Origin of the sequence: Pollutibacter soli, from assembly GCA_029269725.1 — a bacterium.
GTDB classification, from domain to species: domain Bacteria; phylum Bacteroidota; class Bacteroidia; order Chitinophagales; family Chitinophagaceae; genus Pollutibacter; species Pollutibacter soli.
In genome coordinates, this window is the sequence record JARJHS010000007.1 from 115,343 (window position 1) to 346,028 (window position 230,686).

The window sequence follows — 230,686 nt, forward strand, 5'->3', positions numbered from 1 at the left end:
CGACAAATGGCGCGAAGCTTACACCAATACTTTTATCGGATATACCTATATAAATCTGGGAGATTACCAGCAGGCATTGAAATGTTTGCTTCCGGCCAGGACGGAGCTGGTGAAAGCTGCAAACGACTGGATATTTATGGGCTTTAATTCGTCAAACATAGGGTACTGCTATACCATGCTGGATATGCCGGATTCTGCTTCGTTCTATAACAGAGAGTCAATACGTTTACTTGATCTTGGCAATGAAAGCCAATACTTGAAAAGTAGTTTGAGAAATCTAATTTACGACCGCTTAGGCCAGGTATTGGTCAGTCAGGGCAAACTTGAAGAGGCCATCAGCAACTACCGCATGCTCATAGAAAGTGGTTCGGCGGATAGTTCATTATTCAGTGATCATGTTACTGGTCAGCTGAGACTAGCGCGGATTTATGTTCGATTAAACAGCGATGACTCCGCCTTGTTGTATGCCAGTAGAGCGCTGGAGAACAGTTACAAGGAAAGTCAATCCCTCGGTATTTTGCAAGCTGCATCATTAGCAGCATCTATCTATAAAAAAAGGGGAAATTCGGATAGTTCACTGCACTATCTCACGATTGCTAATGCGTTGAACGATTCTATTTATGGTGTGAAAGACTTCAGTGAGCTTCAGTTGCTAGCTTTAAAGGATCAACAGGATCAACAGGATCTGATAGCTGAGAAAACTGCAATACGGAACACTCTTAGTATTTCTCTTGTGGCTGTCGTGGCTGTGGCACTTCTCGTCATCACACTGATTCTTCGTCGGAATAATAAAGTGAAACTGAATGTTAACAGGCAATTGGAATTGCAGAAAACAAATCTTGAGAGCACGCTAAAGGAGCTCAGATCAACCCAGGCCCAGCTGATTCAATCCGAAAAAATGGCATCACTCGGTGAACTCACTGCCGGCATTGCACATGAGATACAAAACCCGCTGAATTTTGTAAATAATTTTTCCGAAATCAATAAGGACCTGCTGAATGAAATGAAAAAGGAAATTGATGCGGGAAGTTTTTCAGAAGCAAAAGACATCGCAGGTGATATTATCTCAAATGAAGAAAAGATAAATTACCATGGCAAGAGAGCTGATGCAATAGTAAAAGGAATGCTGCAACATTCTAGAAAGAGTGAAGGAACAAAGGAGCCAACAGATATCAATGCATTGGCAGATGAATACTTTAGACTCGCTTATCATGGGTTTCGGGCGAAGGACAAATCATTTAACGCTAAACTCGAAACCGATTTTGATCCTGCAATTGGCAGGATTAATATTGTTCCGCAGGACATGGGTCGTGTGCTTTTAAATGTAATTAACAATGCACTTTTTGCAGTGCAGGAGAAACAGATGAAGAAGCAGAATCAGGAAAAACCCTATGAACCGACAGTTGCTGTTTCCACAAAAAAGGAAGGTGAAAAGATATCAATAACGGTTACGGATAATGGCAGTGGCATACCGAAGGACATTATTGACAAAATCTTTCAGCCGTTCTTCACCCCCAGGCCTGCAGGGCAGGGAACGGGATTAGGGTTGTCACTGGCTTATGATATTGTAAAAGCGCATGGAGGAGAAATATTCGTCAGGAACCTCCCCGGTCAAGGAGCTGAATTTGTCATCACATTCCATACAAATTCATGAAACCATCCTACTCTCCGCAATAACTTGTCCGGACTTCTTTCGCCTTGCCTTGTAAACTCTACTTTATTTTCCGCCTCTTTAAATCCTGTATTTCCGCTTTGACCTGTAAGCTCCATAGCTACATTCTTTAGTTTAGGGGCGCCGTTGAAAAATGCGAATCCTGTCCGATATTGAATTAAAATGGAATTTTGGTGTCAGCGTCTGGGCGCATTTTAGAGTCAAAGCGTGAAATGCCTTGTACCTGGTCGACTTTGGATTTCGGTTTAGACTTCGCATCCTACTATTCCGGATTTCAGCAAAATGCAGCATTTCAACGAACAACGACCAACGACCAACGAAGAACGAACAACGAACAACGATGAACACCAACTCTCAACTTAAAACTCCAATTACTTCAGGTCCGCTTTTCCGCACTTCAGGACTTCATAACAATGCTTCGGGAAATAATACCCCATTTAAAGCGTCACGCCACTGTTTTTCATGCATCATTTGTATGTGCAATGATATCTAATGAGCAGGATAAAGACTCTGCATAAGACCAATTTCTTGCCTGGATTTATTTCAATGCTCAGCCACCGCATTGAGAATTCAGGTGTGGAGAAAACAAAAAAACATTTTCATTTTTTCTGACTTCGATCCGGGATGAAATAGAAAGAACACAGCGATCAGCATGTTTGCCGTGCTCCCACTTCATCATTTTCAGTTTTCGAAGTCAGCATTCTTTACCTCAATATTTTCAAAAAAATTTAGTATGAAGTATGTACTAATGCTAGCTGCCATTTTGCTTATTGGCTTTACCTCAGCATTTTCGCAAACGGTTATTACGGGCCGGGTTATTGATGCAAGGGACAGTACTGCAGCCCTGGGAGTTTCGGTCGGTGTTAAAGGAACCAATCTGGGCACGACTACCGACGGTAATGGCGCGTTCCGGCTTTCCGTACCAGCAGATGCGAAAACACTTGTTTTCAGCAGTGCTGAATTCATTACGCGGGAGATAAATATTAATCCAGATCGAACAGACTATTCTGTGATGCTCGAGAGGACATCTACTGCATTGCAGGAAGTGGTGGTGTCCGTAGCCTATGGGGAACAAAACAGGAAAAAAATAACTGGAGCAGTTGGGAAATTACAGGGGAACGCCGTAGCCAATATTCCCATGCCCACGGTAGAGCAGATGCTGCAAGGTAAAATTGCCGGACTTCAATCTGTATCTCCTTCCGGTCAGCCGGGTTCATTCCAGCAGATCCGCATTCGTGGTATTGGATCCATTAATGCTTCTGCTGAGCCATTGTATGTGATCGATGGTGTTCCGGTAAATTCCGGTGATGTTTCGGGGCTGACCAATTCCAGTAACCTTCTCGCTACCATCAACGCAAACGATATCGAAAGTATATCAGTTTTAAAAGATGCTGCATCGGCATCCATTTATGGTTCAAGAGCAGCGAACGGTGTTATACTGATCACCACAAAAAAAGGACGCGCGGGTAAAGCTGTTGTACGCGTGGATGCTGAATTTGGTAAAAATGACATTGCATTTTTACCTGATGCCGCGGTACCGCTAAACAGGGAACAATTTAAAGAACTGACTACTGAAGGCGTACTTAATATCGGCGGTTCTCCCGCCGATGCTGAAGATGTCCTGAACAGTTTGGGATACAACACCACCGCAAATTACGACTGGCTTGACCTGGTGAAACGACAAGGACAACAGCAGCAGATCAATGCCTCCGTGTCAGGCGGAGATGCAAAAACAACATTCTATCTATCGGGTGGATACTTCAAACAAATGAGTGTAGTCATCGGCTCTGATTTTAAAAGATACTCTGCTCAGCTTTCGTTAAAGCATAATGTCGACAAACATTTTTCCGTAGGAACCAACATCAATATTTCCACATTCAGACAAACGGGAGAAACGGAAAGTGGATTTTTCAGAAATCCAATGCTTGCAGCAATGGCTTTGTTACCCACCCAGGAAGCATTTAATGCCGATGGTTCACCCAATTATGATCCGACAGTGTTTTACCAGATATTTAATCCGCTGGCAATACAGCAATATGATCGCCAGCAGAACAATACTCTTAAAGGACTGGGTTCAGTGTTTGCAGAATATAAAATACTTCCAAACCTGAAATTAAGCTCACGGTATGGGGTAGACTATAACAACATTGAAGAAATATTTTACAATAATCCTTTTTTCGGTGATGCGGCAACTGCGGATCCTGGAACATCAGGCGCTTTTTATAACAATTACACCCGTCTGTACAATTGGGTCTGGACCAACCTCGTCGATTATAATTTCAAAGCATGGAATGATAAACTCGACGGCTCTGTCACTGCTGGTTACGAAGCGCAAAAATCAAAAGCTTATGTACAGGCAGCCAATGGAACAGGAGTTCCGCAAACCACCTTACTCAGGTATCCTTCTGTGGCAACACCGATATCTGTTGGTGTGAGCGGATCTGACTATGCGTTTACATCTTTGTTGTCAAAAGCACAGATCGGTTATCTCGATAAATATATTCTTTCAGGTAGCATCCGTCGCGATGGATCATCGCGTTTTGGATCTGATACACGTTACGGAACTTTCTGGAGTGTCGGTGCCGCATGGAATGTTGACCAGGAAAATTTTTTACAGGGTATCAAATTTTTATCAGCACTCAAGTTACGTGCTTCCTATGGTGTTAATGGTAATGCGGGTATCGGCAACTACGACTCACGCGCATTGTATTCTTTTAATGGTTCCTATAACGGACTGCCAGCAAGCGTTCCGGGAAGTGTAGGTAATCCCGGATTGACATGGGAACAGAACAAGCCATTTGACATCGGACTGGAAGCAGGAGTTTTCAAGAACCGGGTAACAGTAGAGTTGGACTGGTATATCCGTAAAACAGAAAGGCTGCTCCTGGATGAACCACTTTCGCAAACCAGCGGATTTAATTCATTCAAGAACAATATCGGCGCAATGGAAAACAAAGGATTTGAAATTACACTGAACGCGATACCTGTGCAAACCAGAAACTTCACCTGGCAGATCGGCTTTAATGCAGCATGGAACAAGAATAAAATTACCAAATTACGTGATGGTGTAAACGAAATTATCAATGATCCTTATATCCAGCAGGTGGGTAAAGACGTACAATCAATTTATACTTACCTGTGGGCGGGAGCAAATCCTGAAACCGGTGATCCGGAATGGTATACTGATGCGTCGAAAGGAAGCAGGACAAGTGATTTCGGAGCAGCAGAACGTGCTATTTACGGCAGCCTTTCACCCAAAGGTTTCGGAGGAGTGAACACATCGCTTACTTATAAGTTTGTTTCCCTGAGTGCGCAGCTGAATTATCAGTATGGAAATTATGTGTTTGACTCATGGGCATTTCTTTTTCTTGGTGATGGAGCTTTTGGTAGTCTCAATCAATATACAAAGCAATTACAGCGGTGGCAGAAACCTGGAGATGTTACCACGGTGCCCAGGTATGATTTTTTCAATTCAACAGGATCAAATATTAATTCAACCAGGTATTTCAATAAAGGAGATTATCTCCGTTTAAGGAATGTCACTTTAAGTGTTGATCTTCCACAGAACATTATCAGCAAACTACACCTGACGAAACTGAGTTTATATGTGCGCGGCACCAACCTCTGGACGAAAGCATTTGATGATCAGATAACCATCGACCCGGAGCAACCGATCAACGGTACAAGCGATATACAGTTTTATATTCCTAAATCAGTAACGTTCGGAGTAAATATTCAATTATGAGAACGGGAAATTTCATCTTAAAAAGAAAAGACATGAAAGCTCAGAATAAAATTTTTAATATCGTTGCCAGCGTGCTGATCCTGGTTATTTTTTCCGTTTCCTGCAGTAAGGATTTTTTGGAACTGGAGCCATATAGTGATGTTTCTGCAGACATAGCCATTTCCAATGAAGCCGATATGGGTGCCGCACTGAATGGAGCCTATGGAACCCTGAGGAACAGTAATCTTTTCGGAAGGACACTGCCTTTATTTGGAGACCTGATTGCCGACAATGTATATATCAGTGCCATCAACAGTAACCGCTATCTTGATTTTTTCCAGGTAAACTATACGGTGAACAATACCAATGCATCAGCCATATGGCAGAACGCATATACGACTATCCTTCGTGCGAATAATATCATCAATAGCGAACTTGCCAGTTCCGGGAAGGTAGATCAGTACCGCGCTGAGGCCAGGGCAATCCGGGCATTGATGTATTTTGAATTGGTAAAACATTATGCAAAACCTTACCAGGTGGATCCATCAGGTTTAGGTGTTCCGATTGTTCTTACTTACGATCCGAAATTGAAACCGGAAAGAAACAGCATCGCTGAAGTGTATGCACAAATTGAAGACGATCTTTCAAAAGCAATTCCGGATTTATCGGTTGATAATTCTTCAGGTTTTTTCACCAGCTACGCAGCAAAGGCTTTGCTTGCACGTTTGTACCTGTTTAAGCATGAATGGTCAAAGGCACTGACCACAAGCCAGGATATCATCGATAATTCGGGATTCACACTGGTACCGGCACAAGGTGTTGTAGATTTCTGGAAACGAAACACACCAAGAACAGATAAGGTTGAAGTGTTATTTGAAGTTGCTTTTGATGCGGTGCAGAATGCCGGCATTGATGCGCTGGATTATTTTTACGATCAGCAAGGTTATGGAGATGCATTGGCCGCAGACGCATTCTATGTAATGTTTTCTGCCACTGATGTACGTCGGCAGCTTTTTCTCACCAGCAGTCCTATTCGCGGCGATGTGAAAGTGGTAAACAAATATCCCAACAGCAGCAGTGCTGATCCCGATGAGTTTAAAGTACTGCGGTTGTCCGAGGTTTATCTTACTGCAGCTGAAGCTGCATTTCAGTCCGGAAACGAATCGCTTGCATTGGATTATCTCAATGAGCTTGTAGCTGAACGTGATCCCGCTTTTGCAGGATATAGTTCATCCGGCCAGGCCTTGTTCAATGATATACTCACAGAACGAAGGAAAGAACTTGCTTTTGAAGGTCAGCGTTACTGGGATCTTGCGCGGTATAATCTTCCGGTGAACCGTATCAACATGTCAGCGAATTATCCCGGCAATGTCCCACTGACAATTGCAGCTGATAATTTCCGTAGAATTTTACCGATCCCGCAAACGGAACTGGATGCAAACCCCAATATACGTGATCAGCAAAATCCGGGGTATTGAGGAAAGACGAAAAGTTATAAGTTTTAGGTGTTAGGGTATAAGTTAACCTAAGCAAGAGCCAGATTCATTTCTCGTTGATACAGCAGGTTCGTTCATGCTCCGGAAGGAGCATCCTGTTTGCAGCCGCCCGAAGGGCGGGTATGTAGATGGGTAGGAAATAGCCTGAAAGAGAAAAGTTTTAGGTATTAGGTTATAAGCTAACCTAAGCAATAGCCAGATTCATCTCTCGTTGCGTCAACAGGTTCGTTCATGCTCCGGAAGAAGCATCCTGTTTGTAGCCGGATGCATTTGGCTATTGCTTAGGCTAACTTAAAACCTAACTCTTAAAACCTATAAACTTTCTTTTTATTCTTACCTTTCTGTACACTCCCGTTGTATGTTTCGAAATTCAATATTGCTGCTATTTGCCTGCCTTTGCGTGTTACCTGTGTGTGCACAGAAGGCGATAAAAGAAAATATGTCGGCTGCTGCACAAAAGTTCCTGGCAGCCCTTTCCGCTGACCAGAAACAGAAAGTACAATTTGCTTTTACTGATGATGAAAGATTTCATTGGCATTATGTACCGATGGACAGGAAAGGCATTCCCTTGAGAGAGTTGAGCACAACTCAACGCGAAGCGGGGTTAGCATTACTGCGTATCGCGTTGAGTGATTCCGGTTATGGAAAAACAATCTCTATCGTGCAGTTGGAGAATGTGCTTCGCGAAGTGGAGGGCAGATCCGCAAATGATGATTACCGTCATCCGGGGAAATATTATTTCTCCCTCTTCGGAAATCCTTCAGCAGATAACATCTGGGGCTGGCGTTTTGAAGGTCACCACGTCGCCTTTAATTTTTCATCCAGAAACGGGAAACTGTTTTCAGGAACCCCGTCATTTCTTGGATCAAATCCGGGTATTGTATTATCTGGTCCTGAAAAAGGAAAACAGATACTTAAAAGTGAAACGGAAACGGGACTGGCGCTGGTGAGATCCCTGGATGCCAGTCAGCAATTAAAAGCAGTGATTCAAACCAAGGCCCCTGCAGAAATCGTCACCGGGAACAGTCGCATTGCCATGATCAGCGATCCTAAAGGAATTTTGTATAGCGAACTTTCATCGTCTCAACAAAAACTACTTCTTGAATTATTAAGCATCTATATCCAACGATATACAAAAGCGCTCGCTTTGGCAATGATGGGCGACATCGAAAAGGCCGGACTCAGTAATCTCCGTTTTGCATGGGCGGGTGAATTAGCTACCGGTCCCGGCCACCCGCATTATTATCGCATCCACGGCCCGACGATTATAATCGAATATGATAACACGCAAAACAATGCCAACCATGTGCATACCGTAGTCCGTGATCTGAAAAATGATTTCGGAGGCGATGAACTATTGACGCATTACAAACACGAGAAACATTGACGTTCCACGTTCAACGCTGGCCGATGTCGTTGATATATGCTGTAAAGATTACAACCCTGCTATTGTTACGAATAGCTCCAGCCACTGAGGCCCAGGTTTAGCTTTCTGCGTTTAACCTTTGGTTTTGATCGATTATACGCGGATATGTATTTTTTTGAAAACAGAGTTGTAGCTTAGATATGAAAAGATCAGTGGAAATTTCAAATCAAAACGGTGCATAGTGTCTGTTCATTTCAACATAGCAATAACAAAAGAGATTTTGGAGCAATCAAAAAATTGCGGCCACCAGTCTCCTGAAAACGGAACCCACTGCGCAATCGCCATTGCATTAAAAGATATATTTCCTGATGTGTATGTTGCGGCGGATTGTATGTACCCATTTGGGAATGCCGATGACGAATGTAAAAAAGTATCTATACCTCTTCCCCCGATAGCCCGGCAATTCGCCAAATTATTTGACGGATTCTATCTGACACCCGGCCTTCGTCTTCTGCTCCCGGCCTTCGAATTTCCTATCGAGATTCATGATGAGGTGATCAACATGATTAATATTGATGATTTGCATGGAGTGATTAATTCCTCGTCATTCAGGGTGGAGGAAATAAGTGTACAACAATGCCACAGATAATAAATTTGATTCCCACTAATTCGGCTTATTTTCCAATTTCATGTTAGCGGTCAGGTCAGTGATTTCGCAATCGTTTATGTCTGTTATGAGAAAGTTCCTTTTCCTTTTATGCCTTTTCCCGGCCTTGTATGCGACCTCACAATATAAAGTGCGGTTTATTTTAAATGAAAATACAGCCATTCCCCACGACAGCATTTACATAACTGGCACCTTCAATAACTGGGATTCTACTGCGAATAATAAGTACCTGATGCAACCGCTGGGAAATCGTCAATATGGCATAACGCTCGATTTGCCGGCAGGTGATATGAGGTATAAATTTCATCGCGGGAGCTGGCTCAGTGTGGAAAAAGAACTGGACGGTAACGAGGTGTTTGATCGTAATGTCAAAATTAATTCTGATACTACGTTAACTGCCAGGGTGGATAACTGGAGGGACCAGTTATTTGTTGATAAGAAACTCAAGTTGCAGCGCGAAACATCAGATACCGGTCGCGTGAAATTACTGGATGCCATTGCCAGGAATTACGGCTTCTTTTCTGAGTTTTTCAATATCGATTCCGCACAATATTATGCACAGGAAACCCTGAAATTGTACCAGGAGATCAGTGCATCTGATGAAACCAGTTTATGGGAAGACCTGGGATCATCGCGGGAAGTGTTGGCTAATTTATTCAGCTCGCTGGGCAACTATCCGAGGGCGTTAGAGCTACGCTTTGAGAATCTGCGCGTGGCGGAAAAAAGAAATGATCCGTTATATCTAGCTGATGCGTTCCGATCTATATCCAATACCTACCTTTCTATAAAAGATTATCCAAACGCACTCAGGTATGCACGACTTAGTTATACCACACTGAAGTCACTGCCACCAGATACAGAGGCTTACCAGCATATGAAATGGCTCTCTGATTACCAGTTGGCCGAATGCTTTTACGGATTGAATGATCTTGATTCTTCGCTGTTTTATATATCCCAGCCTGTCAATGGTAACTTACTCACGGCAACCTCCGGAATGGCTTTTAAATCGTTGTTGCTGGGTGATATCTACCGGTCAAAAAATCAACCGGACTCCGCTTTCAGAAATTACAGGAATGCAATTTTCTACAATGCTTCTGTGTACTCAGCCGTCGTTAATGGTATGTCGCTGCTGGGTATTTCAAAGTTATTCCGCAATGCAGGGCAGCCGGATTCAGCCATTGCATATGCACGATCTGCATTCTCGGTATATGAGAATAATTTATCTAATCTGCAGAGCTGGGGCGAGAACAAAGATGCATATGTAGCTGAAGTGGTGTTTACTCTATCAGAAATGTACAAAGCCGGAGGCCAGCCAGACAGTGCATACAAGTATCTGCAAATGGCAACGGTGCTGAAGGATAGTCTTTACAATAATGAAAAGCTCCGCCAGTTTCAGGTCCTTGACTTTAATGAAACGGCACGTGTACAGCAACTCGAGCAACAGGAAAGAATCACAGCAGAGCGATATCGCAACCGTATAAAAATTTATGGACTGATCGGTGGCCTCGTTGCGTTTTTGGTAATTGCGTTTGTTCTTTACCGTAATAACCGTCAAAAACAACAATCCAACCAGGAACTGACCGAACAAAAAGGCAAACTGGAAGAAACACTGCAGGAATTGAAATCGACGCAGGCACAATTGATCCAGAGCGAAAAAATGGCTGGTCTTGGTGAACTTACCGCAGGCATTGCACATGAAATTCAGAACCCTTTGAATTTTGTAAACAATTTTTCTGAAGTCAATATTGAAATGGTGGACGAACTGCAGGCTGAGCTACGATCGGGAAATATGGAGGAAGCGCTTGCGATCTCAAACGATATCAAGGACAATTCACTGAAAATAAATCATCATGGCAGGCGGGCTGATTCGATCGTAAAAGGAATGTTGCAGCACACTAGGATCAGTACCGGGCAAAAAGAATTGACGGATATCAACACACTTTGCGACGAATATTTCAGGTTGGCATACCATGGTCTCCGCGCAAAGGATAAAAGTTTCAACGCAACATTAAAAGCGGAGTTTGAAAACAACCTCCAGCTGGTAAATATTGTGCCGCAGGATATAGGCCGCGTGATTCTTAATCTGTTAAACAATGCTTTCTATTCCGTTAATGTTAAATCGAGGCAGCATATTCCTGGTTATGAACCCACAGTCACATTATCTACAAAAAATACCGGAAAAGGTGTCGAAATCATTGTAAAAGACAACGGTAATGGCATTCCCGATGATCTTATCGATAAAATATTTCAGCCTTTTTTCACTACAAAACCGACAGGGCAGGGTACAGGCCTCGGCCTGTCTTTGTCTTATGATATTGTCAAAGCCCATGGTGGTGATATCAAAGTGAGAAGTACCGAAGCCCTGGGTACTGAATTTACCGTGATATTGAATCCAGGCACTTAAGTTATTCAGTAGAATTTTCCCTACCCGATTTTGTCATCAGCGTCTGATAAGAATTGATATTCAATACAGAGCCGCTTTTTTATAAGAAGAAAAAATGAATTTTCTCTACCGTTAAAAAACCCGGTGCAAAACGACCTGGAAGCATAATTTTTAAATTATTATTAATGCCCCCGGCTGGAAAATTGATAGTATCTTCGGCGGGTTGTTGTAATAGGATTTCATTCATTTAATAGCAATAGCTAACTGATATGAAAATTTTGGTTGTTGATGATGAGCACGATGTAAAAACGTTATTTGAGCAACGTTTTCGCAGAGAAATAAGAAACCAGGAGATGAATTTTGCATTTGCACATTCTGGTAAGGATGCGCTTACTTATCTCGACGAGCATAAGGATGAAAATCTTTTAATTTTATCCGACATCAACATGCCAGGAATGAGCGGGCTTGAGCTGCTGGCAGAAATTAAACGCACATACCAGACACCGCCACCCGTTGTGATGATGATCACTGCATATGGTGATGCAGAGAATTACAATACAGCGATAAATCTGGGCGCAGATGATTTCCTGACGAAACCGGTAGACTTTGCTTTGCTGAAAGAAAAACTCAAACCTGCTTCCTAGCTCATCCATTATTTTGTCAGCTAAACAGTTGTCGTCTGCAATGTATTTATTCGGAATAGCATTGCCGCCTGAAGAGCTTACACTGACATAAATAATTTCTCTACTGTTACAGTTCTCAGCTTAAATTCCATACCCGCTACCGTTTCCCTCCGGCTTACTGATTTCTGATATCCATTATCAGGCGAAAAAAAATTCCCGGGCACCCTTTTCAACACAATAGATACGGTATGAAGAAGAGCATACTGATGTTGTTTAATATCATTTTCGGGCTTGTTTCCATTGCCGTAACTGCTCAGCCTATGAATGTCGATAGTCTGAAGCGCCTCCTCAACAGACCTGATGACACAACGAAGGTTAATGTGCTGAATAACCTATGCTGGGAATTACGCAATACCGTTCCGGACGAAGCCATCATTTATGGTAGAGAGGCGCTGGCTTTGTCGGAAAAACTTTCTTATAGTCACGGGTTGATACGCGCCTATAACCGTGTTGGCGTAATTCTCATGAGCCAGGGCGAGTATGACACAGCAAAGAATTTTTATCTCGAAGCCATTAAAATTGCCGATGAAGCAAAGAACAAAACGGGCAAGGCAAGCAGTTTGATGAATCTAGGCAACATTGCTTTTTACTCGAATGAGTTTCCCGTGGCCGTCGATTATTTTCAGAAAGCATCCGATATCTATGCAGAAATAAAGGATTCAGCGGGGATTGTGAACTGTTTGATGAATATGGGCGCCATCTATTTCTTCCTCGGGAAATATGATACAACGCTTTTATATCAGCAGAAAGGACTCAGCTTGTTCAGGGCACGGAATATGAAAATGGATGAAGCGCTCAGCCTGGATAATATCGGTGCAACTTATTCTGCCAAGGGAGATTTCACCAACAGCCTGAAAAATCATTTTGAAGCATTGAAAATTCTGGAAACCATCGACGATCGACGGCACATGGCGACTACACTTGGTAACATCGGCAGCGTTTATTCTGACCAGAAAAATTTCAATGAGGCGCTGGTATATTTCAGACGGTCGATGTCTCTGCACGACGAAATTCATAATCATCGAGATCGGATTCTTTCACAAACCAATATTGGTGTTGCACATCAAAGCATGAAGAATCTTGATTCAGCTTTGATTTACTTCCGTAGAAGCCTGGGAGATGCTGAAAAACTTAAAGAAGATGATCTTGCTGCAATGGCAGGACAAGGTATCGGGATGACTTTATACCTGAAAAAAGATCTTCCCGGTGCATTAGGATATTACCAAAGAGCAGAAGCCACATTCAGGAAGCAAGGTCAGAAAGATGCATTGATGTCCGTGCTGAATAACCTTGCCGGCCTGCACAGTGAGATGGGCCACCATAGAGTGGCATTGGATTATGCGAACGAAGCATATAAAGAAGCTGTATCGTCAGGATCTGCTTTAAGGTTACAGACTGCCTATTTTTCACTATCGGAAGTGCATAAGCGAAGAAATGAATTTCCGCTGGCGTTGAAATATTACGAGGAAGCGGTAAAAATAAAAGATTCTCTTTTCAATGAGTCAAAGTCGAGGGAAATCGGACGACTGGAATCTGCACATGAGCTTGACACCAAAGACAAGGAAATCGCATTGCTGAACAAGGATAAAGAAATCAGTGAAGCGCAACGGGCAAGACAAACAATTATCAGGAATGCAATGGCCGGTGTCCTTGCGCTCATTTTATTACTTGCATTTATTCTGATTCGTAATAACAGACAGAAGCAGAAAACAAACCAGTTGCTGACTACAAAAAACGCTGAAATTGTTGCAAGTCGTGAAAAGGCGGAAGAAGCACTCACTGATCTGAAAGCTGCGCAGGCACAACTGGTACAGAGAGAAAAGATGGCATCGCTGGGCGAACTGACTGCGGGCATCGCGCACGAAATACAAAATCCACTCAATTTCATCAATAATTTTTCCGACGTGAACAAAGAGATGGCGGATGAACTGGCAGAGGAATTGAGATCTGGAAATATTGATGAAGCTTTAAAAATTACAGCTGAAATAAAAGAAAATGAATCCAGGATTAATCACCACGGAAAGCGCGCCGATGGAATTGTAAAATCCATGTTACAGCATTCAAGATTCAACGTGGGGCAGAAAGAACTCATCGATATCAATTTACTGGCGGATGAATATTTGCGCATTTCCTATCATGCATTTCTTTCCGGCAAACAAGGATTGAATCTGCGTGATCAGGATGATGGGTTCCATAAATCTTTCGAAGTTCAATTGACGACCATTCTTGATCCATCCATCCGGAAAATTGCTGTGGTGCCACAGGAACTCGGTCGTGTATTCCTGAATTTATTCAATAATGCATTTTATTCGGTTCGCGCCAAAGCAATGGCAGAGAATGAACCGGTACTTGCTGCTGCCGAAGTGGTAAATGGAGGTTCTGATAATACCGGTCTTTCAAAAGAATCTAGACCCGAAATACTTCCCTTCGACCACAAAATTTCCCACAGAGAATTTAAACCGGAAGTCGCGGTGACCAGTTTTGAAAAGGATGGGTTTATATGGCTAAAAGTTTCAGACAACGGTGTGGGGGTTCCTGAAAATATAAAAAGCAAAATATTTCAACCCTTTTTTACTACTAAACCTACGGGCACTGCAACAGGTCTTGGATTGAGTTTAAGTTACGATATCATCAAAGCGCATGGGGGAGAAATTAAACTTATGGATTCGCCTATTGGAGCTGAATTCTTAATCAAATTACCTGTGAGCTGATCAACACATATGCGCGAATTAAATATTCATTTGCGATGAAATTATTCAGTAAATTAACAGTACACTCAGTTCGATCCCCTATACTAACGCCACACCTATAGCCTGTTTACTGTCGCCCGACTTAAACATTTTTATGATAAAAGATCCATCACCATTGGTATCCAGCGTGGCTACAGGGTATAGCCAGCTGTTAAACTCTTTTGATGCAGGTCGTGAAATCGCAGAATCAATGCAGAGTGACCTGGTGTTATCCGGGCAAACATTATTACTTCTTTTTGCAACACCGCATCATAATGTAAACAACCTGATCGCAGGAGTGAAATCTGTTATTGGTGAAGACATTGATGTTCTCGGCTGCACGACTACAGGTTTGATCTGTAACGATTTCATTTCATATACAGGTGCGCTTTCTGGCGGACTCATCATTTCATCAGATCCACCTGGCTTTCATTTTTTTTCAGAAGAAAATATTAATGATAGAGAGTTTGATGCAGGGAAAAAACTTGCAGAAAAAATTAAAAATGCGAATCTTCCCGACGAACATGGTTTGTTGTTTTTCTACGACTCTATCAAAACAACTTCAACGGAAGGCACACCGGAATTGAATCTTGCAACTCCAATACTTCAGGGTTTTAAAGAAGGGTATGGTTACTGGCCAAAGATTGCAGGGATAGGAGCCTGGGGTGATATACAGGTTGTTCATCCCTGCCAGGTATGGATCGAAAATAAGATTCAGCGAAATCTGATCGGAGCGTTATCTGTTTCCGGCCGGTTGAAAATGGATACAGTGATCATGCATGGTACAAAGCCGATGAGTGACTATCACACTATCACCCGCGCAGCAAAAAATGTGATTTATGAAATTGATGGAACGCCTGCACTGGCGTTTATCGATAAGCTGATGGGTGGTTCTGTTCCATGGGAAGAATTTCCATTACTGGTTACGCTTGGTGTGAATACGGGTGATAAGTATGGTGATTACCAGGAAGAATTGTATGCCAGCAGACTTTGTTTTGGAATCGATCAGGAAAACAAGGCATTGATCATGTTTGAAACAGACCTGGAAACAGGCTCAGAAATTCAATTGATGCAACGCAATATCGATTTTAAATATATCGGTCTGCAGGTTGAAAAGCTTTTTGAGAAAGTGGGATCTGCAAAACCTCTTGCAGCATTATACATCGACTGTCTGGGTCGCGTGTCCGGTTTTTCCGGCTTGCAGCAGGAAGAATCACTTGAAGTATATCAGCAATTAAAAGGTCTTCCGTTTTTCGGCATCTTTTCAGGAGTTGAAATCGCAAATGTGGGCAAGGAGGTGAAAGCACTGGACTGGACAGGTGTACTTTGTATTATAAGTGAAAACACTACCCATGAGTGACAATTCCTTTGAAGATGAGCGCGATAAAAAAATTGCTTACTATAAGAAAAAACTGGACGAACTCTCCGCAGAAAATATACGTCACGATTTTATTGTATCCTCACTAAGACATGTTCTTAAGCAGAAAAATGATGCACTGGCTGTACTGAGCATTTTGCAGACAAAGGATGTTTTGTCAATGACGATTGAGGAAATATTTATTGAAGTCTGTAAAAATATCCTGATGAATTCCGGAATGGACTATGTATTAGTATTGATGCCCGGTCAAAACATGAGTCAATTTTATGTCAGTCATTCACTTGGTTTTGCAGAAGAACTAAATGACGGAATGTTCAACCAGGCAATTCCCATTTCATTGAATACAGATGAAAAGTACGTGCTGGTCAACAGATCAAATGAGCTTACTGATGCCAACATGCTTGCTTCATTTTTACCGGTGAAATACTACATCATGGTCCCGGTAATTCTGAATGAATCTCAAAAAGCCTTTATAGTTGCTGGCAGACGACATGAGAAAATGCCTTTCAGTCCTGCCCTGGATAAGAATGATGCTGATATGCTTATTGCGGTAACCTTATGGATAAATTCAATGATCCAAAACCGCAACTTGTTGGATCTGAAGTTGCAAAAATCCGTTGTTGAAAATGAAAATAGAATCATTACTGACCAGAAACTTCTACTGGAACAAACACTCAACGAATTGAAGGCAGCGCAGGATCAGTTGATTCAGAAAGAAAAAATGGCATCGCTTGGCGAACTGACCGCAGGCATCGCACACGAAATACAAAACCCGCTGAATTTTGTAAACAATTTTTCTGAAGTCAACGAAGAGCTTGCAGAAGAACTGGATGAAGAAATCAAAAATGGAAATCAGGAAGCACAGCAGTCTTTGCTGAATGAGATCAGGAATAACAATGAAAAGATCTCACATCACGGAAAACGAGCAGACAGCATAGTTAAATCCATGCTGCAGCATTCCAGAACCAATGCCGGCGTAAAAGAACATGCTGATCTCAATGCACTTGCGGATGAATATTTGCGGCTTGCGTATCATGGGCATCGTGCAAAAGACAAAACCTTCAATGCTGCGCTCGAAACTGATTTCGATCCCGGTGCAAATAAAGTGCATATCATACCCCAGGAAATCGGGCGCGTACTTTTGAATCTTTTCAACAATGCATTTTATGCAGTTGCGGAAAGAAAAAAACAGCAATCTTCCTATTCGCCGATGGTAAAAGTCTCCACGAGGCTAAATGGCAGCAATGTTTTTATCACAGTTTCTGATAATGGTATTGGTATGACTGACCAGGTTAAAGCCAAAATTTTCCAGCCTTTTTTTACAACCAAACCCACGGGCCAGGGCACCGGTTTAGGAATGAGCCTCAGTTATGATATCATCACCAAAAGACATAATGGAGAGTTGAATGTGAAATCAAATCCGGGTATGGGATCAGAGTTTACCATTACAATTCCTGTCTGATTTTATCTAACGATTGTACGTGATTTCTTTTCTGTTTACATGTGGAAATAAATGTAAACTATTACTGGCTACTAACGAACAACGAAAAACGAACAACGAACAACGAAAAACAAATCGCCGTCATCATTTCTGCCCCTCAATCTTAGCCCGTCTTTCCTGGATAGCTTTTACCTTTTCCTTGCTGACTCCAAACACTTTTCCTCTACTGGCATCATCCATAAACTTGTCGATGTACTCCTGGCTTAAAGATGTATTGTCCTGATATTTTTTTCTCAATCTATCAAGTCGCTGGTGCAGGTCTTTTTTGATCTTCTCGTATGCAGGATCGTTATATACATTTTTAAGTTCATCCGGATCTTTTTTGCGATCGATTAACTCCCATTGATCTTCTACAAAATAGTAATGAATTAACTTGTAATCTTTCGTCACGATTGCATAATGGCGATTTACCATGTGCTCGGCAGGATATTCATAGTAGTGATAATACACCTCCTCCCGGGTCCATTTTTTCCTGTCTCCTTTCAATAACGGAACGAGACTTTCTCCCTGCATGTCTTCTGGAATTTTAACTCCGGCCGCATCCAGAAAAGTTTCAGCGAAATCCAGATTCTGCACAAGTTCATCTGATTTTACTCCTGCTTTTGTAACACCCGGCCATGCAATGAGCAATGGTGTTTTAAAAGATTGATCGTACACAAAGCGTTTATCAAACCATCCATGCTCGCCCAGGTAAAACCCCTGGTCGGAAGTGTAAACGATAATGGTATTTTGCATCAGGTTATTTGCTTCCAGGTAATCGAGAACACGTCCCACGTTTTCATCCACCGCCTTTATAGTTCCCAGGTAATCCTGCATATACCGTTGGTATTTCCATTTCATCTTATCCTTCTCACTCATGGCAGGATAAGCTTTTTTAAAATCCTCATTTATTTTAGAATAAGCCTTCCTGAAATGCTCCGCTTGAGATGCGGTAAAACGGCCTGTTTCATATCTATATCTTTGTTTATCGAAGCCGATTTCGGCAATGCCTAATTCATCCATTACTTCAGGAAATACTTTATTGTCGCCTGACCAGGCCATATGATGCATGATATTCATCTCTGCTTCTGAAGCAGGTGTCGCTCTTCCCTTATAGTCATCAAAAAGTGTTGTAGGTTCTCCGAATACTTTATTCGTATACTCATCGAGGTGCCGCTCAGCCATCAGCCAGGAACGATGCGGCGCCTTATGCAGATACATCAGCAGGAAAGGTTGGTCTTTTTTACGCTCCTTTTCCAACCAATCCAGTGTCATATCAGTGATGATATCTGTTACATACCCTTCCACCTTAATGTTGCCTTCGTTCTTTGTGATAAAGTCAGGATTATAATACTGCCCCTGGTCAGGTAGAATCTTAAACTGATCAAATCCCTTCGGATTATTGCCAAAATGCAGCTTGCCAAACATGGCTGTTTGGTACCCCGCTTTCTGAAGCAACTGAGGAAACGTAACATTCGTGGTATCAAACGGAAAATGATTATCAATCTTTCCATTTTTATGAGAATGCTTACCCGTAAGTATGGTGGCGCGTGACGGCGCACAAATGGAGTTGGTCACACTAGCCTGCATAAACAACATGCCCATTTTTGCAATGCGATCAATGTTAGGTGTTTCAATTAAGTGACGATCGTACGCAGAGATGGCCTGGTAAGCATGGTCGTCTGACATAATGAAGACAATGTTCGGCCGACCTGCTTTTTGAGTTTGACATAATCCGGTTATGGCCTGCACGAGGAGAAGCAAGGACATCCATATTTTTTTCAGCATCATTGTTATGGATTATAAGAGAGTCAATTAATGATTTAAGGTAATCAAATTTTCCTGCGCCATGGTTCTCGGGAGCTGGAAGTGGAAGTTTAGGCAGGAGCAGGGAGGCAGGAGGCTCAGCATTTGGAATGTAGTTTCAAAAATGCCTTTACCGCATAGGTTATAAATACTGGCATCTGGTCAATAGCGGACACAGTAATAATAATCGCCGACTTCATTTTCAAACCAGCCACAGCATCAGTTCTGACAACCGAGAACTCCAAACCCAGCGATTAACTCATATGAACGTTTGTTCCTGTCTGCTAACTCTCCTGCCTGGCTCCTGCCTCCTCACTCTCTGCGATCCCTTATTGCGGTCGCGTTTTATCGAAAGCAACATGGCAGCCGTATATGAATTTTGTTTTTATGTTGATCTGCGCCTAATGTAACTTAGGCAATAGGTGAAGGTTCCGGTTTTGAGATCCGAATTCCTGGCTGGAACATGGAACTGGGTATCATTGGTATCTGTGGCAGAATCTCACTGAAATGGAAATGCCCTTACTTCAAAAGCGCTAAATTTATCGGCACAGGTCAGGAGGCATGAGAAAATTAACAGCTATTTCAACCACTGGATTTATTTCCGGAATTCATCCGGTAACAATTTTGTCAAAAGTCGTTACAGCGGTAATTGCCGTGATGATGGCAATGACCGCGCGACCACAATCCATCAGCTTTAAACAAATCGTTCATCATCCTGTAGGCAGCGGTCCGATTCTTTGGCTGGCACAGGATAAAAAAGGATATCTGTGGTACACTCAATTGGGAATTGGCGTTTATCGTTTTGATGGTACAGAAGAAGTCAGTTTTCAGCCAGACGAAACGAAGAAATCTTTTTCAATTTCTGGCAATCAATCCACAGCACTTATTGCAGATCGAAACAATCACATTTGGATTGGTTTTATCGGAACCGGTGTTGACGTCTATGACCAGGAGAGAAAAACATTTACCAATTTCCGCCATGACCCGGGAAATGCAAATAGTATCAGCAGCGATTCTGTGTTGACATTACTTGAAGACAGTAAAGGAAACATCTGGATCGGCAGTTTTGCTGGTGTTGACAAATACGATCCTGAGACCAAAAAGTTTACACATTATCTGTACAACGCAAAGGATCCGAATGGATTAAGTTATGGCGAAGTAGCAACTATTTATGAAGACAAAAACGGAATCATCTGGATCGGATGCAATCATCCTGCGGTAGGTGAAAATGTGCAAAGTGACTTAGGTGGGTTAAACAGGCTGGATCCGGAGTCAGGAAAAATCACCCGGTTTATGCATGATTCGGCAAATGTCAACAGCCTCTTCGCAAATCCGGTAACCGCATTATTTGAAGACAGCCGTGGTAAATTCTGGGTGGGTACATATGGTGACGGACTTCATTCTCTGGACAGAAAAACAGGTATGATCACCCGTTATCCTTTTCGCAGTGAGTATCCGGATTCGTTAAGTCGCGGTCCGTTCAATTACCAAAATCCCGACGATCATATTACGTTTATTGATGAAGATTCTCTTGGATTTTTGTGGATCGGCAATTTCCAGGGTGGAATACAACGCTATGATCCGGTAAACAGAAAAATGCAACATTACGGTCGGACACGAAATGAAAAAGGTCAGTTTACGATTGATTCATCTTCGGGTCTTACTGCATTCACTTTGTACCGAATGTATCATGGCAGGGATGGGCAGATTTTCGTCAGCTCACCGGACCGAAAAATATTTCGCGCAGAGCGACCTAAGCCATCAATACCTTTTGTAAGTATGGGTGTTGTAGATGGCAATGCGTTCTACGATGATGATAAAACAAACACTTTTTGGATTGCCAGCTCTTCAGGCTTGATTAAGAAGAATAAAGAAACAAATGCAGTGTTCGTATACAGGCGTAACAAACAAAATCCTGCGTCTTCTCTGGCATCGGATACCGTCGGCAGCATGCGGGTGGATTCGAAAGGCATCATGTGGCTAGGTACAAACAATGGATTGTGCAGGTTCGACCCTGAAAAAAATTCCTTTAATACTTTTCGTATCGAAGGTGTCGAAGACAATTCCATTAACATGGTCAATTTTGATAAAAAGGGACAAATCTGGGTCAGTTATAATACCAACGGCGTACGATCATTTGATCCAGACAGTATGAAGTTCAAGGCACATTTTCAATATAGCGACCAGGCTGAAAAAGGATTGAACAGTAACCGGGGTTATGGTGTAGCAGAAGATTCGGCAGGAAAATACTGGATCGTCACAAATAACGGGATCAGCAGCTGGGATCCTGTCAGCGAAAAGTTTAAACTTTACCTACGGGGCTACCAGGGTAGAGCCATCTTTTCCGATTCAAAGAATGTGATTTGGGCGGGAACACAATCGGGACTGTTTCGTTATGATCCGTCGCGCGATAAATTTCAATTGTATGTCGACCCGATCATCAGGAAGGATTTTGGAATCGTGCTACATGTGATGGAAGATGGAAAGCAACAGTTATGGGTATCCGCTGTTGATGCGATTTATAAACTTAACAGGGCACGCGACACAGTAACCAAATACGGCAATAGTTATGGAGTTAAAAAAAGTGGTTTTGATTTTGGCGATAACCTGATTGGGAAAGATGGTAAAATCTATATCGGCGATGTAAAAGGATATTATGCATTTGACCCTGAAAGTTTAAAGGAAATTGACTCCCGTCCTTTACTTAACATTACACACATCAATATCAGTAATCCAAATGTCAATGCCGAAAAAATCACACTTTTAAATGAAAACCTGGTCGTAACACCTAAACTCGACCTGACTTATAATGAAAACAATTTCTCTTTCGATTTCAATGCATTTGATTATGAAAGTCCGGGTGATGAAAATTACATGTACATACTTGAGAATTATGATGACGAGTGGCGTTATGTAGGAAAAGAAAAGCGTGCCTATTTTTTCAATATACCACCGGGTAAATATAATTTTCGTGTAAGAGCCATTAACGGGCAGGACCAATGGGTTGAAAAATCGATTGCTGTAGTTGTGACTCCACCCTGGTGGAAAACCTGGTGGGCCTATACGCTGGGTATAATTTTATTTGCAGCCGGAATCTGGCGGATCATTGTCAGCAGATCGAAGCAGTTGAAAATGGCAAATGTTCAACTCGAGGAAAAAGTAAAGGTCCGAACCGAAGAATTAAACAAATCCCTGCAGGATTTGCAATCTACTCAATCACAACTTGTACAACGCGAGAAAATGGCTTCGCTTGGTGAGTTGACAGCAGGTATTGCACATGAGATTCAGAATCCATTGAACTTTGTAAATAATTTTTCAGAGGTTAATAAAGAATTGATCGATGAATTGAAAGCAGAAATACTTGCTGACAGAAAAGATACTGCGTTACAGATTGCAGATGATCTTTCACAGAACCAGGAAAAAATTAATTATCATGGTAAACGCGCAGACAGTATTGTTAAATCAATGCTGCAACATTCCCGCAGCAGCGACGGAAACAAAGTAAAAACCGATCTGAATAAATTAGCGGATGAATACCTTCGGCTTGCTTATCATGGTTTTCGCGCGAAAGAGAAAGAGGCCAACATCAGTATAAGATCTGAGTTTGATCCATCCATTGGTGAAGTGTCGATGTTACCGGAAGATATCGGTCGAGTGTTGCTCAACATACTGAACAATTCATTCCAGGCCGTGATGGAAAAGAAAAAGAAATCATCTGCCGGTTATATTCCGGAAGTGAGCCTGGTTACAAAAAAGCTGACACGTTATGCAGAGATTCGTATATCGGATAATGGTGAAGGCATTCCCGAAGAGATAAGAGATAAAGTATTGCAACCTTTCTTTACAACAAAACCTACCGGGCAGGGAACCGGCCTTGGACTGTCGTTGAGTTATGATATCATCGCAAAAGGACACAATGGAAATCTCAGTTTTGAGTCCACAAAAGGAGCAGGTACTGATTTTATCATTGCGATACCGATCTAATATGCTTGCCGCCTGCTGATTATATTTCAGGTTAGCCTTCGGCCCTTCTTAATCGCCTGCGGCGATTGGTTTAAATGCGCGACGCGGAAGGTCGCGGAGAAACAGCCCGCAGAGAAGCGCGGAGAAAGTGCTATTATGTAAAACGATTTTCTTGTACGAACAATTTTCAATCGCTCATATTTGTATTTTACATGTATTTCTCCCGTTCCGGTGTTCACATTTGCCAAAGGCTATTCTACCGTATTCTCAAAAGCAATTTCCTTTTTAAAACTGTTTTATATTCTCGCATGAAAACGTACGGAGAAAACATTCACCGGACCATGTCTGTCTTTGTTGTAAGCAGGGTTTATAATCAATTGATAAGCGCCACTTAAATAGATGCTTTTCTTCCGGAGTGCGAATGAATAATATAATTCCATGAGTTGTTCGTTGGTATAATTAAGATTACCATCTCCTAGCATAAAGCCCTTACCGCCGGCCATGAGATAATTGCGATGCGGTTTTGAAATTCCTGAAATAACATAGGCGATTCCAACATTGTCATCCGATCTGTGCCAACGTTTGCCCGTAACCGTAAGTCCACCACTCAGGCTCCGATCGATTTCGGTGAAAGTCCAGGTTTCGTTATTGCCATCGTTCCAACTCAATCGCAGAAAACAACCCAGGTCGTCAGCCAGGTATTGATCTGCACTGATACCAAAGCCAAATTTTGTGCGACCGGTCACTCTTGTTTGTTCAATATCAGGATTGACAGGACTCAGCTCAATACTCCTTTTATAATTGCCCATGTTTGCAACAGTGAGAAATCCAAGCAAACGAATTGAGCCATTCCTGGTATTAATCTTATGTCTTCTGGTGTACTCAAAAGAATGAGAACCTGCTTCAGTTATGTTCCAGTTCATGTTTCTTCCATTGGCCGTCAGCGGTTCCAGTGAAAAGCCGTACCTCAGTTCAAAAGAGGGTGAAATGTATTCTAACACAATGCTGGGTGTATAACCTCGTGTATCTGCCGGATAATCCCATGCACCATTGTCCATCAGTGCCCAGCTCATAAACTGCGTCCTTGCATCATGACTGAATTCGTTGTCGTCAAAAAAATCAGCAATGCTCAGCTTGCCAACGGTCAAGGCTATATATTTCTCGGGATAGTATCCACCCATTTCATTAAAATCGGGTTCTTTCCAGGCCTTATTTATTGATAACGCAAATCGCTGCTGGTAAAATAACCGGGCCATATAAATTTTTGGCGAAGGATCACCGATGCGAAATGTTTCTCCGTTGGGTGCTGCTCCTACACCCAATACCTGGCTAAGACCACTGCCACCTGCAATTTCGGGATTAATAAAAACAACAGCGCCTTTCCAGAGTTTCGCACCAGCAAAAAGTGTGGACGTTACCGATACATGACTTTCATCTGCTGTAATAAGACTGTTATCACCCGAATACTTTGCAGAAAAACCAGATTTGTATTGATAGATGACTGTTGCCTGTACATGAATGGAGAAACGATTTTTTAGCGTCGTATCCCGTTGGGCATAAACGCCGCAGGAAAGAATGATGGCAAAAATTAGAAAAGCATATCTCATGGGAGTGCCATTACACGGTTCAACGTTTAACGTTAAATGTTGAACGTACGCCTATGCGAGTTAAGTCATTTCACTGAATAGCCGGAATTCAATACTGACAACGCATCCATCACTCGAAACAACAGACGTTCCACGTATAACGTTCAACGTTCTGCGTCTACATTTCCTGCAGGTATTTTCTTACAAAACGAATCGCCATTGATCCTTCACCAACGGCTGCTGAAATACCTGTCAGCGCACCATATCTTACATCGCCTGATGCGAAGATTCCAGGTATACTTGTTTCGGGAACATAAGGATCGCGGTTGAGTTTCCAGAACGAATGAAATGATTTTTGTTTTTTGAGGTCATTACCGCAAATGATATATCCTTTTTCATCTTTTATCACCAGTTCACGCAACCATTCCGCACCTGGCTTGGTGCCGATATATATAAAAAGTGTTTTCGTGGAGACTGTTTCTTCTACTCCTGTATTGACATTTTTTAAGGTGATATTCTCCAGCACTTCTTTGCCATCACAGGAAATCACTTCTGTATTGCACAGCACACGAATATTTCTTGTATGTCCTACATTTTCCACCAGGTAATTTGCAGCTGTTTGTGAAAGTGAATTTTTCCGGATAATGATATTCACTTCTTTCGCGAACTTACTCATATACATGGCAGCCTGGCATGCCGAATTGCCGCCCCCGACAATATAAATCACTTCATTACGACACGCATGCGCTTCCACCGAAGCAGCACCATAGTAAACACCGGCACCGGAAAATTTTTCCGCCCCGGGGATTTCCAATTTTTTATAGGCGACACCTGTGGCGATCACAATTGTTTTGCTATGAACTTCTGAACCGTCTTTGAGTCTGGTGATTTTGTATCCATCACGGGTAGTGATGGAATCCACTTCAGCTGGAGTCAGAATTTCAGTGCCGAAACGAAGCGTTTGCGTGATTGCTCTTCGCGAGAGATCGGCGCCGGAAAGCCCCGTAGGAAAGCCAAGATAATTTTCAATCCTCGCACTGCTGCTGGCTTGTCCGCCCGGATTGCTTTTTTCAATCAGCAATGTTTTTAAACCTTCACAGGATCCATATACTGATGCGGCAAGACCAGCGGGTCCTGCGCCGATGATCAGTACATCGTACATTTCCTTGGTCGCTTTTTGTTGCAGGCCAACGGCATTGCCCAGGTCATTGATACCGGGATCTGTCAGAAAAGTGCCATCTTTCAATACAACCAATGGCAAATCTGACCTGGAAGTATTTGCGCTGATGAGGTACTTCTCTGCTTCCGGATCATTTTCGATATCTATCCATATGTAGGGAATCAGATTTCCCGAAAGAAATTCCTTTAAGCGATGTGATTTTGGCGACCATTGATAACCGATAATCCGGGTCGCTTCGTGATCAGGCCTGTACAATGCCTGCCATTGATCAAGCAGATCATTTACAACGGGAAATAATTTTTCTTCAGCGGGATGCCAGGGCTTCAACAAATAATAATCCAGCTTAACATCATTGATCGATTTGATTGCCGCTTCAATATCAGAATATGCTGTCAGCAAAATCTTTTTTGCTTCCGGGAAAATTTCATTGGCTTTTTCCAGCAATACCACGCCATCCATTTCCGGCATGCGTTGATCACAAATGATCAATGCGACAGCGTCATTTTTTAATTTCAGCTCATGGATTAATTCGAGTGCATCCGCAGCTGATTCCGTTGCAGCGATCTTATAATCTTCCCGGTATTCATTCCTGATATCCCTCTGAATTGCCCTCAACACCTGGATATCATCATCGATCATTATTATATAGGGTAACTTCATAAATCAACCCGCATTTGTTTTTGATTCTGGTTTTTTCTGCAGTGGGAGTATAACTTTGAACTCTGTATGCCCGGGCGAAGATTTTACTTTGATCTCGCCCTCATGTCTTTTCACAATACGATTCACGATATCGAGTCCGATCCCGGTTCCCTCACCTGTTTTTTTAGTAGTGAAGAATGGATCAAATATTCTTGACAATATTTCTGCTGGAATTCCGGCGCCGGAATCGGAAATACAAACAGTTGCCGTTTTGTCATCGCAGGTAGTCTCCACCGTTAGCGTTCCGTTCTTGTCCATAGCAAAAACTGCGTTGTCGATGAGGTTGGTCCACACCTGGTTGAGTTCACCGACATAAGCGGGCACCTGGGGCATGTCGCAATTGAAATGTTTTACAACTTCGATATTCTTTTCTCTTAGTTTAAAGCCCATCAGGGTCAATGTGTTTTCGAGGTCCTTATGTACATCTGTTAATTGAAGCTCGTTTGTTCGATCCATGTGAACATGGCTCTTTATCGCGCCAACCAGGTCAGAAATTCTTCCGGCAGCGTGATCCATATCACTGATCACTTTTTCTGAACTGATCAGGTTTTCAATCCAGGGAAGGACATGAAGAAAATGTTCCTTTCCCAGTTTCGCGTGAAGGGATTCCAGTTCTTCAATTTTAAAACCATACTCGGCGAATGTTTCTGCAATCTCACGTTTATTCAGCCCCTTATCAATCAGCCAATCATCGAGCTCGTCTTCATACATCATCCTTTTGGAAGTAGAAAGCCTGGGATTTACTTCTCCTGATTTTTCTTTCACCATAGTCCGGATCAGCCGAATATCTTCCCGCTCTATCCCACTGCCGATAAGTTCCTCAGTAAGTTCGTAGTTACGGTTGAGCCTCTCCGTGAGGTCAGCTGCAATGCCCTTGATCGCCGAAGAAGGATTGTTTAATTCATGTGCGATACCAGCTGCAAGTTTTCCGAGAGCGTCAACTTTTTCATGTTGCAGTTTGGTGGTAGCAAAGATCTTTGCCCGCTCGGTCATGTACCCGATCAGTTTCTGAATGAATGACGGGTTTAATGACTCCAGTTCATGAAAATGATCTTTATGAAGCCGTAGCAATCTCACTTTCCCCAAGGCATATGAAGTGCCCGGATAAGTTTTCATTCTCGAATAGGGAAGAAGTCCCCCGACACCGCCGGTGATATCATTGTTCTCAAACGTGATGTAATACACCTGCCGGCCATTTACATTCATATAGAAAGAAACTTTTCCTTCAAGGTTGATCCACATCACCTCAGAAGGAGAGCCAAATTTTCCGATGATGTCACCATCTTCATACTCCTCATATACGGAATGGTCAATGAGCCATTGCAAATGTTCATCCGGCAATTCGCTTACGGCGATATTATTTCTCAATTCATCAATGGTGACCTGTGCCATGAATTTCAGATTTCCCGAATTAAAGTGAAGTTTAGCAAGTTACACTTTCCGGTCGGTTCAGGCGGATTTTAAAACCAGCAATTGATCGTTCGTAATTACCTGAGATGTTCAACAAAATACATATCGAGTAAACCTTTATTTTTTGCATCGATCTTTCCGCGGTAATTGCACTCGGTGTTCTCCCTTACCAGTTCGTAAGTGGCATTTGATATATTGATCTTTGCCGGCTCGGATTCCTGTTCCATTCTTGCTGCAATATTTACTGTATCGCCCCAGATATCGTACTGAAATTTTTTAAAGCCTACAACACCAGCGATTACGGGGCCTGTGTGTATTCCAATGCGCATTTCAAGCCATTCGGACTCCGGCAGGCCTTTATTCTGTTTCTGCAAAAAATCCTGCATCTGCATAGCAGCTTTGATCATATCCAGCGCGCCTTCGCCTGCATCGACATTTAATCCCCCGATAGCTACATACGCATCACCGATGGTTTTGATTTTTTCAAGCCGGTTCTTAACCATCAGTTCATCGAAATAACTGAAATAATAATCGATCTTGTTGATGAGTTCTTCCGGACTCAATCTTTCGGCAATCTTTGTGAATCCCTTGATGTCGGCAAACATCACCGTTATATTGTCGAGCTTCTGTGCAGTTGTCTTTCCGGTTCTTTTCAGTTCCTCAATTGAATCTTTTGGAAGCATGTTCTCCAGCATTTCATCTACTTTTCCTTTTTCAAGTTCGATGGCTTCCGTTCTTTCCAGTACCCTTGATTCCAGCTGTTGATACAACAATGCACTTTCCAGTGATACAGCAACCTGTGCAGAAATCACACTCAGGATATTTATCTTCTGCTCATCAAACACATGCTGATGCTGGAAATTTTCAAGATATAAAACACCAAATATTTCACCCTGTTTGATGATGGGATATGCCATCAAAGATTTCGGCTGATGCGTTTCAAAATAAGAGGTGCGTGAATAGTCGGAGGACAATGCGGGATCGTTCACAATCAAAGGCTCGATCAATCGCACGACATAGCGAATGATACTCATCGGCAGCAAATCATTATCTGCAGGAAGATCTATTGTTTCAATTCCTTTAGATATGGAATACCTGGACTTGATTATGAGGTCGTTTCCGGACCTGACCAGCAAATGCCCTGTATCCGCGCCACTGTACTGGATAATTGTCTTCATCAGTTGCTCAACGAGTCCGTCAATATCTTTCTCAATATTGATGGCGTGTGTCGCTTTAAGTAAGAGGTTCAGATCCATTCCCGTGAAAGCCGATTCTCTTATTTCTGTTTCTGTTGCGGCCTGTGAAATGCTCTGGTTAAAAAGATCAGGATTTTTCTGTTCGATGTCTTTCACTTTTGCAACAGCTCCCCATGCCATCCAATCTTTTCGCGCATGATCAAGATAGGCATAAGCAATATTCTTATTTCCCGATTTTAGTTGATGATATCCTGCAAGTTCATTGGCAAGCGCCTTGTAATTGATAAAGCGATATTGTTCTGCGCTCTCAATGGCTTTTTCAAAAAGACCCATGGCTTCGAAATCCCTTCCTGATACCCTTGCCAGTTCGGCAGATGCGATGAGGTATTGAGGCTCAAAATTCGCAGCGCAGTTTCTTGTCCAGGCCTTTAATTTCTGCACATGTTTTCTTAGCTGTGATAGGGGATTGCCGCGGAAAGACAGTTTGTTCTCATAAGCGGATGCACAAATCAGCGCACCGTAAAAATGAAATTCGGCAAACTCATACCGCTGCTGGATAAATGCCATATATTTTGATCCCTGCTGATAGCAATCACTCGCTTCCTGCCGGTAACCAAACAAATGTAACGTCAACATGTACCCGATGCTGGCATCTGCAGCAACCGTGAATGAAGAGGATGCAATACTTTCCGCAATGAGCTGTTTTGGGTCAATTCCGGACGGATGAAGAATGTTGGTCTCGATACCCAACAAACATCGCACTGGAAAATGATAACCTTCAAGGAAATGACGTGTTTCGAGATCGCGCCGCTGATCCACCTGCCGCAGATAGTTTTCAAAAGATTCATTCACTTCTGCAAGCGGAAATCCGAGCGCAAATATTTTCTGGTGATAGATAAACACGGCATAGCCAGCAAATATCGGATCGCCGTTGGCGAATGCGCCGTTTTCTATTTCAAGTATATTATCAATTTCCGGACGGACGGGTTCAGTCCAGTGATGAACAAAATTGTAATAAGATAAACGAACCTTCCATTTCAGAGCCGTGTAGCCCAGCTGGTTGTTCAATTGCAATGCGACATCGGCCAGCTTTTTGCCCATATGGTATTTTCCGAAAAGCTGGGAAACCAGCATACCGTATCCTATATAACAGAATGAAGAAATTCCGTTATTTCCTTCGTTCAGTGAATTGAAAAACATCCGCATAAAATTCCAGGCAAACAGGTTCTGATCGTACTGATACATAGTCGGTGCCATGGCTAAAAGAAATTCCTGCAGGCGGATCTTTTCAGCATCTTTCATCAATGGTCGCCCGAGCAAAAGTGGAATTTCGGACTCCTTCACTTTTATCCTCGCTGTCATCACATCTTTTAAAAGCAACGCCATCGTTGCCGCTTTGCCTGAAGGCATGTGGATATCAAAAAGTCGATAACCGATTCTACCTGCGTCGATTGCTTCTTTTTTCCGGTCCTGGATATTGTAGAGATATACTTTTATAAACAGCGTGTTCAGCTTGTCGATGCGTGTGCGACAAACCTTGTATAAATCATCGAGGTCTTTTTCCGCTACTTCATATTTGCCGGTCAGGTACCTGCATTCTGCCTGTTGCAGTTGCACATCAAAACATTTTTCGTAGTCGTTATCGAAGCTGAGGTGCTGCCGCGCAACATCAAAATAGCGGATGGCTGCTTCATATGCGGATGCATTCCTGGCTTTGATGCCGGCCAGGTGATTGTATTTTACAAGTAATTGTTTCTCTTCCGGAGAGTTCACTAAACTGGCTGCAACATTAAAATGATTCGCAAGCTGGAAAATTTCCTCATCTGTTTCATTTTCCCGGATGCGTGCAATTTTGATCCTTGCAGCAGCGAGGTTCAACGCGGCCAGGTCTTTTTCACCCACAAGAACAAGCACAGCCTGCCGGATACGATCGTGTGAAAAACGAAAACGCGTATTACCCAGGGCTTCAAGATCTTTCTCCCCGATATCCCTGATCGTTCTGAAAAACGCATCCAGGTTTTCATCGAGGGAAATGATATAACCCATGTTGACCGCTGCTGAAAGTTCCAGCGCTACTTCGTTTTGTTTTTTCTCAGCGATTTGTGCAAGTGTTTTCAGATCGAAAACATCCCCCAGGGCTGACGCGATTCGCAGAAGTGATTTTAATCCATAGTCCAGATTTTCCATTTTATCAACCAGGAAATCAACTACGTTTGCGCTGATTCCCATATCCTGGAAAATCTTTTCATCCCAGACCCAGGCACCTTCATCGTTCCGGATAAGTAATTTATCCTCGAAAAGTGACGTTAGCAGCTGAATTGTAAAAAAAGTATTGCCCCCTGTTTTTAAAAACATTTTCTCGCCAAATTCTTCGGCTTTATCCAAAGGAAAATGGAGTGTTTCCCTGATGAGTGTGGTGGTGTCATTTTTATCCAGCTCGGGAATACGAATAGATTCATATCTGATCCACTGTTCCTGCCGCTTCAGCGATTGCATTAATGGATGTGTAGGTTCAACTTCATTATCACGAAAAGCGCCGATAAAAAGGAAGTTTTTTATAGTGTCATCCATCAGAATCAATTCGATCAATTGGATGGATGCGATGTCCGCCCATTGCAGATCATCAAGAAAAAGTATAAGTGAATGATCGCCGCTGGTGAAGCAAGTGATGAAACGGATAAATGTCTGTTGAAATCTTTTCTGTGCTTCCTCCGGTGGCAATGGATTCAACGCTTCCTGTGTTCCAATGAGTAGCTCGAGTTCGGGAATAACTTCTGTAATAATCCCGCCGTTGTTATTTAATCCCGAGAGTAACCGGCTTTTCCAATACACGAGATCTTCATCCGGTTCAAGATTCAGCTTTCTTATCAATTCGCGCATGGCGATGAGTAAAGCGCTGTAGGGAATATGGCGCTGCATCGTATCAAACTTTGCACGAACCATGGGCACACGTTCAGAAACTTTTGAGCGATAGAATTCCTGTACAATTCTCGTTTTTCCTACACCCGAATATCCACTGATATATACTACCTGCTTGTTTCCGATGATTGCTTTTTTATATAATTGCTCAAGCGTATTTAGTTCACCCGCGCGACCAATAAGCCTTGAAGTAGGAATGATCTTGGTGATCTTATCCTTGGTGCCGAGCTTGATTTTTTCATTTCGTGAAATGGCATCGGACGCAAGACCGAGATCATTCAATAATCCCTCGCAGCTCTGGTAACGATCCTCGGGGTTTTTTGAAATCAGTTTAAGCACTATATCGTTCAGCACATACGGAATATCTTTTTTAATGGATATCGGCTCTTTCGCAGGAACAGCTAAATGCGCATGAATTATTTCCACCGGATCGGTAAATGAAAATGGTGGAATTCCTGTAAGCAATTCATAAAAGATAATTCCCAATGCATACAGATCCGCACGCTGATCGGTTTGCTGCGCTATCCTCCCGGTTTGTTCCGGACTGATGTATTGCAGTTCAAGAAAATCTGTTTTCTGGTGAACAAGATTTCTTTCCTTCTTGAAAATCCTTGTCGCTTTCCTCAGATCACCAAGCTTGCAGGCGAGATTATCAGCATCGAGTAAAATGTTCTCCGGGTTGAGATTTTTTATAATCCAGCCTCGTGCATGAAATTCACCAATCAAAGTCGCAATATTTTTTGCAATCAGTATAAAGTCTGCCGGTAAAAGACGTTTGTGTTGCTGCAGAAAAAACCTGAGAGAAATCGCGGGGAAATGTTTGTACAGGACACTGGCCTGAACACCCTGTTCGAAAAATTCAATCGGTTCGAGCAAAATCTCCAGCTTCAGTTCTTTTGCCAGTTCAATACTGCTTCTCAAGCCTGCCATTTGCTGTCCATCCAGCCGGAAGAATTTTTTTAGCAGATAAGGTGTGCCGGCGGTTTTATGTTTTACTGCATGTAACTGGTAATAGTTCGTTCGAACCAGTTCAGCTGTATCGATATATTCGTCTGGTCTGCTCAAAGAAGTTGAATTATTTGTCTTTCTCTCCGGGGATCTCGAAACTGACACCTGTCACGGCTCTCGCGGTCTGAAGTCCGCTCATTACTGTCGCTTCAATACAACCGGCATTAAATCCATTGTCGATCCAGTCTCCCGTAATATAAAGGTTTGAAAAATCTGTTTTATCGGTTTTAATCCGGTATTGTGAGCTATTGGTAAACGACATTACATAGAGTTCGGTCGGATCAATATTAGCCCTGAAAAACTGTGCATTAAAACGCGCCTGACCGCTACCGTTATTCAGATCGGTTAACTGATTGAAATCGAACCCCGATCCTGCTGGATTTATTCCGGGCCAGATATGCGGGCTCAGGTTCTGTACATAATCCAATGCATAATTTTGTGCGACGGATGTTTGCTGGGCAGGGAAATCTGCATTGGAGAAATTTCCCGTCTGTGCATTTTTCAAAATCTGGCTCGCATATATCGCGGGCGTCGGTCCGCAGAAATAGGCAATATTCTGAGGAGTATATCCAGCCGGCCAGCTTTCCCTGACGATGAGATCGCTCATATCCGCCCAGGTATCATATGGCTCTTCATAAGAGCCCAGGAGAGCAAGTCCATCGCTGATATAGGGCCATCCCATTTGCTGAATGGAAGATTTCAGCCAGAGTTGATATGCAATAGTTGGAATCGGGATAACATTATTAACCATATTCGCCCAGGCCGTGCTTACATTGAGTTCCGATGCTATGGCCGGGAATGCACCAATGGAAATCCCCAGGATCACTTCATCAAAATCAACTCCCCAGGTAAGCGTTTGTGTTAATGGCGCCTTCCATGTTGAATAATAAGATTCAAGATTGACCTGCTGATTCTTTAATGCATCACCCTGCACCAGCTGATTGTAATCAGGCGCAGAAGGCCAGCTGGGAAGATTATTTACATTGACCAGGGGATTGTAAGGCTTGTTCGGATCTTTTAATGTCGCCTGTATATCGATAGCAATTTTCGCAATGCTTTTATTGTCTGAAGTCAATCCAATATTGGTCACCTTACTGAAGAACTGAAATTTAACTCCACGCGCCATTAGCACCTGGTACATCGGTGCGAATATAACATCGCCCATACCTGCCATCATCCTGTAATACACATGACCTTTAAATGTCAATGCCATCCGGAGTAGTCCGCGGAGTGCCGTACCCGCTTCGAAAGTATACTGTTGTTTTCCACCGAATACCAATCCGTATACTGCCTGAACGACGGCGGAATCCAGGGTGATCTGAGCAGCATCATGTTTAGCGAGCCAATCTCGATAGTCGATATTATTGATCACATCAAAACCTTTATCAATAACTCCATCTTCCACCATTCCTGCGATTGTAACAGCGGCGAGGTCAGAAATGATAAAGTCGCGGCGTAACCAGCTGTCATCATTCATCAGCCCTGCGGTGATATGCAACATCCATGCTTTAAAATGTTTCATCAGTTCGCCGACAAGGCTGTGCTGACCGGCACGGGCGGCTACTGATGCAGCCCGTATCAGCAATGAACCTGCATCTATTAGTAAATCTTCTTCCACACGCAACAAAGGACTGACTATTCTTTTGATCAGGCTCATGTGTTCTGTCTGCGCGTGTGCGTTGATGTTACCCTGCACCGCCACAGATTTTCTTTGCAGAAAGTGATCGTGGTGTTCTTTTAACCGATCGAGCAACCGGTACATATACTCCTCTACAGTCGGATGCGGAACACCATACCCGGGAGTTAAACTATTGGGCTCGATGGTAATCGGCCAGTGTTCCCATTTGCCATCAATGTCTTCTTCAAGACATATCATATTATAACCAGTAAAAGCTTCTTCCCAGGTAGCCAGGGGTGTTCCTGGTTGCCGGTTGTTGTCCTTGTAGCATTGCTGGATCAGGTTGAACGCATTATCATAGAATCCAAACCAGAGATGGAGGCCATGTTCTTCAATTCGCTGACCAACCTCTCCGTTTCGGCCGCTGGCTCCTTTTCCGCCGAGTCGCCAACCCAATTGATAAACCGTTATGTCGTATTTATCCTGCCAGTTTTGCTCAGAAGTGATCTTATAAACGCATGTCAGGGAGCCCATTCCTCCACCGAGGACGGCCAATTTCTTTTGGGACATTTTTATGTTTTAATGAACTTGATATAAGTAAGGGTCCAGTTATAATTCATAGCGAAACAACCCATAGGTATTTTTTCAATGCTGGGTACCTCCGATTCTCCCGGCGGAAGAAAAGGACAGGATTGATTATTGAGCTGCATGGAAACAGGTGTGATCATCAGGTTTTCATATTCAACTGTATAGACAGAACTTACATAGCCGTAGTTGCCATATTCGATTACGGGAAGCCGTAAGATGGGGATGATCGCATTGAAATTAGCTATACTGTTATCTATCACGGGAATACCCCTGGTTGTAAAAGTGGCCGAAAACAAAGGTGCTCCGGACAATTCATGTTCTACATTAAACGTAGTCGGGGAGATATCAAATCTTGCCATCTCCTTATTGAATTCCCAGAACAGTCGGCCGCCGATAACAGCAAGTATACTATCCAGGTACAGTACCGGCAGAAAACAGTAAGGTCCCTGGTCATTCAATGAATTATCCCTGAACTGTACATAAGGCAGCATTACTATAAATTCATTGTAATGCAGGTTTAATTGCAGATGATATTCCGCAGCAATCCGCGACAGGTTATCATTGGAATGCAGCCAGGTATCATTGAACATCAGCAACAAGGGATGATAGCCATCAGGTGTATACGTTTGAGGAGCTAGTTCAAGATCGGGGGGAAGCAGGCTTTGGGCAAACGAATCCGGCACAATAGTAAATGCGAAACGACTGTCGCAATTGCCATAAAGAGGATCTTTTCCCGGAATTCCCGTTGTATTTATTTTTGGCTGATCAACCTGATGCTGGAACATATGATTGCATTATTTATTGAGTGTTGTATTTCTGTGGAGGGTACGCAGAAATCCTTTCAGGCTAATGAAAACATTGCCATTAGTGGATCATGTTCAGAAGAGGCAGGATGATGACAGGCTTTCCGAAAAGGAGGGATATTTATCAGAAATTTAGAGTTTTAATACCAGATTTTCAGGATTGACTTTGAAATATTTAATGATGAAACTCAAACTTTCCATTCAGCCTGATACCAGGCCTGGCTGGAACACGGATGTTACAGGCGTATCATTGGACGTGAAAATGTAAAGACTGGAGGATTGGTTTTCCGCTGACCTTTAATTAAAACATTATACCCAGCTGAGAGGGAAACATCTTTCAGTGTTATTTTCTGTACCTCGTGCCACGACGGGCAGGTAACAGGTTTCGGTTAATCGCAGTGTATGTCATAATAACCACTGGGTATACTATAGAATTGATTTTGTTTCCGAAGAAAATACGGGCATAAATTTCAAGGTAGCCGTAACTGTTAGTAAAAAAGGTTGAGGCAACAGCCATGTATAGCCTGCAACTTCAACTTTTTAGAAAAAGAAGATGATTATTTTGCGAGGTATTTGTCCAGGTTTTCCAGTCCCATGGTAAATCCTTCCCTGAAGCCCATCTCCATTATTTTTTCCAGGTCTTCCAGTTTTTCATGATTGATTACGATGTGAACATGTGTTGTGTTATCATTTTCAGAAAACTGAATTTTCCAGCCTGACCTGGGAAAATTATCATTGATATTTCCTTTTTCATCACAGAAAGCATCGAGCCAATCCACTTTTTTTTGCGGCACTATTGCAGTGTAATCAGCACGGCACCAATGGTATTCATTTTCCGGACTAACCATTGCGTACATCCATGTTCCGCCAACACGAAAATTCTGTGATTTCGTTTCTGCGCGATAAGGCTTGGGCGCCCACCATTGGTCAAGAATGCTGCTATCCGTCCAGGCGGCCCATACTTTTTCAACCGGAGCATCAAATTCACGCTCAACGGTTACTGTCTTATGGATTTTATCTACATCGAATTCAAATAAAAGATTTTTCATTTTTCCTTTTTATCGTTAGGTGATATTTTGTAATACCTTTTCCTGAACAGAGATACGACCGGTTTTATGTATAAAAAATGTTATCCAGCTCAATCGATTAAAAGAAACCGTTCAGTTGCAAATATAAAAGAAGCCAATCGGTTGCACAAAATTTAATTTTAAGTGGATTATTATTTAACCATCAGAAACCTGCACAGCAATAATGTTAATTCTAATCGTCCAGCAATCTCCGGTGATAATTGATCTGGCCCAGGTGATAGTTCAGATGCGTAGCGAGATGTATCAATGTGAAGGCCATATTGGATGGTTTTTCCCAGATGACGATTGGAAAATCCTCTGAAAGTTTTGGCCCGGTAAGATTGCTGAGTCCCGAATGAACTACAACCATTGTTTCCTCAATCTGTGTGATTAATGCTGACTGAGGTATATTTTTCCTGGAAAATTCAAGATCTCTTTTGCGTAAATAATTTGTATTTGCGAGACCAACACCAATATAAGCATTAAGATTTCCGACAAGATGCAAACAAAGATTACCGCCTGAATTGGCAATGCTTTTTTCAATTTTCCAAACGGCAGCGGGATTCTTATAAGATTCAATTTCAAATTTCAACTTATTGAGATCACGATCGAAAACGGTGATGAGTTCATTAATGATCATAACAAATGTATTGATGTTCTGAAAAGTAGCGTATACCGTCGATCGTTGATTCAATTAAATTCCTATCGCGAAATCTATTTTGAGCCAAAAATCATTCGGCACGGTATTGAAGGTATGGCCCGTGGAATTGATAATAAAGAAATTAAAAAGTGAGGAAATGAAAATGAACTATTTTCAAATTTTTCAAACTATGGCTTCTTATTCGCCGCCAGCTGTTCAATAGCTTTTTCAATTCGCCTCAGTCGGGTTTCAGGAGTTTTAGCCTGGTCAATCGGAATGGTGAAGAATTTTTTGCCGCTATTGGATAAAGTTTCGAAAAAATTTTTTGCTGCAGTATTTTTATTCAGTGCCTTGCTAAAATCAGCGGGTAATTCTACAGTACGTACAGAATCATCTGGTACAAGTTCGACCTCGATTGTTTCGCCTGCTTCAATTCCTGCACCTTCCCTTACAGCTGCGCTGACGGGAAGCATATACACGCCATTGTAAAAGACAATGGTACTTGGATAACTGTAAGTATTAATAGTTACTGTAACAGGCACTTTTTTACCCCTTCCAAAGGACTCAACAATTTTTTCAGGGACCTCGATGCCTGTTGCAGTTTTCCCTGCGAGAAAAAGTTTTGTTTTGAATTTCTGACTTTTCATATGCTGTACAATGCTTAAAATTGCTGAAATTTTATATCACTTCAACGGCTTTATAGAAATATTCACGTCCGGGATTGAGTATTTCAAAATAAATAATCGCAAAAAAGAAGGACCAATGAACACTTCTTTCTTTCGTTGAGATGCTGGTCTGATTGATTTCGCAGAATCAAGACCAAAAATAATTCATTCTGCATCCTGGCACAGCGAAATAGAGCCATGCGGACAGTAACTGAAAGCGTGGCCACTTACTGTGAATTTTCAGAGCTTTCTGTACATGATATAAACAGGGGTCAATCCGAGCGTTATATGACGAAAAGCATCTGGAATTTCAGCCATCACCTGGAACCCCAGTTTCTTCCATAATTCAACCGCATATGTATTGGACTTAACAACATAATTAAACTGCATCGCATCAAAACCCAATTGTTTTGCTTCCACTATTGCGAACTCGCCCATCATTCTGCCCGCTCCTCTTCCGCCATAATATTTACTCACCATAAATCCTGCATTGGCTATATGCGATCCCAACCCCGGTTGATTATTACGGATAAAGAAAGTGCCGATTACATCGTCACCCTGGGCACATACGTAAACATGATTTCCTTTAGCAAACCAGAATGATTCCAGCTCTTCATCAGTTGATTGTGGTGAAAGAGAATAGGTGTCACCACCTGAAACGACTTCTTTCAAAATGTTCAGTACCTGTTTGAAATCTGATGTCTGAAATAATCTGATGTTAAGCACAATGAAAACTGTTTTAGCTTACAACTTTTTTCCTGCATTGATCAGGTTCAATGCAGTCTTCGCCAGCATATTTTCAGGGAACATAGCGAGCGTCTTTTCATAATATTCTACCGACTTTGCTCCATTTCCCAGCTGACCATAACAAAACGCAATATTATTCAGCGCCATTTCCCGGTAAGTCATATTTGAAAAACTCAGTAATGTGATAAAACGATATTTATCAATCCAGAGATGTTTTGAAAAAAGGGAATAGCTTTTCCCGAAGAAAGGAATTGCTTCTGCAAATTTTCCCCTTTTCACCAGCATCATTCCGTGGCGGTGATCTCTTGTAATAATTACCCGAAGAAGAAACAGCACTACAATATAAGTTCCAATTCCTGTAAGTGCAGGATCACTAAAGCCCAGTCTTTTACTGATATAGCTCAGGAAAAACATTAATACAATATTGAAAATAAGCGCAGGCCATGAAATCTGACCAGACACTGGTAGCCGGGTAGCCATTGTCAGAAATTATTTTTTGAATGTTATAGCCCGCGAAAATATGTGAAGATCCCTGAAGTTTGAACAATGATCAATAGCCATTTTGCCCGCGGTTCACTACAATTGCAACAACACTGAGCACTAGGTATTGCGCAAATAGCGCATTACCTGTAAAATCACCGGAATATCCTGGTCCGGCACTAAATGAAAAACGAAATCAACTTGCGTGGAGAAACTCTTTGCCGTGAAAAAATATTGCCTGCTGTTTATTCTCCCGGTTTTATTTTCAGTTTCAGGCCGGTCACAATCTTCGTTTCCTGAACCATATCAAATTACTTCTGATACCATTACGCAGTTGCTGATCGATAGTCAGTTCCTTCGCGTCCTTGAAGATAAAAATGCTTCTTTTTAAATGGTCCCAGGTAATCAGCGAACCAACTGCGAGCCGAAACAAATAATGGCAGGTATCGGGTTTCAACCCACAATTGAGGTGATAACAAAAAGGACCTCTTCGGCGATTCAGATTATAATCAACGATAATGGTATCGGCATTCCGCAGGAAAACCTGTCAAAAATTTTCCAGCCATCCTTCACAACAAAACCTACGGGTGATGGCACGGGCCTTGGACTTTCTCTTGCTTATGATATTATTACGAAAGCTCATGGTGGGCAGCTGACAGTAGAAACTGTTCCTGATCGGGGCACATCATTCATAAATGAGCTTCCGGCTTCATCTTAGTCGGGTGATGGTATGCGTTAGTATTCCCGGGGATATTGCTTCGGTAAAAATAATCCAGGAACTCAGATTAGGGTTTCATGTCATGTGTTCGTTCAGAATAGATTACTACCAATTTCGGGAGTTTTCAATCTCGCTAAAATAATTTATCTTCTACGCGTTTCCCGATGTAGATGAAACGCATCTTACTGATATTACTTATCGTCGCCTGCGCAAATGCGGGCAGAGGTGAATTGTCGATTGACAGTCTGAAGCACGTTTTGTCTGCTACTGCCAATGATACATTGAAACTTTCCTGTGCGGGAAATCTCGCTGACGCCTATTCAGAAATTTCTCCCGATAGCGCTTTGGTATATGCAGAACGGGAACTGTTTTACGCAAGAAAACTTGGCTTTCGTTTGAATGAATGTTATGCATTAAATCATATTGGTTATTCCAGGATGAATCTTGGGAATTATCCTGGGTCTCTGGAAGTTTTGCTGGAAGCAATTACCATCGCAGAAGATCCGGCGAGCGAGAGAAAAATTCTGCCTGATAAATATACTTATGCGGAAGATCTGTATGCCACCGCTTCATCTCCCCGTTCAAAACGTCTGGATAAAATTGCAAGAAGTCAGCAGTTTGTTGGCATATTGTATGGGAATGCAGAAAACTATGAAAAGGAGAAAAAACATCATCTCATCAGTCGTAGTCTTTCTGTGGAGACCGGCAATATTATGTTGCAAATGTTAACCGACGCCACCCTGGGCCGTTCGTATCTTTATTTGCATATGCCCGATTCCGCACTTTATTACGTGCAGTTAGCCTATGAGTTATCCTTCAAAACTCCTTTCACAAAATACAAAGGAAGCATTTTGCTGAACCTGGCACGGGTTTATGAAGCTACAAATCAGCGAAACCTGGCAAATGAATATTTCAGGAGCGCGCTTGAGGCAAGTAAGGAACAGGGTTATCAGCGTGGAGTAGTAGCTTCCTGCCTTGCATTAGCCAATTACTTTATTTCAGAAAAGCAGCTGGATTCGGCCCGTTACTTTATGCACCAGGGTCTTGACATGGCCACGCAATTGAATGCGCCTTCTTTACAGTTGCGGTCATACATAGTGCACGCTAAATATTTTGCAGTAACGAAGAATAGCGATAGCATCGTCAGCTATCAGAATAAGATCATCAAAATAAATGATAGTCTCTTCAGTATAAAACAAGCACAGCTCTTTCGGAATATCGACTTTGATGAACAGCAAAGGCAGCAACAAAAAAAGGCAGCTGAGCAGGCCAGAGAGAATCGCCTTCGCATCTATGGATTACTTGCAGGACTGACTTTGTTTATTTGCGTCGCATTGATACTGTTTCGCAATAATCGCAACAAACAAAAAGCTTACGCATTACTCGAAAAACAAAAACAGGAAACTGACCATCAACGACAGAAAGCCGAGCAGGCATTATCAGAATTGAAGTCAACACAGGCGCAATTGGTACATGCAGAAAAAATGGCTTCCCTCGGTGAGTTGACTGCAGGTATCGCGCATGAAATAGAAAACCCGTTGAACTTCATTAATAATTTTTCCGAGGTCAACCAGGAACTACTGAACGAATTGAAGGAGCAGGTGAGTGACAGTAAAAATGAACAGTCGAGGATTTTATTTGCAGATATTGAATCTAATCTGCAGAAGATTATTCAGCATGGTCAGCGTGCAGACGCGATTGTGAAAGCCATGCTGCAGCACTCACGCAAAGGTGGAACCGAAAAAGTGGTTACCGATCTTAATATGCTTTGTGATGAGTATATCAGGATTGCATATCATTCTTTCCGATCGAAGAACAAAGATTTCAACGTAAACATAAAAACAGACTTTGATGCTTCACTTCAGAAAGTGTTGATCGTTCCACAGGAAATCGGAAAAATAATTCTGAACCTGTTGAACAATGCATTTTTTGCTGTAGCTGCTAAATCATATGATCTGATTACTATGCCGGCCAACCGTACAGCAGGCGTTACTGTTACTGAAAAACATCAACCAGGTGCAGTTGACAACTATGAACCTACCATAATCGTTGCTACAAAAAAGGGTAATGGAACAATTGACGTCATAGTCTCAGACAATGGTAATGGAATACCGGAAGAAAATAAACTTAAAGTGTTCCAACCATTCTTTACAACCAGGCCTGCCGGAATGGGAACAGGTCTTGGCCTTTCCTTAAGCTTTGATATCGCCCGCGCCTATGGAGGAGAAATATCGGTAGAGTCCGAATATGGGAAAGGCAGCACTTTTAAAGTCAGCTTCCCCGATTTTTCTGTATAGCTTATAACCAAAAGTGATGTCAACTACACGAATTCGGGGATTCTATTCCTGGTGAGGAATTGATTATTTGCAGAGAAATCCTACAAATAATGATAATGCATATTGCCGGCTATAGTCTCGCTGTTTTCGCAGGATTGTGCCTCGCATTGATGGGAGGAGGTGGATCAATACTGGTCGTGCCGATCCTGGTAGGCTTTTTTTCCATCGATCCTGTCATTGCAACTACATACTCTTTATTCATTGTTGGGATGACTGCTTTTTCAGGCACCGTTTCTCAATACAGATCCAACAATATCGACTTTTCGAAACTGCTGCTGTTTGGTGTTCCTTCCATTCTGGTGTTATTCGGCATGAGAAAAATAGTAATGCCGGCCATGCCTGAAAAAATTTTCAAGGCAGGAAATGTCGTAATTACAAAGCCTGTTCTGATTATGTCGGCCTTTCTCGTCTTGATGTTTATTGCTGCTGCGCGAATGATCAGGCACCATCCCAAAATGGAAGCACCTGAGAAAATATACCACGCGCGATTGATTCTGCAAGGTGGTATCACGGGAGCAATTACTGGATTCATTGGAATCGGAGGCGGATTCATAATAGTACCATCGCTTGTTTTATTTGCTGGAATGCAGATGAAAAAAGCCGCTGCTACCAGCCTTGCAATCATTGTACTTAATTGTGCGGTGGGATTAGCCAGCAGTACCGCCAGCCTGGCTCAAACTGATCTTTGGTTTCTGACCCGGTTCTGCACATTAACGGTATCAGGGATCCTGGCTGGAACCTGGCTGGTGAAATTCATTCCAGACCGAAACCTGAAGCCTTTGTTTGGATGGATCGTTCTCGCATCAAGTACGATAATCATGTACAGGTTATATATTGCCCTTCAAATGAACTGATAGTTCGCGTCAAAGCCAGGGTAGAAAAGGTACAGCATGAAAATTTCTTAACTGATTTCAGCCTATTTGTTTAAATTAAGATCACAAGGTCATATCGCCAGTGATCAAAATACAACTGCTCTGTTTAGTCAATCTCTTTATCACCTGTTTTTCCGCGCATGCGCAAAAGACATCAGCACCTGTTTTTGAAATCACCAACGATACTTCAAGAGTCTGGTTTCTTAACGCTGCGTACGTGGATATTTTACCTGACCCAACGGGCCGTCTCCCCTTAGATTCGGTACTGGATAATAAAAATTTCGTAGATAGTACTGCGTTGGTATCAACTGCTTCGAATGTAAACACCTATTGGTTCCGTTACCATGTCAGGAATGCATTGACGTCGCGGATTCATCTTACTTTGCCTTCAGGCGCCGACCATGCTGATTTTTATATTCAGTCGCGTGAAGGGATCAACCACTTTTTTAACGGCCTTGCTGTTGCACCCCGCAAGCGACAGGGAATTAAAATATCAAATGAAATTCCCCTTATGATTAATCCGGGAGAGGAGATAACAGTGTACTACAGGCGCAATTCGTCTGTTGCTGGTTTGGGTCCGGGTTATAGGATTGAAGTAAGAAACGCAATCTATTCAGTAAGAGATCAACTGAATTTTTACGAAACCAGGTTTTTTTCGGGACAAAACTTTGTGGAGTCATTCTTCACGGGTTTTTTATTACTGGCCAGCATTTTCAACATCTTTTTCTTTATAGTGACAAGGCAAAAAATTTACCTGTACTTTGCTTTGTTCCTCTTCTTTCTTACTATTTCAGATAATCTGTTTCTGAAACAGGTTTTATTTCCCGGCAACCGGATTATTCACAGCTGGATGCGAGGCTTACCTAATATTGCTTTCTTTTTTCTGATTCATTTTATCCGTTCTTATTTCAACATGAGGATAAAGTTGCCACGGCTGGATAAGTGGCTGAGGTATTCCACTATGCTGATGGTCCTGGGATTTTTAACAGCACCCTTGATAAATGATCGCATTGGTCTGTTCCAGATAGCTAATATTTGCCTTTTCATTGGAAATATAACTTTTGTACTGATTATGGCGGGTGTGCTGTACCGTGGCAGCGGACAGACGGGCCGGTTTTTCATGATTGCTATTGCGCCATTCCTCGTAAGCCTGCTCACGTTGGTAGTGGTTGTACTCATAACTTTTCTCCTTAGCAAAAACAACCTCCTTAATATGGAGAAAGTGCTGGTATGGATTGAGAATTGGGGCGACCTATTTACAAAATTATCGCTTGCCTGGGGCGTGATCGTTTCGATGTGGGGATTGTTCCGTAAGTATAATCAGCAAAAATTAGCGCTTGCTCAAAAAGCACTCGATCAGGAACGATTAGAAAAAGAAAGGGTGGAAGAAAGAAATGCGTTAATTGAATTGCAGAAAACAGAACTCGAAGCTCAGGTGAAAGAAAGAACGGCAGAGCTGGAACAAACACTTCATGATCTTAAGGAAACGCAGGAGCAACTGATTCATAAAGAAAAGATGGCTTCACTCGGAGAACTGACTGCAGGCATTGCGCACGAAATTCAGAACCCGCTGAACTTTGTAAATAATTTTGCCGATGTCAATGCAGAACTGATCGACGAAATGGAGGAAGAACTTACAGCAGGCAACCGCGAAGAGGCTAAAGCAATTGCGGCAGATATCCGGAAAAACCTGGAAAAGATAAGTTATCATGGCGATCGTGCTGATGCGATTGTAAAAGGAATGTTGCAGCATTCGCGGAACAGTTCGGGTGAAAAAGAATTGATTGAACTGAATAGCCTTGTTGATGAGTACCTGAAACTGGCTTATCATGGTCAACGAGCAAAAAATAAAAATTTTAATGCTGAGCTCATCACTCACTATGATCATACGGTATCCAAAGTGCACTTAATACCCCAGGATATGGGAAGGGTTCTTTTGAACCTGTACAGCAATGCATTTTATTCGATGGAGCAGAAAGATCAGGGCAAAACTGACGTTTCGAAAGGAGTACATCGTCCTGCAGAAACAGCTGCTAATTCTTCTGCAAATGAAAGCGCTGATAAACCAGCTCCTGATGCAGCTTCAGGTAATGGCAGGTATATTGCAAGAATAACGGTATCCACCACACGAAAAGGTGATGTTGTTGAGATACAGGTTACTGACAATGGCACAGGCATACCTGAAAGTATAAGGAGCCGGATTTTTCAGCCTTTTTTTACAACTAAACCAACGGGAGAAGGCACCGGATTAGGCCTTTCGTTATCTTATGATATCATTAAGGCACATGGCGGAGAAATTACGGCATCATCCCAACCGGGTAATGGTACCACATTTAAAATTATTTTGCCTGTGGGATAATAAGCGGCCAAACCTGGAAGCGGTTTCAGCCAATCGGCCAATTGACTATCCTTAAAATCTTCGTCACTTCTTACTACTAACTTCTTACTTCTTACTTAATTTGCAGAGATATGGTGTCATTCGTAATTGCGATCGTGCTCATAACCCAACTGCGGAAAGTAGTACAAACAAAAAAGTTCTACCCCGAGTGGGATAAGCTATTGAAAATAATGTTCTGGGTGAATATCGGCCTGATGGCAGTTTCCCTTCCGCTGGAAAATCAATTTGATATTTCGCTGAAATGGCTGGGATACCTGATGCTTCTGGTTCTTGGCGCTATCATCTATTTGCAACCCATATTCAGACCGACGCGCTATTTCATACATGCCTGGTGGCCCTTTATTACGTTATTACTGGTCTCCAATGTACTGGAAGAAGCTTTTCCTAAATTTTACGATAAGTACGAAGAGGGCCTGGACATCGCTACCGTATTTGCCATTTTCTGGCTGGTTTACATGATTGTGGTGACCAATAAGCAACGAAAGGCACTCGCTAAAGCAAAAGCCATCGCTGAAGAAGAAGAAAGGGAGAAGAAAATGATAGAAACGCTGAAAGCGGAACTTGAAGTACAGGTTGCTGAACGGACAGCGGAACTTACTTTACAAAAGAATGAACTCGAACACGCACTCGAAGAATTAAAAGCTACGCAGGTACAACTGATACATTCAGAGAAAATGGCATCACTGGGTGAACTGACTGCCGGTATTGCTCATGAGATTCAGAATCCGTTGAATTTTGTCAATAATTTTTCTGATGTTAACCGTGAACTCATCGAGGAACTCCAGAACGAAATTGATAAGGGAAATTACCAGGATGCCAAAGCCATTGCAGGAGATATCCTGGCCAATGAATTAAAGATCGTACACCACGGAAAGCGGGCTGATGCGATCGTGAAGGGGATGCTCATGCACTCCCGTTCAAGTTCTGATGAAAAAGAAGAAGTAGATCTGAATGAACTTTGTGATGAATACCTGCGCCTGAGTTATCACGGTCTTCGTGCAAAAGACAAATTCTTTAACGCAACTTTTAATGCCGATCTGGACCCGGCTGCCGGAAAAATAAATTTGATACCGCAGGAAATCGGGCGTGTTTTATTGAACCTCTTCAACAACGCCTTTTATTCTGTTTCGAAAAAGAAAGCTGAATTCCCGGAAGGCTATGAACCAACAGTCACCGTGACTACGCGAAAATTCCGGGATACGGTCGAAATCAGGATTCGGGACAATGGGATGGGAATTCCGGAGTCTGTTATGGATAAAATGTTCCAGCCATTTTTCACCACAAAACCTACCGGTCAGGGCACCGGGCTGGGGCTTTCCCTGAGCTTCGATATCATTACCAAAGGCCATGGAGGCACCCTTTCGGTTAAAACGAAAGAAGGTGAATTTGCAGAATTCATCATATCTCTTCCGCTCGATCAGAAGTAAAAGTAAGCCACAGATGCTGTCACACCTGCGGGTGCAATCCGTCCCGTGATGTGCCCTGTTTGCATTCTTCAGGGTTGTTGTTTATGCACAGAAATTGTTTTTTGGTACTGACAGCTATTCTGGTGTTCAGCCTGTTCACTACCCCGGCAAGTGCCCAACCGACCTGGGCTCCCCTGCTTCGTATATTATCCGATACTACTTACGCTTTCCGCCTGCCGGACAGCGCCTTCCAGATTTTTCCGGATAAAGAGGATCTGTCAATTTCTGAAATAACTAAGGGCGGCGATCAATTACGGTTTGTTCCAATAAATTCAATAACAACAGACCAACTAAAAACAAGGAACTGGTGGGTTCGGTATCGGATAGGAAATGATGCTGATTCATCCCTGCAAATCAGTTTAGGAGCTTTCGCGGATCTGGTAACCTGGTACACATGGCCGGTGGGAAAACCTTCTTCTGTGACTATTTTTAAAAGCGGTTCGGCCTTGCCATGGATGGAAAAAGATGGGTTCAAAGATGCAGACCTGGTGCCGATCAATATACCCGCCCATTCTGAAATGGCAGTCTATGGTAAAATTCAATTTAAAAGACATGGCCTCCCGTCGGAATTCGCTCTCGCCTGGTTCAGTACAGAAAAAATGATCGCGGAACAGTTTTTCGATCATCAGTCGGAGACCATCGAAAAAGAAGCATTCAGTAAAATTTTCTTTGCCGGGTTTTTCCTTTTGGCGGCTCTTTTTTACCTCGTGTTGTTTGCCGTCATCAAAGAAAAAGAATATGGCTACCTGGCTTTATTTCTGTTCTTCCTTTTTATTCAAATGAATCCCTATTTCAGTATCCTTCTGGCGAGGGATTATCCCGTGCTTGCTCAACGGATCAGTGAAGCAGGCCTGTTGTACACCTTATTTTTCTTTCAGTTTACCCGCAGCTTTTTTAATACAAAAGTCCGCTTTCCACGGGGCGATAAATGGCTTAGATTCATCAATATCGTTTATGCGTCATCGGTATTTGCTGGAGTGATCTGGAACGGCGTATACTGGCTGGAATCAACAAGATCAATTTTGTTTTGCGCTGGTATCCTGGTTTATACAGTGATATTGTTCAGACTGTTGAAAAAGAAAGACAATGAGTCACGACTGTTTCTGAAAGCGCTGCTTCCTTTTATTTCCTGTTTTTTATTGTTTTTGCTGAGCGGTTTTTTGTACATCGTGTTTATCGCGCTCAACATCAATACGCTTGATCCGTTTTTCGAATGGCTCGGCAACTGGGCCAATCATCTTTATCATTTTTCAGTAAGCTGGGCGATTTTATTTTTTGCATACGTATTGTTTCGCAGGTACGACCATCAACGAAAAAAAGTAGCGCAACAGGCATTGGAAAAGGAAATCCTTGCCCGCGAAAAAGAAAAAGAACGAAACGCACTTATCGCCCGGCAAAAAATCGAACTCGAAGAACAGGTTGCCTTAAGAACTGCGGAACTACATGCATCGCTGGAAGAATTGAAAACTACACAACACCAATTGATTCATGCTGAAAAAATGGCTTCGCTTGGTGAACTCACGTCCGGCATTGCACATGAAATTCAGAACCCACTGAATTTTGTAAATAACTTCTCTGAAATCAATGCTGAACTGGTTGAGGAGCTTAAAACAGAATTAGGTAATGGTGACTATGGTGCTGCTACACTATTGGCCGGTGAAATCCTTGATAATGAGGCGAGGATTTTGCATCATGGCAAGCGTGCCGATAATATCGTGAAGGGAATGCTCCAGCACAGCAGAAAGGGTATTGGGAAAAAAGAGAGCACGGATCTTGAACAACTTTGTAATGAATATCTTCGGTTGAGCCTGCATGGTATGCGCGCCCGATACCCGGATTTCCATATACAGCCGGAAACAAATTTTGATCCGCTTACCGGCAAACTGAATGTAATTCCACAGGAATTAGGCCAGGCCATTTTCAATATTCTTAATAATGCATATTATGCCTGCGCGGAGAAAATCAGGATCTCAGCGTCTGAAACGCTGGAAGTTGAGCTTTCCGAAACAGCGAAAAATCGAAACAAGAGTTCATCCCGAAAAGCAGGCAGTTCCGTGATCATTTCTGAGTTACCCATTACCGTGAAAAATACGGGTAGCAGGTATATTCCCAGAATTGAACTTTGTACCTCCCGTAACAGAGAGTTCGTTGATATCAGGATACGGGATAATGGAACAGGTATTCCTCAGCATTTGAAGGACAAAATCTATCAACCATTCTTTACAACAAAACCTACCGGTGAAGGCACCGGGCTGGGACTTTCACTTGCATATGACATCATAACCCGCGGCCACAACGGCGAACTGACAGTCGAATCAATTGAAGGAGAATTTTCCGAATTTATCATCAGGCTGCCTGCTTAAATAGTTAATTTTATACCTAACTTGAACGCAGAAACAGGTAAAATGAAGATACTCGTTGTCGATGATGAAAAAGACATCAGAACATTATTTGAACAGCGTTTCAGGAAAGAGATCCGCGATCTTTCTATGGAATTTGCATTCGCTTATTCGGGGGAAGAAGCATTGCAATACCTGAATAAACATGTACACGAAGCAGTATTGATTTTATCAGATATAAATATGCCCGGCATGAGCGGGCTGGATTTGCTGAGGGAAATTAAAACCCATTTTGAAAATCCTCCTCCGATTGTTATGATGATCACAGCATATGGAGACGCAGAGAATTATAACCAGGCAATGAAGCTTGGTGCAGATGATTTTCTGACAAAGCCTTTGGATTTTTCAGTTTTAAAGGATAAACTTAAACAACTAATCTGATGGCGAAAATTCTGGTTGCAGATGACGAAACAGATCTGGAGATGCTGATCAAGCAAAAGTTTCGCAAACAAATAAGGGAGCAGAAATACGAGTTTGTATTTGCTGTAAACGGCAATGATGCGTTGAATAAGATTTCCGAACATCCAGATATTGATATGGTATTAAGCGATATCAATATGCCGGAAATGGATGGTCTGACTCTTTTGGGCAAGTTAAATGAAACAAGCCCGCTGATCAAGGCTGTTATTGTTTCTGCTTATGGTGATATGGAAAATATCCGGATGGCCATGAATCTCGGCGCATTTGATTTCCTGACCAAACCACTCAATTTTGAAGATCTTGAACTGACCATGGCAAAAACTATGGCGCATGTGCTGCAAATGAGAGAAACACTCAAAGCCATTCGCGAGAATAATATTCTCAGGATGTATGTCGATGAATCAGTTCTCCAGTTCATGAATCAGCGGAATTTTGAAAATTCAATCACTGTCAATGAAACAATAGAAGCGACGGTTGTATTTATTGATATCTGTGGTTTTACAATGATCACAGAAAATGAACCGGCGGATATTGTTGTTAAAATGCTTAATACCTATTTCGATGTAATCGTAAAAGAAATCATCGATCAGAAAGGCCACGTAGATAAATTCATCGGCGATGCTGTGATGGCAGTGTTCAGAGGTGATTTTCATTTGGACAGAGCGATTGAAACATCGCTTAATGTTCGCCGTAAGATCGAACTTCTTAAATCATCCGAGCATCATGGTATAACATTTATGCCGAAGGTGTCGATCGGATTGCATACAGGTGAAGTAATTTCCGGCAATATCGGTTCTGCTTCATTACGGAGACTTGACTATACTGTGATCGGCGACGTTGCAAACACTGCATCCCGTTTGAAAGGCGTTGCGGAGGATGGACAAATCATCATTGCTGAATCTTCATACGAAAAGGTAAAAGAATCATTCAATTGCCGGATGCTGCACGAAGTGGTGCTTAAAAACAAAGCCCGCCCGGTAACTATCTACGAAGTGCTCGATTAATTAATCGTTCATCGTTGTTCGTTCATCGTTTTTAGTTGTTTAAATCGCGCGTCGTCACCAAACGAGCAACAAACAACGAACAACGAACAACGAATAACGAACAACGACCACAGCAATTCCAATCATCCCTTCTTTTTCATCGTTGACATCCATTGGTGAAAAAGCCTTGTTAATTTGCATGCAGTTTTGATTAGCAGCTACCCGATAGATTAATTTTAACAAAAATTAGCGGCTTTGCCGGCTTAAAACCTTTGCTTATGAAACTGCTCGAAAGGACTACCGTGGCCCTGGTGGTGTTGCTTATCATCGCATTTGGCGCATGTACACCTGCTTCTCCCGATTACATTTCAGATTACGATGTTGTATACACGAACTATGAAAAGAGCTACAACTTTTCAGCAGTTAACACCTATTTTCTACCTGATTCAGTAGTACACAATCTCACTGGTGGCGGAACCGCGGATCATAAATTCGACGAAGCCATCCTCACACAACTCGAAACCAGTCTGAATGCACTTGGCTGGACAAGGCTCCCGACAAATTCGGGATCAACCAAAGCAGATATCGTGGTATTGCCAACGGTTTCCGAACAAATGTACGGATCATGCGCAGCCTATTGCTGGTATTGCGATTGGGGTTGGTATCCGGGCTGGGGTTATTACCCACCCACCTGGGGCCCGGGTTGGGGATGGGGATATCCTCCCGATATTATCTGCAGTTCGTATAATACCGGAACTCTGGTAGTTGCTTTTACTGATCCGAATATTGCTGCCAATAATGAATTACCTGTTGCCTGGATCGGTATTCTGAATGGCCTGCTCGAAGGTTCAGATGCAAACATATCCGCTCGCATCACTAAAAATATTCAACAGATGTTTGTTCAATCACCTTACCTTAAAAACTAAGTCATGAAAAAATACAGGATCATTTTAGTAATGGCTTTCATTTTTGTTTTTTCAAGTCATCTCCATGCGCAGCAATATGGTGAACTGGCATACCAGGTATCATTTCCATTAGGTGATTTTAAGGAGTTTGTCAGTAAGCCAAGTTTCGCCGGGATCAGTGCGGGATATCGCGTAGCGCTTAAATCTAATCCCCAGCTGACTATCGGTGGAAATTTCAACTGGTATTATCTGTCTGACAAACTGGGCTATCACACAACACCAACAAATGACGGCGGTTCATATTCGGGCACCACAACAAGGTTCACCAATATCTACAGCCTTTTGGCCATTGCTCAATACGATTTTTCACCCAGCACAGACACATGGGTGCCATTTATGAAAGTTGGATTTGGTGCGGATTATCAAAGTCAAAGAACCGATATCGGACTTTATGCTTTCAAAAATGATGGGATACAATTTGCTGCGCACACTGAAATAGGATTTCGATTCAATCCTGATCCGATGAACGGAATTTTTCTTGCATTTACTTATGATGCCATGCCAAAAGCAGGAAACCTTGTTTCAACAAGCATTGTCGGTATTAAACTGGGCGTTTCAAGATTATCGATTAAATAACCGGGAGAAGCAGATGTTTCAACCGCTTTATGCCTGATTCCGGATCAAAAAGTGTAAATTGACTGAAGCAGGTGAATACATTCCACCTGGTGATCATTATGCAGGAAGTCAGAGCCGTTATCGGAAAAGAGCACTACAAAACGACCGTTCATTCGGGTACTCACCAGCTCATTTCTGACGAACCAATTGTTGTTGGCGGAGAGGACCTGGGGTTTTCGCCAGATGAACTTTTAGCCTCTTCCCTTGCTGCATGCACAGCCATAACGCTGCGAATGTATGCTGACAGAAAAAATATCAAGCTCGAAGAAATTGAGGTAAATGTCAGTGTCAGCTGGGATAATAATATCAGGGAAACGATTATGCTGAAGACTGTACATTTCAAAGGAGAAGTGTCTCAGCAGGAACGTGAAAACCTTTTCAGGATAGCATCCAGATGCCCGACACATAAAATGCTGGAAAATCCTTTCCAAATCATCACCTCTGAAATATGAAAGACATAACAAAAAAATATACGAATGGACAAATGACCATCGTCTGGAAACCTTCGCTCTGTCAACATTCCACGATCTGCTGGCGAAGGACGACAGGTCTGCCGCAGGTTTTCAATCCCGCAATTAAACCCTGGATCAATCCACTCGGTGCCACAACAGAAGAAATGATTGTTCAGGTAAAAAAATGTCCCTCAGGCGCATTGAGTTTTTTCATGAATGCTGAAGAATAGTTCATAGTTCATGGTTCATAGTTCATAGTTTGGAACAGCCAGCGTGGCTGCCGGCAGGCAGGTGTTCAGTTTTCGATTCAGGTAGGAGAATGGAGGCTGGAGATATAGCAGTAGCTGGAAGCACCCTGCATTGGCGGCACTTCTTCCTTTATTCTGTTTCTGTTTTCTTCTTCTGCATTCACTCCGGCCGCTCAAGCATCCTGCGCCGGAAAAATGACGTATATTCAGAAACGCCGGCCTTTTCAGAATTAGAAAACAGGCATTGATGTTTGTACCGGGACTGATGAAGAAAACGATTATCATAATCATTCTCTCCTCAATTTCTTTTTTCACCGCTTATGCTGACCATATCAGTGGCGGTGAAATGTATTATACCTACCTGGGCCAGGAAAATGGCAACTACCGGTACACTTTCACCCTTAAATTTTACATGCGATGTAATAGCGGGAGACAATTTAATGATCCCGCCCGTGTTGCCGTATACGATAAATCGACTGGTGCGCAAACCCTGGTCATCGAAGCTGCACTCACCTCAACGGAAACGCTTAACCGTAATCAGAATGATGAGTGTATTAGTAATCCTCCCGTGGTTTGTTATGAAGTAGGGTATTACCAGTTTTTGGTAATTGTACCAGCATCTGTTGGTGGATATATAGTGGCAGCGCAGGTAAATTTCAGGATCAATGGGATAAATAATCTAATGGCAGGATATAACGGTATTGGTGCCACTTACTCAGCCGAGATTCCCGGAACCGGGAACGGTACTAATATGATGGTGAATTCAAGCGCAAAGTTTATCGGGTCTGATATGGTTGTTGTGTGTGACAACAACAGTTTCTCCTATAGTTTCCGAGCAATTGATAATGATGGCGATGAACTCCGCTATTCTTTTTGCGATGCATTCAGAAGTTCAGGTAGCGGCGGCGGCGGCCCCAATTCAAGTGTACCTCCTCCACCTCCGCCTTACAATTCGGTTCCTTATGCAATGCCTGAATTTGCCGGAACCGGCCCACTGGGCAAAAATGTAAGAATTGATTCCAGGTCAGGGCTTATTTCCGGAATCGCCCCGAGGTCGGGTATATATGTTGTAACGGTTTGTGCTGAAGAGATACGCAATGGAGTAGTTATCGCGACGCAACGAAAAGATTTGCAGATAAATATTACCGGGTGTTCGATTGTTGCAGCAAATCTTCCTCCTGAATTTCAATTGTGCCAGGAGAGTTTTGAATACACCTTTACAAACAATCTTTACAACCCGTTGATCAAATCATTTCTATGGGAGCTTTTTAAACCCGATGGCAGTTCCATCACGACCAGTTCAAAAGAAAATTTCACTTATAAATTTCCTGATACAGGAATCTATTCAATCAAGCTTACGGTAAACAAGGGAGAAGCCTGCAGTGATTCTGGTCGAACACTTGTGCGTGTATATCCTGGTTTGAAAAGTGACTTTAGCGCTGCGGGCATTTGCTTCACCAGGCCTACATTGTTCTCTGATAAGAGCACAACAGTCTATGGAACGATTAATGACTGGTTTTGGGATTTTGGTGAGCAGATGGTTTTCAGCGATACCGTACGTGGCAGCAGAAACTCAGAGTACACGTATCCGGTACCAGGCCCGAAAATTGTTTCGCTGATAACTACCACTTCGAAAGGTTGTACGGATACGGCAACTCAGACATTGGCAATAGTTGACAAACCACCATTACAGTTTGCATTCAGGGATACTCTTATTTGTGTTAAGGATTCCGTCCGGTTGATAGCCAATGCTCCGGGAATTGTTACATGGTCGCCGGTACAGACTATTCTTGGTCCCAACCCCGGAAATCCGCTGGTTGTGCCTGTGACTACCACGACTTATTATGCAGATCTGAATGATAATGGATGTATAAATAAGGACTCATTAATTGTTCGGGTGACCGATCGCGTTAACCTTACGGCGATGAATGACTCGGTTATTTGTTCGGGTGATACTATTACACTAAGAATTCAATCCGATGGACTTCAATATTCATGGACGCCTTCAGCTCAATTAAATAATGCTTTGCTTCCGCAGCCCTCGGCAATTACTCCTATCACTACTCAATATAATGTTACCGCGAAAATCGGAGGTTGCTCAGCAACAGAAAACATCCGTATCAGTACCGTAAACTATCCGTTAGCCAATGCAGGCGCTGACACGATGATCTGTTACCAGACTGGCGCGGTTTTGAATGGAAGCACCAATGGAATTTCCGTGCTTTGGTCTCCCCCTGAAAGTCTAACTGACCCGGATAGCCGAACTACGCCTGCCAGCCCTCCTGTCACCACGACCTATACTTTATTTGCATACGATAATAAAGGTTGCCCGAAACCAGGAACTGACCAGGTAGTCGTTACTGTGCTTCCTCCAATTCGTGCCTTTGCAGGTAATGATACTGCAGTGATGGTTGAACAACCGCTACAGCTGCAGGCTACCGGTGGCACCAGGTATGAATGGACGCCTGCCACAGGTCTGAGCAACAGCTCGATTTCGAATCCGATTGGAATGTATTCAGTTCCGACAAATGGAATTATGTATCAGGTTAAGATATATAATGAAGCAGGTTGTGTGGAAACTGATATTCTGAATGTAAAAGTATTTCAGAAGGGCCCCGCTATTTATGTACCCAATGCATTTACGCCGAATGGCGATGGTTTGAATGACGAAATAAAGCCAGTGAATGTGAGTATTCAGCAGATGCGTTACTTCCGCGTTTATAATCGTTGGGGAAAATTAGTATTCAGTACTTCAGAACCGGGCCGGGGATGGGACGGGAAAATCAATGGGCAATTGCAGACATCGGAAACTTACGCATGGGTCTTTAATGGAGTCGACTATCTCGGAAATGAAATTGTGCAGAAAGGCACGGTGACGCTCATAAGATAGTTCTTAGTTCATAGTTGATAGTTCATAGTTTTAACAGCCAGAACCCGCGAATGCTTATCGTTTTTTTTCTTGTCAAATTTGTATCTTAAAAGTTGGATACAATTTTTTTATATTGAATTTCTCAACAAAGAATACATTATTGCAGATCATATCCAGAACATCATGCTCCAGGTAGGAGCGGCTGTTTCAATCTATGAACTATGAACAAAGAACTATAAACTATCTTAATGCTATGCCAATCAGAATATTCGTTACCGGTGGCACATTTGATAAAGAATACAATGAAATCACCGGGCACCTTTATTTCAAAGATACTCACCTGCAGGAAATGCTCAACCTGGGAAGGAGTCGACTCGAAGTGGAAATAAGAACGTTAATGATGATTGACAGCCTGGACATGACAGAGCAGGATCGCGTCCTTATTGCAGATCAATGCAATCGTTCCACTGCTGATAAAATTATCGTTACTCATGGTACAGACACCATGTCTGAAACAGCAAAGTTTCTCGCCGGAAGAGTAACCGGCAAAACCATTGTTCTCACCGGTGCAATGATCCCCTATAAGTTTGGTAGCTCTGACGGACTTTTCAACCTGGGCAGCGCTCTCGCTTTTGTACAATCACTTCCGCAGGGAGTTTATGTGGCTATGAACGGAAAAATCTTCAACTGGGACAATGTTCAGAAGAACAAAAAGACCGGACAATTTGAAGAAATACGTTGAACGTAAAACGTTTAACGTTCACCGTTACACGTTCCACCAAAAAATAATCCCGCAAGTCTTTAACCGACCTGCGGGATTTTTTTATTTGAAGCGTGTTCTATAATCTATCCACTAAATCTCCTGCCTCCCCATTCCTGCCTCACTACTGTTTCGGTTCCAGTAATTTAAAGAACTGATCCAGCTGAGGAAGAATAACGATTCTTGTGCGGCGGTTTGCAGCGCGACCATCTGCTGTATCATTGCCTCCAACAGGATGATATTCAGAACGACCAGCTGCAGCCATTTTTGCAGGATCAAGACCGTACTGGTTCTGCAGAAGACGTACAACTGTAGTAGCACGTTTTACGCTCAGATCCCAGTTGTCAACCAATACACCTCTTTTGAATGCAACATTGTCTGTATGACCTTCAACCATGAATTCGATATCAGGCTGATTTTTCAGAACAGTTGCAACTTTACCAAGCACTTCCTTAGCACGGTCAGTTACATCATAGCTTCCCGTTTTGAAAAGCAGTTTGTCAGAGATATCGATGAACACCACACCTTTGTCAACTTTGATATTGATGTCTTCATCCTGCATATTGCCGATAGCACCTTTCAGATTCATTACGAGGGCCATGTTAAGAGAATCTTTTTTTGCCATCTGCTGTTGCAGGCTCTGGATATAGCTGTCTTTTGCACCAATATTTTCCATTGATTTTTTGATGCTTTCTGCCTGGGATGATGAAATAACAGAAAGATCTTCCAGTTGCTTCAAAGCCTGGGTATTGTTCTTTTTCAGAAAATCAATCTGCTCATTCAGATTGGCGATATTTCCTTCCAGGGAAGCTTTTGCTCTTTCAAGGGCGGCTTTGTCGTCACGGCATGTTTTCAGGTCATTCTGAACACCTGTGTAGGAAGTATTCAGCTCATTGTATTTGTCATTAAGGGTTTTGAATTTTTTATTACTCACGCAGGAGAATAGAAAAACAGAAAGCAACATCGTAAATAAGAAAGGACGCATCTTCATATGTTTGGTTTTAAATGAACAAGTTGGTTTGGGGGCTTAAAGATAAAAGATCAAAATGATTTGACGGACGGTGAAGAAAATTCATTGTGAAAAAACGATCTTCCGGGAAATTTTTTATGAGAAAACTGCTTGGCACCTGCCTTTTACTGTGTCTGGTGTTATCTGCGAAGGCGCAGGATTTGGTTTCCGGAGGGGTTTTGAAACCGGAACAGGCAAATATGGATATCCGTCATTACCTGATTGACCTTAAAGTCGACCCAAACGCACAAACGCTTACTGGCTATGTAACAGTAACGCTGGTTCTCAAATCGGCCGCCCCGGTAATTTTATTGGATTTGTCCCGCCTGATGAAAGTCAGCACCATAACCGTTGACAGGAAAGCAGCAGATTTTGTCCAGGAAAATGATATGATCCGGATTTCCGGGAAAAATGACTTTTCTGCGGGAAGACATTCAATAAAGATCAGCTACGGAGGCAGCCCTGTCGTGGCGAAAAGGCCACCCTGGGATGGAGGAATTCAATGGGAGAAGGACAGCACTGGAAATCCATGGATCGCTTTAAGTTGTGAGGGAGAAGGCGGGAAAATTTATTTTCCATGTAAAGACCATCCAAGCGATGAACCTGATGAAGGTGCAGAAATGCGGATCACTGTACCAAAAGGGCTGGTTGTAGCAGGTCCTGGATTACTGAAGAAAGTCACTCACTCACGCAACAATTCCACTTATGACTGGAAAACAATGTATCCCATCAGTAATTACTGTCTTCTTTTTAATGTTGGTAAATATGTTGTTGTGAAAAGGGACTATGTAACGATAAATAAAAATCATGTCCCGATGGAATTTTATGTGCTCGAGGAACATAAATCAAAAGCACAGCACCATCTGGATTTGCTCGAAAGATCGGCACAGGTTCTTGAAAAATATTTCGGCGAGTATCCGTGGGTGAAAGAAAAAATAGGCATTGCCGAAACACCTCACTTAGGCATGGAACACCAGACCATGAACGCCTATGGAAACAAGTTCAATTATACTAAAATTGGCGGGAAAGACTTTGACTGGTTGATGCATCATGAATTCGGACATGAATGGTGGGCAAATAAAATCACCAACCGCGATTGGGCCGATATGTGGATCCAGGAGGGATTTTGTGCCTATGGCGATGCATTGTACACGCGGGAATTAGAAGGTGAGGAAGCTTACCGGAAAAGAATGATGAGAACAGGACTTTCCGCTCAGAATAAAGTGCCGATTGTTCAGGGTGAATCCGGTATCGATGCCGGCAAGGCCTATCATGGAGATATATATGGAAAAGCCGCATTTTTCGTCCACAGTCTTCGCTACTTTATGGGCGATTCTATCTTCTTTCCGACATTGAAAAAATTCGCGTCGGACTCTTCAATCTGCTGTTATAATACAGTGACCACAACTATGGTGGACGAATATTTCAGTGCGGCCTGCGGTCAGAAGCTGACTCCGCTGTTCGACCTCTATCTCAGATCCACCAATAAATTGGAAATATCCGTCAGACAGCTGATTAATGATGAGTATATGGTCAAAACAACAAATCTTTCCATGGCGCTTCCTATTGAAATTCAAACTGATAAAGGGATTTCACGGGTTGTGATAGACGGCAAGGGATCGAAAATAAAGTCTGCAACAATGCCGGTGATCGATCCGCAAATGTTCTACCTCAAAAAGGTTTCGATCGAATAACTAATAAAAATTTTCCTCCGCTGGCCCTTATTTCCGGCCTTTTATCCAAAACAAGCAAAGGACTAAAAGGCCGGATTTTTATTTATTTCGTTGATTATCAGCTGTTGTCGGTTTAAACGGATATCAATCACAACCGGGTACTATAAAAAAAGAGGTACTATGTATTGCTTAGTATCAGATTTTACCCATAGATTTGTATTCAGAAAGCGGATCAGCGGGTTGGTGAATGAACGGAAAGGAATTCAAGACAGGAATTATCCATTGGCAGGAAACAAAACATTAGATCAGATTTCGTCCATTTTCCAATCCGCGAACACGCCATTTTTTTTGGCCGCTTAAGGATTAACTCACAACAGAAATTTTGTAGTATGAATATCGAGAACACCCAGAGCCAGATGCGGAAAGGCGTACTGGAGTTTTGTATACTCTCCATTATTAAGCGGGCCGAGGCATATCCGAGTGATATCATTGAGGAGATGAAGAAGGCCAACCTGCACATCCTGGAGGGTACCTTATATCCGCTGTTGACAAGGCTGAAAAATGCCGATCTGCTTACCTACCGCTGGGTGGAAAGTCAGAGTGGACCCCCGAGAAAGTATTTCTCTCTCACTGATAAGGGCGCTGAGTTTTATAAGGAACTCGAAGCTACCTGGAATGAACTCGCAAACGCGGTGCAACAGATTACACAGAACGGGCAGCTACTGACAGAACCATTCACCAACTTCAACCAATAAATAGATCAGACAATGAAAAAGGTAATAAATATAAATTTTCAGGGCAGGGTAATTCCCATAGAGGAATCTGCTTATGAAGAATTAAAAAAGTATACGGATAGTCTGCACCGTTATTTTGCACGCGAGGAAGGAAAAGAAGAAATAATCAATGATATCGAGAATCGCATTGCTGAGCTATTTATTGAAAGGCTGAAAAACAACCCGGCAGGATGTATTACTGATGCAGACATCAACAGTATCGTTTCCAGTATCGGAAGACCTGAAGATTTTGACGCTGATCTGAATGACAGTAATGAATCCTACTCATCCAAAGATGCTGGTTCTAAAGCAGGCAGTTCTGCTTATTCGGAACCGAGGGGGTCTTTATTCAGAAATGAAAATGATAAGGTGCTGGGAGGTGTTTGTAGTGGATTGGCCCATTATCTGAAAATCGACCCTACCGTTGTAAGAATACTTTTTGCGCTGATTACATTCGGTGGATTCGGATCAGGTGTATTATTATACATCATTTTGTGGATCGTGTTGCCTGCAAAACAAATGCAGTTTAATGTTCGCAGGCGTTTGTACAGAAATCCTGATGATAAAGTGATCGGTGGTGTTTGTTCAGGTATCTCCAGCTATTTTAATATCGGTGTTTGGATCCCCAGAGTAATATTTACTTTGCCATTTTTTATCGGCATCATCGGAAATATATTCGGAAATCGTTGGGGTCATTGGGATGGATTTCCTGACGTAGTGTTTGGGTCATTCGGAGGTACTTTGATTGTTACCTATCTCATTTTATGGATGGTTGTTCCGTTCGCCAACACAGCTACTGAGAAGCTGGAAATGCGTGGAGAAAAAATTGATCTTGAAAGCATTAAGAATACAGTACAGGGTGAAATGCAGGGAGTAAAAGGCAGGGCAGAAAAAGCAGGATCGGATTTTAAAGAAAGAGCACAGGAATGGGGTGAAGAAGTGAGAGAACGTAGTCAGGCATTTGCATCACAGGCAGGACCAGTAGCAAGAAGGGCAGGTAGTAGTATCGGGCACGCAGTCGGGGTTTTATTCAAAGCGTTCTTTCTCTTCATCGCCGGGATGATTGCATTCGGATTATTGATCGGATTGATGGCGTTGATTTTTTCAGGTGTAGGTGTTTTTCCGCTGAAAGCATTTGTTCTCGAAGGATTCTGGCAGAATGCAATGGCATGGGGCACACTCATATTGTTTCTTGGTGTACCCATCATCGCCACAGTGATCTGGCTGATCCGCAGGATCTCCGGTGTAAAATCAAAGAATAACTACCTGGGTTATGCTTTTGGAAGCTTGTGGATCATCGGATGGGTTTGCGTGATCACTCTCGGCGGTTTGATCTCACGGGATTTCAAAAGGACCGGATATGTGGATGAAAAAATAAGCATCATGCAACCGACGGGTGCAAGAATGCTCGTGGATGTAGGAGATCTCCCCGGCAAATATTATGGTATGGTTTGGTTCGATGACGATCATGACAATGATTTTCCCGGACTTTCAAAAGATGAAGACAGCATGCTGTTGAATACTGTGAGGATTAAAGTAGTGAGAAGCAAGGATGACTTATATCACGTGTACCAGCGCAAACTGGCCCGTGGTAATTCCCCCGCAATTGCGGAACAGACTGCCTCAGAAGTTAGTTTTCCGGTAAGACAGGTCGATTCATTGCTGATTCTTCCCAAAGGTTTTACCATTTCTAAGGAAAGCAAGTTCCGTAACCAGCAGGTGCTGGTGGTGATTGAAGTTCCCGTAGGAAAAGCGATAAGACTTGATCACAGCCTGAACAGATTCGATTGGTTCAGCATAAACACAGGGAGAAGAAGGTTTGACGACGAGTTTGATGATTGGGATAACTCCTATTCGTGGATGAGCGATACCTGGTATGTAATGACTGAAAATGGATTAGACAGAATGTATAAGGATGATAACAACGATAATGAAGATGATCGCAACAGTGAATGGAAACTGGAAAAGAACAAAGAGGGTGGACAGTATCGCTATCACAAGGACGGAGATACAATCGATATAAAAATCAAGGACAAGGACACGACAGTAAACATCAAATTAAAAACTTCAGTAGAAATCAATGATGATTCTGAAAATGAAAAGGAAGGAGAAGACGCTACAGCTATGGAAGTAATGCCGGAGAAGAAAGAACAAAAATCTTACAGAGGATCGATGATTTCGGTTATGGACTTAATTAAGGTAGGAACGCGTTAACGTTAAACGTTCAACGTCGAACATTTAACGTAAGAGCGTTTCAATAGACAGGTTGAAGTTGAAACAGCCGGGCCGGAACGAAAGTTCTGGCCCTGCCTTTTTAAGTTGAACGTTGAACGTTTTACGTTGAACGTTCCTATTTTTGCCCCTCAATTTTTTCTGAATGAAACAGACACCCTTCACGGCAAAACATATTGCGCTTGGTGCGAAAATGGCTGAGTTTGCCGGTTATAACATGCCCATATCTTATAGTGGTATTAACGACGAACATCAGGCTGTAAGAACAAATGCAGGAATTTTTGATGTCAGTCATATGGGTGAATTTATTTTAAAGGGTGAGCATGCGCTTGATCTCATTCAGAAGGTTACTTCCAATGACGCTTCAAAGCTTACCGATGGAAAGGCACAATACAGTTGTCTTACAAATGAAAACGGCGGAATAGTTGATGACTTACTGGTCTATTGCATTGAGCAGAACAAAGTTTATATGCTCGTTGTAAATGCTTCTAATATTGAAAAAGATTGGGAATGGATCAGGAGGCATAACAGCAACAATGCAGAAATGCATAATATTTCTGATAAAACCTGTCTGCTGGCCATCCAGGGTCCTAACGCCACAAAAATTCTTCAGCCACTGACTGAGATGGATATACTGGATCTCAAATACTACACATTTAGCAAAGGGAAATTTGCAGGCGTGGATAACGTTCTGGTAAGCGCCACAGGTTATACTGGTGCAGGGGGTGTTGAAATTTATTTTGAAGACAAAGACGATAACGCAGAAAAAATATGGGATGCCATTTTAGCTGCGGGCGCGCCAAAGGGCCTGAAGCCCATCGGCCTTGGAGCCAGGGATACGCTGAGGCTGGAAATGGGATTTTGTCTGTATGGTAACGATATCGACGATTTTTCAACTCCGCTGGAAGCAGGGTTGGGATGGATCACGAAATTTTCCAAACCATTCACTGCCAGTGAGTTCCTCGCTAAACAAAAGTCCAACGGTGTAGAAAAAAAGCTGGTGGGTTTTGAAATGATTGAAAAAGGAATTCCGCGTCATGATTATATGATCCGCGATAATGAGGGAAATCTTATCGGCAGGGTCACCTCAGGAACCCAGGCGCCGAGCCTCGGTAAAGCAATTGGCATGGGATATGTACGGATAGACCAGGCCATGCTGGACAATGAGATTTTTATTGATATCCGGGACAAGAATATCCGCGCCCGGATCGTAAAAATGCCATTCTATAACCAGCCCTGAAAAACCTGAAAGAGCGCTATGCCTAAAATCCATATCACCACCTTCATCAATGCACCTGTTGAACTGGTATTTGACCTCAGCCGGAATATTACACTCCTGAAAAAAATCCTGAATAACGGCAAAGAACAGTTGCTTGTTGACACATCATCTGTCCTTATCGGGAAAGGTGAATCTGTTACATTGAAAGCAAAACACCTGGGTAAGCTGAGAATGCTTACTACGAAGGTTGTAGAGTTGGAAAAGCCCGGCATGTACCAGGAATCCCAAATCAAGGGAGATCTGAAAAGATTCACACATGAACATCATTTCAAGAAAACCGAAAATGGTACGATCATGATTGATGTCGTCGATTTTGAAGGTCCGAAAGATATCATCGGTTCTGTAGCTGCTCCTTTTTTTCTGAAGAAATATTTTGAAACCTTTCTCGCGAAAAAAAATGACCTGATCCGCCAATATGCCGAATCGGACAAATGGCGGGCAATCATAGGCTGATCTAGCATTATCTTTGCGCGATATGTCGAAAAATCGTCCAACTCTTTTCACCTGTTTATCTCCCGCTCTCCTACACTTATATGATGTCAATAATGCAGTAGTGGTGATCATTGATGTTCTTCGCGCGACTTCTACAATTGCAACGGCATTGTACAACGGTGCGAAATGTGTAGTTCCTGTCGACACGGTTCCCCGGTGCATTGAGCTGGGAATAACACTGGATGGAATTACAGCAGGTGAGCGTGACGGTAAGGTTGCTGAAGGACTCTCCTACGGCAATTCTCCTTTCGAATATCCGGAAACATTTATAGCGAACCGGACGCTGGTACTTACTACCACCAACGGTACCAAGCTTCTGCATATGGCCCTGGCACAGGGAAAATGTGAAATCATCACTGGTGCATTCCTTAATCTTTCTGCAGTTTGTGATTACCTCGTAGCACAGGGTAAACCAGTTATTTTGGGTTGTGCCGCATGGAAGGACAGAATTAATATGGAGGATACATTATTCGCAGGTGCAGTTGCTGATAGAATTCAGGAACATTTTCATATCAACTGTGATTCTACTCATATCGCCATGACTTTGTATAACCAGGCAAAGAATGACATCTTTGAATTCATGAAGAAAAATGATGCATCCCATTACCATCGTCTCATGAATTATGGCCTGGAAAAGGATATCCGCCATTGCCTTACACCAGACCTGGCTGATGTACTTCCGGTATATCGTGATGAAGCGCTTTGGCGCCTATAGGGTTGAACGTAAAACGTAGAACGTTAAACGTTAGAACCCGACACCGCAAAAAGATTGCTTATCCGGAAAAACTTTGTACAGCAAGAGCGTACCTTTAACGTTCTACTTTTAACGTTTAACTTGTAAAGACATGTTGTTTCCCCCTATCTTTGAAAAAGCCATTTGCTTCTCATCCTGAAACTGTATTTTTATAGCCTATTTTAAAATCGGACTTTTTCAAAAAAGTATTGACCATATGAACGAAACTTCACTTCGCAGTCAGGGCTGGTTTGGCAGAACAGGAAAAGATGGATTTATATACAGAGCCTGGATGAAAAACCAGGGCATTCCTGATGAAGAGTTTCGTGGGAAGCCAGTGATCGGGATCTGTAACACCTGGAGTGAGCTCACTCCATGTAATGCACATTTCAGAGAACTCGCTGAGTCAGTAAAGAAAGGTGTGATTGCAGCCGGCGGTTTCCCGGTCGAATTTCCCGTAATGTCGCTTGGTGAAACGCTGATCAAGCCTACGGCTATGCTGTACCGTAACCTCGCCAGCATGGATGTAGAGGAATCCATCCGTGCGAACCCGATAGATGGCGTTGTATTGCTGTGTGGTTGCGACAAAACCACTCCATCCCTGGTGATGGGTGCCTGCAGCGTAAACATCCCGACAATTGTTGTTTCCGGTGGCCCTATGCTTACGGGTAAATATGAAGGGAAAAGTATCAGTACCAGTGACGTGTGGCGCTTCAATGATGCTGTTCGTAGTGGGCACATGACACAGGAAGAATTGACTGTTGCAGAAGCTTGTATGTGCCGTAGCCGCGGACATTGCGCTGTAATGGGTACTGCATCAACGATGGCCTGTATGGTGGAGTCTCTCGGACTCACATTGCCCACAAATGCAGCAATACCTGCGGCAGATAGTCGCAGAAAAGTGTTGGCGCAGTATTCAGGCAAGCGCATTGTTGAAATGGTAAAGGAAGACCTCAAGCTTTCGGATATACTTACGCGTGAGGCCTTTGAAAATGCGATTAAAATCAATGCAGCAATAGGCGGCTCTACCAATTTCGTTATACACCTGCTGGCTATTGCAGGCAGGATTGGCGTTAAGCTTGATCTCAATGATTTTGATAAACTCAGTTTTGGCATTCCTTTACTGGCTAACCTCCAGCCCTCAGGCAAATATTTTATGGAGGATTTTTATTATGCAGGAGGTCTGCCGGCAGTAATGCGGGAGCTTGATAATATTCTGCATACCCGGGCCATCACAGCCAACGGCAAAACAATCAAACAGAATTACGAGGAGGCAGAAATTTATAACGATGATGTAATCACCGGCACAGAAAATCCTTTTAAAAAGGAAACGGGTCTTGCAGTGATCACCGGCAATCTATGTCCTGACGGAGCGGTCTTGAAACCTAGTGCAGCCAGCCCGCACCTGATGAAGCATACAGGCAAAGCGGTCGTGTTTGAAAATATTGAAGACTATCATGCAAGGATAGACGATGATTCTCTCGGTGTCGATGAAACAAGTGTTTTGGTTCTGAAAAATGTAGGTCCGGTAGGTTACCCTGGTATGCCTGAAGTGGGGAATATGGCCCTCCCAAAAAAACTAATCGACAAAGGCATTACGGACCTGGTGCGTATTTCGGACGGTCGGATGAGTGGTACCGGTTTCGGAACGGTAGTGCTGCATGTGTCTCCTGAAGCTGCAAAAGGAGGTCCTCTGGCATTGGTGCAGAATGGAGACCTGATTGAGCTTGATGTTGAAAACCGATCGCTGGAATTAAAAGTTTCGAAAGAAGAACTCGATAAAAGAAGGGCTTCCTGGAAGCCGAGCCACAACGTATCCGGACGGGGATATGTTCAGTTATACCAGCAGCATGTTTGCCAGGCACACCTGGGTGCAGATCTTGACTTTCTCACCGGAAGTTCAGGCAGTACTGTCACCAGGGATTCTCATTAATACAATTATTGTTTGCAAAGATTTTGTTGCCATGTCAGAAAAAACATTCGGTGGAAAAGTAGCAATTGTAACAGGTGCAGGACAGGGAATTGGATTTGAAATAGCAAAACAACTTAGTTTGCAGGGAGCTTCCGTAATGCTGAATGACCTTGATAATGCATTAACCTATGAAGCTGCAGCAGAGATTGTCCGGCTGGGTGGTTCCTGTAAAGGTTTTCCCGGAGATGCAGGCAATATAACTTTCATTCAGAAGATGGTGGCTACAGCCGTGGAGGAGTTCGGAGGAATTCATATCGTAATTGCGAATGCCGGAATTACTCTCTTCGGAGATTTTTTTACTTATACACCTGAAGCACTGCAAAAAGTTTTTCAGCTTAATATCAGCGGAAGTTTTTTCCTGGCACAAACTGCGGCTATACAAATGCGTAAGCAAGGCTCTGGCGGAAGCGTGCTTGTCATGTCTTCAGTTACAGGACAGCAGGCCCATCGTCACCTGGCAGCATATGCAATGACAAAAGCAGCACTGCAGATGCTTGCAAAAAATCTTGTCATTGAATTATCTCCATACGGAATTACAATTAATGCTATTGCGCCAGGCGCCACGCTCACTGAAAGAACTATTTCTACCGACCCTGGTTATGAAGCTACCTGGAGCGAATTAACTCCCCTGGGAAAGCCTGCTAAAACGACCGATATTGCTCATGCTGCGCTCTTCCTTGTTTCTCCGCTTTCCCATCATATTACCGGCCAGACGCTGGTGGTGGACGGAGGCTGGACATCGGTAAGTCCGTCGCCGGGGGAAAAGCATTTTCAGGAGGTAGAATCCGGAAAGTAAATCCCTAAAGATACGAAATTTCAAAGCAGGAAAAACCGACCGGAGATTAAAATAAAATTTCGACGGAAGGGCTTTCAGGGCTGATGTATTTTCATTTAGTTTTGCAGATTACCCTTTTTTGTAAAGAGAAATTTTCCGTACACCGGGGGGTTGTTGAGTGCGTTTGATCATTTCAGTTATTAACCTATCTATGGCTTTATCACACCTGTTGAAATTCGTTTATAATAATGGCACCGATGAGGTGATTAGAAGAGGAAAGAAGATACATGCAATCGGTTATGTCGAATTTGTGGAACACGATGAACTGATGGGTACGGTTACTTTCCGTGTGAAAGATGATAACTACAATACTTTCTATAAAGTCACTATCCAGAAATACAAGGATCCGCGAACCATGGCGTTACGCTGCTCCTGTCCATACAACCTCGGCGACATTTGTCGCCACGAAGCAGCTGCTCTCCTTCAACTGCAGGAATTACTGGATAAAAATGTTTTAGGCGACAGAAGTATTATCTACCATCAGCGCCATACTGTGGTCAAGATGAAAAATCTTGATCTAAAGTCAATCAGATATCTAACCGCTCCGGAATCCTATGAAGCCGCAGAGAAATTATTGCGCACACAAAAAGCCAATATTATTCTCGCAAAAGACGAAAGGGTTGAGGCAAAACTGGAAATGGACGGTGATGTTTTCCCTGTGGTAATTCAGAAAAATGAAGAACGCAATTTTGATACATCGTGTAAATGCACAGATGAACATCATCCACTTTGCGTGCATAAAACAGTTTTATTTCTCCAGTTATTGAATAGCTATGGTCCGTTTTACTTCGATACCATCCGCAACTGGGAAAAAGAAAAAAATAAATTGCTGGAAGCTTATGGCTACAGTATGAACGACGAAGGATGGGAGAAAAAATTTGAGTTTTCTTATAAAGATGGAAAACCATTTTTGCGTGTACTTGATCCAACAGTAAAGAGAGTTGAAGTATCGGCAAATAATAAACCACGTCCCGTGGTTGCCCCTCAGCGTGAGGAAGTAGCTGTGCCTGTACCTGAAGTTGAAATCATTCCTGATGATAACCGATTAGGAATTGTTTTCAATTCACATCACAAACAATTTCCGGGATTCGCAATTGATGTTGTTACTGGTGAAATAAATGCACAGGGAACAGCCTTTACGGGAAAAGTGGTAAAACTTGATCTCGGCAAATTTATTCCAACGGAAAATATGAATGAGGAGGAAACGACTTTACTGCAGAGTCTGCGCAAGTTTCATCCTTCTGAGATTAACAAATATGTCAGCCGAAACTCTCCATTTTCGGGTATCTGGGAAAACATTATTCATACCGAAGAAGACGGGTTACCTGCTGATACTGAATCATTAATTACAGAATATTTCTATCCAAAACTTAAAAAACTTTTTGCCGAGAACAAAGGCAAAACGCTTTTCCTGCGTCTTCCTGCCGGTAAATCTTTTGTAACCTCTCATCTTATTCCTGTTGATATCAGTACCTCTACAATGGTGCCGTCATTTTCAGTAGAACAGGTAGATGACGGATACCAGGTTACCTGCAGAGCCATCGTAAATGAACTTGATATTGATCTCACAGATAATGAGTGGCAGAGCGATCTGGTAGTGATGTATAACAATTGTTTATACCTCTGGGAAAAAGAAGAAGATTTTCTTGCAGTCCGTGAATTTGCTGCTGACAACAAAAAGATCATCGGTAAATCAGATTGGAAAGATTTTCTTCATAAAGTATTGATTCCACTTTCCCGAAATTACCGGATGGAATTTGATAAATCAATCGTAAAGGAAGTTCGTGATGGTGAACCGGAAATAAGGTTAAGTCTCCAGGAGAAAGGTGAATATCTAGTATTCAATCCCGGGTTTGCATATAAGGGGTATGAAGTGCGTTACAGTGAAAAGGATACAATCATTCTGCCAGTAGAGGACCAGGTGATGGTCATCCACAGAAACAAACCTGCTGAACTTCAATTCATAAAGAAGCTGGAAGGGCTTCATTCTAATTTCATCAGGCCCGAAGGGAATGCTTCACTCGTTCTTAAAGGAACTGATGTACTGCGTAACAACTGGTTTTTCCTATTTGTTGACGCGATGAAGGAGCTGGATGTTCCTATCAGCGGATTTGATGTGTTGCGCAATTTCCGGTTTAACACGGCGAAACCAAATACGAGAATCAGGATCAATAGCGGCACCGACTGGTTTGATGCCAGCGTAGATGTTGTTTTTGGCGACCAGCAGGTTAGTATAGCGGAAATAAAACGCGCGTTGACCAACAAACAACAGTTCGTTCAGCTGAACGATGGTACTCTAGGCATACTTCCAGAGGAATGGTTGAAAAAGTACTCTCTTCTGTTTCGGGTTGGCGAAGGCAAGCAGGATAAGCTTCGCCTTTCAAAATATCACCTGAGTGTAATTGATGAATTGTACGACAATCGCGACGAGACTGAAGTAATGATCCGTCTCGAAGAAAAGTATGATCGTTTGAGAAGTTTCAACCGGATCAGCGAAGTGGATCCTCCTCAGGCCCTGAATCATATATTGCGTCCCTACCAGGTGGCGGGATATCATTGGCTGAATTATCTCAGTGAGGTTGGTTGGGGAGGAATTCTTGCCGATGATATGGGTCTTGGTAAAACAGTGCAGGCGCTTTCATTCATGCAGTTTTATAAAGAGAAACAAGGCACGTTAAAAGCACTGGTGGTTTGCCCGACCACATTGATGTTTAACTGGGAAAATGAGATCCGCAAATTCACACCCAATCTGAAACATATTATTCATCATGGTGGTGATCGTTCGCGGGACAAAAAACTTTTTGAAGAGACTGATGTTGTGATCACAACCTATGGCACACTCAGAAGTGATATCCGCCTGCTGGTAGATGTGATGTTCGATTATGTAGTGCTCGATGAATCCCAGGCGATCAAAAACCCACAGAGTAAAGTAACAAGAGCGGCTTCGTTACTGAATGCAAAAAGCCGTTTGTGCATGAGTGGTACGCCGCTTCAGAATAATACATTTGATATCTATGCTCAAATGAACTTTCTCAATCCGGGTATGCTGGGCAGTATTGAGTTTTTCAGAAATGAATTCGCAACACCTATTGATAAATTTGGCGAGCCTGATCAGAAAGAGCATCTGAGAAAACTACTCTACCCTTTTATACTTCGTCGTACAAAAGAACAGGTGGCAAAAGATCTTCCTGAAAAAACAGAAACTATTCTGTTTTGTGAAATGGAGGATGAACAACGTAAGATTTACGACGCTTACAGAAACGACTATCGCAACAAGATACTTGGTGTAATCAGCGAACAGGGTATCGATAAATCACAACTGACCATTCTCCAGGGTCTGATGAAACTCCGCCAGATTTGTGATTCACCAGCGATCATGAACGAGCCAGAAAAATATCCGAACGTATCCATCAAACTGGAGGAACTCGGGCGCGAGATCACGGAGAACATCAGTGATCATAAAGCGTTGGTTTTTTCCCAGTTCCTGGGTATGCTGGCATTGATCCGCGAAAAACTTACGGCGTTGGGTGTGCCTTACGAATATTTTGATGGTAGTACTTCTGCGATCGACAGGGAAAAGGCCATTCAGCGTTTCCAGAATGATCCGACTGTCAGGGTATTCCTTATCTCACTGAAAGCAGGCGGTGTGGGTCTTAACCTTACAGCTGCCGATTATGTTTATATCGTTGATCCATGGTGGAACCCGGCAGTCGAGCAACAGGCCATCGACCGTACTCACCGTATCGGGCAAACGAAAAACATTTTCGCTTACAGGATGATCTGTAAGGATACCATTGAAGACAAGATCCTTCAGTTGCAGGATCGCAAAAGAGCGCTCGCCCGCGACCTGATCGCAGATGATACTTCTTTTGTAAAGAGTCTCAGCAGGGAAGATGTCGAATACCTGTTCAGTTAATTTTTTATAGATCAGGTTATGCATCAGTATAAATCGGTGTGCCATCTGCAGCATACAGATAAGTGCCGGATTTATGAATTGCAAATATTTTCGAACCCATAGATTGCTGGGTATTACTCCTTATCGACATCATGGTTTGAGGTGAATGCATCCTGGAATAATGCGGATGAGCAAACTTGTCATAAGCTGACATAGTGAAAAATATAGCATCAGTATCGGATGTTACTGTAAAACTGCGCACGACAACGGGGTTCTGGTACTGGGCTGTGCTAAGCAATCTGATTTCAATAGTATCGTAATCCAATAAAGGGATATCAAATTCGGTCAGGAATGGTCCATATACTTCATAATTCCTGTTTGGAAAATCCAAACGGGCTTTCTCCAGCTCAGCAAGAGCTGCGTTTTTCGCATTATCATCGCTTGACGAACCCTGGGGAATAAGCAGAAAATAAGGATAGGTGCTCGATGCAATAAAATAATGATAAAGACCATCGCGGAATCCATCCGCGGCTTCTGCCAAACGTCGGGCAAGGCCGGCTGGCAACGGTGTGTCGCTAAACATAAGAAGAGTTTTAAAAGATGGTGATGAATAGGTGGGAAGGAAAAAGAAGGGGACAGAGCGATTTGGATTTCCTGAATAAAAGCTATTAAATATTTTTTAAAACGGCAAGTTAATTTTCGAAATTGTTCAGGTGAAAAGACCCATATTAAAATAATATTTATTAAGTGAGTTTTGTTTTGAGTAAATTTAATTGACCGAATTCCATCTATGCGCAGGCTGGTGGCTATAATGTTCACCGACATTGAGGGATACACCTCTCTCATGCAACAGAACGAAAATGATGCAGTTCTGTTATTGGATAAGTATAAACAAATCGTACTCAGCGCTACAAGACAATATGATGGCAGACTGATCAAGTTCATGGGGGACGGTTCGCTTTCAACATTCACATCCTCATTCCAGGCTGTTTGTTGCGCCGAGGCTTTGCAAAAAGAATTTCGTAAACATAAAAATCTTCCAGTAAGAATTGGTATTCACCAGGGTGAAGTAATTATTGAAAACCGGGACATAGTCGGTGATGCAGTAAATCTTTCTTCAAGAATACAAAATGCAGGAGTTGCAGGATCTGTATTGATCTCTGTCAAAGTCAATGATGAATTGACTAATCATCCGGAGATCAGTACTGTACACCTGGGGTCGTTTTTGCTGAAGAATATTGCGATGCCGGTAAGTCTTTATGCAGTCAAATCGGATGGATTAATTGTGCCCGGTCAAATACATGCTGTGCATAGCGATCATGATGAACATCACCAGGATGGTGAACTGGACTATTCGGGTAACCGTCGCCGTCATCGATGGAGGCTGCCACTGATTATAACGATTGCTGTTTCTGTATTGCTCACCATTTTATTATTGTTTGGAGTTTTCGGCAACAGGGATAAGAAAGATGAACCAAAGACAATTACTATACTGCCTTTTATAAATAATTCTGCAGACAAAGAGGGAAGCAATTATATATCCGAAGCGCTGACTTATGAAATTTCCAATATTCTTTCAATGAATATCCGGTTGAAAGTCCGGAAGATGCCAGCTCGTCCTGCAGGGATGGAGTTTGGTTCCGAAGTTGCCGGAATTTTTAATACTGAGCCGCCAACCAGTGTCCTGGATTGTTCCTTGCAAAAGGAGGGAGATTCAATAAAAATACTTGCATTGTTGAAACGGAGTGATAATAATGAGATCCTCTGGAGCCAGATGTATATGCGCCGGTACAGTCAACAACTAAGATTGCAGCAGGATATTGCTCAAAAAATTGCTTCAGCACTGGAGTCTGATTTTACAAAAGATGAACTGCGCGAAATCGCCAGGAATTCAAATGTTCCATACAAAGCATATGATTTATATATCCGTGGAAGACATGAGCAGAACAAGCGTGATCCGCAATCCATGTTAAATGCGCTGGACTTTTTCCAGAAAGCAGTTGAAGTCTATCCCAGATATGCGCAGGCCTGGGCCGCTATCAGCGACAATTTCACCATCCGGCTGGACAATAGCATAATACCATATGATACTGCATATAAGTATGGCAGACCCGCACTGGACAAAGCTTTAAAGTTGAATGCCAGGCTACCTGAAGTGTTAGCAGCAAAAGGAATATTTTTTGGAAGCATTGAGGGAAAACATAAAGAAGCCATGGCAGCACTGGAAAAAGCAACGTCCATGCGCAAAACCGACGGATTTGTTCATCAGTATTATGCTGTAGAACTAATGGCTGATGGAAAAGCCAATGAAGCATTGGAACAGATCAATAAGGCAATAGAACTTGAGCCCCAGGTGACAAAACGTCAATTGTATCTTAAGAATTCAATCCTTATGAATGCTCAACGATATAATGAAGCCGCAGCTAACCAACAGGAACTATTAAAAAGTTTTGGTGATTCCAACCTCTACAATCTGCAGTCTGCAGAACGTTATTACCGCATGGGTAAAAATGATTCAGTGAGTTATTTTGGAAATAAAATTCAGAATGAAATTAAAGATCACTTGTTTTGGAAAGCAATGTTATCTTCAGATAAATCGGTCTTACGTAAAAGACTGATGGAAGACAAAAATTTTAGCGATCTCGAAGTACAGGCGTTTTATTTTATTTGTCTTGAAGACAATGCAAAAGCACTGGATAAGATTGAAACAGCGTATAATGCCAGGGAGTACAGATGGCTTAAGTTCCTTAACGTTGACCCTGACTGGGCTCCTTTAAAAAATGAACCACGATTCGCTGCAATGCTTCAGAAGATGGATCTCAATTAATTTTCAAAGTGTCGTTATCGCGCGGATACTCATCCATGTGGTAAGTAATACGACAAGTATCCCGATTACAGTCAGCAATACCGGATGTTGGTAATCTCCAACTAATTTTTTTCTATACACGGCAATCAGCATAAGACTTAAGGCGAATGGCAAAATGAATCCGTTTATAAAGCCTGCTGCAAGCAAAATCTTTACCGGTTGCCCTATCAGAATAAAAATCAATGCTGAGACCAGAACAAAGGCAATCACCAGTTTTCCTTCAATGGATGGTAATCTGGGATGTACGGTCTTCAAAAAGCTTACTGATGTATATGCAGAACCAATTACAGATGTAATTGCTGCGCACCACATCACAAAGCCAAATATTAAGAAACCACTTCTGCCTGCAGCCAGTTCAAAAACAGCAGCTGCGGGGTTGTTCAGATCGGGCGATTTGCCTCCGGCAAGCACACCTAATGCGGCAAGAAAGAGTAAGATCCTCATAACAGATGCGAGAAGAATCGCGCCACTGGCCGCGCGTGTAACAGCGGGGAGAGCTTTTGTTCCGGAAATACCGGAATCTATTAACCGGTGTCCACCAGCGAAACTGATATACCCACCAACGGTTCCGCCCACCAGGATAACTATTGCTTTTAAGTCGGTTTTATCGGGGTCAAAAGTTCGTAACAATGCTTCGGTTAACGGCGGCTTTGCAATGATGACCACATACAAAGTCAGCACGATCATTACCACACCCATGATCTTTGCGATTTCATCCATCCAACGCATCGCTTTCCTGGAAAGAAAAATAGCAACGACTATTGCCGCGCTTATCGCCGCTCCTGATGTAGGATCCAGGCCGGTAAGAATCTATAATCCGAGACCAGTACCCGCCAGATTACCGATATTGAATGCAAGGCCACCCAAAACAATGAATGCAGTCAGTAAGTGTCCTGCACCCGGGAATACATAATTGGCAATTTCCTGTGCGCGCTTTTTCGATACTGCCACGATGCGCCAGATATTGATCTGTGCGCCAAGATCGAGCAGTATGGAAATCAGAATTACAAAACCAAAGCTGGCCATCAATTGATGCGTAAAAAGCGCAGTTTGTGTTAGAAAACCCGGGCCTATTGCAGAAGTGGCCATCAGAAATGCTGATGCCACAAATGGAGAATTGAATTTATTGCGGGGTGCCATTCGCAGCATCTGGGGATTGAATACGGATCTTATTTTCGATCAGTAATTTATGGATTGCGTTTGCGATTGGTACTGCAAGCGCGCCATCGCCATGAATACAGATCGTGTCCGCTTCCAGGGGTATGACTGTACCCTCCACCGTTAGAACAGTTTTTTGTTGTATGATTTGCAGTGCTTGTTTTGCGGCGATATTTTCATCAGCAATTAAAGCGTTTGGGGATGACCGTGATGTAAGTTGTCCATCAGCGGTATAGGTTCTGTCGGCAAAAGCTTCCCTGACAAAGCGAAGACCCGTTTGCTGTGAAGCCATCGACATACAGGAATTGGGTGGGCAATAGAGGACCAGATCCCTGTCAAAATAATACACAGCGTGAACAATTGCAGTCGCGGCTTCCATATCGGTGGATGCCCTGTTGTATAAAGCTCCATGAGGTTTTACATGTGATAATTTGATGCCGGCAGCTTTGGTAAAAGCTGCAATTGCACCAACCTGGTACAACACGATATCGTAAATTTCCTGCGCGTCCAAAGGCATGTTTCTTCTCCCAAAACCCTGCAGATCGGGATAAGATGGATGTGCGCCTATTGCAACTCCGGAATTTTGAGCAAGCCTGACCGTTTTATGAATGATAGCCGGATCACCACCATGAAATCCGCAGGCGATATTAGCAGAACTGATTAATGGCATCAGCAATTCATCCTGGCCAATGGTAAAATTGCCATAGCTTTCTCCCATATCACAATTGAGATCAATTTGCATCGGCAGACTTTTTCAGGAATGAGAAATTAACGATATTTCATCTGAATATACTCGCTCAACAAAAACATATCTCTTTCCTTCTTTAAATATAAATCTTCAGCTTCCTCCGCTGAGATAAGTGTGAATCTGATTTCTTCATCGGGTTTGAGCTGAGCACAGGCAGACAAATCGGTTGAGGCAATTTGTGCTATCCTTGGGTATCCACCGGTAGTTTGCGCATCTGCCATCAGCATGATCAAATCACCTTCGTGCGTCACCTGTATTGTTCCCATAGTGACATTCGTAGAAATCAATTCTGGCAATGGTTCGGTAATCAGTGATTTTCCCTGCAGCCGAAATCCCATCCTGTTGGATTGCGTTGTGATCCGGAAAGAACTATTCAGGAATGTTTCTATCGCATTATTTGTGAAGCAATCCCATTCCGGCCCTTTAATGATCCTGATTGCTGAAGCAGCGTTTTGATAATGCCTCCCATAATATCCCCAGCTTGTAGCTTTCACGTCATTATTATTTCCCGATGGATAAAAGTATTGACTGACTCTTTGAAAGACATCCTGGTCCCTGATTCGTAATTGATCTCCCGTTTTTAAAATACGCCCGTTCAATCCGCCCATGGCTGCAGGTGTATAGGTACTGCTGCTACCCAAATCCAATGATGCTTCAAACCCGCCGCTAACGGCAAGGTATGACCGGTAACCTGATGGGTTTGATTTTAGTTGCAGCAAAGTCGATTGTTTTACGAGGTAGCCACGCCCGCTGACGGCGGGATAGTCGTTGATCCATAATGAAGCGCCTCCTCCGCAGTGAGCCACAATCATTGGTGATTCGGCAATAAGGGCAGCTCCGTGATGCGTAAATTCAATAACGGTGTCGGATGCACGGTTTCCTACCAGGATATTTGCAATCTGTGCTGACTGCGTATCCATTGCTCCGCTTTCGGGGACGCCAATTGCGCGGTATCCGGATCTTCCCAAATCCTGCATAGAGCTGTACATACCCGGCTGAATAATTCTCAAACTCATTCTCCGGAAATTTTATTGAATTCACTTAATGAAATGGCCCTGAATCGGACGGTTTGACCTGGAGTTAAAAGCGATCTTGTCTCACTGTTTTTGTCAAACATATGCAGTGGAGTTCTTCCGATGATCTGCCAACCACCCGGTGTCTGATAAGGATAGATCCCCGATTGCATACCGGCAAGGGCGACAGATCCGGCAGGTACAGAAAAATCAGGAACCTTTTTGCGCGGCACCTGCAGCAGATCAGGATTGATTCCCAGGTAGGGAAATCCAGGAATAAAACCGATAAAATATACCCTGTAGATGGCAGCGCTATGAAGTTTTACGACTTCGCTGGTACTGATCCCGCAATGCCTGGCAACGAATTCCAGGTCGGGCGCAAAACCGGGATCATAACACACAGGGATAACTGTTTCCTTTTCCCGGAGACGTGTATTTTCCCCGCATTCATCCAGCAATGCTTTTATCTCAGCTTTTACAATTTCAGCGATGGTGTTTTGCCTGTAAGGTGAAATTCGCGCAATGGCATAGGGAGAATAATAAACTGCCAGTGTATGATAAGACGGAACGGATTCAAGGTAGCCGGTGAATTTTTTCTGCTGAAGGAATTGATGAAAAGCGATTACCTGATCATTTACACGCGGATCAATTTTATCTCCAAACCTGATAGTAATAACGTCTTCGCTGACAGATCTTATTTCAGGAAATTTCATGCTTTTGAAGATAAGCTATATTTCCTCCCATAAAAAAGCCGCATCTTTTTAGAATGCGGCCAAGCACAGAATTTGTTTCAGAGGTTGTGCCTGTTATTTTTTGAATTCTAATGGGTGTACATGTCGTATTTGTTCTTACGTATTCTTCTGTTATTTCGTACCGGGTAATAATCAGCGGGCTGAAGTAATTTGAATAGGATCCGGTTCACAACTGAACCTGTAAAATGAAGTAAGCGGTTGATATTATTTTCCATGGCTGGGGATTGAATTTAATTGGGTAACGTCCCTTGTTCGAAATTATTATTGGACGGACACTAAATTTACTTTTTATATGATCTGATGGTATAAAATCGGGCCTTTGAATAATTTTTTAACAATTCGATAGTTATCAGATAATCAATATCATGCCCATGAAAACCATGATCTTTTCGCTGATTGTTATTCTTTCACACTTTTCTGCTGTCAAGGCACAGGATGCAACATTTTCCAAAGTACTGGAGAAAGTCCTTGCAGATTATCCTCAATCATTTAAGAATGTACGTGGCGAATTGATCATGGAAGATGAAGAAGAGCAACGCTATAGTTCAAAGTTAGAGTTGCCGGGTGCAATGGATTGTCTTGTAAGTATGCCGATGTCGGGTGAACGAAAACTCGCTAAATGGGAGGCACTCTGTTTTAGTTCCGCTTCTTTTGATGATGCAGTAAACAATTATAAAAAACTGCACGATCAGCTTTTAAAATCAACTTTGAAGCTTGGAAAAAGTAGTGCACGTCTTCGTGGTGAATATGCAGTTCCGAATGCAGATGAATCGTTCACCAGTATCATTTATAATATCAATCCGGCGAGTGCTTCTTTCAGGAAGGTTAAAATAGAACTCGAGCTGGTTCATGTACTAGAAGAATGGAGGGTGAATCTACGCGTGGGTAGTGGGGATTTTTCAGAGTAAGTAGTGAGTGGTAAGTAGCTTGCCGGCAGGCAGGTAAGTAGGAAACAGCCGCTCAGGTGTAGTAATCACAGTTTCTGTTTTCAGCTTGCCTGACGGCAGGCAGGTTTTCTGTTTCTCGTTAAGGAAAAAGGCAAAAGTATTTCTGGTGGCGCAAGTTATTGAATAATCAAAGTCCCCTTTTCAACTATAAGCCGGCTGTTCAACGAACAACGAACAACTTCTTCATCCCTGCCTCATTAACCTTAATTAACCTTAAACCCATTTTGATTAACCAGAACCGCCCGGGCCGCATGATATTTTCGTATCATGAAAAGAATGGCATTGCTCCTGGTTTTAGTAACGGCCTTGATTTTTGGTTTGGCGATGAGCGTTTTCGCTCAACAGAAAGGAAAAGTTTCAGGTATGATCGTGGACACAGCTATGCGTAAAGCAGTGACTGGTGTCACGATCAGCATCCTGAGTTCAAAAGATTCTTCCCTCGTCAGTTTTACCATGACAGGCGATGATGGCCGTTTCGAGATTACGAATCTTTCCAATGGCGAATACAGGTTATTGGCTACACATACCGGTTACCACAATACCAACAGGTTGTTTTCAATTTCAACTGAAAAGCCGTTTGCTTCGCTTGGTGAAGTTCCTGTAACAGATAAGTACAAAGCGCTTGACGAAATTGTGATCCAGGCGGAAGCTCCTCCGGTTACTTTAAAAGCAGACACAGTAGAATACAATGCGGGATCTTTTAAAACGCAGCCCAATGCAAATGTGGAGGACCTGCTGAAAAAACTTCCCGGTGTTAAAGTGGATAAGGATGGGACAGTAAAAGCCCAGGGACAGAAGGTGAACCGCGTGTTGGTGGATGGAAAAGAGTTTTTCGGAAATGATCCAAAAATGGCGACAAAAAATCTTCCTGCAGACGCGATCGACAAAGTACAGGTATATGACCGGCAGAGTGACCAGGCACAGCTTACAGGGTTTGATGATGGAAGCAGTGAGAAGACGATCAATCTCAAACTTAAGAAGGAAAAGAAAAAAGGAATGTTCGGAAAGGCTACGGCAGGGGCGGGTACACAGGACCGTTATGAAGGAAGATTTAACATCAATTCTTTCAAAGGCGCCCGTCAGTTGTCTGCATTGGGTGCAGCTAACAATGTCAATGCAGAAGCTTTTGGTTTTTCGGATATGTTGAATTTTGGAGGTGATCGTCCTTCGATAGGGTCCGGTGGCAATATTTCCATTAACATTAATTCCGATATGGCTGGAATGAATGGTGGAAATCAAAACAACGGTATCAATACAATATGGGGAGGAGGTATTAACTACAATGATCTCATCGGAACAAAACTCGATTTAAGAAGCAATTATTTTTACAATCATTTCAGTCCGAAAACAAAGAGCACCCTGGAGCGTCAATATTTTCTCCCTGACTCATCCTATTACTATTACCAGGATGGTGAAAGCGAAAAAAGAACAAACTCACATAAGCTGAACCTGATCCTAGATTATGAAATTGACTCTTTTCATTCCGTAAGGATAGCGCCATCATTGGGATACCAGCAATCCGATATGGCGGCAGGCTCTCTGTACCAGACGTTAAATGAATCCGGATTTATGGCTAATGACGGATTCAATAAACAATTCACAAGCAATGAAGGATTCAATTTTAAAAATGATTTGCTATTCAGGAAAAAATTCAGAAAAAGAGGAAGAACTTTTTCTTTCTCATTACAGAACCTGGTCAACAGATCTGATGGTCATGGTGATCAGAAATCAGTAAACAGGTTTTATGATGAAAATGGATTGATTCAGAACATCGATTCAATAAATCAATACAATGAGAATTCAGCAGATATGAACGGATATACTGCCAAAGCTGTTTATACTGAACCTGTATTACGGAAAGCATTATTGGAATTCAGTATCGCACAGAGCAGTACGCATTCGATGTCGGATAAACAGACTTACGACTATAATGATAACTCAGGAAAGTTTGATGAGTTGAATCCTCTCTTATCCAACGATTATAATAACCGCTACGGATACACTAATGCCGGTATTCGATTTCGTAAACAATATCGTAAGTTCAACTGGACCGCGGGACTGGCCTGGCAGCATTCCCAGCTGAAAGGAAAAACATCAGGTTCAATTATTGACTCTGCAATTCAGAAAGATTTTAAAAACCTGTTGCCCAATGCGCGTGCGCAGTACCAGTTCAATCGGTTCAGTAGTATTTCATTGAATTATATGACGATGACCCAGCAACCGACGGTTAGTCAGTTGCAGCCGGTTCCGGATATCAGCAATCCATTAAGCATTGTACTTGGTAACCCGGCATTGAAACAGGAGTACAGCCATTACCTGCAGTTCAACCTGATGAAAGTGAATCCAATTAAACAGAGAAACATTTTTGCATTCGTTACTTTCAGGGAAACATCCGATAAAATTGTGAACAGTGATTCCATCAGTACAACCGGTATTAAATACAGCATTCCTGTAAACGTGCACGGTGTATACAATCTTACGGGAGATATCAATTGGGGGTTCCCGATGAAACTGATAAAAAGAAGTTCTTTATCTCTGGGTATGCAGGCGTCACATAGTAGGAACAAGCAATTTATTAACCGCGTTGAAAATAGAATTAACGATTTGTATCTATCTCCTGAGGTCCGACTCGAAATGAATCCATCAGAGAAAATCAATGTCGGTATTACAGCATCAACAGCATTCACCTATACTCAATATTCACTGCAACCTGAATTGAAGACCAGGTATTTTACACATGAATTCGGAGTAGACGCAAGTTGGGATTTGCCATGGAAAATGTTTTTTGTAACTGATTTTAATTATCGTATAAATGCGAGACGTGCAGATGGATTTAATGTAAATGTCCCGCTATGGAATGCTGGAATAAACAAATTTCTTTTGAAATACAACCGCGCACAAATAGGTTTGAGGGTCTTCGATCTTTTGAATCAGAATGTGGGTGTAACGAGAACAAGTAACAATAATTATATCGAGGATAAGAAAATAGCAGTACTGAAACGATATTTTATGTTGACACTTACTTTCAGTCTCAGTAAAACAGGATTAAATGGCGGCGCTGGCGGCGGAGGAAATTTCCGTGTAATAACGAGGTAGAAAATGTGAAATACCGAAAGTTAAATTGTTCTACGAATTCACGATCCTGATTATTTCTCCGGCAAGTTGATCACTCCCTGCAATTAATATTTGCGCGTCGGCGAGTATAGCCTGCTGCGGCATATAGGCCACTTCTGCATCTTTTGGGTCCTGGGCAATCGTATATCCACCTGCGAGACGGATCTTTTTTAAACCTTCTGCTCCATCTGCATTGGCGCCAGATAATAATATCCCGATCGCTGTGGGTCCGAACACAGATGCAATCGATTCAAAACTGACATCAATACTTGGTCTGCTATGATGCACTTTTTCTGAACTATCGAGTGAGAAACTATAGTAATCTTCCACGAGTAAATGGTAGTCTGGAGGCGCTATATAAATTGTACCTGTAGTAATTGATTCCTTGTCCTCCACTTCTTTTACTGCAAGGGGTGAGCGTGAAGCAAGTAATTCCGTCAGAATTGAAGAGGGGTCATTCTTCCTGTGAATTATAATTACATAAGCAAGCGAAACAGGCAATGCAGCAGCACTGATGATTTTGAGAATCACATCAAGGCTACCGGCCGATCCGCCGATGGCAACAATTTTATATTTCGTCATTTGACCTTCCGCCATATTTTCTCGCGGTTTTCCATCTGCCGGTATTTGGAAGCCACTTTTGTAAACCGGATATTTTCTTTTGATCCCAATACAAGAAAGCCGAGTTTATCAAGACTATCATCAAAAAGGGTGAGCACTTTATCCTGCAGGTCCTTATCAAAATAGATCAAAACATTCCGGCAACAGATCAGCTGAAACTCATTGAAAGAACGATCAGAAACCAGGTTATGGGTTGCAACGATCATTCTTGTTTTTAACCTGTCGTCGAATTTTGCCCAATCATACTTAGCTGTATAGTATGAGGAAAACTCTCTTCGGCCACCAGCGAGGATATAATTTTCGGAATAGATTTTCATGTGATTCATCGAAAAAATTCCCCGTTGTATATTTTCGATGACATGAGGATTAATATCAGTTGCGTAAATCAGTGATTTGTGTAAAAGGTTTGCTTCTTCCAGCAGGATGGCCATCGAGTACGCTTCCTCACCTGTCGAACATCCGGCATGCCATATGCGGATAAATGGATGTGTAGCGAGTACCGGCAATACTTCTTCACGAAGTACTTTAAACATCTGCGGATCGCGAAACATTTCTGTAACGTTTACCGTCAGTTGCTGAATAATATGCGTGAAGTAATTTTCATCGTTTCTTACCCGGTAGAAAAGTTCTGCAAAACTTGGCAACCGGTCGATCAGCATCAACCGCGTAATCCTCCTGCGTAGAGATGCTCTTGCATAATTGGTGAAATCGTACCCATATCGCTGAAATATTTCAGTCAGCAGAAGATTCAGATCCTCATCCCGGATAGTTATGAGTTCTGTTTCTTTCATTTCCTATAACGTTGAAGTAAGTTGAATAAGATGTCCATGTCAACAGGCTTAGATATATAGTCGTCTGCACCAGCATTGATGCTTTTTTCGCGATCGCCCGGCATTGCCTGCGCCGTGACTGCAATGATCGGAACGTTCTTGTATTTATCTATTCCATGGATGTGGCCGATTGCTTCATATCCATCCATTTCCGGCATCATCATATCGATCAGTATGACATCAATACTTTTCCCGGCTCTTAATTCAACAAAGGCCTCTTCCATTCCCGACGCCGTCAGGCAATCATACCCACGGGATTTCAATACAGCAGACAAAGCAAAAATATTCCTGTTATCATCATCAATAATCAGAATGGTAGTTTTCGACTGCATGTTTATTAATCCATTTATTACTGATGATAAAGCCAGACCCTTAACAAGGAAATAAGCTGATCGATATCTACGGGCTTGGTGATATAGTCTGACGCGCCTGCATTAATACATTTTTCCCTGTCGCCGGTCATTGCCTTTGCTGTCACAGCGATAACAGGAAGCTGCCTGTATTTTGGATTTTCACGGATGCGCCTGGTAGATTCATATCCATCCATTTCCGGCATCATCATATCCATCAGTACAAGATCAATATCAGGATTTTTTTCCAATTGCTCCAAAGCTTCACGGCCGTCCATAGCCGAAATTACATCGACTCCAAATGTTTCGAGTGATTTGGAAACCGAGAAAATATTTCTCACGTCATCATCCGCCACCAGCACTTTTTTGCCTTTGAGTACTTCACTTAGTTCTCCCAATCGCTTATATCTTGTACCCTTACTTTCCTTCCGGTTTTCTTCCACGAGATGAAGGAAAAGGGAAACTTCATCCAGAATGCGTTCATAGGAATGAGCGGTCTTTATAACAATTGAATCAACATATTTTTTCAATTTCACTTCTTCAACGTGCGAAAGATTTTTTCCTGTGAAAATGATAATCGGAAGCGTTTCAAATCCCTTGGTTTTTTTGATTTCTTCAAGAGTATCATAAGCCCCCTGGGTGGGTATGCCCATATCAAGAATCACACAATCAACATCATCATTGTTCAATGCACGAATACCGTCTTTTACCGACGTCTTGATCTCGGTAACGACCTGGTAGGAATGAAGAAAATAGGAAAGGGCCTCTGCATGCTTTGTATTTTCTTCTACGATCAATACTTTTTTAGGATGACGAGTGAGTGCCTCTTCGATTTTCTTAAACATCTCCGAAAGCTTTTCGAAGGCCACAGGTTTACTGATGAAATCAACAGCACCCTTCGATAAACTCTTCATCCGCACTTCATGCGAGCTCATCATATGTACAGGAAGAGGCCTTGTGACCGTATCGGCTTTCAGTTCGTCCATCACCTGCCAGCCACTTTTTACCGGAAGTTGAACATCCAATAGAATCCCGGTAGGCAAAATCTCTTTTGCCAGTTGAATACCTTCATCACCTCTTACAGCAACAACGCCTTTGTAGCCTTTGTTTCTTGTGAAGTCCAGGAGTGATTTTGCAAACGATGTATCGTCTTCAATAATGAGAATCACTTTATCGCCGGCTGAAATACTGTTGCGATCATCGGGAATTGCTGAAGGAACAATTTCAGAAATGTATTTATGCTCAGCCTGCATCGGATTAATTTCCGGAGCAACTGATTCTGCAAATGATTCCTGTGTTTTGCTTTTTCTCATTGGCACCAGCAGGGTAAATTCACTTCCTTTACCTTCCTCACTTTTCAGTTGAATTTCTCCACCCAGCAATTTTGCCAGTTCCCTGCTGATAGAAAGTCCGAGACCTGTTCCGCCATATTGTCTTCTCGTTGAACCGTCTGCCTGTTGAAACGCTTCAAAAATGGTAAGTTGTTTTTCAGCAGGAATACCGATGCCTGTATCAATAACGTTAAAGACAATATTTGAACCCGATTTACGGATGTGCAAACGCACGGAACCTTTCTTTGTAAATTTCAACGCATTTGAGAGCAGATTTTTAAGGATTTGTTCCAGGCGTAAACGATCCGTTTCCATCATTCCCGGAACATCATCATCAACATCTATCGAAAACCCGATTCCTTTTTCTTTGGCAAGAGGAGCGAGGAGTGATGAAAGCCCGTCGGCAACAGACTGAATCATTACATCGCTGTATTCAAGGTCCATCTTACCTGCTTCAATCTTTGAAAGATCAAGAATTTCATCGATCAATGTAAGCAGTCCTTTACCCGAGGTCTGAATTACATCTGCATACTCAATCTGTTCCGGTTTAAGATTATTGGGATGATTTTCTGACAGCAGTCTTGAAAGCAGCAAAATCGAATTTAACGGTGTGCGCAGTTCGTGCGACATGTTGGCGAGAAACTCCGATTTATACCTGGTACTTAATGCCAGTTCCTCAGCTTTTTTCTGGATGTCCAGGTTTCTTTCAAGTATGAGCTCGTTTTTTTCTTCAAGTTCCCTGCTTCGCTCTTCGAGCTCACGATTGGTCTGGAGAAGTTCTTCCTGTTGTACTTTCAGTTCCTCTTCAGAAGCCTGCAGTTTTTCTGCCTGGGCCTCCAATTCTGCATTGATATTTTCCAGCTCGCTATGCTGGCTTTGCAATTCTTCTGATTGAGACTGTGTTTCTTCGAGCAGTTCTTCCACGCGCTGTTTGCTCTGCGTAGTGTTGATAGCCGTACCAATGCCAAATACCGCTGCTTCGAGGAAGCTTTTCTGTTTCGTGGAAAATTCGCCCAGCGATGCGAGCTCAATAACCCCCTTCAGTACACGATTAAAATAGATCGGAATCGCAAGCACTGACTTTGGACTCACATCTCCGGAAATAAAACGAACAGCATACTGATCGGCGGGGATATTTTTTGCTTCAAGCATTTTTCCTGACACAGCAGCCTGGCCTGCAAAACCTTCTCCTTCTGTAAGTTTCAGGTATTTGTAGTCTGACGGTATAGCATAAGTGCTTTTCAGTTCCAGGTCTCCATCACCGTTAGCTATATAAAACGCTCCTGCATTTGCGTCCAGGTAGTCTGCAACAAAATTCAGTACACCATGCGCAAGGTTATGCATATTCTGATCGCCGATCATAACATCGCTTAACCGGGCAATACCGGACTGCATCCATTCTTTTTCGCCAAGGGAATTAAATGTATGCTGAAGTGAATGGGACATGCGGTTAAGGGAAACTGCGATGCCGCCAAGCGCATCACTGGTTTCCTCATTTATCTTGACGTCATAATTGCCGGACGAAATCTCATTTGCAATTGCATCCACCGCCTTGATCCTGTTCCTGATTTCGGCATCCTTGATTTCCAGTTCATTCAGCAAGGCATACCGTGTGTCGGAGTCTTTTATGAGCCTCATCATGGATACAATCGTGACGGCAAATCCCAATATCGATGCGATAATAATTAATATGGGGGTGGCGGTGGCGAAGCTGGTAAGTTCCTCCGACCGGGCTTCCAGCAGCTGTTCTTCACGATCCTGCATTGTTTTTATCCGGGTAGAAGTTTTGTCCATCAGGTTTTTACCAAGGGACAAAAGACTGTCCGAAATATGCTGTCCGGCGCGTTTGCGGGCTACGACCGTGCCGAGGTACTGGAGCCGTTGTGATGCAACCTCCAGTAGTCTTTCACAATCGGCCTGCTGCGCCGGGTTATCGGAAGTCAGCCGTTTTACTGTTCTTATCAGGTTGTAGGTTTTTTCTTCTGCGCCATTGAATGGCGCCAGAAATCTTTCATCTCCGGTTATCAGGTATCCGCGCTGCCCGGATTCTGCATCCCTGAGAGAAGCCATTACATTATCCAGGTTACGCGATACTTCATACGTGTGGTTTACCAGATCAGAAGCACTGACCAGGCCACGAATACTCAGGTATGACGCTAGTGAGCTGGCGAGTAACAGGAAAAGTGAAACGCCATAACCAATGAACAGATTTTTTTTGAATGAGTTCATAATATGATCTTAGCTCTGGGTTGCGGCAAAGGCTACCCGCTGTTTTAATGGAATGATGATAATGAATGTTGTTCCGGAATCCGTCTTACTTTTTGCAGTCAGAATACCATTATGGTTATCGATGATTTTTTTTACAATGGCCAGCCCGATGCCCGTCCCTTCATATTCTTCTCTTCGGTGCAGTCGCTGAAAAATCGTGAATATTTTTTCTGCGTATTGTTCATCGAACCCGATGCCGTTGTCTTCAAAATACAATCGTAAAAACCGGCCCTCCGGATCCTGGGGTGAGTCAAAGTCTTTTTGCAATATGCGTTCACCATAAATGCGTATTACGGAAGGGCAGTCTTTTTTCACAAACTTTAATGCATTGCTCAGCAGGTTTTGAAATACCTGCCTGATCTGGCCGGGAATAATTTCGGCTTCCGGCAACTCGCTGATCCTGATATCAGCATTTTTTTCTTTAGCTGAAAGTTCCAGATCAGCAATAACTCCATCAAGCAATTGATTGAGATTTGTTTTTGTATAATGTGAAACTGCACTGAGTTTAGAATAATTCAGAAGATCATTGATCAGGATCCTCATACGCTCGGAAGACAATATCACCTTTTCCATAAACTTTTCAGCTTCATGGGAAGGCAACAGAAATTTTTCCTGTATTATACGACTGAACGTAGCGATCTTCCGCAATGGCTCCTGCAAGTCGTGTGATGCAACCGAAGCATATTGTGCAAGCTCAGTATTGCTGGTTTCAAGTGCCTGGTTTGAACGAAGCAGTTCTTCGGTTCTTTCCTGAACTTTTTCTTCGAGATGCTGATTGGCATGCTGAAGAGCGATTTCCGTCCGTTTGCGCATTTCGATCTCATCCGTAAGCGCAGCCTGGATTTTTTTCAGTTCGCGGGTCTGCTCATAGAGACGATAAAATGTTTTTACTTTCAGTAACAACAGATCCGGGTCGAAAGGTTTGGTAACATAATCAACGCCACCGGATCCATATCCTTTAGTAATAAATCTTTTATTAGTATTGACAGCACTGAGAAAGATGATGGGGATATCTCTGGTCTTGTTCAGGCTTGCAACAGATTCAGCAACTTCAAATCCATCCATGCCCGGCATCTGTACATCAAGTATGATGAGTGCGTAGTCATTCTGAAGAATTTTCCTCAGAGCCTCTTCACCGGATGTTGCAGTATCTACTTCATAAAGGTTGAGCTGCAGCAGGGTCTTCAGCGAAAAAATATTTTCCTGTTTGTCGTCAACAATAAGAATCATAACATATCAGATCAGCAAAAAATAGTTGATTCAGCGTTCATGCTCAACGATTTCAACGCAGCCTCTAGCTGATCAGGCAGGCTATTGATAATTGTTGATAAGATATGTTTCAGCTCTTTCAAACTGGAAGGCTTGGTAATAAAACATGCAGCTCCATTGGCGATCGCTTCCTGGATATCTTTTGGCATGGACGATGTAGAATACATAAACACCGGAATATGTCCGTATACAGTATTGGTTTTTATCAGCCGAAGGCATTCTTTCCCATCCATTCTTGGCATGTTAAGGTCAAGAAAAATGATATCGGGATAATTTGTGATTGTATTCAATGTACTCAGAGCTTCCTGTCCATTCGTCGCAGAAATCAACTTAACCCCGGGATTAACTTCATTCAAAACTTCGTTGAACAGGAGTGTATCATCAGCATCGTCGTCTACTAAAAAAACAGTGAATGATTTTGACATATCAGTGTTTTCAAAGTTAGCGGAAACATCCAAATATCCATAGCAGAATATAATTCTACACTTTGGGGAGGCATGAATTTTGCATGCATAAAAAAGGCCGGAATGAAATCCCGACCTTTCTCTTTTTCAGGTAAGCTTTACAGTTAAAACCTGCGTGTCGTCCTGATATTTCCGCCTCCGTTCTCATCCATTTCTTTCATCATTTTTTCTCTTTCCATTGCAAATTCTTCCGGTGTAATTTTCCTGCCTTTCGGTTCTTTGATGAGACTTTTATCAACTTTCTTTTGTATTTCCATTGCGAGATATACGGTGTTGCCATTGTTTATGACGAGTTCAAGTATGGTTCCGGGAAGCTGACCCTGGTATTGATCGGGCCCGTAAAAACCAGCGATCTCATCAGTAAACCAGGCTACAACTTTCAAAGTGTCGATCACCTGTTTTCTATCCATCCTGCCATTGTCCATCGACACACGATAACCAACCTGTGTTCTTGTTCCGGTTGCCTGTCTGCATTTCATTCCCAGAATAGTTTTGGTCTCTTCTCCCATCTTCCAACTCATTTTCCTGATGCTGTCCTGCACAACAAATGTTTTTGTAAACAACTCCCTTTGCTCGACTTTAGTCTGCTTTGCGATATCATTAAAGATCACATCATTCGAACCCGGCATGACCATTCTTATTTCAGCGTTGCCATTATTGACTACTATATCTCCTGCATCGGGTTCATCTTCTGATGCGCGCCAGATGGATTGATTATTTGCGAACAAACATTCAAAACGGTCTTTCCTTTCTTTAGGAATCAGGTTTTGCAAGGAAGGATCTTCATTTGCCAGCTGGATCTGGAGTTTGGTTGTCCTTTCATATATAATCTTTCCTTCCTGTTGCTGTGCATATGTAAAAGAGAACAGCACCGCAGTCGCTATCAGCAAAATGAATTTTTCCATGGTTAATTTTTTTCAAAGCTAATCCGCCGGGGGAGCCGTACAGGTTAATGTAACTTGTATTAAGGTTAATTAAGGTTAATGAGAATATGGCCTTGTAAAAGCTGATGTTATCTTTGATGTGAATAAGAAAAAATGAAACGGCCCATACGATTGGCGATACTAATGGTGATGACGATCCTGGCGATAGCTGGTTTCCAGGCCTATTGGTTGTACGAAAATTATAAGCGGGAAAAGAGTGCCCTGGAATTGAGAATGAATATGCTTTTCAGGGACGCGGTGTTGAAAGTACAGGAATCAAAATTTAAACTTGACGGGCATTTTAACAATGACACACTGATCCGGGAGATTAATATCCGGCCAACCGTTCAACATATGCCAAGGCCTGGTAAGCAGGTAGTGAACATGATGAATATGGTGGAAAGGAAAACCCGGGATAGTTCTGTGAAAAGGCAGGTATTCGTTACTGTCGACAGAAACTCAGTGAAAATGTCAGGCGATTCTTTACCGCTCAATGACGTGATTTGGAGATCAAATGGAAATGGAATGATCAGGCTGTTGTACAGCATCGATTCATTGCAGGATTCCATACGAATCAGGGAAGTTGATTCCGCATTTTCAAAACAACTTGCCGGGAATAAGACAGTGGTGCCATTCCGGGTGTCAAGGAGGCTGCTGAAACCTGATGAACAGCCCGATTTCGGACGAGAAGAAGTGGTAGTCGGACTGAAAGAGCCCATTGCATTCAGCTTTGCGATGGGAAACAGTTTTCCCTACCTCATTAAAAGGATGGTTTCGCCGATCTGGTTTTCTGTGTTCCTTGTCGGATTCACTATTCTTTCTTTTGTATTGCTCTATCGCAACCTGTTGCGCCAGCGAAGACTTACTACTTTAAAGAATGAATTCATCAGTAATGTGACGCATGAATTGAAAACACCGATTGCAACAGTATCAGTGGCTATTGAGGCATTGAGAAATTTCAATGCGTTGAATGATACCCGACGTACAAACGAATACCTGGATATTTCTCAGAATGAGTTACAACGACTGTCCATGCTTGTAGATAAAGTGTTGAAACTGTCTATGTTCGAACAACAGGCTATTCAACTCAACAAGGAATGGTTTGACCTGGCAAAGGTTGCACATGAAGTTGCTGACAGTATGAAACTTCAGATGGAGAGGGCCGGAGCTAAACTTGAGTTTTTTATGCCGGACGCTGAATATATGATCAATGCAGACAAACTGCATATTACAAGTGTCATTTACAATCTGCTTGACAATGCATTAAAATATAGTCCGGAAAAACCTGAAATAAAAATCGAATTGAAACGATATGATGATTATATAGACATGTCAGTTTCAGATAAGGGAATCGGCATTGAGCCCGCGTACAAGCAAAGGATATTCGAGAAATTTTTCCGTGTACCGAATTTTGATAAGCATAACATCAAAGGGTACGGTCTTGGTTTGAGTTATGTTTCGCATATTGCAAAAATGCACCAGGGCTTTGTTGAGGTAGACACGGAACCTGGAAAGGGTAGTCGTTTCTCTGTAAAAATTCCTATCGAAGAAAAAGAGGTGATCCATTACGGCAGGGGAAGAGTAGCTCGTAAAATTAAAATTGGTTAAATGGCAGTCAGGATTTTATATGTCGAGGATGAAGAGTTTCTTGGCAAGATTGTGAGAGAAAGCCTCGAGAGCAGAGGTTTTGAAGTTGTTATGGAAACCGATGGTGCGCGGGTGATGACCAAATTCAGAAACGCATCGCCCGATATTTGCATTCTTGATGTAATGCTGCCAAATAAAGACGGTTTTGAAATAGCAGAAGAGATCAGGAAAATAAACCCCTCCATCCCCATTATATTTCTTACAGCAAAGGTTCAGACAAATGATGTGGTGAAAGGATTTACGATTGGTGGCAATGATTATATCCGCAAGCCTTTCAGTATGGAAGAACTTATTGTAAGGATTGCCAATGCACTTAAACTTAAAAATGATGGCGGCGCAGAAAACCCAAAAGAAGAATTGCATATCGGAAGATATCTTTTTCATCCGCACAGGCAAACACTCAGTTTCAACAACGAAGACCGGAAGCTCTCCTTTCGTGAGTCAGAATTACTTAGACTTCTTCTAAACAGCAGGGATAAAATAATCGACAGAAGAGATATTCTCAATGTTCTCTGGGGTAACGATTCCTTTTTTAATTCGCGCAACCTCGATGTATACGTAGCAAAACTTCGAAGCTACCTGAAGGAAGATGAGTCCTTGGAGATCATTACGATTAAGGGAGTGGGGTACAGGTTTGTGACAGGTTAACCGAGTATGGTATAACGTGGAACGTTAAACGTAGAACGTCAGATCCTGACGACGCAATTTTCTTGCTTATTTCAAAACGTTTTATTTAACGCATTAGCATTCGAATACATTTCGTCTTAAATATCGAACAACAGAAACTGTTGACTGCAATCCAGTAAAGACTAACAAGGTCGGAGGCTTACGTTATACGTTTAACGTTCGACTTTTAACTTTCAACCTATCCTGATTGGCGTACTCACTCCCGCTTGTTTCTGTTTCCTTTGCATAAACCACATAATGGTAAATGTGGGAATAAAATCCACACCGGGTAAGATCTCCTCAGCGAAATTGAAAAGCGTTCCTTTCCAGCTGCCGAAAGTAAGGAAGAATATGAAGGCTGATATAGGAGCCCAGGCTATATCTGTAAATTCACCGAGCACTGGAACAACATAATTCAACATTCCCAATGCGTCCATGAACAGACAGAATGCGAGTGATGGTTGTTTTCTTTTCATACGGGATATCAGTAGAGGTTTGGCCGGGCGGTGGTTGCATGGGAGATGTTAAAATAGTAGGAGGCAGGAGATTTGGAATCTGGTAACTAGTAGCAGGCATTATTACGCAATGGTCATTCTTAATTGTCAATGTTTATTTTAGCAATTTATCATCAGGGGTCTTCCATTTCATGAGGCTTCAGCATTTAAAGCTGTTCACGATATTATAGCAAGTAAAACTTCTGCCTCCGTACTCCCGCCTCCTCACTAATAATCAATTACCTGTTCTTCAATCTCCACCGGTATCTCCCTGTACTCATACTGCTGATTTCTCAGTTGCGGTTCAAACCCTGCTTCACGAATGGCCTCCTGGATAGTACGGTAGGTAAAGCGATGCGGTGCGCCGGCGGCACTTACCACATTTTCCTCAATCATGATGCTTCCAAAATCATTGGCACCGGAATGCAGACATATCTGCGCCACCTGCTTTCCTACAGTCAGCCATGAAGCCTGGATATTATTGATATTGGCCAGCATGATGCGACTGATAGCAATCATCCTGATATACTCGTCAGAAGTTGTCAAGTTATGTACACCACGTATGCGCGTAAGTAAGGTATCCACATCCTGGAAAGTCCATGGGATAAATGCGAGAAAGCCTTTTGCTCCTGCAGGTTTCCGGCTTTGTACTTCGCGGATTTTCACCAGGTGCTCGAATCTTTCTTCGATCGTTTCAACATGACCAAACATCATCGTTGCTGAAGTAGTAATCCCCAACTGATGGGCTGCAGCCATCACATCCAGCCATTCCTGGGCACCGCATTTTCCTTTGCTGATCAATCTTCGCACACGATCAACTAAAATCTCTGCACCCGCGCCAGGCAGAGAGTCCAGGCCCGCCTTCTTCAGCTCCTTCAAAACCTCGGTATGTGTCGACTTTTCCAGCTTAGTGATATGCGCCACTTCGGGCGGACCGAGTGCATGCAGGCGTATATCAGGGAATTCAGCTTTAATGGAACGAAAAGTCCGGGTATAAAATTCCAGTCCCAGTTCCGGGTGATGACCTCCCTGTAGGAGCAACTGATCGCCACCGTATTTCAATGTTTCCCGGATCTTTTTCCGATACGTATCCATATCGGTGATATAGGCCTCAGGATGCCCCGGTATTCTATAGAAATTGCAAAACTTACAATTGGCAATGCAAACATTAGTGGTATTTACATTGCGATCGATCTGCCAGGTTACTTTCCCTGACGGAACTCTTTTTTTACGGAGTTCGTCTGCAACAAACATTAATTCTGTAAGCGGCGCTGTTTTGAACAATTGAATACCTTCTTCCTTAGTCAGGAAGCCACCTTCGAGCGCTTTTTGAAATAATTCCTCGTTACCGGCCATTCTTTTTCTTTCAGGAGCACAAATGTACAAAGCAAAGCGGCGCTGCTGCAAACGGATTGGCCAGGTTCTGCCAAAATCAACGAAATATTGATTATTTTGAACTTTGGAGCAGCGACTGTATCGTGCTTTGCCATCTTAATGCTTTGATGAAACTGACCCCTCTTTTACTACTGTTGCTTTTAACCGGAAATTGCCTGACTGTCCCGGCCCAGGAACAGCAGCCTGAACCGAGGGCCATGTTTAAGACAAGGTTTCCTTTTACAATGCTCAGCGGCGGAGTAATCATCATCAGAGCCACCATCAATAACTATAAGGACAGCCTGAATTTCATCCTCGACACCGGTAGCGGTGGCATTTCGCTCGATTCAACCACCTGCGAGGAATTAAATATTCCATTAAAACCTTCCGATGTTACTATACGCGGGATCGCCGGACTCGTCAAAGTGAAATACCTCTATAACGGGAAGCTAAATCTGCCTGGGTATACGGTAGATGGATTAAACTTTCATGTAAATGATTATGAGATCCTTACGAGCGTATATGGAGTAAAAATTGATGGTATAGTAGGTTATAGTTTTTTGAATCGTCATATTGTCAGGCTTGATTATGACTCACTTCAGGTCGAAGTTTTTTCTCCGGGAGAGTTCAAGTACCCTCGCAATGGTTATGTGTTGAAGCCGCTGATTTCTTCCATCCCAGTCTTGAATTTCAGGTTCAGAGACAGAAAGCGTTTTGCTAACCGGTTTTATTTCGATACCGGCGCAGGACTCAGTTTTCTATTATCCAAGGAGTTCGCAAACGACAGCAGCGTTCTTGCTACGAAAAGAAAGCCAGTATTAACGCAGGCGGAAGGGTTGGGTGGAAAAATGAGTATGAGCCTGACAGTCGTAAAGGAAGTTGCGGTCGGGCCGTACAAATTCAAGAAAGTGCCCACTTTCATATTCGATGATCTTTACAATATCACCAACTATCCTTTTTTAGGAGGTCTGGTCGGGAATGATCTGCTGAGACGTTTCAATGTGATATTGAATTATCCCAAGCGCCAGATTCATATCATTCCCAATAAGCATTTCAACGATTTCTTTGATTATGCCTACACGGGTTTGGGCATCTACTATATTGAGGGTAAAATAGTTGTGGAAGACGTGGTGCCTCAATCGCCGGGTGACGAAGGCGGCTTCAGGTCAGGCGATGTGATCGTTGCTATCAACAATAATTTCAGTAACAATATTCAGACTTATAAAGCCATGATGCAGACCCTGGGAGAAAGGTTAAAGATTGTCATTCAGCGTGATGGTGAACTGGAGGTCCTTTATCTAAAACCCAAGAGCATCCTGTAAGAGCTTTCTTAAAATTCCAGTTACCAGGGATTGGTATTAACTTGCAGCCTTTTCGTAGCTAAAAGTCTGTCCCAATTACTATGATTAAATATGATCGGTTTCAACTGAGTAATGGATTAAGAGTACTTGTACATCATGATGAAAACACACCGATGGTTGTTGTTGACGTGATGTATGATGTAGGCGCGCGTGATGAAAATCCGGGCAAAACGGGGTTTGCGCATCTGTTTGAACATCTGATGTTCGGCGGTTCGGTTCATATTCCTGAATACGATGAACCACTGCAGCGTGCAGGTGGAGAAAACAATGCATATACGACTAACGATCTCACCAATTATTATTGTTCTCTACCTGCTGATAATATCGAAACCGCTTTCTGGCTGGAAAGCGATCGCATGTTGAGTCTTGCATTCAGCAAAAAAAGTCTTGATGTACAACGCAAAGTTGTGGTAGAAGAATTCCGCGAACATTATATCAATAAGCCTTACGGCGATGTCTGGCATCAGCTCAGGGCTTTGGCATACCATGTTCATCCATATCGCTGGATGACGATCGGTAAAGAAGTGTCGCATATTGAAGAGGCAACGCTTGAAGACGTAAAAGGATTTTTCGCAAAACACTATACACCTGCAAATGCGATTCTTGTTGTTGCAGGTAACATCACGACCGATAAAGTAAAAGCGTTGGCAGAAAAATGGTTTGGAAATATTCCTGGCGGAGTGAGATACAACAGGGAGTTGCCAATGGAACCAGAACAAACATCAGCGAGAAAAAAAGAAATCCATGCTGATGTACCTCTCGACGCCTTTTATAAATGCTGGCATATGTCTGGCCGACTGGATAAGCGCTATTATATGGCAGATCTCGCCAGCGATATTCTTGGTGGCAGTAGTTCCTCAAGGTTGTATCAGCGCCTCGTAAAAGAAAAAAAGTTATTCAGTCAGATTGGTTGTCATCATTTCGGAAGTATCGATGCAGGACTGATGGCGATTGAAGGAAAACTGATCAAAGGGGTGGATATGCTGGCTGCAGAAGCAGCAGTCGAAGAAGAACTAACGCAGATGAAAAATGAATTGCCATCAGAAAAAGAATTGCAGAAAGTGAAGAACAAGACCGAGAGCATGATGGCTTTTGAGGATATGAGTCTTACCAATCGCGCCAACAGTCTTGCCAATTATGAATTACTGGGTGATGCCGGCCTGATGAATTCCGAACTGGGAAGATATCTCGAAGTAACGGCCGGGGATATACGTGAAGAGTGCAGCCGGATTTTCCAGGAAAGCAATAGCAGTACGCTGTATTATTTCAGTAAGAAGTAAGGAGGAGTTGAAAGTTAAGGTCTAAGGTTGAACGTTAACTGTCGCGGTTGCAAAACGAATCAGTGAATGGCGAGGCAGGCTGCAATCGGAACAACGATAAAAATTAATTGTATTCAGCCCTGAAAGGGCGACATCGAATAGCCCTGAAAGGGCGATATCCAATAGCCCTGAAAGGGCGACATCCAAAAGCCCCCGGGGCGTTAAAAAAATTGACATTGCAAAAAACAGCATTAAACAGAAAGAAAGAACCTGCGATAGTAGAGGCCGTGAAGATGGATCTCCATCTGAAGCCCTATGATCATTTTGTGTTGGATAATCATATACCCGTATACGCGATAGAAGCGGGCACACAGGATGTTATGCAGGTGGAACTGGTATTCTTTGCAGGTAACAGCTATGAAGACCAGAACCTTGTGGCATCAGCAACGAATGCCATGCTTAAAAACGGAACCTCAAAAAAATCCGCGTTTGAGATCAGTGAGTATGTTGATTTTTATGGTGCATATTTAAGTACGAATTGTTATAACGAAACTGCTACGGTTACCCTTCACTGTCTTACAAGATATCTTCCGGATCTTCTTCCATTGATCAATGAAATGGTGAGTGATCCTGTATTTCCGGAGCAGGAACTGGAGATTTATAAGATGAACATGAAACAGCGGCTGGAAGTAAATCTCAAAAAATGTGATGTCGTTGCAGAGAGATTAATCGATGAACATCTGTATGGCGCTGAACATCCGTATGGTAAAAACAGTTCTATCGAAGCATACAATGCACTACAGGTTGATCAGCTGAAAACATTTTTTGAAAGATATTATCGCAACGGAACATGCATTGCTTTTTGCGCCGGGCATTTGCCGGCAGACATTGCTCCGTTATTGAATAAATACATTGGCACACTTCCCGTTTCCGAACAAAAGCCAAAAGAGAAATCGTTGATATACAGACCATCCGCTGAAAAGAAATTCAGGGTGATGAACGACCCTTCTGGTGTGCAGGGTGCCATACGCATTGGCAGGCCTTTTCCTTCCAGGCACCACCCGGATTATCAGAAAGTCCAGGTGCTGAATACATTGTTTGGTGGGTTTTTTGGCTCACGCCTGATGAGTAATATCCGTGAAGATAAAGGATACACCTACGGCATATTCAGTTTTATTCAGAATCATATCAACGATACCGCATTAGTAATAAGTACAGAGGCCGGCCGTGATGTTTGCGAAGCAGCAATCAAGGAGGTATATCTCGAAATGAAAAGACTTCGTGACGAATCCGTTCCCGCAGAAGAATTGGATCTTGTAAGAAACTACCTGATGGGAACGATTCTTGGTGACCTGGATGGTCCTTTCCATATCATCAGTCGCTGGAAGAATATCATTCTGAGCGGTCTCGATGACAAATACTTTTACCGTTTCATCGACATCATCAGGAATGTTACTCCTGCAGAGCTTCAGGAACTTGCCAATAAGTATTACCGGGATGATGATTTTTATGAGTTAGTGGTGATTTGAGGTTGAAAGTTTAACGTATAACGAAGAACGCTGGTCGCTGGTCGCTGATAGAGCTAAAATGTCATTTTCTCAAAACTTTTCCATTTAGGGGTAGTAAATGTGTCCACTTAGGCTAACGTTTAACGTACAACGTTGAACGTTAAACTTAAAATTTGTTACCTTAATAAAAAATAGGTTATGGGCTTCATCATCCGGTTGTTTTTTTCCTGGCTGGCTGTAATCATTGCTTCATACATACTTCCCGGTATTCACATCAATGATTATTTTTCTGCACTGATTTTCGCGGCAGTTCTTGCACTGCTGAATGTATTCCTGAAGCCTTTGCTGGTGATCCTTACGATACCTATTACTGTTGTCACTCTTGGTCTTTTCCTTCTCGTGATAAATGCATGTCTTATTCTTCTCGCTGCTCATTTTGTAAAGGGCATCACTGTCGATAATTTCTGGTGGGCGCTGCTATTCAGTCTTGTCATCTCGCTTATTGTTTCCATTTTTGAAAGCTTCGACAGGAAAGTAAATAAGAAGTAAGTAGTAAGCGGTAAGTAATAAGAAGGAAGAGCCGGTGTAAAGCGACTAGTTTCCATTTTCCACTTTAAACATTCAACTTTGAACTTCTTTGCTATCTAATCATTCTCCCCGACCTTAGTGTAATGATGCAATTCGACAGGAAAGATTTATCGGATGAAACGCTGATTGAGTTTTTCAGAAAGCTATTGCTGCCAAGAATGATCGAAGAGAAAATGCTTGTACTTCTCCGGCAGGGAAAGATCAGCAAATGGTTCAGCGGGATCGGGCAGGAAGCAGTAGCCGTGGGGGCAACGCTTGCGCTTGAGTCAGATGAATGGATCATGCCGTTGCATCGCAACCTCGGCGTTTTTACAACGCGGGGAATGGAGCTTGAAAAATTATTTCTTCAATGGCAGGGTAGTAAAAACGGATTCAGTAAGGGACGTGAACGCAGCTTCCATTTCGGATCTGCAGCTCATCATGTTTGCGGGATGATATCTCATCTTGGTCCGCAACTGGCCATTGCAGATGGAACCACCCTCGCGCACAAGCTCAGCAATCAGGATAAGGTTTCACTTGCATTTACAGGAGAAGGTGGCACGTCCGAAGGAGATTTTCATGAAGCGTTGAATGTGGCATCCGTTTGGGATTTGCCGGTAATTTTTATCATTGAGAATAATGGATATGGATTGAGTACTCCTGTGAATGAACAATATCGCTGTGAGCAACTGATCGACCGTGCGAAGGGTTACGGAATGGAATCTGTCAGGATCGATGGAAATAATCTGCTTACTGTGTATGATACAGTAAAAGGCGTTCGCGATTATTGCATAAAAAATCAACGGCCTTACCTGATTGAATGCATGACGTTCAGAATGCGTGGACATGAAGAAGCCAGCGGTGTAAAATATGTGCCTGCGCATCTGTTTGAAGAATGGGCACAGAAAGATCCGGTCACTAACTATGAACATTATCTCATCGACCAGGAGATACTTTCACAGGAAGAAATCAATGCGATACGCGAGTCGCTGAAGCAGTACATCGATAAGGAATTGAAAGCAGGATTTGCTGACGATCCCATAGTTCCGGACACAAGTGCGGAACTAAATGATGTTTATGCTTCGGTAACTGAAGTACAACAACAAAATGAAGATGCTCTAATCCTTGCTGAACGGGATGCTGAACAACCTGTTCGCCTGATCGACGCCGTTAAGGAAGGTTTGTACCAGTCTATGCAAAAGCATGAGAACCTGGTTCTGATGGGCCAGGATATTGCGGAATATGGCGGAGCATTTAAGATTACAGAAGGATTTGTTCATCGCTTTGGAAAGGAACGCGTCCGCAATACACCGTTATGTGAAAGTGCAATTGTAGGAATTGCTTTGGGTCTGAGCCTGGAAGGATATAAATCGATGATGGAAATGCAGTTTGCGGATTTTGTCACCGTAGGATTTAACCAGATCGTCAATAACCTTGCGAAGATCCATTACCGATGGGGGCAAAAAGCAGACGTTGTCATCCGGATGCCAACCGGCGGTGGAGTAGGCGCCGGGCCTTTTCATTCACAGAGCAACGAAGCCTGGTTTGTACATACACCGGGTTTGAAAGTGGTTTATCCTTCTACACCGGAAGATGCAAAAGGGTTATTGATTTCAGCATTTAACGACCCGAATCCGGTAATGTTTTTTGAACATAAAGCATTGTACAGGGCGGTGAGTGGTAAGGTGCCTGTTGAATATTATGAAACTCCCATTGGGAAAGCAAAACAGGTAATGAACGGTGATGATCTCAGTATAATTACTTATGGTGCCGGCGTTCACTGGGCGACTGATTATGCCGCAGATCATCCCGAAATTTCAATTGATATTGTCGACCTGAGAACATTACTTCCGATCGATTGGGAGGCCGTTCAGAACTCGGTTATACGAACCGGTAAGGTGATCGTTTTGCATGAAGATGTATTGACCGGTGGTATCGGGGGAGAGATAGCAGCGTGGATCGGCGAGCATTGTTTTAAAAACCTTGACGCGCCGGTGAAAAGATGCGCAAGCCTGGATAGTCCGGTTCCATTCAATATTCAGCTCGAAAATAATTTTCTTGCAAAATCAAGACTGGATGCGGTTGTAAAAGAATTACTGGAGTTTTAATTTTGTTCCAGGATGGAGATGTCCGCAAAAAACAAAAAATGGATGATTTAAAAATACGCTGCCCGAAATGCCATTGGCAGCCGGATGGAAAACCACATTGGTCCTGCAGTTGTGGTACGATCTGGGATACTTTCAGCACAGGCGGCCGCTGCCCCGGTTGCGGGAAGCAATGGCACGACACGCAATGTATAGTTGATGCTGGCGGCTGTCAAAGCTGGTCCCCACATCTGGATTGGTACGAAAACCTGGATGATTTTGTAGAGGAAGTAAAAGAAGTACTGAAAGAACCGGTTTCCGTTGAATAACCTATCAGAACAATTACTATTTTCGGAAATCTCTCAACCTGCCGGCAGGCAGGCTTCTGCTGTCTTCCGTCTGCTGTCTGTAGTCACAATTCATCAACCAAAGTCTCTTCCGTAACTTTCGGAACTTCTCTTTCACCGATCTGTTGTCGCCACATAGCATAATACAATCCCTTCTTCAGCAGTAACTGATCATGTGGTCCTTCTTCAACAATTCTTCCCTTTTCAAGAACATAAATGCGATCCGCATGAAGAATAGTCGACAACCTGTGCGCGATTATGACGGTGATCTGCTGATGTCTTTCAGAAATTTCCCTCACAGTTTCGGTAATTTCTTTCTCGGTAATGCTGTCCAATGCTGATGTAGCTTCATCAAAAATCAGGATTCTGGGCTGACGTAGTAGAGCTCTTGCTATTGCGAGACGTTGTTTTTCTCCACCCGAAATCTTCTTACCTCCTTCCCCAAGCATGGAGTACAAACCTTCTTTTTTCCCGCCGATGAGTTTTAATGCTGAAGCCTTGGTTATTGCCTCCATCATTTCTTCATCCGTAGCATCGGGCTTTACAAACAGAAGATTATCCCTGATGGTTCCCGAAAACAGTTGTGTTTCCTGCGTCACAAATCCCAGCTGCCTCCGCATAAGATTATAACGGATATCCATAGCCGGGATTCCATCATAATAAATCATTCCTTTTGTTGGCATGTACAAGCCGACCAATAATTTCACGAGCGTAGATTTCCCCGAGCCGCTGGGACCAACGAAGGCAATAGTTTCTCCACTGTTTACATTGAAGTTCAGATTTTCCACTGCATCAACCTGCGCATTTTTGTATCTGAAATAAACTTTATCATAGCGGAGTTCACTTAATGTACCCAACTCCACCGGATCTTCAGGACGATATTCGGGTTCCTTCAACATCAGCTCATTGAAAATTTTCAGAGAGGCTTCAGCTTCACGATAAGCAAGGATGATATTGCCGAGATCCTGCAAAGGGAAAATGATGCGTGTTGATATAAACTGCATCGATATTAATTCTCCCGGCGATAAGAGTTTTCTGAAGATCAGCCAGAGCAGAATAAATAAAATCGACTCTTTTAACAACATCAGTATTGAACTCTGTATAAAGCTGAGTTTGCGAACCTGTTTTACTTTCTGCATCTCCATGTTGAAGATGTTTTCGGTAAATCCTTTTAATCTCCTGATCTCTGGATATGTCAGCCCCAGACTTTTTACGAGTTCGATATTACGGAGTGACTCTGTAATCGAACCGCTCAACTTATTCGTCTCCTTAACAACAGCACGCTGAATTTTTTTGATCTTCCGACTAAGTAGACTGGTTAAACCACCGAGAACAACAACACCGATCAGGAATACAGGAATCAGGGCCCAGTGCTTGGTAACCGCATACCATATCAGAAACGCAATACCTACGAATGATGAAAACAGAACTGTGATAAAGGAACTCAGAAATCTTTCATTATCAGTTCTGACTTTCTGCAATATGGACAGCACCTGGCCGCTGCTGGTTTCTTCAAATTCCTGGTAGGGCAAACGAAGCGTGTGGCGAAGCCCCTCATTAAAAACGGACATGCCGAATTTCTGTACAATCAGTCTTGTAACATATTCCGTAAAAGCCTGTGCAATCCGGGCGAGGAGTGCAATACCGACTGCAAGCGCAAGCCATGGAAGTACGGCTCTTACCGGATCTTCCATAGTATTGCCCGTTTTATCAACAGCAAATTTGTCGATGATGATCCCGAAAATGACCGGATCTGTAAGTTGTAATACCTGGCCAACGGCAGAGAGGAATAAAGCCAGGTAAAGCCAGCTTTTGAAAGGTTTCAGATATTGCCAGATAATCTTCATAACAGACGAATAGTTATGGATTAACAATCAGGCCCTAAAAGTGTTGATTCATCAGTTGTTACTTAGCAATACAGATTCGAATTTTCTCACCAGTCTTCCCAGTTCCGGATACGCATTATTGCTGAGCATAATAATCGTTTTATGCTTTCCAATATAACGAATGATGATCGTGGTGTATCCCGGATTTTCGCCCGTATGCATCACCGTTTTTCCCGTCTTCGGATCGTCGATTAATTCCCATCCAAAACCATATGCAGATAGTGTACCATCATTCAATTTCATTGGATTGAACGCCTCTGAAAGGGTTGATTGCTTGATCAGGTGGTTGGTGTACAATTCTTCATCCCAGAGTAAAAGATCAGCAGCAACGGAACTTATTCTCCCTGGCCCTTTTCGATTACCCAACCAGATCGTATAATCAGCATCCGGGAATGAATCTGCCCGTACATATCGGTTGGATGATTCGATCCATTCAAATCCGCTCGTAAAATTTTTTGTCGCTTTTTTTTCCTTCGGGCTACGGATATCAGTTGAACGCATTTTTGCAGGAATAAAAACCCATTCGCGACAAAGTTGTATGAAATCACGCCCAGCTGCTTTTTCGGCTATGCTGGCCAGTAATACGTAGCCGGTATTGCTGTATTTGTATTTTTCTCCTGGGATAAACAAAACGGGTGGAGCATAAATACGCAGGTATTCGAGGATTTCAGTGTTCCCTGCCACTTTGGTTTTGTCCCAGTGCTTGTCCATGATCTCCTGGTAATCTGGAAGTCCGCTGGTATGCGTAAGTAAATGTCGTATAGTTATGCCTTTGTAAGGTATATCAAGGTATTTACTCACAGAATCATCGTAATTCAGCTTTCCTTGTTCCTTCAGTTTCATAATGATGAAAGCAGTGAACTGTTTTGACACACTTGCGAGCTCAAAAATGTCTGAGGCAAGTAAAGGCGTACGCACATTAAGATCACGATAGCCAAAGGCTTTGTGGTACACAGGTTTGCCCTGATCGGCAACAAGCACAACACCGTTGAATTCTTTTTCAGCATCCATCACACTATCGGCAAATCTGGCAAAAGCTGTCTGAGCATTTGATCTACCTGGAAAAAATTGCAACATTATTATACTCGCCGCAGTTAATGCATAACGGATCGTACTGATCTGAATCAGTAAGTTGAAATTGATTTGATTGAATGAGTTCCCGCGAATAGTGTCTATTTAAGTGATTTCAGATAAGTAAGACTTTGCGGAACCTGTTCCATTGAACGCGAAGATTCATCTTCTATAAAATAATGTTTAACACCAGTCTTTTTAGCAGCTTTCATTATTTCTGCTATACCCACATCACCCTGTCCAAGTATAACATTGGTCTCAACGTCTGCATGGCCTTCCTGGTTGCCGGGAGTTCCTGGTTTTCTATCTTTGAGATGCATCAGCGGAAATCTTCCTTTGTATTTATTCAGCAATGCCACCGGATCCTGGCCGGGATGTTTAATCCAGAACACATCCATTTCAAAATTGGCATACTTCGGGTTCATGTTCTTTGCCATATAATCGAACATCGTTCCGCCCTCATATGGTCCGAATTCAAATCCATGTGCATGATAGCAAAGACTTAGTCCATTTTCAGCAAGAGTTTTGCCTGCAGTATTAAAAACTTCGACCGCTTTTTTTGCATCGGCGATAGTAAACTCATTGTTGTTATGCGGTATCCAGAAACATACAACATATTTTGCGCCGAATGCTTTTGCTTCTGCAATCACACCAGGTAAATCTTCCTGCAGTTTTTTGAAATCGGCACCGATACTCACCATTTTTAATCCGAGTTTATCCAGCAAAGCCTTGTAGTCGGTCATCGCCATATTGTAAGTACCGCCACCTTCCAGTTCCGTAATACCCATCGCTTTAATTTTTTCAAGCGTACCCGGCACGTCTTTCGGAACCTGGTTGCGGAATGTATACAATTGCACACCGATGGTTTGTGCATCAGCAATAATAAATCCGGAAGCTAACATCAGAATTAAAAGCATTTTCTTCATGGCAGGAAATTGTTAGGTGGAAAATACGTAAAAAAGTGAGAAGTGAGGAGAGCGGAGTCAGGAGAATTAGCTGGTTGATTAGGAAAAAGCAAAATACTGTGCATCTAGTTAAAAGACAAACGTTCGTCAATAGTGCAACAAAGGCCACCTTCTTTGATTTCTCCCGATCAGGTAAGAAATTATTGTATTTGATTCTGTTTCCTTCAACTGCAATTGTATTCATAAAACCAAAAATTCTTTTGGACTCCATCGTTGTGCCGGTATTGATATGAATTATGAAAAATGGGAGCCCGGGACATTGTCTTCTAAATTCCACTATACTAAACCAATTGATATAAGAATTTCAAACAAGTAAGAAATTTGTATCTCATATGAATATTACCGCAAAAAATACCAAATTAATACCATAAGTCATATTTCTCCAGAATGCTTGTTCCTATATGCCTATTCTCTAAATCTCCTGCCTCCCTACTCCTGCCTCCTTACTTCCCCCGGCAAGTACCTCTCCCTCGCATTCTTCTCCACCTCCTCCTTATAAAACAATACTTCCTTAAAAATCCCCTTCGTATACATCTCCGCCTGATCGCTGAAATGAGGAGAGGCCGGCACACTGTTTTCGCCGCCGGCGAGCAATGATTTCGCTTTTATACGCGGACCGAATTCAACTGCACAAATAAAACTGTTGCCGCTGACGCCGTATCGTTTTTTGGTACCGGTCATAACGCGACTGTTGTAGGAAGGAAGACAACCCCAGGTGGCTGATGCAAAACCTACGGGCAAGCTTGGTTGTGAGTCATCATATATTTCCCTGATATTTCCTGTAAGTCGCTGGTATCGGTTGATCTCTCCCCAGGCCATTTTCCAGGTGCCATATTTTTCAGTGAGGTCTTTCAGGGTGCCTCTTAAAGCGAGAAAAAAATCTTCAGGTGCGGCATAATCCGCAAAATATTTTGTCGCCTGGGTCTGATCCATTTCTCCCGCATTGATATATACGCGCGAGATACTGGGGTTTAATTTCTCTCCCCATTCTACTGCAATCGTTGTTGCAACCGAATTGGGAGTACATCTGTAATCCCAGTTTCTTAAAGAATCGACTGCTTCTGCAATTTCATTGTACAGCATATTTCCTTTGGGAACATGCTGATCAAAATTGCGAATGAGCGCAGGAACCAATATCTCAAATGCAGACAGATAATTATCATAACCAGCTGTGATCAATTTATCAATTGTAAATGATTTTTCTTTTTCCAGAACTTTTGCTGCGTTTATCGCGCGGAAGTTTTCACCATCAGGTGCCATATACGCCGGGTAATTTTTTCTTTCAGGACTTGCAGTTCCTGAAACAGTAAATGGTGTGGAATTACAATTCTGTATCCAACCGGATGTGGGGTTATAGACATGAACAGTCTGGTCCACAGTATGCATTCCTTTGTATTCAGTCGATTTAACTGAGCCATCAACCACCTTATCCCAATTCAGACTACTATCACGCACAGGCATATAGTTTCCATGCCAGTAAGCAATATTTCCTTTATTATCTGCAAAGACGGTGTTGTTGGACGTATTGCCACGCAGGTCCATTACTTTTTTATAATCCTCCAATCCCTTTGCTTTAGTACGAAGCCAGCTCTGTTCGAGACTGTTGAGCGATCGGTTATAGGATCGTACACTGATCCACTTGCCGTCTCTTTTTGCCATTACCGGACCATGATGTGTGCTATAAGCAGTGAATGATTTTTCTTTCAGCACATCCCCATCTTTGAACTTTATGCGGATCTTTTTTTCTGTTACCGGCTTCTGAGCGTTTTCATATACATAAAAGTATTTCTCACCCTTTTTCACAATCGTCTCTGCATACATGTCAGATACATCAGCATTGCTCGAGGTATGCATCCATCCACAGTATTGATTAAAGCCCTGATAAATAAAAAACTGGCCCCAGGTAACAGCGCCGTATACCTGTAATCCCTGTTCACTGCTCATTTGTACTTCTGGTCTGAAATAAAATGTGACGTGAGGGTTGATATAAAGCAATGCATGGCCACTATTGGTCCTTGCAGGAGACACGGCAAATCCGTTGGAACCGGAAACTTCTTTTGCTTCATCTCTTTTTTTCAATGAAGCAGTTTGAGCCATGCCGGTGTAAAAATTTTTCAAATCACCAGCATCAATATCGCCGGTACTTATGGCGCCGATGCTTCCATCCGTCCATAGCAGGGGATACCAGGGTTTAAACCTGCTGATCAATGCCGGTTTGGATTCAGGATGCGTGTGCAGATAATAGTTCATCCCAGCGGCCCAGGCAGTAAGCAACTCTTTCATCCAGGCAGGGCTTTTCTTATATTCAGCTAACGCCTCTGAAGAATCGATGATCATTCTTATGTACAGATCATTCCAGATTTCTGCTTCACCCCGGATCTCACTCATGCGCCCGAGCTTCTCGATATAATTCAGCTCAACCCTTTTGAAATCATCTTCACATTGCGCATAGATCAAACCGAAAACCGCATCAGCATCTGATTTTCCATATACATGTGGTATTCCCCAATTGTCGCGGATGATTGTTACGTTTTTCGATTGCGCCTTCCATTGATTGATTTCTGCAACACTAAAAGGTTGCGCATGGCCGATAACGGAAAAAAATAAAAATATTCCCAGGCAAAATTTCATAATCAACAATTGATAGTTTCGAAGTTAATAACAGTAATTTAAAGGAGCGTAGAGAATATCTCTCATCATTTATGCAGGAAGAACATGATGATATAATAAACATATGTAACATCACCAGGCTCGAAGTAGCTGCGTTGAGTTGGCAATTGTTATTGCCCGACCTGGAAAAAATCAGGAGCCGTTATTTCACATTAAAACATTCTGCATTTCCATTCTGGGCAAGGATCTGGCCTGCGGCAAAGGCATTGGGAATTTACCTGGTAGAAAATTTCCAGGTTATTGATAACAAATCCGTGCTTGAAGTGGGAGGCGGGCTTGGGATCCCTTCGATCGTAGCATCGGGATTTGCTTCTGAAGTAATCTGTACAGATTTATATCCGGAAGGACTTTGGATTTGCAAAAAAAATGCTGAACTGAACGGGATAGGGAATGTAAGTATTCGTGTCTTCGATTGGAATATTGATGAAATGCCTGATACCGATGTCATCATCGGAAGTGATATCAGTTATGATCCCAGCCAATATAAAAGACTTGAAAAATTGCTCAGAATTTGGGTTGATGCTGGAAAGACAATTGTACTCAGTATGCCGCAAAGACTTCAATCAGTGCCTTTCGTTGTCGCGATTGAATCCCTCATCCGGGACCGGAGGGAATATACCATCATCGATGACGAACGCGAAGTAATCGTATCTGTCTTTCGTCTGTAGTTGGGTTTTAAATTACAGGTGGTTAGGTTGCAAGCTAACCTGAACTTAACCACCTGTAACCTATAACTTAACAACTTATAGCTTACCACTTAAAAAAGCATTTCCTGTGGCGGTTTGATTCCGAGCACACGGATATAAGTTGTCAGCTGCCCGCGATGATGTGTCTGATGTTCAAATGTTTTATTAATCCAGATCCAGCGCGGCTCCTCAAAACGGAAAAATTTTCCTTTCTCTTCCAAAGCTGATAGCGGCATCTTCTTCAAATTTTCGATCACAAAATCATAACTCGCATTTACAAAATAAACCACCGAATCCTTGCTTTGTGCACCTGGAGCGGCCTCCAGGTTACGCTGAGGTAACGGACTTGCCACACCTACAGCCTGTGAACCAAGACCAAAATTTCCGCCCGCCAGGTGAAGTAACTGTTGGGCAATTGTGCGAATACTGTCGTTTGCCCTGAACGAATATTTATCTGCAGGAATTACTGCGATATATGCGTTGGTATAAGTTTTTGCTCTTTCCCAATCTTTAACCATCTGAGCCCTGTATGTCTCAGTAAACTGAGCTTTGACAATAATTGAACTGATCAGAAACATCGGGATTAACATTGACTTTTTCATACACTGTGTTGGTTTAACTAATGAAAATATACGGTTAATAAAGAAATTCTTATGTGATATAATATCGCAGAAATCTAATTCAGTTTATTTTTTGCCTGGTAGGGTGTAATTCCCATGTTGTAAAAAAAGAAACTCCACATATCTGTATTTTCTTCCAGAATTTGTTCAGTACTCTTTCCTGCTCCGTGACCAGCTTTGGTTTCAATACGGATCAGTACCGGTTCTTTTCCTTGCTGATTTTCCTGAAGGGTTGCCGCAAATTTGAAACTATGTGCAGGTACTACACGATCATCATGATCGGCTGTAGTAATAAACGTTGCAGGATAGTTACCGGGCTTGATATTATGCAAAGGTGAATATTTATACAGATAGTCAAACATTTCTTTGCTTTCCTCCGATGTTCCATAATCGTAGGCCCAGCCTACACCTGCAGTGAATTTATGATAGCGCAGCATATCCAATACACCGACAGCAGGAAAAGCGACTTTAAACAATTTTGGTTCCTGTAACATCGTGGCACCGACCAATAATCCACCATTCGACCCACCTTCAATAGCCAGATAATCTGATGATGTATAACCGCTGTCAATCAGGAAATGTGCTGCTGAAATAAAATCATCAAAAACATTTTGCTTTTTTGTTTTGATACCCTGTTGGTGCCATGCAGCTCCATACTCGCCACCTCCCCTGAGATTTGCAACGGCATATATTCCTCCATTCTCCAGCAGTACTAATCTTGATGTACTGAAATAAGGAGTTAGACTTACGTTAAATCCACCATACCCATATAGTAGTGTCGGATTTTTTCCATCGGGCTTTGTACCTTTTTTGAAGGTGATGATCATAGGAATTTTTGTACCATCTTTTGATTTATAGAATACCTGCTTGCTTTCATAGTTCTGCGGATTGAATTTTACTTTAGGTTGTTTGTACAATTCCGTTTTGCCGGAAGAAATATCCATTTTGTAAATCGTCGATGGCTGTACATAAGATGAGAACATATAGTACACCTCTTTGTCTTCCGCCCTTGCGTTAAAGCCAGATGCTGTACCGGGTCCGGGCAGTGGAATCTCCCTGATTTGTTTTCCCTGGTGATCGTACTGGTAAACTTTGCTGATTGCATCTTTCAGGTAGTTGCAGAAAAAATATCCACCCGCTGTTGAAGTGGAAAGAGGGTCAGAAGTGGTAGCAACTACAACTGTCCATTGATCCATGCCAGGTGTGGCAATCGGCGCCTTTACAATCTTACCGTTTGGTGCATCCCTGTCGGTTTGGATATAGAAATACTGGTCATCAACATCTAAAATTTCATTTGATGATTTCATATCTCCAACGATTGGCAAGATAGGCGCATCAGGCTTCGTCAGATCCTGGACATAAAGTTCATTGCCATAGGTTTCATTAGCTGCGGTAATGACCAGCCATTTTTGATTTTCAGAAACCTGGCCACCGATATATCTGCGCGGTGTTTTGCTTCCGCCAAAAATCAATTTGTCCTCGCTCTGTTTAGTTCCAAGTTTATGATACAGCAAACGATGCTCCTGGGTCTTTGCACTCAACTGGCTGCCCGCCACTTTCTCATAGCTGCTATAATAGAAACCGTCATTACCCTTCCAGCTTATATCCGAAAATTTCACATCGATGAGTGTATCGCCTGATTGTTTTGCATCTGCTGATTCAAGAATAATCACTTTACGCCAGTCACTTCCACCTTCAGAAATCTGGTAACCTGCCATCGATCCATCTTTTGAAAAAGAAATTCCTGCGAGCGATGTAGTACCATCTTTACTGAATCTGTTCGGGTCAAGAAAAACCTTCGCTTCCGTTTCTCCCTTTTTTTCCCGGTACAGAACAGATTGATTTTGCAGGCCGGTATTGAGATAATAATAAGTGTAATCGCCCTTCTTAAATGGAGTCGAATATTTTTCATAATTAAACAACTCTTCATAACGTTGACGGATGGCGGAGCGAAAAGGGATCTGCTCGAGGTAATTCCTGGTGACTTCGTTTTCTTCCCGCACCCATGCCGCTGTTTCTTCGCTGGTGTCGTTTTCAAGCCAGCGATAGGGATCTTTTACTTTGGTGCCAAAATAGTCGTCAGTAACTGTTGTGTCTTTTTTTGTCTTTGGGTACATCACTTCGTCTGATTTTATATTCGTTTTTTGATCTTCCGGATTTTTACAAGCCAGGACAAAGCACAGCATGCCTGAAGCTATTATGAAAAATCTCATGTGTTTTAATTTCTGAAAAGATAGAAAGAAAAGAGATGGAAAATCGGGTGTCATCCGGGACATAAAAAAATCCCGGACTTCCCGGGATTCTATAAATCGATAGCGTTTAGCTTAATTGCAAAGGCTTAATGTTTCTGAACTTTTTGTACTGAACTGGATCTTGTTCACTTTGCCGGCAGTATTGTAATTCAGTACCAAGGTTCCATATTGGGTTTGAAATGCATCCCAGGTGGCATCTTTCAATTTTGGATTGCCAAGGTATTTGAATAAAGAACCTCTTTTTGCACCCATCAATGGAAGGGATAATTTTCCCTTGAACTTTTCCCTGATTTCAATATAATCCCTGCCGCTGTAAAAGTACAGGTCCCTGTCTTTATAGAAGACGCCCCCGCCGCATTTGCTGGACGTATTTTCGTCTTCCGCCGACGAAAAACAGGGGAGCTTCAGTTTAAATTCTTCCAGGTTTACATTTGTTTTTAACCCATTCACAGTGCCATCCAGGATATCCACCACGAAATCGGGGCAGGTTGTTTTAGGAGTTAACTGTGCAGAAACTGGCAGGGCAAAACCAAAAATCATTAATACGAAGAGTAATTTTTTCATACAGGATTTTGTTTGTCAAAGTCAGTACTGCAAAATCCCTGCAAAACTTTTTACACTGGCAGATTTTTTTATTGCTCTTGAAAACCAGCGTTCTAAAATTTACTTTTCCGTCAATTCGGACTCGAAAGCAATAAAATTAACCAGCTCACCGGACTTATTGAAGACGGGATAGCCACGGATAAAGCATGGATACGCTTCCCCGTTTTTTCTGTAATTGACCAATGTAGCCTCAAAGTGTTGGCGCTGATTGATTGCGTTTCTGATTGCGCGGGTTGTTTCTTTACTCGTGCCTTCGCCCTGGAACATCGAAGGCTTTTTTCCAATTACTTCCTGTGGCAGGTAGCCATTCATTTTAAACATGTTCCTCGTAGCGAGAACAATGAGTATGGAGGGATCTGTAACTATGATTGTGTTCCCACACCTGAAGAGTTCGCTTTCAAAATCGAAATTGTGTTTCCAGTGATTACTGGAAGCCATTCGGATCAGGTCGGCTCTGTCTGCAGCCATTCCCATCTTTGCATCATAACCTTCAATAAAAAGGTCCCAACACATCAGGGGCGAGTTAAATCCCTGCGAAGAATCAAGAGAAGTGCTTTCGCTCATCTGTGATGATGGATGATTTGAAACGGAAAGTTCGTATTCTTTTTAAAATGAAATTCCCGCGATTCCGAAAAATACGGAAAGCACGGGAATCTTTTAATGTTTATCGTTCCAGGTTTGAGCTGTAAGTTATAGGTTGTCAGATTTTAAGTTAGCGTTCAGCTGACAGCTGCAATCTTTAAAAATCAAACAGGTTTCTTTACGGCCCAGCCCACTATTTAAAGACCAATCTGGCGATCCACAGGCTCGCTGTCAAACCAGATGCTAGTTTGTCAGGTTATATTCAAAGTCAACTTTGTCACCCGCCTTTTTCTGAAAGCGTTTCAGCACCTTTTCATGAGTTTCCTCAGACTGTTTTTTTCCATTGATGATGAGCTCCTTATTGTTCAGTTTCATCTTGAAATTGTGCTTATCTTTTATTATTCCTTCTTCGTAGAGGTCATTGATAACATCTCCAATTTCATCCTGGCGTTCAATCTCTATTTTCTGAAGAAGTTCGAGCTGCGCCTGGTTTTGAAGGGCCATATCCTCATGAACCTTCATCCTGGATAATTCCAGAGATTTGGAAAGTTCCTGTTGCTTTTGGAAAAGATTATTTTTCAGCTCATATTCCATTCTCATTTTATCCAACGCTATTTGATTTGCTGCATTCAGATCTTCAGCGATTATTGGGTTTAACGGATTAAACTGCTGATGAAGTAAAAACTCTTTTTCGGCCAGGGCAAACTGCTTTGATTGAAGCAGAGCCTGCATATCATTGGACCTGGCCAGTGATTCAGCCAGCTTTGCCTGGTCAACTGCAAGTTTAGCGAGCTGAAGTTGTTGCTCCTGGTAACTTTTTGCAATCATTTTATCGATCTCTTTCAACGCTGGCTGATGTTTAGGAAACTCGGATGCCTTGATTTCACGGCCATCGATTTTTAGTGTAAGGATCTTGTTTCCTTTTTTCAGAAACTCATAAGTCTTTCCCTGGTATCTGACTTTGTATTCCGCAATTAAAGAATGTGTTACACTGATGTTTCCGGGATTGGTATCGTTGATCCTGTTTTCTTCAAATAAAGGCATCTCAAGGAGTTCCATTTCTTCTGCATTTTCCTCTACTTCAGTTACAGGCCCTTCAAAAATAATTGTGTCTTTGATCTCCTGTCTGGATTCCGATACATTTTTATCGTCTTTAGAAGAAACAATCTGTTCCTGTTTTTTAAAATTCTGTTGGTGAGGTGCTTGTTGTTTTTTCTGTTGAGAAAAAGCAAGTGTTGCGACGGCCATAGTGACGATCACCGAGCCAAGAATGATCTTTTCCATTGAATTCAGCGTTTTGTTGTTGTTATTGATGATCCTCGAAATACGATTCAGTACCTCGTTTTTATATCCGGGAAATGCAGTTGCATATTTTAATTCAGGTTGCTGCAGTTGAAATTCCTGGAAAGCAACAAGTGCATGTACATATTGTTTTTTGTCATTGATGACAGCAATTGCAAGGTCATCGCAGCAGTACTCTCTTTCCCTTCGGATGAGTTCAGAGATCCAATGAACTGCAGGGTTGAAAAAGAAAATGATTTCAGTGAAACGTTGCAGAAGATTTACGAGGAAATCATGTCGGCGGATATGAGCCAGTTCGTGCAGAATGATTGCTTCCACTTCGTCCGTTTTCAATGCATTAAGCATTGCAGCAGGAAAAAGAATTAATGGTTTGAAGAATCCTATCACCATAGGCACCGAAGCTGTAGCTGATTTACACAATTTCACAGGCGCACTCATATTCATCGACACCATGAGACGCTCAAGTCGCTCATTCCATAACTTTCCTGCATCTATAGTATGATGCTTTCTAAGCCTGCCCAGCATAGTAATACCCATCAGTAATTGAATCGTCTTTAAGCTGATGATCACCAGCCAGCCCAATACAAACCAGGAAGAGTATTTTATCAGAAATGATTTACTGATCTCTAACCAGGTCGGGGAATTGCTCAGGCTTATAATTGTATTTCCTGAATCAGGAACCGACAGCATGGTCTGCGATATCAAGATGACACTGTTGTTGCTGATATTCTGATACGCATAAATAAATATGAATACTGTACTAAAAACAAAAAGACCCAGTACTGATACCAGCAGTTTGTACCTGGTATGTGGCCCGGCTTTTTTTGTACATAAGATGATCAGTCCGCTTAACGCGGCCATTACAAGTCCCAGCCATAAACTATGGAGTAGTGTACGGAATAGTGCATCGGGAACAGCACCGGAAAGCCATGAGTCTGAAAAAATCTTTTCCATACAGAGCTGTTAAGCAGTAGTCAAATCATTTTATATTATCCAGCATCTTACGGATTGCTTTCAGCTCTTCCGCAGATGTCTTTTTATTTCCGAGCAATTGCATCACCAGGCTGCTGGCAGAGCCGTTGTACATATTTTCTACAAAACGTGAAAGCAGGAAACCTTTGGTCTTTTCTTCGTCTTCTACGGGCTGGTATACATGCTTCATATTTGAATCGTCTCGCGTCAGCATCCCCTTTTCATGCATGATCTGCATGAGCTTTAAAGTAGAAGTATACTGCACCGGCCGTGACTGGCTGTTGAGCTCATCGTTCACAAATCTTACTGTTGATGGTCCGTGTTCCCAGAGCACTTTCAATATTTCCAGTTCCGATTTGGTTGGTTCAATTCCGGAAGGAGCCTGTTTTTTTGCTTTCATTATCCTAAGGTAGGAAAAAATTCGTACGAAACAAATAATAGGTTGTTAAAAGAAGAGGAAGGCAGGAGTGGGGAGGCAGGAGATTTAGCGAGCAGAGAGCAGGGTCAAGCTTCGCGGACAATTTTTAATTTCAGATAAAAAATATTTTACGCTGAAAAATACTTTTGATTTCGAACTCTGCTGCTTGATACTGCCCACGATCCCCCTAAATCTCCTTCCTTGAAACTCCTCCCTCCTGCTTCTGCCTCCCAACTTTTTTGCCTATTTTACCTGATAATTAAATATCCGAATGAAAAATTCCCTCCTGGTTTTATTTCTATTCATTTCTGCCAGCTGCCTTTCACAACCGGAAACTGTTTTTTTCAACGCAAGAATTTTTACTGCTGATCCCAACAAACCATTTGCTGAGGCAGTTGCAATCAGGGGAGAAGATATTATTGCTGTAGGAAAACTGGCTGATGTAAAAGCCATGGTGAGTGCAAAGGCGGTGATGAAAGATTTGCAGGGTGCATTCCTGATGCCCGGAATGATCGATGCACATAGCCATGCGATCAGCGGAGGGAAATCGCTATTAAAACCAAACCTGTTTGAAGAAGAAAAGACGCCCGGGGAGTTGCTCACTTATATAAGGAAACTTATCAAAGAGAAAAAAGGGCTAACGGGTGATATTCTTTTAGTGTATGGAGTAAACATCGCCACCTGGGCCGATCTGAAGACACTGCAGAAAAATTTTAATACAAAAGAATTCTCCAGTCAGGCTGTGTACCTCGAAGGATCGGATGGTCATACCGCCTGGGTGAACCGAGTAATGCTGGAAAAAGCAGGCATCAATAAATCATACATTGATAACCTGCCATCGTCGATACAGAAGTACTATGACAGGGAAAAAGATGGTGAACCAACAGGATTTGTTACAGATAGTGGATTGCATAAACTGGAAGCAGCATTGCCTGTTGATCCAAACGAAGATCTTCGTGGTGCCGACGAAGCCATCAGGCATTGCAATAGCCTTGGTATAACCGCCTGGCTTGAACCTTCCGCCTGCAAAGCAACAGATCCGGGTGATGGAATACTTCCAGCCTATCAATACCTGATCACGGAAAAAAAACTTACTGCTCATGTTGCCGCTGCACTGGTGGCGGATCCTAACCTGGACGCACAGACGCAGATCAGCAGATTGAAATCGCTACAGGCGAAATACGATAAAAGCAATGATTTTCACATCATCGGCTTTAAAATATTTGCAGATGGGGTTTTGGAATATCCTGCCCAGACAGCGGCAATTTCAATACCATACACTAATGGCAGTACGAATGGTAAGCTTCTTTTTGATACAGAAAATTTCAAAAGTTTTGTAACTCTTGTAGATAAACAGAATCTACTCGTGCATGTTCATGCCATCGGTGATCTGGCAGTTACGGAAACGCTGAACGGATTTGAGTTCATGCGAAAAATGAACGGCAATTCCATATTGCCGCATTCCATCACTCATCTTCAGTTAATTCTCGCTAAAGATATCTCTCGTTTCCAGATGCTCAATATTCTACCGGTCATGCAATTGCGATGGGCATTTGGTGATGTTACCACAGTGGATATTGTCAAGCCTTACATCGATCCTTCACTGTTTAAAAGACAATACCCTGCGAAATCTCTGCAACGTGCCGGTGCATTTGTTTGCGGAGCAAGTGACTGGCCTGTAAGTACTGCCAATCCATTCGAGGCCATGGCAACTGCTGAAACCCGTTCGGGTAATCGTGGTGTGCTTGATAGTACTGAGCGGATGTCGCGAAATTCGATGTTATATGCGTATACTCTGAATGCTGCCATGGCTATTCTTATGGATAAGAGAATAGGAAGTATCCAGGCTGGAAAATCCGCAGATATCATCATGGTTGATCGCGATCTCACGAAAGTCAGCTCTGCAGAATTATCAGAAGCAAAGATTCTCTGGACAATGTTCCGTGGCCAGACGGTTTATACGGCTCCGAAGAAATAATCCGTCAGAGCCTTTTGGCATATAATAAATTGCGTTTAGCCATTTTTAAGTTTTCATTAGCAGGATACCTCTATAGCTTCATAGCAATTTCCTGCTTATGCCCTGGTATATTGTCATCATGCTCTCTGCAATGGTCATCCTTCATCAGTCGGTGAGTGGCCGTTGCCCGGAAGAAAAAGGGTCAATAAAAATAACCTATACCGGAAATATGGGTGTACTGATTTCAACAGACCGGGAAGCTGTCTGGATGGATGGTCTGCATAAATTTTATAAGCCGGAATATCAACCAACAGATCAGCAATTCATTGACAAAGCAAAACAGCATGAGGGAGACTTTAAGTCGCTGCAATGGCTGTTGTTTTCTCATTATCATCGCGATCATTTTGATGCAACGCTCACAAAAGAAATTATCAGCAATTCCCCCGAAATAAAAATTTCAGGAGCCGGCCAGGTGGTGGACTCATTAACGGATGCGTTTACAAAAAACGCATGGAACCGGAATGGCAGTTTGGATAATGCAGACTATGAAAGTTCTGTACATGTTGAAGCATTCAATCTGCAGCACACCTGGCCGGCTCGTCATTCAACTGTACAGAACCTGATGTTTTCGGTAATCATTGACGGAAAGCGTATTACTCACCTTGGCGACTCAGGAGATAAAGATCCTGCTTACACACAGAAAGCTTTTCTTAATGCAGAAGTGCTCGTCGTTCCTTACTGGCTTTTGCTGAATGAAGATGGAAAATCACTCCTTAAAACATCAAAGGCAATAACAATTATCGCCACTCACATTGAACCCGGCGCAAAACTTCCCATTGAATTAAAAAATGGCAAAGAACAGAAGGTAATACTGTTCGATGTCCCGGGAGAATTTATCAACGTTTAACGTTAAACGTTATACGTTCAACGTTGAGCATATTGGAGTTCTGCAAATACCGGAAAATGATCTGAAGAGAATCTTCCGTGCCATGTCTGTGATAAGGTTGCATGTTGTAAAACACGGAATCCATTAGTAATGAAAATATAGTCGATGGGAAGGTCTGTTTGTTCCTGGTTTTTGAAACTGTTGAAAGTCCCATCAGGTCCGTAATGTGGCGTTGAGGAAATCAGGCGCGTGTCGGTGAGATGATCAGGATTGGATGTGTCCATAATAACCTTTATCGGTTCATCATTCGGGTCAGCATTAAAATCGCCAGTGATGATCGCTGGGGTTGTGCCTGCAATTTCTTTTACTTTCTTAAGCAAGAGTTTTGCGCTTTCTCTTCTTGCCACTTTACCAATATGGTCGAAATGTGTATTGAAATGAAAAAAGATCTTTTTGGATTTCCGGTCGCGGAATTTTGCCCAGGTAACTATTCGCTCAAATGCTGCATCCCATCCTTTCAAACCGGGAACATCCGTTTTTTCTGCCAACCAGAATGTATTGCCTTCCAGTAATTCCAGTTTTGTGTGATCATAAAATATGGCTGAATACTCACCTTTTTCTTTTCCGTCATTTCTTCCAACACCAATCGATTTATAGTTTTTCAGATCGGCCTGCATATCCACCATCTGGTTATGCTGCGCTTCCTGTACACCGATAATATCAGCGCGATGAAATAATATCTGGCTACTGACGTAATTCCTTCGGTTTGGCCACGCATTCATACTGTCACCAGGATTATTGTACCTGATATTGAACGTCATCACTCTCAGAACTTGCTGCGCTTCCGAATGCATAATCAAACCAAGACAGAAAATAATCAATGGAAATTTTCTCATATTACAGATCATTATGGTATAAAAATAAACCATCTGAAAAGAGTACATTCAGGAAATCTTTTTATGCAGTCAAATGCCAGAACACCTGATCAGTATTTCAGGAATCTTCCGGATGACAGGAGGGCGGTAATGAATGCATTGAGAAAAGAGATATTAAATAACCTGCCAAAAGGTTTTGAAGAACAAATGACTTATGGAATAATCGGGTATGTTGTCCCTTTAAGCGCATATCCTGCTGGATATCATGTGACTCCTGACACACCTTTGCCATTCATCAATATCGCATCGCAAAAAAACCATATTGCGTTTTATCACCTGGGGATGTATGCAGATCCTGAGCTGCTTCACTGGTTTACTGAAGCATATCCGAAGCACAGCAAAACAAAGCTGGATATGGGTAAATCCTGTATCCGTTGGAAAAAACCGGAACACGTTCCATTGAAACTGATAGGAGAGTTGGTAAAAAAAATGACTATGAAAGCATGGATTAAGATCTATGAGGATGCAAAACCGAAATAATTCTTTATTACCGTGTAATATTTTAATAATTACTTCAACACATGTTTCCGGTTCATTTCTGATCCGCTGACGTAATTTGCAGCGACTTAGCATCCTGATATGAATTACCCGGAACAACCTTTTGTTTTTTATAAAAGCAGTATTGAATTTTTAAAAAAAGAAATCAACCGGCTGGCTTCTTCACGATCGCGAATATCATGGTTGCGTGTCTTGATCATTGCAGCAGTGATTACAGCGATCGTACTATTATGGTCTTCAGGGTTTGGTTCCATATTTCTTGTAATTGTACCATTGTTCGCATTGTTTGGTTTCCTGGTTACGCGGACATTAAAACTGGATGAACAACTTGCGCATAATCGCACATTGTTGCGCATCAATGAGGAAGAACTTTCCGGGCTTTCCGGGTTTCATATAAAGCGCTTCGATGGTTCAAAGTACCTCGGTTCTGAGGGTGCATCCGGAAATGACCTGGATGTATTTGGTCCGGCATCTTTATATCCATTTCTCAACCGGGCAAATACGGAAAGAGGTCGTGACATGGTAGCTGAAACTCTTCACACTCCGCAATCCCGTGAACATATATTACAGAAGCAGGCTGCTGTCATCGAATTGCAGCAACAGACTCCCTGGCGGCAACAACTACAGGCCTATGGTATGCGTGCTGATATTACACGCAATTCAGAAACCGTTATTGAAAAGTGGTTGAGTGAAACACCAAAAGAGTTCCAGGGACCTGTATGGATGGTTTTACGATTCCTGATTCCGGTCATTTCATTCACCATCTGTATTTTTTATGCACAGGATAAAATCAGCGATCCGGCTTTCAATATTTCCATGCTATTGATTCTTGGTTTTGTTTTGTTTGTGAGCAGGGGAATTGCGGCGAATTACAGTATGCTTTCCGGAGTAGTGAAGGAAATGGAAGCCCTGGGAAATCTTCTGCACACGATCGAACAGCATCAATTCAATTCACCACTGTTGCGCGAACAACAGGATTTATTAAAGTCAGACGCCATTGCTTCTGTGAAAATCAGGGAATTGAAAAGCATCCTGAACAGGATGGATTACAGACTGAACCCGATTGTTTGGGTTCCGCTCAGTGTTTTCTTTTTCTGGGATCTCCAGCAGGTTTTTTCGCTGGAAAAATGGCGGCGCTCGATGAAAGGAAAGATTGCGCATTGGTATTCATCCGTAGCATGGTTTGAGAATCTTTCCTCTTTCGCCAACCTTTCTTTTAATCATCCACGCTGGGCAATGCCGGTGATCAGCGAACAGTGGTTTGAACTGGAAGGAAAACAGATGGGACATCCGTTAATTATTCCTTCTAAATCAGTTCTGAACGACCTGAAAATAAATGGTGCCGGTGAGCTGATCATGCTTACAGGGTCCAACATGGCTGGTAAGAGTACTTTTCTGCGAACGCTTGGTACAAACATGATTCTGGCAATGGCCGGCGGACCCGTATGTGCGGATTATTTCAAAATTCCTGTTTTGTCGGTGGTAAGTTCCATGCGCATCATGGATAATCTCGAAGAAGAAACTTCCACTTTTTATGCCGAATTGAAAAAACTCAAAAAAATTCTTGAATCGATACAATCCCGTGAAAAAGTATTTATCCTTCTGGATGAAATGCTGCGCGGTACAAATGCGATCGACAGACATACGGGTTCTGTAGCCCTGATCAGGCAGCTGTTGAAATTTGATGCTGTGGGAATTATTGCATCACATGATATTTCATTGACAGAATTGGCGAACGAGTATCCCGGTAAAATTGAAAATTATCATTTCGATTCATCGGTAATAAATAATGAAATTGTGTTCGATTACCGGTTGAAAAATGGCGTCTGTACATCTACAAATGCCACCCTCCTTATGAAAAAAATCGGGCTTCAGATCGAGGATGAAAATTGACATCGTCAAATGGTTTCTGCTAATAGGGCAAGGCATGCCTGTTCGTAAATCGATCACTGGTGTCCTTTACATTCCAGATAATTACACATCTGGTGCGCACTTTTCAATTCATACTTTACCTCTGATTTAACTTCGTCCGCACTTTGGGCCGCTACAAACAGGATGCTACTTCCTGAGATGAACGAACCTGCGGATACAAGCAAGAAGAATTTGGCTCACAAGTGGGCTTAATTATAACCTGACACTTAAAACTTCAACTTTCAACTTTAAACTTTCCTGCCTGTCCGGCAGGCGGGCTCCTGCTCACTACACACTATTTCTTCGTCAGATCATAGATCTCCCTGATATCTTTAAGGATTTTTTCAAAATTGATATTGAGGTCAACAAGTCTTCCCGAATGAAGATCAAATACCCAACCGTGAACAGTTGGTAATCCTTCTTCAAGATATCGTTGCTGAACCACAGCCGTCTTTATGACATTAATACATTGTTCCTGCACATTGAGCTCAACGAGCCGGTCGTAACGCTTACCCTCATCTTCGATTCTATTCAGCTCGTCTTTGTGAAGCCTGTACACGTCCCTGATATTCCTCAGCCAGGGATTCAGAATGCCCATATCCACTGGCTGCATGGCTGCTTTTACACCCCCGCAATTGTAATGACCGCAAACGATGATGTGTTTTACTCTAAGGTGTTTTACTGCATAATTAATTACGGACATCACATTGAGATCGATGCTGTTTACGAGGTTGGCAACATTCCTGTGCACAAAAACTTCACCGGGAGCTGCACCCATAAGATCCTCGGCAGTAACACGACTATCACTGCAACCAATATAGAGATAATCCGGCTGCTGATTCTGCGCAAGTTTCTCGAAGAAATTTCTATCATTTATTGTTTTTGATGCAATCCACGCTTTGTTATTCTCAAAAATCTGTTGATAACTTGGCATAGTCAATGAATTTAATTTTGATGAAAGGCCTGCGAAACGAACAACAGTACTTCGGGAAGTGACTCGCGCCAATAAGTCCAGTTATGTGCTCCGTCTCTTATCCTGAATTCGTGAGGTATTTCTTTTTTGCGCATGGCAATATGAACTACAGAATTTCCTTCGTAAAGAAAATCATCATCGCCGCAATCTATAAACCAACGCACGGCTTTCTTTACGCTGTCGGGCATTGCCTGTATTAATGCAGGAACACTCTGACGCTGGTAGTAAGCAATGATCTGTGCTTCAGTCAACGTTGAGTCGGATCTTTTTAATCTTGTTTTTGCGTCATCCAGATTCAGAGGCCCTGTGGCGGCACTTAGCGGGCACGCACTTGAAAACAATTCCGGATGGTGTAGTGCATAGGTAAAAGTTCCACCGCCGCCCATTGATAAACCGGAGATCGCACGGTATCTTTTTTCTGATTTGATGCGGTATTTCTTCTCCACAAAAGGCATTAATTCTGTAAAGAAAAAATCTTCATACCGCCAGGTTCCCCTTGCATCATTTTCGTATCCACGTCGACCAGTATTTGCATCCGGCATCACAATGATCATCGGTGTTGCGCGTCCTTCAGCGATGGCTTTGTCGGTTATCCTGAGCACTTCACCAAATTGCACCCAACCCGTCTGATCATCACCAGCGCCATGCAAAAGATACAACACAGGATAGCTCCTGCCGGATGTTTCATAATCGGGAGGAAGATATACTGCATACTTTCTTTCTGCATTCAGCACCTTGCTGGGCAATGTCAGGTTGTCAAATACTTTGCCCGATTGAGCTTTTAAGTTTAAAGAGAAACTAACAAGAAAAAAGGCGGCCAGAATCGTTCTTATCATCCTTATGTTATTTTATTGCGGAGTGAGAATCTGAATGTACTTTAAAAAATTTACTTTGTCTTACACAACCCCATAATAAAGAGTATCAAATTGAACGAATGATACCAGTCTGCTTCATTTTTATGGCAGCTTCACAGCACTGTCAAGAGCTTCCTTTTAACGTTGAACTTTAAACCTTAAACTTCTTGCCGAAGAATTTCCAAAGGTGGCTTCGAAACAATAAACCTGCTGTTGATCAAACCTATAGATACCGTTAGTGCGCACACGCTTAAAAACACAATCACCACGGGTAACAATTGTGGCGAAAATTCAGTTTCAAATACATACTTCGCAAGTGCCCAGCTGCCGACAATTGACAGGAAAATTCCGGTTAATGCGGCAAGGCCACCAAGAAAGAAATATTCAATGGCTGTTATAATAAAAATCTGTCTCCTGCTGGCTCCCAGCGTCCTCAGTAAAACACTTTCCTGGATACGTTGGTATTTGCTGATGAGTACAGAAGAAATAAGTACTACAATTCCGGTGACCATACAAAATGCGGCCATAAAGCGAATCACGAACCCGATTTTTGTCAGGATCTGATCAAGAATGTCCAGGATCAAACCAAGATCGATGATGGAAACGTTCGGAAACTGGCGGACTACTGCTTGTTGAAACTGCGCAGATTTTTCCTTGGAATTTACCTGGGTCATCAGCACATGAAACTGTGGAGCTTCTTCGAGAACACCAACAGGGAACACGACCAGGAAATTAGTTTGAATCCGGTTCCAGTCAACTTCACGAAAGCTGCCGACTACGACCGGAAGCAAAGCCCCCTGGACGTTCCAGACTAATGTATCGCCCAACGCAATACTGTTTTGTTTCGCAAATCGTTCCTCTACCGAAACTTCGGGTAATGATCCAGGTGATGCCCGGCCTGACCATTTGCCCGCAGTAATTTTTTCTGAATCAGTAATACTGTCTCTGAAGGTGACCCGGAATTCACGATTGAAAATTCCACGCCACATCCTGATGGATGTATCTTTATCTAGAATTTCCGCTGTAATCCCATGAACTGATTCCAAGCGCATCGTGACCATCGGAACAGTTCCCTCAGCTTCCAGACCGGTGGAACGTGTAAGCTGTAAAACGTCATTTCTTTGAGCAGACTGAATGTCGAACAGCACCATATTCGGCTGATTTTTCCCCGCAGCCATAGTCACTCTCTTAATCAGAATCTGCTGGATAAAAAACATGGTGCAGATCAATGCGGTTCCCAGTCCGATGGTAACTATCAGTATACCGGTCTGGTTATTCGGGCGGTATAAATTTGCCAGACCCTGTCTCCATACATATGGCCATCCCGACGGGAAAAAGCGCCTTACCGTCCACGTTAGTGTACGGGCCATCAGTGCAAGAATAAAAAATGCAGCCAGCAGACCGAGGGTAAAAAATAGTGAAGGAGTAAGACCTCCGAAAAGCAGGTAAGTAAATCCAAAAACAAATAAAATAATTCCCAGGTACACCAGCCATTTAAATGGATCTTTCCAGGTTTCCGGTTGCAATGAGATCCGTAGCGTATTCAGTGGTGAAATCCTTCTGATATTGATCAGTGGCAATAATGCAAACAAAACCGAAATGATCAGGCCAAGCCCGATACCCTGCCCAATGGCGGACCAGGAGATGCGCGGATGAATTTCAACCGGTAGAAAATCTTTCAACAGTGCAGGTAGAAACTGCTGAATAATAGTACCCAGAAAAGCACCGATGATGGAGCCGATTAATCCGATTACAATGATTTGTATCAGGTAGATCAGAAAGGTATGTGTTGATTTTGCACCAAGGCATCGCAGTATTGCGATCGTGCTTATTTTCTCTTTGATATAAATATGAATAGCACTCGCAACACCGATGCAACCCATCAGTAAAGCAATAAATCCGACTAATGAAAGAAATCTCGTTACGTCATTGAAAGAACGTGCAGAATCTTTTTTCTGCGATTCAACAGTATCATAATTGATCCCTTCTTTATTCAACCTGGGGCGAAGGTTCTCAACTGTTTCTTCAATTTTTACAGGATTTTTAAACTGAATGTATTGGCGATAGTTAATGCGGCTTCCTTTTTGTTGAAGTCCGGTTTGGTCGATATATGACAACGGAATATAAACCGGAGGTGCAACAGATGTTGCGATTCCTGTTCTCCCAGGCGCACCCGTGAGGCTACCCGCAATTTCAAACATCACATTTCCCACTTTAATTGAATCTCCCACTTTTGCATCAAACTGAAGTAATAGTGTCTGATCAACAAGTGCCTGTTGCTTTGTTCTGAAAGTTCTGGCAGCGGAAACAGGTTCGGTTTCCAGTTCTCCATAGTAGGGAAAATCTCCTCCCAATGCATTGACCTGTGTCAGCCTGGTGCCGCCGTTCTTTGGGAACAGCACCATTGATGTAAAGCTTCGCTGTTCCGATCTTTCCTTCCCTAACGAATCTGCAAGTGCAAGCATTTCAGGTGAAAAAGCTTTTCCCGAGCTCAGTTCGAGATCGGCTCCAAGTAATGCGGCAGCTTGTTCATCGATTTCCGATTGCAGTACATCACTAAGGGAATAGATTGATACGAGTGCTGCGATGCCGAGTATAATCGAGGAAATAAAAAGAAACAGGCGCGAACGGTTGCGACGACTATCTCTCCAGGCCATCAGCAATAACCATTTGAAACTCACTTTACCAGGCGTGTACATCTGGGTATAATATTTTAAACTCTTTTTGAGTTAAGATGAAATCGGCTCAGTCATTCCAGTTAACAGCGGAACTTTCATGTGCAGTATCACTGATCAAAGCACCACCTTTCATCCTGATAATCCTTCCGGTTTTAGCTGCGAGCTCGGGATTATGTGTTACGAGAATCAGGGTTGTTCCTGCTTCACGATTCAGGTCGAAAAGCAACTGTTCAATTTTAATACTTGTTTCTGCATCCAGGTTTCCGGTAGGTTCATCCGCAAATAAAATCGATGGCTGGTTGGAGAAAGCGCGAGCCAGTGATACACGTTGCTGCTCGCCACCACTGAGCTGAACAGGGTAGTGATGACTTCTATCCGCGAGCCCTACTTTATCAAGCAACTCCATCGCCATATTTTTGGTATGTTTTGCTCCGCGAAGTTCCATTGGTACCATTACGTTTTCCAATGCTGTGAGCGTAGGCAGTAATTGGAAATTCTGAAAGATAAATCCGACATGCTGGTTGCGTACGAGAGCCCGTTTGTCTTCTGTAAGATTTTCAAGAGCGATATCTGCCAATTCCACCGATCCCGTGCTGGCGCTGTCGAGGCCTGCACATAATCCCAGCAGCGTTGTTTTACCACTTCCTGACGGTCCTACCAATGCAAGCGTAGAACCTTTCTCTACGGAAAAACTGATTTTGTCCAGAACTGTTAAAGTACGACCTGCACTTTGATATGTTTTACTAACCTGATGTACTTTCAGTATGTTACTCATGCACACTTTTTTTTAAAGACGCGGTATTTATAAAAATACTCTTTTAATAAACTTATTTTGTATCCGGAAATCAAAAGAAAAAAGAAAATGGGATCAACGGGACTAATGCATAAATTTTCCGCAACAATTGCGCTGGCAGCTTTGTTATGTCTTTTCTCCTGTAAAAACCAGGAAAATAAACCTGCAGCTGAAAGTAATACAAAACCTGCAACCGCTGACAGCAGCAAAACCGATACTTCAAAGAAGACCATCCTGTTTTTTGGAAACAGTCTGACAGCCGGCTATGGCATTGAACCTTCACAGGCATTTCCTGCATTGATACAGAAAAAAATTGATTCGATGCAGTTGCCTTACCAGGTAATCAACGGTGGCGTTAGTGGTGAAACATCTGCAGGAGGTAATAGCAGGATCGATTGGATATTACGGCAACATATAGACGTATTTGTTCTTGAGCTTGGTGGCAATGATGGCCTGAGGGGTATTCCTGTAGATGAGACGAAGAAAAATCTTCAATCAATCATTGATAAAGTGCTGGCAAAAAATCCCAGTACCAAGCTGGTTCTTGCGGGTATGCAAATACCTCCGAATATGGGCCAGGACTATATAGGAGCTTTTAAAAATCTATTTCCGGAGCTTGCGAAAAAAAATAACATGGCGTTTATTCCTTTTCTACTGGAGGGAGTTGGCGGAGAACCGGACCTGAACCAACGTGATGGGATACACCCTAATGAAAAAGGCGCAGAAATCGTTGCCGGTAATGTTTGGAAAGTCCTTCAACCGGAACTCTAACTGCGCCTGATTCCCCAGTTTGTGTAATTTCTTACCTGAATATCTGGCTAAGCTGTTTTACGTTTTCCTGTCACCACCATTACAATCCCAACGACCACCAATGCCCCACCGGCATAGGTCGGCCACCCAATCCATTTATTTTCTTTTTTATTGATCTCTAAGGGACCAATGTCTGCAACTTCTTTTTCAGTAGTAACTGAGAATCCGCGAAATACCATCATGAGTATTCCTGCGATGATCAGGATGAAGCCAATTGATTTCATATTTAGTGTTGATTTGTATTAACTCTTAAAAATCCCGTGCCATCATAATTTTCCATGATATGAATTGCCGGCTTTAATTCTGTGTTCATTGCAACCAATAATTGTCTGTTTTGCTCTATGATTCTTTGGGCCCGCCCGTTATGCTGATTTTTCGGTTATCTTGAAAATCCAAAAACGACTGTTATGCTGTTAGATATAAGTTCATGGTGGAATTCATTGGTATTGTTTGAGAAAGTGCTCTGGGGAATTTCCTTGCTTTTCTCACTGTTGTTCTTATTTCAATTGATCCTTACTTTAACCGGCGGGGACGCTGATAGTTTTGGTGATGCAGACGAATATGCTGATGGAGATGATGGGGCAGATAATCAGTACTTCACAATAAAAAACCTGGTTGCTTTCTTTACCATGTTCGGCTGGGCAGGAATTGCAGCATACTCATCAGGGCTCGCGAAATGGCTTGTAATTATCCTGGCGCTTATCGCAGGATTAATTATGGTTTTTCTGATGGTGTTGTTGTTTAAGAATATCAGCCGCTTAAAACACAGTGGTACAATGGAAATAAACAATGCCATTGACCAGGTCGCAGAAACATACCTTTTCATTCCGTCCGGAAGAAATGGAATGGGAAAGGTGCATGTGAAGTTCCAGGGGGGATTGCATGAATTGCAGGCCATGACAGACGATAGTGAAGATATTCCTACAGGAAAAATCGTAAAAGTAACCGGGGTTATAAATGATTCTATTTTACTGGTAACAGCCTACACACGTTTTTAACTTCAACCATCACATAAAACTTTTCTTATGGATTATGTATTATTTATCGTAGCCGGAGGTGTGCTCTTTTTATTCATTCTGGTGTTCTCGATGTTCAGGCGGTACAAGCGATGCCCATCAGACCGGATACTTGTTGTTTATGGTAAAGTGGGTAAGAATGCGGAACATGGTTCACTGACTGCAAAGTGTATACATGGTGGCGCAGCCTTTATCTGGCCCATCATCCAGGATTATTCATTCCTTGATCTCACCCCTATTTCGATCGAGGTGAACCTGACCAGCGCATTGAGTAAACAGAATATCCGGGTGGATGTCCCATCAAGATTTACGGTAGGTATTTCTACTGAACCTGCAGTGATGCAGAATGCTGCAGAAAGGTTACTGGGTCTGCAGCGTCCGCAGATCCATGATCTTGCAAAAGATATCATTCTTGGCCAGATGCGTTTGGTGGTGGCGATGATGGATATAGAAGAGATCAATAATAACCGCGATAAGTTTCTTGCGAACATCGCAGGTAATGTGGAAGCTGAGTTGAGTAAGATCGGTTTGAAAATGATCAACGTTAACGTAACCGATATCAAGGACGAAAGCGGTTATATTGACGCGCTGGGTAAAGAAGCTGCTGCAAAAGCGATCAATGAAGCTAAGATCAGGGTAGCACAACAGGAACAGATTGGTGATATTGGTAAAACAAGTGCGGAGAAAGAAAGGGATATCAACGTTGCTGAAACGTTACGTGAAAGGGATACGCAGGTTGCATATGCGTTAAAGGAAAAAGAGATCCAGATTGCAGGTGCTAACCGTGATGAGAATATCGGTAAGGCTGAAGCAGCGCGCGATACGAGGGTAAAAATTGCTGAGGCGAATGCATTCGCCGTGCAGGGAGAAAACCTGACAAAAATTCAGATTGCGAACTCTGATGCTGAACGTCGTGAAAAGGAGGCGGAAGCATTGAAGAAAGCAATCGCAGCGGAAAAAATTCAGTCGGCAAAAGCATTGGAAGAATCCTACCAGGCAGAGAGAAAAGCGGAAGAAGCGCGTGCGGAAAGGGATCGTGCGTCACAGAATGCGAGCATTGTTGTTGCTGCAGACATCCAGAAACAAAAACTGATCATTGAAGCGCAGGCACAGGCAGAACAAATGCGTGAAAAGGCAAAGGGTGAAGCCGATGCTATTTATGCAAAATTGGAAGCGGAAGCACGAGGTATGTTTGAAATACTTACAAAACAGGCAGAAGGATTGGACAGAATTGTAAAAGCATCCGGCAACAATCCGAAAGATGCTGTGCTATTATTGATTGCTGACAAATTACCCGAGCTCGTTCGTTTGCAAACGGAGGCCATCAAGAATATCAAAATTGATAAAGTAACGGTGTGGGATAGTGGTAATGGAGGAGAAGGTAAAAATGGAACGGCTGGATTTTTAAGCGGTCTTTATAAATCAGTACCGCCGTTGAAAGATGTATTTGATGCAGCCGGAATGGATCTACCCACTTACCTGGGACAGAACAGGAAGGAGATCGAAGTTCAGGAATAAAAGACAGGGTCTAACGTTGAACGTTTAACATTCAACGTTAGACCCTGCTACTCATACCAGTTTTATAATAGCTTGAAGAATCTGTCACCCGCTTAGGCTAGCGTTCTACGTTTAACGTTTAACGTGTAACGTAGCAGGACCGTATAAAGCTTTGCCACTCCGGGTACTGCTTTGTACATCATTTTCTAATGCTACCTGTCCATTTACCATAACAAGTGCAAAGCCGGTTGAAAATTGATGCGGATTTTCGAATGTGGCTTTATCGTTAATAGTATTCTCGTCAAAGATCAATATATCGGCAGCGAAACCTTCTTTCAAAAGCCCACGATCCTTTAATTGAAATTTCTGTGCGGCCAGGGAAGTCATCCTGCGGACCGCTTCTTCAAGCGAAATTATTTTCAACTCACGTACATAACGTCCAAGTACCCGCGCATTAGTGCCATAGGTACGAGGATGTGGCATGCCTTTTCCAGTACTCACTCCGGCGTCAGCGCCAATCATTGCGAAGGGAGAGCGAATAATAAATTTGACGTCTTCTTCATTCATACTATGATACACCATCTGTGCGCCGCCGGCTTTCATCAGATCGAGAATCGTTTCTGCTTCGTCAGTCATATTAGGTTTTCTGCCTTTCAGAATATTGATCCGGGAAATATTTTTTCCATTTAACGAAGTATCTGCGCTATGATAAGCCACGAATGCGTAGCTGTAATCCGGATACTGATATTTATTCTGCGAAACGATCATTTCTTCAATGATCCTCTTATGCAGTTCCGGATTTTCTAATCGGATTTTCAATGAATCGGTTCCCCCACCCAAGGCCCAGTCAGGAATTCTTACGCCGAGGTTTGTACTGCTGGCAGTATACGGATACTGATCGATGCTGACATCATATCCCTTTGCCCTGGCCGAATCGATCATCGGAACTGTCTCTTTTGATCTTCCCCAATTCGTACGACCACTTACTTTAAAATGTGAAATCTGAACAGGAATATTTGCATCGATCCCAATCTGAATCGCTTCTTGTATTGCATCCCGCACGCCGTTTTCTTCGTTGCGGATATGCGAAGCGTATATGCCGTTGTTTTTTGCGATGACCTTTGCTATTCCAACCACTTCTGACGTGTTGCTGAACATCCCCGGGACGTAAATTAAACCGGTTGACATTCCCACTGCGCCTTCTTGCATCGCCTGCTCCGCAAGTGCTTCCATTTTCTGTTGTTCAGCGGATGTCGCCAACCGATTATCGAGACCCATAGCCGCTCTGCGGATGGTATTGTGTCCAACAAGACTGGCAACGTTAATAGACGTTTTTACACTGTCAATCCGATGAAGAAATTCTTTGATATTATCTGCCGAACCACCGCAGTTGCCTGTCACAACCGTTGTAACACCGTCATGGATATAATTATCTGCTGTTGGCTTTTCAAACACACTGTTTTCGATATGAGCATGTACATCGATAAATCCCGGGCTGACAATTCTCTTTTGGGCATTAATTCGTTTGGTAGCCTGCATATTTGCGAGGTGACCGACTGCAATAATTTTTCCTGACTTTACCGCAACATCACCATAGAACCAACTGTTACCTGTGCCGTCAAGAATTTTTCCATTTTCAATAATATAATCTGCCGGTCCGGTTGATGCCGGTTGTGAAGTTTTGCAGGAGAATAAAATGATGGATAACAACGATGCGCATACGAAATAAATTCTCATGATGAATAATTGATTCATAATGGTTGAACGAAATACGGCAAAGCAATCTCTCTGACTTGTTTGAAGTTAATATTTAAATAAATTCGGAACGAAACGGACAAGGATAAGGACGGCATTGCAAAAGAAAAAAACTTCCATGTAAAAGAAAAAACACATGGAATTTCCAAAAACCCTTTTGAACTTGCTGAAAGTTCCCAGGTATCCGATACTTGCAAGTATCGGATACCTGGCGAAAATCAGGGCAATGCCGATTTTAGCAACTCATCGATCGCCTGTCGGTCATACCAGTTTGAGCCTTGCATTATTCCTGAAATAGTTCGTGTGTTGCGTATATCATCCAGCGGATTTTTGTTGAGCAAAATGAAGTCTGCATTTTTCCCTTTTTCAATACTTCCTTTCCTGGAATACACTCCAAGATATTTAGCGGGATTTACGGTAGCGGTTTGCAATGCAGCCCATGGAGATAGTCCACATTTGACAAAAGTTTCAATTTCATCATGAATGGAAAAACCCTGCGCAAGAAACCATTCCGGCGAATCTGAACCTGCCATAAGTGGAACACCTGACTCCCATAATGCTTTTGTAATTTTCATCCGGAGATAAATGTATTTTTTCTGACTCTCCACTGGTGGTGCATTATCTGCAAATCGTCTTTTAATGGACCACCGTTCTGGTAAGATGGCAGCAGGAATATACCTGTAATCAGGTTTTGTCTTATAATCTTCATCAGAACTCACAGTGCCAAAACAGGAAAAGAAAAAATAATTGGTAGGGGTGACGTATATGCCTGCATCTTTCACCATTTTCGCCAGGGCAGGTATTTTATTTTCATCGAGATAAGGTACCGTTGCCCATGCATTTCTTCGCCAGAGATTCATATCGGAAACGCTTTGCCCGTGATTATAAGTTGTATCCGGTAAAAGCATATCGATAAACTCGTCCATATGCTCTATTTGTTGTTTGGCTGCAAGGCCTGCGGGTAATTTCACTAATGGTCCGACATGCCCGGTAACCTTGATGTTTTCCTTTGCTGCTGTTTTAATAATCGCTTCATAAACATCACGTTTAATCATGAACGTTATTTTGATCTCATCATAACCGGCAGCCTTCGATCTTTTTACTGCGGCTTCGGCTTCAGCGGGAGTTGTTACCACTTCTGCAAAAACTTTTCCTCCCCATGGCCAGGCGCCAACAAATTGCGGACTTGCAACAGTAAGTTCAGGGCCCGTGATTTTTTTACTGTTCACCTGTTCACGAACATTGAGATATACAGGGTCGCCACACTCAATGCGTACAGACGTGAGTCCGTTGGCCAACATCACCTTTAATTCTTTATCGCAGGTATTTACATTTTCACCCTGTTCATAAAAGAAGTGAGCGTGCATATCAAAAAATCCAGGGACGAGAAATTTGCCATTACCATCAATCACCTTCGCTCCGGATGGAACATTTATAGTTTTGTCATCTGCGACAGTTTCAATTTTCCCGTTTTTTACAATCACCGCCTGTGCTGGCACAACACCTTCTTTATTCATCGGAATTACATTTACATTCCGGATCACTACTACCTGCGAGAAAACATGGAGGGTAATAAATACAAACAGAAACATGAAAGAGAGTTTTATACAAAAATATTTTTCAGACTTGTGAGGCGAGAATTATGCCGATGCTGAAAACAGGAAGCCTTTTGGTTTGCCTTTTCTGAAGATGATGTCCATTGAAAAATTAATGAACACAAGACACAATGCTGATTCCATTGTGTGGAATGGTTAATGCAAATGATAAGAGACCCGAAACAGAAACAGAAAATAGAAACAGTTAGAATTATGGAAATGAAACCGGAAACAATAATAGTTTTGTAGTGCTTGTTGCTACCTACTACCTACTAAATCTCCTGCCTCCTTACTCCTGTCTCCTCCCTAATTCACATTCGCCCTGAACACTCTTATAAAATTTTCTCCAAGTATTTTTTTAATGCTCTTTTTACTATATCCCCGTTTAAGCAATTCAGCAGTAACGAGTGGCATATCCGCAACATCATTCAGTTCTTTAGGAGAAGAACTGATCCCGTCGAAGTCAGAACCCAGACCCACATGATCAACGCCAATCAATTTTACAATATGGTCGATATGATCAATCAGTAAAGAAATGGATGGCCGCATTTCCCGGATTTCTGCCGGATATTTTCTCAATAGTACAGATTCCGCCAGGTATTCAACAGGGTTAGTGAGCATTATAGAATCTTTCTCGGCCTTGTGCCTTGCAAAAAAGGCCTGATTATTTTTCGAGAAGTTGCTATCCAGGAAACCAGAATAAAAATTCAACTGAATAACGCCGTTATTTTTTCCGATAGCAAGAATTTGTTCATCTTTCAGATTTCTGAATGAAGGATTCAACGCCCATGCACAGCTATGTGAAGCCATTACAGGCTTTGTCGTAGTCTGCATCACATCGTAAAAAGTCTTTTCTCCGACATGCGAAACATCCACCATCATTCCCAACTCATTCATCCTCGCTACAACTTTTCTTCCAAATTCATTTAATCCTGCAGACTTAATACTGTCTTTACGAATCGTTTCATCCATGGCAGAACTTGCCCAGGGAACGCTATTGTTCCACGTTAAAGTCAGGTATCGTGCACCACGGGAAAAAAGACTGTCGAGTTTTGAGAGATCATCTTCAATCATATGGCCTCCTTCTACGCCAATCATGGCACCCAGTTTGCCGGATCTTAGAAAAGCGTTCATTTCTGCTGCAGTCCTTACCATCATCATCGATGAAGAGTTGCGGGAAACGATCGAATACAAACTATCGATCTCCCGATTCGCATGTGCGTATGCTTTTCCCTTAGTATAAGTCTGATCACACCAGATAGAAAAAATTTGCAGATCAATTCCGCCTTTTTTCATCCGGTTAAGATCGGATTGAGTAATACCCGTGAGGTCCTGGTCAAACGCAACATTTTTATCGATAGAAACACTAAGGAAATCATTGTGAGAATCAGCGACCATTGCCTTTCTATGAAGTCGCCTGTATTTTTGCGCGACTGACGGGGAGGACTGCATTACTAAAAAGAGTACTAACCAGAAAAATTTACGCATAAGCGATTGATTATTTTACGAGCGCCTGGTAAGTCAGGATTTTGAAATAATCTGCCAGTTCGCCATGGGTTGTAGGATAAATATTGCGATAAAAAAGGCCAATCAGTTTTTCCTTTGGATCCACCCAATAGGTCGATGCAAACATGCCACCCCATTCGAAGCTGCCTACGTTCAATGGTGTGAATGCACTACTTTCTTCCGTGGTAAGTCCGAATCCCAGTCCGAATTTAGCACCGTTACCACGATTCAATGTTTTAATCTGATTGGTAGTCATCAATCTAACTGATGTCGGGCTGAGAATTCTTACACCATTGTATTCGCCTCCATTTAACAGCATCTGCAGAAAAACAGCATAATCATAAATTGTCCCGGAAAGCCCGCCACCGCCTGAGAAGTATGTGCCTTTATCAGCAGGAAAATTGGGATTGAAATCACCATTAAGTTTATAAGGATTGTCCGTCTCCTTCAGCTTTCCGTTCTCTTCAGAAAAAAGCGGAAGTAACCTTTTTGATTTTGACGAAGGGAGATAGAAATAGGTATCACGCATCCCCAGCGGTTCAAAAATCCGTTTGCTGAAGAATTCTGCCAGCGACATACCTGTTACGACTTCAACAAGGTAGCCCAGGACATCTGTATTCAGGCCGTAAGTATACTCAGAGCCCGGATCATGAAATAATGGGAGTGTTCCTAATATTTTTATTTTATCTGCCAGGAGAATTTTTCCAACTCCGATACCGCCGACAACACCATTTTTAGCATACATCGCATTGGCTTCTTTTGAACCAATCTGCGCGTAGCCGATACCGGAAGTATGTGTCAGAAGATCATGAATAGTGACTTCGCGTTTTGCCGGTCGCGTGGTGTATGTGGTATCATCCAAATTGAACTTTTCAATCACTTTTGCGTTGGCAAATTCAGGGATGTATTTGGAAACCGGATCGCGTAGTAAAAATTTTCCTTCTTCATAGAGCATCATCACGGCTACGCTGGTGATCGCTTTTGTTTGTGATGCAATCCTGAAAATATCGTCCTTATCAATCTCTCCTTTCCTGTTAGGCTTCGTATACCCGAATGATTTGTAATATGCAATTTTGCCGTCGCGAATAATCAGTGCTGCACAACCGTTCATATAGTCTTTCGCGATCCATCCTTTGATGGCATCATCAATTCGTTTCAATCGTTCAGGAGAAAATCCGGCAGCTTCGGTTTCCAGTTTCCCTGGTTGGAGAACGGGTGATGCTGATTGGGAATGAACAGAAACAATGAACAGAAACAGAAACAGTGAAAGAAGGTAAGGGGTACGTGATAAGTTAGGGCAAATTTTCTTCATGACGAATCGTGGTTGGTACTCGAATAAAATATTGAATATAAGAGTAGAAATTTAATTCTCGGTTTTTACAGCTGTGATAGGCCCGAGGGCACAGGGCGGTAGCAGCCGAAAACTGAAAACCGAAACTGGCAACCGGAAAGTGGTTATTCCAACTATGGCCTATGAACAATGAAATATGAACTCCTGCTGCCTGCTTGCTCCTTCCTCCTCACTTATTAATATTTTCCGTCGGCGGTAAAATTCCTTGCCGATACAGTTTTGACGCCTCCAGTATATATTCGAGAAACTGGTATTCAGTACTAAGTGCGGTAAAATCATAGCTGGGGCGGTAATAATACATAAAGCGGGTGAGATCGTCGCCTTCCAGTTTAGTGAGGTTTTTTACGGTTGTGCGGTTAAAACGGTAGTCAACAAATTTGCGGGCCTCTTCCTCCAGCAGGCGGTTTTGAAATTGTTTGAGGCTCTTATTTCTTTTAAACCGGAAAAGGTTGATCAGTTCATTTGGGTCCAGACCCGGAGCGCCTCCCTGGAAAGCACTATAATCATTGACCCTCAACCCGGGCTTGCTGTACCCGAATATATGCGCATATTTCTGGCGGTTTTCGACAGAATCTTGGTGATATGTTTTACCGATGACGATTACTTCCTTAAGCGATTTGTACTTTTCAGCCAGCCTGACCTGCAGCGCTACATCGAAAGCACCGTAATTGCGGATATCTTTCAGGGTAAACCAGGCGGTTGACTTCTCTCTGAAAGTAAAATTCACAGAATCTTTCGGGTTCATCAGGATGGAATACTGACCGGCAGAATCGGTGTATGCGATGGCGCCCGAAGTGGTTCTCACTTTGACAGAAGGAATGGGTATCATCCTGGTCGAATCAAAAACACCGCCCCTCACCAATACCTGCGCTTCCAGGCGAAGACCTGACAACAGAAACGCCAGTAAAATGGTTAGGGGTAGAAAAAATTTCATGCGGGGTGAAAATAAATGATTCGCTGACTTGAAACGAAGTTGATGATTGAAAATGCAGGCCGATCTGACTTTTTAACCTGCTGTTGACATTTTAATAAATTTTTCAATCTGAACAGGATAATGCTGATGCTCTAGGTTATGGATCCTGTTGGCAAGGGACTCAGCGGTGTCGTCCGGCAAAACCGGAATAGAAACCTGGAACAAATGGTCGCCGTGATCATATTGCTCATCCACCAGGTGGATGGTTATCCCGCTTTCTTTTTCTTCTGCATTCAAGACGGCCTCATGTACAAACGCTCCGTACATTCCTTTACCTCCATATTTCGGAAGAAGTGCCGGATGAATGTTGATGATGCGGGAGGGAAAGGCCTGGATCAGACTCACCGGAATTTTCCAAAGAAAACCAGCCAGGATGATAAAATCGATTTTTCTTTCTTTCAAATCTGTTACAAAGCCATCGCCCCGGAAGAAGCGCTCTTTTTCCAGCATCAATGTTTCAATACCTTGATTTTCAGCAATTTGAAGCACGCCGGCTCCCTGCTTGTTGCAAACGATTAGAGATATTGAAATTCCAGGGTTATTTTTGAAATATTGTATGATTTTCAATGCATTAGAACCGGCTCCGGAGGCGAACACTGCTAGTCTTACCGGTTCGTTATCTTTTTTTAAATGCTCATCCATCAGGTTGTAAACAGTATTGCGGTTGAAGATTTCTGTTATATAATTAAAGCGTCGTGGGCTTTTGCGGATTGACTTCGGGTTTGTCCTTTCCAATTCCAAAATACCGGAGGATCTTTTTTTCGTAGTTCCAGAAAAACCTGAACTGACCAAAAAAGAAAGCCACTATCAATATGATAATCTGGTAACCGAAGATCAGAATAAAAAGGCGCAGCAGCAGTTTCCAAAGCCAGAAAGTCTCATCATCAAAACCGACCCATGCTGTAATGCTCCTGGATATCCAGGCGGTTAGTGTACCCGTTACCGCAAACACGCATAATATAAGCACGAGCTGTGATGAACTTACATTCCATTTGCTCATTAATCTTTTGAACATGCTGCAAAGAGAATAAAAAAATTGAAGTTGAACTTGCATTTACGATTTTTAATACAGGACTTGTATACAGGTTACGAATTCGTGACATATCAACACACATTAGAAAATGAAATCGCTGAAACGCAGGCTGGGCGCGGGTTAGAAAAAAATTTTCCCATGTTGATATATTGTTAAAATCCTACCTTATTTTTGCACTCTGTTAGGATTTTGTCCAATTCCACCACAACTCATTGCGATTATGATTTATCATCGATCCATTGTTAGAAGTTTTCTGCCCGGACTATTGTTGTTGATCTCTTTTTCGTTTGCAAATTCGGTTTTGGCTCAGGATGGCAAGGCCCTGTTTCAACAGAAATGTGCGTCTTGTCATGCGCCGGAAAAAGTGCTTATTGGTCCTGCCTTAAAAGGAGCTGATGCTAATTGGGAAGACAGAGCTCAACTGCACAATTGGGTAAGAAACAGTGCTGCTGTTATTAAAAGTGGTTATCCAAGGGCTGTTGCGGTGTTCAATCAGTTTAACAAAATCCAGATGACGGCTTTCCCCGAGCTGTCCGATGCTCAGATCGATGCCATTTTTACTTATGTAAATAATTTTGGCGCGGCAACTACGCCAGGACCTGGTGGACCAGCAGAAGACCCCAACCTGAAAAAAGCATCCGATTCGGACAATACTTTATTATACGGGATCCTGACGATCATCCTTGCTGTTATTGCATTGATTCTCCTGCAGGTAAACAGCAATCTCCGTAAACTTTCAGAAGAAAAAGATGGTCAGACGATACCTGAACCGGTTCCATTCTATCGCAACAAAGCTTATATCGCGACCGCAGCAATCATTTTATTTATGATAGCGGGTTGGCTGATTTTTAAGGGAGCCGAAGGTCTGGGCCGAGAAAAGAACTATCAGCCGAAACAACCGATATTTTATTCTCATACCGTTCACGCGGGCGTGAACCAGATCAGCTGTTTGTATTGCCATGGCAACACTATGGAAGGCAAACAAGCGAATATTCCATCGGTTAATATCTGTATGAACTGTCACATGGGGATCACGGAATATACCAAAGGACCTAAGCTTTACAACGCTGAGGGTAAAGAAATTGACGGTACTGCGGAGATCAAAAAACTTCACGAATATGCTGGTTACGATCCGGCTACTAAAAAATACAACGGCAAGGGAAAACCCATCGAGTGGGTTCGCATCCACAACCTTCCGGATCATGTATATTTCAATCACTCACAACACGTTAACGCAGGCAAAGTACAGTGCCAGACCTGCCATGGAGAAATCCAGAAAATGGGAGAGGTTAAGCAATTTGCCGATCTGAGCATGGGCTGGTGCGTAAACTGTCACAGGGAAACCAAGGTCCAGTTTGCTGATAATAAATTTTACAGCATCTACGAAAAATTCCACGAGGATCTGAAGAATAAAAAGATTGACAGCGTGACTGTTGAAATGATCGGCGGCACCGAGTGCCAGAAATGTCACTATTAATCCTTTGACGGTACTGCACAGTTTTTACCGGTCATCTGAACAACTAACAACCTTACAACTGATATATGGAGCAAAAAAAGTACTGGCAAAATTTTGGTGAACTGCACAACAGTAAAGCCTACCAGGAAAGTCTCGGAAATGAGTTTGAAGAAGAACTGAATGCTCAGGATGCTGATGATAAAGGTATTCTCGACGCTAAATCCCCACGCAGGGATTTCCTGAAATACCTGGGTTTCAGCACGGCAGCTGCAACGCTAGCCGCCAGCTGTGAAATGCCGGTTAAAAAAAGTATTCCTTTCCTCAATAAACCAGAAAACTATATCCCGGGTGTAGCCGATTACTATGCTACCACATTTGTAAATGGTGGTGATGCAATTCCTGTGATTGCAAAAGTCAGGGATGGTCGTCCGATCAAAATTGAGGGTAATGAATTGTCCACGATGACGCGTGGAGGAACCGGAGCAATTGCTCAGGCATCCGTACTGGATCTCTATGATACGGCCCGTTTACGTTTCCCTATGGGCAATGGCAAAGAAGTCACGACCTTCGAAGCCTTTGATAAAATGGTATCAGATGCCTTAGCCGGCACTGGTGGATTACCAGTAGTGTTGCTGACCAGCACCATTACATCTCCTTCCACTAAACAGATTATTGCTGAATTCATTGCCAAATTCCCAGGCAGCCGTCATGTACAATATGATGCACTTTCTGCCAGCGGAATTTTACAGGCAAATGAAACATCCTTCGGAAAGAGAGCGATTCCTTCCTATGATTTCGGTAAAGCAAAAGTGATTGTGAGCCTGGGTGCTGATTTCCTCGGAACATGGTTGAATTCGGTTGAATACGCCAATGGTTATGGCGATGGGCGTAAAATCAACCAGGCCAACCCTGAAATGAGCAAGCACATTCATTTTGAAAGCATACTCAGCCTTACTGGTGCCAATGCTGACGATCGATATGTACATCGCCCATCTGAAGAAGGTGCTGTTGCTCTTGCGTTGTTTGCAAAACTCGGTGGTTCCGTTTCTGCTCCGGCACTGGAAGGCGACAGGTTAAAAAAAGGTATCGACATGGCGGCTGCAGCGTTAAGCGCAGCAGGCGGCCAGGCCCTGGTCGTAAGCGGATCAACCAATCCGGATGTGCAGGTGATTGTAAATGCGATCAATGATAAAATTGGCGCCTACGGAAATACAATCAGCTGGAACAGTACATTGAATACACGACAGGGAAAGGATAGCGATATGGTTCAGCTGGTGGATGATATGAATGGAGGCCGCGTAGGTGCTGTTCTTGTATGCGGTGTTAACCCTGTTTACGACTATTTTGATGGTAAAAAATTCGCCGAGGCTTTCAAGAAAGTAAAACTCACAGTCTCTTTCAACGACCGTGAAGACGAAACTTCTGAGCTCGCTAAATTTATTCTTCCTGATAATCACTACCTGGAAAGCTGGGGAGATGCGGAACCTAAATCAGGTTTCCTGAGTTTCATGCAGCCAACCATTCTGCCATTATTTAAAACACGCCAGTTCCAGACTTCATTATTAAAATGGAGCGGAAATAACACGGACTATGAAGACTACCTGAAAAATTATTGGGTAACCCGTCTGGGTGGACAATCCGCATGGGATAAAGCTTTGCAGGATGGGGTTGTTGAAACAGCCGGTGCTGCTGTAAGTGCTGCATTTAATGCGGCTGCAGTTACTGATGCTGCCGGCAAACTCGCTTCAGTTAAGAAAGGAGGAAAAGCCGAGCTGGTATTGTATCCAAAAGTTTCCATGGGTTCAGGCAGATCTGCGAACAATCCATGGCTCCAGGAAATGCCTGATCCGATTACAAAGGCAACCTGGGACAACTATGCGATAATTTCTTTTGCGATGGCAAAAGAACTGAACATAAAAGTTGATGATAACTACGAGGTTGAAGTAAAAAAACCGGTTATCAAATTGACTGTCGCTGGTAAAGAACCAATCACAATTCCAATCCTGGTGGTACCGGGTGTACATTCCAATGTAATTGGTCTTGCAGTTGGTTACGGACGTAGCGAGAAAACCGGTAGAGCGGCAGCCAATGTAGGAAAGAATGCATATCCCTTAGTTTCTCTTGCCGGCAATAATTTCAGCTACAGTGTGGCTGATGTTGCTTATGAGAAACTTCCGGATTTATATGAAGTAGCCTATACGCAGACACATAACCAATACGAAGGTCGTGTTGAAGTAGTGAGAGAGTACAGCCTCAAAGAATTCAAAGCAAAACCAAAAGTTCTTGCAGAGGTACGTGAGAAACTGGTAGAAGATTATGGTGGCCAGTCAAAAGATTATCGTGAGAACGGAACACTATATCCGAACTATCCTTACCCCGGGGTAAAATGGGGTATGAGTATCGACCTTAACTCCTGTTTTGGTTGCGGTGCATGTACAATTGCGTGCACAGCAGAAAACAACGTTCCTGTTGTAGGTAAACATGAGATCGCCCGTGCACACGAAATGCATTGGCTCAGAATTGACCGTTATTACGCAACATATCGCGACGATTCAGGAAACGACAACCTCGATGACCTGAACGTGGTATTCATGCCGATGCTTTGCCAGCACTGCGATAACGCTCCATGCGAAAATGTATGCCCTGTAAATGCGACTAACCATAGCAGTGAGGGTCTCAACCAGATGACGTATAACCGTTGTATCGGAACCCGCTATTGCGCGAACAACTGTCCTTATAAAGTACGTCGCTTTAACTGGGCTGATTATATGGGTGCTGATAGTTTCCCTGATAACCAGAACGGCAAATTGTCTGATGCAACATTGATGATGAATGACGATCTCAGCCGCATGGTATTGAATCCTGATGTAACTGTAAGATCCAGAGGTGTAATTGAAAAATGTTCATTCTGCGTACAACGTCTGCAGGAAGGCAAGCTGAAAGCAAAAAGAGAAAACAGGGCGATCGAAACAGGTCGTGATAATAAATGGGATGTGAAAACGGCCTGTCAGCAGGCTTGTCCTACAAACGCAATCGTGTTTGGTAATGTGAATGATAAAAACAGCGTGGTTTCAAAAATCAGGAACGAAGAGCAGACCAACAGGTTGTATTATTCACTGGAGCAGCTTCACGTGTTGCCGAGCGTAAGTTACCTGGCAAAAATCAGGAACACGGACAGACAGGTTGGAGTAGTTGCTGGTGAACATCATGCACCTGCAACCGAAGTGACAGGCGGACATGAAGAGCCGGCCAAACATTAAGATGAGGTAGAAGGATAAGAGGTAAGAAATAAGAAGTGAATTGAATTTATGTACGCCCTGAAGGGGCGAAATATAATAGATAACAAATGAGTTTGACTAAGTACGAATCCCAGTTAAGAGAACCATTGGTTGACGGAAAGAAGACTTACCATGACGTAACCGTCGATATCGTGCATACCATCGAAGCCAAACCTACCAGGCTCTGGTATATTGGATTCTATGTGGCCGTCGCGTTATTGTTATTTGGTGTTTTTTCTGTTTACATGGAGGTGGTTTATGGTATCGGTCAGTGGAACGTGAACAGAACCATTGGTTGGGGTTGGGATATCACCAACTTCGTTTGGTGGGTCGGTATCGGTCACGCAGGTACGTTGATTTCCGCGATTCTTTTGCTCTTCCGCCAGGGATGGCGTACTGGTGTAAACCGGGCAGCTGAGGCGATGACGATCTTCGCGGTAATGTGTGCCGGTCAGTTCCCAATCTTCCACATGGGTCGTGTATGGATGGCGTTCTTCACCATGCCTTATCCTAATACGCGCGGTCCTCTCTGGCCGAACTTCAACTCACCATTGATGTGGGACGTATTTGCGATCTCAACTTACTTCACCGTATCTCTTTTGTTCTGGTACTCAGGATTGATTCCGGATCTCGCAACAGTAAGGGACAGGGCTAAAACAAAACTCAGAAAATATTTATACGGCATAGCGGCTTTCGGATGGACGGGTAGTACTAAACACTGGCAACGTCATGAAAGTCTTTCATTGGTACTCGCGGGTTTGTCAACACCACTGGTACTTTCCGTACACACGATAGTATCCTTTGACTTCGCAACATCAGTAGTACCGGGATGGCATACTACCATCTTCCCACCTTACTTCGTTGCTGGTGCGATATTCTCCGGATTTGCGATGGTGCAGACACTGATGCTGATCATGCGTAAGGTGATGGGGCTTCAGGATTATATCACACTCGGTCACATCGAAGCGATGAACAAGGTAATTGTTCTTACCGGTTCGATCGTGGGTTGCGCATATTTAACAGAGTTGTTCATGGCCTGGTACAGCATGGTGCCATATGAGCAGGCCGCATTCTTCAAATTCAGGATTGCTGGTCCTTACGGATGGAGCTACTGGTTGATGATGACCTGTAACGTGATCTCGCCGCAGTTGTTCTGGTTCAGGAAACTGCGCAGGAACATTGCCTTCACTTTTATCATGAGTATCGTTGTGAACATCGGTATGTGGTTTGAGCGTTTCGTGATCATCGTGACTTCATTGTATCGCGATTATCTCCCCTCTTCATGGTCGCCTTATTATCGTCCGACTATTTGGGAAGTAGGGTTTTATCTCGGAACATTCGGTTTATTCTTCACCTGCTTTTTCCTCTTTGCAAAATATTTCCCAGTTATAGCGATCGCTGAAATTAAAGCGGTGCTGAAAACTTCTGGTGAAAGTTATAAAGATGAAATGGCACCGCTCGAAGTGATGAGCACTGAAAAATTTGCACACGAAATGCTGCATCATGATGAGCATCACCGCGAAGGCGATGTACATGTGGTTCACCATGACAAACATTAATTGAATTTAGACTCAGAATAAATAACAGAAAACAAATTCCGATGTCAGTAAAAAAATTCGTGGTTGGCTGTTTTGATGATGAGAAGGTATTGTTCCCTGCGGTAACTAAAGTCCGGAAAGCCGGATACAAACTGCAGGATGTGTACACTCCATTCCCTGTTCACGGTTTGGATAAAGCAATGGGCTTGAGGGATACCAGTCTTCATACGGCAGGTTTTATATTTGGATTGATTGGTACTACTACAGCGGTCACTTTCATGAGCTGGGTATTTACCAAAGACTGGCCGGTGAACATTGGTGGTAAACCGCATTTCGCACTGCCCGCCTGGATCCCTATTACTTTTGAACTGACTGTTCTTTGTGCTGCTGTCGGTATGGTACTGACTTTCTGTTATATCTGCCAACTGGCTCCATTTATCAAGAAACATCATTTCCATCCCCGCGCTACTGATGATCTGTTTGTGATGGTAATAGAATGTACTTCCAAAACGAACGAACATGAGTTGAAGAATTTCCTGGATGCAGCTGGTGCAATTGAATCAAATATTCAGGTGGTTGAAGACGGATGGTGGATCGGAAGGTATGACAGAGATCAGCAGTTATATAAAGAACCAATCGTTGCGTAAAGCATAGAAATAATAAGATGAAAAAATCAGCGATCATATTTTTCTCCCTTTCCGGTTTCTTGCTGGCAGCTATCAGTTGCAGCGAAATAAAACGCAAACCGGGTCGCGTGTATATGCCGGATATGGCGTACAGTCGTGCATACGAAACGTATTCCGAGAGCCCGATATGGAAAGATGGTCAGACCAATCGCCAGCCGGTTGCAGGTACTGTAAAACGTGGTGAGCTGCTCCCCTGGCATTTGGCAGCAGATAAAGTTGGAGATACCGCAAATTATTTTGCTTCCAGATCTGTAGTAAATCCGTTAGGGAAACTTACACTTTCACAGCATAAGGAAGCTGAAAGGTTGTACCTGATCAACTGCGCTATCTGTCATGGCCCTAAGCTGGATGGAAATGGCCCGCTATACAATTCCGGAGATGGACCCTATCCTTCAAAACCGGCTACTTTGCTGGGTGAAGCAAGATATGAGGCGATGCCGGAAGGCCAGATGTTTTATTCTGTTACCTATGGAAAGAACCTGATGGGAAGTTATGCTGCGCAATTAAATACCACACAACGCTGGATGGTAGTTTCATATATCAAGGCTTTACAGACAAAAACAGTTCCTACCAGCGATAATGTTACAGCAGCACCTGCGGCAGCGATTAAAATAGTTGATTCATCTGCTGCGGTGAAAACTGACACTGCAAAAACCAATTCACATTAATTTTTGAAAATCATATTCGGATGATTAAGCAACATTTTGAAGCATCAGCTGGCTATCGCAAATGGACTTTAGGTCTGCTTGCTGTAGGAGGATTGATTCTTGTGCTGGGTTTCATTTTCCTGGGACTGAGTAAAGACGAACACTCCCAAACCAGGTTTTGGGCAGTATTATTACAGAACAGCACCTACTTTTTGTTGGTGGTGAATGCGAGTATGTTTTTCATTTGTGTGACTTGTCTTGCGTTGGGTGGATGGCAGATGGCTTTCAGAAGAGTTCCTGAAGCAATTTCTACTCTTGTTCCGGTTTTTTCTGGTATTGCGCTGGTCATTTTTCTTTATTTGATTTTTGGGCCTAATCATCATATCTATCACTGGACAGATAAAGGCCATATTGAACATGATTCAATTTTGAAAGGAAAAAGTGGTTTTTTAAACCCGTGGTTTTTCCTGATCTGGTCTATCGTCGCAATGGGAATGTGGAGCTGGGCAGGAGCTAAAATGCGCCAGTTGTCAAGTGAAGCTGACGAACGCCCGATGGAAAATGATGAAGCAAAAAATTTTCATCGCAGAAATACAGTTTGGGCTGCCATATTCACAGTAGCTTTCGGTTTGACTGTAGGTTCAACGATCCCATGGTTCTGGTTGATGAGTATCGATGCGCATTGGTATTCTACCATGTATAGCTGGTACACATTCGCGAGCACCTTTGTATCAGGGATGGCCTTGATTGCACTATTCGTGGTTTATCTTAAAAATCGCGATTATCTGGAGTGGGTAAACCAGGAACACCTGCAGGATCTTGGAAAATTCATGTTTGCCTTTACGATTTTCTGGACCTATCTCTGGTATAGCCAATTTATGTTGATATGGTACGCAAATATTCCGGAGGAAACCATCTATTTCAAAGTGCGTATGCATGGTCCCTACCGCGCCATCTTCTTCCTGAATCTAATTCTTAACTTTGTGCTTCCGTTTTTACTGTTGATGACCAGGGGCTCAAAGCGCAATTATACGGTGATGACTTTCCTGGCAATATTGATCGTATTTGGTCACTGGTTGGATTTCTACCAGATGGTAATGCCTGGCGCATTAGGCGAACATTATAGCCTTGGCTGGTTTGAGTTTGGAATTCTGGCTTTATATGCAGGTTTGATCATGCATTTTGTTGGTAAGGCGTTGGCGAAAAAACCATTGGTTTCAGTCAATCATCCATTGCTGAAAGAGAGTATTATTCACCATGCCTGATAGGACGGTAAGCTGACAAAACTTAACTAAAATATTTTTTATCTCATGACAGGCTTTTTTATTCTTGCGATTCTTGCACTGGCTTTCCTGGTGACCTTTCAGATCGCCAAATCCAGCGAGTACGTGTCGGTATTGAAGGGAGAAGAGAAAACTTTTCAGCAGAATAACCGCATAAACGCCTTCCTGTTTATAGTTTTTCTCGTGCTTGGTTTGATCGGAGCATGGTGGTGTAACCATCTTTTCTACGAAAAAACCTTGCTGAGCAAACCATCAGCATCTGATCATGGTGTTCATATTGACACTATGCTTTGGTGGACACTGGCGTTTACCGGCTTTGTGTTTTTTCTTACACAAATCCTTCTTTTCTTTTTTGCATTCAAATACCAATACAGCGCCAAAAGAAAAGCTTACTATTTCGCTCACAGTAATAAACTGGAATTGATCTGGACCGTTGTTCCCGCTATTTTCCTTGTAGTTCTCGTGGGTATGGGATTGTTCTACTGGCTGAAGATTACAGGTGATGCACCAAAAGATGCGCAGATCGTTGAAATCACAGGTAAACAATTCAACTGGATGTTGAGATATCCGGGTAAGGATAATGTTTTGGGAAGAAAAAATTATCGTTTGACAGATGCAGCTGGCGGAAATCCTTTGGGTGTTGACTGGGAGGATGCTGCAAGCCATGATGACCTCGAGGCGACTGAACTGCATCTGGTAGTAAATAAACCTGTGCATCTTGTTATTAATGCTCAGGATGTGATACATGATGTGGGTCTTCCACACTTCAGGATGAAAATGGATGCTGTGCCAGGTATTCCGACAACCATGTGGTTTACACCCACCATCACTACAGCTAAAATGAAAGAGATCACCGGAGATCCTGAGTTTGTATATGAGATTGCCTGCGATCAGATGTGTGGAGCAGGTCATTATACCATGCGCGGAGTTGTAATTGTGGAAACACAGGAAGAATACGATAAATGGCTGGCGACTTTAAAGCCTCAGTATTCGAAAGTGATGGAAGAGAAGAATGCAGCACCAGCCAAGGCAGCCGCTGATACAGTAAAGGTTTCTCAACTGAAATAAAAGGAACCTGACCAGAAAACCACAACCTTTAATTTGTTTTAACGCAGAATAAAATTTGTACCATGAGCAGTGAATCGCCAGTACACGGACATGAAGAGGTAATTTCGAGCCATGTGCATGCAGGGCATGAAGTGCATCACCATCATCATCATGAAGAATCATTTGTCTCTAAATACGTCTTCAGCCAGGATCATAAAATGATCGCAAAACAGTTCCTGATCACAGGTATGATCTGGGCTGTTATCGGAGGTTTGTTTTCAGTGTTGTTCCGTTTACAACTAGGATATCCTGAAATGACATTCCCTATCCTGGAAGATATTTTTGGTAAATGGGCAGCAGGCGGTCGTATCAGTAATGACTTCTATTATTCATTGGTTACCATGCATGGTACCATCCTTGTATTCTTTGTATTGACTGCCGGCCTTAGCGGAACCTTCGCAAACCTGCTTATTCCTCTTCAGATTGGTGCACGTGATATGGCATCTCCGATGTTGAATATGCTGTCTTACTGGTTCTTTTTCCTCGCCAGTATCATTATGTTTTCTTCATTGTTCCTGCAGTCGGGTCCGGCCAGTGGCGGATGGACGATCTATCCTCCATTAAGTGCTCTCGGCCAGGCAACTGAAGGTTCGAAACTGGGTATGGATTTCTGGCTGGTGTCGATGGCGATGTTCATCGTATCATCACTGCTCGGCGGTTTGAACTACATCTCCACAATCCTGAATATGCGTACTAAAGGTATGAGCATGACGAGGATGCCGCTTACTATCTGGGCGATCTTCTTTACTGCAGTACTTGGAGTACTTTCTTTTCCTGTTTTATTATCGGGTGCGATCCTTCTGTTATTTGATCGTAACCTGGGTACCAGCTTTTATCTTTCTGAGATCGTTGTTAAAGGTGAGATTCTTCCAAACGAAGGCGGAAGCCCGATCCTGTTCCAGCACTTGTTCTGGTTCCTCGGTCACCCTGAAGTATATATTATTCTTCTCCCGGCCATGGGTATGGTGTCAGAAGTTCTCAGCGTAAACTCCCGTAAGCCCATCTTCGGTTACCTGGCGATGGTAGGTTCCCTGTTTGCGATTTGTATTCTGGCCTTCCTGGTTTGGGCGCACCACATGTTTGTAACGGGTCTGAATCCGTTCCTTGGAGCGTTCTTCGTGCTGCTGACACTACTGATAGCCGTGCCATCAGCCATCAAAGTGTTCAACTGGCTCACTACATTATGGCGGGGAAATCTCAGGCTTACGCCGGGAATGCTGTTCTCCATTGGTTTTGTAAGTTTGTTCATTTCCGGTGGTCTCACAGGTATTTTCCTTGGTAACTCAACACTGGATATTCATTTGCACGATACCTACTTCGTAGTTGCGCACTTCCATATTGTAATGGGTGTTGCCTCCATGTTTGGAATGTTCGCCGGTGTTTACCACTGGTTCCCGAAAATGTATGGCAGATTCATGAATAATACGCTGGCTTATATCCACTTCTGGGTTACACTGGCAGGTGCATACCTGATCTTCTGGCCAATGCACTACTCAGGTCTGGCAGGTATGCCACGACGTTATACTGATTATTCCAACTGGCATTCATTCAACATGTTCCAGGATATGAGCCGCTTCATCAGTAGCGTGGCAATGGTGGTGTTTGCAGTTCAGCTGCTCTTCATTTTCAATTTCTTCTATTCCATATTTAAAGGAAGAAGAGTTACGTCTACTAATCCATGGGGTGCAAATACGCTCGAATGGACAACACCGGTTAATCCTGGACATGGTAACTGGCCTGGTGAAATTCCTGAAGTACATCGTTGGGCTTATGATTATGGAAAAGATGGACGTGATTTTATTTCGCAGACCGAGCCGGTTGGCGCAGACGAATCGAAACATTAGTATTCATTGAATCTGCTGAAGAGCAGTTCAACATAAAAATAGTTATTTGATAAAAGCGATGCAGAAGGATGAAGTGCGGCCGGGTTCAGTGATTTCGGCAAAACTGAAAGATTACTATCAGCTTTCGAAATTCACGCTCAGCTTCACCGTGGTGTTTTCATGCGTGGTGTGCTATTTACTGGTACCCGGTGTGTCATTCGATTTTATCTCAGTTCTTTTACTTTTTGTCAGTGGATTATTGATCACAGGGTCAGCTAATGCCATCAACCAGGCTACGGAAAAAGATACAGATGCGATGATGAAACGCACTGCATCAAGACCAGTAGCCAGCGGAAGAATGTCTGTTGATGAAGCCTGGACTTTTGCGATAGTCGCCGGGGTAATTGGAATTGCCATAGTTGGCGTTTGGTTCAACTGGCTGGCAGCAGGAGTTTCAGCATTCAGCTTATTTCTTTACGGGTTCGTATACACGCCGTTGAAGAAAGTGCATTCGATCGCAGTATTGGTTGGCGCGGTTCCTGGCGCTTTACCTTGTTTAATTGGCTGGGTGGCTGGTGCAGATGCATTTACTGCAGGAGGTTGGATACTTTTTTTCCTCCAGTTCTTCTGGCAGTTTCCGCATTTCTGGGCAATAGCCTGGGTGTCGCACAGTGACTATGCAAAAGCGGGTTTTAAGTTGTTACCAGCTGAAGGTGGTCCGACAAGATATGCAGCAGTACAGGCCATTTTGTATTCAGTAATTCTGATACCGATAGGTTTGTTACCCTACTTCTCCGGGATGAGTGGAATCGTCAGCCTTGTGATAGTTTTACTGGCCAACCTTTTTATGGTGTTTCAGTGCGTAAGGCTATTCAGAGAGATGAGTGTGAAAGCGGCAAGAAGGGTAATGTTCAGTTCTTATATATACCTGCCGGTAGTATTGCTGGCATTATTAGCGGATAAAACCGTTTTGATTTTAATTTGATAAGGCGCAGCTAATGGCAGAAGTGATGAGTTTGCAAAGAAAAAGAACACATCCGCATAAGTTTCTTTTGTGGGTGGCGATTGGTAGTATCATCATGATGTTTGCCGGGCTTACCAGTGCTTATATCGTGAAGCGCAGTCAGGCCGGATGGATCATGCTGGAAATACCGACTATATTCTGGTATTCGACAGTAACGATACTCCTGAGTAGTGTGGCAGTACATTTCGCAGTGAAAGCTTTTAAGGATAGAAATATCCCGAAGTATAAACAGATGGTTTGGATTACGGCAGTGCTGGGCATTGCTTTCCTGATCATGCAGATCATTGGTTTCATGCAGTTCAGTAGAATGGATATTCGTCTGGTTGGCGCTGGATCCAATGCATCTTATTCATTTTTACTGGCGATCGCAGGTTTACACGCGGTTCACGTTTTAGGAGGTGTAATTGCGTTAACGGTGATCGGCATACGCGCAATGAGTGCAAGGAGCAAAAGCTACAATGCTGTTCCTGTTGAGGTGGTAGCGACCTATTGGCATTTTGTGGATATACTATGGATTTACCTGATTCTGTTTTTTAACTGGATGAAATAATTATAGCAAGCGAACTTTTAAACTTGTAATTAAAACATGGCAACAGCCCAAGCACAACTGGATACCAAATGGTGGAGTGGTGGTAAGAGTCCATTTAATGTGGAGTATGGGAAACTGATGATGTGGTATTTCCTGATGAGTGATGCCTTTACTTTTGGCGCATTTCTGATCTCTTACGGCACAATTCGTTTCAGCCAGAATTACTGGCCCGACCCGAACCACGTATTTAATGCTTTCCCGGGTGCCGGGCACGCTAACCTGCCATTGGCGTTCGTGAGCTTGATGACCTTTATATTGATCATCAGTTCTGTTACTATGGTACTTGCAGTGCATGCGGGCCACCATATGGACAAGAAGGGAGTAATCAAATGGATGGCGTGGACAATCGTGGGAGGTTTTGCGTTTCTTGCCTGCCAGGCATGGGAGTGGACGCACCTGATCACAGGACACCATGCTGTTCTGATCGACGGAAAAATTCAGGAAATCGGTACTACAGTTACGCATAATCCATGGGGTCCGTATGTTCCGAATCTCTTGCATAATGGCGAGCCTGTCTCAACTACCGGACCTGTAGCTTTTGGTGGATATTTCTTTGGAATCACAGGGTTCCATGGTTTCCACGTGTTCTCTGGAGTAGTGATCAATATCATTATGCTGCTGATGACTATCAATGGTGTATTCGATCGTAAAGGGCATTACCAGATGATCGAAAAAGCTGGGTTGTACTGGCACTTTGTGGATTTGGTATGGGTATTTGTATTCCTCTGTTTTTACCTCATCTAAAATTTAACACAAACTGATTATCTCATTAAAATAATTTGCAGAAGACATGGAACATCACGTAGAATCGTCGACTGAAGTAACTTTTCACCATCCACCCGGAGGCTCGGATACTATCAAAAGAATTATTAAAACAACAGTTCTTCTTTCTGTTATCACCATCATCGAATTGGGTCTCGGTCTCTGGATGTATTTTCTTCACAAGGGTGAGCCCAGTCACGGATTGATCCTTGCAATTAAAGGCATCATAGTAATCCTTTCCCTTGCAAAAGCATTTTATATCGTATCGATATTTATGCATCTTGGTGATGAGATCCGTAACCTGATCATGACCATCGTCGTTCCTCTCGCATTGTTCGTATGGTTCATTATCGCGTTTTTATGGGAAGGCGATTCCTGGCTGAACCTGCGGAATACTGATGGTCATTCAAGACCAAAGACCGAGCAACGTGCTCCTGAAGCGAAGAAGCCCGGTGTTGAATAAGAATAGCAGTAAAAAATTTTTATCGATATTTCTGATGCATCACCGGCGATTCACCGGTGATGTTTTTTTTAAAGCGTATGAAGAAAAGAAAATTAGTGGCGTTGACGCTGGCAGTGATGTTACCGCTGACCTGTTACCTGATTGTCAGTAGTCTTAGTGAACAAGCTGTGGTGATGCCCAAAAGGTATTTTTTTGATACAGTCCTAACGGTGACCCGCAATGGCAAACAGGTACTGGATACCCAATGGCACAAAATCAAACCTGTTACACTCACCAATCAATTTGGTCATGATGCAAGTTTGCAGGACTGGCATGGTAAGATAATCGTCGCTGACTTTTTCTTTACCTCCTGTCCACAGATATGCCCTTCAATGACAAGAAATATGAAGCGACTGCAGGATGCCTTTAAAAAAACGGATACGATTGTTCGTTTTGTTTCATTCACCGTAGACCCCATCAGGGACTCAGCTGCGAAACTGAAAGCCTATGGTGACAGGTATGGAGTTGATCATGATACCTGGATGTTTCTTACAGGTCCGAAACAAAAGATATATGACCTGGCACTGAATGAATTTAAAGCATCTATAGGTCAGGAGGCAGATATCGATACTTCCTTCATACATACCGACAGACTTTTCCTTTTGGATAAGGATCTTGTGGTAAGAGGTTGGTATGATGGCAGGGACAGTGTAAATCTTGATCGTGTGATCAAGGATGTGGTTCTGCTTAATATGGAACGTGATAAGAAGAAGAAAAGGAATTTATTCAGGAAATAGTTACCAACAGAATAATATATTTAAATGCTGCTACCACCCTCAATAAAAAAGAATGACAAGCTCGCCAAGATAATTATCTATGTTCTTTCATTTGTTGTTTTTGCCGCTGTCGTGTTTTTGTCGAGATACAAGCTTGAAGTTGATCTTGGATTTGACATTCACATTTTTGCACAGGTCAATGCGTTTATTAATTCTATGGTAGCTGTTTTATTACTCAGCGCTCTACTGGCAGTTAAGAGAAAAAATTACCTGTTGCATAAGAGGCTCATGCTGACTTCGATTATACTTTCTGTTCTCTTTTTAATCTCTTACATCTGCCATCATTTACTTTCAGGAAGTACAGTGTATGGCGGTACCGGGTCGATGCGATATGTTTATTTTTTTATTCTCATCACACATATTTTTCTAGCAGCTATAATACTACCCTTTATTCTTTTCACTTCCTACCGGGCATTGATAGCCGAATTTCCTCGTCATAAGAAACTTGCCCGGATCACCTGGCCGATATGGTTTTATGTATCGGTTACGGGGGTGGTGGTGTATTTGATGATAAGCCCTTATTACAGTTAGGAGGCAGGAGTGGGGAGGCAGGAGAGTTAGCAGGTAGTAAAAAGTTAACAAGCTTCCGCAGTAAAATTCATTTGTATCTGATTATTTCAAAAGTATTTTTTTCATCAAAGCAATCATACTATTCAACGTCCTTACCCAGGAACGCAATGCTAAGTTCTAATTGCGAAGTCTCCTGCCTGCTTACTACTGCCTCGCTTCTTACTTCTTACTACTTACTAGAACTCTTCCTTCTCATTATACACGAATTTCGGCATCTGCCATTTATACCTGATTGCCAGCAACCGCAGAATAAAACCAAGCACCGCAGCAATGATTGCAGCTGCATGAGTACCGTATCCCAGTTGCATAATACCGATATACACAAGCCCTGTAAACAGCGATGCTGTGGCATACACTTCTTTCCTGAAAAGCAATGGAATATCATTGCAGAGTATATCCCGAAGTACACCGCCGCCGCATCCTGTTATAATTCCACTGAGCACAATGATTAGCATCGGCATCTGGAGATCCATTGCGAGCCTGCATCCGATAATTGTAAATACAACCAGGCCCAAAGCATCGAGCCAGAGAAACATGAGTTTTAGTTTTTTCATCATCGATGCCAGGAGTGCTGCACCAATCGATGCTCCGGCTGTGATTAGAATATATTCGGGATGTTCAATCCAGGTCATCGGGTAATGACCTAAGATAATATTCCTCAATGTACCACCACCGAGCGCTGTTACACAGGCAATGATGATCACACCAACCCAATCCATCTGGCGCCTGCCCGCAGCAAGTGCTGCAGTCATAGCCTCTGCTGTTATTGCAATGATGTACAGAATATGTAGCATGTAATATGAATTATCAATCCTGACATAAAAATGATTGTATTTAATGATTAAGATAAGATCATTAAACGGACGGATGTAAACATTAAACCTCAACAATTTTCAGGGTGCGTACAATCAACACAGTGTCGAAACGTCCGATTCAATGTAAAGACAATAATAAATTTCCTGGAAATCTAAATTCAGAAAGATTTGTATTTTTTTACCTTCTGCTTAAAATTCATTTGGTTTGAACCATGAAACAACTACAAATGTTGATGTTATGAAACTGCAACCGATTGTAGAAATTATAAATGGAATTATGTATCAGGCAGGTTATCCCTTTTCGAAGGTTTATTTAACCAAACAAGAGGTAAATGAAGTAAATTGTATGCCCGGAAATCCAGTACCGGAACAGTTTCACCGGCTCAGTGCCGAAAAACTATTGTAATAAACACAGAGTGGACGTTTATGCCGAATTCAAGAATAGCTGATGAAATTCCGGGAATAAAAAGTCTGGCAAAATTCAGGCCGTCAACCGGCAAACCGTTGACCGCACTTGCTGAAACAATTCTCCGTGGACCTTCGCCACTTACACATGGTGAACGCGAATTGATCGCTGCATATGTTTCATATAAAAACAACAGCATGTTTGTGTACCAGGGTCATGCAGCTGCAGCAAGGCGGATGTATGGTGCAGCTGGTTTCCTGGTGAATGAAGTGATGCGTGATCCCAACACCGCAACGATCAGTAAAAAATTAAAAATATTATTGCGGATTGCAGGCAAAGTGCAGGTATCCGGTCTGGCAGTGAAACAGCAAGATGTTGATGAAGCGAAATCGCACGGAGCAAGCGATCGTGAAGTACATGACACCGTGTTAATCGCATCTGTATTTTGTATGATCAACAGGTATGTTGAGGGTATGAATAACTTTACGCGTGTCGGTAAGGAAAAGGTTGAAGACAATTGACAGGAATGTTTCAGATTTTCCGGATTCCACAAGGACGAGGAGCTGAAAAGATGAATAAGGAAAGTAATAAAAGTTTGGCAGGCGAAACACGGCAAATCACGCTTACCCTTAAACGAAAACTACGCATATGGTATGGCTCTGATTCAACTGAATAACAATCTCCCTGGAATACTAGGTCTCATGGCCTATCAATCGGAAACGACCGGGCATTTGCAGGAATTGACGAATGCTTTGCTTTGGGAAGACAACAGTCTTTCCCGAGGTGAAAGAGAACTTATCGCTGCTTATACCTCCTGGTTAAATGAATGCATTTTTTGTCTGAAATCCCACGGAACCAGTGCAATGCATTATATGAAATGCGATGAAACTTTTATGGAGTCCGTGAGGAAGGACTACAAAAAATCTAAGCTTTCTCCGAAAATGAAAAGCCTGCTGGCTATTGCAGCTGCAGTACATAAAAGCGGCCAGTCTGTGACCCAGGACCAATTTGGGGAAGCAAGGAAAAAAGGGGCTTCTGATAATGAAATTCATGATACAATTCTGATTGCAGCAGCATTTAGTATGTTCAATCGTTATGTTGACGGACTGGCTACAAATCTGCCCGCTGATGATTCATTTTACGCTCAGAGTACTGCAATGATTGAGGCGCACGGGTACTCAAGAAAGGCAGGAATGATGGATAAATAAATTTTTCAGTTTTAAGTCAATAGTTATATTTGTCCACTAACGAACTGCTTTTTTGAAGAAAATCTTTGCCATAACACTCCTTATTATTCACGTCGTTGGCCTTGGCGGCTATCGCATTTTCTTTCATTATTTCGAAAAGAACGCATCAGTACAAATCGTTGAACGCCTTGATGGTGGCGGGTTTTCAGAGAAGGAATTGGTTGAAATAAAAATTCCTTACCCGCTTCCTTACGCTTCAAACCGGGCAGATTATGAACGTTTCGATGGTGAAGTTGAAATGAATGGAGTTCATTATAACTACGTGAAACGAAAAATGGTTAATGATACCTTGTATCTTTTGTGCATTCCAAACACAGATAGAAATAATTTAAACGCTGCAAAGGATAATCTCGTTGCGGGTTTAAGTGACGCATCAAATGATCATAACGCACAGCGCAACTCTCACACAGTTCCTGTCGTGAAACCATTTACTGCAGAGTATTTCCAGCTCATACCTGATTTTCAATTTGCGGCTGGTTCAGATGACAGTATTGATTTTCCTTCTTCTGCAGATATAGCTTTTTCTTCTGCAATTATTTCAGGTCCATTCCAACCTCCGCGGGCCAACTCAAAAGGATAGCCGTGTAACTGACTCCTGATCATTATTTCGATTCCAGATTTTCTCTGAATTGACTTCTGTGCATATCATTTTTTGGGATCAGTACTAAGCCGTTGTTTAATCTGCTATACCTGGCCCATTGTATCAATTAATCTATTTCCCGACCTGGAACGGAGTTATTCCGGAACTTTTTTCTTATGCCATACATACCACTGGAGGACCATTTGCCCGGTATTACCGGTCTTTTGGAATATCGTAAAGACACCGCAGCACCTATTCGCGAACTCACGCAAATCCTGTTGCGCGGTGAATCAACATTAACAGAAGGCGAGCGCGAGCTGATCGCTACAATCGTTTCGCATCGGAACAGCTGCCGGTTTTGTACCGCAGCCCATACTGCAGCAGCCGATATCCTTCTTGGAGAAACAGAATCGACAGCACAGGTAAAAGCCGATCATCATTCTGCACCTCTCTCTGAGAAAATGAAGTGCCTGTTAACGATCGCAGCGCAAACACAGGAGAGTGGTAAAGCAGTAACAACGCAGGCAGTTCAGGAGGCAAAGGATGCGGGCGCTACTGATCTTGAAATACATGATACAGTTTTGATTGCCGCGCTGTTCTGCTTGTACAACAGGTATGTTGATGGTCTCGCGACTGTTGCTCCCAGTGATCCTGGTTTTTATGAAGGTCTGGGAAAAAGACTGAAAGACAACGGATACAACAGGCTTCCGCAAGGTTATGATCATCTGAAAAAATAGATATGGATCAGTCAAATAGGATTACAAATTATCACTGGGTTTTGTTTGCCGTATGTTTCATGGGAACTGTTTTCGCAGGAACTATTTCGACATTGATGTCGGTGTATTTACCTGTGGCTGTTCGCGACCTGATGGGAGAACAAACTGAGGACAGGTTGAACACCATCAGTGCCTATATCAACAGTGTATTTATCATTGGCGGCGCCATCGGTGGATTTGTCTGTGGCATGATCAGTGATCGATGGGGAAGGAAAGCGGGTTTGCTTTTTTCAATTGCTGTATATGGAATTTCTGCTGCTTTCACAGGTCTAATGCCTGCATGGTGGGGTGTCGTGATCTGCAGACTGATCAGTGGTTTTGGTCTGGGCGGAGTTCTTGTTACTACAGTGACAATACTGATGGAAGAGTGGCCGGAAAAATCAAGGGCAATATATATCGGCATCCTCTCTATATCAATTCCTATTGGCATTTTTTCGGCAGGTCTTATCGATTATTTTGTTTCATCATGGCGCCAGGCATTTGCTGTTGGCTTACTCCCTATCATTATAGCTTTGATTGGTGCAAAGGTGATACGCGAATCAGATCAATGGAAAAGCAGGCGGAAACTTACAATTGCAGGAGAAGAATCAAACAATGAAATATTTGCCGGACCTAACCGCAACAGACTTGTTCTCGGTTCTGTAGTGTTCGGAACCATGCTGATCGGGCTTTGGGCAATATTTTCCTGGCTTCCGACTTGGATACAAACACTGGTGATCACGGGAGATGCTCAGAAGGAAAGAGGCATCAGCATGATGATGCTGGGCATGGGAGGATTGATTGGTGGATTCATCTCCGGGTGGCTGATGAATGCCATGGGTACCCGAAAAGCAATGCTTCTCTGTTTTGCAGTCTGTTCGGTATTGTCATTCATCCTGTTCAAGACGAATCATCTTTTCAGCAATCTCATTTATATAGAAATTTTCGTCCTGTCTTTGTTCTTCGGGATAAGCCAGGGTGTGTTATCTGTATATATTCCTGCACTCTTTCCTGTCCCTGTTCGCGGCACAGCTACTGGTTTTTGTTTTAATGCAGGCCGGATTCTTACCGCGCTTGCTGTGTTGTTTGTAGGTGTACTGGTTACAACAATGGGTGGTTATGGTCACGCACTTTTCATTTTCTCAGCAGTTTTCTGGATAGGTTTTTTAGTGATGGCTCTGAACAGAGAAACTAAGCCATCACTAAATAAGGAGGCTGCGATTAAGTAAACAGAAATCAAAAGAACAAAAGTTATGGCTCATATAAATTTAAAAGAAGGTGTTCCGGGGATTAAAAGTCTGGCATTGTTTCGCCCGGAAACCGGCAAACCTTTATACGCTTTAGTAGAAATCCTGCTGCATGGTCCTTCACCATTAACAAAAGACGAAAGAGAACTTGTTGCTTCCTATGTTTCATATCAGAACAATTGTATGTTTTGTTATCAGAGTCACAGCGCTGCAGCAAGAAGACTTTATGGTGCTGCAGATTTCATCGTTTCAGAAGTAATAAATGACATCGATACAGCAGGTATAAGTGATAAATTAAAGTCTTTACTGCGCATCGCTGATAAAGTGAGAATCTCAGGTTCCGCTGTACTTCCGCATGATGTGGAAGAGGCAAAAAATCATGGTGCGTCCGACCGCGAAATACACGATACTGTTCTCATCGCTGCCACATTTTGCATGTTTAATCGATATGTGGATGGATTGAATTCATTCACGCCTTCTGATAGAGATGTTTACGATGAAATGAGTAAACGAATGGTGCAGGGATATGTTCTTCAAACCCATTAGTCACAACAAAATTTTTGAAAATGAGAATCAGAACTGAACCTATAGGTAGTATACCAAGGCCTGCAGCACTCCTTTCAGGAATGCAGGCTTATGTCAACGGGGAATTGAATGCTTCCGGATTGCAAGCTCTGTTTGATGCTGCCTTGCGCGATACCATTGCAAGATTGGAAGCAACAGGCTCGCCTGTGATTACTGATGGCGAGCAAACCAAACCCAGCTTCGCTACTTATCCGATCGCAACTGCCACAAACATTTCGGCAGATGGAGTCGTGATTCCATTTGCTGACGGACATACCAGGCAATTACCGAAACTTTCGGCTGGCCCGTTCCGTTATACCGCTTTTGCTGCCGAATACCTGAAAAAAGCAAGACAGTTAACAACATTGCCACTGAAGCAGGCAGTCATTTCCGCATCGGCTTTAAGCCTTTTATATCCCCCAGATGGTCTTGAAGGCTACAGCAGGGAACAGTTTATCAATGACCTTCTCAATGAAGCAGCGGCGGATATACGAAACTGTTTCAAAGCCGGGGCATATAATGTTCAGATTGATTTTACGGAAGCAAGATTGTCTTTGAAACTCGATCCTTCGGGCGGAATACTGAAAGCATTTATTGATCTGAACAACCAGGTGTTAAGTCGTTTTTCAGAGGAGGAAAGGCAGCTTATCGGTGTGCACAGCTGTCCCGGCGGAGACCATGATTCAACTCATAGCGCAGATATTCCATACAAGGATTTACTTCCTGAGTTATTCAGATTGAATGTGGGATCATTTTATCTGGAATACGCCGGGGAAGTAGATAAGCAATCGGTTTTAAAGTCAATCAGGGAAAATCTTAAACCAAATCATACCATATTTCTCGGTGTCACAAACGTACTTAAACCAAGGGTGGAGTCGCCAGAGGAAATCCGCGATTTTATCCTGGAAGCTTCTGAAATTATTCCGGTCGCCCAGCTTGCATCAACAGACGATTGTGGCTTTTCTCCTTTTGCTGATGATGATTCAACAGCCAGAGAAATTGCGTTTGAAAAAATAGGTGCGCGCGTGCGTGGTACTGCGTTGGCTGAAGAGGTTCTTTCTAAAAAACAATACACTACATCCTAATAAATTCCATATGCCACACATTGATTTTAAAAATGATTTTCCCGGTATCCGCAGTGCGATGGCATACAGGCCGGAGACTGCTGAACCGATGGGAGTACTTGCAGAATTGCTTTTGCGTGATGATGAGGGTATGAGCCGTGCTGATCGTGAACTCATCGGCACTTATGTATCCCACCTCAATGATTGTTTTTACTGCAATTATTCACACGGCGCAATTGCATGCATTTATCTGGGCGGTGATGAAGAACTGGTAAACCAGGTAAGAGAAGATTTCACAAAAGCGGCCATATCTGAAAAACTCAAATCGCTGCTGAATATCGCGCGAAAAGTTCAGCAATCAGGCAAAGCGGTTTTAGCAGAAGATATAGCAGATGCAAAAACCGCCGGCGCATCGGATCGTGATATTCATGATACGGTTTTAATCGCGGCCGCTTTCTGCATGTTTAATCGCTACGTTGATGGACTCGCGACAGTTACACCAACTGATATGTCATCCTATCCTAAACGTGCCATGCAAATAGTAGAAAACGGATACGGATCACATGTGTTCAAAAACAAGCAACCAGCCTAAGCCAACTATACCAACAACAACCAAAATCATCCAAGACTAATTGACATATGAAATTGAAATCAAAACAATTGCCACTTCGATTCGGTGCATTGATTGCCTTAGTAGGAATCGTGCTGCAACTCATGCCTTTTACTTCAACAGCACAGGAAAAAATCGTTATAGGCAGAGTGAACGACAAATTCGGTGCCCCTGTAGCAGGAGTTTCTGTTACTATCGGCAATACAAACCGCGGTACTACAACTGATGCAGCAGGAAGCTTTTCTATTTCTGCAGCACCGGGCGCAACACTCAACTTCAGCATTACAGGTTATAAATCTCAACAGTTGAAAGTTGGGACGGAAGAAACTATCAACATTACATTAGAGGAAGACGTGGCCAGGCTCGATGAAGTAATTGTTACCGGGTTAACGACAAACGTTAAACGAAGTAATCTTTCCAATACAGTGGCTACAATTTCCAATAAGCAGCTCGTTGGAATTGCTCCTGCACAGACATTGGACGCTGCGATCAACGGAAAAATTTCCGGTGCCTATATCAATGCCAACAGTGGTTCGCCCGGGGGAGGTATAACCGTGAAATTACGCGGGGTTACTTCTGTGTACGGCAACACGCAGCCGCTGTATGTTATTGATGGGGTATTTGTGGATAACTCGGCAATTTCATCCGGGCTAAATACAGTGACCAACGCAGCGCCTGGCGCCGTAACATCGAACCAGGATAATGCTTCCAACAGGATTGCCGACATCAGGGCTGAAGATATCGAACACATAGAAATTCTGAAAGGCGCTTCTGCTTCTGCAATTTATGGTTCGAAAGCTGCGGCAGGGGTGATTCTTATCACAACGAAAAAAGGAAAACAGGGCCGTACACGTATTAATTTTTCCCAGGATATCGGGGTCGTTACTGTTCGTCACCTGATGGGTCTCCGCCCGATGACGGAGCAGGCTGTAGGTATGATGGGTTGGGATATGGCAGAGTTCAAAGCTGCGGAAGCTGCCGGGAAAATTTACGATTACGAAAAAGAAATTTTTGGCGAAACAGGTTTCCTGACCAACAGCGTACTTAGTCTTACAGGCGGCACAGAAAAGACCACTTTTTATTTTTCCGGAGCTTATCGCAAAGAGGATGGAATTGTAAAAAGAACAGGATATGAAAATACGGGCTTCAGGCTTAATGTTGATCATCGTTTAAGTGATCGGGTTAAACTTGGACTTACTACTAACTATATTCATTCCTCTGCCGATCGTGGATTGCAGGGTAATGATAATACCGGTATCACATTGGGTATTGCACTCTCTTCGACTCCAAGCTTTACTGAACTGCATCCTGACGCGAATGGCAACTATCCGCGCAACAGATATGCTGCGTCAAATCCATTGGAAACGAGAGATAAGATGCGTAATAATGAAACAACCGATCGCTTTATCAGCGGTCTGACTTTCGACGCATTATTACAACAATCGGTGAAATCAAATACAAGGTTAATTGTTCGTGGCGGTCTTGATTTTTATAATCAGCAGACGGATCTGCAGTTCCCTTCTTCATTGCAGTTCCAGGAAATCAACAAAGGAACTTCCATACAGGGATTTACAAAGAACATCAACACGAACTACATCGCTTCATTGATCAATCAGCTGAGGCCGTCTGAACATCTGTTGTTGACTACTTCCATTGGGGCTACACAGGAAACAAGGAATTTCAATAACCTGATCAATGTCGCTACACAAGTGATTTCCGGCCAGTCGAATGTTGACCAGGCTGGTGCCCTGACTGCAACACAGTTCAGAACAAAAGTGCAGGACAATGGATTTTTTGTTCAGGAAGAAGCGCTGATTAAAGATGCGATCAGTTTAACTGCCGGTATTCGTTTTGATTGTTCCAGCAATAACGGTGATACAGAGAAATTTTATGCTTATCCAAAAGCAGGTGCTTCGGTTAACCTTACACGTTTGGGGCTCTTCGATGGCGGGATAATGGATAACCTAAAAATTCGTGCTGCTTACGGGCAGGCGGGTAACTCTCCGGCTTATGGAAGTAAGTTCACCACGATGGCAGTTTCAAACATTGGCGGATTGCCGGGATCGGTGGTGAATGTACAACGCGGCGAACCTAACATCGAACCGGAACGCCAGACTGAATTCGAAGCAGGGGTTGATTTCAGTTTCTTCCGAGGTCGTCTCGGATTTGAACTGACTTATTACAACAAAACCATTTTTGATTTTCTCCTGCTGAGAACATTGCCTGCATCTTCTGGTTTTACAACACAATGGGTGAATGCCGGTGATCTCCGCAACCAGGGAGTTGAACTTGGATTGTCTGCACAACCAGTAGCCACTCAGAATTTCAAATGGAATACGACAGTCAATTTCTGGTTGAACAGGTCAAAAGTTACCAGGCTGGATATTCCACCGGTGGTATTGGGATCATTTGGTGAAGTGTTGGGTGTATTCAGAATTGAAGAAGGAAAATCTGCAACACAGATTGTTGGGTTGACAGATGAACCTGGATATATGCCTCCGGTAAAAGCGTGGGGCAACCAGGAACCTACTTTCCAGATGAATACATTTAATGAGATTACTTATAAAAATAAACTCAGCTTTCGTTTCCTGGTACATTGGAAAAAAGGCGGACAGAACGTGAACCTTACACGTATGCAGTATGTGTTCGGTGGTATGTGGAGAGACTGGGATAAGGATGATAACAAATCCGGTATGCCGGATGGTCTTGAAGCAATCATGACGGTGGGTTCAACAGCCCGTGAATTCATTCAGAACTCGGATTATCTCCGCGTACGCGAAATGGGATTGTATTATGCGTTTGATAAACTTCCTGTGAAAGCGATCAAAAGATTCTCCATCGGGGTTTCGCTAAATAATTTTATCACGTTCACCAAGTATGATTCTTATGATCCGGAGGCGTCGAATTTCGGAACAGGCTTCTCATCCGGTATCGATGTTCTTCCTTACCCGGCGTCCAAACGTGCAACATTGCATTTGTCATTTGATTTCTAAACACAGATCACCATTGATATGAAACATTTTTCAAAATATATCCTGATTTTAGTTTTAACAGCAACAGGGATTTCCTGCTCAAAAGATTACGGCAATCTGAATGGACCCTCCGTAGAAGGTTATCTAAAAAATGCAACAAAGGATCAGCTGAACAACCTGGTAACAGGTACTGAATCTGCACTAAGAAATAATCTAAGTCTGTACCTGGATGATATCGGCGTAATCGGTCGCGAGATTTATCGCATTTCAGGTTCTGAGCCTCGCTTTACAACGGATTTGTTGGGTGCGGCTGACGCCCAATTGAGTAACAACGCATTTTATATCACCAACACCTGGTCCTCAAAATATCGTGTTGTAAAAAATGCAAATATCCTGATTGACGCTGCGATCAATTCCACTACAATTACAGAACCACAGCGCAAAGCCTATATCGGATTTGCGAAAACAATCAAAGCTTACCAGTTACTGCTGATTTCAAACCTCACGTACCAGAATGGAATACGTGTAAATGTTGCAGATCCTGAAAACCTCGGTCCGATCGAAACATACGATAACGCTTTAACTGCAATAGCCGGGATCCTGGATGAAGCAAAAACGGATCTGGCCGGGAGCGAGGTTGTATTCAGGCTTTCTAATGGTTTTGCTGGATTATCAGATGCAGCAGGATTGGTTAAATTCAACCGAGCGATATCAGCGCGTGTTGCGATTTATCGTAAACAATGGGCGCAGTCACTGACCGCACTCAACGAATCATTTTTCAATCTGAACGGAAACCTGAATTTCGGCGTGTATCATGTATTTGGAACAGGTTCAGGAGATCAGTTGAATCAGTCTTTCTTTCCGCAAAACCAGAATGGAGAAAATCGTTTGGCACATCCATCATTTGCTGCAGATATAACGCCCGGGGATGACCGAATTGCAAAAGCATCACTTCGTAATGAGCCAGTCACTAATAGCGGGCTCACCAGTGATCGTGATGTCTGGGTATATACGAATGCAACCGATCCTTTGGGAATGATCCGTAATGAAGAACTGATCCTGATCTATGCTGAAGCGAAAATTCAAACGAATGCATTACCTGATGCAGTGACTGCAATTAATATCATCAGAGATAAACATAATCTTACTCCATATGGTGGAGCTGTAACTGTTCAGGCATTAACGACTGAGATGTTACGTCAACGCAGATATTCATTGTTTGCCGAGGGCCATCGCTGGCTGGATGTACGTCGCTATGATTTGTTGAATACCTTGCCGATTGACCGTCCTGATGATAATGTGTGGTCACAATTTCCTTTACCATTAACTGAAAACTAATAACAACCAGCCATGGCACATATTGATCTGAAAAACGATTTACCCGGGATTCGCGGGCTGATGAGTTACCGTCCTGAAACAGCAGCACCGCTGAATTTGCTTGCGGAGATTCTGTTAAGGTCTGATAATAGTTTATCCCGTGGCGACCGGGAACTGATCGGAGCATATGTGTCATGGCTGAATAATTGTAATTTCTGCCAGATGGTGCATAGCGGTATGGCTCAATACTACCTGCAGTGTGATTCTGATTTTATACAATCCGTAAAAGCCGATTATGATTCAACTTCGCTTTCACCGAAAATGAAAAGCCTGTTGGCGATCGCAGCGGCTGTACAGAAAGGTGGAAAATCTGTAACCGAAGAACATATAAAAACTGCGAGGCAGAACGAAGCGACTGATATGGAAATTCATGACACTGTGCTGATCGCCGCGGCCTTTTGTATGTTCAACCGGTATGTGGATGGACTGGGTACCAAGGTGCCTGATAATCCCTCTTATTTCGTTGAAAGAGCGGCCTACACAGCTGCCCAGGGGTATGCAGATTTTTCCTGAAAAATGGCATTCAGAAATTGTTCCATTTAATCCCAATTGTTATATTTGTTAACCAACGAACTGCTTTTTTGAAGAGAATATTTGCCATATTACTTCTTTCTATTCAGCTGATCAGCCTTGGCGGCTATCGGATTTTCTTTAATTATTTGGAAAAGCAGGCATCACTACAGATCGTTGAACGCCTTGACAGTGGCGGGTTTTCAGACAATCAACTTATTGAAATTAAAATTCCTTATCCGGTTCCTTATGCAGCGAACTGGGGTGAATACGAACGTTATGATGGTGAGCTTGAATTGAATGGCGAACATTACAACTATGTAAAGAGGAAAATGCTCAATGATACCCTTTACCTCTTGTGCATCCCAAACACTGCAAAGAATGAACTGAATATTGCAAAAAAAGAAATCATCGCCAACCTGAGTGATGTTCAGCTTGCCACATCTTCAAAACAACAAATTCCTTCCAATTTTGTAGTTAAACCTTTCACTACGGAATTCAATCATCAGTTTGATTCATTTGAATTTGCAACTGCAATGAATTTGAGCAAATCAGTTTATTCTGAGTTCAAATCAGCGACAATAGAAATATTTTCTCCTGTTCCTTTCCAGCCTCCACGCGCTTAAGCTCTACTGATTTCTGTTTACAACTTTAGGTTATACTTCAAAGGGTATTCATTTTTTAAATGAACTATCCGGCGCATTCAGAAATCAAAATTTCCTTTACTAAACTCACATTTTCTCCGATCTGAATTTGTGAGAATTTCAGACAGAAAAATTATTATTTACAAAAGCGTGGCCTATCGATAAAAAAAATAAATAAGCAAAGTTTAATACAGTTAATTGGTTAAGATACGCAGGCGGAGTAGTTAACCGGCTGCACAACACAAAAGTTTATTGGTTAAGAAAACAAACTATTAATCAACCCGGTGATGTCCATCTACCGCGTTAAGTTTGTGGTTAAGATAAGCAGACGGAGTAGTTAACCGCCTGCACAACACAAAAGTTAATTGGTTAAGAAAGCAAGCTATTAATCAACCAGGTGATGTCCATCACCAGCGTTTAGTTTGTGGTTAAGATATGCGGGAGGAGTAGTTAACCGCCTGCAAAAAAGTCAAAAGGGGAAGCGGTCCAATGGCAGTTGGACCGTTTTCTTTTACGTTATACGTATAACGTTTAACGTAAAACGTAAACAGCCGGCACTTCCGGGTTATAGAGCCAGCTCTATTGCAGGATCCCAGAATTTGTTTTCGAAATCAACAACCTTATCATCGATCACCTTTACTCCGTCTTTTTTAAGTAATTCTTCCATTCGTGTCGGGCTGCCGAAATGTGCTTTGCCGGATAACATGCCGTTCCTGTTAACAACACGTTGTGCAGGTATTTTTGATGCAGAGCTGTGACTTGCATTCATTGCCCAGCCCACCATGCGTGCAGAAAGCCCGCTTCCCAGATATTTTGCGATTGCACCATAACTCGTAACTCGACCCCGTGGAATCCGGGACACGACTTCAAAAACATTTGCAAAAAAGCTGTGTTCTTTTTGCGCAGGTCTTGCTTTTTCTTCTGCCACTTTCTTTTTTACTGTGGCTGATTTTGACTTAGCCATCATTTCTGTTTTTCTTATCCTGCTTTCTTTTTTCGAGAAGTATTGATCGTTTGGGTTCGGGTACATTTTTATAATCAAAAGGGCAATGAAGGCATCCATTGCCGCAACAGTATCCGCGGTTAAGATGAAATTTTTCAGTCAGTACCATCAACCCTTCGTCATTGATGTAATAATCTATTCCCTCTTTAAAATCGTCGGCCATGATTATTGTTCTTCGTCCTTCACTTCAATACCCGGTTCTTCTTTTAACAACTGATGTAATTTTTCATCAAGTCCAGGATCTGGATTGTTGCTTATCCTGAATCGGAGGTAATAGATCTTATTGCTTCCTGAAATATCAAGCCCTTCATAATGTGTTTTGATTTGAAGTTCGGGTTTCAGGTCAGATATCGATGCAAGATCTTCCAGGTACTCCAATTGCTCCAGTTGATAAAGTTCAATTACTTTTCTTGTAAAATCGATCAACACCGGCGAATCCGTTTTCAGGTTGATTATTCCATTATGTTGTAAAATCTGTTTATAAAGTCGAAGAAAACGCGGATGAGTAAGACGCTTTTTGGCACGCGACACTCGCAGTTGAGGGTCCGGAAACGTGATCCAGATTTCCGATACTTCGCCGGCGTTGAAATAATCGGTAATCTTATCAATATGGCTCCGTAGAAATGCGACATTGTTCAAACCATCTGCCAGCGCTTTTTTTGCACCCACCCAGATCCTGTTGCCTTTCAGATCCATGCCGATATAATTATTCTCCGGATGCAGCCTTCCCAACCCGACCGCATATTCCCCCTTGCCGCAGGCCAGTTCCATAATCAATGGATGATTGTTGTTGAAATAATCTGTCCATTTTCCGGCCATTCCCTGCGGATACTGCAGCACATTTGGGAAAGTGGCGATCTCTGCAAAGCGCTGTAATTTCTTTTGACCCATGGCGCAAAATTAGCTACCATGGTTAAATATCTCTTACCTGATTATTCTGAGTAGAAATTTGAGAAATCGCTGCTATTGGTGAATACAGGTTGGAAAGGAAAAAGCGAAAAGTTTTAAAAACAGTTGGGATGTATAACGTTAGTTCACCACCCGGCAGTGGGATTTTTCTCTTTTTCTGCGGTGTTTTTCACTTGTTTTCACCCCCTCTGGTAAAGTAATTTCATCTCCTGCAGCGAATGCTGTTTAGAAAGGCATAGCATCGGTAGGTGGGATTTATTTTTTAATCATTAAAACTGTAGGGTATGAAAAAGTGGATGTTTGTTTTGGGTTTGATGGGCATTGTGAGTTTTTCTTTTGCCGGTGAGAGCAGAACCGGGGCTGAGGGAGATGCGAAGAAAGCTTTTACAAAAAAGCATAAAAATGATCAGAACGACAAGTCGGTAAAAACGAATGATTTTAAAATTTGTACAGTATCACAGACTGCAAAGGTTAGTATCTATGTTGTTGAGTATACTGTTACCTGTTCCGCTACTGCGGAGTCATGTGAAGCAGCAGCGACAGAAGCTTTAACCTGTGTGACTTCTGCGGTGAGAGCATTGAAGAAAACGATTACTAGTGCAAGTTAACTAGGAAAGGCCGATGTTATGCTTTTCCTTTTGTTTCTCTGATACAGAACGTCATTGCTTCTGTGTATTATTTAAAATTCAAAATCGTGATGTTATGAAATCAATGTTGATGTTGTTGCTTTTCTTTATAACAGGGAGCGCAGTTTTTGCCACCGAACAACCGGTCAGGGCTAACCGCCATAGTAATCGTTGGAAAGAAAAGAAACCGGAAAATTTTAAACTCTGCGAAGTCACACAATCAGGAACAATCGGCACCTATTTGACTCAGGTAACCATCACCTGTACAAGCAAAGCTCCCACCTGCGAAATGGCAAGTCTGGGGGCAAGTTTGTGTGTAAAGTTTCAGATAACCGATGCCTACACGAAAATAAACGCTACTGTAAATTAATCACCTGTTCTTAAAATATCAATCTTCATGAAGAAGTATACCGTCTTCGCATCTCTATTGCTGATCAGTATTTTTTCGATTGCACAACAAGCAGTGATCCGGTATGAATTTATCTACAATAAGAATTTTGAACGTGGTAAAGACCTCGTGTATTTTCAGTCGTGGTTGAATATTAAAAATGGCGAGTCGTGGTTTTTTTCAATACCGGATACTTCCAAAATTGCCACATTAGGAGCGATGGACTCATATCCGGCAATAGACACTTTATTCGGCGTGTACAAAAATCTATCTGAAGAACGGCTCGTATTTATAGAACCTGACTTTACAGGAAGGAGCAGCTATTACCGGGACACATTACATCCCATGACCTGGGAGCTTAAAAACGAAACGCAAAAAATCGGCGATTTTGAATGTCAGAAAGCCACGACCGTTTTCAGAGGAAGAAGCTACACTGCGTGGTTTAGTCCATCAATTCCTATTCCGAACGGCCCTTGGAAAATGGGAGGCTTGCCAGGCTTGATCATGGTACTGTATGAGGATAATAATGACATGTATATTTCCCTTCGATCTATTTCATTTACCTCATCACCAGGCAAAATATTTCTGCCTGCTGATATAAATAGGCTGCCTGATTATGAAAAGTACAAGAACAATTGGCGGGAGCTGTTTAAAAGAATGGATGCGACATTGACTGCATCAAAGAGTAATCCAGACTGCGTATCATGTAAGGAAGAATCCAAATCAAAAATAAACCTGTGGGAAAAATGGTAAGATTAGCGATTCGGTTTGCTTTTCTTTCTTACATCATTTTTTCTTTTTCAATTACAAGAGCTCAGCAGGATTTTACAATAAATGGCGTTGTATCAGATAGTTCCGGAATGCCTGTTCCTGGTGCAGTGGTTTCGGTATTTTTAAAACCGTCAGCTGGTCAGACTGGTTTCTCTCTCACCAAAAAAGATGGAACGTATTCAATTCGGGTGAAACAGGATACTGTTGGTGTATGGAGAATCGTAGTACAGTCATCAGGCTTTTTACCTGATTCTGCTTCAATAGTAATGGATCGGACACGAGCTTCACAGAATTTGAATTTCAAACTTCGACCATCTGCTTTAACACTCAGGGAAGTTATAATCAAAGCAGAGAAACTTACTTTCACAATAAGAAATGACACAATAGAATTCAACGCAAAATCTTTTATTCATCCCGAAACAAAAAAGGTACAGGATCTGCTGGCTAATATCCAGGGTTTCAGGGTCGCTTCTGATGGACGTATAAGTTTCAACGGTAAAGAAGTTGAAAAAATATTGATTGAAGGAGAAGATCTGTCGGAGAAGAATTACCGCCTCTTGTCGCGAAATCTGAATGCGGCAATGATCAGCAAAATCCAGGTGGTCAATAACTACAATGATGATCGGTTGATGAAGGAAGTAGAGAATTCAGATAACATTGGAATTAACCTGGTCATTGATGATAAGTTCAAAAATCAGGTTACAGGTTCACTGGATCTGCAGTTGGGAACATCATCACGAAGATCTATTGATAATAGTTTGGTGCTGATTACAAAAAAAGTAAAACTTCTATCATTCATCAAACACAATAATGTCGGTGATATCCCCAATGCAGATCTTCGGTATTATTACAACAAAGACAATGCGACCGAAGTAGCTGGTCTCGATAATTTGAATTCAACTGATCTGGTTAGAACGGGTTCAATTTACCCACCGGAGCTTCCGGGAAAATACATCAGAAAAAACAACGATTATTCAGCAGCAGCGATAGGGTCCTGGAAAATCAGATCCTCTGTGAAGGTGAGAGCTGTGATTGGCTATGCAAAAAGCAGTCTGGAAAATAGTAACAGCATAATCGATAAGTATACTCTTCCGGATATGAACCAATGGTTTCTTCACCAGGAGCAGATTGCCGGAATTGTTTCAAAAGATATCGTATCAGGAATTGCAATTACCCATGACAGTGGTAAGAAAAATATCGGGGCTATCAATGTTGAACTGATCCTGCCAACAGCAAGTTATAAATATGAAAGCCGGATCAAAGGTGCGTTTCAGGATAGCCTGGTTGAAAATTCAAACACATCAATAAAATTATTTCGGATAGAAGGATTTGAATCTTTCAGAATCAGAGGGGGAAAAATTCTGAATATCCGCTACCGACTGAACAACGATCATATTGATCAGGAATTTAAACCTGTAACACAAAGGTTTGCCGGCTTTTTTCAATCAGATACCGCTGCAATTTATTTTGACGAACGATTGCGCAATAAAACAGTAAATATTGACCTTTCTGTCGGCCTGTTTGGAAGTAGAAAAAAATTTCAATATTCCCTGCTTGCAAAAACAAATTATCAGCGCTCCAATTATGCCGGGAGTTTAAACGCGTTTCGCTCCATCATTGAGTCACCAAAATTTATCGGGTATCTTAATTCTGATTATGAAAGTGTCGAATACTCGCTTTCTTCGTCGGGTAATATTTCTGTTTCAAAAAAATTGATGTTGTCTTCGGTTATAAAAGCAGGCAATCTTTACAATGAGTTCCTGAACAATAATAGTCTGGTCAATTCTTCAATACCAATTTTTCGAAATACGACAAAGCTGACTTTTCAGCAAAATCCCGTTTCAAACTTTAATGTTGAGTACCAGATTGCCTATGGCAAATCGCTGGCAAACTATTTTTTTCCTGATTCTCTTATTTCAGGTAACGTGTCTATACTCTCTCCGGCAAAAGCCATAAAAGCGTCCTCAAAACAAAGTATCAATATTTCATATACCTCCTCAAATCTTCGTCGCTCAAGTGAATTGATGTTACAATTATCAGCAGCTTTTTCTGATCGTGACTATAGTTACGGTTATTATATGCAACCGGAGTATAGTGTTTATTTTTTTCACCCATTTGATGGAAACCGTTATACCCAGGTACTTGCCCGTTTCGGAAAATTGTTGATGCCCTGGAGGATAAAACTTGGATTGCAGGTTTCAGCAATGGAGTTTAAAATGAATATGCTGGTTAATGAAACAAAATCAGTTAATGTGAATCAAAGTGAAAGAATGGAATTTAGTATCACATCTGCATTCAAAAGATCTTTCAACTTTGAACTGAGACCAGTTGTTATCCATTCCACCAATAAGACCAGGCTGGAAAACAACAGTTGGGTTAGCCAGGATTTCTGGCAGTCCCAGGGTTCAGGAAAATTGATGTTCAGACCGGCCGAAAAATGGTATTTCGCGTTGGTCTATCTGTACAGGTCTTTCGCCAAAAGATCATTTTTAAATTCGGCTGATTTTTATGGACAATGGGAAGCCCGGTCTGACTGGAGGTTTTCAGTAACTGTGCATAATCTTTTCAATGCTGGCGCTATGGTGACACGGGAATATACACCAACGTCTTACGGTGATCAGCGATTCACCTTGATGGGCAGGTATTTCGTTTTGGGAGTGAGTTGGAGTTTCTGATAATTGCTTTCTTAACTAGCCACTATTAAAAAGACGATTAACAACAAAAAAGCCGCAAAATATTGATAGTCAATATTGTTGCGGCTTCTTATTCGCTGTAGGGGGAGGAGTCGAACCTCCACGAAGACGTTAGCATCTGCACATCGATGTCGGATTGCGAATCCGGCCGAATAGTGGTCAACCCTAGTCGGTCCTGCTGCAGACAGGATCGGCGTTATGCAAAGTTTATCCGTTGATCTTCACCCCCGAGACAAGAGGGCATGTCTGCCGAAAATTTCATCACCCCACAGTGTTTGTAAAAGAACTTTGTAGTGCAATATTAAAGAAAATCGCAGTCCTGTTACAAATATTTCAATAAAAATTTTGCAATTATCGAAATTATTTAAATATTTGTTCCATTACTTGAAAATGATTAAAAGTCAATCTGGAAATGGCGGGAAAATTAAATCTTGATAAACTGGACCTTCAGATCATCCACGCAATGATGGATGATGCTGGAATATCTTATGCAGACCTGGGAAAAAAACTATTTGTCTCCGGAGGTACCATCCATGTCCGCATTAAGAAACTACAGGAAATGGGTATCGTTAAAGGTACCAGACTGAATGTTGATCTGAAGCTGCTCGGCTACGATATTACGGCTTTTGTCGGAATCTTTCTGGAAAAAAGTTCGCTTTACGATGTTGTTGCTGAAGATCTGAAGAAAATCCCGGAAATTATCCGGCTCAATTATACGACGGGTAATTACAGTATGTTTCTTGAAGTTGTAGCAAAAGACATCAACCAGTTGCGCTATGTACTTCACGATCAACTACAAAAGATCAAAGGAATCGAAAGAACAGAAACGTTCATTTCGCTTGATGAAAGTCTGAACAGAAATGTACAGGTGTCAAGTTAATCTCCGATTAGAAATTACATCGAAGTTTTAGTAATTTGGGTAATTCGTATGCTTTCAACGCATGACCTAAACCCTTTCTTTTGCCCAGGCATTTTTTCCGTTCACTCATATTACTGGTTGGCTTAAATCTACTGGTGAAACCAGTCTGGATTTTTGCGATCGACAGGCAGGTACAGAATATTACCGGCTTCTCGTCGTATGGGCATTATTTTGCGCTGCTGAATTTGTGCATCATACTTAACTTCTTACTTGATCTCGGCATTACATCATTTTTCAACCGCGAAGTTGCCTCAGGGAACGGGCATGAAGGAGCTTTGTTCACACAGGCCCTGAGCGGAAAACTGATACTTAGTTTTATCTATGCGGGGATGGTTTTTTTCATAGGTGTCGCATCCGGCATTGACGATTATAGTTTATTGCTGATGCTGATCATCATGCAGGTAGGAAGCAGTTTTCTTTTATTCCTGCGATCCTATCTTACCGCAACTCAACACTACAGAACTGATGCAGTTATTTCGGTAATGGATAAGCTGTTTGTTGTAATTGTTGTCGGCAGTATGATCATTTACCCAATGACTGTCGGCCACATCACCATTCAGAATTTTGTACTCATCCAGGTAGCAGGGATTATTCTGTCTTCTGCAGTCGCACTAATGTTCCTGGTGAAAAATATTCCTGGCTTTAGTTTTCAACCATTTCGCGGATTAAAAAAGGAAATCTTTTTTTCCAGTCTGCCCATCGCGTTGAATATTTTCTTTGTCACATTGATGACACGAGCCGACGGCTTTCTGCTCGAAAGCATCATTAACGACGATGCGCGTGAAGCAGGAATTTATGCCGCTGGATTTCGTCTCCTGGATGCTTTCAACATGGTTGGTTTCCTGATGGCTGGATTTCTTTTGCCCTTCATGGCAAGACACTGGCCAAACCAGAATCGCTTTTTTGCAGTTTTACTTACCTGCAGGCATTTGCTTGTGATTGGAAGTATGATCGTTGTTGCTTTCGCATTCGCTGCTCCTGAATATCTTTCCAACCTTCTGTATCATAACAAGGATCCGTATATTTCAAATGTAATCATGATCGTGCTGTTTGCGTTGCCGGGCTTATCGATGATTCATATTTATGGGACTGCATTGACAGCGACGCGAAATATGCGGATCTACCTCGTATTGAGTATTATTTTTAGCCTGCTGAGTGTGATTCTGAACCTGATATTTATTCCAAGGTATGGTGCAATGGCATCTGCAGTCATTGCTTGCTCAATTCAAACGTTGTATGCGCTGTCAGTAATATATTTTGCAAGAATGAAAACAGGTATAAGGCTATCACTCGCGTTTATCCCTTTATACCTGGTCGTTGGTTTATCATTTTATGTGATAGTGAAAGTGGCAAACTTTTTTCATTGGAACCTGATGTTAAGCGCAGGAATCGGTGCGCTGATCATAGCGATACTATTCTTTTACCGTTCGGGATTTTCAATCGCACAACTTCGCAAACTGCTTGCTGAAAAATAATACCTCAGATCAACTCCTCACATCCAGTGCATCACGCAAGCCGTTGCCAAGAATATTCAGTGCAAGTACAAGTATCATTATTGCAATTCCGGGAATGATTGCCAGGAAAGGATTGTGTGTAATAATGAAATTGTAGTTTTCTCGAATCATCAATCCCCAGCTAGGCTGTGGCGATTGTACTCCAACGCCGAGAAAACTAAGGCCAGCTTCAATCACGATGGCACTGGCAAAATTTGCAGCCGCAACTACCATAATCGGACCGAGGACATTCGGAAGTATGTGTCTTCCTATAATTCTAAAGCCGGAGAAGCCAAGGGCACGCGCTGCGTCAATATACTCGAGCTCCCGGATTGATTTTACCTGCCCACGGATCACCCGAGCCACATTCACCCATAAAGTTAACCCAACGGCAATGAACACCTGCCAGAAACCCCTTCCCAATGCCATCGTTATGGCAAATACCAGTAATAATGTAGGCATACTCCACACCACGTTAATGAGCCACATAATCGCTTCATCAACCTTGCTCCCATAATAACCAGCTACAGCACCGAGAGTAACTCCTATAATTAGGGAAATTAATACAGCGATTAACCCCACACTCAGACTTACTCTTGTACCAATAATCAGCCTGCTCAGTATATCTCTTCCGAACTTGTCCGTACCAAGAAGAAAATGTTTTGTCTCAAATCGAAAATCACCGGATTTTAAAGTAAATTTTTCCTCGGTTGTTACCCCTTCATCAAGAAAACGCTGAACTATTACTGTGTCTCCTTTTTCGATATGCATGGTGATAGGGATATACGTCGCCAGTTCTTTCTGGCCGTTAATACTCCTGGAAAAGAAGTGATTTACTTTTACCGGAGTACTATCAATTACAAGAAACGATTGCTTAAATCCAGGTTTCCTACCGCCTATTTCAACGATCATTCTGTTCGCATAGGGAGAATGATCCGGAACAATCCAATACGCGGATACAGCCAAAATAAATGTAAAGCCAAGGATAAACAAACCTGTCAACGCCAGCTTATTTTTTTTCAGGCGATTCCACCATTGAAATGAGCTTTCGGTTTCTGTCGACTGCATAGGCTAAAGTAGTGATTCATTTTGTTTTCCTTCCCTTCCATTCGTATTTCGTGACCTGTCCAAAGAATCCTGCAATCACCGTATAAATGATGTGAAATGGTTGAGCCGGAAGAAAAAACCACAGCAGTTGCAATTGTGCGAAAAAACGGGCAACGGGAATCAGGAAGATCAATTCAACAATGGTTTTCAAAAATATCAACAACAAGGTCCACTTCAATATGCTGAGGTTGAAAAAGGAATAAATGATCAACAGACACATCGAAATATTAAAAGCAAAAACCCAATAAAGTACAAGTGAGATTTTATTATCCGGATAAAACCTCGCTTTACTTGCCCAACGGATGCGCTGTTGTATAAAACGGTACAGGTCCGGCTCTGTGTTTGTTTCCACAATTACGTCCTGTGATAAACAATAGTTCGTCTTTTCAGGATGGATTGCAGCTACTTTATGCATCAAAAGAATGTCATCCCCGGATGCTATTTTTTCAATTCCCTCAAAACCTCCTGAAGAATGAAATATCTCACGTTCATAGGCAATATTGGCGCCGTTAGATAACATGTGAAAACGGTGATGCACAGCTGAAGCGCCAATTCCCTGGAGCGATATGAAATCCAGAATTTGAAATATACTTAACACAGTGCCACTATTTTTCATTCTAACCGGAGCTGCAATAAATACTGATTTTTGTGAATGATAAAATGCTACTAGTGTTTTGATCCACAGAGGACCAGCTTTGCAATCTGCATCTGTGGTTACAATAAGCTGGTTTGATGATAAATCGATTCCCGTTTTTATAGAAGCTTTTTTCCCTTGGGATAAATTTTGCGCAATGTGGATAGGAAATGCCGGGTTTTTCATGGACTTCACAATATCCACTGTGCCGTCCTCGGAATGATCATCAATAACGAGTATGTTTAATAAATGCGATGGATAATCCTGCTTTAAAACAGCTTCTATGCAGGCAGCAATGTTTGCTGATTCATTTCGCACAGGAATAATTACACTGACGGTCGTTTGAGGTTGAAAGTCCCTGGGTAAAGAAAAAACAGGAATGGAGCTCCATAGATACCGGTAATATAATATCAGTAGCGCATAGCCAATAAACAATGTACCTGCGACAATCAGGATCATATTTTCTTTTCGCTGTGGTTAAAATAGTAGGAAAGAATATCCTTCAATGTCTGGGCATGTCCTTCGGTAAGTAGCTGATGCCCTGATTCAATTTCACTTAATATGGCGTAAGCTTCGATGTTTTTTATGAATGATCTGCCCAATGACGTCCTGATAATTTTGTCATACTTCCCAAAGATCAGACAAACAGGAGTCCTGTGATTATTGATCAGCTTTTTAATTTGTGAGATATCAGGTCTGAGATGCCGCATGGTTGTCCAGGTTTCGTAGATCTGTTTTCTCATCGATGGATTGCCAATCTGTCGCCGCACAAACTTAGAAACGCTGCTGTTTACAAGGCCGAGACGATCGCCGGTGTTCATCAGATGAAGAAACCATCCCGGATTATGCATCGTCGTTCTGAAAATTCGGTTACCCGGCGCTGTTTGCGTAGCAATTCGGTACCACGGATTGACAGTTAGCCCGTCGGAGGCAATGAGGATCAATCCGTTTATTTTTTCCGGCCGGTGTTGGTAAAGTGACAATGCAACTCTGCCTCCCATGCTATATCCCATCAAACTAAACTTTCTTCCAGCTAAACCATCGCAGCTTTTGATTATATTTTCCAGGTCATCGATAGTAAAATTGAGTCCTTCATTCCACTCTGTTTTTCCATGGAATGGCATATCAAAAGAATATATCGAATAGATGTCACCGCATATTTTTTCCAGGAGCCGGAAGGAAGCTGCTGTTTCGGCGAATCCATGGAAACAGACAAGGGGTTCAGCGCCCCTTCCTGAACACAGATAATGAATGCGGCTGTTCCTGTAATCCTGGTAAACTGATTCCATTTCCGAAATGCGTGAAATTATAACAGATTGAATTTCCAGCCCTTGTTTCGTGCCTATTTATTAAATATCACCAACGGAATAATTAACTGAATTTATAAGGAAAAATGAGTATTTTGGGATTAGTTGCATAACTAACAATATGCCAAACAACCAATTTAAAAGGGGCGAATTATACAGCTTTATCACCGGTAAGGCATCGACTGCCATTGCCAGGAGACTGCAGAAAAATTTTAAGCAGCAGGGTGTGGATATTACTATCGAACAGTGGAGTGTTTTATATCATCTCTGGAAGCAGGATGGGTTGAGTCAGCAGGAATTGTGCAACGCGACATTTCGTGATAAACCGAGCATTACCAGGCTGGTCGACAATCTCGAAAAGCTGAAACTGGTGAAAAGGGTGTCCAGCAAGGACGACAGGCGAATGAACCTGATCTTTCTTACGGAAACGGCCAGGCGTCTGCAGGATAATACCATGGAAATTGCCAACCAGACGCTAAACGAAGCCCTGGAAGGTGTTTCGGTGACTGATATCGACTTGTGTAAGGAAGTTTTGCAACAGGTATACGACAATCTTAAATAATAAATCAATAAAAACTTCAACTATGGCTACCGAAGTAAAAAACACTGCCAGCCTGAAAGGCGCAGAGTGGCTCATTAGAGAGTCTGAACCGGGAGATACATTCACGCCGGAAGACTTCAACGAGGAGCAGAAAATGGTCATGGAGATGTGCGAAAGTTTTCTTCAATCTGAGATAATGCCCAATCTTGACCGGATTGATAGTCTGGAAAAAGGACTGATGCCTTCATTATTAGCAAAGGCTGGCGAACAGGGACTGCTGGGCACTTCCATACCTGAAGACCTTGGCGGACTGGGCAAAGATTTTATCACGGCAACTATTGTCAATGAAGGCTTAGGTGCAGGTCATTCTTTTTCCGTAGGTATCGCTGCACACACCGGAATCGGCACGCTGCCGATCCTCTATTTTGGCACACCTGAACAGAAACAGAAATACATTCCGAAACTGGCTACCGGTGAATGGAAAGGTGCATATGGACTAACTGAACCCAACAGCGGTTCGGACGCGCTCAGCGCGAAAACGACTGCGAAGCTGAGCGCTGATGGGAAATATTATGTTCTTAACGGCCAGAAATGCTGGATCACCAACGGGGGCTTTGCTGATGTGTACACCGTATTTGCGAAAATTGATGGTACACAATTCACCGCATTTATTATCGAACGCGGAATGGAAGGTTTTACACAAGGGCCTGAAGAACATAAAATGGGTATCAAAGGTTCTTCGACTGTACAGCTCTATTTCCAGGATTGTAAAGTACCAGTAGAAAATGTGTTGGGTGAAATCGGGAAAGGCCATGTGATTGCATTTAACATCCTCAACATCGGGCGGCTAAAACTTTGCGCTGCTGCGCTCGGTGGTGCAAAAGGTTCGTTGGATATATCGATTCAGTATGCAAACACTAGAGAGCAGTTCAAACAACCTATTTCCAATTTCGGTGCGATTCAGCATAAACTCGCTGAGATGGCCATTCGAACATGGGTAGCCGAAAGCGCGTTGTACAGAACATCTTCGTGGATTGAAGAAAAAGAACAGCAACTGCTTTCATCAGGAAAACCTTTTAACGAAGCATTACTTGGAGCTGCTGAAGAATATGCTGTGGAGTGTGCAATACTAAAAGTGTTCGGTAGTGAGCTGCTTGATTTTGTTGTTGACGAAGGAGTACAGATACATGGAGGAAACGGATACAGCGCAGAGTATAATATTTCCCGAGCTTATCGCGACAGCAGGATTAACCGGATCTATGAAGGGACCAACGAAATCAACAGGCTATTGACAGTGGATATGATCCTGAAAAGAGCAATGAAAGGAAAACTGGATCTGATGGGACCGGCCATGGCTGTGCAAAAGGAGTTGATGAGTATTCCTGATTTTGGGAATGAGGATGAAACGCCATTCGCTTCCGAACGTAAGCTCTTACGTAATATGAAAAAAGCCATCCTGATGGTGGCGGGAGCTGCTGTTCAGAAATTCATGATGCAGCTTGAACATGAGCAGGAAATCCTGATGAACATTGCCGATATGGCCATCGAAGTTTTCCATGCTGAATCTGCCTTGCTTCGTTCAATGAAAAAGGCAGGTGTAGTAGGGGAATCGAATGCTGCTACCGAAATAGATATTACCAGGACCTATTTGTATGACGCAGCTGATCGTGTAAATAAATCCGGAAGAGATGCGATCAATTCTTTCGCTTCGGGTGACGAACACCGGATGATGTTGCTTGGCCTGAAGAGATTTACAAAAGCAGAACCTTTCAACACGAGGGATTCACGCAGAAGAATAGCGAAGAAACTGATTTCTGAAGGCAGGTACACTTTATAATATTTATTCCAATAAATGCAAATCCCGGGCATACCCGGGATTTTTTTGTCCTGCCTGTTTTATGAAAATATATCCTGTCTTTATTATTTAGGATCGGTGACTCGCGGCGAAACCTTCCCATTCGGGGATCCCGGCAGTTTTCTTGTCATCAGTTTTTTCTTTCAACCCAGGTTTGTTTTTGTTCAGCAGTATGCCCGCAAAGATGAGCAATGCGAGAATGGCTGTGCTGATTTCATAAAGAACAAAAAGATCCTCATGATTATTCGATCTGAAAAAGTATGTCGCTATAAAAATGAATGAATAGCAGAAATAGGAGAATACAATTCCACTTACCATAAAAGCTTTGCCGGTTTCTGTTTTGGCGGTAACACTTTCTTTGATCTTTTGAATAAAGAAATAAATACTGAAAATGTCTACCAGCAATAATCCCAAACCTATGATCACTGGAATCGCTGCATCCTGGATATCCTTTCGTATCAGAATTAAAATTCCGGTAACGAGTAAAATGATAACGGTAAGTCTCAGGCTTTTTCTCATCTGTTCATTTTCTGAAAAATAAATCAGGAACATCAAAATCAACGGAGGCTGAACAAGTGAATTCAGTATATTGATGATATAGATAATGTCATCTGATGTTTTTATTCTTCCCGAAGTAAAAAGACTGGAGAAAATGGTAAGTGTAAGGCAGAAGACAGCAGCTATAAAACTGTAGTGCCACAGTTTTCTTTTATAAACAATCGCTAACAGCGGCAGGAATAAAATAACTGTTGTTAAGGTACGGAATCCTGGCCCGCCATTCATGAATATAACGTCGTTCATAAGGGTAGGTAAGAATAGTCAAAAAAAGTTCCAGAACAAAACGAACAATGCGAAATAAAAGTGCTGCCTGTAGTGCATTCCGGTAAAATTTAGCAAAAGTCCTTAATGTGTAATAGTATATCTACCAATTCAGGTTTATGGGTATTTGTTTTATCTTGAATGAATGAAATGTTTTCTAACTCTTTGTAGTTTAATTCTCCTGGCTTCCGCATCAGCGCAAAACCCCGCGGGATTCAGGATGGGAAAAACAACAGGCAAGCTTCCTTACATGGAGTATGGCCCTGGTGATGACAGGCTTGGCGGCGCCAAAATGACCTATCTGGATTCTAATATTCTTGTAACGGTAATCGATAGCCTAAATACAGATTACATAATCAGGCTTTCCCAAAATCACAAGGCTTTTATACCGAAGGAAAATGTGAGATTTCGGGATTCTGGAATTATTCATCCCTGGAATCTGAGTGGAAACTGGAAAATATCAGGCGATAACCGTTACGACTACCTGACAATTAATTTACCGGAAAAATTGCCATACAGAAGCATTATGCATGTTGATCCGGCAAGAATTGTTATTGATCTTTTTGGTATCACATCAAACACAAACTGGATAACTCAGCTAAATACTGCAAAGGAAATAAGTCGCGCATGGTATGAACAGACCGAAGATGATGTGATGCGCGTAATTATAGAATTGCGGCATAATCAGCATTGGGGATACCAAATCGGATATGATTCCATTTTATCTAAATTGATCGTCAGAGTGAAAAGACAGCCAATAGTTAATGATATCAGGAAGATGAATATTGCCATCGATGCCGGACATGGAGGAGATAACGTCGGCGCATTGGGAATTACATCGGGAAAACCGGAAAAGGAAATGACGCTCGTATTTGCAAAAATTCTTGAGACGCAATTGAGAAAAGCAGGAATAAAAAATGTTTTCATGACCCGCAATACCGATACTTCTTTGTCGATGCCTGACAGGATTCTCGCGTTGAGGGCAGCTGATCCGGATTTCCTAATCAGCCTGCACTTAAATTCATCAGGAAGCGATACTGTTAGGGGAACCAGCAGTTATTACCGTTATATAGGTTTCAGGCCGTTGGCATCGGCTATCCATAACCGGATGCTCGAACTCAAACTCAATGATTTCGGTTGCACCGGAAGCTTTAATTTCGCTTTGAGCGGACCGACCGAATATCCCAACTGTCTTGTTGAAATCGCTTTTATCAGTAACCGGGAAGATGAAAAAAAGATCCTGGATACTAAATTTCAGAAAGCAGTTGCGCAGAAGATACAAGCTGGTCTCCGTGACTGGTTAAAATCGATGAACAAAAATTAGATATGCAAAACCAAAACAATTCACGCCGACGCTTTATAAAACAGGCAGGATTGGCTACAGTAGCGGCCAATTTAACTATTTTCGCGGGCACAAAAGCAGAACCCATGAGCGCAGAACAGCCATTTATTCACCACGTATATTTCTGGTTAAAAAATCCGGGCAGCAAAGAAGACTATCAGAAATTGCTTGAAGGACTAAAGAAGTTAAGCAAGGTCAAAACCATTCACCAACACTATATCGGCAAGCCCGCTGATACCAGGCGTGAAGTTATCGACAGCTCTTATTCTGTAAGCTGGTTGCTTTTTTTTAAAAATAAAGCCGACCAGGATTCTTATCAGACGGACCCTGTCCACCTGAAATTTGTCGAAGAATGCAGCAATCTCTGGTCAAGAGTTGTTGTATATGATACAGTGGAAGCTGTTTAATTTTCAGGCGTAAACCGCAACACGGGCATCTGGAATATCTTCAGTCTGCAGGAAAACAAATTTTCCATATTCCTGGCCCAGGCGGATCATTTGATCTGCTCCATGAGATGGTCCGCCGATCCTGATCACAGCATCGCATTTTTCAAGTAATCGCACGGCGACGGGGTGAAAAAGCTGGGTGAAAATATCATCGCCGGTCTGGATAGAGCCTGCTTCTCTGATTAGTGGTAGAGCAAGCCATTCTCCAAGGATAGGGAGATGTCCTTTTTCATAAATCCGAAGGGCCACTTTTTCCATCGCCAGTACATTTGTGGCGATTTTTTCAGGATCGTCGTTTGTACCTGACCTGTATGGTCCTGCAATCAGGATCATCAGGGGTTGATAAAGAAATTCCATAGGATTATTGGTTTTGATAGGTGTAGATATTGATTAGAACGTGTATAAACATTGTTTTATTTAAGTATTTTGACGAATTCCCGAAAATAAAGCTGGATTACCTTGGCTTATTAGCTAAAATTACAGGTCAGCAAAAAGTAATAATCGACTATTGCTCACCAAAGCCAGTTCATCTCCAAAGCATCGTTTTAATATTTTCCTAATGACGGTTTCTCGAAAGGCAGCACTTGGTTTTATTCTGATCACTGTTTTGATCGATGTAATCGGCTTCGGTTTAATCATACCTGTAGCACCTGGAATCATTAAAGAGCTGATCCATGGCGATACCAGCACGGCATCCGTATACGGGGGTTGGCTCACCCTGGCGTATGCTGCGATGCAATTTGTTTTTGCACCTGTTTTGGGAAATCTGAGCGATAAATACGGAAGAAGGCCGGTTTTGCTATTTTCTCTGTTTGGATTCGGGATGGACTATCTATTGTTGTATTTCGCTCCGAATATTGGGTGGTTATTTATAGGAAGGATACTGGCGGGTATCACAGGCGCAAGCTTTTCAACCGCAAGCGCTTATGTTGCCGATGTCAGTGAACCGGAAAAACGTGCGCAAAATTTTGGATTGATAGGAGCTGCGTTTGGATTAGGTTTTATTATTGGACCAGCACTGGGCGGATACCTCGGAAGTTTTGGGCACCGTGTTCCCTTTGCTGCTGCAGCAGTCCTCACCTTATTAAACTGGTTGTACGGATATTTTGTCCTTCCGGAATCATTGCCACCGGAAAAGCGCAGGCCATTTGAATGGAAGAGAGCAAACCCGGTAGGTTCTTTGGTTCAACTCAGAAAATATCCTGCCGTAGCAGGATTGATTATTTCTTTAACGCTGGTGTATATCGCTGTACATGCAGTGCAAAGTAACTGGAGCTTCTATACCATTCAGAAATTCAACTGGAATGAACGGATGATCGGTAATTCTCTCGCATTTATAGGCTTGCTAATAGCCCTTGTACAGGGGCTTTTTATCCGGGCGATTATTCCCAAGCTGGGCCAGGCGAGGAGTATGTATACTGGCTTATTGTTGTACAGCGCCGGCATGTTGCTGTTTGCATTTGCATCAGCTACCTGGATGATGTTTGCTTTCTCCGTCGTCTATTGCCTCGGCGGTATTGCTGGTCCGGCTATCCAGGGCATCATATCCACTCATGTGCCTGCAAATGAACAGGGGGAATTGCAGGGTGCGTTAACCAGTCTGATGAGTGCCACTTCAATCATTGGCCCGCCCATTATGACAAGTCTTTTTTATTTCTTTTCGAAACCCGATGCCCCGGTTTATTTTCCAGGTGCTCCGTTTGCCTTAGGTGCGCTTCTTTTCCTGCTTAGTGCGGTATTCAGTTATTCAAGTCTGCACAAAGAATCAGGCACAGGAGATACAGCAATTAAAGGATCATAACAATAAATTAAATAATAAATTGGATGTTATCGACTTAATCGGTTACCTTTGCTATGTTAATTTGAGTTGAGTACAGTAAACAGTAAGTGAACGATTTATTCTGCTACGCATAGCTGCTAATAGTTAGTCTTCGTTACGCCTGTGTTTTTCTCAAGGTTTTATTTTTAAATATCAATTTTACACATGAACATTTATGTTTCAAATCTGAGCTTTAACGTTCAGGATGAAGACTTAAGAGAATTTTTTGCTGAGTACGGAGATGTATCTTCAGCTAAAGTAATTATGGACAAATTCACTAACCGTAGCCGCGGTTTCGGATTTGTTGAAATGTCAGATAACGCAGCTGCTCAGAAAGCAATCCAGGAACTGGATGGTGCTACTGTTGAAGGTCGTGCTATCAAAGTTAGCGAAGCTAAACCACGCGAAGAAAGAAGCAATAACAACAGCTTCGGTGGTGGCGGCGGTAACAGGCGTTCATTTTCTGGTGGAAACAGCCGTTATTAATCAGAACCTTAATCGAATCTTCATAAAGGACCCTTCCTGTCAGGAAGGGTTTTTTTATTCATTAACATCCTTTTCTCGAATTCGTAAATTCCGGATTGGATATTGTCCGAATTTTGTAATCTAAATTTCTTGTACATGTCTGAGTTGATTTCTGAATTCAATAGCTATCGTGAGAAAATGAATAAAGTGATTTTGGGAAAAGATAACCTGGTATTGAAACGTCTCTGGAATCTGGATACAAACACTTATGAAGATGGCGCACTGGATAAGAAGACAAAGGAAATGCTCGGACTGGTAGCGAGCATGGTACTCAGATGCGATGATTGCATCAGATATCACCTGGGGAAGTGCCACGAACTGAACGTTTCTACCGATGAGCTGTATGAAGTATTTGCAGTCGCGAATATTGTCGGTGGAACAATCGTCATTCCACATACACGCCGCGCGGCTGAATATTGGGAAGAACTCGAAAACAGCAACCGGTAAGGAACATTGAAGAATTAGGTTTAAATTTATTGTTTATCAGCGATTAGTTTATGACGCAACAACCTACATTACCCGCACTTACTCCTAAAGATTTTCAGACAGACCAGGAAGTGCGCTGGTGCCCCGGCTGTGGAGACTATTCCATTCTTGCACAGGTCCAGAAAATAATGCCTGGATTAGGAATACCAAGGGAAAATATTGTAATCATTTCAGGTATTGGATGTTCCAGCAGGTTCCCATACTATATGGAGACTTATGGTATGCATTCCATACATGGTCGCGCTACAGCTATTGCCAGCGGATTGAAAGCAACTCGTCCTGAATTAAGTGTATGGATCGTTACGGGAGATGGTGATGGGTTGAGTATTGGCGGTAACCATACTATTCATTTGTTGCGGAGAAATTTTGATGTGAATATGATGTTGTTCAATAACCAGATTTATGGTTTGACAAAAGGGCAATACTCCCCGACATCTGAAGAAAATAAAGTTACCAAATCAACTCCCTTCGGAAGTATAGATCATCCATTTAACCCCTTAGCGCTTGCAATGGGAGCAGATGCTACTTTTATTGCGCGTTCAATGGATCGCGATCCTAAACATCTGCAGGAATCATTATTGCGCAGCTACAAACACAGAGGCGCTTCATTTCTTGAGATTTACCAGAACTGCAATATTTTTAACGACGGTGCTTTTGAAATTTTTACTGAAAAAGGAAGCAAGCCCGAAGAAACATTATTCCTCGAACAAGGCAAACCGTTGATATTCGGCGCGGCGAAAGATAAGGGAATAAAACTTGATGGATTTCATCCCGTTGTTGTTCAACTAGGCGATAGCGTTAGTGCCGATGATTTATGGATACATGATGAAAATGACTTTTATAAAGCCCAGATATTAGTTCGTATTTTTGATGATCCACGTAAAGATCAGCACCTCCCCAGGCCATTCGGTGTATTCTATGAAACCGATCGCCCCTGCTACGAAGATGTAATGTCGGCTCAGATCCAGGAAGTAATCTCAAAAAAAGGAAAGGGAGATCTGGATAAGCTGCTTAGAGGGAATGAGGTCTGGACGATTCAATAAAGTTTAACGTTGAACGTAGAACGTATAACGTAAAAACCTGACGATGTAAGTTACCAAACTAAACAAACCAGTAATATCTGGTAGAAAGTGGCTTATTCAAAAAACGCACTTTAAATTTTTTTTCATTTTCCGGATTTTCATTATCGATTTTATCATTTACGAATTATCTAATTCAATCAAGAGCGTACGTTCAACGCTCTATGTTTAACGTACAACGTAAAAAAGGAAGCCAGCGATGGAAATCGCCGGCCTGTGCTTACCTCTGAAACCACAAAAAGAAAAAGTTGAAACGCACAATTTCGCGTAGGCATAACCGTATGCCTGCCGGCCCCTGCTCAGAGTCATTGGCGTATATAAAAATGTTACCTCAGTATAGAAATGAGTTTAATTGTTTAGGTTGAAATAAAAAATTGAAACTTTAGTGGGAATCAAGAGAATTGGACTGACGGAGGGAAATTGGATGGTTTTCAGGTTGAATCAGGCGTTTTGTAAGCCTTTATCGTAGGTGATGGTAAAAGTAGTAACACAATTTTATATTTCAAAGTATTTTCTGAAAGAAAAAATACGAATGGGACAATTAGTTAATCTACGCGTTTTAATAATTTGATTTTCAGGAATTCATCAGAACAAAATTTCTGCTTAATCGTAATAGTTTTTTTTATTTAAGTTAAAAATCGCCATTTTACCGGCCTATGCTCATCAAAATTTATCCTGATCATCCTCAAAAAAGACAGATCGCTAAAATTGCAAAATGTTTGAAAGAGGGTGGCGTTATTATTTATCCAACGGACACCGTTTATGGTTTCGGTTGCGATATCTATAATCAAAAAGCAGTTGAGAGGATTTGTCGTATCAAAAACATCGAACCTGTTAAAGCACAATTGTCTTTTGTATGCGACAACCTTAGTCACCTGAGCAAATATGCAAGAAGTATTTCAACACCTTACTATCGCATATTAAAAAGTCATATACCTGGGCCATTCACATTTGTATTACCTGCGAGTAAAGAGGTGCCGAAAATATTAAAAAGTAAAAAAAATACTATTGGTTTGCGTGTTCCGGACCATCCGATTGCGATTGCAATTATACATGAGTTAGGTAACCCTATCCTGAGTTCCTCATTGCCTGGTGAAATGGTGGAAGAATTTACGGACCCTGAAAGTATTGACGACAAATTCGGAAAGCTGGTGGACCTGGTAGTCGATGGAGGAATTGGCGGCATGCACTATTCCACGATAATAGATCTGACCGGAGATGAGCCTGCAGTATTAAGACAGGGCGCTGGAGAATTTGTTCAATAAAAAACTCCGGAGCAATTACCTCCGGAGTTTTCAGAGAATTTACCATACTTAGCGTCTGTCCCAGTCGTTGCGTTTTTGTTTGTAGATATTGCGATTCATTGCTCTCCAATCGCGTTCAATTCTTTTTCGTTCAGCATTGCTGATATAACCATCGTTACATTTTGCACGACGAATCTTTTTTTGAAGTCGACGCTTCTGATAGGAATCATTGCGTGAATCATGTCTGTTGTATTTTCCCTGGTTATAACCATATCTTTCTCTTTCATATGCGTTTTCTCTGTAACCAGGCTTTTGCGCGTAAACTGCAGACAAAGAAAGTGAAAGCGCAAGCATAAGGGCAAATGCAATTTTAGTTTTCATTGCAGGAAATTTTAAATTGAAAAATCTGTCATACAGTATTAAGACCTTAGACAGATTCCGCAGTTTAATGCCTGGGGAAGCTTTAGCATTTCTTTCAGAATTCCAGTTCCGGAAGGTCAACGCAGGAGCGAAAAGTTTTACGGTGAAGAGGACTGAGGCCGTTTTCGGCTATAGCTGACCGGTGTGCGGCAGTTGCATAGCCTTTGTTTTCATTCCATCGATAATGAGGATATAAATGATGTTTGTCATTCATAAAATCATCCCGGAAAGTTTTGGCAAGAATACTGGCCGCGGCAATTGATGCATATATGCCATCGCCTTTGATGATCGTTTTGTGTGGGAGGTGTTGATAGCGAATAAAATGTTTACCGTCGATCAGGAGCAGTTCCGGTCTCAACATCAATTGATCGAGGGCTAGGTGCATCGCTTTATAGGAAGCCTGGAAAATATTTATACGGTCAATCTCCTCATGATCTACCTGACCCACCGCCCAGGCAATTGCTTTTTCAAGGATGATATCCCGCAATTCGTACCTGTCTTTTTCTGTAAGCTGTTTAGAGTCATTTAACGTGCGGTTCCTGAATTTTTTTGGAAGAATGACTGCTGCGGCAAACACGGGACCTGCGAGACATCCCCGCCCGGCTTCATCACAACCGGCTTCAATAAGTGTGTCCTGGAAAAAAGCTTTTAGCATGGTGTTGTCGTACAGATAAAAATCAGTTTCAAATATACGGTAAGCGAACAGCCTGCAATACATTTGCATTCGCATATGAATAAAATTTCAGAACGTTCAGATAGGGCTGTGGGAATTTGGTTAATAACAGGGGTTGTGATGATTATGATCCAGGTTGCGCTGGGAGGAATTACCCGCCTTACCGGATCCGGATTATCGATCACAGAATGGAAACCCATACTCGGCGCATTTCCGCCTATGAACGATGCCGCCTGGCAATCTGCTTTTGAAAAATACAAAGAGATCGGCCAGTTTAAACATATCAATTTTGATTTTACTTTATCCGATTTCAAATTCATCTATTTCTGGGAATGGCTGCATCGTCTCTGGGGAAGAATCATCGGGATTGTTTTTCTCATTCCATTTATCTATTTCGTTGCCAGAAAGATGATTACACAGAAAATGATCATTCCAATGATCATTTTATTTCTCCTCGGTGGGTTGCAGGCTGCTATCGGATGGATAATGGTGATGAGCGGATTGAACAATGATGATGTTTCGGTTGACCATATCCGTTTGACAGTGCATTTTATCGCCGCCTTGATTCTTTTGGTCTACACGTGGTGGCTGGCCCTTCGTTACCTTGTGCCATCTCAGCAACAGCAATCGTTGCGTGCAGTAAAAAAATTCAACAGTTATTTACTTATTGTCCTCACGCTCCAGCTCATCTATGGCGCATTGATGGCCGGTCTTAAAGCGGGCAATACCGCACCTACCTGGCCGGATATAAATGGATTTTTCTGGCCGGCAGGCATGGAAAAATACCATGGACTTTCAAACCTTACGCATAATCCCTTAATGGTGCAGTTTATCCACCGGATGCTGGCCTATATTCTTTTTATTTCTGTGATTGCGTGGTATTGGTTTGTTGGTAAAACGAAGACAACCGGTCAGTTAAACAGCATAAAAATTTATCCTTTGATTTTCGTTGTTGTTCAACTGTTGCTTGGTATCGGCACTGTTCTTCATTCCCCCGTACAAAAAGAACTTTTGTGGTGGGGCGTTGCCCATCAGTTTGTTGCCATGCTATTATTGCTTTCCATCACCTGGGTTCAATACCTGTCTATCCCAAGGCTGAAACGCTGATTATTCTTCACTTTATTTTAACCCTTCGGGAACCCGCTACCAGCGTGGTACTGACCATCTTTCAACCTGGCCAGAGGGGATCTGTACGCCTTAAAGAAAAGGGTACTACCCGGCAGCAGATATTATTGCTATATTGTCTGCGTTTATACCCTGTAGCTAAGATTGAATTATGACCATCCGGGAGTTTTCATTTGGTTTTTATTATTCTTTCCCTGTTCAGCTCTTTTTGCTGCACCTGAGGAAATACCAGGTACTGCTGCTATTCTGGTTTATTCTCTTTACTGCAGTCAGTGGTCAATTCCTGAAAACTTTTGGAGCAGATTCACTTTTCCTCGGTCCGGAATACCTTGGCAATGTAAATGCGTTGAGTATGGTAATGGTGGGCATAGGGCTTGGCATTTTTATCATGAGCTGGAATATCACCACCTTCATTCTGCATAGCCGCCATTTTAAATTTCTCGCGACTACAACGAAACCTTTCCTGAAGTACTTTATCAACAATTCAGTTATCCCGCTCATTTTTATTTTCTACTATTCCTATATGCTGGTGCAGTATTACAGTACCAGGGAGCTTCTCGGAACAACAGAGATATTTTTTCTCCTCTCCGGTTTTTTTTCCGGTCTAATTGTGATGATACTGATATCACTCATCTATTTCTTCGGGGCGGAGAAGACAATGCTTCGAAAAATGGAACCTGTGATCTCAGCTCCTCACCTTTATACAGGGCAATACGGACTGGGAGGGAAACACCATCATGAAAAAGGGCTGATCCATGTTGAATGGTTTTTCAATACAAGATTTAAGCTGAAAAAACCACGTGAAATCGCACACTATAGCCAGGAGTTCATAAAAACAATTTTCAAAAGACATCATTTTTCGGCAGTCATATCTATCATTCTCGCATTCCTGTTACTGGCTACGCTGGGATTATTCCAGGATAGCCCGGCGTTTAAAATTCCGGCAGCGAGTGCTATACTTCTGCTTTTTTCAATTTTAATTGCAGCATCGGGTGCATTGGTATATTGGTTAAAAAGCTGGTCATTTCTTGCGCTGATACTGGCGATCCTCATATTCAATTTCATGTTGCATATGGATTGGGTTGATCCGCGAAACAAAGCTTACGGACTCAACTATTCCAATATCGAAGACAGACCCGTTTATTCGCGTTCCTCGATTCTGAATCTTTGTACGGTTGAAAAGATGGAAAAGGATCGCGAAAGTATGATAGCTGTTCTTAATGAGTGGAAAAAGAAACAATCCGAAGAAAAACCGGTCATGTTTATGATCTGTGTCAGCGGCGGCGGCACGCGATCTGCAAATTTCACGGTTAATGTATTACAGAAAATTGACAGCCTGATGAATGGGCAGCTCATGCACAAAACATTCATGATCACAGGAGCTTCAGGTGGCATGTTGGGAGCGACTTATTACCGTGAGTTGTACAGGATGCGACAGATGGGCAGGGCAATCAAACTGACTGAGAGCCGTCATGTGGACGCTGTGTCAAGAGATCTGCTGAATCCTTTGTTTTCGTCTATGGTTACCCGTGATATATTTGCGCCCGCGCAGAAATTTTCACTCGGCGACCAGCAGTACATAAAAGATCGTGCATATGCTTTTGAACAACAGTTGAATGAAAATACGTTTGGTGTACTCGATCATCAGCTGAAAGATTATAAAAATGATGAGTCCAATGCACGTATTCCCCTGATTTTTTTCAACGCTACCAATTCGGCGGATGGAAGAAAAATGGTGATATCCACTCAGCCGGTAAGTTTTATGATGCGAAACTGGCCCGATAGTGCCAGCGGTATACTTGGTGAGCCTGATGCTGTCGACTTCTGTAGTTTCTTTTCAAAACAGGATCCGCAGAACCTTCGGATGTTATCAGCAATGCGTATCAATGCAACATTTCCTTATGTATTGCCTAATGTTTGGTTGCCTTCACAACCTGTTGTTGACGTGATGGATGCCGGTATTCGTGATAATTATGGTCAGGAAACTATGATACGCTTTCTCCAGGTTTTTAACGACTGGCTGAAAGAAAATACCTCGGAGGTAGTGATGATCCAGATCCGGGACAGAAAACTTGGCGACTGGGAGGATCATTCCAGGAGCACAGGCTTTACAGATCTGATCACAAAACCGATGACTGTGATCCAGCTCAATTGGATGAAATTGCAGGATTATTACCAGGAAGAACTGGTGAGTCTGGGAAACGAGGGATTTCAATTTCCATTTGAAAAACTCAATTTCTCTTATATACCAGCAAAAAACGCCAAGGCAGCGGCGTTGAACTTTCACCTTACTACGAAGGAGAAAATTGATCTCGGCCTTGCTTTGTATTCGACTTCAAACCGACAAAGCTTTGCAGACGTCAACCGGATATACACGCATTCACTTTATGATAGTACCGGTGCGATACGCAGGCGAGGCGTTGAAGCTGGTCATGAAATTATTCAGCAGAAGGCTGAATAAGCAGAAATGCATTTGGGATTACACCGATATCAAAAGATGATGAAGTTTCCGCAGGATCTCCGTCAATATGAAAGGGCGCATTATAGGGATTCTCAATTCTAAATCGATCTGTCTGAAAATATAAGATGCAATTCTTTTTAAAAATATCTTCCCGGATATCTCCAAAGCGGATTTGCTGAATTACTGAAATCAGTAGCTGAAGCTTATTCATTTTTTGAACTACAACAACATCCATTAATCCATCATTTAGTTTTGCCTGTGGAGCAATAGTAAACTGATTCCCAAACTGGTTGCTGTTGGCAATGCTGATGAAGTAGGCTTCCGTATGATTGACATGCCCGCCCATGTGAATTCGAAATGGGTAACAACGGGCATTGAAGAAGTTTTTAATTCCGATTTTAAGATAGGTCTGTAAACCACGCGTAGGGCTACGCGAAAATTCATGGGCAACTTTAGCGTCAAACCCAATTCCGCTCAGCATACAGGAGAAATGTCCGTTTATGGTAAAAGCATCGATTGGCCGGGCTGTGCCTTCATAAACTATGTCCAGTGCTTTTTTCGTATCAACAGGGATTTTTGCTGATAATGCGAGGCCATTTCCGCTACCTGTGGGTACTAACCCGAATCTTACACCTGTATGCCTCAACGCTGCAACAACATTTCTTACTGTGCCATCACCACCAATAATTACAACATCGGAATATTTTCCGTTCCTGATTTCTTCTTCAAGTTCAGGGTACTTTCCTGCAGCATTAGTCGATGAAAATTCAAAAGGAATATTTCTGGCTTTTGCAGAAGACTCAACAAATTCCCGCAATCGCCTTTTTTTTCGGATACCTGCGGAAGGATTCATTAAAAAAGCAATACGACGATTGGACATATGGCAAAGCTAGGAGGTTAAACGTAAAACGTAGAACGTAGAATGTAAAACGTAGAACGTAAAACGTAAGCTCTTGCATTTTTGGGCAGGCTTTAGAATTGGTAAAAGAAGGCTCGACGTAAAGTGAAAATCTGAAACCTGGAAAAGCTCAACATAATCTTAGGCTAACGTTCAACGTTTAACGTTACACGTTCAACCTTATATGTTCTACCATTTTAACAAGGCGCTGGCCCATGTAAAACCACTTCCAAATGCAGCAAGACAAACAAGATCGCCTTTGTCTATTTTGCCTGCTTCCCATGCTTCACATAAAGCAATGGGTACAGATGCCGCAGTTGTATTTCCATATCGCTGAATATTATTATAAACCTGGTCGTCCCTGAGTTTCAACTCGTGTTGTACAAACTGGGAGATACGAAGGTTTGCCTGGTGAGGGATCAGTACTTTTATGTCAGAAGGAGAATAGCCGTTTTTATCCAACGCTTCCCTGACTACCTCCGGAAATTTAACTGCAGCCTTTTTGAAAACTGCAGGACCGTCCATGAATGGATATAACTGTGCCTTATCCACCATCTCTCGACTCATAAACATTTCTCCGATCTCGGCTTCTTCAAAATCAGCAAGCTTTCTATCAATCCAGTGATTGGCATGGGTGCCTGGATTATACATGGCAAGAATTTCAGCGCTTTCGCCGTCGCTATGGAGATGCGTACTGAGAATGCCACGCTCTTTATCATCTGAAGCCTGCAAGACCACAGCACCGGCGCCATCACCAAAAATCACACTCACATTTCTTCCGCGCGTACTAAAATCCAGACCAAAAGAATGTTTTTCACTTCCAATGACTAGAATGTTTTTGTACATGCCGGTCTTGATAAACTGATCGGCAACACTCAATGCATAAACAAAACCACTGCATTGATTTCTGACATCAAGTGCGCCAATTTCTTTCATCTTCAATGCACGTTGTACCAGTACGCCACAGCCGGGGAAATAATAATCCGGGCTTAGTGTTGCAAAAACAATAAAGTCTATGTCATCGGTGGTGAGTCCTGCTCTTTCAATAGCAATTTTTGCGGCTTCAACGCCCATTGTAGTGGTTGTTTCTCCTGTGCGATCTGCAAAACGACGTTCCTGTATACCTGTCCTCTCTACAATCCATTCATTACTGGTGTCCATGTATTTGATGAGATCACTGTTGGATACTACATTTTCGGGAACATACTTACCAATACCGGCAATAATGGATTGCTTCATATGAAAAGCAGAGTTGATTTTGGATCAAAATACGAAAGTCTGAAAAATGCGCCTAAATTGAAACTGTTTCAAAACGAACTAAAATCATTCCGCCTGTTTCATGTGAAGAACCTGGTCGGCAAATTTGTATAGTTCCTGGTTGACCAGCTCTACATCTTTTGATTTCAGTGGGGAGGCAATGACATGATCACCGGCATTGGGAATAGCCAGCGCTCTTTTCTGATCCGCCGGGGTGGAAACTTCTTTAAACATTTTCAACATGGCGCCTACCTGAACAACATCATCCTGGTGCTCATCATCTTTGAAATAGTAAAGCATCAGTAAAGGTTGTTTTACTTTTTCAAATGTTTCTTTTGTCATTGCAGTTTCAAGCATTTCCTGCAGTGCAACCGCACCCTCCAACCGGTATTTCCAATACCAGTACTGTTTATAAATATCCCTGGTGTCAGAAGAAAAGTTATAGTCACCGTTTTTTACAAGTCGTGCAATCTGCAACCCCCAGGGATTATTCAGAATAAAAGCGTTCTGATCATTGATGGCGATATTGGGAGAAAAAAGAATTAAAGCAAATATATCATCAGGATAAGTAGCAGCGAGCTGTAAAGCATTTGATGCGCCTGTCGACGTACCCATCAGTATTACTTTTTTCCCGATTTTTTTGCCAATCTGCAAAGCTTCTTTCGCACTTTCCCAATACTTATCTACGGTTAAAGTCATCAATGGTTCCGTAGTATCAAGTCCGTGATCGGCCAATCTGCTCAGGTATAAATTGCATCCAAATGTTTTTGCGAAATCCTTATGCGTCGGAGATCCTTCCATTTGCGAAGCGGAGAACCCATGCAGGTATACAACTGAATATTCGGTTGGCTGTTTGTGTGCGGTGTCAAACCATAATATTCTCGCTTCATTATCCGGTTTGATTTTATGCGCAGATTCTTCGGCACGTACAAAATTTTCAAGCTCCATTGCACTATCAGGTACCGATGGTAATGAATTTGAATACTGCGGCTTTCCGGGACTGGGACCAAGAAAGTAAACCAGAAAAAGTGCAGCAATGACGATTAGAAAAATCCGCAATCCTTTCATATGGATAAATTTACCTTATTAAAAATAATCGGAATTTTAGAAGCTGTTAAAATGAAATGTTTCCAGTAAAAGCCAAATCGTTAATTATTGCAGGAATCGTCCTGATTCTGATAGGATTGATCTGGCATTTTTTTGGTAACAAACTGAGCTGGCTGGGTCGGCTTCCGGGAGATTTTCGGATTGAAAAAGAGAATTTCAGTTTCTATTTTCCGTTTACAACTATGATATTATTGAGTATTTTTATTTCACTTCTGCTTTTTGTAATTAAGAAGTTTTTGTGAAATCACTGCCTGCCATCTTCTGACATTTGTCTCCCCGGCAAGATTACTGTAATTTTGCAGCCTGAAAAAAAGGGCAGGATAAAACCGGGCCTTAATTATTACGAATATGGAAATCAGAAATATAGCGATCATCGCACACGTTGACCATGGAAAAACCACCCTGGTAGATAAGATCCTGCATGCGACAAAAGTATTCAGGGAGAACCAGGAAACCGGTGAATTGATCATGGATTCCAACGATCTGGAAAGGGAAAGAGGCATCACCATCTTCAGCAAGAATGCTTCGGTAACTTATAAAGATGTAAAAATCAATGTAATAGATACGCCGGGCCACGCCGACTTTGGTGGAGAAGTGGAAAGGGTATTGAAAATGGCTGATGGGGTAATCCTCCTGGTAGATGCTTTTGAAGGCCCGATGCCGCAAACCAGGTTTGTGCTTCAGAAAGCCCTCCAGCTGAATCTGCACCCGATTGTGGTAATTAACAAAGTTGATAAGCCGAACTGTCGCCCAGACGAGGTTCATGACGCTGTATTCGAACTCTTCTTCAACCTTGATGCAACAGAAGAACAACTGAATTTCCCCACATATTATGGATCTGGCAAAAATGGCTGGTTTAATGACAGCCTGACCCAGATCGAGGGTATTTCTCCGTTGCTGGATGGTATCCTCAAATATGTTCCAGAACCAAGAGTATCTGAAGGCAGCCTGCAGATGCAGATTACTTCACTGGATTATTCGTCGTTTCTCGGAAGGATCGCAATCGGAAAAGTGCAAAGGAATACAATAAAAGAAAACCAGACCATCTCCCTTATGCAGGCCGATGGCAGTGTTAAGAAACAGAAAGTAAAAGAGCTCTATGTTTTTGAAGGAATGGGCAAACGCAGGGTGCAGGAAGTAAATGCCGGTGACCTATGTGCTGTAGTTGGACTGGAGAATTTCAATATCGGTGATACTATTGCCGATCCTGAAAATCCCGAAGCTTTGCCGATTATCAGCGTTGATGAGCCTACCATGAGTATGCTGTTTTCCATCAACAACTCACCATTTTTTGGAAAGGATGGAAAATTTGTAACATCTCGCCACCTCCGCGACAGGTTGATGAAAGAAACAGAAAAAAATCTTGCACTGAAAGTGCAGGACACAGATAGCGCTGATAGTTTCCTGGTTTACGGACGGGGCATACTTCACCTCGGAATACTTGTGGAAACTATGCGTAGGGAAGGATACGAGCTCACTGTGGGAAATCCGCAGGTATTGGTGAAGGAGATCGATGGCAGAAAATATGAGCCTTATGAGATCCTCGTTGTGGACGTACCATCAGAATATAGTGGAAAGGTGATTGACCTGGTGACGCAGAAGAAAGGTGAAATGCAGGTAATGGAATCAAAAGGTGAAATGCAACACCTGGAATTTGAGATTCCTTCAAGAGGTTTGATCGGCCTGAGAAGTAATATGCTGACGAGCACTGCCGGCGAGGCGGTTATGGCTCACCGTTTCCTCGAATATAAACCATGGAAAGGTCCGATCCCTGGAAGAAATAACGGTGTGTTGTTGTCAAAAAACCTGGAAAAAACGACGGGTTATTCCATCGATAAACTCCAGGACCGGGGCACATTCTTTGTTGATCCGGGAGAAGAAGTTTACACAGGTCAGATCGTTGCCGAGCACATTAAACCGGGTGACCTGGTAGTGAATGTAACTGAAGGTAAAAAGCTGACCAACCACCGCGCCAGTGGAAGTGATGATGCAACCCGCATTGCTCCAAAAACATTGATGACGTTGGAAGAGTGCATGGAGTATATCCAGCAGGATGAATGTATCGAGGTAACTCCCAAAAATATAAGGATGCGTAAAGTGGTGCTGGATGAAAACGAAAGGAACAGAATAGCCAAGCAGATGAAGGCAGACGCCGTCTGATGCGGAAAATGTCAAATACGCGAAAAAACAGCCGTTCACTCAATGAGCGGCTGTTTTTTTATGCGGAAATCTAATTTTGTGCTGTAAATGAGTTCAGAAAAAACATACTATCTCAGGTTGGCTTTGCTCGTGCCAATCATGGCTTTATTCGGCTGCCAGGCTCCCATCAGATCGGATAAATTTCCGGACTGTAACCCGGTAAAAAACAGGAAGGCCTTTACATTGGATCTGCCGGAGCAACAAAAGAATTTTTTCTCTAAGCAATTGAATCTCCGGTTGTTTGTGTTCCATTTCACCGGGAACCAATGAAATTGCTGAATCATTTTTTGATCAGGATCACAAGTATTATTAAGTAAATTGATGGAATGCGGAAGCTAAAGTCGGTAGCTGTTATCATTTGTCTCATGCTGTGTTTGGTATGGACAAACCTTTGCTTTGCGCAGCCCGACCAGGAATGGAAGCTTACCACGTATGGCGTAAGGGATGGAATCAGGACCGTTGTTGAAGCCATGGTGCAGGATTCCTGTGGATTCATCTGGCTGGCTACACATGACGGCCTGATGAAATACGATGGGCTTCATTTCACCACTTACAGAAATGATTCCCGCGACAGTTTTTCCATCGGCGGCAATTTCGTTTCCAAACTGATGATCGATAGAAAAGGTTGCCTCTGGGCAGGGCTCTCAACAGGAGTAATTTCAAGGTATGAGCCTTCGACAAACCGGTTTTACAACTACAAAATTCCGGACAAATGGCAGAACCCCATACAGGAACAGGTCGCCATGCTGTTTGCGGATAATAACAACAATATCTGGGTCGGACTCTCGCGCAACGGTTTGTTCAGGACAACAGATGATGGAATTTCATTTCGTCATTTTGATATTGTGCCGGATACGAGTAAGCTGTATGATGCGGAATCCATCCGGATTTATAACACTGCTTATGCCGGCTTACAGGATAATAAGGGTGTTACCTGGTTTGCTACTCATGACGGACTTTACTATTACAATGAAAAAGCAGAAATGATGCTGCCTGTCAGAAAAAAGGGCTTTACAACTGCTGCTCTCCGGGATGATCTTTTTACTTCAATGTTGTTGGATAAAACGGGAACCCTATGGTTTGGCTCCTGGGCCGGCGGACTTTCATCTTATAATACTAATTCTGGTGAATGGAAAAATTTCAGGTATCAGAAACTGAAATCACCAACGAAAAATATTATCACGAGCCTTACATTTTGCAGCGACGATTGTATATGGTTGACGAGTGCCGATGAAGGGTTTGGTTATTTTGATATTGCAGATGCTGAGTTCTCTATTTTCTTACGCGAAAAAGAATATTCCGCCTCGGAACTACCCAACCTGCAGGCTTACCAGGTGATGAGGGATAGGAATAATAATTTATGGATCAGTCATGCAAAAGGATTAACTAAAATTGAACAGCGACCACGTCTTTTCAATTTCACCCATGTATCCGTTTCAAAAAGTGATAACCTTCAGTTTTACCAGATAAAGAAAGTATGGCGCGATAAGAAAAATCGGTTTGAGTTAATTGCGACATATTATGCGGACGGTCTGAAGGTAAAAGATCTTCGCACCGGAAAAACATCTTCTATTAAAATTCCTCTTCTTGCTTCAGAGGAGCAGCTTATGCTTGTAGAAGATATTCTTGAAGATCATCGAGGCAGGATATGGGTTCTTACACGTGATCATCTGCTTGAGTTTGACACAATAGTCAAAAAATTAAAGATCCATGCTGTTCAGCCACCAAAACAGGATAGATCAAATCAATATTATTCAATGCTGGAAGACCGTGATGGGAATTTGTGGATCGCGAGTTTTCTCAAAGGTGTTTTCGTGGTCAATCCTGATAAAGGGTATGTACAGCATTACTACTCATTGGCAGATAAGGATCATTTTCTCCCCTTCAACTATATCAATGCGATGATCCGGGACTCTAAAGACAGAATCTGGCTGGCAAGTCGCCGTGGCGGCATAAGGTATTTTGATCCGCAGAAAAAAACTCTGGTTACGGTTAACCTTCAGCGTGATGGCGACTATTACAGCAACAAAGTGAGAACGGTAATTGAAGACAAACACGGTTATATATGGTTTGGGACTGAAAAAGGTTTTGTACAGACCGATCCGGGCAAGGATTTTAAAGTGGTAGCATCATATACGGCCATCGATGGTATTATCGGTGATATTGTTACGCATGCGGCATTGGATAGTGTCGGTAATATCTGGGCTACTACCGTTAGTTCAATAGCTATGATCGATCCCTTGAAAAAAACGGTGATCAATTATGGAGAGGAAGATGGATACCTGAACCGGCATAATGTGGCCCTCGATATTTCTATGATGGAGAATGGCCAGATGATGATTCCAACAACAGCAGGTTATTTTTCCTTTGATCCGAATTATATGCGTTCGGGAAGAGGCGCTTCTCATGTACAGTTTACAGGGTTTCGTGTAAACGATAAACTCCGCAATATGTCACCTGGTGACACGCTGAAAGTTTTCCCGGGGGAGAATTTTTTCTCTATCGATTTTTCTGTTGTTGATTTTAACAACGCACCGAAAATTCAGTACAGTTACAAGCTCGATGGATTCAATGAAAACTGGATTAATGCAGGAAATCATGGATTTGCCAGCTATACTAACCTGCCTGGTGGTTTTTATCGTTTCAGAGTAAAAGGAGGTGTTTCTCAGGTAGACGAAAATGCTCCGGAAACCCAGGTTGTGATACAGGTTATTGATCCGGTAATCAAGAGACCGTGGTTCCTGGTGACGGTAGCGATATTGTTGCTGATTGCTTTCATCCTGCTCATCCGGAACAGGAATAAAAAGATCGACGAACAAAGGGATCAGATCGAAGCAGAGAAGACGATCAACTATTTCGCGACAAGCATGAATGATAAAAAAACAGTCGAAGACATTTTGTGGGATGTAACGAAGAATTGTATTGGTAAAATGAACTTCGAAGATTGTGTTATTTACCTGCTGGATGAGAAAGATAATACTCTTGTCCAGAAAGCTTCTTATGGTCCGAAAACGGATGAACATAACCGGATCATTTCTCCATTAAGACTTCCGGTCGGCAAAGGTATTGTCGGCGCTGTTGCCACCTCGGGTAAACCTGAATTGATCAATGATACAACAAAAGATCCACGTTACGTAGTGGATGACAAGCAACGTTTTTCTGAGATCACTGTACCGATCATTTCTGACGGGAAAGTGCTGGGCATTATAGATTGCGAACATTCAAAGAAAAACTTTTTCAACGGCCGTCATCTGATGATGCTAACCACTATTGCGTCTCTGTGTGCTAATAAAATCATCAGGGTCACTGCGGAAACGGACAGGATCAATGCGCAGGATAAACTAAATGAAGTACAGCAAAGAATGCGTGATATGGAGATGCAGGCGCTCCGTGCACAAATGAATCCGCATTTTATTTTTAATTGCCTGAACTCGATCAATCGTTATATCATCAAGAGTGACCAGGCAACTGCTTCACTTTATCTGACAAGATTTGCAAAGCTGATCCGATTAATTCTTGATAACTCAAACAGCAAAAATGTAATCCTGGGAAATGAACTGGAGGCCCTGAAACTTTACATCGAAATGGAATCGCTGCGTTTCGAACAGAAATTTTCTTATCATATTGAAGTTGACCCGCACGTGAACACAGATAGTATCGAGGTGCCACCATTGATCATTCAGCCTTACGTTGAAAATGCCATCTGGCATGGATTGCTACATAAAAAAGAAGCTGGTCATTTGAGTATTCGGGTAAGTGTAAAGAATGGAAACCTGCTCGAGTGTATTATCGAAGACAATGGTGTTGGTCGTGAAAAAGCGAAAGAGATGAAAAGTAAATCTGCCACAACAAGAAAATCGCTGGGTATGAAACTGACAGAAAGCAGATTGAACCTGCTGAACAGTCATACAACAACGCATGCCACAGTAAAGATTGAAGACCTGGTGGAAACCCGGGGACTTGCGACGGGGACGAAAGTGATATTGACAATTCCAATAGAAAATTAAAAGAATATATATGATCCGCTGTGTATTGATTGATGATGAACGAAACGCACTCGAGATGATGGAGTGGTTGTTGAAAACGTATTGCCCTGAAGTACAGATTGTGGCAATGTGCAGTAATGGTGAGGAGGGGATCGTGGCCATAAAAACTCACAAACCAGATGTGATATTCCTGGATATCGAAATGCCGCATATGAATGGATTCGACATGCTGGAAAGATTTGATCAGCTCGATTTTGACGTGGTATTCTGCACAGCCTATGATCAGTTTGCATTAAAAGCATTTCGGTACAGCGCATTGAACTATCTGCTCAAACCTGTAGATCCGGAGGATCTTAAATCTACTGTCGCCAGGATCGAAATGAAAAAGAATAAACCTTCAAAAGAGCAGATGGATCTATTGTTGCAGACCCTGAAGCAACCACAAAGAGGAACTCCGAAAAGAATTGCACTTACGACCAACGATGGCTTACTGTTTATTCCCACGGAAGATATAATGTACGCAGAAGCAGAAAGCAATTACACTATCGTGATGCTTTCTGCCGGGAGAAAGGTAATTGTATCCAAATCCTTAAAAGATATTGACGAAGCTTTATCTGGTCCCGATTTTTTCAGAATACATCATTCCTATTTGGTTAACATAAACCAGATTAAAAAATATGTCAGAGGCGATGGAGGATATGTTGTTATGAATAATGATGCCACTGTGAGTATCTCACGTTCGAAACGCCAGGAATTTATGGAGATGTTTGAAAAATTCTAGTAGACAAATTTTATTTAGTGTAGGCAGCGACCAGCTGCCTTTTTTATTTCTGTTGTTTCGCCTATGCTGCTACGTTACTTACGAAAAGTTGGCAAATAGTGAATTAAAAAATAATCTGCAGGTTACGCAATAAAACTACCATCTACTCAACACCTCTTTTAGCCCGTCGTTCATCAAACTAGATTTGTTCAGTAAATATTTTTAATCATAACAATTCAAGAGATGAAACTAAGATTGATTACGGCAGGCATTATGATCCTTACAATGGCAATGTTTTCCTGCAAAAAAGATGATGCAAAACCGGCATTTAATTTGGAAGGTAAATGGAGCGGGAAACATGGAGAAGTAGTACCAAATTCTTATTACGGGCTTGTTTTTAAATCGAATGGTGTGTTGCAACGTGTGGCAGCTTCAGGAACAGTTGGTGCAACCGGCTCCTGGTCATTCTCTGACAACATACTAACAGGTACTTATACATTCGATAATGGTACGGTTGTTTCGTTGAAAGCAACTTACGACCCGGCAACGGGTAAATTATCCGGTACTTATGGATATGGATCCGACACCACAGGCGAAGCAGTATTTTATTTGACAAGGGATTAACCGACAGAAGAGAAATAACACAAACAGACTAACCAGACACCGGACACCAGGGGGCTGCTTCAAGCGGCTCTCTTTTTTTTGCATAACATCGATGCTTAACCATCAATACTGTTTGTTTTCCTGTAATAACCCAAAAATGCAAACCACTCAGTTTTTCTGCCGATTACTCAATGACGAATAAGCGCTCAACTATTGCGATATATTTTTGTATCGCAATTGAAAGCAAAGAAAAAAATGAACAAGTTCCTGGTTCTGATAATGGCGATACTGGTTGGAGCTTTGTTTGCTTCGCAACAAATTAGCTAAACCTCGTGGTGACAAGCCACTAAAACATATTGAACGCGGATGGGATACTGGCTGCAAAAGTGCAGCCTTTATTTTTTTTAGTCATCATTGAATTCAAGGTCAGCAGTAAAATTGAAAACAGGCTGTATAATTCTTTTAGCAGACTGAATAACAGGGTCCAAAGCGTCAAGATTTAAGGTGCTTCTCATTCTTTTTATTCGTTCCAGTTCGTCATTAAACGCATCAGCTGTTTTATTCAGGTCGTTGGCTATTTGTTGGAACTTATTCTTCGTTTCAACATCATCCAAACCGGTTCCCGGGGGCTCGGGAATCTGTCCAAGCAGCTCATTAACATCAACCGAGTCAAGCTGACTTACTATAGAGTCGAGGTGATCGGCTGTTAAACTATTCCCATTCAATGATTTGAGAATACTTGTCGCCTTATTTAATGCTTCTGATACTGATTCCATATGAAAAGATTTGATCCCTTAACTTTGCATTAAAAGTAGGGTTATTTATGAAGCGGTTGTTATTTATGATGTTCATTTGTGCAGGCTCATTGTTCAGCATGCAGGCCAATGCTCAATGTTCAATTTGTACAAAGACGGCTCAACAGATGGGCGACAAACCCGCCAAAGCCCTGAATGCTGGTATCCTATACCTTATGGCTGCGCCACTCGCGATTATGGGCTATGTAGGCTTCCGCTGGTGGAAGAATAATGCCAGCGAATAGTCATTTGTTTCTCTTCCGGTTCTTTTCCTGCAGCTTCTCAATAAATTCTTCACGGTAGCTGGCGCCGATAGGCAGGTCAGATTGACCCAACCGTACATAGTTTCCTTCCACAAATTCAATATGATTCAATGAAACAATATAGGATTTATGTATCCTGAAAAAAGTTTTTTCCGGTAATTGTTCCTGCAGATTTCTAAGCGACTCACTTAAAACGAGCGTTTCTGAAGATGTATGAAGTTTTACGTAGTCGCCAATCGACTCAGCGAACCGGATAGCAGCTACTTCAACTTTTTTCAATTTCTTATCTACTTTGAAAAATAGAAAATCGTTGTTGGTTGTAGTTTGTTTTGATGCCTCTGCAGACCTCAGTAAAGTTTGTGCTTTATTAACGGCTTTCAAAAATCTTTCAAATGAAAATGGTTTTAAAAGATAATCCACGGCGCTGAGTTCATATCCTTCGACAGCATATTCCGGATAGGCAGTCGTGAAAATAACAAGGGGCGGGTTCACCAATGAACGAAGCAGATTAATCCCTGACACCTGTGGCATATTGATATCTAGAAATAAAAGATCGCACGGTTTTTCGGAGAGTGATGACTGAACTTCGAACGCGTCTTTGCAGCTACCTATCAGTTGTAAAGCCGGATGATCATTGATATATGTTTCAAGTATATCCCTTGCGAGAGGTTCATCTTCTGCTATGATACATTGAATAGCCATCATGTCTTCAAATTTAAATCTATGCGATAAGTTTCATCGTTTTCAATTACATCAAGTGTATATTTTGCTGGATAAAGAAGCTCAAGTCTTCTTTTTACATTCTCCAACCCAATACCACCCTGTTCCCGGACATCCGATTCATCTGCCTTGCCCTTATTATTGCTTAATGAAAATTTTATGAGGTTTGGAGAAATTTCTATGACCAGATCCACAAAAGTGTTTTCTCTTGCGCCCTTAATACCATGCTTGAAAGCATTTTCCAAAAAGCTGATTAATAACAACGGTGCAATCGATCTTCCTTCAGGATCACCTGTTACTTTCATACGGATATCTGCTGTTTTATCTGCTCTCAGCCGCATGAGAGATTGATAATCATCCAGTACTTTAATTTCCTTTTCGAGAGGAACTCTTTCTGCTGCCGAATCATAAATAAAATAACGCATCAGATCTGAAAGACGAATTACCGCTGCTGCCAGATCAGGGTTATTTTTAAAAGACATTGCATAAATCCCATTAAGTGTATTAAAAAAAAAGTGAGGATTGATTTGTGATTTTAATGATGCCAGCTCCAGATGAATTTTTTCTTTTTCTGCCTGCAGAAGTTGTTTTTGCAATTCATTTACAGCGAACCAGGATTTGGAAAGGGTCAAAAGAGTTGTAATGGCCACATAGATGAAAATGATTCCAGCTATTTCTTTCCATGAGTAAAATGAAATGAAATAGTAGTCGGGAAATAATGTTGCTGACCAGTTGTTAAAAAACCCAACATTCAGCCATGCAAATAACGATATAAGAGTAACTAGTATAACCGGATATAAGAACCATGAAATCTTATTTCCGGTTTTCGGTAAAAGAAAATATAGATTAAAATATACCGGAGGAACCAGGAACAGATGAAAAAGGGAACAGTAAATGAAATCCACAGTAGCAGGTTTATTTCCATAGCTGAAAGCCTGCAGCAGTATGTAAAAACTAAGGCACCAGAACATCACGTGTAATGCGATCCTGGTGCCTTTGTTCCGGAAATTTAGTTTGTACATTTTTAGCCTTTACCGTTTTAAAGAATAGAGGTGAACCGAAGAATATATATCATCACGATTGCCATACTTGCTGAGAAAAGTTTTAAGTACAGCACTGTTCGCCGTAATCAGGAAATTGTCAAAAACAGCATCATATGCGTAAGGTATCTTCATTTTACTTTCAAGAATAAGTTGTTTGATCTTTTCTCCATCCAGGAAATTTAAACTCAGATGGTTTTTTCCATCGATAGAAGCTTTTGCAATTGCATAAGTTCCTATGAAATCCTGTCCTAAAAAACCAACGTACCTGTTTTCAAAATTTTTTGTCGTGTCTTCTGGAGCGGCAATGATCGGAATTACCTGTGCAAATAAAGTTTCATTGATCTTTGCAATTTGTAACGAGTAGTGATAAACCAGTTCGCCTTTTCCATAACTGAGAACATATGATTTATCCTGCCGGATACTATCTGCCTTCTCCACGACTGCAGGAGGGTTTGATTTCCCGATGTCAATTTTCAGCATATCCATGATCCTGCTTTTATTGGCTTTCTCAATGGTGACCGATGTTGAGTTCATCGTCCATTTTCCGTCGATGATGTCGATTGATATAAGGTCTTTTTCGTCGAACACGGGTTGAAAAACATGAAGGCAACTGCTGAGACCAAAAATGATGAACAGAATTGAAAAGTATATAATTGAGCGTTTCATTTTTTTATTTTGAACGATGATAAGAATGTGAGGAGTTGCTTTCATAAAGAACCGGGTCGTTCGCGTATTTGCGGATGTGCGTCTGCAATTCCGAAGTACTTGCGAGAATGATCGATTCATCTCCGCGGGATATCATTGGGATGCGGATTTTCTTTTTTTCAAGCTGTTCCCGGATCAGGTGATCACTTACCTGTTGAATAAACAATTTGTTTCCCAGTTGAAATGAGTCCACACGATAAACAGAGTGTTGCTTTAAAAACATTGAGCGGAATATGGGATCCATTTCAGATTCGCCAGGAGTGTTACCGGGGAACATATCCAGGAAATAATGATCTCCGATTTTAACCAGGAAGGCGAGGTTGGTGGTTTCCTCAATTCCTTCGCTATTGAATTCTCTGACGATCATTCCTTTGGCAGGAATTTTTGCTGTCTGATAGGAAAGATGATCTGCAGGAGTAATGATCATTTTCTCGTTTCCGGAAAACCATTCGCCATACATTGGTTTTGGATCGATAACATCATCAGCACCGAAAATGGGATAAAATGTGTTCAGGCATCCTGTGCCTGTAAAAAGCAACAGAATACATGCGATCGATAGAATCTTTTTCATTTTTTCAATTTTCAGTAAAACTAGAATTGGGAATTGCGGTGTAATAATGAAATCGCCAAACACCAAAAATTACAGGCTGAACGCAACTTTTTTGGGAAAATCCAGTGAAAATAAGCCAGGAAATGAATAAAATCTGGCTGTTAAAACCCATGAAATTTCATAAAACAGGGTCGCTAAACATACGCACAGCAAATAGTTACCAGGGAAAATGAAATTTATCAATCGTATACGCATGAAATCTGTAAATATATATCCAGGAAGACGAAAAGAGGCTTCTTTTAATAGCAGACAAATGAGTAGTTCAAAATGTCAAGGACCCGGTGTTAAAACGTTTTAGTACGTAACATTTAATTAACACTTACCCGGTCATATTTAAAACTAATCTATGTTTTTACAGGGACCTTAAGGAAAATACTAAGAAAACTTTGACTCTCTTAAAAAAAATTCATCGAAAACTTGGCAGATCGGGGAGAACAGTTATATTCGTGGTGCCATAAAAAAAAAGCCACGCCGTAGAAACGGAGTGACCTCAACGATTGCTTGCCATATGAAAATCTTCGAAGTATATTTCTATACTGTAATTATCTAGTTTTTTTTTATTCTACGACCTTTTCGATTATTTGCCAACTTCCTCAACGATTGCTTGCTATCTCTTAATCTTACTTCGTGTTCCTTTGATACATCGAAAGTAGGTCGTATTTTTCAGGCACTCAAACCAACTTATTGGAAAATTCATTATCCCAAAAGGATTGAAGAAATTCGGAAAGCCTTGATGGCAGTGGATTTCAGCTTAATTTTGTAATGATGCCCAACCGTTCTACAGACATATTATTTCTCCTGGTGAAATCACTTGAAAAATCCGAAAAACGCCATTTTAAACTCTATATCACCCGGAGTTCAGGCAAACAGGATCTGAAAATTATCCAGCTTTTTGACGCCTTGGATAAGCTACCCGAATATGATGAAAAGTTGTTATTGAAGAAGCTTAATGATGTTACGAAGCCTCAGCTCAATAATTTAAAAACCCATTTATACAAACAGCTGCTTGCCAGTTTAAGATTGCTTAAGACTGCAGAAAACACCGACCTGCAATTGAGCGAGATGCTTGATCATGCCCGGGTACTTTACAATAAAGGGTTGAAGTTACAGGCGTTGAAAATCCTCGAGAAAGCGAAGGAAACAGCAAAAGCAAATCATAAATTCAATTATCTCGCGCAGGTAATTTCGCTCGAAAAAAAAATTGAGACACTTCATATCACGAGAAGTACGCTGGATAAAACAGAGAGCCTCGCGAATGAAGCGTTAATGATCAGCGGTCATATCGATCGGGTGGTTAAACTGTCCAATCTTGCATTGCTGCTGTACAGATGGTATGTGCAGAATGGTCACTCAAGAAATGAGCAGGATGAGGTAAGGATAAAAGAATTCTTCACAAAACATCTTCCCGAAAACCCTGAAACGATTACTGATTTTTATGAGCTGTTATATCTTTACCAGAGCTATTGTTGGTATGGATATATACGACAGGATTTCCTGATGTATTACAGGTACAGCAAAAAGTGGATCATTTTATATCAGCAGGAACCGATGATGGTGAATGTAGAAACCGGTCACTATATCAAAGGCATGCACAACCTGCTGAATGCACACTTTGTTCTCCGGGACTTTATAGGTTTTGAACAAACACTTCATGAATTTGAAGAATTTGCCGGAGAATCTGCTGCATTGATTCATGATAATTTCAGAGCGCATACAGCAGTATATATAGACGGAGCCAAAATCAATTATCACCTGATGCGCGGTACTTTTAAAGAAGGGCTGAGTCTTGTACCTGAAATTGAAGAACATCTGGAAGAGCACAGACTCTTCCTCGACCCACATCGCATTCTTGTATTCAATTATAAAATAGCAACACTCTATTTTGGCAATGGCAGTTACGAAATCTCGATTGACTATCTGCAAAAAATCATTAATGGTCCCGGTGATCTGAGAAATGATCTTCAGTGCTATGCACGCTTGCTGCACCTGTTGGCTCACTATGAATTAGGAAACGATGAAATCATTGATTCACTGATTAAGTCCGTTTATCGCTTTATGGCGAAGATGAAAAATCTGACTGTTGTGGAAGAAGAAATTTTCAGGTTCCTTCGTCATTCTTTCCATATTCCTGCAAGGCAAATGAAACCGGAGCTGGAAAAGTTTCTTGCCGTTATTAAGAAATTTGAAAACAACAGGTTTGAAACAAGGGCATTTTCTTACCTGGATATCATTTCATGGGTCGAGAGCAAAGTGTACTCCAAGCCGATGAGTGAAATTATCTACAATAAATATCTGCAAAACAAACATCGTTCTGCACTCAGGAAATCTGCCTGAGACCATTTCCTTAATTCGTCAGAAAAAATTACCGTTGATCTCTGATCAACACACTCTCTCATTTAAATTTTTGATGATGGGATAAAGATTCTATTTTTAAAAATCCCCTTCCAATCAATTCCTTTAAAATGAGAAAATCGATTCTTCTTTCAGCAAGTCTTTTTTGGGTTACAGCTTGTCTTGCTCAGTTGGATGCAAGGTTATTCAGACATCCGGATGTTTCAGCAAACCAGATTTGTTTTGTCTACGGGGGAGATATCTGGCTCGTTTCAAAAACGGGAGGTACCGCGCTAAGACTCAGTTCTTCTACCGGAGAAGAATCTTTTCCTCGTTTTTCTCCAGATGGTAAAACACTGGCTTACACTGCAACTTATGATGGTAACGCAGACGTGTACACTGTTCCGGTTTCGGGTGGTGTTCCGGCCAGACTTACATGGAATGCCTTGAATGATCGGGTTGTTGACTGGCATCCGGGCGGACAGAAGATCCTGATTGCTTCTTCCCGCCAAAGTGGGAGCCAGGCGTTCAGGCAGTTTTACCTGGTTGATAAAAGCGGCGGCTTTCCTGAAAAATTGCCCGTGCCTTACGGCGAGTTGGCTAGTTTTTCTCCTGATGGGAATGAGCTCGCTTATGTTACGCGCATAACTGAAAATTATCCTTTCAAGCGATATCGCGGTGGTATGGCTTCAGATGTCATTCTCTTCGATCTTAAAAAAATTTCGGCTGAAAATATCACACATAGCGACGCTACTGAAGGCAAACCTGCATGGGTCAAGGACAGAATTTATTTTGTTTCAGATGCGGGTGCTGCAAAACGCAGAAATATCTATGTTTATGACAGGGTAAAAAAGACACAGGAAGCGCTGACTAAATTTGATGATGTTGATGTTAATTATATGTCTGCCGGGCCGGATGATCTTGTTTTTGAAGCCGGTGGAAAATTGTACCTGCTTAATCTTTCAACATACAAATACGCAGAAGTAAAAATCAGTGTTTTGGCTGACATGGCTGGGATTATGCCAAGGACTGTAAATGTGGGTAGTCGTATAAGCAGTTACGATATTTCTCCCGACGCAAAGAGGGCCGTGTTTGAAGCGCGTGGAGATCTGTTCAGTGTTCCTGCTGAAAATGGCGTTGTAATCAATCTTACCAACAGCAGCGGCTCATTTGATCGCAGCCCGGCATGGTCACCAAACGGAAAATATATCGCTTACTGGAGTGATCAGTCAGGAGAAAATGAAATCTACCTGTACGAACCTCAGACAGATAAGAAACCCAGGAAAATGACATCATTTTCAAAGGGGATGGGTTGGAATCTGATGTGGTCACCGGATAGCAAGAAGATTGCATTCATCAACGAAAAGCAGCAGATACAATTACTAAATATTGCCGACGGCAGTATTTCACCGGTTGATAAAACAACCGAACTCACTTACTCTGCATTACAATCTTTCGAAGTGAGTTGGTCGCCAGACAGCAAATGGCTCGCATATTCAAAATCGATCAGCAATCACAATGATGCGATTTTTTTATACAACATCGAAAAGAAAAATCTTACACAGGCCACATCCGGATTTTACAATGATAGCCGACCCGTATTTGATCCCACAGGTAAGTATTTATTTTTCATGACAGACAGAAATTTCAATCCTTCCTATGGAAATGATGGAACATGGATATATCCCAACAGCACGCAGATTGCGTTTACATCACTAGATCCGACAGCGAAATCATTCCTGCTTCCGAAGAATGATGAAGTAAAAATTACGGAAGCAGCAAAAACAGATACAGCAATAAAATCTGCCGATTCTTCTAAAACGCAAAAGCCTACTAAAACACCTGAAATCAATTTCGTTCTGGAACGCATTGAAAACAGGATGGAAGTTTTGCCGATTCCGGCTGGCAACTATGGACAGCTTTCGGCAATCGAAGGAAAATTGATCTACACCAGGTTCCCAAATACCGGCTCTGTGCCGGGACCAGGCTCTATCTACATGTATGATCTCGAGAAAAAAGAGGAAAAAACCTTATTCAATGGAGCAGGTGGATTTGTTTTATCTGCAGATAAAAAATCAATTCTTACCGGAAATCAATCAGGCTACGGAATTGTAAAGCCTTCCCCGGATCAGCGAATAGAAAAACAATTACGTACCGGTGAAATGGAAATGATATTGCAACCCCGTGAAGAATGGAAACAGATATTCAATGATACCTGGCGCAGGTATCGTGATTTCTTCTATGATCCTAATATGCATAAAGTGGATTGGGATGGAATCAGGAAACAATATGGAGCTTTGATTGATGATGCAATCACCCGTTGGGATGTAAACAATATTCAGTTAGAGATGATCTCTGAACTCAGTGCAGGTCATACCTATGCTGGCGGCGGTGACCAGGAGCAATCAAGTTCAAGAATACATGGTTTTCTTGGTATCAACTGGGCGAAAGATGAGGGTGGTTACAGGATCAGTCGTATTATAAAATCTGCACCATGGGATAGTGAAGTGAAATCACCGTTTGATCTATCAGGCGTGCAGGTAAAAGAAGGTGAATATCTGATTTCAGTAAATGGTCGTGCAATTGATCCGGCAAAAGATCCATATGCTTCTTTTGAAGGATTATCAGGAAAAACAATAGTGTTACGTGTCAATAGCAAGCCCGGATATGAGGGTTCGAGAGAAGTGGTGCTGACAACACTCACGCCTGGTCAGGAGACGAGATTAAGACATCTCGAATGGATTGAACAGAACCGCAAAAAAGTAGAGGAATTATCAGGTGGACAATTGGGGTATATGTATATGCCTAACACAGGAGTGCCAGGTCAAACAGAACTCATGCGTCAGTTTTATGGTCAGATTGATAAGAAAGGATTTGTCATTGACGAGCGTTTCAATGCAGGCGGACAACTTGCTGATCGTTTTATAGAGATGCTCAACAGACCGGTATTGTATAATCTTGCATGGCGAGATGCTGAGGTAACAGTATGGCCGGTGAAAGCTAATAATGGTCCGAAAGTAATGCTGATCAATGGCTGGGCAGGATCGGGTGGTGATGCTTTCCCCTGGGCATTTCAACAGCTTAAACTTGGACCGATTGTGGGAGAGCGTACACTGGGAATACTGGTAGGCCCGGCCACAACACACGGCTTAATTGACGGAGGTTATATAACGGTGCCGGATGCCCGATTATATAGTGCAGATGGTAAATGGTTTGCTGAAGGTTATGGGATCAAACCAGAAATTGAAATATGGGATGATCCTGCAAAACTTGCAAAAGGAGAAGATCCACAACTACTTCGTGCAGTTGAGGAAGCAATGAAGCTCATAAAATCAAATCCACGTAAACTTTATCCGAGACCTCTGTATGAAGACAGGAGTGCGAAAGGGATCAAGGATTAGATCCTATCAGCTTCTTCATTCAGTGATCAGGGAAATTTAAAATTCACCCTCACACTGTCTGCGTTTTCCCAGCCTGGCGGTGGTGGAACCTGTGGAGCAGGTGGTGGATCGTATCTCACGGCATCCGGGTACACATCAAAACAAGGTTGCGATACTCTTTCAAAGAAAGCATTCGCGGAAACATCCAGTAAATATTCAGTAATGTAATAGGGAGTTATGATTACTTTTTTATGAACCGCTGACCGGGCAGAAAAATAACCAAGGGCATATTCATTCTGATTAGCTGCATTTACAATATTTCCTTTGATGGAAGCCGGGAGCGGGTCGAAAATGCTGCCAGTCCTGGCAACCTGGTCAACGTACTGTTGTAAAAACTGGAAGTAGGATTTTGAAATCGAGAGCTGAGAAAAATCGATAAAATGGGTGCCGTAATCAAAAATATAAGAGTTAGAAATTCCTTTGTCAATAATCCGGCCCCCATTGATATCAGCATCTGACATAATACTCATCTCATTGTCCGTACGATATTGTAAACATTTATCAAACATGATACAGTAAAACCCGCATCCGACCCCTAAAGTTTTACGACGGGTATATCCATAAGCTTCCCACTTATAATAATTCTCCTGATCTGCTGGATCTGTTGTGTAAATATAAGTCCTGAAATACGCAGGATGAAACCGGTTGTAATCAGGAACAAACCTGATCTGAAAACTATCCATCTGAACCGGTGTCAGAATTTTTTCGGGTAGCGATATAAAATTTCTTCCATCTGCGAGTCTTATATCTGCAGAGTAGGACCTTCCGACTTCACCAATGAAAGACGGATCATCGGATTGGTAGAAACCTGATCCGGTGTGTACAAAAGGAATTATTTTTCCCTGGTCATCGCGCACACTAACCTGCGCATCAGTAACCTGTTTTTCTTCGGGAACTGCCGTTCCCGCAGCTACTGCACCTGATAGGGTGAGCCTTATATTATATGGGCCGGGTTCGTTGCTGATCTGTCCCTCTACCACCAGTCTTTCTCCTTCAAATCGCAGGGGCACTTCAACATCTTTAATGCATGATGTTGCGGAAACAACAATAAACAGGCCGAGCAAACAATATTTTTGGATCGCTTTCATTTTAAAAATAATAGTTCCAGGTTATCGACGGGATTGCACTATCAATAATCGATAGTTGCTTTGCCTGCAGCGTAGCTGCGTTCCGGATGAAATAAATTGAGTATGCATTGTCGTAACCATAGACATTGTAAATTGAAATATTCCAGACACTGTAATTTTTTTGTTCCTGGAACCTTTTCGTTACATAAGATAATCCTATGTCGAGCCTGTGATTTGCAGGAAGCCTGTCGGTATTTCTTTTTGAATAGTCAAATACGATGGTACCGTTGTAAGAATATGTTCCATCAGGATATGTGGCGGGCCGGCCCGATACATAAACAAAGTTTGCATTAAAGGTCCAGCCTTTACCCAATCTGAATTTTGTAATCACAGCCAGGTTATGCGGACGATCAGTATCCGCCGGATACCATTGCCCATTATTCACCTGCTCATTAGAGAATGGAGTCATTACCTGCACTTTGGTTCTCGAGTAAGTGTAGTTTACCTGCCCGGTCATAACCCCTTCATTTTTTATAAGACTGAACTCGATGCCATACCCTCTGCTCTGCGAGTTTAACAAAGCGGTCTCTATATATGGGTTAAGCAACAGCTTAGCACCGTCTTTGTACTGCAGAAGATTTTTTGCTTTCTTGTAATAGCCTTCTATTGAGGCCTCATATTTTTTCCCGGAAAAGTTTTTAAAAAAACCAGCAGCAAACTGATCTCCATATTGTGCTTTCAGATGTGAATCACTCAACTTCCAGAAATCGACAGGAGAAATTGCAGTAGTATTTGTGATCAGCTGAAGAAATTGCTGCCCACGGTTGTAACTTGCTTTGAACGAAAAATCATCGGTGAGGCTGACCCGCAGGGTTATTCGTGGTTCAAAACCACCATAATTTGCAATTGGTTTGTTTTTTCCATACACCGTGGAATCAGTAATAGATTCCTTTGTCATCGGTACACCTTCTTCGTAGTGGTATACCTTTTTCTCGCCGAGATATGCATAACCTGTGTATCTCACACCTGCCTGTAATGAAACGCGTTCTGAAAAATCATATTCCCAGTTTAAAAATCCGGCAAGTTCGTGCCCCTGTTCTTCTTCAACAGTAAATGGTAGAATAAAACTGGAGTCAGAGGTAGGATTTCGCGTGCCCGGCGATATAACTGACCTGATGTAATTGATTCCTGCTTCCCAGCGGTGTTTATTACTGACTTTGTACAGTAAGCTTGCTTTCCCCTGTGTTTGCGCTATAGTAGATTTTATCCGGAACTCATAATTAGGTGGCAGGTTGTCAATGTTTGAAGCATATTTACTGTAACTGCCATTGAGTCTGAGCGTAAATTTTGCACCAATATCGGAAGAATAATTCGCTGTCACCAGGTCAGATCGCCATTCGTATTGTGTTTCGTTGTCAAACTTGAACTTATCAAAACTGGTATATCCTGTTAAACTCAACCTGTTTTTCGCATTTATCTGGTAATCGAGTTTGCCAATGCCATCATAAAAGAAAGCTCTGCTGTCTCCGAATTTTCCAGGAAACTGCCTCAAAATAAAATTGGGATATGCTACCCGTCCACCAAGCGTGAAAACAAGTTTGTCCTTGATGATAGGGCCACTGGCGGTTGCACGAAAACTTACAGGACTGATCCCGGTAGAAAATTTCATTTTTTCCGAGAATCCAGATTTAATTCGAAGATTAAGCAGCGAGGAAATTCTGCCGCCATATTCGGAAGGCATGCCTCCTTTATAAAGCGTCGCATCCTGTACGGCATCGGGACTGATTGATGTGTAGAAGCCTAACAGATGCGAAGTATTGAATAAAGGAGCGCCATCAACCAACACAAGATTCTGATCTGCGTTACCGCCACGTACGTTAAAACCACCTGCAGCTTCCCCCTGGTTTGTTACGCCAGGCTGTGTAATTAATGCCCTGATAATATCCGGTTCACCGAAAAGTAATGGAGCGCGTTTAATGGCTTCAGGATTTAGTTTCACAATGTTCATTTGCGCTGCATTTACATTTACTTTCTCCTTAAACGCATTGATTACAATTTCATCCAGTTTTTCATTTGCACGTTTCTTAACAGTGATGTTGAGAAACTTGTTTTCTGTATTCAGATGTAATGAACGGATGAATGTAACGTATCCAATCACAGATATTTCCAGGGTTGCATCAGTAACAAAAACATTGACTGAAAAAAAACCACTGTCATCAGTGACGGTACCCGATTGGGTTTCGGTGATCATTACCGATGCATCTTTGATCGGTTGATGGGTATCGAAATCAAGCACCCTTCCGCGGACTTTGAAACTTGCCTGGCCAAGTACATCTCCTGAAAAAATGCTTCCCAGCAACAGGATGATAAGTGCTGATATACGCAAAGCTTAATCGTTTTTTAAGAAGGGGTAAATTAATTCTTTTCGGTTAAGGAAAAGCCTTCCCGAAAGCATATTTACCGGAAAGAAATAAAATACCTGAAAACAGGAGCATTGATGCAGCGACTATGGGATTTAACTTGTCATGACAAGCTTTTTTCGCATACGGCCAAAGGCTGATAATTTTACTAACGCTCAACTATAGCCGTAGAGTAAAATCATTCAACGTTCAGGCCTCTGATTACGACATTGCCGGTGCCGTTTTTATCGCATGGATACAATAAATCACGATCAAGCCGATCTCTTTTTGATAGCATAGTGTAGAACTGGTCCAGAAACTCCTTCTGAACTGAAATTGTTTTCTGTGAAAGCTTAGCATTTGTTTCTAACAATTGATATATAGAAGTCTTCACATCTTCAAATTGCTTCAGCGTTTCGTCATACACAGATGTATTTGGAATACAGTATCCACGAAAACGACGGGTTTTAATACTGGCAAGCATCAGTTCCGGGGCAGGTTTTCCATAAGGCGCATTTACCCAGCCTGACATGTCAAAATCATAAGGAACAGTAACTGGTCTGATGGAAACTGAATTCGTATCCGTTGTAATGAGTTTGATGTTCTGCATGTACTGTATTGACCAGTCGGTATTCCCGATCAGGTATTGAAAAATTGCCATCCGGAAAAATGCAGAACTGTCTGTGGCTGTAGGTGAAAGATGGTTTCGTTTAACAGAAAAGCTTCCGTTCCTTGCCGCCATTTCATCTTCATTTTCCAGCAAAAACGCGTAAATCGGCTTCTCCTGTTTGTTTTTATTGGATTGCTTCCATTGTAAATTTAAAAGCCTGACTTTAAAACTTTGTGGCGTTAGCAGATTGTACATTTTGTATGCCATCCACTCTTTTATAATCAGTTCTTCACTTCTGCATGGGACCACGAGTTTTAACTTTGATTGGCCATTAAAAATGGAGTTATCTGTTGAGTCATTTTTTCTGAAATGAAGCATTAACGGAGGGTAAGTACAATCGCCCTGTGTTCTTCTGAAGTGCCCCCGGGTTTTGGCTTCTATCGGAACGACAACCTTTTTGTTATCGTCAGTAGTATATGTAAGTGTCAATGGATGTTTTACTGCATCGTCAAACCGATCCCTCAGGAGTTTGTTGATATCACCCTCAATTACGACTTCAAGAATGGAATCGGATTCGAAAAGATTTCCGGCAGATTTTGTTTCGGTGACTATTGGTTTTCGGCCATTTGGTAAATGTTTATCAACCCCGAAAAATAATTGGGAAATCGACCAGGAAATGAGAAAACAAGTTGCCCAGGCTGACATAATACAGGCAAATTAAAAAGTTTCCGCCTGAGATGACCGGGTTATTTAGCGGATTGCCATTTTGGAAGGATGATTTGGTGTAACTAGGGTTCTACCCATGCATCATTTTCTTTTAATAGCGCGATCAGCTCTTCAACAGCGATATCACTATTGACATTTCTTTTCACCACTTCTTTTCCTTTATACAGCGTAATTTTTCCGGGTCCGCTGCCGACATATCCAAAGTCGGCATCGGCCATCTCGCCGGGCCCATTAACTATACAACCCATGATAGCTATTTTAACGCCTTTCAGGTGATGGGTTCTGGACCTGATCTTTGATGTCGTTTCCTGCAGGTCAAAAAGTGTGCGCCCGCAGCTTGGGCAGGATATGTACTCGGTTTTTGAGATACGAGTCCTGGTAGCCTGTAAAATTGAAAAAGCAGTGTTATTCAGAAACTGATGAGTGTTTTTTACTTCAAGATATGTACGGCCACTGACCCTGAGATTTTTCATTGATGCATCTTTGCTTCGCAGCCAGATTCCATCTCCCATTCCATCCAGGAGTAAAGCACCTGCCTCCGTAGAAAAATGTATCAGTTGGTCATCGATGGTTTCGCGATTACTTTCAACACAAAGAATAATCGGTGCATTAATTTTTTCTTCCATCAGCGTCATGATAAATCTTCTCACACTGGCCATAGGATACTGATTGGTTGATTCAAGACAAAGAATTGCCTTTTTATCTTTTTTCAGCAAATTCCAGAAGTCAGGAGAGTCCCAGGATTGATCAGTATCGACCAACACGAAATGCGTTGAATGTTTTAATTCATCTGATAAGGAAACGTAATCATCAGCATGAATTAATGGAAGATATTTTTCTTTATTCGGAGCCAGGATGAAAACGTCGCTGTCGCATAACACTTTTAATGTACCAGGCAGTGCAAAATCAAGGATCTTATCTCCTGTATAAATGAAATCAGCGGCAGCGTCACTGATATTCCATTTATCTGTTGCAGCATCATAGCTATATCCGATGGATTTCAAATGATCAGGAGTAATTGTCGATTTTTCACGAAAATCAGCAACAACAACCGGAACATGTTTTCCGCCGATATTATCGATTGTCTCGGTCATGCGTCTGCTGTATTCAAATGGTGAATATGGAAGTACATCGACTACCGGGATATCTCCTTCGTCGGGCGCGTTGTTTATTTCAATGCGGATATTACTTACTACAGGCACAGCATTTTCCCGAAGGCTATATCTTTTTACCAGGTCGCGACATACAGGGATTTCGAATTCCGGATCTTCGGTCAGGCTTACACGTATGGTGTCACCGATGCCATCTTCCATCAATGTACCGATACCTATGGCTGATTTAATTCTTCCATCTTCTCCATCGCCAGCCTCAGTTACACCCAGGTGCAGCGGATAGCAACTACCGAATTCCTCATTCATCGAACGGATCAGCAAACGATAAGCCTGGACCATCACCTGCGGGTTGCTGGATTTCATACTGAGGATGATGTTGTGATAGGATTCATCCCTTGCTATTCTCAGAAACTCCATAGCACTCTCCACCATCCCCATCGGGCTATCGCCGTAACGACTCATGATGCGATCACTTAAAGAGCCATGGTTGGTACCAATACGCATAGCGGTACCATATTCTTTGCAGATTTTTACCAGTGGGGTAAATCTTTCGCGAATTCTTTCTATTTCTTCGAGATAATCAACGTCCGTATATTCAATAAATTCGAACTTCTTTTTATCGACATAGTTCCCGGGATTGACCCTTACCTTTTCAATAATTCTTGCAGCAATTTCAGCAGCGTTCGGAGTGAAATGAATATCTGCAACAAGTGGTGTTGTAAATCCTCTTTTGCGAAGTTCGTTTTTGATATTGAGCAGGTTTTCCGCTTCTTTTTTTGAAGGAGCAGTGATACGCACAAGTTCAGCGCCCGCTTCAATACATCGAATCGATTGCTCAACAGTAGCAATAGTATCCATGGTATCTGTTGTCGTCATCGTTTGCACCCTTACAGGGTTCAAATTGCCGATGATCAGATCACCTACTTTAACCTCACGGGTCTCCAGTCTTCTGAAAGCCGTCATTGATTCACAATACCACTGCATATCTTGAATTTAGGGAGTCAACAAAATTACGCCGAACACTGATAATTAAAACGAATTCAAGTTCCATTTCGTGCCTGCAAACATGATGCTCACAAAAACAATGCTCCTAACGGAGCATGATTGTCAAATCCTGTCACCATCCCCAGGTACATTTGGCCTACGCGAAAGCTAACTTATCACTTTAAACCTTATACTTTCAACTACTTCTTTCACCTCGCAGTTCGCACTTTATTTTACCAGTCTTTATCCGGCTGACCAGGTGAAGGAACTTTCTGCTGATTTAATTTCTGCTGAAGTTGTTTTTCCTTTTCTTCCAGCCGCTGCAAAAGTTGCTGTACCCGCTGATCTTCCATTTTGGGTTGCGGCTTTTCCTTTTGCTGTTTTTGTTGCTGCTCTTTCTTTTTATCCTGGTTTTCCTGGTCCTGTTTCTTCTTCAGTTCTCTCAAAGCACGAAGAAGATTTTCGCGCGCAAGAGTATCTGCAGGATTCAATCGGAGGGCTTGTTTGTAAGCTTGGATACTTTCTTCCAGTTTTTTCTGACCAGTAAGGCTCACACCTTTATTGTACCAGGCGTCCGCGGTTAATTGTTTTGATCTGTTGAGGTTGATGGTTTCATCGAATGCTTTGTCGGCTTCCTCATTTGCACTCTCCCTGAACAGAGCGTTGGCCATATTAAAATTGGCAATAGCATTATTGGGATCAAGTTTTAGCGCTTCCTGGTATTCGGCTGCAGCTTCTTTATATTTTTTTCCCTTGTATGCCTTGTTTCCTTTTGCCACAGCAGTATTTGATTCCTGCGCCTCTAATGCGAAAGAAAAAGTGAAAGCGGCAAGAATAATTACTAATGTTTTCATGCGGTAACGTTTTTCCTTTCAGAAATGAACAGATCAGCCACCAGGATTATTAGCGCAACCACCAGGAACCACTGGAAAAAGCTACGATAATTGATCATGGATTGATCCGTAATGAACTTTTGTTCCATGCTGTTAACCTGGTCAAGTATACTGCTGACGGTCTCGTCGGTATTCACCAGCAGGCGATAGGTTCCATGCCCTTGCTGAGATAACTCCTGGAGAAATATCTCATTGAGCTTACTGACAACGATATTTCCTTCCTGGTCGCGTTTCGATTCACCTGTAACCGGATCCGGAATGGTGGTTCCCGTTGTCGTGCCTACACCAATAGTATGAAGAAGAATACCGCTTTCTGCCAGGTTCTGAACAATCGACATTGTTTTTTCGTCATGATCTTCACCATCTGTGATCAGCACAACGGTCTTGAATTTTTTGTCTTTCGAACCGAAAGCGTTGTTACAAATAGTGAGTGCTTCACCAATCACCGTACCCTGTGTTGGGACAGATGCAGGACTTGCCGTATTCACGTAAATTTTTGCAGCTGCGTGATCTGTTGTTAAAGGCATTTGCAGATAAGCCCTTCCTGCAAAAAGTACCAGTCCTATCCGATCGTTCTTGAGTTTGTCGATTAGTTTATTGACCAGCTGTTTTGCCCTTTCCAGGCGATTCGGCTGAACATCCTCCGCCAGCATACTTCTGCTCACATCAAGAGCAATCATTACGTCTACCCCCTGGCGTTGAATCTGTTCAATCTGACCTGGCGCCTGTAAATTGGAAACACCTAATGCGGTTAATCCAAATGCGCTGGCAACTAAAATGAATTTGAACAGAAATTTTTTTGGAGAATAACCGGCAATGAGGAGATTAACAAGCTTTTCATCACCAATTTTTTTTACCGTTTTTTTCTTCCAGATCAGAAGAAAGCGAAATAGCAAAACCATGAGCGGTATGCCCAATAATGCCAGAAGGAACAGGGGATTTTCGAAACGTAACAAATTGTGTTTCAGATTTTGTTCTAACGATAACAAAAAGAAAGCCAGACTGCGTAAACATCTCCTACATCCTGCCTTTATAAAATCCTAAATCAATCAGAATATCCTTTAACAGCTGTTTCCTGATTTCCGGGATTTCACTTTCTTTGGACGCATCAACTTCGAAATTCAGCACAAAAGGATATGTGTGCCTGTTTTCTTCCATCCATCCCACAACCCAGGCCAGTGGTTTTCCTGAAGGCGTTGTACCCCAGCCAGTTTTAAACGCCAGCTGATAAGCTGAATTGTTTTCCTGGATCATCATTTTTTTTACGGATTCCTGCACACTCGCCCGAAAGGGCAGCTGTTTGAAATAAAGCTTCTTAACCAGCCCCAGTTGTTCATCTGCAGAGATCTGAAGACTTTGGTCCAGCCAGAAGCTGTCGACTGCAGGGCCTATCTTCATATTCCCGTATTTGAGGCTGTCCAGCCAGAATTGCATAGTATCCCTGCCAATCAGTTTGGCAATTTGTTGAAAAGCCGGAACAGCCGAAACCCGAAACGCCTGATAAAGCGACATATCACGATTCCAGGCCTCATTTGCCCTTTGCACGCCATCCCATTGAATGATAACACTATCATCCCGGACCTTCCCTGATTGCATTGCAATCAATGCATTTGCAATTTTGAAAGTTGATGCCGGAGAATATCTTTCTCTGAAGCGTTCAATATTGTAGACAGTATATTTCCCGCGGCTGTTATCGAACATACCGAAACAACCAACTGCGCCGTATTTATTAAAATGTTGTTTCAGTTCATTATCAACTTTCACATTGTTTGACCTGCACGCCGAGAAAATTGTTGACAGAAACGGAAATAGTGCAATAACAAAAAGTGAATTTGAAAATTTCCTGTTGATAGAATTTCCGGAAAAGAAAAAGTTCATTCAGTTAGGGATGTTTATGCTGCATCTTTATTCTGCAGATGTTGGATTTGAATTGATGATCAGGCAATAACCTTTAAGGCACGTCCAACCTTTGTGAAAGCTGCAATTGCCTTGTCCAGTTGTTGTTTGTCATGCGCTGCTGAAAGCTGAACCCGGATCCTGGCTTTGCCTTGTGGTACCACCGGGAAGAAAAAACCTATTACATAAATTCCTTCTTTTAGTAGTTCCGCCGCCATTTCCTGCGCGACACGCGCATCGTACAACATAATTGGCACGATCGGATGATCGCCAGGTTTGATATCAAAGCCCGCCTGAGTCATATTGTTCCGGAAGTATTGGGTATTCCATTCCAGTTTGTCGCGTAGTTCAGTGGTTTCACTAAGCATATCGAGGACGGCAATCGAGGCTCCCACTATGCTTGGTGCAACAGTATTTGAGAACAGGTAAGGTCTGCTGCGCTGGCGAAGTACTTCAATCGCTGCTTTGGAACCGCTGGTAAATCCACCGGATGCTCCGCCGAGAGCTTTGCCGAGAGTTCCTGTGATCAGATCAATTTTACCCATTACTCCCCGATATTCATGTGTTCCGCGACCGGTTTTTCCAAGAAAACCTGAAGAGTGACATTCGTCAATCAAAACCGCGGCATCGTATTTTTCAGCAAGGGCTACAATTTTATCTAATTGTGCAATAGTACCATCCATGCTGAAAGATCCATCGGTAACTATCACGCGATTTCTTGCTGATGATGCTTCTTTAAGTTTTGCCTCAAGATCTTCCATATTGTTATGGAGGTATCTGAAACGTTGGGCTTTACACAAACGGATACCATCGATTATCGAAGCGTGATTCAATTCATCGGAGATAATCGCATCCTTGTCATTAAATAAAGGTTCAAATACACCGCCATTGGCGTCGAAAGCGGCAGCATAAAGTATGGTATCTTCAGTTCCAAGGAACTTTGAAATCTTAGCTTCCAATTCTTTATGAATGTCCTGGGTGCCGCAGATAAACCTGACGCTGCTTAAACCATATCCACGATGATCAATGTATTTTCTTGCCGCCGCAATCACTTTCGGATGGGATGAAAGTCCGAGGTAGTTATTAGCGCAAAGATTAATAACTGTTTTCCCGTTCACCCTGATTTCAGGGCCCTGGGCGCTTTCAATGATTCTTTCTGTTTTATAAAGTCCTGATTCTTTTATTTCTTCCAGTTCACCCTGCAACCTGGTAACCAATGCTTCATTCATGAGTTGCGTTTAGTGGGCAAACCTAAGAAAAAATTCAGTGCCGGTTTCCCTTCAAAAACCTGGCAGGTGTTATAGACCTCGCAGGTGTAATACCTGGCAGGTCTTAAGACCTGGGAGGTCTTAGACCTACCAGGTTGGGTACTTCTCCGGCCGGTTTTTGCGGCTCAAAATGAGCAAAAGTTGGGATGCATTTTTAGAGTTTGCTCCTCAAAACCAGATTCTTATTGGTAAAAGCCAGCGGTTAAGATCAGACACCTGGCAGGTTTTTTAAACCTGCCAGGTCTTAAGACCTGCCAGGTCTTAGACCAGCGAGGTCTTAGACCTAGGAGGTGTCCCCGGATTTGAAGATTATTTAACTTTTCTAATAAAGACGGTAACTTTTTTCGGCTAATTTCGTCATATGATCTAAATCGCTATTATGAAAAAGGGAACCACTGCTCATCTGCTTACCTACATCGTTTTAATTCTAATGGTTTCCGGACTGTATGCCTATAATATTAAAAGTAAATGTGATGACGGCACTGCGGTATGCAAGGTAAAAAGGCCTAAAGAACAGGATGATATAAAGCTGAAAGTGAATGTTCCGCTTTGGCAATCGCTTTCCCGGCAATTGATTACGATCGGCAAATAGTATCGACTTATATAATTAAACCCGGCAAATTGCCGGGTTTTTTATTTCCGGTTGTAACAAATTAAAACCTTAGCCGTATAACCTGTGTATAAGATCGACAGAAGATTAAATTTGCCTAACGGACTCAGCACTGAGCTTATGACGGAAAAAGAATACAACCAATGTGTGAACCAGTATGCGGACAACGTATATCGTTTCATCGTGAAAAATCTGAAGAACGAAGAGGACGCCCGGGACGTGGTGCAGTCATCATTTGAAAAAATGTGGCGCAACCGCCAGAGTGTTGATGCCCAGACTTCAAAATCATACCTGTTCACCGTGGCGTATCATCAGATGATTGATCATATCAGAAAGGTTAAAAGAATTAGTTTAAGAGAAGACTTTAATGAAGATGTAAGAGTGGTAGACCAGCCGAAAACAAATCTCAGGGCCATCCTGGATGAAGCCTTATCGAGATTGAACGAGACACAAAGATCATTGGTGATGCTGAAAGATTACGAAGGATACAGTTACGAAGAGATTGGAAAAATAACCGGCTTAAATGAAAGCCAGGTGAAGGTGTACCTGCATCGTGCGAGGATCCAGTTAAAAAATTTTTTGGTTAAACCGGAAAATGTAGTGTAGTCATGAAGATTAACAGAGAGAATTACGAAGAATATTTCATCCTTTACGCCGACAATGAACTGAAGTTGGCGGAAAGAAATATGGTGGAAGAATTTGTGGCTATTCATTCCGATCTTAAAGAGGAGTTTGACATGATGCTACAGATGAAACTTGATCCCGAAGATCAAATGGCTTTCCCTGATAAAGGATCACTTTTCAAACCAATAGAATTACAGGATGACCAATTTCAGCCGGAGCCAGGTCAACTGGAAATGCTGATGTACATGGATAATGAACTTGAAGAAGAAGAACGGTTGAAATTTGAAAAGAAGCTTAAATCAGATAAAAAGATAAGAGAAGAGCTGGATATTTTCCTGAATGCAAGGGCTGAGCCCGATTTTAAAGTGGTGTTTCCGGATAAAGCATTGCTCTATCGTCACACTGAAAAATCTGCACCGATTTTCAGGATTACCTGGGTAAGGGTTGCCGTTGCTGCAGCAGTAATATTGATTGCTGGATTACTATGGTTGAACAGAAGCGATTCCGGTAACAGTACTATCGATCCAACTGTTTATGCGAAGAACGATGGCAATGAAAAGGTAGAAGGCAGAAAAGCGGATCAGCCTGAATCCAAAAAAGATTCTTCTGCAGAAACAACAGGTGTAGCAGATAATCAAAGGGGATCATTTAGGGCGACAGATGAATCAGAGCGAAAACAAGAGACAAATAGATTAGTCGCGGGAAGGAATACAAAAGATAATGCAGAAAAAACAACAACAATTAAAAAGGTGACCGGCGGTGAAAAACCTTCAAATCACCTTGCTGTAAATAGGGTTTCTTCACCAGATCCTTTGCAAAAAAATATCACAACACCAGATCCCGGCAACCCAATTGATAAAAACGAAATAAACACAACAACGGCTATTGCTAAAACTTCGCCGCCGAATATTACAGACCGGCCGGAAATGAGTTCCACTGCCAGTTTTGCATCTGCGAATCATATCAAAACCAATTATGCTACAGATGCCCTGTTGCATGGTGATGATGAAACTGCAGAAAGAACAACTCAGTTGACCGAAGAAGAAAAGCCACGCAAAGGCGCACTGCGCGGATTTTTCAGAAAAGCAAACCGTGTCCTTAACAGAGTAACCAACCCTGATCAGGGACCAGCATCAGTAAGAGTTGCAGGATTTGAAATTGCTTCAGCACAGTAAAGAACATAAAGAAAAAATCAAGAACATGAAGAAGGTATTATTTATCCTGCTTGCAATGGCAGGGACAGGGAAAGGATTTGCCCAGAACGATACAACAATCGTCAGCATTGATAAGAAAGAAGGCGGCGACACCATTCGTGTAGGTAGTATGGTGATTGTAAGAAATGGCAAACCAGGAAATTATTCCGGCGACAACAACACCTATCACTATTATCGCAACAGTTTTTACAGAAAGAATATCAAAACAGATTTCCTGGTATTTGATATGGGCTATGCAGGCATCAATGACAAGACTGATTACAGTTCAGCTGAAGCGCAGGATTTTTTACATGACCAGGGTGGAAAACCTGCGACCGCCGGTGACTACTCAATCAAAGGTGCAAGGATTTCCAATTTCAATCTTTGGTTTTTCATGCAGCAGATGAATGTATACAAACACTATGTAAATCTGAAGTATGGAATTGGAATCGAATGGAACAATTACTATTACAAAACTCCTATTACTTATGTCGATGGCGGCGAGCCATATACCATCCGGGACACTGTTTCATTCAGTAAAAACAAACTCGCGGCAAATTATCTGACCGTGCCTTTGATGGTCAATTTTAATACACATCCTGGAAAAAGACATGGAGGTTTGCAGGTAAGCTTTGGCGTAAGTGCTGGATTTCTGATTGATGCAAAAACAAAACAAATCAGTGATGAGCGAGGAAAGGTGAAAAACAAAACTGACTTCAATCTTGAGCAATGGAAGTTGGCTTATGTCGGTGAACTCGGAATCGGATTTGTAAAACTGTACGGATCTTACAGCATGACCCCATTACATAAATATGGCCTTGATCAATATCCCTGGACAGTCGGAGTCAGGCTCAATGCGTGGTAAAAAAAATTGCTTCAAATAATTTTGGTGTACTAACTTGAACCAAAGTTTTTGAAGACATGAGTTACAATGTTATTGATATTGAAGGCATCGGACACAATTACGCGGAAAGACTAAAAGCAAAATGTGGAATTTCCACAACAGATGAGTTGCTGGAAAAGGGTGCCACCAAGCGTGGTCGAGAAAAGATTGCTGATGAAACTGAAATTCCTGAATCACTGATACTTACCTGGGTAAATCACGCTGATCTGTTCAGGATCAAGGGAGTGGCGGGGCAGTTTTCGGAATTACTGGAAGCAGCAGGAGTGGACAGCGTGAAAGAATTCGCTACCAGAAATCCGGATAACCTCCATGCGAAATTGATGCAGACTAATGATGAATTTGGGCTAAGTGGAAAAGTTCCTTCAGTAGAAAGTCTGAAAGCTATGATCGATCACGCTAAGACATTGGATCCCAGAATTTCACACTAGAAAATATTATAAAAAGTTAAAAAGCTGTCCTCTGGCAGCTTTTTGATTTTGTTAAAAACGTTACGTTAAACAGAAAGAGTAATAAAATTTTCTTTCTAACCGCTCGTTTAATCCGTAATCAGTTTTTATGAATCACCTATCCCGAAAACTAATATCCGGCGCCACAATAATTTCCGCATTTTTCGTGCTTTCCGGTTTTACCTCAACCGTTTCACCCGGGAAAGAAAAAAAGAAAAAAGCGACAACAAAAAAGACTACTTCATTTCCGCCATCACCGTACAAAATTGTGATTGATAAATCGGATTTTGAACTCCAGGTTTTTGATGCTGACGGCTGGCTGGCTACTTATCCTGTTGTTTTTGGGAACAAGAAACAGGAAGACA

189 protein-coding genes (2 of these 189 cut by a window edge) are annotated in these 230,686 nt (G+C 42.4%); 110 read left to right on the forward strand and 79 right to left on the reverse strand.

Annotated elements, in window-relative coordinates; all coding sequences use genetic code 11:
• From P2W82_RS17130 to P2W82_RS17175, 10 genes are all read left to right on the forward strand, one after another.
• Nucleotides 1-1,654: the 3' portion of a tetratricopeptide repeat-containing sensor histidine kinase gene (locus P2W82_RS17130; RefSeq protein WP_336517141.1), read on the forward strand. It extends 320 nt beyond the left edge of the window; only the last 1,654 of its 1,974 coding nucleotides appear in the window; its start codon lies off the left edge, out of view; its stop codon occupies nucleotides 1,652-1,654.
• A gap of 751 nt (nucleotides 1,655-2,405) precedes the next feature.
• Nucleotides 2,406-5,417, forward strand: coding sequence for a SusC/RagA family TonB-linked outer membrane protein (locus P2W82_RS17135; protein WP_336517142.1), 3,012 nt, complete (start codon nucleotides 2,406-2,408; stop codon nucleotides 5,415-5,417).
• Nucleotides 5,414-6,874: a RagB/SusD family nutrient uptake outer membrane protein gene (locus tag P2W82_RS17140; protein WP_336517143.1), complete on the forward strand. Its 1,461-nt coding sequence runs from the start codon at nucleotides 5,414-5,416 to the stop codon at nucleotides 6,872-6,874. Before P2W82_RS17135 ends, P2W82_RS17140 begins: the two co-directional genes overlap by 4 nt.
• A 376-nt stretch (nucleotides 6,875-7,250) precedes the next feature.
• Nucleotides 7,251-8,279, forward strand: a complete 1,029-nt coding sequence (locus P2W82_RS17145; protein WP_336517144.1) for a DUF3500 domain-containing protein — start codon at nucleotides 7,251-7,253, stop codon at nucleotides 8,277-8,279.
• A 259-nt stretch (nucleotides 8,280-8,538) separates the two neighbouring features.
• Nucleotides 8,539-8,907: a hypothetical protein gene (locus P2W82_RS17150; protein ID WP_336517145.1), complete on the forward strand. Its 369-nt coding sequence runs from the start codon at nucleotides 8,539-8,541 to the stop codon at nucleotides 8,905-8,907.
• A gap of 85 nt (nucleotides 8,908-8,992) precedes the next feature.
• The gene (locus P2W82_RS17155) at nucleotides 8,993-11,329 is read left to right on the forward strand and encodes an ATP-binding protein (RefSeq protein WP_336517146.1); all 2,337 of its coding nucleotides are present in this window, start codon (nucleotides 8,993-8,995) and stop codon (nucleotides 11,327-11,329) included.
• A gap of 248 nt (nucleotides 11,330-11,577) precedes the next feature.
• A complete protein-coding gene (locus P2W82_RS17160) occupies nucleotides 11,578-11,952 on the forward strand; it encodes a response regulator (RefSeq protein ID WP_336517147.1) in 375 nt (124 codons plus the stop codon).
• A 227-nt stretch (nucleotides 11,953-12,179) separates the two neighbouring features.
• Complete coding sequence (locus P2W82_RS17165) at nucleotides 12,180-14,702, forward strand: tetratricopeptide repeat protein (RefSeq protein ID WP_336517148.1); 2,523 nt, start codon at nucleotides 12,180-12,182, stop codon at nucleotides 14,700-14,702.
• A 133-nt stretch (nucleotides 14,703-14,835) separates the two neighbouring features.
• The gene (locus P2W82_RS17170; protein WP_336517149.1) at nucleotides 14,836-16,080 is read left to right on the forward strand and encodes an FIST N-terminal domain-containing protein; all 1,245 of its coding nucleotides are present in this window, start codon (nucleotides 14,836-14,838) and stop codon (nucleotides 16,078-16,080) included.
• The gene (locus P2W82_RS17175; protein WP_336517150.1) at nucleotides 16,073-17,560 is read left to right on the forward strand and encodes a sensor histidine kinase; all 1,488 of its coding nucleotides are present in this window, start codon (nucleotides 16,073-16,075) and stop codon (nucleotides 17,558-17,560) included. Before P2W82_RS17170 ends, P2W82_RS17175 begins: the two co-directional genes overlap by 8 nt.
• A gap of 123 nt (nucleotides 17,561-17,683) precedes the next feature.
• Here P2W82_RS17175 and P2W82_RS17180 read toward each other — a convergent pair whose 3' ends face one another.
• Complete coding sequence (locus P2W82_RS17180; protein WP_336517151.1) at nucleotides 17,684-19,369, reverse strand: sulfatase family protein; 1,686 nt, start codon at nucleotides 19,367-19,369, stop codon at nucleotides 17,684-17,686.
• Between the two features lie 576 nt (nucleotides 19,370-19,945).
• Between P2W82_RS17180 and P2W82_RS17185 the strand changes: the two genes are divergently transcribed.
• Nucleotides 19,946-23,368, forward strand: a complete 3,423-nt coding sequence (locus tag P2W82_RS17185; protein WP_336517152.1) for a two-component regulator propeller domain-containing protein — start codon at nucleotides 19,946-19,948, stop codon at nucleotides 23,366-23,368.
• Nucleotides 23,369-23,643: 275 nt separating this feature from the next.
• Here P2W82_RS17185 and P2W82_RS17190 read toward each other — a convergent pair whose 3' ends face one another.
• From P2W82_RS17190 to P2W82_RS17240, 11 genes are all read right to left on the reverse strand, one after another.
• A complete protein-coding gene (locus P2W82_RS17190) occupies nucleotides 23,644-24,954 on the reverse strand; it encodes a carbohydrate porin (RefSeq protein WP_336517153.1) in 1,311 nt (436 codons plus the stop codon).
• A 157-nt stretch (nucleotides 24,955-25,111) separates the two neighbouring features.
• Nucleotides 25,112-26,773 (reverse strand): FAD-dependent oxidoreductase, encoded by a 1,662-nt coding sequence (locus tag P2W82_RS17195; RefSeq protein WP_336517154.1) that lies wholly within the window; start codon nucleotides 26,771-26,773, stop codon nucleotides 25,112-25,114.
• Between the two features lie 3 nt (nucleotides 26,774-26,776).
• Complete coding sequence (locus tag P2W82_RS17200; protein ID WP_336517155.1) at nucleotides 26,777-28,204, reverse strand: ATP-binding protein; 1,428 nt, start codon at nucleotides 28,202-28,204, stop codon at nucleotides 26,777-26,779.
• Between the two features lie 95 nt (nucleotides 28,205-28,299).
• On the reverse strand, nucleotides 28,300-33,402 hold the full coding sequence (locus P2W82_RS17205) for an adenylate/guanylate cyclase domain-containing protein (RefSeq protein WP_336517156.1): 5,103 nt from the start codon (nucleotides 33,400-33,402) through the stop codon (nucleotides 28,300-28,302).
• Nucleotides 33,403-33,412: 10 nt separating this feature from the next.
• Complete coding sequence (locus P2W82_RS17210; RefSeq protein ID WP_336517157.1) at nucleotides 33,413-35,533, reverse strand: NAD(P)-binding protein; 2,121 nt, start codon at nucleotides 35,531-35,533, stop codon at nucleotides 33,413-33,415.
• Nucleotides 35,534-35,535: 2 nt separating this feature from the next.
• A complete protein-coding gene (locus P2W82_RS17215; protein WP_336517158.1) occupies nucleotides 35,536-36,336 on the reverse strand; it encodes an acetoacetate decarboxylase family protein in 801 nt (266 codons plus the stop codon).
• 575 nt (nucleotides 36,337-36,911) lie between these two features.
• On the reverse strand, nucleotides 36,912-37,403 hold the full coding sequence (locus P2W82_RS17220; protein ID WP_336517159.1) for an SRPBCC family protein: 492 nt from the start codon (nucleotides 37,401-37,403) through the stop codon (nucleotides 36,912-36,914).
• A gap of 211 nt (nucleotides 37,404-37,614) precedes the next feature.
• Nucleotides 37,615-38,061, reverse strand: coding sequence for a DUF1572 family protein (locus P2W82_RS17225; RefSeq protein ID WP_336517160.1), 447 nt, complete (start codon nucleotides 38,059-38,061; stop codon nucleotides 37,615-37,617).
• Between the two features lie 188 nt (nucleotides 38,062-38,249).
• Entirely contained in the window at nucleotides 38,250-38,708 is a 459-nt protein-coding gene (locus tag P2W82_RS17230) for a YdeI/OmpD-associated family protein (protein ID WP_336517161.1), read from the reverse strand.
• A gap of 258 nt (nucleotides 38,709-38,966) precedes the next feature.
• Nucleotides 38,967-39,452: a GNAT family N-acetyltransferase gene (locus P2W82_RS17235; RefSeq protein ID WP_336517162.1), complete on the reverse strand. Its 486-nt coding sequence runs from the start codon at nucleotides 39,450-39,452 to the stop codon at nucleotides 38,967-38,969.
• Between the two features lie 18 nt (nucleotides 39,453-39,470).
• Nucleotides 39,471-39,953 (reverse strand): tetratricopeptide repeat protein, encoded by a 483-nt coding sequence (locus P2W82_RS17240; RefSeq protein ID WP_336517163.1) that lies wholly within the window; start codon nucleotides 39,951-39,953, stop codon nucleotides 39,471-39,473.
• Between the two features lie 391 nt (nucleotides 39,954-40,344).
• Between P2W82_RS17240 and P2W82_RS17245 the strand changes: the two genes are divergently transcribed.
• The 8 genes from P2W82_RS17245 (at nucleotide 40,345) to P2W82_RS17280 (ending at nucleotide 51,566) form a co-directional block, all read left to right on the forward strand.
• Nucleotides 40,345-40,671, forward strand: coding sequence for an ATP-binding protein (locus P2W82_RS17245; protein ID WP_336517164.1), 327 nt, complete (start codon nucleotides 40,345-40,347; stop codon nucleotides 40,669-40,671).
• Between the two features lie 170 nt (nucleotides 40,672-40,841).
• A complete protein-coding gene (locus P2W82_RS17250; protein WP_336517165.1) occupies nucleotides 40,842-42,968 on the forward strand; it encodes a sensor histidine kinase in 2,127 nt (708 codons plus the stop codon).
• A 95-nt stretch (nucleotides 42,969-43,063) separates the two neighbouring features.
• Nucleotides 43,064-43,861, forward strand: coding sequence for a sulfite exporter TauE/SafE family protein (locus P2W82_RS17255; RefSeq protein ID WP_336517166.1), 798 nt, complete (start codon nucleotides 43,064-43,066; stop codon nucleotides 43,859-43,861).
• A gap of 100 nt (nucleotides 43,862-43,961) precedes the next feature.
• The gene (locus P2W82_RS17260; protein ID WP_336517167.1) at nucleotides 43,962-46,238 is read left to right on the forward strand and encodes a sensor histidine kinase; all 2,277 of its coding nucleotides are present in this window, start codon (nucleotides 43,962-43,964) and stop codon (nucleotides 46,236-46,238) included.
• A gap of 110 nt (nucleotides 46,239-46,348) precedes the next feature.
• Nucleotides 46,349-47,704, forward strand: coding sequence for a sensor histidine kinase (locus P2W82_RS17265; protein ID WP_336517168.1), 1,356 nt, complete (start codon nucleotides 46,349-46,351; stop codon nucleotides 47,702-47,704).
• A gap of 101 nt (nucleotides 47,705-47,805) precedes the next feature.
• Nucleotides 47,806-50,106 carry an ATP-binding protein gene (locus P2W82_RS17270; RefSeq protein ID WP_336517169.1) on the forward strand — a complete coding sequence of 767 codons (2,301 nt, stop codon included), beginning with the start codon at nucleotides 47,806-47,808 and terminating at the stop codon, nucleotides 50,104-50,106.
• Between the two features lie 42 nt (nucleotides 50,107-50,148).
• Nucleotides 50,149-50,523, forward strand: a complete 375-nt coding sequence (locus tag P2W82_RS17275; RefSeq protein WP_336517170.1) for a response regulator — start codon at nucleotides 50,149-50,151, stop codon at nucleotides 50,521-50,523.
• Entirely contained in the window at nucleotides 50,523-51,566 is a 1,044-nt protein-coding gene (locus P2W82_RS17280) for a response regulator (protein ID WP_336517171.1), read from the forward strand. Before P2W82_RS17275 ends, P2W82_RS17280 begins: the two co-directional genes overlap by 1 nt.
• 54 nt (nucleotides 51,567-51,620) lie before the next feature.
• On the opposite strand, the gene P2W82_RS17285 is transcribed toward P2W82_RS17280, so the two are convergent.
• Nucleotides 51,621-51,746 (reverse strand): hypothetical protein, encoded by a 126-nt coding sequence (locus P2W82_RS17285; protein WP_336517172.1) that lies wholly within the window; start codon nucleotides 51,744-51,746, stop codon nucleotides 51,621-51,623.
• A gap of 77 nt (nucleotides 51,747-51,823) precedes the next feature.
• On the opposite strand from P2W82_RS17285, the gene P2W82_RS17290 reads away from it, so the two are divergent.
• The 6 genes from P2W82_RS17290 (at nucleotide 51,824) to P2W82_RS17315 (ending at nucleotide 57,436) form a co-directional block, all read left to right on the forward strand.
• Nucleotides 51,824-52,471, forward strand: a complete 648-nt coding sequence (locus tag P2W82_RS17290) for a DUF4136 domain-containing protein (RefSeq protein WP_336517173.1) — start codon at nucleotides 51,824-51,826, stop codon at nucleotides 52,469-52,471.
• A gap of 3 nt (nucleotides 52,472-52,474) precedes the next feature.
• Entirely contained in the window at nucleotides 52,475-53,086 is a 612-nt protein-coding gene (locus tag P2W82_RS17295) for a hypothetical protein (protein WP_336517174.1), read from the forward strand.
• Between the two features lie 71 nt (nucleotides 53,087-53,157).
• The gene (locus P2W82_RS17300; protein WP_336517175.1) at nucleotides 53,158-53,577 is read left to right on the forward strand and encodes an OsmC family protein; all 420 of its coding nucleotides are present in this window, start codon (nucleotides 53,158-53,160) and stop codon (nucleotides 53,575-53,577) included.
• Nucleotides 53,574-53,807 (forward strand): (4Fe-4S)-binding protein, encoded by a 234-nt coding sequence (locus P2W82_RS17305; protein WP_336517176.1) that lies wholly within the window; start codon nucleotides 53,574-53,576, stop codon nucleotides 53,805-53,807. Before P2W82_RS17300 ends, P2W82_RS17305 begins: the two co-directional genes overlap by 4 nt.
• A gap of 265 nt (nucleotides 53,808-54,072) precedes the next feature.
• Entirely contained in the window at nucleotides 54,073-56,715 is a 2,643-nt protein-coding gene (locus P2W82_RS17310) for a T9SS type B sorting domain-containing protein (protein WP_336517177.1), read from the forward strand.
• A gap of 232 nt (nucleotides 56,716-56,947) precedes the next feature.
• Nucleotides 56,948-57,436 carry an asparaginase domain-containing protein gene (locus P2W82_RS17315; protein WP_336517178.1) on the forward strand — a complete coding sequence of 163 codons (489 nt, stop codon included), beginning with the start codon at nucleotides 56,948-56,950 and terminating at the stop codon, nucleotides 57,434-57,436.
• Nucleotides 57,437-57,578: 142 nt separating this feature from the next.
• Here the strand turns inward: P2W82_RS17315 and P2W82_RS17320 are convergent, their stop codons facing one another.
• On the reverse strand, nucleotides 57,579-58,445 hold the full coding sequence (locus tag P2W82_RS17320) for an OmpA family protein (protein WP_336517179.1): 867 nt from the start codon (nucleotides 58,443-58,445) through the stop codon (nucleotides 57,579-57,581).
• A 116-nt stretch (nucleotides 58,446-58,561) separates the two neighbouring features.
• On the opposite strand from P2W82_RS17320, the gene P2W82_RS17325 reads away from it, so the two are divergent.
• The 9 genes from P2W82_RS17325 (at nucleotide 58,562) to P2W82_RS17365 (ending at nucleotide 72,368) form a co-directional block, all read left to right on the forward strand.
• The gene (locus P2W82_RS17325) at nucleotides 58,562-60,157 is read left to right on the forward strand and encodes a M1 family metallopeptidase (protein ID WP_336517180.1); all 1,596 of its coding nucleotides are present in this window, start codon (nucleotides 58,562-58,564) and stop codon (nucleotides 60,155-60,157) included.
• Between the two features lie 368 nt (nucleotides 60,158-60,525).
• The gene (locus P2W82_RS17330) at nucleotides 60,526-60,891 is read left to right on the forward strand and encodes a PadR family transcriptional regulator (protein WP_336517181.1); all 366 of its coding nucleotides are present in this window, start codon (nucleotides 60,526-60,528) and stop codon (nucleotides 60,889-60,891) included.
• A 12-nt stretch (nucleotides 60,892-60,903) separates the two neighbouring features.
• Nucleotides 60,904-63,123 carry a PspC domain-containing protein gene (locus P2W82_RS17335; RefSeq protein ID WP_336517182.1) on the forward strand — a complete coding sequence of 740 codons (2,220 nt, stop codon included), beginning with the start codon at nucleotides 60,904-60,906 and terminating at the stop codon, nucleotides 63,121-63,123.
• A gap of 163 nt (nucleotides 63,124-63,286) precedes the next feature.
• Entirely contained in the window at nucleotides 63,287-64,381 is a 1,095-nt protein-coding gene (gene gcvT / locus P2W82_RS17340; protein ID WP_336517183.1) for a glycine cleavage system aminomethyltransferase GcvT, read from the forward strand.
• An 18-nt stretch (nucleotides 64,382-64,399) separates the two neighbouring features.
• The gene (locus tag P2W82_RS17345; RefSeq protein WP_336517184.1) at nucleotides 64,400-64,873 is read left to right on the forward strand and encodes an SRPBCC family protein; all 474 of its coding nucleotides are present in this window, start codon (nucleotides 64,400-64,402) and stop codon (nucleotides 64,871-64,873) included.
• A 22-nt stretch (nucleotides 64,874-64,895) separates the two neighbouring features.
• Nucleotides 64,896-65,627, forward strand: coding sequence for a 2-phosphosulfolactate phosphatase (locus P2W82_RS17350; RefSeq protein WP_336517185.1), 732 nt, complete (start codon nucleotides 64,896-64,898; stop codon nucleotides 65,625-65,627).
• Nucleotides 65,628-65,862: 235 nt separating this feature from the next.
• Nucleotides 65,863-67,578 (forward strand): IlvD/Edd family dehydratase, encoded by a 1,716-nt coding sequence (locus tag P2W82_RS17355; protein ID WP_336517186.1) that lies wholly within the window; start codon nucleotides 65,863-65,865, stop codon nucleotides 67,576-67,578.
• A 31-nt stretch (nucleotides 67,579-67,609) separates the two neighbouring features.
• Entirely contained in the window at nucleotides 67,610-68,413 is an 804-nt protein-coding gene (locus tag P2W82_RS17360) for an SDR family NAD(P)-dependent oxidoreductase (RefSeq protein ID WP_336517187.1), read from the forward strand.
• Nucleotides 68,414-68,603: 190 nt separating this feature from the next.
• Entirely contained in the window at nucleotides 68,604-72,368 is a 3,765-nt protein-coding gene (locus tag P2W82_RS17365; protein WP_336517188.1) for a DEAD/DEAH box helicase, read from the forward strand.
• Nucleotides 72,369-72,384: 16 nt separating this feature from the next.
• Here the strand turns inward: P2W82_RS17365 and P2W82_RS17370 are convergent, their stop codons facing one another.
• Nucleotides 72,385-72,930: a hypothetical protein gene (locus P2W82_RS17370; RefSeq protein ID WP_336517189.1), complete on the reverse strand. Its 546-nt coding sequence runs from the start codon at nucleotides 72,928-72,930 to the stop codon at nucleotides 72,385-72,387.
• Between the two features lie 207 nt (nucleotides 72,931-73,137).
• On the opposite strand from P2W82_RS17370, the gene P2W82_RS17375 reads away from it, so the two are divergent.
• Complete coding sequence (locus P2W82_RS17375) at nucleotides 73,138-75,174, forward strand: adenylate/guanylate cyclase domain-containing protein (protein ID WP_336517190.1); 2,037 nt, start codon at nucleotides 73,138-73,140, stop codon at nucleotides 75,172-75,174.
• Nucleotides 75,175-75,177: 3 nt separating this feature from the next.
• Here P2W82_RS17375 and P2W82_RS17380 read toward each other — a convergent pair whose 3' ends face one another.
• From P2W82_RS17380 to pxpB, 5 genes are read right to left on the reverse strand one after another with little or no spacing between them, the layout of a single operon-like run.
• Nucleotides 75,178-76,023, reverse strand: a complete 846-nt coding sequence (locus P2W82_RS17380; protein WP_336517343.1) for an NRAMP family divalent metal transporter — start codon at nucleotides 76,021-76,023, stop codon at nucleotides 75,178-75,180.
• Nucleotides 76,024-76,353: a hypothetical protein gene (locus P2W82_RS17385; RefSeq protein WP_336517344.1), complete on the reverse strand. Its 330-nt coding sequence runs from the start codon at nucleotides 76,351-76,353 to the stop codon at nucleotides 76,024-76,026.
• The gene (locus P2W82_RS17390; RefSeq protein WP_336517191.1) at nucleotides 76,337-77,113 is read right to left on the reverse strand and encodes a LamB/YcsF family protein; all 777 of its coding nucleotides are present in this window, start codon (nucleotides 77,111-77,113) and stop codon (nucleotides 76,337-76,339) included. Before P2W82_RS17390 ends, P2W82_RS17385 begins: the two co-directional genes overlap by 17 nt.
• Nucleotides 77,114-77,139: 26 nt before the next feature.
• The gene (locus P2W82_RS17395; protein WP_336517192.1) at nucleotides 77,140-78,135 is read right to left on the reverse strand and encodes a 5-oxoprolinase subunit C family protein; all 996 of its coding nucleotides are present in this window, start codon (nucleotides 78,133-78,135) and stop codon (nucleotides 77,140-77,142) included.
• Nucleotides 78,132-78,845, reverse strand: a complete 714-nt coding sequence (gene pxpB / locus P2W82_RS17400) for a 5-oxoprolinase subunit PxpB (RefSeq protein ID WP_336517193.1) — start codon at nucleotides 78,843-78,845, stop codon at nucleotides 78,132-78,134. Before pxpB ends, P2W82_RS17395 begins: the two co-directional genes overlap by 4 nt.
• 410 nt (nucleotides 78,846-79,255) lie before the next feature.
• Between pxpB and P2W82_RS17405 the strand changes: the two genes are divergently transcribed.
• Nucleotides 79,256-79,792 (forward strand): hypothetical protein, encoded by a 537-nt coding sequence (locus tag P2W82_RS17405; protein ID WP_336517194.1) that lies wholly within the window; start codon nucleotides 79,256-79,258, stop codon nucleotides 79,790-79,792.
• A gap of 306 nt (nucleotides 79,793-80,098) precedes the next feature.
• Nucleotides 80,099-82,927: an outer membrane beta-barrel protein gene (locus P2W82_RS17410; protein ID WP_336517195.1), complete on the forward strand. Its 2,829-nt coding sequence runs from the start codon at nucleotides 80,099-80,101 to the stop codon at nucleotides 82,925-82,927.
• A 30-nt stretch (nucleotides 82,928-82,957) separates the two neighbouring features.
• On the opposite strand, the gene P2W82_RS17415 is transcribed toward P2W82_RS17410, so the two are convergent.
• The 7 genes from P2W82_RS17415 to P2W82_RS17445 form a co-directional block, all read right to left on the reverse strand.
• Nucleotides 82,958-83,542, reverse strand: a complete 585-nt coding sequence (locus P2W82_RS17415) for a chemotaxis protein CheB (RefSeq protein WP_336517196.1) — start codon at nucleotides 83,540-83,542, stop codon at nucleotides 82,958-82,960.
• A complete protein-coding gene (locus P2W82_RS17420; RefSeq protein ID WP_336517197.1) occupies nucleotides 83,524-84,357 on the reverse strand; it encodes a CheR family methyltransferase in 834 nt (277 codons plus the stop codon). The genes P2W82_RS17415 and P2W82_RS17420 overlap by 19 nt, the downstream gene beginning before the upstream one ends.
• On the reverse strand, nucleotides 84,354-84,728 hold the full coding sequence (locus P2W82_RS17425) for a response regulator (RefSeq protein ID WP_336517198.1): 375 nt from the start codon (nucleotides 84,726-84,728) through the stop codon (nucleotides 84,354-84,356). Before P2W82_RS17425 ends, P2W82_RS17420 begins: the two co-directional genes overlap by 4 nt.
• A gap of 17 nt (nucleotides 84,729-84,745) precedes the next feature.
• A complete protein-coding gene (locus tag P2W82_RS17430) occupies nucleotides 84,746-88,306 on the reverse strand; it encodes a response regulator (protein ID WP_336517199.1) in 3,561 nt (1,186 codons plus the stop codon).
• Between the two features lie 9 nt (nucleotides 88,307-88,315).
• Nucleotides 88,316-89,575 carry a sensor histidine kinase gene (locus P2W82_RS17435; RefSeq protein WP_336517200.1) on the reverse strand — a complete coding sequence of 420 codons (1,260 nt, stop codon included), beginning with the start codon at nucleotides 89,573-89,575 and terminating at the stop codon, nucleotides 88,316-88,318.
• Nucleotides 89,576-89,586: 11 nt separating this feature from the next.
• A complete protein-coding gene (locus tag P2W82_RS17440) occupies nucleotides 89,587-90,039 on the reverse strand; it encodes a response regulator (RefSeq protein ID WP_336517201.1) in 453 nt (150 codons plus the stop codon).
• 143 nt (nucleotides 90,040-90,182) lie between these two features.
• Nucleotides 90,183-90,983 carry a GLPGLI family protein gene (locus P2W82_RS17445; RefSeq protein ID WP_336517202.1) on the reverse strand — a complete coding sequence of 267 codons (801 nt, stop codon included), beginning with the start codon at nucleotides 90,981-90,983 and terminating at the stop codon, nucleotides 90,183-90,185.
• A 132-nt stretch (nucleotides 90,984-91,115) separates the two neighbouring features.
• Between P2W82_RS17445 and P2W82_RS17450 the strand changes: the two genes are divergently transcribed.
• Nucleotides 91,116-92,609, forward strand: a complete 1,494-nt coding sequence (locus tag P2W82_RS17450; RefSeq protein ID WP_336517203.1) for a sensor histidine kinase — start codon at nucleotides 91,116-91,118, stop codon at nucleotides 92,607-92,609.
• Entirely contained in the window at nucleotides 92,610-93,296 is a 687-nt protein-coding gene (locus P2W82_RS17455; RefSeq protein ID WP_336517204.1) for a response regulator transcription factor, read from the forward strand.
• A gap of 212 nt (nucleotides 93,297-93,508) precedes the next feature.
• Here the strand turns inward: P2W82_RS17455 and P2W82_RS17460 are convergent, their stop codons facing one another.
• Nucleotides 93,509-93,790 (reverse strand): hypothetical protein, encoded by a 282-nt coding sequence (locus P2W82_RS17460; RefSeq protein ID WP_336517205.1) that lies wholly within the window; start codon nucleotides 93,788-93,790, stop codon nucleotides 93,509-93,511.
• Between the two features lie 246 nt (nucleotides 93,791-94,036).
• On the reverse strand, nucleotides 94,037-95,164 hold the full coding sequence (gene mqnC / locus P2W82_RS17465) for a cyclic dehypoxanthinyl futalosine synthase (protein ID WP_336517206.1): 1,128 nt from the start codon (nucleotides 95,162-95,164) through the stop codon (nucleotides 94,037-94,039).
• A 236-nt stretch (nucleotides 95,165-95,400) separates the two neighbouring features.
• On the opposite strand from mqnC, the gene P2W82_RS17470 reads away from it, so the two are divergent.
• The 6 genes from P2W82_RS17470 (at nucleotide 95,401) to P2W82_RS17495 (ending at nucleotide 102,290) form a co-directional block, all read left to right on the forward strand.
• On the forward strand, nucleotides 95,401-96,504 hold the full coding sequence (locus tag P2W82_RS17470) for an aspartyl protease family protein (protein ID WP_336517207.1): 1,104 nt from the start codon (nucleotides 95,401-95,403) through the stop codon (nucleotides 96,502-96,504).
• 80 nt (nucleotides 96,505-96,584) lie between these two features.
• Nucleotides 96,585-97,823 (forward strand): M16 family metallopeptidase, encoded by a 1,239-nt coding sequence (locus tag P2W82_RS17475; RefSeq protein WP_336517208.1) that lies wholly within the window; start codon nucleotides 96,585-96,587, stop codon nucleotides 97,821-97,823.
• A gap of 215 nt (nucleotides 97,824-98,038) precedes the next feature.
• A complete protein-coding gene (locus tag P2W82_RS17480; RefSeq protein WP_336517209.1) occupies nucleotides 98,039-99,331 on the forward strand; it encodes a M16 family metallopeptidase in 1,293 nt (430 codons plus the stop codon).
• Between the two features lie 177 nt (nucleotides 99,332-99,508).
• Complete coding sequence (locus P2W82_RS17485) at nucleotides 99,509-99,859, forward strand: phage holin family protein (RefSeq protein ID WP_336517210.1); 351 nt, start codon at nucleotides 99,509-99,511, stop codon at nucleotides 99,857-99,859.
• A gap of 125 nt (nucleotides 99,860-99,984) precedes the next feature.
• On the forward strand, nucleotides 99,985-101,985 hold the full coding sequence (locus P2W82_RS17490) for an alpha-ketoacid dehydrogenase subunit alpha/beta (RefSeq protein WP_419555723.1): 2,001 nt from the start codon (nucleotides 99,985-99,987) through the stop codon (nucleotides 101,983-101,985).
• A 38-nt stretch (nucleotides 101,986-102,023) separates the two neighbouring features.
• On the forward strand, nucleotides 102,024-102,290 hold the full coding sequence (locus tag P2W82_RS17495; RefSeq protein WP_336517212.1) for a hypothetical protein: 267 nt from the start codon (nucleotides 102,024-102,026) through the stop codon (nucleotides 102,288-102,290).
• Nucleotides 102,291-102,373: 83 nt separating this feature from the next.
• Here P2W82_RS17495 and P2W82_RS17500 read toward each other — a convergent pair whose 3' ends face one another.
• The 4 genes from P2W82_RS17500 to P2W82_RS17515 all read right to left on the reverse strand — a co-directional run bounded on the left by P2W82_RS17500 (nucleotide 102,374) and on the right by P2W82_RS17515 (nucleotide 108,861).
• Nucleotides 102,374-104,155, reverse strand: a complete 1,782-nt coding sequence (locus P2W82_RS17500) for an ABC transporter ATP-binding protein (protein WP_336517213.1) — start codon at nucleotides 104,153-104,155, stop codon at nucleotides 102,374-102,376.
• A gap of 51 nt (nucleotides 104,156-104,206) precedes the next feature.
• The gene (locus P2W82_RS17505; protein WP_336517214.1) at nucleotides 104,207-105,271 is read right to left on the reverse strand and encodes a serine hydrolase domain-containing protein; all 1,065 of its coding nucleotides are present in this window, start codon (nucleotides 105,269-105,271) and stop codon (nucleotides 104,207-104,209) included.
• 95 nt (nucleotides 105,272-105,366) lie between these two features.
• Complete coding sequence (locus P2W82_RS17510) at nucleotides 105,367-106,191, reverse strand: sugar phosphate isomerase/epimerase family protein (protein ID WP_336517215.1); 825 nt, start codon at nucleotides 106,189-106,191, stop codon at nucleotides 105,367-105,369.
• Nucleotides 106,192-106,659: 468 nt separating this feature from the next.
• A complete protein-coding gene (locus tag P2W82_RS17515) occupies nucleotides 106,660-108,861 on the reverse strand; it encodes a penicillin acylase family protein (protein WP_336517216.1) in 2,202 nt (733 codons plus the stop codon).
• A gap of 71 nt (nucleotides 108,862-108,932) precedes the next feature.
• Here P2W82_RS17515 and P2W82_RS17520 point away from each other — a divergent pair, with 71 nt between their 5' ends.
• Complete coding sequence (locus P2W82_RS17520; RefSeq protein WP_336517217.1) at nucleotides 108,933-109,568, forward strand: class I SAM-dependent methyltransferase; 636 nt, start codon at nucleotides 108,933-108,935, stop codon at nucleotides 109,566-109,568.
• A gap of 89 nt (nucleotides 109,569-109,657) precedes the next feature.
• Here P2W82_RS17520 and P2W82_RS17525 read toward each other — a convergent pair whose 3' ends face one another.
• The 6 genes from P2W82_RS17525 to P2W82_RS17550 form a co-directional block, all read right to left on the reverse strand.
• Nucleotides 109,658-110,188 (reverse strand): DinB family protein, encoded by a 531-nt coding sequence (locus P2W82_RS17525; RefSeq protein ID WP_336517218.1) that lies wholly within the window; start codon nucleotides 110,186-110,188, stop codon nucleotides 109,658-109,660.
• 74 nt (nucleotides 110,189-110,262) lie between these two features.
• Entirely contained in the window at nucleotides 110,263-112,419 is a 2,157-nt protein-coding gene (locus P2W82_RS17530; protein ID WP_336517219.1) for a prolyl oligopeptidase family serine peptidase, read from the reverse strand.
• 111 nt (nucleotides 112,420-112,530) lie between these two features.
• Nucleotides 112,531-113,022 carry a hypothetical protein gene (locus P2W82_RS17535; RefSeq protein ID WP_336517220.1) on the reverse strand — a complete coding sequence of 164 codons (492 nt, stop codon included), beginning with the start codon at nucleotides 113,020-113,022 and terminating at the stop codon, nucleotides 112,531-112,533.
• Nucleotides 113,023-113,121: 99 nt separating this feature from the next.
• Nucleotides 113,122-113,625: a PAS domain-containing protein gene (locus P2W82_RS17540; RefSeq protein WP_336517221.1), complete on the reverse strand. Its 504-nt coding sequence runs from the start codon at nucleotides 113,623-113,625 to the stop codon at nucleotides 113,122-113,124.
• A gap of 261 nt (nucleotides 113,626-113,886) precedes the next feature.
• Nucleotides 113,887-115,899 (reverse strand): M56 family metallopeptidase, encoded by a 2,013-nt coding sequence (locus P2W82_RS17545; protein WP_336517222.1) that lies wholly within the window; start codon nucleotides 115,897-115,899, stop codon nucleotides 113,887-113,889.
• 25 nt (nucleotides 115,900-115,924) lie between these two features.
• Nucleotides 115,925-116,317, reverse strand: a complete 393-nt coding sequence (locus P2W82_RS17550) for a BlaI/MecI/CopY family transcriptional regulator (protein WP_336517223.1) — start codon at nucleotides 116,315-116,317, stop codon at nucleotides 115,925-115,927.
• Between the two features lie 289 nt (nucleotides 116,318-116,606).
• On the opposite strand from P2W82_RS17550, the gene P2W82_RS17555 reads away from it, so the two are divergent.
• Nucleotides 116,607-118,313: an amidohydrolase gene (locus P2W82_RS17555; protein ID WP_336517224.1), complete on the forward strand. Its 1,707-nt coding sequence runs from the start codon at nucleotides 116,607-116,609 to the stop codon at nucleotides 118,311-118,313.
• 97 nt (nucleotides 118,314-118,410) lie between these two features.
• Nucleotides 118,411-119,199, forward strand: coding sequence for an MBL fold metallo-hydrolase (locus P2W82_RS17560; RefSeq protein ID WP_336517225.1), 789 nt, complete (start codon nucleotides 118,411-118,413; stop codon nucleotides 119,197-119,199).
• Nucleotides 119,200-119,216: 17 nt separating this feature from the next.
• Here P2W82_RS17560 and P2W82_RS17565 read toward each other — a convergent pair whose 3' ends face one another.
• Nucleotides 119,217-120,074: an endonuclease/exonuclease/phosphatase family protein gene (locus P2W82_RS17565; RefSeq protein ID WP_336517226.1), complete on the reverse strand. Its 858-nt coding sequence runs from the start codon at nucleotides 120,072-120,074 to the stop codon at nucleotides 119,217-119,219.
• Nucleotides 120,075-120,137: 63 nt separating this feature from the next.
• Here P2W82_RS17565 and P2W82_RS17570 point away from each other — a divergent pair, with 63 nt between their 5' ends.
• Nucleotides 120,138-120,593, forward strand: coding sequence for a DUF1801 domain-containing protein (locus tag P2W82_RS17570; protein WP_336517227.1), 456 nt, complete (start codon nucleotides 120,138-120,140; stop codon nucleotides 120,591-120,593).
• Between the two features lie 99 nt (nucleotides 120,594-120,692).
• Nucleotides 120,693-122,504 (forward strand): MutS-related protein, encoded by a 1,812-nt coding sequence (locus tag P2W82_RS17575; protein WP_336517228.1) that lies wholly within the window; start codon nucleotides 120,693-120,695, stop codon nucleotides 122,502-122,504.
• A 313-nt stretch (nucleotides 122,505-122,817) separates the two neighbouring features.
• Here the strand turns inward: P2W82_RS17575 and P2W82_RS17580 are convergent, their stop codons facing one another.
• From P2W82_RS17580 to P2W82_RS17595, 4 genes are all read right to left on the reverse strand, one after another.
• Nucleotides 122,818-123,456, reverse strand: coding sequence for a carbonic anhydrase (locus P2W82_RS17580; protein WP_336517229.1), 639 nt, complete (start codon nucleotides 123,454-123,456; stop codon nucleotides 122,818-122,820).
• Nucleotides 123,457-123,467: 11 nt separating this feature from the next.
• Complete coding sequence (locus P2W82_RS17585; protein ID WP_336517230.1) at nucleotides 123,468-124,331, reverse strand: alpha/beta hydrolase; 864 nt, start codon at nucleotides 124,329-124,331, stop codon at nucleotides 123,468-123,470.
• A 176-nt stretch (nucleotides 124,332-124,507) separates the two neighbouring features.
• The gene (locus tag P2W82_RS17590) at nucleotides 124,508-127,048 is read right to left on the reverse strand and encodes an ABC transporter permease (RefSeq protein WP_336517231.1); all 2,541 of its coding nucleotides are present in this window, start codon (nucleotides 127,046-127,048) and stop codon (nucleotides 124,508-124,510) included.
• 46 nt (nucleotides 127,049-127,094) lie between these two features.
• Nucleotides 127,095-127,802 (reverse strand): ABC transporter ATP-binding protein, encoded by a 708-nt coding sequence (locus P2W82_RS17595; protein ID WP_336517232.1) that lies wholly within the window; start codon nucleotides 127,800-127,802, stop codon nucleotides 127,095-127,097.
• A gap of 105 nt (nucleotides 127,803-127,907) precedes the next feature.
• Here P2W82_RS17595 and P2W82_RS17600 point away from each other — a divergent pair, with 105 nt between their 5' ends.
• The gene (locus P2W82_RS17600; protein ID WP_336517233.1) at nucleotides 127,908-128,591 is read left to right on the forward strand and encodes an arylesterase; all 684 of its coding nucleotides are present in this window, start codon (nucleotides 127,908-127,910) and stop codon (nucleotides 128,589-128,591) included.
• A gap of 47 nt (nucleotides 128,592-128,638) precedes the next feature.
• Here P2W82_RS17600 and P2W82_RS17605 read toward each other — a convergent pair whose 3' ends face one another.
• Complete coding sequence (locus tag P2W82_RS17605) at nucleotides 128,639-128,854, reverse strand: hypothetical protein (RefSeq protein ID WP_336517234.1); 216 nt, start codon at nucleotides 128,852-128,854, stop codon at nucleotides 128,639-128,641.
• Between the two features lie 183 nt (nucleotides 128,855-129,037).
• Here P2W82_RS17605 and P2W82_RS17610 point away from each other — a divergent pair, with 183 nt between their 5' ends.
• Nucleotides 129,038-129,628 carry a hypothetical protein gene (locus P2W82_RS17610; protein ID WP_336517235.1) on the forward strand — a complete coding sequence of 197 codons (591 nt, stop codon included), beginning with the start codon at nucleotides 129,038-129,040 and terminating at the stop codon, nucleotides 129,626-129,628.
• 27 nt (nucleotides 129,629-129,655) lie between these two features.
• Complete coding sequence (locus P2W82_RS17615; protein WP_336517236.1) at nucleotides 129,656-131,164, forward strand: flotillin family protein; 1,509 nt, start codon at nucleotides 129,656-129,658, stop codon at nucleotides 131,162-131,164.
• A 111-nt stretch (nucleotides 131,165-131,275) separates the two neighbouring features.
• Here the strand turns inward: P2W82_RS17615 and P2W82_RS17620 are convergent, their stop codons facing one another.
• From P2W82_RS17620 to P2W82_RS17650, 7 genes are all read right to left on the reverse strand, one after another.
• Nucleotides 131,276-132,880 carry an N-acyl-D-amino-acid deacylase family protein gene (locus P2W82_RS17620; protein WP_336517237.1) on the reverse strand — a complete coding sequence of 535 codons (1,605 nt, stop codon included), beginning with the start codon at nucleotides 132,878-132,880 and terminating at the stop codon, nucleotides 131,276-131,278.
• Nucleotides 132,881-133,116: 236 nt separating this feature from the next.
• Nucleotides 133,117-134,490: an amidohydrolase family protein gene (locus tag P2W82_RS17625; RefSeq protein WP_336517238.1), complete on the reverse strand. Its 1,374-nt coding sequence runs from the start codon at nucleotides 134,488-134,490 to the stop codon at nucleotides 133,117-133,119.
• Nucleotides 134,491-134,799: 309 nt separating this feature from the next.
• On the reverse strand, nucleotides 134,800-135,981 hold the full coding sequence (locus tag P2W82_RS17630; RefSeq protein ID WP_336517239.1) for a dipeptidase: 1,182 nt from the start codon (nucleotides 135,979-135,981) through the stop codon (nucleotides 134,800-134,802).
• Nucleotides 135,982-135,991: 10 nt separating this feature from the next.
• The gene (locus P2W82_RS17635; protein WP_336517240.1) at nucleotides 135,992-137,311 is read right to left on the reverse strand and encodes a serine hydrolase domain-containing protein; all 1,320 of its coding nucleotides are present in this window, start codon (nucleotides 137,309-137,311) and stop codon (nucleotides 135,992-135,994) included.
• A gap of 208 nt (nucleotides 137,312-137,519) precedes the next feature.
• Complete coding sequence (locus tag P2W82_RS17640) at nucleotides 137,520-138,284, reverse strand: hypothetical protein (RefSeq protein ID WP_336517241.1); 765 nt, start codon at nucleotides 138,282-138,284, stop codon at nucleotides 137,520-137,522.
• A gap of 72 nt (nucleotides 138,285-138,356) precedes the next feature.
• Entirely contained in the window at nucleotides 138,357-138,965 is a 609-nt protein-coding gene (gene purN, locus P2W82_RS17645) for a phosphoribosylglycinamide formyltransferase (RefSeq protein WP_336517242.1), read from the reverse strand.
• A 43-nt stretch (nucleotides 138,966-139,008) separates the two neighbouring features.
• Nucleotides 139,009-139,338, reverse strand: a complete 330-nt coding sequence (locus P2W82_RS17650; RefSeq protein WP_336517243.1) for a DUF6787 family protein — start codon at nucleotides 139,336-139,338, stop codon at nucleotides 139,009-139,011.
• 238 nt (nucleotides 139,339-139,576) lie between these two features.
• Between P2W82_RS17650 and P2W82_RS17655 the strand changes: the two genes are divergently transcribed.
• The 14 genes from P2W82_RS17655 to P2W82_RS17720 all read left to right on the forward strand — a co-directional run bounded on the left by P2W82_RS17655 (nucleotide 139,577) and on the right by P2W82_RS17720 (nucleotide 155,358).
• Nucleotides 139,577-140,833, forward strand: a complete 1,257-nt coding sequence (locus P2W82_RS17655) for a c-type cytochrome (protein ID WP_336517244.1) — start codon at nucleotides 139,577-139,579, stop codon at nucleotides 140,831-140,833.
• Between the two features lie 65 nt (nucleotides 140,834-140,898).
• The gene (locus tag P2W82_RS17660; protein WP_336517245.1) at nucleotides 140,899-144,072 is read left to right on the forward strand and encodes a TAT-variant-translocated molybdopterin oxidoreductase; all 3,174 of its coding nucleotides are present in this window, start codon (nucleotides 140,899-140,901) and stop codon (nucleotides 144,070-144,072) included.
• Nucleotides 144,073-144,158: 86 nt separating this feature from the next.
• Entirely contained in the window at nucleotides 144,159-145,649 is a 1,491-nt protein-coding gene (gene nrfD, locus P2W82_RS17665) for an NrfD/PsrC family molybdoenzyme membrane anchor subunit (RefSeq protein ID WP_336517246.1), read from the forward strand.
• 41 nt (nucleotides 145,650-145,690) lie between these two features.
• Nucleotides 145,691-146,275, forward strand: a complete 585-nt coding sequence (locus P2W82_RS17670) for a DUF3341 domain-containing protein (RefSeq protein WP_336517247.1) — start codon at nucleotides 145,691-145,693, stop codon at nucleotides 146,273-146,275.
• A gap of 17 nt (nucleotides 146,276-146,292) precedes the next feature.
• On the forward strand, nucleotides 146,293-146,982 hold the full coding sequence (locus P2W82_RS17675) for a c-type cytochrome (RefSeq protein WP_336517248.1): 690 nt from the start codon (nucleotides 146,293-146,295) through the stop codon (nucleotides 146,980-146,982).
• A gap of 20 nt (nucleotides 146,983-147,002) precedes the next feature.
• The gene (locus P2W82_RS17680) at nucleotides 147,003-148,226 is read left to right on the forward strand and encodes a quinol:cytochrome C oxidoreductase (protein ID WP_336517249.1); all 1,224 of its coding nucleotides are present in this window, start codon (nucleotides 147,003-147,005) and stop codon (nucleotides 148,224-148,226) included.
• A 45-nt stretch (nucleotides 148,227-148,271) separates the two neighbouring features.
• On the forward strand, nucleotides 148,272-149,312 hold the full coding sequence (locus P2W82_RS17685) for a cytochrome c oxidase subunit II (RefSeq protein WP_336517250.1): 1,041 nt from the start codon (nucleotides 148,272-148,274) through the stop codon (nucleotides 149,310-149,312).
• Nucleotides 149,313-149,374: 62 nt separating this feature from the next.
• On the forward strand, nucleotides 149,375-151,195 hold the full coding sequence (locus P2W82_RS17690; protein WP_336517251.1) for a cytochrome c oxidase subunit I: 1,821 nt from the start codon (nucleotides 149,375-149,377) through the stop codon (nucleotides 151,193-151,195).
• 46 nt (nucleotides 151,196-151,241) lie between these two features.
• Nucleotides 151,242-152,159, forward strand: a complete 918-nt coding sequence (cyoE, locus tag P2W82_RS17695; protein ID WP_336517252.1) for a heme o synthase — start codon at nucleotides 151,242-151,244, stop codon at nucleotides 152,157-152,159.
• Nucleotides 152,160-152,172: 13 nt separating this feature from the next.
• Nucleotides 152,173-152,748 (forward strand): cytochrome c oxidase subunit 3, encoded by a 576-nt coding sequence (locus P2W82_RS17700; protein WP_336517253.1) that lies wholly within the window; start codon nucleotides 152,173-152,175, stop codon nucleotides 152,746-152,748.
• 36 nt (nucleotides 152,749-152,784) lie between these two features.
• Nucleotides 152,785-153,531 (forward strand): cytochrome c oxidase subunit 3, encoded by a 747-nt coding sequence (locus tag P2W82_RS17705; RefSeq protein ID WP_336517254.1) that lies wholly within the window; start codon nucleotides 152,785-152,787, stop codon nucleotides 153,529-153,531.
• Between the two features lie 46 nt (nucleotides 153,532-153,577).
• Nucleotides 153,578-154,012 carry a cytochrome C oxidase subunit IV family protein gene (locus tag P2W82_RS17710; protein WP_336517255.1) on the forward strand — a complete coding sequence of 145 codons (435 nt, stop codon included), beginning with the start codon at nucleotides 153,578-153,580 and terminating at the stop codon, nucleotides 154,010-154,012.
• Between the two features lie 77 nt (nucleotides 154,013-154,089).
• Complete coding sequence (locus P2W82_RS17715; protein ID WP_336517256.1) at nucleotides 154,090-154,788, forward strand: SCO family protein; 699 nt, start codon at nucleotides 154,090-154,092, stop codon at nucleotides 154,786-154,788.
• Between the two features lie 24 nt (nucleotides 154,789-154,812).
• Nucleotides 154,813-155,358, forward strand: a complete 546-nt coding sequence (locus tag P2W82_RS17720) for a DUF420 domain-containing protein (RefSeq protein ID WP_336517257.1) — start codon at nucleotides 154,813-154,815, stop codon at nucleotides 155,356-155,358.
• Between the two features lie 215 nt (nucleotides 155,359-155,573).
• Here the strand turns inward: P2W82_RS17720 and P2W82_RS17725 are convergent, their stop codons facing one another.
• Complete coding sequence (locus P2W82_RS17725; RefSeq protein WP_336517258.1) at nucleotides 155,574-156,191, reverse strand: trimeric intracellular cation channel family protein; 618 nt, start codon at nucleotides 156,189-156,191, stop codon at nucleotides 155,574-155,576.
• Between the two features lie 447 nt (nucleotides 156,192-156,638).
• On the opposite strand from P2W82_RS17725, the gene P2W82_RS17730 reads away from it, so the two are divergent.
• From P2W82_RS17730 to P2W82_RS17785, 12 genes are all read left to right on the forward strand, one after another.
• Nucleotides 156,639-157,139, forward strand: coding sequence for a carboxymuconolactone decarboxylase family protein (locus P2W82_RS17730; protein WP_336517259.1), 501 nt, complete (start codon nucleotides 156,639-156,641; stop codon nucleotides 157,137-157,139).
• Nucleotides 157,140-157,271: 132 nt separating this feature from the next.
• Entirely contained in the window at nucleotides 157,272-157,826 is a 555-nt protein-coding gene (locus tag P2W82_RS17735) for a carboxymuconolactone decarboxylase family protein (RefSeq protein WP_336517260.1), read from the forward strand.
• A 52-nt stretch (nucleotides 157,827-157,878) separates the two neighbouring features.
• Nucleotides 157,879-158,445, forward strand: coding sequence for a hypothetical protein (locus tag P2W82_RS17740; RefSeq protein WP_336517261.1), 567 nt, complete (start codon nucleotides 157,879-157,881; stop codon nucleotides 158,443-158,445).
• A gap of 176 nt (nucleotides 158,446-158,621) precedes the next feature.
• A complete protein-coding gene (locus P2W82_RS17745) occupies nucleotides 158,622-159,182 on the forward strand; it encodes a carboxymuconolactone decarboxylase family protein (protein ID WP_336517262.1) in 561 nt (186 codons plus the stop codon).
• A gap of 2 nt (nucleotides 159,183-159,184) precedes the next feature.
• Nucleotides 159,185-160,429, forward strand: coding sequence for an MFS transporter (locus P2W82_RS17750; RefSeq protein ID WP_336517263.1), 1,245 nt, complete (start codon nucleotides 159,185-159,187; stop codon nucleotides 160,427-160,429).
• A gap of 24 nt (nucleotides 160,430-160,453) precedes the next feature.
• On the forward strand, nucleotides 160,454-160,993 hold the full coding sequence (locus P2W82_RS17755; RefSeq protein WP_336517264.1) for a carboxymuconolactone decarboxylase family protein: 540 nt from the start codon (nucleotides 160,454-160,456) through the stop codon (nucleotides 160,991-160,993).
• Between the two features lie 20 nt (nucleotides 160,994-161,013).
• On the forward strand, nucleotides 161,014-162,096 hold the full coding sequence (locus P2W82_RS17760; protein ID WP_336517265.1) for a cobalamin-independent methionine synthase II family protein: 1,083 nt from the start codon (nucleotides 161,014-161,016) through the stop codon (nucleotides 162,094-162,096).
• A gap of 10 nt (nucleotides 162,097-162,106) precedes the next feature.
• A complete protein-coding gene (locus tag P2W82_RS17765) occupies nucleotides 162,107-162,667 on the forward strand; it encodes a carboxymuconolactone decarboxylase family protein (RefSeq protein ID WP_336517266.1) in 561 nt (186 codons plus the stop codon).
• A gap of 47 nt (nucleotides 162,668-162,714) precedes the next feature.
• Entirely contained in the window at nucleotides 162,715-165,678 is a 2,964-nt protein-coding gene (locus P2W82_RS17770; RefSeq protein WP_336517267.1) for a SusC/RagA family TonB-linked outer membrane protein, read from the forward strand.
• A gap of 18 nt (nucleotides 165,679-165,696) precedes the next feature.
• On the forward strand, nucleotides 165,697-166,995 hold the full coding sequence (locus tag P2W82_RS17775; RefSeq protein ID WP_336517268.1) for a RagB/SusD family nutrient uptake outer membrane protein: 1,299 nt from the start codon (nucleotides 165,697-165,699) through the stop codon (nucleotides 166,993-166,995).
• A 12-nt stretch (nucleotides 166,996-167,007) separates the two neighbouring features.
• Nucleotides 167,008-167,547 carry a carboxymuconolactone decarboxylase family protein gene (locus P2W82_RS17780; protein ID WP_336517269.1) on the forward strand — a complete coding sequence of 180 codons (540 nt, stop codon included), beginning with the start codon at nucleotides 167,008-167,010 and terminating at the stop codon, nucleotides 167,545-167,547.
• Between the two features lie 68 nt (nucleotides 167,548-167,615).
• Nucleotides 167,616-168,170, forward strand: coding sequence for a hypothetical protein (locus P2W82_RS17785; RefSeq protein WP_336517270.1), 555 nt, complete (start codon nucleotides 167,616-167,618; stop codon nucleotides 168,168-168,170).
• Between the two features lie 583 nt (nucleotides 168,171-168,753).
• Here P2W82_RS17785 and P2W82_RS17790 read toward each other — a convergent pair.
• From P2W82_RS17790 to trmB, 3 genes are read right to left on the reverse strand one after another with little or no spacing between them, the layout of a single operon-like run.
• Nucleotides 168,754-169,152: an MGMT family protein gene (locus P2W82_RS17790; protein ID WP_336517271.1), complete on the reverse strand. Its 399-nt coding sequence runs from the start codon at nucleotides 169,150-169,152 to the stop codon at nucleotides 168,754-168,756.
• On the reverse strand, nucleotides 169,145-169,354 hold the full coding sequence (locus P2W82_RS17795) for a C1orf53 family protein (protein ID WP_336517272.1): 210 nt from the start codon (nucleotides 169,352-169,354) through the stop codon (nucleotides 169,145-169,147). The genes P2W82_RS17790 and P2W82_RS17795 overlap by 8 nt, the downstream gene beginning before the upstream one ends.
• 2 nt (nucleotides 169,355-169,356) lie before the next feature.
• Nucleotides 169,357-170,082, reverse strand: coding sequence for a tRNA (guanosine(46)-N7)-methyltransferase TrmB (gene trmB / locus P2W82_RS17800; protein WP_336517273.1), 726 nt, complete (start codon nucleotides 170,080-170,082; stop codon nucleotides 169,357-169,359).
• Between the two features lie 302 nt (nucleotides 170,083-170,384).
• On the opposite strand from trmB, the gene P2W82_RS17805 reads away from it, so the two are divergent.
• The 6 genes from P2W82_RS17805 (at nucleotide 170,385) to P2W82_RS17830 (ending at nucleotide 176,972) form a co-directional block, all read left to right on the forward strand.
• A complete protein-coding gene (locus P2W82_RS17805; protein WP_336517274.1) occupies nucleotides 170,385-170,708 on the forward strand; it encodes a hypothetical protein in 324 nt (107 codons plus the stop codon).
• Between the two features lie 94 nt (nucleotides 170,709-170,802).
• A complete protein-coding gene (locus P2W82_RS17810; RefSeq protein WP_336517275.1) occupies nucleotides 170,803-171,096 on the forward strand; it encodes a hypothetical protein in 294 nt (97 codons plus the stop codon).
• A 27-nt stretch (nucleotides 171,097-171,123) separates the two neighbouring features.
• Nucleotides 171,124-171,867: a GLPGLI family protein gene (locus P2W82_RS17815; protein WP_336517276.1), complete on the forward strand. Its 744-nt coding sequence runs from the start codon at nucleotides 171,124-171,126 to the stop codon at nucleotides 171,865-171,867.
• On the forward strand, nucleotides 171,861-174,560 hold the full coding sequence (locus P2W82_RS17820; protein ID WP_336517277.1) for a TonB-dependent receptor: 2,700 nt from the start codon (nucleotides 171,861-171,863) through the stop codon (nucleotides 174,558-174,560). Before P2W82_RS17815 ends, P2W82_RS17820 begins: the two co-directional genes overlap by 7 nt.
• A 430-nt stretch (nucleotides 174,561-174,990) precedes the next feature.
• On the forward strand, nucleotides 174,991-175,458 hold the full coding sequence (locus P2W82_RS17825) for an Lrp/AsnC ligand binding domain-containing protein (protein WP_336517278.1): 468 nt from the start codon (nucleotides 174,991-174,993) through the stop codon (nucleotides 175,456-175,458).
• A gap of 80 nt (nucleotides 175,459-175,538) precedes the next feature.
• Nucleotides 175,539-176,972, forward strand: coding sequence for an oligosaccharide flippase family protein (locus P2W82_RS17830; RefSeq protein ID WP_336517279.1), 1,434 nt, complete (start codon nucleotides 175,539-175,541; stop codon nucleotides 176,970-176,972).
• Between the two features lie 9 nt (nucleotides 176,973-176,981).
• Here the strand turns inward: P2W82_RS17830 and P2W82_RS17835 are convergent, their stop codons facing one another.
• The 3 genes from P2W82_RS17835 to P2W82_RS17845 are packed head-to-tail and all read right to left on the reverse strand — an operon-like array spanning nucleotide 176,982 to nucleotide 180,020.
• A complete protein-coding gene (locus P2W82_RS17835) occupies nucleotides 176,982-178,058 on the reverse strand; it encodes an ABC transporter permease (RefSeq protein WP_336517280.1) in 1,077 nt (358 codons plus the stop codon).
• A gap of 16 nt (nucleotides 178,059-178,074) precedes the next feature.
• Complete coding sequence (locus P2W82_RS17840) at nucleotides 178,075-179,190, reverse strand: glycosyltransferase (RefSeq protein ID WP_336517281.1); 1,116 nt, start codon at nucleotides 179,188-179,190, stop codon at nucleotides 178,075-178,077.
• Entirely contained in the window at nucleotides 179,187-180,020 is an 834-nt protein-coding gene (locus tag P2W82_RS17845) for an alpha/beta fold hydrolase (protein ID WP_336517282.1), read from the reverse strand. Before P2W82_RS17845 ends, P2W82_RS17840 begins: the two co-directional genes overlap by 4 nt.
• A gap of 139 nt (nucleotides 180,021-180,159) precedes the next feature.
• Between P2W82_RS17845 and P2W82_RS17850 the strand changes: the two genes are divergently transcribed.
• Together P2W82_RS17850 and P2W82_RS17855 are read left to right on the forward strand one after the other, a co-directional pair.
• Complete coding sequence (locus P2W82_RS17850; RefSeq protein WP_336517283.1) at nucleotides 180,160-180,600, forward strand: MarR family winged helix-turn-helix transcriptional regulator; 441 nt, start codon at nucleotides 180,160-180,162, stop codon at nucleotides 180,598-180,600.
• Nucleotides 180,601-180,622: 22 nt separating this feature from the next.
• Nucleotides 180,623-182,416, forward strand: coding sequence for an acyl-CoA dehydrogenase family protein (locus tag P2W82_RS17855; RefSeq protein WP_336517284.1), 1,794 nt, complete (start codon nucleotides 180,623-180,625; stop codon nucleotides 182,414-182,416).
• A gap of 87 nt (nucleotides 182,417-182,503) precedes the next feature.
• Here the strand turns inward: P2W82_RS17855 and P2W82_RS17860 are convergent, their stop codons facing one another.
• Entirely contained in the window at nucleotides 182,504-183,235 is a 732-nt protein-coding gene (locus P2W82_RS17860) for a hypothetical protein (protein WP_336517285.1), read from the reverse strand.
• 238 nt (nucleotides 183,236-183,473) lie between these two features.
• On the opposite strand from P2W82_RS17860, the gene P2W82_RS17865 reads away from it, so the two are divergent.
• A complete protein-coding gene (locus tag P2W82_RS17865) occupies nucleotides 183,474-184,577 on the forward strand; it encodes an N-acetylmuramoyl-L-alanine amidase (RefSeq protein ID WP_336517286.1) in 1,104 nt (367 codons plus the stop codon).
• Nucleotides 184,578-184,579: 2 nt separating this feature from the next.
• The gene (locus P2W82_RS17870) at nucleotides 184,580-185,002 is read left to right on the forward strand and encodes a Dabb family protein (RefSeq protein ID WP_336517287.1); all 423 of its coding nucleotides are present in this window, start codon (nucleotides 184,580-184,582) and stop codon (nucleotides 185,000-185,002) included.
• Nucleotides 185,003-185,005: 3 nt separating this feature from the next.
• On the opposite strand, the gene P2W82_RS17875 is transcribed toward P2W82_RS17870, so the two are convergent.
• Nucleotides 185,006-185,398, reverse strand: a complete 393-nt coding sequence (locus P2W82_RS17875) for a hypothetical protein (RefSeq protein WP_336517288.1) — start codon at nucleotides 185,396-185,398, stop codon at nucleotides 185,006-185,008.
• Nucleotides 185,399-185,600: 202 nt separating this feature from the next.
• Here P2W82_RS17875 and P2W82_RS17880 point away from each other — a divergent pair, with 202 nt between their 5' ends.
• The 5 genes from P2W82_RS17880 (at nucleotide 185,601) to P2W82_RS17900 (ending at nucleotide 190,215) form a co-directional block, all read left to right on the forward strand.
• A complete protein-coding gene (locus P2W82_RS17880; RefSeq protein WP_336517289.1) occupies nucleotides 185,601-186,842 on the forward strand; it encodes a TCR/Tet family MFS transporter in 1,242 nt (413 codons plus the stop codon).
• Nucleotides 186,843-187,025: 183 nt separating this feature from the next.
• Nucleotides 187,026-187,346, forward strand: coding sequence for an RNA recognition motif domain-containing protein (locus P2W82_RS17885; RefSeq protein WP_336517290.1), 321 nt, complete (start codon nucleotides 187,026-187,028; stop codon nucleotides 187,344-187,346).
• A 135-nt stretch (nucleotides 187,347-187,481) separates the two neighbouring features.
• Nucleotides 187,482-187,832, forward strand: a complete 351-nt coding sequence (locus P2W82_RS17890) for a carboxymuconolactone decarboxylase family protein (RefSeq protein WP_336517291.1) — start codon at nucleotides 187,482-187,484, stop codon at nucleotides 187,830-187,832.
• Between the two features lie 50 nt (nucleotides 187,833-187,882).
• Nucleotides 187,883-188,914 (forward strand): 2-oxoacid:ferredoxin oxidoreductase subunit beta, encoded by a 1,032-nt coding sequence (locus P2W82_RS17895; protein WP_336517292.1) that lies wholly within the window; start codon nucleotides 187,883-187,885, stop codon nucleotides 188,912-188,914.
• A 692-nt stretch (nucleotides 188,915-189,606) separates the two neighbouring features.
• Nucleotides 189,607-190,215, forward strand: coding sequence for an L-threonylcarbamoyladenylate synthase (locus P2W82_RS17900; RefSeq protein ID WP_336517293.1), 609 nt, complete (start codon nucleotides 189,607-189,609; stop codon nucleotides 190,213-190,215).
• Between the two features lie 48 nt (nucleotides 190,216-190,263).
• On the opposite strand, the gene P2W82_RS17905 is transcribed toward P2W82_RS17900, so the two are convergent.
• Together P2W82_RS17905 and P2W82_RS17910 are read right to left on the reverse strand one after the other, a co-directional pair.
• Complete coding sequence (locus P2W82_RS17905; protein WP_336517294.1) at nucleotides 190,264-190,575, reverse strand: hypothetical protein; 312 nt, start codon at nucleotides 190,573-190,575, stop codon at nucleotides 190,264-190,266.
• Nucleotides 190,576-190,669: 94 nt separating this feature from the next.
• A complete protein-coding gene (locus P2W82_RS17910; protein WP_336517295.1) occupies nucleotides 190,670-191,344 on the reverse strand; it encodes a ribonuclease HII in 675 nt (224 codons plus the stop codon).
• On the opposite strand from P2W82_RS17910, the gene P2W82_RS17915 reads away from it, so the two are divergent.
• Together P2W82_RS17915 and P2W82_RS17920 are read left to right on the forward strand one after the other, a co-directional pair.
• Nucleotides 191,345-192,394, forward strand: a complete 1,050-nt coding sequence (locus P2W82_RS17915) for a COX15/CtaA family protein (protein ID WP_336517296.1) — start codon at nucleotides 191,345-191,347, stop codon at nucleotides 192,392-192,394. It begins immediately after the preceding gene.
• A gap of 169 nt (nucleotides 192,395-192,563) precedes the next feature.
• Nucleotides 192,564-194,873, forward strand: coding sequence for a hypothetical protein (locus P2W82_RS17920; RefSeq protein WP_336517297.1), 2,310 nt, complete (start codon nucleotides 192,564-192,566; stop codon nucleotides 194,871-194,873).
• Here P2W82_RS17920 and P2W82_RS17925 read toward each other — a convergent pair.
• From P2W82_RS17925 to P2W82_RS17935, 3 genes are all read right to left on the reverse strand, one after another.
• The gene (locus P2W82_RS17925) at nucleotides 194,851-195,753 is read right to left on the reverse strand and encodes a diacylglycerol/lipid kinase family protein (RefSeq protein WP_336517298.1); all 903 of its coding nucleotides are present in this window, start codon (nucleotides 195,751-195,753) and stop codon (nucleotides 194,851-194,853) included. The genes P2W82_RS17920 and P2W82_RS17925 overlap by 23 nt on opposite strands.
• 207 nt (nucleotides 195,754-195,960) lie before the next feature.
• Entirely contained in the window at nucleotides 195,961-197,010 is a 1,050-nt protein-coding gene (locus P2W82_RS17930) for a 3-oxoacyl-ACP synthase III family protein (RefSeq protein WP_336517299.1), read from the reverse strand.
• An 84-nt stretch (nucleotides 197,011-197,094) separates the two neighbouring features.
• Nucleotides 197,095-198,096, reverse strand: coding sequence for an alpha/beta hydrolase (locus P2W82_RS17935; protein ID WP_336517300.1), 1,002 nt, complete (start codon nucleotides 198,094-198,096; stop codon nucleotides 197,095-197,097).
• 56 nt (nucleotides 198,097-198,152) lie between these two features.
• On the opposite strand from P2W82_RS17935, the gene P2W82_RS17940 reads away from it, so the two are divergent.
• The 5 genes from P2W82_RS17940 to P2W82_RS17960 all read left to right on the forward strand — a co-directional run bounded on the left by P2W82_RS17940 (nucleotide 198,153) and on the right by P2W82_RS17960 (nucleotide 205,704).
• A complete protein-coding gene (locus P2W82_RS17940) occupies nucleotides 198,153-198,377 on the forward strand; it encodes a DUF2905 domain-containing protein (RefSeq protein ID WP_336517301.1) in 225 nt (74 codons plus the stop codon).
• A gap of 106 nt (nucleotides 198,378-198,483) precedes the next feature.
• Nucleotides 198,484-200,295, forward strand: coding sequence for a translational GTPase TypA (typA, locus tag P2W82_RS17945; protein ID WP_336517302.1), 1,812 nt, complete (start codon nucleotides 198,484-198,486; stop codon nucleotides 200,293-200,295).
• 365 nt (nucleotides 200,296-200,660) lie between these two features.
• Nucleotides 200,661-204,341 carry a two-component regulator propeller domain-containing protein gene (locus P2W82_RS17950; protein WP_336517303.1) on the forward strand — a complete coding sequence of 1,227 codons (3,681 nt, stop codon included), beginning with the start codon at nucleotides 200,661-200,663 and terminating at the stop codon, nucleotides 204,339-204,341.
• 10 nt (nucleotides 204,342-204,351) lie between these two features.
• Nucleotides 204,352-205,101: a LytR/AlgR family response regulator transcription factor gene (locus tag P2W82_RS17955; RefSeq protein WP_336517304.1), complete on the forward strand. Its 750-nt coding sequence runs from the start codon at nucleotides 204,352-204,354 to the stop codon at nucleotides 205,099-205,101.
• Between the two features lie 222 nt (nucleotides 205,102-205,323).
• On the forward strand, nucleotides 205,324-205,704 hold the full coding sequence (locus tag P2W82_RS17960) for a hypothetical protein (protein ID WP_336517305.1): 381 nt from the start codon (nucleotides 205,324-205,326) through the stop codon (nucleotides 205,702-205,704).
• 383 nt (nucleotides 205,705-206,087) lie between these two features.
• Here P2W82_RS17960 and P2W82_RS17965 read toward each other — a convergent pair whose 3' ends face one another.
• The gene (locus P2W82_RS17965) at nucleotides 206,088-206,459 is read right to left on the reverse strand and encodes a hypothetical protein (RefSeq protein WP_336517306.1); all 372 of its coding nucleotides are present in this window, start codon (nucleotides 206,457-206,459) and stop codon (nucleotides 206,088-206,090) included.
• A 47-nt stretch (nucleotides 206,460-206,506) separates the two neighbouring features.
• Between P2W82_RS17965 and P2W82_RS17970 the strand changes: the two genes are divergently transcribed.
• Nucleotides 206,507-206,722 carry a hypothetical protein gene (locus P2W82_RS17970; RefSeq protein WP_336517307.1) on the forward strand — a complete coding sequence of 72 codons (216 nt, stop codon included), beginning with the start codon at nucleotides 206,507-206,509 and terminating at the stop codon, nucleotides 206,720-206,722.
• Here P2W82_RS17970 and P2W82_RS17975 read toward each other — a convergent pair whose 3' ends face one another.
• Genes P2W82_RS17975 through P2W82_RS17990 form a run of 4 tightly spaced genes read right to left on the reverse strand, consistent with a single transcriptional unit; the run spans nucleotide 206,723 to nucleotide 209,779 of the window.
• Nucleotides 206,723-207,445 (reverse strand): LytR/AlgR family response regulator transcription factor, encoded by a 723-nt coding sequence (locus P2W82_RS17975; RefSeq protein WP_336517308.1) that lies wholly within the window; start codon nucleotides 207,443-207,445, stop codon nucleotides 206,723-206,725.
• On the reverse strand, nucleotides 207,442-208,482 hold the full coding sequence (locus tag P2W82_RS17980) for a sensor histidine kinase (protein ID WP_336517309.1): 1,041 nt from the start codon (nucleotides 208,480-208,482) through the stop codon (nucleotides 207,442-207,444). Before P2W82_RS17980 ends, P2W82_RS17975 begins: the two co-directional genes overlap by 4 nt.
• Before the next feature lie 9 nt (nucleotides 208,483-208,491).
• Entirely contained in the window at nucleotides 208,492-209,169 is a 678-nt protein-coding gene (locus P2W82_RS17985; RefSeq protein ID WP_336517310.1) for a hypothetical protein, read from the reverse strand.
• A gap of 4 nt (nucleotides 209,170-209,173) precedes the next feature.
• Nucleotides 209,174-209,779, reverse strand: a complete 606-nt coding sequence (locus P2W82_RS17990) for a hypothetical protein (protein WP_336517311.1) — start codon at nucleotides 209,777-209,779, stop codon at nucleotides 209,174-209,176.
• Nucleotides 209,780-210,583: 804 nt separating this feature from the next.
• Here P2W82_RS17990 and P2W82_RS17995 point away from each other — a divergent pair.
• Nucleotides 210,584-212,152, forward strand: a complete 1,569-nt coding sequence (locus P2W82_RS17995; RefSeq protein ID WP_336517312.1) for a hypothetical protein — start codon at nucleotides 210,584-210,586, stop codon at nucleotides 212,150-212,152.
• Nucleotides 212,153-212,280: 128 nt separating this feature from the next.
• On the forward strand, nucleotides 212,281-215,550 hold the full coding sequence (locus P2W82_RS18000) for a S41 family peptidase (protein WP_336517313.1): 3,270 nt from the start codon (nucleotides 212,281-212,283) through the stop codon (nucleotides 215,548-215,550).
• A gap of 26 nt (nucleotides 215,551-215,576) precedes the next feature.
• Here P2W82_RS18000 and P2W82_RS18005 read toward each other — a convergent pair whose 3' ends face one another.
• From P2W82_RS18005 to kbl, 8 genes are all read right to left on the reverse strand, one after another.
• Entirely contained in the window at nucleotides 215,577-216,677 is a 1,101-nt protein-coding gene (locus tag P2W82_RS18005; protein WP_336517314.1) for a DUF4249 domain-containing protein, read from the reverse strand.
• A 1-nt stretch (nucleotide 216,678) separates the two neighbouring features.
• Nucleotides 216,679-219,042: a TonB-dependent receptor gene (locus P2W82_RS18010; RefSeq protein ID WP_336517315.1), complete on the reverse strand. Its 2,364-nt coding sequence runs from the start codon at nucleotides 219,040-219,042 to the stop codon at nucleotides 216,679-216,681.
• A gap of 212 nt (nucleotides 219,043-219,254) precedes the next feature.
• On the reverse strand, nucleotides 219,255-220,370 hold the full coding sequence (locus P2W82_RS18015) for a hypothetical protein (protein WP_336517316.1): 1,116 nt from the start codon (nucleotides 220,368-220,370) through the stop codon (nucleotides 219,255-219,257).
• A gap of 83 nt (nucleotides 220,371-220,453) precedes the next feature.
• Nucleotides 220,454-222,487: a (E)-4-hydroxy-3-methylbut-2-enyl-diphosphate synthase gene (ispG, locus tag P2W82_RS18020; RefSeq protein WP_336517317.1), complete on the reverse strand. Its 2,034-nt coding sequence runs from the start codon at nucleotides 222,485-222,487 to the stop codon at nucleotides 220,454-220,456.
• Between the two features lie 233 nt (nucleotides 222,488-222,720).
• Entirely contained in the window at nucleotides 222,721-223,341 is a 621-nt protein-coding gene (locus tag P2W82_RS18025) for a tetratricopeptide repeat protein (RefSeq protein ID WP_336517318.1), read from the reverse strand.
• Nucleotides 223,338-224,336, reverse strand: a complete 999-nt coding sequence (locus P2W82_RS18030) for a vWA domain-containing protein (RefSeq protein ID WP_336517319.1) — start codon at nucleotides 224,334-224,336, stop codon at nucleotides 223,338-223,340. The genes P2W82_RS18025 and P2W82_RS18030 overlap by 4 nt, the downstream gene beginning before the upstream one ends.
• A 61-nt stretch (nucleotides 224,337-224,397) precedes the next feature.
• A complete protein-coding gene (blaOXA, locus tag P2W82_RS18035) occupies nucleotides 224,398-225,258 on the reverse strand; it encodes a class D beta-lactamase (RefSeq protein WP_336517320.1) in 861 nt (286 codons plus the stop codon).
• Nucleotides 225,259-225,317: 59 nt separating this feature from the next.
• Nucleotides 225,318-226,505: a glycine C-acetyltransferase gene (gene kbl, locus P2W82_RS18040; RefSeq protein ID WP_336517321.1), complete on the reverse strand. Its 1,188-nt coding sequence runs from the start codon at nucleotides 226,503-226,505 to the stop codon at nucleotides 225,318-225,320.
• Nucleotides 226,506-226,923: 418 nt separating this feature from the next.
• On the opposite strand from kbl, the gene P2W82_RS18045 reads away from it, so the two are divergent.
• The 6 genes from P2W82_RS18045 to P2W82_RS18070 form a co-directional block, all read left to right on the forward strand.
• Nucleotides 226,924-227,136, forward strand: coding sequence for a hypothetical protein (locus P2W82_RS18045; protein WP_336517322.1), 213 nt, complete (start codon nucleotides 226,924-226,926; stop codon nucleotides 227,134-227,136).
• A gap of 138 nt (nucleotides 227,137-227,274) precedes the next feature.
• Nucleotides 227,275-227,760, forward strand: a complete 486-nt coding sequence (locus tag P2W82_RS18050) for an RNA polymerase sigma factor (protein WP_336517323.1) — start codon at nucleotides 227,275-227,277, stop codon at nucleotides 227,758-227,760.
• 2 nt (nucleotides 227,761-227,762) lie between these two features.
• Nucleotides 227,763-228,953, forward strand: a complete 1,191-nt coding sequence (locus P2W82_RS18055; protein ID WP_336517324.1) for a hypothetical protein — start codon at nucleotides 227,763-227,765, stop codon at nucleotides 228,951-228,953.
• Between the two features lie 25 nt (nucleotides 228,954-228,978).
• A complete protein-coding gene (locus tag P2W82_RS18060; protein WP_336517325.1) occupies nucleotides 228,979-229,836 on the forward strand; it encodes a hypothetical protein in 858 nt (285 codons plus the stop codon).
• 56 nt (nucleotides 229,837-229,892) lie between these two features.
• Nucleotides 229,893-230,303, forward strand: coding sequence for a DUF4332 domain-containing protein (locus tag P2W82_RS18065; protein ID WP_336517326.1), 411 nt, complete (start codon nucleotides 229,893-229,895; stop codon nucleotides 230,301-230,303).
• A 127-nt stretch (nucleotides 230,304-230,430) separates the two neighbouring features.
• Nucleotides 230,431-230,686: the 5' portion of a L,D-transpeptidase family protein gene (locus P2W82_RS18070; protein WP_336517327.1), read on the forward strand. 329 nt of this gene lie beyond the right edge of the window; the window shows 256 of its 585 coding nt (coding positions 1-256); the start codon lies at nucleotides 230,431-230,433; its stop codon lies off the right edge, out of view.

Coding starts and splice junctions, on each gene's coding strand:
- P2W82_RS17135 (WP_336517142.1), top strand. CDS start 2,406: ATGAAGTATGTACTAATGCTAGCTGCCATTTTGCTTATTGGCTTTACC.
- P2W82_RS17140 (WP_336517143.1), top strand. CDS start 5,414: ATGAGAACGGGAAATTTCATCTTAAAAAGAAAAGACATGAAAGCTCAG.
- P2W82_RS17145 (WP_336517144.1), top strand. CDS start 7,251: ATGTTTCGAAATTCAATATTGCTGCTATTTGCCTGCCTTTGCGTGTTA.
- P2W82_RS17155 (WP_336517146.1), top strand. CDS start 8,993: ATGAGAAAGTTCCTTTTCCTTTTATGCCTTTTCCCGGCCTTGTATGCG.
- P2W82_RS17160 (WP_336517147.1), top strand. CDS start 11,578: ATGAAAATTTTGGTTGTTGATGATGAGCACGATGTAAAAACGTTATTT.
- P2W82_RS17165 (WP_336517148.1), top strand. CDS start 12,180: ATGAAGAAGAGCATACTGATGTTGTTTAATATCATTTTCGGGCTTGTT.
- P2W82_RS17170 (WP_336517149.1), top strand. CDS start 14,836: ATGATAAAAGATCCATCACCATTGGTATCCAGCGTGGCTACAGGGTAT.
- P2W82_RS17175 (WP_336517150.1), top strand. CDS start 16,073: ATGAGTGACAATTCCTTTGAAGATGAGCGCGATAAAAAAATTGCTTAC.
- P2W82_RS17180 (WP_336517151.1), bottom strand. CDS start 19,369: ATGATGCTGAAAAAAATATGGATGTCCTTGCTTCTCCTCGTGCAGGCC.
- P2W82_RS17185 (WP_336517152.1), top strand. CDS start 19,946: ATGAGAAAATTAACAGCTATTTCAACCACTGGATTTATTTCCGGAATT.
- P2W82_RS17190 (WP_336517153.1), bottom strand. CDS start 24,954: ATGAGATATGCTTTTCTAATTTTTGCCATCATTCTTTCCTGCGGCGTT.
- P2W82_RS17195 (WP_336517154.1), bottom strand. CDS start 26,773: ATGAAGTTACCCTATATAATAATGATCGATGATGATATCCAGGTGTTG.
- P2W82_RS17200 (WP_336517155.1), bottom strand. CDS start 28,204: ATGGCACAGGTCACCATTGATGAATTGAGAAATAATATCGCCGTAAGC.
- P2W82_RS17210 (WP_336517157.1), bottom strand. CDS start 35,533: ATGTCCCAAAAGAAATTGGCCGTCCTCGGTGGAGGAATGGGCTCCCTG.
- P2W82_RS17215 (WP_336517158.1), bottom strand. CDS start 36,336: ATGTTCCAGCATCAGGTTGATCAGCCAAAAATAAATACAACGGGAATT.
- P2W82_RS17220 (WP_336517159.1), bottom strand. CDS start 37,403: ATGAAAAATCTTTTATTTGAATTCGATGTAGATAAAATCCATAAGACA.
- P2W82_RS17225 (WP_336517160.1), bottom strand. CDS start 38,061: ATGATCATTAATGAACTCATCACCGTTTTCGATCGTGATCTCAATAAG.
- P2W82_RS17230 (WP_336517161.1), bottom strand. CDS start 38,708: ATGAAAAGTCAGAAATTCAAAACAAAACTTTTTCTCGCAGGGAAAACT.
- P2W82_RS17240 (WP_336517163.1), bottom strand. CDS start 39,953: ATGGCTACCCGGCTACCAGTGTCTGGTCAGATTTCATGGCCTGCGCTT.
- P2W82_RS17245 (WP_336517164.1), top strand. CDS start 40,345: ATGGTCCCAGGTAATCAGCGAACCAACTGCGAGCCGAAACAAATAATG.
- P2W82_RS17250 (WP_336517165.1), top strand. CDS start 40,842: ATGAAACGCATCTTACTGATATTACTTATCGTCGCCTGCGCAAATGCG.
- P2W82_RS17255 (WP_336517166.1), top strand. CDS start 43,064: ATGCATATTGCCGGCTATAGTCTCGCTGTTTTCGCAGGATTGTGCCTC.
- P2W82_RS17265 (WP_336517168.1), top strand. CDS start 46,349: ATGGTGTCATTCGTAATTGCGATCGTGCTCATAACCCAACTGCGGAAA.
- P2W82_RS17275 (WP_336517170.1), top strand. CDS start 50,149: ATGAAGATACTCGTTGTCGATGATGAAAAAGACATCAGAACATTATTT.
- P2W82_RS17280 (WP_336517171.1), top strand. CDS start 50,523: ATGGCGAAAATTCTGGTTGCAGATGACGAAACAGATCTGGAGATGCTG.
- P2W82_RS17285 (WP_336517172.1), bottom strand. CDS start 51,746: ATGCAAATTAACAAGGCTTTTTCACCAATGGATGTCAACGATGAAAAA.
- P2W82_RS17290 (WP_336517173.1), top strand. CDS start 51,824: ATGAAACTGCTCGAAAGGACTACCGTGGCCCTGGTGGTGTTGCTTATC.
- P2W82_RS17295 (WP_336517174.1), top strand. CDS start 52,475: ATGAAAAAATACAGGATCATTTTAGTAATGGCTTTCATTTTTGTTTTT.
- P2W82_RS17305 (WP_336517176.1), top strand. CDS start 53,574: ATGAAAGACATAACAAAAAAATATACGAATGGACAAATGACCATCGTC.
- P2W82_RS17310 (WP_336517177.1), top strand. CDS start 54,073: ATGTTTGTACCGGGACTGATGAAGAAAACGATTATCATAATCATTCTC.
- P2W82_RS17315 (WP_336517178.1), top strand. CDS start 56,948: ATGCCAATCAGAATATTCGTTACCGGTGGCACATTTGATAAAGAATAC.
- P2W82_RS17320 (WP_336517179.1), bottom strand. CDS start 58,445: ATGAAGATGCGTCCTTTCTTATTTACGATGTTGCTTTCTGTTTTTCTA.
- P2W82_RS17325 (WP_336517180.1), top strand. CDS start 58,562: ATGAGAAAACTGCTTGGCACCTGCCTTTTACTGTGTCTGGTGTTATCT.
- P2W82_RS17330 (WP_336517181.1), top strand. CDS start 60,526: ATGAATATCGAGAACACCCAGAGCCAGATGCGGAAAGGCGTACTGGAG.
- P2W82_RS17335 (WP_336517182.1), top strand. CDS start 60,904: ATGAAAAAGGTAATAAATATAAATTTTCAGGGCAGGGTAATTCCCATA.
- gcvT (WP_336517183.1), top strand. CDS start 63,287: ATGAAACAGACACCCTTCACGGCAAAACATATTGCGCTTGGTGCGAAA.
- P2W82_RS17345 (WP_336517184.1), top strand. CDS start 64,400: ATGCCTAAAATCCATATCACCACCTTCATCAATGCACCTGTTGAACTG.
- P2W82_RS17350 (WP_336517185.1), top strand. CDS start 64,896: ATGTCGAAAAATCGTCCAACTCTTTTCACCTGTTTATCTCCCGCTCTC.
- P2W82_RS17355 (WP_336517186.1), top strand. CDS start 65,863: ATGAACGAAACTTCACTTCGCAGTCAGGGCTGGTTTGGCAGAACAGGA.
- P2W82_RS17360 (WP_336517187.1), top strand. CDS start 67,610: ATGTCAGAAAAAACATTCGGTGGAAAAGTAGCAATTGTAACAGGTGCA.
- P2W82_RS17365 (WP_336517188.1), top strand. CDS start 68,604: ATGGCTTTATCACACCTGTTGAAATTCGTTTATAATAATGGCACCGAT.
- P2W82_RS17370 (WP_336517189.1), bottom strand. CDS start 72,930: ATGTTTAGCGACACACCGTTGCCAGCCGGCCTTGCCCGACGTTTGGCA.
- P2W82_RS17375 (WP_336517190.1), top strand. CDS start 73,138: ATGCGCAGGCTGGTGGCTATAATGTTCACCGACATTGAGGGATACACC.
- P2W82_RS17385 (WP_336517344.1), bottom strand. CDS start 76,353: ATGGCACCCCGCAATAAATTCAATTCTCCATTTGTGGCATCAGCATTT.
- P2W82_RS17390 (WP_336517191.1), bottom strand. CDS start 77,113: ATGCAAATTGATCTCAATTGTGATATGGGAGAAAGCTATGGCAATTTT.
- P2W82_RS17395 (WP_336517192.1), bottom strand. CDS start 78,135: ATGAGTTTGAGAATTATTCAGCCGGGTATGTACAGCTCTATGCAGGAT.
- pxpB (WP_336517193.1), bottom strand. CDS start 78,845: ATGAAATTTCCTGAAATAAGATCTGTCAGCGAAGACGTTATTACTATC.
- P2W82_RS17405 (WP_336517194.1), top strand. CDS start 79,256: ATGAAAACCATGATCTTTTCGCTGATTGTTATTCTTTCACACTTTTCT.
- P2W82_RS17410 (WP_336517195.1), top strand. CDS start 80,099: ATGAAAAGAATGGCATTGCTCCTGGTTTTAGTAACGGCCTTGATTTTT.
- P2W82_RS17415 (WP_336517196.1), bottom strand. CDS start 83,542: ATGGCGGAAGGTCAAATGACGAAATATAAAATTGTTGCCATCGGCGGA.
- P2W82_RS17420 (WP_336517197.1), bottom strand. CDS start 84,357: ATGAAAGAAACAGAACTCATAACTATCCGGGATGAGGATCTGAATCTT.
- P2W82_RS17425 (WP_336517198.1), bottom strand. CDS start 84,728: ATGCAGTCGAAAACTACCATTCTGATTATTGATGATGATAACAGGAAT.
- P2W82_RS17430 (WP_336517199.1), bottom strand. CDS start 88,306: ATGAACTCATTCAAAAAAAATCTGTTCATTGGTTATGGCGTTTCACTT.
- P2W82_RS17435 (WP_336517200.1), bottom strand. CDS start 89,575: ATGATTCTTATTGTTGACGACAAACAGGAAAATATTTTTTCGCTGAAG.
- P2W82_RS17440 (WP_336517201.1), bottom strand. CDS start 90,039: ATGTCAAAATCATTCACTGTTTTTTTAGTAGACGACGATGCTGATGAT.
- P2W82_RS17445 (WP_336517202.1), bottom strand. CDS start 90,983: ATGGAAAAATTCATTTTGCTGATAGCGACTGCGGTGCTGTTCTCTTTT.
- P2W82_RS17450 (WP_336517203.1), top strand. CDS start 91,116: ATGAAACGGCCCATACGATTGGCGATACTAATGGTGATGACGATCCTG.
- P2W82_RS17455 (WP_336517204.1), top strand. CDS start 92,610: ATGGCAGTCAGGATTTTATATGTCGAGGATGAAGAGTTTCTTGGCAAG.
- P2W82_RS17460 (WP_336517205.1), bottom strand. CDS start 93,790: ATGAAAAGAAAACAACCATCACTCGCATTCTGTCTGTTCATGGACGCA.
- mqnC (WP_336517206.1), bottom strand. CDS start 95,164: ATGGCCGGTAACGAGGAATTATTTCAAAAAGCGCTCGAAGGTGGCTTC.
- P2W82_RS17470 (WP_336517207.1), top strand. CDS start 95,401: ATGTTTAAGACAAGGTTTCCTTTTACAATGCTCAGCGGCGGAGTAATC.
- P2W82_RS17475 (WP_336517208.1), top strand. CDS start 96,585: ATGATTAAATATGATCGGTTTCAACTGAGTAATGGATTAAGAGTACTT.
- P2W82_RS17485 (WP_336517210.1), top strand. CDS start 99,509: ATGGGCTTCATCATCCGGTTGTTTTTTTCCTGGCTGGCTGTAATCATT.
- P2W82_RS17490 (WP_419555723.1), top strand. CDS start 99,985: ATGCAATTCGACAGGAAAGATTTATCGGATGAAACGCTGATTGAGTTT.
- P2W82_RS17495 (WP_336517212.1), top strand. CDS start 102,024: ATGGATGATTTAAAAATACGCTGCCCGAAATGCCATTGGCAGCCGGAT.
- P2W82_RS17500 (WP_336517213.1), bottom strand. CDS start 104,155: ATGAAGATTATCTGGCAATATCTGAAACCTTTCAAAAGCTGGCTTTAC.
- P2W82_RS17505 (WP_336517214.1), bottom strand. CDS start 105,271: ATGTTGCAATTTTTTCCAGGTAGATCAAATGCTCAGACAGCTTTTGCC.
- P2W82_RS17510 (WP_336517215.1), bottom strand. CDS start 106,191: ATGAAGAAAATGCTTTTAATTCTGATGTTAGCTTCCGGATTTATTATT.
- P2W82_RS17515 (WP_336517216.1), bottom strand. CDS start 108,861: ATGAAATTTTGCCTGGGAATATTTTTATTTTTTTCCGTTATCGGCCAT.
- P2W82_RS17520 (WP_336517217.1), top strand. CDS start 108,933: ATGCAGGAAGAACATGATGATATAATAAACATATGTAACATCACCAGG.
- P2W82_RS17525 (WP_336517218.1), bottom strand. CDS start 110,188: ATGAAAAAGTCAATGTTAATCCCGATGTTTCTGATCAGTTCAATTATT.
- P2W82_RS17530 (WP_336517219.1), bottom strand. CDS start 112,419: ATGAGATTTTTCATAATAGCTTCAGGCATGCTGTGCTTTGTCCTGGCT.
- P2W82_RS17535 (WP_336517220.1), bottom strand. CDS start 113,022: ATGAAAAAATTACTCTTCGTATTAATGATTTTTGGTTTTGCCCTGCCA.
- P2W82_RS17540 (WP_336517221.1), bottom strand. CDS start 113,625: ATGAGCGAAAGCACTTCTCTTGATTCTTCGCAGGGATTTAACTCGCCC.
- P2W82_RS17545 (WP_336517222.1), bottom strand. CDS start 115,899: ATGGAAAAGATTTTTTCAGACTCATGGCTTTCCGGTGCTGTTCCCGAT.
- P2W82_RS17550 (WP_336517223.1), bottom strand. CDS start 116,317: ATGAAAGCAAAAAAACAGGCTCCTTCCGGAATTGAACCAACCAAATCG.
- P2W82_RS17555 (WP_336517224.1), top strand. CDS start 116,607: ATGAAAAATTCCCTCCTGGTTTTATTTCTATTCATTTCTGCCAGCTGC.
- P2W82_RS17560 (WP_336517225.1), top strand. CDS start 118,411: ATGCCCTGGTATATTGTCATCATGCTCTCTGCAATGGTCATCCTTCAT.
- P2W82_RS17565 (WP_336517226.1), bottom strand. CDS start 120,074: ATGAGAAAATTTCCATTGATTATTTTCTGTCTTGGTTTGATTATGCAT.
- P2W82_RS17570 (WP_336517227.1), top strand. CDS start 120,138: ATGCAGTCAAATGCCAGAACACCTGATCAGTATTTCAGGAATCTTCCG.
- P2W82_RS17575 (WP_336517228.1), top strand. CDS start 120,693: ATGAATTACCCGGAACAACCTTTTGTTTTTTATAAAAGCAGTATTGAA.
- P2W82_RS17580 (WP_336517229.1), bottom strand. CDS start 123,456: ATGCCAAGTTATCAACAGATTTTTGAGAATAACAAAGCGTGGATTGCA.
- P2W82_RS17585 (WP_336517230.1), bottom strand. CDS start 124,331: ATGATAAGAACGATTCTGGCCGCCTTTTTTCTTGTTAGTTTCTCTTTA.
- P2W82_RS17590 (WP_336517231.1), bottom strand. CDS start 127,048: ATGTACACGCCTGGTAAAGTGAGTTTCAAATGGTTATTGCTGATGGCC.
- P2W82_RS17595 (WP_336517232.1), bottom strand. CDS start 127,802: ATGAGTAACATACTGAAAGTACATCAGGTTAGTAAAACATATCAAAGT.
- P2W82_RS17600 (WP_336517233.1), top strand. CDS start 127,908: ATGCATAAATTTTCCGCAACAATTGCGCTGGCAGCTTTGTTATGTCTT.
- P2W82_RS17605 (WP_336517234.1), bottom strand. CDS start 128,854: ATGAAATCAATTGGCTTCATCCTGATCATCGCAGGAATACTCATGATG.
- P2W82_RS17610 (WP_336517235.1), top strand. CDS start 129,038: ATGCTGTTAGATATAAGTTCATGGTGGAATTCATTGGTATTGTTTGAG.
- P2W82_RS17615 (WP_336517236.1), top strand. CDS start 129,656: ATGGATTATGTATTATTTATCGTAGCCGGAGGTGTGCTCTTTTTATTC.
- P2W82_RS17620 (WP_336517237.1), bottom strand. CDS start 132,880: ATGAGAATTTATTTCGTATGCGCATCGTTGTTATCCATCATTTTATTC.
- P2W82_RS17625 (WP_336517238.1), bottom strand. CDS start 134,490: ATGTTTCTGTTTGTATTTATTACCCTCCATGTTTTCTCGCAGGTAGTA.
- P2W82_RS17630 (WP_336517239.1), bottom strand. CDS start 135,981: ATGCGTAAATTTTTCTGGTTAGTACTCTTTTTAGTAATGCAGTCCTCC.
- P2W82_RS17635 (WP_336517240.1), bottom strand. CDS start 137,311: ATGAAGAAAATTTGCCCTAACTTATCACGTACCCCTTACCTTCTTTCA.
- P2W82_RS17640 (WP_336517241.1), bottom strand. CDS start 138,284: ATGAAATTTTTTCTACCCCTAACCATTTTACTGGCGTTTCTGTTGTCA.
- purN (WP_336517242.1), bottom strand. CDS start 138,965: ATGGATGAGCATTTAAAAAAAGATAACGAACCGGTAAGACTAGCAGTG.
- P2W82_RS17650 (WP_336517243.1), bottom strand. CDS start 139,338: ATGTTCAAAAGATTAATGAGCAAATGGAATGTAAGTTCATCACAGCTC.
- P2W82_RS17655 (WP_336517244.1), top strand. CDS start 139,577: ATGATTTATCATCGATCCATTGTTAGAAGTTTTCTGCCCGGACTATTG.
- P2W82_RS17660 (WP_336517245.1), top strand. CDS start 140,899: ATGGAGCAAAAAAAGTACTGGCAAAATTTTGGTGAACTGCACAACAGT.
- nrfD (WP_336517246.1), top strand. CDS start 144,159: ATGAGTTTGACTAAGTACGAATCCCAGTTAAGAGAACCATTGGTTGAC.
- P2W82_RS17670 (WP_336517247.1), top strand. CDS start 145,691: ATGTCAGTAAAAAAATTCGTGGTTGGCTGTTTTGATGATGAGAAGGTA.
- P2W82_RS17675 (WP_336517248.1), top strand. CDS start 146,293: ATGAAAAAATCAGCGATCATATTTTTCTCCCTTTCCGGTTTCTTGCTG.
- P2W82_RS17680 (WP_336517249.1), top strand. CDS start 147,003: ATGATTAAGCAACATTTTGAAGCATCAGCTGGCTATCGCAAATGGACT.
- P2W82_RS17685 (WP_336517250.1), top strand. CDS start 148,272: ATGACAGGCTTTTTTATTCTTGCGATTCTTGCACTGGCTTTCCTGGTG.
- P2W82_RS17690 (WP_336517251.1), top strand. CDS start 149,375: ATGAGCAGTGAATCGCCAGTACACGGACATGAAGAGGTAATTTCGAGC.
- P2W82_RS17700 (WP_336517253.1), top strand. CDS start 152,173: ATGGCAGAAGTGATGAGTTTGCAAAGAAAAAGAACACATCCGCATAAG.
- P2W82_RS17705 (WP_336517254.1), top strand. CDS start 152,785: ATGGCAACAGCCCAAGCACAACTGGATACCAAATGGTGGAGTGGTGGT.
- P2W82_RS17710 (WP_336517255.1), top strand. CDS start 153,578: ATGGAACATCACGTAGAATCGTCGACTGAAGTAACTTTTCACCATCCA.
- P2W82_RS17715 (WP_336517256.1), top strand. CDS start 154,090: ATGAAGAAAAGAAAATTAGTGGCGTTGACGCTGGCAGTGATGTTACCG.
- P2W82_RS17720 (WP_336517257.1), top strand. CDS start 154,813: ATGCTGCTACCACCCTCAATAAAAAAGAATGACAAGCTCGCCAAGATA.
- P2W82_RS17725 (WP_336517258.1), bottom strand. CDS start 156,191: ATGCTACATATTCTGTACATCATTGCAATAACAGCAGAGGCTATGACT.
- P2W82_RS17730 (WP_336517259.1), top strand. CDS start 156,639: ATGCCGAATTCAAGAATAGCTGATGAAATTCCGGGAATAAAAAGTCTG.
- P2W82_RS17735 (WP_336517260.1), top strand. CDS start 157,272: ATGGCTCTGATTCAACTGAATAACAATCTCCCTGGAATACTAGGTCTC.
- P2W82_RS17745 (WP_336517262.1), top strand. CDS start 158,622: ATGCCATACATACCACTGGAGGACCATTTGCCCGGTATTACCGGTCTT.
- P2W82_RS17750 (WP_336517263.1), top strand. CDS start 159,185: ATGGATCAGTCAAATAGGATTACAAATTATCACTGGGTTTTGTTTGCC.
- P2W82_RS17755 (WP_336517264.1), top strand. CDS start 160,454: ATGGCTCATATAAATTTAAAAGAAGGTGTTCCGGGGATTAAAAGTCTG.
- P2W82_RS17760 (WP_336517265.1), top strand. CDS start 161,014: ATGAGAATCAGAACTGAACCTATAGGTAGTATACCAAGGCCTGCAGCA.
- P2W82_RS17765 (WP_336517266.1), top strand. CDS start 162,107: ATGCCACACATTGATTTTAAAAATGATTTTCCCGGTATCCGCAGTGCG.
- P2W82_RS17770 (WP_336517267.1), top strand. CDS start 162,715: ATGAAATTGAAATCAAAACAATTGCCACTTCGATTCGGTGCATTGATT.
- P2W82_RS17775 (WP_336517268.1), top strand. CDS start 165,697: ATGAAACATTTTTCAAAATATATCCTGATTTTAGTTTTAACAGCAACA.
- P2W82_RS17780 (WP_336517269.1), top strand. CDS start 167,008: ATGGCACATATTGATCTGAAAAACGATTTACCCGGGATTCGCGGGCTG.
- P2W82_RS17790 (WP_336517271.1), bottom strand. CDS start 169,152: ATGGCTAAGTCAAAATCAGCCACAGTAAAAAAGAAAGTGGCAGAAGAA.
- P2W82_RS17795 (WP_336517272.1), bottom strand. CDS start 169,354: ATGGCCGACGATTTTAAAGAGGGAATAGATTATTACATCAATGACGAA.
- trmB (WP_336517273.1), bottom strand. CDS start 170,082: ATGGGTCAAAAGAAATTACAGCGCTTTGCAGAGATCGCCACTTTCCCA.
- P2W82_RS17805 (WP_336517274.1), top strand. CDS start 170,385: ATGAAAAAGTGGATGTTTGTTTTGGGTTTGATGGGCATTGTGAGTTTT.
- P2W82_RS17810 (WP_336517275.1), top strand. CDS start 170,803: ATGAAATCAATGTTGATGTTGTTGCTTTTCTTTATAACAGGGAGCGCA.
- P2W82_RS17815 (WP_336517276.1), top strand. CDS start 171,124: ATGAAGAAGTATACCGTCTTCGCATCTCTATTGCTGATCAGTATTTTT.
- P2W82_RS17820 (WP_336517277.1), top strand. CDS start 171,861: ATGGTAAGATTAGCGATTCGGTTTGCTTTTCTTTCTTACATCATTTTT.
- P2W82_RS17825 (WP_336517278.1), top strand. CDS start 174,991: ATGGCGGGAAAATTAAATCTTGATAAACTGGACCTTCAGATCATCCAC.
- P2W82_RS17835 (WP_336517280.1), bottom strand. CDS start 178,058: ATGCAGTCGACAGAAACCGAAAGCTCATTTCAATGGTGGAATCGCCTG.
- P2W82_RS17840 (WP_336517281.1), bottom strand. CDS start 179,190: ATGATCCTGATTGTCGCAGGTACATTGTTTATTGGCTATGCGCTACTG.
- P2W82_RS17845 (WP_336517282.1), bottom strand. CDS start 180,020: ATGGAATCAGTTTACCAGGATTACAGGAACAGCCGCATTCATTATCTG.
- P2W82_RS17850 (WP_336517283.1), top strand. CDS start 180,160: ATGCCAAACAACCAATTTAAAAGGGGCGAATTATACAGCTTTATCACC.
- P2W82_RS17855 (WP_336517284.1), top strand. CDS start 180,623: ATGGCTACCGAAGTAAAAAACACTGCCAGCCTGAAAGGCGCAGAGTGG.
- P2W82_RS17860 (WP_336517285.1), bottom strand. CDS start 183,235: ATGAACGACGTTATATTCATGAATGGCGGGCCAGGATTCCGTACCTTA.
- P2W82_RS17865 (WP_336517286.1), top strand. CDS start 183,474: ATGGGAAAAACAACAGGCAAGCTTCCTTACATGGAGTATGGCCCTGGT.
- P2W82_RS17870 (WP_336517287.1), top strand. CDS start 184,580: ATGCAAAACCAAAACAATTCACGCCGACGCTTTATAAAACAGGCAGGA.
- P2W82_RS17875 (WP_336517288.1), bottom strand. CDS start 185,398: ATGGAATTTCTTTATCAACCCCTGATGATCCTGATTGCAGGACCATAC.
- P2W82_RS17880 (WP_336517289.1), top strand. CDS start 185,601: ATGACGGTTTCTCGAAAGGCAGCACTTGGTTTTATTCTGATCACTGTT.
- P2W82_RS17885 (WP_336517290.1), top strand. CDS start 187,026: ATGAACATTTATGTTTCAAATCTGAGCTTTAACGTTCAGGATGAAGAC.
- P2W82_RS17890 (WP_336517291.1), top strand. CDS start 187,482: ATGTCTGAGTTGATTTCTGAATTCAATAGCTATCGTGAGAAAATGAAT.
- P2W82_RS17895 (WP_336517292.1), top strand. CDS start 187,883: ATGACGCAACAACCTACATTACCCGCACTTACTCCTAAAGATTTTCAG.
- P2W82_RS17900 (WP_336517293.1), top strand. CDS start 189,607: ATGCTCATCAAAATTTATCCTGATCATCCTCAAAAAAGACAGATCGCT.
- P2W82_RS17905 (WP_336517294.1), bottom strand. CDS start 190,575: ATGAAAACTAAAATTGCATTTGCCCTTATGCTTGCGCTTTCACTTTCT.
- P2W82_RS17910 (WP_336517295.1), bottom strand. CDS start 191,344: ATGCGAATGCAAATGTATTGCAGGCTGTTCGCTTACCGTATATTTGAA.
- P2W82_RS17915 (WP_336517296.1), top strand. CDS start 191,345: ATGAATAAAATTTCAGAACGTTCAGATAGGGCTGTGGGAATTTGGTTA.
- P2W82_RS17920 (WP_336517297.1), top strand. CDS start 192,564: ATGACCATCCGGGAGTTTTCATTTGGTTTTTATTATTCTTTCCCTGTT.
- P2W82_RS17925 (WP_336517298.1), bottom strand. CDS start 195,753: ATGTCCAATCGTCGTATTGCTTTTTTAATGAATCCTTCCGCAGGTATC.
- P2W82_RS17930 (WP_336517299.1), bottom strand. CDS start 197,010: ATGAAGCAATCCATTATTGCCGGTATTGGTAAGTATGTTCCCGAAAAT.
- P2W82_RS17935 (WP_336517300.1), bottom strand. CDS start 198,096: ATGAAAGGATTGCGGATTTTTCTAATCGTCATTGCTGCACTTTTTCTG.
- P2W82_RS17940 (WP_336517301.1), top strand. CDS start 198,153: ATGTTTCCAGTAAAAGCCAAATCGTTAATTATTGCAGGAATCGTCCTG.
- typA (WP_336517302.1), top strand. CDS start 198,484: ATGGAAATCAGAAATATAGCGATCATCGCACACGTTGACCATGGAAAA.
- P2W82_RS17950 (WP_336517303.1), top strand. CDS start 200,661: ATGCGGAAGCTAAAGTCGGTAGCTGTTATCATTTGTCTCATGCTGTGT.
- P2W82_RS17955 (WP_336517304.1), top strand. CDS start 204,352: ATGATCCGCTGTGTATTGATTGATGATGAACGAAACGCACTCGAGATG.
- P2W82_RS17960 (WP_336517305.1), top strand. CDS start 205,324: ATGAAACTAAGATTGATTACGGCAGGCATTATGATCCTTACAATGGCA.
- P2W82_RS17965 (WP_336517306.1), bottom strand. CDS start 206,459: ATGGAATCAGTATCAGAAGCATTAAATAAGGCGACAAGTATTCTCAAA.
- P2W82_RS17970 (WP_336517307.1), top strand. CDS start 206,507: ATGAAGCGGTTGTTATTTATGATGTTCATTTGTGCAGGCTCATTGTTC.
- P2W82_RS17975 (WP_336517308.1), bottom strand. CDS start 207,445: ATGATGGCTATTCAATGTATCATAGCAGAAGATGAACCTCTCGCAAGG.
- P2W82_RS17980 (WP_336517309.1), bottom strand. CDS start 208,482: ATGTACAAACTAAATTTCCGGAACAAAGGCACCAGGATCGCATTACAC.
- P2W82_RS17985 (WP_336517310.1), bottom strand. CDS start 209,169: ATGAAACGCTCAATTATATACTTTTCAATTCTGTTCATCATTTTTGGT.
- P2W82_RS17990 (WP_336517311.1), bottom strand. CDS start 209,779: ATGAAAAAGATTCTATCGATCGCATGTATTCTGTTGCTTTTTACAGGC.
- P2W82_RS17995 (WP_336517312.1), top strand. CDS start 210,584: ATGCCCAACCGTTCTACAGACATATTATTTCTCCTGGTGAAATCACTT.
- P2W82_RS18000 (WP_336517313.1), top strand. CDS start 212,281: ATGAGAAAATCGATTCTTCTTTCAGCAAGTCTTTTTTGGGTTACAGCT.
- P2W82_RS18005 (WP_336517314.1), bottom strand. CDS start 216,677: ATGAAAGCGATCCAAAAATATTGTTTGCTCGGCCTGTTTATTGTTGTT.
- P2W82_RS18015 (WP_336517316.1), bottom strand. CDS start 220,370: ATGTCAGCCTGGGCAACTTGTTTTCTCATTTCCTGGTCGATTTCCCAA.
- ispG (WP_336517317.1), bottom strand. CDS start 222,487: ATGCAGTGGTATTGTGAATCAATGACGGCTTTCAGAAGACTGGAGACC.
- P2W82_RS18025 (WP_336517318.1), bottom strand. CDS start 223,341: ATGAAAACATTAGTAATTATTCTTGCCGCTTTCACTTTTTCTTTCGCA.
- blaOXA (WP_336517320.1), bottom strand. CDS start 225,258: ATGAACTTTTTCTTTTCCGGAAATTCTATCAACAGGAAATTTTCAAAT.
- kbl (WP_336517321.1), bottom strand. CDS start 226,505: ATGAATGAAGCATTGGTTACCAGGTTGCAGGGTGAACTGGAAGAAATA.
- P2W82_RS18045 (WP_336517322.1), top strand. CDS start 226,924: ATGAAAAAGGGAACCACTGCTCATCTGCTTACCTACATCGTTTTAATT.
- P2W82_RS18050 (WP_336517323.1), top strand. CDS start 227,275: ATGACGGAAAAAGAATACAACCAATGTGTGAACCAGTATGCGGACAAC.
- P2W82_RS18055 (WP_336517324.1), top strand. CDS start 227,763: ATGAAGATTAACAGAGAGAATTACGAAGAATATTTCATCCTTTACGCC.
- P2W82_RS18060 (WP_336517325.1), top strand. CDS start 228,979: ATGAAGAAGGTATTATTTATCCTGCTTGCAATGGCAGGGACAGGGAAA.
- P2W82_RS18065 (WP_336517326.1), top strand. CDS start 229,893: ATGAGTTACAATGTTATTGATATTGAAGGCATCGGACACAATTACGCG.